This is a genomic window from Roseivivax sp. CAU 1753 (assembly GCF_054482575.1).
On the sequence record NZ_JBTLRF010000002.1, the window covers coordinates 1 to 227521 of the forward strand.

Annotated in this window: 216 protein-coding genes and 4 tRNA genes (1 of these 220 cut by a window edge); 126 read left to right on the top strand and 94 right to left on the bottom strand. The window is 63.9% G+C overall.

Annotation, left to right across the window (positions count from 1 at the left end; all coding sequences use genetic code 11):
* The 7 genes from ACXYMN_RS04880 to ACXYMN_RS04910 all read right to left on the bottom strand — a co-directional run.
* Positions 1 to 252 (bottom strand): electron transfer flavoprotein subunit beta/FixA family protein (locus ACXYMN_RS04880; protein WP_459012364.1); only part of this gene is annotated, 252 nt, incomplete at its 3' end.
* 35 nt (positions 253 to 287) lie between these two features.
* Positions 288 to 1211: a branched-chain amino acid ABC transporter permease gene (locus ACXYMN_RS04885; RefSeq protein ID WP_459012365.1), complete on the bottom strand. Its 924-nt coding sequence runs from the start codon at positions 1209 to 1211 to the stop codon at positions 288 to 290.
* A 12-nt stretch (positions 1212 to 1223) separates the two neighbouring features.
* Entirely contained in the window at positions 1224 to 2111 is an 888-nt protein-coding gene (locus ACXYMN_RS04890; protein ID WP_459012880.1) for a branched-chain amino acid ABC transporter permease, read from the bottom strand.
* An 85-nt stretch (positions 2112 to 2196) separates the two neighbouring features.
* A complete protein-coding gene (locus ACXYMN_RS04895; protein WP_459012366.1) occupies positions 2197 to 3402 on the bottom strand; it encodes an ABC transporter substrate-binding protein in 1206 nt (401 codons plus the stop codon).
* 24 nt (positions 3403 to 3426) lie between these two features.
* Complete coding sequence (locus ACXYMN_RS04900; protein WP_459012367.1) at positions 3427 to 4179, bottom strand: ABC transporter ATP-binding protein; 753 nt, start codon at positions 4177 to 4179, stop codon at positions 3427 to 3429.
* Positions 4176 to 4934: an ABC transporter ATP-binding protein gene (locus ACXYMN_RS04905; protein WP_459012368.1), complete on the bottom strand. Its 759-nt coding sequence runs from the start codon at positions 4932 to 4934 to the stop codon at positions 4176 to 4178. Before ACXYMN_RS04905 ends, ACXYMN_RS04900 begins: the two co-directional genes overlap by 4 nt.
* A 66-nt stretch (positions 4935 to 5000) precedes the next feature.
* Positions 5001 to 6644 (bottom strand): acyl-CoA synthetase, encoded by a 1644-nt coding sequence (locus tag ACXYMN_RS04910; protein WP_459012369.1) that lies wholly within the window; start codon positions 6642 to 6644, stop codon positions 5001 to 5003.
* A gap of 184 nt (positions 6645 to 6828) precedes the next feature.
* Between ACXYMN_RS04910 and ACXYMN_RS04915 the strand changes: the two genes are divergently transcribed.
* From ACXYMN_RS04915 to ACXYMN_RS04930, 4 genes are all read left to right on the top strand, one after another.
* Positions 6829 to 8811: a hybrid sensor histidine kinase/response regulator gene (locus tag ACXYMN_RS04915; RefSeq protein ID WP_459012370.1), complete on the top strand. Its 1983-nt coding sequence runs from the start codon at positions 6829 to 6831 to the stop codon at positions 8809 to 8811.
* A complete protein-coding gene (locus tag ACXYMN_RS04920) occupies positions 8808 to 9515 on the top strand; it encodes a winged helix-turn-helix domain-containing protein (RefSeq protein ID WP_459012371.1) in 708 nt (235 codons plus the stop codon). Before ACXYMN_RS04915 ends, ACXYMN_RS04920 begins: the two co-directional genes overlap by 4 nt.
* A gap of 159 nt (positions 9516 to 9674) precedes the next feature.
* On the top strand, positions 9675 to 10661 hold the full coding sequence (locus ACXYMN_RS04925; RefSeq protein ID WP_459012372.1) for a 2-hydroxyacid dehydrogenase: 987 nt from the start codon (positions 9675 to 9677) through the stop codon (positions 10659 to 10661).
* A gap of 123 nt (positions 10662 to 10784) precedes the next feature.
* Positions 10785 to 12020, top strand: coding sequence for an MFS transporter (locus ACXYMN_RS04930; protein ID WP_459012374.1), 1236 nt, complete (start codon positions 10785 to 10787; stop codon positions 12018 to 12020).
* Here ACXYMN_RS04930 and ACXYMN_RS04935 read toward each other — a convergent pair.
* The 3 genes from ACXYMN_RS04935 to ACXYMN_RS04945 are packed head-to-tail and all read right to left on the bottom strand — an operon-like array spanning position 12003 to position 14310.
* The gene (locus ACXYMN_RS04935) at positions 12003 to 12605 is read right to left on the bottom strand and encodes a Smr/MutS family protein (protein WP_459012375.1); all 603 of its coding nucleotides are present in this window, start codon (positions 12603 to 12605) and stop codon (positions 12003 to 12005) included. The genes ACXYMN_RS04930 and ACXYMN_RS04935 overlap by 18 nt on opposite strands.
* Positions 12602 to 13609 (bottom strand): murein transglycosylase A, encoded by a 1008-nt coding sequence (gene mltA / locus ACXYMN_RS04940; protein WP_459012881.1) that lies wholly within the window; start codon positions 13607 to 13609, stop codon positions 12602 to 12604. Before mltA ends, ACXYMN_RS04935 begins: the two co-directional genes overlap by 4 nt.
* A gap of 41 nt (positions 13610 to 13650) precedes the next feature.
* Positions 13651 to 14310, bottom strand: coding sequence for a Tim44/TimA family putative adaptor protein (locus ACXYMN_RS04945; RefSeq protein ID WP_459012376.1), 660 nt, complete (start codon positions 14308 to 14310; stop codon positions 13651 to 13653).
* Positions 14311 to 14416: 106 nt separating this feature from the next.
* Between ACXYMN_RS04945 and ACXYMN_RS04950 the strand changes: the two genes are divergently transcribed.
* Together ACXYMN_RS04950 and secB are read left to right on the top strand one after the other, a co-directional pair.
* A complete protein-coding gene (locus tag ACXYMN_RS04950; RefSeq protein WP_459012377.1) occupies positions 14417 to 14932 on the top strand; it encodes an FxsA family protein in 516 nt (171 codons plus the stop codon).
* Positions 14933 to 14998: 66 nt separating this feature from the next.
* Positions 14999 to 15517, top strand: coding sequence for a protein-export chaperone SecB (gene secB / locus ACXYMN_RS04955; RefSeq protein WP_459012378.1), 519 nt, complete (start codon positions 14999 to 15001; stop codon positions 15515 to 15517).
* Position 15518: 1 nt separating this feature from the next.
* Here the strand turns inward: secB and dnaQ are convergent, their stop codons facing one another.
* From dnaQ to ACXYMN_RS04975, 4 genes are read right to left on the bottom strand one after another with little or no spacing between them, the layout of a single operon-like run.
* Positions 15519 to 16208: a DNA polymerase III subunit epsilon gene (gene dnaQ, locus ACXYMN_RS04960; RefSeq protein ID WP_459012379.1), complete on the bottom strand. Its 690-nt coding sequence runs from the start codon at positions 16206 to 16208 to the stop codon at positions 15519 to 15521.
* Between the two features lie 2 nt (positions 16209 to 16210).
* Positions 16211 to 16795 (bottom strand): dephospho-CoA kinase, encoded by a 585-nt coding sequence (gene coaE, locus ACXYMN_RS04965; RefSeq protein WP_459012380.1) that lies wholly within the window; start codon positions 16793 to 16795, stop codon positions 16211 to 16213.
* Entirely contained in the window at positions 16792 to 17625 is an 834-nt protein-coding gene (locus ACXYMN_RS04970; protein WP_459012381.1) for a shikimate dehydrogenase, read from the bottom strand. The genes coaE and ACXYMN_RS04970 overlap by 4 nt, the downstream gene beginning before the upstream one ends.
* On the bottom strand, positions 17622 to 18221 hold the full coding sequence (locus ACXYMN_RS04975; protein WP_459012383.1) for a Maf family protein: 600 nt from the start codon (positions 18219 to 18221) through the stop codon (positions 17622 to 17624). The genes ACXYMN_RS04970 and ACXYMN_RS04975 overlap by 4 nt, the downstream gene beginning before the upstream one ends.
* A gap of 553 nt (positions 18222 to 18774) precedes the next feature.
* Between ACXYMN_RS04975 and rho the strand changes: the two genes are divergently transcribed.
* From rho to ACXYMN_RS05005, 6 genes are read left to right on the top strand one after another with little or no spacing between them, the layout of a single operon-like run.
* Entirely contained in the window at positions 18775 to 20046 is a 1272-nt protein-coding gene (rho, locus tag ACXYMN_RS04980; protein WP_459012385.1) for a transcription termination factor Rho, read from the top strand.
* Between the two features lie 22 nt (positions 20047 to 20068).
* Positions 20069 to 21352 (top strand): tRNA uridine-5-carboxymethylaminomethyl(34) synthesis GTPase MnmE, encoded by a 1284-nt coding sequence (mnmE, locus tag ACXYMN_RS04985; protein WP_459012386.1) that lies wholly within the window; start codon positions 20069 to 20071, stop codon positions 21350 to 21352.
* Positions 21353 to 21364: 12 nt separating this feature from the next.
* Entirely contained in the window at positions 21365 to 23233 is a 1869-nt protein-coding gene (gene mnmG / locus ACXYMN_RS04990) for a tRNA uridine-5-carboxymethylaminomethyl(34) synthesis enzyme MnmG (RefSeq protein WP_459012387.1), read from the top strand.
* Positions 23230 to 23844 (top strand): 16S rRNA (guanine(527)-N(7))-methyltransferase RsmG, encoded by a 615-nt coding sequence (rsmG, locus tag ACXYMN_RS04995; protein ID WP_459012388.1) that lies wholly within the window; start codon positions 23230 to 23232, stop codon positions 23842 to 23844. Before mnmG ends, rsmG begins: the two co-directional genes overlap by 4 nt.
* Entirely contained in the window at positions 23837 to 24646 is an 810-nt protein-coding gene (locus ACXYMN_RS05000; RefSeq protein WP_459012389.1) for a ParA family protein, read from the top strand. The genes rsmG and ACXYMN_RS05000 overlap by 8 nt, the downstream gene beginning before the upstream one ends.
* Positions 24647 to 24662: 16 nt before the next feature.
* Positions 24663 to 25568, top strand: a complete 906-nt coding sequence (locus ACXYMN_RS05005) for a ParB/RepB/Spo0J family partition protein (RefSeq protein WP_459012390.1) — start codon at positions 24663 to 24665, stop codon at positions 25566 to 25568.
* Position 25569: 1 nt separating this feature from the next.
* Here the strand turns inward: ACXYMN_RS05005 and hemW are convergent, their stop codons facing one another.
* Genes hemW through rph form a run of 3 tightly spaced genes read right to left on the bottom strand, consistent with a single transcriptional unit; the run spans position 25570 to position 28041 of the window.
* Positions 25570 to 26727 carry a radical SAM family heme chaperone HemW gene (hemW, locus tag ACXYMN_RS05010; RefSeq protein ID WP_459012392.1) on the bottom strand — a complete coding sequence of 386 codons (1158 nt, stop codon included), beginning with the start codon at positions 26725 to 26727 and terminating at the stop codon, positions 25570 to 25572.
* A complete protein-coding gene (gene rdgB, locus ACXYMN_RS05015) occupies positions 26720 to 27331 on the bottom strand; it encodes an RdgB/HAM1 family non-canonical purine NTP pyrophosphatase (protein WP_459012393.1) in 612 nt (203 codons plus the stop codon). Before rdgB ends, hemW begins: the two co-directional genes overlap by 8 nt.
* Positions 27328 to 28041: a ribonuclease PH gene (gene rph, locus ACXYMN_RS05020; protein WP_459012394.1), complete on the bottom strand. Its 714-nt coding sequence runs from the start codon at positions 28039 to 28041 to the stop codon at positions 27328 to 27330. Before rph ends, rdgB begins: the two co-directional genes overlap by 4 nt.
* Before the next feature lie 114 nt (positions 28042 to 28155).
* Here rph and hrcA point away from each other — a divergent pair, with 114 nt between their 5' ends.
* On the top strand, positions 28156 to 29220 hold the full coding sequence (hrcA, locus tag ACXYMN_RS05025; RefSeq protein WP_459012395.1) for a heat-inducible transcriptional repressor HrcA: 1065 nt from the start codon (positions 28156 to 28158) through the stop codon (positions 29218 to 29220).
* Positions 29221 to 29229: 9 nt separating this feature from the next.
* Positions 29230 to 29799: a nucleotide exchange factor GrpE gene (locus ACXYMN_RS05030; protein ID WP_459012396.1), complete on the top strand. Its 570-nt coding sequence runs from the start codon at positions 29230 to 29232 to the stop codon at positions 29797 to 29799.
* A gap of 9 nt (positions 29800 to 29808) precedes the next feature.
* On the opposite strand, the gene mutS is transcribed toward ACXYMN_RS05030, so the two are convergent.
* Positions 29809 to 32448 carry a DNA mismatch repair protein MutS gene (gene mutS / locus ACXYMN_RS05035; protein ID WP_459012397.1) on the bottom strand — a complete coding sequence of 880 codons (2640 nt, stop codon included), beginning with the start codon at positions 32446 to 32448 and terminating at the stop codon, positions 29809 to 29811.
* Between the two features lie 148 nt (positions 32449 to 32596).
* Here mutS and ACXYMN_RS05040 point away from each other — a divergent pair, with 148 nt between their 5' ends.
* A complete protein-coding gene (locus ACXYMN_RS05040) occupies positions 32597 to 34852 on the top strand; it encodes an NADP-dependent malic enzyme (RefSeq protein ID WP_459012398.1) in 2256 nt (751 codons plus the stop codon).
* 34 nt (positions 34853 to 34886) lie between these two features.
* Positions 34887 to 35771, top strand: coding sequence for a PfkB family carbohydrate kinase (locus ACXYMN_RS05045; RefSeq protein WP_459012399.1), 885 nt, complete (start codon positions 34887 to 34889; stop codon positions 35769 to 35771).
* Here the strand turns inward: ACXYMN_RS05045 and msrA are convergent.
* A complete protein-coding gene (gene msrA, locus ACXYMN_RS05050; RefSeq protein WP_459012882.1) occupies positions 35768 to 36394 on the bottom strand; it encodes a peptide-methionine (S)-S-oxide reductase MsrA in 627 nt (208 codons plus the stop codon). The genes ACXYMN_RS05045 and msrA overlap by 4 nt on opposite strands.
* Positions 36395 to 36579: 185 nt before the next feature.
* Between msrA and ACXYMN_RS05055 the strand changes: the two genes are divergently transcribed.
* Both ACXYMN_RS05055 and ACXYMN_RS05060 read left to right on the top strand, forming a co-directional pair.
* On the top strand, positions 36580 to 37584 hold the full coding sequence (locus ACXYMN_RS05055) for an NAD-dependent epimerase/dehydratase family protein (protein WP_459012400.1): 1005 nt from the start codon (positions 36580 to 36582) through the stop codon (positions 37582 to 37584).
* 93 nt (positions 37585 to 37677) lie between these two features.
* Positions 37678 to 37753 (top strand) — tRNA-Thr (locus ACXYMN_RS05060).
* A 186-nt stretch (positions 37754 to 37939) separates the two neighbouring features.
* Here the strand turns inward: ACXYMN_RS05060 and ACXYMN_RS05065 are convergent.
* Genes ACXYMN_RS05065 through ACXYMN_RS05075 form a run of 3 tightly spaced genes read right to left on the bottom strand, consistent with a single transcriptional unit; the run spans position 37940 to position 41993 of the window.
* Positions 37940 to 39487 (bottom strand): heme biosynthesis HemY N-terminal domain-containing protein, encoded by a 1548-nt coding sequence (locus ACXYMN_RS05065; protein WP_459012401.1) that lies wholly within the window; start codon positions 39485 to 39487, stop codon positions 37940 to 37942.
* Between the two features lie 10 nt (positions 39488 to 39497).
* Positions 39498 to 41009 (bottom strand): COG4223 family protein, encoded by a 1512-nt coding sequence (locus ACXYMN_RS05070; protein ID WP_459012403.1) that lies wholly within the window; start codon positions 41007 to 41009, stop codon positions 39498 to 39500.
* A 57-nt stretch (positions 41010 to 41066) separates the two neighbouring features.
* Positions 41067 to 41993, bottom strand: a complete 927-nt coding sequence (locus tag ACXYMN_RS05075) for a uroporphyrinogen-III synthase (protein ID WP_459012404.1) — start codon at positions 41991 to 41993, stop codon at positions 41067 to 41069.
* On the opposite strand from ACXYMN_RS05075, the gene tsaD reads away from it, so the two are divergent.
* Genes tsaD through ACXYMN_RS05090 form a run of 3 tightly spaced genes read left to right on the top strand, consistent with a single transcriptional unit; the run spans position 41877 to position 43673 of the window.
* The gene (gene tsaD, locus ACXYMN_RS05080; RefSeq protein ID WP_459012406.1) at positions 41877 to 42959 is read left to right on the top strand and encodes a tRNA (adenosine(37)-N6)-threonylcarbamoyltransferase complex transferase subunit TsaD; all 1083 of its coding nucleotides are present in this window, start codon (positions 41877 to 41879) and stop codon (positions 42957 to 42959) included. The genes ACXYMN_RS05075 and tsaD overlap by 117 nt on opposite strands.
* Positions 42960 to 42984: 25 nt before the next feature.
* Entirely contained in the window at positions 42985 to 43254 is a 270-nt protein-coding gene (locus ACXYMN_RS05085; RefSeq protein WP_459012407.1) for a YciI family protein, read from the top strand.
* A complete protein-coding gene (locus ACXYMN_RS05090) occupies positions 43254 to 43673 on the top strand; it encodes an EVE domain-containing protein (protein WP_459012408.1) in 420 nt (139 codons plus the stop codon). Before ACXYMN_RS05085 ends, ACXYMN_RS05090 begins: the two co-directional genes overlap by 1 nt.
* Positions 43674 to 43760: 87 nt before the next feature.
* On the opposite strand, the gene ACXYMN_RS05095 is transcribed toward ACXYMN_RS05090, so the two are convergent.
* Both ACXYMN_RS05095 and ahcY read right to left on the bottom strand, forming a co-directional pair.
* Entirely contained in the window at positions 43761 to 44102 is a 342-nt protein-coding gene (locus ACXYMN_RS05095) for a DUF2853 family protein (RefSeq protein WP_459012409.1), read from the bottom strand.
* 229 nt (positions 44103 to 44331) lie between these two features.
* A complete protein-coding gene (ahcY, locus tag ACXYMN_RS05100) occupies positions 44332 to 45720 on the bottom strand; it encodes an adenosylhomocysteinase (protein WP_459012410.1) in 1389 nt (462 codons plus the stop codon).
* Positions 45721 to 45901: 181 nt separating this feature from the next.
* On the opposite strand from ahcY, the gene ACXYMN_RS05105 reads away from it, so the two are divergent.
* The 5 genes from ACXYMN_RS05105 (at position 45902) to ACXYMN_RS05125 (ending at position 50845) form a co-directional block, all read left to right on the top strand.
* Positions 45902 to 46498 (top strand): HD domain-containing protein, encoded by a 597-nt coding sequence (locus ACXYMN_RS05105; protein ID WP_459012411.1) that lies wholly within the window; start codon positions 45902 to 45904, stop codon positions 46496 to 46498.
* Positions 46495 to 46983, top strand: coding sequence for a GNAT family N-acetyltransferase (locus ACXYMN_RS05110; protein WP_459012412.1), 489 nt, complete (start codon positions 46495 to 46497; stop codon positions 46981 to 46983). Before ACXYMN_RS05105 ends, ACXYMN_RS05110 begins: the two co-directional genes overlap by 4 nt.
* 267 nt (positions 46984 to 47250) lie before the next feature.
* Positions 47251 to 47733, top strand: a complete 483-nt coding sequence (locus ACXYMN_RS05115) for an Lrp/AsnC family transcriptional regulator (protein WP_459012413.1) — start codon at positions 47251 to 47253, stop codon at positions 47731 to 47733.
* Positions 47734 to 47928: 195 nt separating this feature from the next.
* Positions 47929 to 49416: an NAD-dependent succinate-semialdehyde dehydrogenase gene (locus ACXYMN_RS05120; protein WP_459012414.1), complete on the top strand. Its 1488-nt coding sequence runs from the start codon at positions 47929 to 47931 to the stop codon at positions 49414 to 49416.
* 58 nt (positions 49417 to 49474) lie between these two features.
* On the top strand, positions 49475 to 50845 hold the full coding sequence (locus ACXYMN_RS05125; RefSeq protein WP_459012415.1) for an aminotransferase: 1371 nt from the start codon (positions 49475 to 49477) through the stop codon (positions 50843 to 50845).
* 216 nt (positions 50846 to 51061) lie between these two features.
* Here ACXYMN_RS05125 and fliP read toward each other — a convergent pair whose 3' ends face one another.
* From fliP to fliF, 4 genes are all read right to left on the bottom strand, one after another.
* Positions 51062 to 51799, bottom strand: coding sequence for a flagellar type III secretion system pore protein FliP (gene fliP, locus ACXYMN_RS05130; RefSeq protein ID WP_459012883.1), 738 nt, complete (start codon positions 51797 to 51799; stop codon positions 51062 to 51064).
* 92 nt (positions 51800 to 51891) lie between these two features.
* Positions 51892 to 52179 carry a FliM/FliN family flagellar motor switch protein gene (locus ACXYMN_RS05135; protein ID WP_459012416.1) on the bottom strand — a complete coding sequence of 96 codons (288 nt, stop codon included), beginning with the start codon at positions 52177 to 52179 and terminating at the stop codon, positions 51892 to 51894.
* The gene (locus ACXYMN_RS05140; RefSeq protein WP_459012417.1) at positions 52172 to 52777 is read right to left on the bottom strand and encodes a FliH/SctL family protein; all 606 of its coding nucleotides are present in this window, start codon (positions 52775 to 52777) and stop codon (positions 52172 to 52174) included. The genes ACXYMN_RS05135 and ACXYMN_RS05140 overlap by 8 nt, the downstream gene beginning before the upstream one ends.
* On the bottom strand, positions 52777 to 54420 hold the full coding sequence (gene fliF, locus ACXYMN_RS05145; protein ID WP_459012418.1) for a flagellar basal-body MS-ring/collar protein FliF: 1644 nt from the start codon (positions 54418 to 54420) through the stop codon (positions 52777 to 52779). Before fliF ends, ACXYMN_RS05140 begins: the two co-directional genes overlap by 1 nt.
* Positions 54421 to 54540: 120 nt before the next feature.
* On the opposite strand from fliF, the gene ACXYMN_RS05150 reads away from it, so the two are divergent.
* The 4 genes from ACXYMN_RS05150 to ACXYMN_RS05165 all read left to right on the top strand — a co-directional run bounded on the left by ACXYMN_RS05150 (position 54541) and on the right by ACXYMN_RS05165 (position 56688).
* On the top strand, positions 54541 to 55071 hold the full coding sequence (locus ACXYMN_RS05150) for a flagellar basal body-associated FliL family protein (protein WP_459012419.1): 531 nt from the start codon (positions 54541 to 54543) through the stop codon (positions 55069 to 55071).
* An 11-nt stretch (positions 55072 to 55082) separates the two neighbouring features.
* Positions 55083 to 55475 (top strand): hypothetical protein, encoded by a 393-nt coding sequence (locus ACXYMN_RS05155; RefSeq protein ID WP_459012420.1) that lies wholly within the window; start codon positions 55083 to 55085, stop codon positions 55473 to 55475.
* The gene (locus ACXYMN_RS05160) at positions 55472 to 56104 is read left to right on the top strand and encodes a MotE family protein (RefSeq protein ID WP_459012421.1); all 633 of its coding nucleotides are present in this window, start codon (positions 55472 to 55474) and stop codon (positions 56102 to 56104) included. Before ACXYMN_RS05155 ends, ACXYMN_RS05160 begins: the two co-directional genes overlap by 4 nt.
* Before the next feature lie 170 nt (positions 56105 to 56274).
* Positions 56275 to 56688, top strand: a complete 414-nt coding sequence (locus tag ACXYMN_RS05165) for a DUF7282 domain-containing protein (protein ID WP_459012422.1) — start codon at positions 56275 to 56277, stop codon at positions 56686 to 56688.
* A gap of 107 nt (positions 56689 to 56795) precedes the next feature.
* Here the strand turns inward: ACXYMN_RS05165 and ACXYMN_RS05170 are convergent, their stop codons facing one another.
* Both ACXYMN_RS05170 and ACXYMN_RS05175 read right to left on the bottom strand, forming a co-directional pair.
* Positions 56796 to 57080, bottom strand: a complete 285-nt coding sequence (locus ACXYMN_RS05170) for an SCP2 sterol-binding domain-containing protein (protein WP_459012423.1) — start codon at positions 57078 to 57080, stop codon at positions 56796 to 56798.
* Positions 57081 to 57158: 78 nt separating this feature from the next.
* On the bottom strand, positions 57159 to 58385 hold the full coding sequence (locus ACXYMN_RS05175; protein ID WP_459012424.1) for an argininosuccinate synthase: 1227 nt from the start codon (positions 58383 to 58385) through the stop codon (positions 57159 to 57161).
* Between the two features lie 133 nt (positions 58386 to 58518).
* Here ACXYMN_RS05175 and ACXYMN_RS05180 point away from each other — a divergent pair, with 133 nt between their 5' ends.
* The 3 genes from ACXYMN_RS05180 to ACXYMN_RS05190 are packed head-to-tail and all read left to right on the top strand — an operon-like array spanning position 58519 to position 61334.
* On the top strand, positions 58519 to 59259 hold the full coding sequence (locus ACXYMN_RS05180; protein ID WP_459012425.1) for a hypothetical protein: 741 nt from the start codon (positions 58519 to 58521) through the stop codon (positions 59257 to 59259).
* A 39-nt stretch (positions 59260 to 59298) separates the two neighbouring features.
* On the top strand, positions 59299 to 60525 hold the full coding sequence (gene ilvA, locus ACXYMN_RS05185) for a threonine ammonia-lyase IlvA (RefSeq protein ID WP_459012426.1): 1227 nt from the start codon (positions 59299 to 59301) through the stop codon (positions 60523 to 60525).
* A complete protein-coding gene (locus tag ACXYMN_RS05190; RefSeq protein ID WP_459012427.1) occupies positions 60525 to 61334 on the top strand; it encodes an SDR family NAD(P)-dependent oxidoreductase in 810 nt (269 codons plus the stop codon). The genes ilvA and ACXYMN_RS05190 overlap by 1 nt, the downstream gene beginning before the upstream one ends.
* On the opposite strand, the gene ACXYMN_RS05195 is transcribed toward ACXYMN_RS05190, so the two are convergent.
* Complete coding sequence (locus tag ACXYMN_RS05195) at positions 61285 to 61680, bottom strand: Hpt domain-containing protein (protein WP_459012428.1); 396 nt, start codon at positions 61678 to 61680, stop codon at positions 61285 to 61287. The two genes, ACXYMN_RS05190 and ACXYMN_RS05195, sit on opposite strands and share 50 nt — an antisense overlap.
* 151 nt (positions 61681 to 61831) lie before the next feature.
* On the opposite strand from ACXYMN_RS05195, the gene ACXYMN_RS05200 reads away from it, so the two are divergent.
* Entirely contained in the window at positions 61832 to 63118 is a 1287-nt protein-coding gene (locus tag ACXYMN_RS05200) for a PP2C family protein-serine/threonine phosphatase (RefSeq protein WP_459012429.1), read from the top strand.
* On the opposite strand, the gene ACXYMN_RS05205 is transcribed toward ACXYMN_RS05200, so the two are convergent.
* Positions 63089 to 63559 carry an NUDIX domain-containing protein gene (locus ACXYMN_RS05205; protein ID WP_459012430.1) on the bottom strand — a complete coding sequence of 157 codons (471 nt, stop codon included), beginning with the start codon at positions 63557 to 63559 and terminating at the stop codon, positions 63089 to 63091. The genes ACXYMN_RS05200 and ACXYMN_RS05205 overlap by 30 nt on opposite strands.
* A gap of 104 nt (positions 63560 to 63663) precedes the next feature.
* Between ACXYMN_RS05205 and hslO the strand changes: the two genes are divergently transcribed.
* The 8 genes from hslO (at position 63664) to ACXYMN_RS05245 (ending at position 72956) form a co-directional block, all read left to right on the top strand.
* Complete coding sequence (gene hslO, locus ACXYMN_RS05210; protein ID WP_459012431.1) at positions 63664 to 64650, top strand: Hsp33 family molecular chaperone HslO; 987 nt, start codon at positions 63664 to 63666, stop codon at positions 64648 to 64650.
* Positions 64637 to 65239 (top strand): CoA pyrophosphatase, encoded by a 603-nt coding sequence (locus tag ACXYMN_RS05215; RefSeq protein ID WP_459012432.1) that lies wholly within the window; start codon positions 64637 to 64639, stop codon positions 65237 to 65239. Before hslO ends, ACXYMN_RS05215 begins: the two co-directional genes overlap by 14 nt.
* Complete coding sequence (locus ACXYMN_RS05220) at positions 65236 to 66399, top strand: CCA tRNA nucleotidyltransferase (RefSeq protein ID WP_459012433.1); 1164 nt, start codon at positions 65236 to 65238, stop codon at positions 66397 to 66399. Before ACXYMN_RS05215 ends, ACXYMN_RS05220 begins: the two co-directional genes overlap by 4 nt.
* Positions 66400 to 66570: 171 nt before the next feature.
* On the top strand, positions 66571 to 68424 hold the full coding sequence (locus ACXYMN_RS05225) for an ABC transporter ATP-binding protein (RefSeq protein WP_459012434.1): 1854 nt from the start codon (positions 66571 to 66573) through the stop codon (positions 68422 to 68424).
* Positions 68421 to 70289 carry an ABC transporter ATP-binding protein gene (locus ACXYMN_RS05230; RefSeq protein ID WP_459012435.1) on the top strand — a complete coding sequence of 623 codons (1869 nt, stop codon included), beginning with the start codon at positions 68421 to 68423 and terminating at the stop codon, positions 70287 to 70289. The genes ACXYMN_RS05225 and ACXYMN_RS05230 overlap by 4 nt, the downstream gene beginning before the upstream one ends.
* 84 nt (positions 70290 to 70373) lie before the next feature.
* Positions 70374 to 71591: a class I SAM-dependent RNA methyltransferase gene (locus tag ACXYMN_RS05235; protein ID WP_459012436.1), complete on the top strand. Its 1218-nt coding sequence runs from the start codon at positions 70374 to 70376 to the stop codon at positions 71589 to 71591.
* A gap of 7 nt (positions 71592 to 71598) precedes the next feature.
* Positions 71599 to 72393: an ion transporter gene (locus tag ACXYMN_RS05240; protein WP_459012437.1), complete on the top strand. Its 795-nt coding sequence runs from the start codon at positions 71599 to 71601 to the stop codon at positions 72391 to 72393.
* 62 nt (positions 72394 to 72455) lie between these two features.
* Positions 72456 to 72956 carry a L,D-transpeptidase family protein gene (locus tag ACXYMN_RS05245; RefSeq protein WP_459012438.1) on the top strand — a complete coding sequence of 167 codons (501 nt, stop codon included), beginning with the start codon at positions 72456 to 72458 and terminating at the stop codon, positions 72954 to 72956.
* 127 nt (positions 72957 to 73083) lie between these two features.
* On the opposite strand, the gene dalA is transcribed toward ACXYMN_RS05245, so the two are convergent.
* Positions 73084 to 73671 (bottom strand): divisome-associated lipoprotein DalA, encoded by a 588-nt coding sequence (dalA, locus tag ACXYMN_RS05250; RefSeq protein WP_459012439.1) that lies wholly within the window; start codon positions 73669 to 73671, stop codon positions 73084 to 73086.
* Between the two features lie 173 nt (positions 73672 to 73844).
* Between dalA and ACXYMN_RS05255 the strand changes: the two genes are divergently transcribed.
* Both ACXYMN_RS05255 and ACXYMN_RS05260 read left to right on the top strand, forming a co-directional pair.
* A complete protein-coding gene (locus ACXYMN_RS05255) occupies positions 73845 to 74450 on the top strand; it encodes a L,D-transpeptidase (RefSeq protein WP_459012440.1) in 606 nt (201 codons plus the stop codon).
* 143 nt (positions 74451 to 74593) lie between these two features.
* Positions 74594 to 74788 carry a ferrochelatase gene (locus ACXYMN_RS05260; RefSeq protein WP_459012441.1) on the top strand — a complete coding sequence of 65 codons (195 nt, stop codon included), beginning with the start codon at positions 74594 to 74596 and terminating at the stop codon, positions 74786 to 74788.
* 60 nt (positions 74789 to 74848) lie between these two features.
* Here ACXYMN_RS05260 and ACXYMN_RS05265 read toward each other — a convergent pair whose 3' ends face one another.
* From ACXYMN_RS05265 to ACXYMN_RS05275, 3 genes are all read right to left on the bottom strand, one after another.
* Positions 74849 to 75610: a YiiX/YebB-like N1pC/P60 family cysteine hydrolase gene (locus ACXYMN_RS05265; protein ID WP_459012442.1), complete on the bottom strand. Its 762-nt coding sequence runs from the start codon at positions 75608 to 75610 to the stop codon at positions 74849 to 74851.
* Positions 75611 to 75740: 130 nt separating this feature from the next.
* Entirely contained in the window at positions 75741 to 76841 is a 1101-nt protein-coding gene (gene hemH, locus ACXYMN_RS05270) for a ferrochelatase (RefSeq protein WP_459012444.1), read from the bottom strand.
* A 66-nt stretch (positions 76842 to 76907) separates the two neighbouring features.
* Complete coding sequence (locus ACXYMN_RS05275; RefSeq protein WP_459012445.1) at positions 76908 to 77729, bottom strand: methyltransferase domain-containing protein; 822 nt, start codon at positions 77727 to 77729, stop codon at positions 76908 to 76910.
* A gap of 29 nt (positions 77730 to 77758) precedes the next feature.
* Between ACXYMN_RS05275 and ACXYMN_RS05280 the strand changes: the two genes are divergently transcribed.
* The 3 genes from ACXYMN_RS05280 to ACXYMN_RS05290 are packed head-to-tail and all read left to right on the top strand — an operon-like array spanning position 77759 to position 79592.
* A complete protein-coding gene (locus ACXYMN_RS05280; protein ID WP_459012447.1) occupies positions 77759 to 78472 on the top strand; it encodes a ComF family protein in 714 nt (237 codons plus the stop codon).
* A gap of 32 nt (positions 78473 to 78504) precedes the next feature.
* Positions 78505 to 78762, top strand: a complete 258-nt coding sequence (gene grxC, locus ACXYMN_RS05285) for a glutaredoxin 3 (protein WP_459012448.1) — start codon at positions 78505 to 78507, stop codon at positions 78760 to 78762.
* Positions 78759 to 79592, top strand: coding sequence for a carbon-nitrogen hydrolase family protein (locus tag ACXYMN_RS05290; RefSeq protein ID WP_459012450.1), 834 nt, complete (start codon positions 78759 to 78761; stop codon positions 79590 to 79592). Before grxC ends, ACXYMN_RS05290 begins: the two co-directional genes overlap by 4 nt.
* On the opposite strand, the gene ubiG is transcribed toward ACXYMN_RS05290, so the two are convergent.
* Entirely contained in the window at positions 79589 to 80341 is a 753-nt protein-coding gene (gene ubiG, locus ACXYMN_RS05295) for a bifunctional 2-polyprenyl-6-hydroxyphenol methylase/3-demethylubiquinol 3-O-methyltransferase UbiG (RefSeq protein ID WP_459012452.1), read from the bottom strand. The genes ACXYMN_RS05290 and ubiG overlap by 4 nt on opposite strands.
* A gap of 49 nt (positions 80342 to 80390) precedes the next feature.
* On the opposite strand from ubiG, the gene pip reads away from it, so the two are divergent.
* Positions 80391 to 81359, top strand: coding sequence for a prolyl aminopeptidase (gene pip, locus ACXYMN_RS05300; protein ID WP_459012453.1), 969 nt, complete (start codon positions 80391 to 80393; stop codon positions 81357 to 81359).
* Between the two features lie 212 nt (positions 81360 to 81571).
* Complete coding sequence (locus ACXYMN_RS05305; protein ID WP_459012455.1) at positions 81572 to 83125, top strand: ABC transporter substrate-binding protein; 1554 nt, start codon at positions 81572 to 81574, stop codon at positions 83123 to 83125.
* Between the two features lie 123 nt (positions 83126 to 83248).
* Here ACXYMN_RS05305 and hslU read toward each other — a convergent pair whose 3' ends face one another.
* On the bottom strand, positions 83249 to 84562 hold the full coding sequence (gene hslU, locus ACXYMN_RS05310; protein WP_459012456.1) for an ATP-dependent protease ATPase subunit HslU: 1314 nt from the start codon (positions 84560 to 84562) through the stop codon (positions 83249 to 83251).
* Positions 84563 to 84628: 66 nt separating this feature from the next.
* Positions 84629 to 85186 carry an ATP-dependent protease subunit HslV gene (gene hslV / locus ACXYMN_RS05315; RefSeq protein ID WP_459012457.1) on the bottom strand — a complete coding sequence of 186 codons (558 nt, stop codon included), beginning with the start codon at positions 85184 to 85186 and terminating at the stop codon, positions 84629 to 84631.
* Between hslV and ACXYMN_RS05320 the strand changes: the two genes are divergently transcribed.
* On the top strand, positions 85185 to 86252 hold the full coding sequence (locus ACXYMN_RS05320; protein WP_459012458.1) for a phosphotransferase family protein: 1068 nt from the start codon (positions 85185 to 85187) through the stop codon (positions 86250 to 86252). The two genes, hslV and ACXYMN_RS05320, sit on opposite strands and share 2 nt — an antisense overlap.
* A 64-nt stretch (positions 86253 to 86316) precedes the next feature.
* On the opposite strand, the gene trxA is transcribed toward ACXYMN_RS05320, so the two are convergent.
* From trxA to regB, 8 genes are all read right to left on the bottom strand, one after another.
* Positions 86317 to 86637, bottom strand: coding sequence for a thioredoxin (trxA, locus tag ACXYMN_RS05325; protein WP_459012459.1), 321 nt, complete (start codon positions 86635 to 86637; stop codon positions 86317 to 86319).
* 48 nt (positions 86638 to 86685) lie between these two features.
* A complete protein-coding gene (gene addA, locus ACXYMN_RS05330; RefSeq protein ID WP_459012460.1) occupies positions 86686 to 90048 on the bottom strand; it encodes a double-strand break repair helicase AddA in 3363 nt (1120 codons plus the stop codon).
* Positions 90045 to 93005, bottom strand: coding sequence for a double-strand break repair protein AddB (addB, locus tag ACXYMN_RS05335; protein ID WP_459012884.1), 2961 nt, complete (start codon positions 93003 to 93005; stop codon positions 90045 to 90047). Before addB ends, addA begins: the two co-directional genes overlap by 4 nt.
* Complete coding sequence (locus ACXYMN_RS05340; RefSeq protein WP_459012461.1) at positions 93005 to 93673, bottom strand: nucleotidyltransferase family protein; 669 nt, start codon at positions 93671 to 93673, stop codon at positions 93005 to 93007. Before ACXYMN_RS05340 ends, addB begins: the two co-directional genes overlap by 1 nt.
* Positions 93658 to 94644 (bottom strand): aminoglycoside phosphotransferase family protein, encoded by a 987-nt coding sequence (locus tag ACXYMN_RS05345; RefSeq protein WP_459012463.1) that lies wholly within the window; start codon positions 94642 to 94644, stop codon positions 93658 to 93660. Before ACXYMN_RS05345 ends, ACXYMN_RS05340 begins: the two co-directional genes overlap by 16 nt.
* Positions 94641 to 95114 (bottom strand): tRNA (adenosine(37)-N6)-threonylcarbamoyltransferase complex ATPase subunit type 1 TsaE, encoded by a 474-nt coding sequence (gene tsaE / locus ACXYMN_RS05350; protein ID WP_459012464.1) that lies wholly within the window; start codon positions 95112 to 95114, stop codon positions 94641 to 94643. The genes ACXYMN_RS05345 and tsaE overlap by 4 nt, the downstream gene beginning before the upstream one ends.
* Positions 95115 to 95223: 109 nt before the next feature.
* On the bottom strand, positions 95224 to 96729 hold the full coding sequence (locus ACXYMN_RS05355; protein ID WP_459012465.1) for a PAS-domain containing protein: 1506 nt from the start codon (positions 96727 to 96729) through the stop codon (positions 95224 to 95226).
* Between the two features lie 92 nt (positions 96730 to 96821).
* Positions 96822 to 98219, bottom strand: a complete 1398-nt coding sequence (regB, locus tag ACXYMN_RS05360) for a sensor histidine kinase RegB (protein WP_459012885.1) — start codon at positions 98217 to 98219, stop codon at positions 96822 to 96824.
* An 83-nt stretch (positions 98220 to 98302) separates the two neighbouring features.
* On the opposite strand from regB, the gene ACXYMN_RS05365 reads away from it, so the two are divergent.
* A complete protein-coding gene (locus ACXYMN_RS05365; protein WP_459012466.1) occupies positions 98303 to 98917 on the top strand; it encodes an SCO family protein in 615 nt (204 codons plus the stop codon).
* A 111-nt stretch (positions 98918 to 99028) separates the two neighbouring features.
* Complete coding sequence (locus tag ACXYMN_RS05370) at positions 99029 to 99568, top strand: ActR/PrrA/RegA family redox response regulator transcription factor (RefSeq protein WP_459012886.1); 540 nt, start codon at positions 99029 to 99031, stop codon at positions 99566 to 99568.
* 126 nt (positions 99569 to 99694) lie between these two features.
* On the opposite strand, the gene trhO is transcribed toward ACXYMN_RS05370, so the two are convergent.
* Complete coding sequence (gene trhO, locus ACXYMN_RS05375; protein WP_459012467.1) at positions 99695 to 100606, bottom strand: oxygen-dependent tRNA uridine(34) hydroxylase TrhO; 912 nt, start codon at positions 100604 to 100606, stop codon at positions 99695 to 99697.
* 103 nt (positions 100607 to 100709) lie between these two features.
* Between trhO and pncA the strand changes: the two genes are divergently transcribed.
* The 5 genes from pncA to ACXYMN_RS05400 all read left to right on the top strand — a co-directional run bounded on the left by pncA (position 100710) and on the right by ACXYMN_RS05400 (position 105774).
* Complete coding sequence (gene pncA / locus ACXYMN_RS05380; protein WP_459012468.1) at positions 100710 to 101306, top strand: bifunctional nicotinamidase/pyrazinamidase; 597 nt, start codon at positions 100710 to 100712, stop codon at positions 101304 to 101306.
* Positions 101307 to 101365: 59 nt separating this feature from the next.
* Complete coding sequence (gene pncB / locus ACXYMN_RS05385; protein ID WP_459012469.1) at positions 101366 to 102658, top strand: nicotinate phosphoribosyltransferase; 1293 nt, start codon at positions 101366 to 101368, stop codon at positions 102656 to 102658.
* Positions 102659 to 102851: 193 nt separating this feature from the next.
* A complete protein-coding gene (gene hisC, locus ACXYMN_RS05390) occupies positions 102852 to 103937 on the top strand; it encodes a histidinol-phosphate transaminase (protein WP_459012470.1) in 1086 nt (361 codons plus the stop codon).
* Complete coding sequence (locus ACXYMN_RS05395) at positions 103934 to 104875, top strand: prephenate/arogenate dehydrogenase family protein (RefSeq protein ID WP_459012471.1); 942 nt, start codon at positions 103934 to 103936, stop codon at positions 104873 to 104875. Before hisC ends, ACXYMN_RS05395 begins: the two co-directional genes overlap by 4 nt.
* On the top strand, positions 104872 to 105774 hold the full coding sequence (locus tag ACXYMN_RS05400; RefSeq protein WP_459012472.1) for an extensin-like domain-containing protein: 903 nt from the start codon (positions 104872 to 104874) through the stop codon (positions 105772 to 105774). The genes ACXYMN_RS05395 and ACXYMN_RS05400 overlap by 4 nt, the downstream gene beginning before the upstream one ends.
* Positions 105775 to 105793: 19 nt before the next feature.
* On the opposite strand, the gene ACXYMN_RS05405 is transcribed toward ACXYMN_RS05400, so the two are convergent.
* The 5 genes from ACXYMN_RS05405 to ACXYMN_RS05425 all read right to left on the bottom strand — a co-directional run bounded on the left by ACXYMN_RS05405 (position 105794) and on the right by ACXYMN_RS05425 (position 109136).
* Complete coding sequence (locus ACXYMN_RS05405) at positions 105794 to 106585, bottom strand: pyrroline-5-carboxylate reductase family protein (protein WP_459012473.1); 792 nt, start codon at positions 106583 to 106585, stop codon at positions 105794 to 105796.
* A 60-nt stretch (positions 106586 to 106645) separates the two neighbouring features.
* The gene (locus ACXYMN_RS05410; RefSeq protein WP_459012474.1) at positions 106646 to 107575 is read right to left on the bottom strand and encodes a sterol desaturase family protein; all 930 of its coding nucleotides are present in this window, start codon (positions 107573 to 107575) and stop codon (positions 106646 to 106648) included.
* A complete protein-coding gene (locus tag ACXYMN_RS05415) occupies positions 107572 to 107961 on the bottom strand; it encodes a hypothetical protein (RefSeq protein WP_459012475.1) in 390 nt (129 codons plus the stop codon). Before ACXYMN_RS05415 ends, ACXYMN_RS05410 begins: the two co-directional genes overlap by 4 nt.
* A 63-nt stretch (positions 107962 to 108024) precedes the next feature.
* The gene (locus tag ACXYMN_RS05420; protein WP_459012476.1) at positions 108025 to 108456 is read right to left on the bottom strand and encodes a hypothetical protein; all 432 of its coding nucleotides are present in this window, start codon (positions 108454 to 108456) and stop codon (positions 108025 to 108027) included.
* A gap of 125 nt (positions 108457 to 108581) precedes the next feature.
* On the bottom strand, positions 108582 to 109136 hold the full coding sequence (locus ACXYMN_RS05425) for a TlpA family protein disulfide reductase (protein WP_459012477.1): 555 nt from the start codon (positions 109134 to 109136) through the stop codon (positions 108582 to 108584).
* Positions 109137 to 109160: 24 nt separating this feature from the next.
* On the opposite strand from ACXYMN_RS05425, the gene argH reads away from it, so the two are divergent.
* The 8 genes from argH (at position 109161) to bktB (ending at position 117706) form a co-directional block, all read left to right on the top strand.
* The gene (gene argH, locus ACXYMN_RS05430) at positions 109161 to 110552 is read left to right on the top strand and encodes an argininosuccinate lyase (protein ID WP_459012478.1); all 1392 of its coding nucleotides are present in this window, start codon (positions 109161 to 109163) and stop codon (positions 110550 to 110552) included.
* Positions 110549 to 110698, top strand: a complete 150-nt coding sequence (locus ACXYMN_RS05435; RefSeq protein ID WP_459012479.1) for an argininosuccinate lyase — start codon at positions 110549 to 110551, stop codon at positions 110696 to 110698. The genes argH and ACXYMN_RS05435 overlap by 4 nt, the downstream gene beginning before the upstream one ends.
* Positions 110695 to 110901, top strand: a complete 207-nt coding sequence (locus tag ACXYMN_RS05440; protein ID WP_459012480.1) for a hypothetical protein — start codon at positions 110695 to 110697, stop codon at positions 110899 to 110901. Before ACXYMN_RS05435 ends, ACXYMN_RS05440 begins: the two co-directional genes overlap by 4 nt.
* Positions 110901 to 111218 carry a DUF2834 domain-containing protein gene (locus ACXYMN_RS05445; protein WP_459012481.1) on the top strand — a complete coding sequence of 106 codons (318 nt, stop codon included), beginning with the start codon at positions 110901 to 110903 and terminating at the stop codon, positions 111216 to 111218. Before ACXYMN_RS05440 ends, ACXYMN_RS05445 begins: the two co-directional genes overlap by 1 nt.
* 182 nt (positions 111219 to 111400) lie before the next feature.
* Entirely contained in the window at positions 111401 to 112666 is a 1266-nt protein-coding gene (gene lysA, locus ACXYMN_RS05450; protein ID WP_459012482.1) for a diaminopimelate decarboxylase, read from the top strand.
* Between the two features lie 39 nt (positions 112667 to 112705).
* The gene (locus ACXYMN_RS05455; protein ID WP_459012483.1) at positions 112706 to 115348 is read left to right on the top strand and encodes a TIGR02302 family protein; all 2643 of its coding nucleotides are present in this window, start codon (positions 112706 to 112708) and stop codon (positions 115346 to 115348) included.
* 191 nt (positions 115349 to 115539) lie between these two features.
* Entirely contained in the window at positions 115540 to 116304 is a 765-nt protein-coding gene (locus ACXYMN_RS05460) for an SDR family NAD(P)-dependent oxidoreductase (protein WP_459012484.1), read from the top strand.
* Between the two features lie 223 nt (positions 116305 to 116527).
* On the top strand, positions 116528 to 117706 hold the full coding sequence (gene bktB / locus ACXYMN_RS05465) for a beta-ketothiolase BktB (RefSeq protein WP_459012485.1): 1179 nt from the start codon (positions 116528 to 116530) through the stop codon (positions 117704 to 117706).
* Between the two features lie 97 nt (positions 117707 to 117803).
* On the opposite strand, the gene pbpC is transcribed toward bktB, so the two are convergent.
* Positions 117804 to 119813 (bottom strand): penicillin-binding protein 1C, encoded by a 2010-nt coding sequence (gene pbpC / locus ACXYMN_RS05470; protein ID WP_459012486.1) that lies wholly within the window; start codon positions 119811 to 119813, stop codon positions 117804 to 117806.
* 4 nt (positions 119814 to 119817) lie between these two features.
* Positions 119818 to 125223: an alpha-2-macroglobulin family protein gene (locus ACXYMN_RS05475; RefSeq protein ID WP_459012487.1), complete on the bottom strand. Its 5406-nt coding sequence runs from the start codon at positions 125221 to 125223 to the stop codon at positions 119818 to 119820.
* Between the two features lie 140 nt (positions 125224 to 125363).
* Between ACXYMN_RS05475 and ACXYMN_RS05480 the strand changes: the two genes are divergently transcribed.
* On the top strand, positions 125364 to 127913 hold the full coding sequence (locus ACXYMN_RS05480; RefSeq protein ID WP_459012488.1) for an ATP-binding protein: 2550 nt from the start codon (positions 125364 to 125366) through the stop codon (positions 127911 to 127913).
* A 9-nt stretch (positions 127914 to 127922) separates the two neighbouring features.
* Here ACXYMN_RS05480 and yaaA read toward each other — a convergent pair whose 3' ends face one another.
* The 3 genes from yaaA to ACXYMN_RS05495 form a co-directional block, all read right to left on the bottom strand.
* Positions 127923 to 128705 carry a peroxide stress protein YaaA gene (gene yaaA, locus ACXYMN_RS05485; protein ID WP_459012489.1) on the bottom strand — a complete coding sequence of 261 codons (783 nt, stop codon included), beginning with the start codon at positions 128703 to 128705 and terminating at the stop codon, positions 127923 to 127925.
* Between the two features lie 71 nt (positions 128706 to 128776).
* A complete protein-coding gene (gene recQ / locus ACXYMN_RS05490) occupies positions 128777 to 130831 on the bottom strand; it encodes a DNA helicase RecQ (RefSeq protein ID WP_459012490.1) in 2055 nt (684 codons plus the stop codon).
* Between the two features lie 187 nt (positions 130832 to 131018).
* Positions 131019 to 131309, bottom strand: coding sequence for a YggT family protein (locus ACXYMN_RS05495; protein ID WP_459012491.1), 291 nt, complete (start codon positions 131307 to 131309; stop codon positions 131019 to 131021).
* Positions 131310 to 131439: 130 nt separating this feature from the next.
* Between ACXYMN_RS05495 and ACXYMN_RS05500 the strand changes: the two genes are divergently transcribed.
* The 6 genes from ACXYMN_RS05500 (at position 131440) to arfB (ending at position 136642) form a co-directional block, all read left to right on the top strand.
* Entirely contained in the window at positions 131440 to 131973 is a 534-nt protein-coding gene (locus ACXYMN_RS05500; protein WP_459012492.1) for an acyl-CoA thioesterase, read from the top strand.
* 111 nt (positions 131974 to 132084) lie between these two features.
* Complete coding sequence (locus tag ACXYMN_RS05505; protein WP_459012493.1) at positions 132085 to 133416, top strand: MFS transporter; 1332 nt, start codon at positions 132085 to 132087, stop codon at positions 133414 to 133416.
* A complete protein-coding gene (gene mepA / locus ACXYMN_RS05510) occupies positions 133413 to 134360 on the top strand; it encodes a penicillin-insensitive murein endopeptidase (RefSeq protein WP_459012495.1) in 948 nt (315 codons plus the stop codon). The genes ACXYMN_RS05505 and mepA overlap by 4 nt, the downstream gene beginning before the upstream one ends.
* A complete protein-coding gene (locus tag ACXYMN_RS05515; RefSeq protein WP_459012496.1) occupies positions 134333 to 135211 on the top strand; it encodes an esterase-like activity of phytase family protein in 879 nt (292 codons plus the stop codon). The genes mepA and ACXYMN_RS05515 overlap by 28 nt, the downstream gene beginning before the upstream one ends.
* Positions 135212 to 135309: 98 nt before the next feature.
* Positions 135310 to 135939, top strand: coding sequence for a queuosine precursor transporter (locus ACXYMN_RS05520; RefSeq protein WP_459012497.1), 630 nt, complete (start codon positions 135310 to 135312; stop codon positions 135937 to 135939).
* Positions 135940 to 136222: 283 nt separating this feature from the next.
* On the top strand, positions 136223 to 136642 hold the full coding sequence (arfB, locus tag ACXYMN_RS05525; protein WP_459012498.1) for an alternative ribosome rescue aminoacyl-tRNA hydrolase ArfB: 420 nt from the start codon (positions 136223 to 136225) through the stop codon (positions 136640 to 136642).
* A gap of 33 nt (positions 136643 to 136675) precedes the next feature.
* Here arfB and ACXYMN_RS05530 read toward each other — a convergent pair whose 3' ends face one another.
* Together ACXYMN_RS05530 and ACXYMN_RS05535 are read right to left on the bottom strand one after the other, a co-directional pair.
* Positions 136676 to 138025, bottom strand: a complete 1350-nt coding sequence (locus tag ACXYMN_RS05530) for a mechanosensitive ion channel family protein (RefSeq protein ID WP_459012499.1) — start codon at positions 138023 to 138025, stop codon at positions 136676 to 136678.
* A gap of 72 nt (positions 138026 to 138097) precedes the next feature.
* Positions 138098 to 138232 carry a hypothetical protein gene (locus ACXYMN_RS05535; protein ID WP_459012500.1) on the bottom strand — a complete coding sequence of 45 codons (135 nt, stop codon included), beginning with the start codon at positions 138230 to 138232 and terminating at the stop codon, positions 138098 to 138100.
* Positions 138233 to 138591: 359 nt separating this feature from the next.
* Here ACXYMN_RS05535 and leuC point away from each other — a divergent pair, with 359 nt between their 5' ends.
* From leuC to ACXYMN_RS05570, 7 genes are all read left to right on the top strand, one after another.
* Entirely contained in the window at positions 138592 to 139995 is a 1404-nt protein-coding gene (gene leuC, locus ACXYMN_RS05540; RefSeq protein WP_459012501.1) for a 3-isopropylmalate dehydratase large subunit, read from the top strand.
* Positions 139996 to 140079: 84 nt separating this feature from the next.
* Positions 140080 to 140685, top strand: a complete 606-nt coding sequence (gene leuD, locus ACXYMN_RS05545) for a 3-isopropylmalate dehydratase small subunit (protein WP_459012502.1) — start codon at positions 140080 to 140082, stop codon at positions 140683 to 140685.
* A gap of 304 nt (positions 140686 to 140989) precedes the next feature.
* Positions 140990 to 141823, top strand: coding sequence for a hypothetical protein (locus tag ACXYMN_RS05550; RefSeq protein ID WP_459012503.1), 834 nt, complete (start codon positions 140990 to 140992; stop codon positions 141821 to 141823).
* Between the two features lie 26 nt (positions 141824 to 141849).
* Entirely contained in the window at positions 141850 to 142815 is a 966-nt protein-coding gene (locus ACXYMN_RS05555; RefSeq protein WP_459012504.1) for an endonuclease/exonuclease/phosphatase family protein, read from the top strand.
* Between the two features lie 62 nt (positions 142816 to 142877).
* Positions 142878 to 143981: a 3-isopropylmalate dehydrogenase gene (leuB, locus tag ACXYMN_RS05560; protein WP_459012505.1), complete on the top strand. Its 1104-nt coding sequence runs from the start codon at positions 142878 to 142880 to the stop codon at positions 143979 to 143981.
* Positions 143982 to 144106: 125 nt separating this feature from the next.
* On the top strand, positions 144107 to 145072 hold the full coding sequence (locus ACXYMN_RS05565) for a DMT family transporter (RefSeq protein WP_459012506.1): 966 nt from the start codon (positions 144107 to 144109) through the stop codon (positions 145070 to 145072).
* A gap of 45 nt (positions 145073 to 145117) precedes the next feature.
* A tRNA-Pro gene (locus tag ACXYMN_RS05570) sits at positions 145118 to 145194 on the top strand.
* 790 nt (positions 145195 to 145984) lie between these two features.
* Here the strand turns inward: ACXYMN_RS05570 and ACXYMN_RS05575 are convergent.
* A complete protein-coding gene (locus ACXYMN_RS05575) occupies positions 145985 to 146440 on the bottom strand; it encodes a very short patch repair endonuclease (RefSeq protein ID WP_459012507.1) in 456 nt (151 codons plus the stop codon).
* Positions 146441 to 146496: 56 nt separating this feature from the next.
* Here ACXYMN_RS05575 and ACXYMN_RS05580 point away from each other — a divergent pair, with 56 nt between their 5' ends.
* From ACXYMN_RS05580 to ACXYMN_RS05615, 8 genes are all read left to right on the top strand, one after another.
* On the top strand, positions 146497 to 148092 hold the full coding sequence (locus ACXYMN_RS05580; protein WP_459012508.1) for a DNA cytosine methyltransferase: 1596 nt from the start codon (positions 146497 to 146499) through the stop codon (positions 148090 to 148092).
* Positions 148089 to 149576 carry an ATP-binding protein gene (locus ACXYMN_RS05585; protein ID WP_459012509.1) on the top strand — a complete coding sequence of 496 codons (1488 nt, stop codon included), beginning with the start codon at positions 148089 to 148091 and terminating at the stop codon, positions 149574 to 149576. The genes ACXYMN_RS05580 and ACXYMN_RS05585 overlap by 4 nt, the downstream gene beginning before the upstream one ends.
* Positions 149573 to 152281, top strand: a complete 2709-nt coding sequence (locus tag ACXYMN_RS05590) for a Z1 domain-containing protein (RefSeq protein WP_459012510.1) — start codon at positions 149573 to 149575, stop codon at positions 152279 to 152281. Before ACXYMN_RS05585 ends, ACXYMN_RS05590 begins: the two co-directional genes overlap by 4 nt.
* Positions 152265 to 153263, top strand: coding sequence for a PD-(D/E)XK motif protein (locus ACXYMN_RS05595; protein ID WP_459012511.1), 999 nt, complete (start codon positions 152265 to 152267; stop codon positions 153261 to 153263). Before ACXYMN_RS05590 ends, ACXYMN_RS05595 begins: the two co-directional genes overlap by 17 nt.
* Before the next feature lie 2 nt (positions 153264 to 153265).
* Complete coding sequence (locus ACXYMN_RS05600; protein WP_459012512.1) at positions 153266 to 155341, top strand: AIPR family protein; 2076 nt, start codon at positions 153266 to 153268, stop codon at positions 155339 to 155341.
* A 1138-nt stretch (positions 155342 to 156479) separates the two neighbouring features.
* Positions 156480 to 157040: a hypothetical protein gene (locus ACXYMN_RS05605; RefSeq protein ID WP_459012513.1), complete on the top strand. Its 561-nt coding sequence runs from the start codon at positions 156480 to 156482 to the stop codon at positions 157038 to 157040.
* Positions 157040 to 158053 (top strand): hypothetical protein, encoded by a 1014-nt coding sequence (locus ACXYMN_RS05610; protein WP_459012514.1) that lies wholly within the window; start codon positions 157040 to 157042, stop codon positions 158051 to 158053. The genes ACXYMN_RS05605 and ACXYMN_RS05610 overlap by 1 nt, the downstream gene beginning before the upstream one ends.
* 374 nt (positions 158054 to 158427) lie before the next feature.
* Complete coding sequence (locus ACXYMN_RS05615; protein ID WP_459012515.1) at positions 158428 to 159867, top strand: P-loop ATPase, Sll1717 family; 1440 nt, start codon at positions 158428 to 158430, stop codon at positions 159865 to 159867.
* Positions 159868 to 160270: 403 nt separating this feature from the next.
* Here the strand turns inward: ACXYMN_RS05615 and ACXYMN_RS05620 are convergent, their stop codons facing one another.
* From ACXYMN_RS05620 to ACXYMN_RS05650, 7 genes are all read right to left on the bottom strand, one after another.
* Positions 160271 to 160441, bottom strand: coding sequence for a hypothetical protein (locus ACXYMN_RS05620; RefSeq protein WP_459012516.1), 171 nt, complete (start codon positions 160439 to 160441; stop codon positions 160271 to 160273).
* 8 nt (positions 160442 to 160449) lie between these two features.
* Positions 160450 to 160869 carry a helix-turn-helix domain-containing protein gene (locus tag ACXYMN_RS05625; protein WP_459012517.1) on the bottom strand — a complete coding sequence of 140 codons (420 nt, stop codon included), beginning with the start codon at positions 160867 to 160869 and terminating at the stop codon, positions 160450 to 160452.
* 285 nt (positions 160870 to 161154) lie between these two features.
* Positions 161155 to 162129, bottom strand: a complete 975-nt coding sequence (locus ACXYMN_RS05630) for a tyrosine-type recombinase/integrase (RefSeq protein ID WP_459012887.1) — start codon at positions 162127 to 162129, stop codon at positions 161155 to 161157.
* Positions 162012 to 162299 carry a helix-turn-helix domain-containing protein gene (locus ACXYMN_RS05635; protein ID WP_459012518.1) on the bottom strand — a complete coding sequence of 96 codons (288 nt, stop codon included), beginning with the start codon at positions 162297 to 162299 and terminating at the stop codon, positions 162012 to 162014. The genes ACXYMN_RS05630 and ACXYMN_RS05635 overlap by 118 nt, the downstream gene beginning before the upstream one ends.
* A 130-nt stretch (positions 162300 to 162429) precedes the next feature.
* The gene (locus tag ACXYMN_RS05640) at positions 162430 to 163200 is read right to left on the bottom strand and encodes a recombinase family protein (RefSeq protein WP_459012519.1); all 771 of its coding nucleotides are present in this window, start codon (positions 163198 to 163200) and stop codon (positions 162430 to 162432) included.
* Positions 163201 to 163409: 209 nt separating this feature from the next.
* Positions 163410 to 165116 (bottom strand): DUF927 domain-containing protein, encoded by a 1707-nt coding sequence (locus ACXYMN_RS05645; protein ID WP_459012520.1) that lies wholly within the window; start codon positions 165114 to 165116, stop codon positions 163410 to 163412.
* Positions 165117 to 165249: 133 nt separating this feature from the next.
* The gene (locus ACXYMN_RS05650; protein WP_459012521.1) at positions 165250 to 165774 is read right to left on the bottom strand and encodes a hypothetical protein; all 525 of its coding nucleotides are present in this window, start codon (positions 165772 to 165774) and stop codon (positions 165250 to 165252) included.
* A 249-nt stretch (positions 165775 to 166023) separates the two neighbouring features.
* Here ACXYMN_RS05650 and ACXYMN_RS05655 point away from each other — a divergent pair, with 249 nt between their 5' ends.
* On the top strand, positions 166024 to 166488 hold the full coding sequence (locus ACXYMN_RS05655; protein ID WP_459012522.1) for an excisionase family DNA-binding protein: 465 nt from the start codon (positions 166024 to 166026) through the stop codon (positions 166486 to 166488).
* On the top strand, positions 166485 to 167063 hold the full coding sequence (locus ACXYMN_RS05660) for a PIN domain-containing protein (RefSeq protein WP_459012523.1): 579 nt from the start codon (positions 166485 to 166487) through the stop codon (positions 167061 to 167063). The genes ACXYMN_RS05655 and ACXYMN_RS05660 overlap by 4 nt, the downstream gene beginning before the upstream one ends.
* A gap of 309 nt (positions 167064 to 167372) precedes the next feature.
* Here ACXYMN_RS05660 and ACXYMN_RS05665 read toward each other — a convergent pair whose 3' ends face one another.
* On the bottom strand, positions 167373 to 167672 hold the full coding sequence (locus ACXYMN_RS05665; protein ID WP_459012524.1) for an SH3 domain-containing protein: 300 nt from the start codon (positions 167670 to 167672) through the stop codon (positions 167373 to 167375).
* A 345-nt stretch (positions 167673 to 168017) separates the two neighbouring features.
* Between ACXYMN_RS05665 and ACXYMN_RS05670 the strand changes: the two genes are divergently transcribed.
* Entirely contained in the window at positions 168018 to 168419 is a 402-nt protein-coding gene (locus ACXYMN_RS05670) for a phasin family protein (protein ID WP_459012525.1), read from the top strand.
* Positions 168420 to 168678: 259 nt separating this feature from the next.
* On the top strand, positions 168679 to 169218 hold the full coding sequence (locus tag ACXYMN_RS05675) for a hypothetical protein (protein WP_459012526.1): 540 nt from the start codon (positions 168679 to 168681) through the stop codon (positions 169216 to 169218).
* A 126-nt stretch (positions 169219 to 169344) separates the two neighbouring features.
* On the opposite strand, the gene ACXYMN_RS05680 is transcribed toward ACXYMN_RS05675, so the two are convergent.
* A tRNA-Leu gene (locus tag ACXYMN_RS05680) sits at positions 169345 to 169430 on the bottom strand.
* Between the two features lie 149 nt (positions 169431 to 169579).
* Here ACXYMN_RS05680 and ACXYMN_RS05685 point away from each other — a divergent pair.
* Positions 169580 to 170569 (top strand): complex I NDUFA9 subunit family protein, encoded by a 990-nt coding sequence (locus ACXYMN_RS05685; protein ID WP_459012527.1) that lies wholly within the window; start codon positions 169580 to 169582, stop codon positions 170567 to 170569.
* 76 nt (positions 170570 to 170645) lie between these two features.
* Here ACXYMN_RS05685 and ACXYMN_RS05690 read toward each other — a convergent pair whose 3' ends face one another.
* Entirely contained in the window at positions 170646 to 170906 is a 261-nt protein-coding gene (locus tag ACXYMN_RS05690; protein ID WP_459012528.1) for a DUF6455 family protein, read from the bottom strand.
* A gap of 72 nt (positions 170907 to 170978) precedes the next feature.
* Positions 170979 to 171701 (bottom strand): M48 family metallopeptidase, encoded by a 723-nt coding sequence (locus ACXYMN_RS05695; RefSeq protein WP_459012529.1) that lies wholly within the window; start codon positions 171699 to 171701, stop codon positions 170979 to 170981.
* 108 nt (positions 171702 to 171809) lie between these two features.
* Between ACXYMN_RS05695 and ACXYMN_RS05700 the strand changes: the two genes are divergently transcribed.
* The gene (locus ACXYMN_RS05700; RefSeq protein WP_459012531.1) at positions 171810 to 172196 is read left to right on the top strand and encodes a thiol-disulfide oxidoreductase DCC family protein; all 387 of its coding nucleotides are present in this window, start codon (positions 171810 to 171812) and stop codon (positions 172194 to 172196) included.
* Between the two features lie 57 nt (positions 172197 to 172253).
* Positions 172254 to 172499: a hypothetical protein gene (locus ACXYMN_RS05705; RefSeq protein WP_459012532.1), complete on the top strand. Its 246-nt coding sequence runs from the start codon at positions 172254 to 172256 to the stop codon at positions 172497 to 172499.
* A 41-nt stretch (positions 172500 to 172540) separates the two neighbouring features.
* On the opposite strand, the gene ACXYMN_RS05710 is transcribed toward ACXYMN_RS05705, so the two are convergent.
* Complete coding sequence (locus ACXYMN_RS05710) at positions 172541 to 172798, bottom strand: DUF167 domain-containing protein (protein ID WP_459012533.1); 258 nt, start codon at positions 172796 to 172798, stop codon at positions 172541 to 172543.
* Between the two features lie 74 nt (positions 172799 to 172872).
* On the opposite strand from ACXYMN_RS05710, the gene ACXYMN_RS05715 reads away from it, so the two are divergent.
* Complete coding sequence (locus ACXYMN_RS05715) at positions 172873 to 173451, top strand: nitroreductase family protein (protein ID WP_459012534.1); 579 nt, start codon at positions 172873 to 172875, stop codon at positions 173449 to 173451.
* Positions 173448 to 174146, top strand: a complete 699-nt coding sequence (locus tag ACXYMN_RS05720; protein WP_459012535.1) for an EI24 domain-containing protein — start codon at positions 173448 to 173450, stop codon at positions 174144 to 174146. The genes ACXYMN_RS05715 and ACXYMN_RS05720 overlap by 4 nt, the downstream gene beginning before the upstream one ends.
* 3 nt (positions 174147 to 174149) lie before the next feature.
* On the opposite strand, the gene ACXYMN_RS05725 is transcribed toward ACXYMN_RS05720, so the two are convergent.
* Both ACXYMN_RS05725 and mce read right to left on the bottom strand, forming a co-directional pair.
* A complete protein-coding gene (locus ACXYMN_RS05725) occupies positions 174150 to 174437 on the bottom strand; it encodes a DUF1467 family protein (RefSeq protein ID WP_459012536.1) in 288 nt (95 codons plus the stop codon).
* Between the two features lie 26 nt (positions 174438 to 174463).
* The gene (gene mce / locus ACXYMN_RS05730) at positions 174464 to 174868 is read right to left on the bottom strand and encodes a methylmalonyl-CoA epimerase (protein ID WP_459012537.1); all 405 of its coding nucleotides are present in this window, start codon (positions 174866 to 174868) and stop codon (positions 174464 to 174466) included.
* A gap of 133 nt (positions 174869 to 175001) precedes the next feature.
* On the opposite strand from mce, the gene ACXYMN_RS05735 reads away from it, so the two are divergent.
* Positions 175002 to 175718, top strand: coding sequence for a response regulator (locus ACXYMN_RS05735; RefSeq protein WP_459012538.1), 717 nt, complete (start codon positions 175002 to 175004; stop codon positions 175716 to 175718).
* Positions 175719 to 176013: 295 nt separating this feature from the next.
* On the opposite strand, the gene aspS is transcribed toward ACXYMN_RS05735, so the two are convergent.
* Positions 176014 to 177915 carry an aspartate--tRNA ligase gene (gene aspS, locus ACXYMN_RS05740; protein WP_459012539.1) on the bottom strand — a complete coding sequence of 634 codons (1902 nt, stop codon included), beginning with the start codon at positions 177913 to 177915 and terminating at the stop codon, positions 176014 to 176016.
* A 298-nt stretch (positions 177916 to 178213) separates the two neighbouring features.
* Here aspS and carB point away from each other — a divergent pair, with 298 nt between their 5' ends.
* Together carB and ACXYMN_RS05750 are read left to right on the top strand one after the other, a co-directional pair.
* The gene (carB, locus tag ACXYMN_RS05745) at positions 178214 to 181621 is read left to right on the top strand and encodes a carbamoyl-phosphate synthase large subunit (protein ID WP_459012540.1); all 3408 of its coding nucleotides are present in this window, start codon (positions 178214 to 178216) and stop codon (positions 181619 to 181621) included.
* Positions 181622 to 181755: 134 nt separating this feature from the next.
* Entirely contained in the window at positions 181756 to 182448 is a 693-nt protein-coding gene (locus tag ACXYMN_RS05750; RefSeq protein ID WP_459012541.1) for an FkbM family methyltransferase, read from the top strand.
* A gap of 6 nt (positions 182449 to 182454) precedes the next feature.
* Here ACXYMN_RS05750 and ACXYMN_RS05755 read toward each other — a convergent pair whose 3' ends face one another.
* A complete protein-coding gene (locus ACXYMN_RS05755; RefSeq protein ID WP_459012542.1) occupies positions 182455 to 183357 on the bottom strand; it encodes a capsular polysaccharide synthesis protein in 903 nt (300 codons plus the stop codon).
* A 167-nt stretch (positions 183358 to 183524) separates the two neighbouring features.
* Between ACXYMN_RS05755 and gpmI the strand changes: the two genes are divergently transcribed.
* From gpmI to ACXYMN_RS05780, 5 genes are read left to right on the top strand one after another with little or no spacing between them, the layout of a single operon-like run.
* Positions 183525 to 185039 (top strand): 2,3-bisphosphoglycerate-independent phosphoglycerate mutase, encoded by a 1515-nt coding sequence (gpmI, locus tag ACXYMN_RS05760; protein ID WP_459012543.1) that lies wholly within the window; start codon positions 183525 to 183527, stop codon positions 185037 to 185039.
* Positions 185036 to 186187, top strand: coding sequence for a murein hydrolase activator EnvC family protein (locus ACXYMN_RS05765; RefSeq protein ID WP_459012544.1), 1152 nt, complete (start codon positions 185036 to 185038; stop codon positions 186185 to 186187). The genes gpmI and ACXYMN_RS05765 overlap by 4 nt, the downstream gene beginning before the upstream one ends.
* A 7-nt stretch (positions 186188 to 186194) precedes the next feature.
* Positions 186195 to 187577: a S41 family peptidase gene (locus ACXYMN_RS05770; protein WP_459012546.1), complete on the top strand. Its 1383-nt coding sequence runs from the start codon at positions 186195 to 186197 to the stop codon at positions 187575 to 187577.
* A gap of 56 nt (positions 187578 to 187633) precedes the next feature.
* Positions 187634 to 188116 carry an RNA pyrophosphohydrolase gene (locus ACXYMN_RS05775; protein ID WP_459012547.1) on the top strand — a complete coding sequence of 161 codons (483 nt, stop codon included), beginning with the start codon at positions 187634 to 187636 and terminating at the stop codon, positions 188114 to 188116.
* Positions 188116 to 188604, top strand: a complete 489-nt coding sequence (locus ACXYMN_RS05780; protein WP_459012548.1) for a hypothetical protein — start codon at positions 188116 to 188118, stop codon at positions 188602 to 188604. The genes ACXYMN_RS05775 and ACXYMN_RS05780 overlap by 1 nt, the downstream gene beginning before the upstream one ends.
* A 64-nt stretch (positions 188605 to 188668) precedes the next feature.
* Here ACXYMN_RS05780 and ACXYMN_RS05785 read toward each other — a convergent pair whose 3' ends face one another.
* The 4 genes from ACXYMN_RS05785 to dapE all read right to left on the bottom strand — a co-directional run bounded on the left by ACXYMN_RS05785 (position 188669) and on the right by dapE (position 194080).
* Positions 188669 to 189961 carry a lytic murein transglycosylase gene (locus ACXYMN_RS05785; protein ID WP_459012549.1) on the bottom strand — a complete coding sequence of 431 codons (1293 nt, stop codon included), beginning with the start codon at positions 189959 to 189961 and terminating at the stop codon, positions 188669 to 188671.
* A 112-nt stretch (positions 189962 to 190073) separates the two neighbouring features.
* Positions 190074 to 192368: a ribonuclease R gene (rnr, locus tag ACXYMN_RS05790; RefSeq protein WP_459012550.1), complete on the bottom strand. Its 2295-nt coding sequence runs from the start codon at positions 192366 to 192368 to the stop codon at positions 190074 to 190076.
* A gap of 111 nt (positions 192369 to 192479) precedes the next feature.
* Positions 192480 to 192899: a GNAT family N-acetyltransferase gene (locus tag ACXYMN_RS05795; RefSeq protein WP_459012552.1), complete on the bottom strand. Its 420-nt coding sequence runs from the start codon at positions 192897 to 192899 to the stop codon at positions 192480 to 192482.
* Positions 192896 to 194080: a succinyl-diaminopimelate desuccinylase gene (gene dapE, locus ACXYMN_RS05800; RefSeq protein ID WP_459012553.1), complete on the bottom strand. Its 1185-nt coding sequence runs from the start codon at positions 194078 to 194080 to the stop codon at positions 192896 to 192898. The genes ACXYMN_RS05795 and dapE overlap by 4 nt, the downstream gene beginning before the upstream one ends.
* A 294-nt stretch (positions 194081 to 194374) precedes the next feature.
* Between dapE and ACXYMN_RS05805 the strand changes: the two genes are divergently transcribed.
* Both ACXYMN_RS05805 and ACXYMN_RS05810 read left to right on the top strand, forming a co-directional pair.
* The gene (locus ACXYMN_RS05805) at positions 194375 to 195946 is read left to right on the top strand and encodes a Hint domain-containing protein (protein WP_459012554.1); all 1572 of its coding nucleotides are present in this window, start codon (positions 194375 to 194377) and stop codon (positions 195944 to 195946) included.
* On the top strand, positions 195943 to 197016 hold the full coding sequence (locus ACXYMN_RS05810; protein ID WP_459012555.1) for a Hint domain-containing protein: 1074 nt from the start codon (positions 195943 to 195945) through the stop codon (positions 197014 to 197016). Before ACXYMN_RS05805 ends, ACXYMN_RS05810 begins: the two co-directional genes overlap by 4 nt.
* 9 nt (positions 197017 to 197025) lie before the next feature.
* Here ACXYMN_RS05810 and ACXYMN_RS05815 read toward each other — a convergent pair whose 3' ends face one another.
* The 3 genes from ACXYMN_RS05815 to dapD all read right to left on the bottom strand — a co-directional run bounded on the left by ACXYMN_RS05815 (position 197026) and on the right by dapD (position 198715).
* Complete coding sequence (locus ACXYMN_RS05815; RefSeq protein ID WP_459012556.1) at positions 197026 to 197364, bottom strand: hypothetical protein; 339 nt, start codon at positions 197362 to 197364, stop codon at positions 197026 to 197028.
* Between the two features lie 73 nt (positions 197365 to 197437).
* Positions 197438 to 197683 carry a GlsB/YeaQ/YmgE family stress response membrane protein gene (locus tag ACXYMN_RS05820; protein ID WP_459012557.1) on the bottom strand — a complete coding sequence of 82 codons (246 nt, stop codon included), beginning with the start codon at positions 197681 to 197683 and terminating at the stop codon, positions 197438 to 197440.
* 204 nt (positions 197684 to 197887) lie between these two features.
* On the bottom strand, positions 197888 to 198715 hold the full coding sequence (dapD, locus tag ACXYMN_RS05825) for a 2,3,4,5-tetrahydropyridine-2,6-dicarboxylate N-succinyltransferase (protein ID WP_459012558.1): 828 nt from the start codon (positions 198713 to 198715) through the stop codon (positions 197888 to 197890).
* Between the two features lie 139 nt (positions 198716 to 198854).
* Here dapD and ACXYMN_RS05830 point away from each other — a divergent pair, with 139 nt between their 5' ends.
* Both ACXYMN_RS05830 and ACXYMN_RS05835 read left to right on the top strand, forming a co-directional pair.
* A complete protein-coding gene (locus ACXYMN_RS05830) occupies positions 198855 to 199697 on the top strand; it encodes an LOG family protein (protein WP_459012559.1) in 843 nt (280 codons plus the stop codon).
* Between the two features lie 119 nt (positions 199698 to 199816).
* Positions 199817 to 200839, top strand: coding sequence for an aspartate-semialdehyde dehydrogenase (locus tag ACXYMN_RS05835; protein ID WP_459012560.1), 1023 nt, complete (start codon positions 199817 to 199819; stop codon positions 200837 to 200839).
* On the opposite strand, the gene ACXYMN_RS05840 is transcribed toward ACXYMN_RS05835, so the two are convergent.
* The gene (locus tag ACXYMN_RS05840; RefSeq protein WP_459012561.1) at positions 200836 to 201339 is read right to left on the bottom strand and encodes a hypothetical protein; all 504 of its coding nucleotides are present in this window, start codon (positions 201337 to 201339) and stop codon (positions 200836 to 200838) included. The genes ACXYMN_RS05835 and ACXYMN_RS05840 overlap by 4 nt on opposite strands.
* Positions 201340 to 201473: 134 nt before the next feature.
* Between ACXYMN_RS05840 and ACXYMN_RS05845 the strand changes: the two genes are divergently transcribed.
* Complete coding sequence (locus ACXYMN_RS05845) at positions 201474 to 201794, top strand: hypothetical protein (protein ID WP_459012562.1); 321 nt, start codon at positions 201474 to 201476, stop codon at positions 201792 to 201794.
* A 6-nt stretch (positions 201795 to 201800) separates the two neighbouring features.
* Here ACXYMN_RS05845 and ACXYMN_RS05850 read toward each other — a convergent pair whose 3' ends face one another.
* On the bottom strand, positions 201801 to 202454 hold the full coding sequence (locus ACXYMN_RS05850; RefSeq protein ID WP_459012563.1) for a carbonic anhydrase: 654 nt from the start codon (positions 202452 to 202454) through the stop codon (positions 201801 to 201803).
* 149 nt (positions 202455 to 202603) lie between these two features.
* Between ACXYMN_RS05850 and ACXYMN_RS05855 the strand changes: the two genes are divergently transcribed.
* From ACXYMN_RS05855 to speB, 4 genes are all read left to right on the top strand, one after another.
* Positions 202604 to 202984, top strand: coding sequence for a hypothetical protein (locus ACXYMN_RS05855; protein ID WP_459012564.1), 381 nt, complete (start codon positions 202604 to 202606; stop codon positions 202982 to 202984).
* A 95-nt stretch (positions 202985 to 203079) separates the two neighbouring features.
* Positions 203080 to 204465, top strand: coding sequence for a leucyl aminopeptidase family protein (locus tag ACXYMN_RS05860; RefSeq protein ID WP_459012565.1), 1386 nt, complete (start codon positions 203080 to 203082; stop codon positions 204463 to 204465).
* Between the two features lie 8 nt (positions 204466 to 204473).
* On the top strand, positions 204474 to 205328 hold the full coding sequence (locus ACXYMN_RS05865) for a C40 family peptidase (protein WP_459012567.1): 855 nt from the start codon (positions 204474 to 204476) through the stop codon (positions 205326 to 205328).
* Positions 205325 to 206305 carry an agmatinase gene (speB, locus tag ACXYMN_RS05870; protein ID WP_459012568.1) on the top strand — a complete coding sequence of 327 codons (981 nt, stop codon included), beginning with the start codon at positions 205325 to 205327 and terminating at the stop codon, positions 206303 to 206305. The genes ACXYMN_RS05865 and speB overlap by 4 nt, the downstream gene beginning before the upstream one ends.
* Positions 206306 to 206346: 41 nt before the next feature.
* On the opposite strand, the gene ACXYMN_RS05875 is transcribed toward speB, so the two are convergent.
* A complete protein-coding gene (locus ACXYMN_RS05875) occupies positions 206347 to 206685 on the bottom strand; it encodes a DUF2794 domain-containing protein (protein ID WP_459012569.1) in 339 nt (112 codons plus the stop codon).
* A gap of 49 nt (positions 206686 to 206734) precedes the next feature.
* On the bottom strand, positions 206735 to 207391 hold the full coding sequence (locus ACXYMN_RS05880) for a histidine phosphatase family protein (protein WP_459012570.1): 657 nt from the start codon (positions 207389 to 207391) through the stop codon (positions 206735 to 206737).
* Between the two features lie 224 nt (positions 207392 to 207615).
* Between ACXYMN_RS05880 and fdhF the strand changes: the two genes are divergently transcribed.
* The 12 genes from fdhF (at position 207616) to ACXYMN_RS05940 (ending at position 223194) form a co-directional block, all read left to right on the top strand.
* Positions 207616 to 210402, top strand: coding sequence for a formate dehydrogenase subunit alpha (fdhF, locus tag ACXYMN_RS05885; RefSeq protein ID WP_459012571.1), 2787 nt, complete (start codon positions 207616 to 207618; stop codon positions 210400 to 210402).
* Positions 210403 to 210409: 7 nt separating this feature from the next.
* Positions 210410 to 211612, top strand: a complete 1203-nt coding sequence (locus tag ACXYMN_RS05890) for a hydantoinase/carbamoylase family amidase (RefSeq protein WP_459012572.1) — start codon at positions 210410 to 210412, stop codon at positions 211610 to 211612.
* 292 nt (positions 211613 to 211904) lie between these two features.
* Positions 211905 to 213848, top strand: a complete 1944-nt coding sequence (locus ACXYMN_RS05895) for an AMP-binding protein (protein WP_459012888.1) — start codon at positions 211905 to 211907, stop codon at positions 213846 to 213848.
* 118 nt (positions 213849 to 213966) lie between these two features.
* Complete coding sequence (locus tag ACXYMN_RS05900) at positions 213967 to 214722, top strand: ABC transporter ATP-binding protein (RefSeq protein WP_459012889.1); 756 nt, start codon at positions 213967 to 213969, stop codon at positions 214720 to 214722.
* 96 nt (positions 214723 to 214818) lie between these two features.
* Positions 214819 to 215772: a branched-chain amino acid ABC transporter permease gene (locus ACXYMN_RS05905; RefSeq protein WP_459012574.1), complete on the top strand. Its 954-nt coding sequence runs from the start codon at positions 214819 to 214821 to the stop codon at positions 215770 to 215772.
* Between the two features lie 129 nt (positions 215773 to 215901).
* A complete protein-coding gene (locus ACXYMN_RS05910) occupies positions 215902 to 216159 on the top strand; it encodes a hypothetical protein (protein WP_459012575.1) in 258 nt (85 codons plus the stop codon).
* A gap of 140 nt (positions 216160 to 216299) precedes the next feature.
* Positions 216300 to 217376, top strand: coding sequence for a branched-chain amino acid ABC transporter permease (locus ACXYMN_RS05915; RefSeq protein WP_459012577.1), 1077 nt, complete (start codon positions 216300 to 216302; stop codon positions 217374 to 217376).
* A 55-nt stretch (positions 217377 to 217431) separates the two neighbouring features.
* On the top strand, positions 217432 to 218733 hold the full coding sequence (locus ACXYMN_RS05920) for an ABC transporter substrate-binding protein (protein WP_459012578.1): 1302 nt from the start codon (positions 217432 to 217434) through the stop codon (positions 218731 to 218733).
* Between the two features lie 78 nt (positions 218734 to 218811).
* Entirely contained in the window at positions 218812 to 219636 is an 825-nt protein-coding gene (locus ACXYMN_RS05925) for an ABC transporter ATP-binding protein (RefSeq protein WP_459012579.1), read from the top strand.
* A 150-nt stretch (positions 219637 to 219786) separates the two neighbouring features.
* Positions 219787 to 220059 carry a hypothetical protein gene (locus ACXYMN_RS05930; protein WP_459012580.1) on the top strand — a complete coding sequence of 91 codons (273 nt, stop codon included), beginning with the start codon at positions 219787 to 219789 and terminating at the stop codon, positions 220057 to 220059.
* Positions 220060 to 220289: 230 nt separating this feature from the next.
* A complete protein-coding gene (locus ACXYMN_RS05935) occupies positions 220290 to 221501 on the top strand; it encodes a phenylacetate--CoA ligase family protein (RefSeq protein WP_459012581.1) in 1212 nt (403 codons plus the stop codon).
* Positions 221502 to 221517: 16 nt separating this feature from the next.
* Positions 221518 to 223194 carry a peptidoglycan-binding domain-containing protein gene (locus ACXYMN_RS05940; RefSeq protein WP_459012582.1) on the top strand — a complete coding sequence of 559 codons (1677 nt, stop codon included), beginning with the start codon at positions 221518 to 221520 and terminating at the stop codon, positions 223192 to 223194.
* Positions 223195 to 223333: 139 nt separating this feature from the next.
* Here ACXYMN_RS05940 and ykgO read toward each other — a convergent pair whose 3' ends face one another.
* Together ykgO and ACXYMN_RS05950 are read right to left on the bottom strand one after the other, a co-directional pair.
* Positions 223334 to 223459 (bottom strand): type B 50S ribosomal protein L36, encoded by a 126-nt coding sequence (gene ykgO / locus ACXYMN_RS05945; RefSeq protein WP_005850168.1) that lies wholly within the window; start codon positions 223457 to 223459, stop codon positions 223334 to 223336.
* 84 nt (positions 223460 to 223543) lie between these two features.
* Positions 223544 to 223618: transfer RNA gene (locus ACXYMN_RS05950), tRNA-Val, on the bottom strand.
* A 162-nt stretch (positions 223619 to 223780) separates the two neighbouring features.
* On the opposite strand from ACXYMN_RS05950, the gene ACXYMN_RS05955 reads away from it, so the two are divergent.
* Positions 223781 to 224644 (top strand): N-formylglutamate amidohydrolase, encoded by an 864-nt coding sequence (locus ACXYMN_RS05955; RefSeq protein ID WP_459012583.1) that lies wholly within the window; start codon positions 223781 to 223783, stop codon positions 224642 to 224644.
* An 18-nt stretch (positions 224645 to 224662) separates the two neighbouring features.
* Here the strand turns inward: ACXYMN_RS05955 and lpxK are convergent, their stop codons facing one another.
* From lpxK to ACXYMN_RS05975, 4 genes are all read right to left on the bottom strand, one after another.
* Positions 224663 to 225652, bottom strand: coding sequence for a tetraacyldisaccharide 4'-kinase (lpxK, locus tag ACXYMN_RS05960; RefSeq protein WP_459012584.1), 990 nt, complete (start codon positions 225650 to 225652; stop codon positions 224663 to 224665).
* Positions 225652 to 226866, bottom strand: a complete 1215-nt coding sequence (locus tag ACXYMN_RS05965) for a 3-deoxy-D-manno-octulosonic acid transferase (protein WP_459012585.1) — start codon at positions 226864 to 226866, stop codon at positions 225652 to 225654. Before ACXYMN_RS05965 ends, lpxK begins: the two co-directional genes overlap by 1 nt.
* 5 nt (positions 226867 to 226871) lie before the next feature.
* A complete protein-coding gene (locus ACXYMN_RS05970) occupies positions 226872 to 227111 on the bottom strand; it encodes a DUF4170 domain-containing protein (RefSeq protein ID WP_459012586.1) in 240 nt (79 codons plus the stop codon).
* Positions 227112 to 227200: 89 nt separating this feature from the next.
* On the bottom strand, positions 227201 to 227521 hold the final stretch of the coding sequence (locus ACXYMN_RS05975; RefSeq protein ID WP_459012587.1) for an inositol monophosphatase family protein. Its footprint extends 474 nt past the window's final position; only the last 321 of its 795 coding nucleotides appear in the window; its start codon lies beyond the right edge, outside the window; the stop codon is at positions 227201 to 227203.

Genomic DNA, 227521 nt, shown 5'->3' on the forward strand with positions numbered 1-227521 from the left:
GATCGCCCGGTCGGCCCCCATGGCAAGACCGGTGCGCAGCGTTTCCTGCGCCTGCTTGACGCCGATCGAGACGACGATGACCTCGTCCGCCTTGCCGGCTTCCTTGAGGCGAATGGCCTCCTCAACCGCGATCTCGTCGAACGGGTTCATGGACATCTTGACATTGGCCAGATCGACACCGCTGCCATCCGCCTTGACGCGGACTTTCACGTTGTAGTCGATCACCCGTTTGACAGGCACGAGTACCTTCATGGCAGCAGTCTCCTATTCTCGATCGGGCAAGGGTCTCAGAACGATTTCTTGATCATGGCGCTAAGCTCTCCGACCACACCGCGGCGGAAGGCGAGGACGCAGACCACGAAGATCACCCCGAGAACCACCGGCACCCACGCGCCAAGCGGCCCGGATGCGAGGTAGTTCTGCAGCGTGATGATGATACTGGCGCCGACCGAGGGGCCGACAATCGTGCCGAGCCCGCCAAGCAGCGTCATCAGGACGACCTCGCCGGACATGTGCCAGTGCGAATCCGTCAGCGAGGCAAGCTGGAAGACCACGGTCTTGGTGCCACCCGCCAGCCCGGCAAAGGTCGCCGACAGCACGAAGGCCAGAAGCTTGTAGCGATCGACGTCATAGCCAAGCGACGTGGCACGGTCTTCATTGTCGCGGATGGCGCTGAGAACCTGACCGAAGGGCGAATTGACGGTCCGCGAGATGATGAAGAACCCCGCCAGGAAGATCGCCAGCACGAAGTAGTACATCGCCAGATCGTTTTGCAGGTCGATGAAGCCCAGCGCATGGCCACGCGGCACACCTTGCAGCCCGTTCTCGCCGCCGGTGAAGTCCGCGCTGACGAAGATGAAATAGACCATCTGCGCCATCGCGAGCGTGATCATCGCGAAGTAGATCCCCTGCCGCCGGATCGCCAGAGTCCCGATCAGGAACCCCAGGATCCCGGCACACAGGGCCCCGAACAGGATGCCCAGTTCGGTCGGAAGACCCCAGACCTTCAAGGCATGCCCGGTAAGGTATCCGGCACCGCCGAAGAACGCGGCGTGACCGAAGCTGAGCAAGCCGCCGAAGCCGAGGATCAGGTTGAACGCGCTGGCAAACAGGGCAAAGCAGAGCAGCTTCATCAGGAACACGGGATAGACTGCGAACGGCAGGACCAGAAGCAGCGCGACCGCGACCATATATCCGATTTTGGAGTTCATGTTTTCAGCTCCTCACGCTGTCTTGCCGAATAGACCGGCGGGTCGAAGGACCAGGACGATCGCCATGACGACAAAGATGACGGTGGCGGATGCTTCGGGCCAGAACACGCGGGTCAAACCCTCGATCACGCCCATGGCGAGACCGGTCACCACAGCGCCCATGATCGAGCCCATGCCGCCGATGACCACAACTGCGAACACCACGATGATCAGGTTCGACCCCATCAGCGGGCTGACCTGGGTAATCGGTGCAACCAGCACACCGGCAAAGGCCGCCAGTGCGACACCGTAGCCATAGGCCAGCGTCGTCAGCAGCGGCACGTTGACGCCGAAGGCCTGCAGCAGCTTCGGGTTCTCGGTGCCAGCCCGCAAATAGGCGCCGATCTTGGTACGCTCGAACAGGAACCAGGTGGCGATGCAGATCGCCAGCGAGGCGACGACGACCCAGGCGCGATACCACGGCAGGAACATGAACCCGAGGTTCACACCGCCGGAAAGTTGTGCGGGCACCGGATAGGGCAGGCCCGAGGCCCCGAACAGCTTCACGAACACGCCCTCGATCACCAGCGCCAGACCAAAGGTCAGCAGCAGGCCGTACAGGTGGTCCACGCCGGTCAGTCGACGCAACAAGGTAAACTCGATCAGGACACCGAGGGCACCAACCACCAAAGGCGCGACGATCAGGGCCCCCCAATAGCCGATACCCAGATACTGCGTCACCGCGACAGTCGTGAAGGCACCCAGCATGTAGAACGCGCCATGCGCGAAATTCACAATATTCAGCAAGCCGAAGATGACCGCGAGGCCGAGCGAAAGAACGGCATAGAACGCCCCGTTGATCAGGCCAAGCATGAGTTGGCCGAAAAGGACTTGGGGCGGGATACCCAGGAGATCTGTCAGCATGTCAACATTGTCCTAAAGTGATTGTGCGGACGGAACCCGCCAGACGCGCGACGCGCGACGCGTACTGGCGGGCCGTCGGGACTTACTTGGTCGGGCAATTGCTTTCGGACAGCGGCCCGTAAGCTTCCTCACCGGGAATGGTGCGCACGATCTTGAGGTAGTCCCAGGGCTTCGTGGACTCGGCCGGCGTCTTCACTTCGGCAAGGTACATGTCGTGCACCATGCGTCCGTCGGTCCGCAAAACGCCGTTCTGGGCGAACATGTCGTTGATCGGGGTTTCGCGCATCTTTGCCAGGACCGTGTCGGTATCGTCCGAACCGGTGGCCTCGATGGCTTTCAGGTAATGCCGAACCGCCGAATAGGTGCCCGCCTGGACGCCCGTCGGCATCTTGCCGGTCTTCTCGTAGAACTTTTCGGACCAGGCGCGGGTCTCGTCGTTGAGATCCCAGTAGAAGCTGACGGTCATCTGCAGACCCTGCGCCGTGTTCAGGCCCAGCGCGTGCACGTCGGTCAGAAAGACCAGCAGACCGGCAACCTTCTGGCCCGCGGCGATCAGGCCAAATTCGTTGGCGGCCTTGATCGCGTTGATCGTGTCGGCACCGGCATTGGCCAGACCGATGATCTTGGCGCCGGAAGCCTGCGCCTGAAGCACGAAGGACGAGAAATCAGACGCCGGGAACGGGTGCTTTGCCGCGCCCAGAACCTTGCCGCCCTCGGCCTCGACGACCTTTGTCACGTCTGCCTGCAGCGCTTCGCCAAAGGCGTAGTCTGCGGTCAGGAAGTACCAGGTGTCGCCTCCCTCCTTGACCACGGCAGAGCCGGTGCCGACAGCAAGGGCACGGGTGTTATAGGTCCAGTGCAGACCGGTCGGGATGCAGGCGTCGCTGGTCAGCGGCGACGATGCCGCACCGGAAACCAGCGCGATCTTGTTCTGCTGCTTGGCCACTTCAAAGACACCAAGGGCGACCGAGGTTGTCACCAGTTCGGCAAATGCGTCGACCTGCTGGGTGTCCCCCCATTCGCGCGCCTTGTTGGCCGCGATGTCCGCCTTGTTCTGGTGGTCGGCAGAGACGACCTCGATCGGCGCGCCGGCGACCGTGCCACCGAATTCGTCGATGGCCATTTGCGTGGCTACCACGGCGCCTTCGCCGGACAGGTCCGAATAAGTGCCGGACATGTCGGTCAGGATGCCGATCTTGACCACACCGTCGCTGATTTCCGCAGCGGCAGCCGAGGCCACCATCGCCAGGGCCGAAGCGCCGATGGCAAGTTTCTTGAGAGTATTCATTGATCCTCCTCCGGGAGTTGTTGGTTAAACGCTCAGGTACTCATCAAAGACGTGCTTCTTGGATTCGAGCTCATCCTTCTGAATGACTGCGGCCACGTGCCCGTGATCCATGATGAAATGGCGGTCTGCCAGGGGTGCCGCGAAACGGAAGTTCTGTTCCACCAGCACAACGGTGTAACCGCGCGTCTTCAGTTCGATCAGAACCTCGGCCAGCTTGTCGACGATCACCGGCGCGAGGCCTTCGGTGATCTCATCGAGCAGCAGGACATTGGCACCGGTGCGCAGGATCCGCGCCATGGCCAGCATCTGCTGCTCGCCGCCCGAAAGCCGCATGCCGGGGCTTTTCCGCCGCTCGGCGAGGTTTGGGAACATCTCGTAGAGTTCCTCGACCGACATGCCGCCCGACGCCACCGTCGGCGGCAACATCAGGTTTTCCTCGACGTTTAGGCTGGCAAAGATGCCCCGCTCTTCGGGGCAATAGCCGACGCCCATATGCGCGATGACATGCGGAGCCGTCTTGATGATCTCTTGACCCTTGAGCACGATCGACCCGGTGCGACGCCCGATCAGACCCACGATCGAGCGCAGCGTCGTGGTCCGGCCAGAGCCGTTGCGACCCAGCAGCGTCACCAGTTCGCCGCGATAGACCGTCATGTCGATGCCGTGCAGGGCATGGCCTTCGCCGTAGAAGGCGTGCAGATCCTGGATACGCAGTTCCTCGGTATGGTCTGCCAGGTGCTGCCCGCCCAGCTCGTGGTTTGCGATGGTCGCGCTCATGCGGCTTTCCCCATGTATGCTTCCTTGACGCGCGGGTCGGACGAGACGGTATCGTAGTCGCCCTCGGTCAGAACCGCGCCGCGCTGCAGGACGGTGACGGTGTCGCACAGGGTCGCGACGACCCCGAGGTTGTGCTCGACCATCAGGATTGTGCGATTGGCCGACACTTTCCGGATCAGTTGCGTGATCAGGTCCACGTCTTCGCGGCCCATGCCCTGGGTCGGTTCGTCCAGCAGCATCATCTCCGGCTCCATCGCCAGCGTGGTCGCGATCTCCAGCGCCCGTTTGCGCCCGTATGGCATGTCACCCACAACCGCGTCGGCGAACCGGCTCAGCCCCACCATGTCGAGCAATTCGTCCGCCCGGTCGTTGAGCTTGTTCAGGCTGCTGAGCGGTCTCCAGAAGTGGAACGACGTGCCCAGCTTGCGCTGCAAGGCCACGCGCACGTTCTCGCGGGCGGTCATCTGCGGGAACACCGCCGAAATCTGGAACGACCGAACCACACCCTTGCGCGAGATTTCCGCCGATTTCGCCTTGGTGATATCGCGCCCGTTGAAGGTGATCTTGCCCCGGGTCGGGATCAGGAATTTGGTCAACAGGTTGAAGACCGTGGTCTTGCCTGCCCCGTTGGGACCGATCAGGGCGTGGATTTCGTGCCGCCGCACCTTGAGGTCGACGTTGTCGACCGCAGTGAACCCCTTGAATTCCTTCGTCAGGCCCTGCGTTTCAAGAATGATGTCTGCAGATTCGCTCATGAATTCTTTCCTAGAGATCGGGGGAAGACGGATGTGGCCGCCTTCCCCCATGGGTTCAGGGATTCTTTATGTCGTTCCGGCCAGATCCCGCGCGCGGTCCCTGAGAACGAATTTCTGCACCTTGCCGGTGGACGTCTTCGGCAACTCGCCGAAGACCACGGTCTTCGGAGCCTTGAAATTCGCCATTCTCTCGCGGCAGTAGGCGATCAGGTCGGCCTGCGAGACATCCCTGCCGGGCTTCAACTCGACAAAGGCGCAGGGCGTCTCGCCCCATTTCTCGTCAGGCTTCGCAACGACGGCGGCTTCCAGCACCGAAGGATGCGTATAGAGCACGTCCTCGACCTCGACAGAGCTGATGTTCTCGCCGCCGGAAATGATGATGTCCTTGGACCGGTCCTTCAGCTCGATATAGCCGTCCGGATGCATCACCCCGAGGTCGCCCGAGGCGAACCAACCGCCCTTGAAGGATTTCTCCGTGGTGGACGGATTCTTGAGATACCCTTTCATGACGTTGTTGCCGCGCATGAAGATCTCGCCGATCGTCGTGCCGTCATGCGGCCTGGGTTCAAGCGTATCGGGATCGGCCACCATCAGGCCGGACAGGGCAACGTTCTTGACCCCCTGACGCGCCTTGAGTTTCGACTTCCGTTCGCTGTCCAGATCGTCCCATTCCGACTTCCATGCACAGACCACCGAGGGCCCGTAGGTCTCGGTCAATCCGTAGACGTGGGTCACGTCGATCCCCATGGATTCCATGTTCGCGATCACCGCGGCGGGCGGTGACGCCCCGGCGGTCATGACCTTCACCTCGTGGCTGAAGTCCTTGAGCTCGTCCGGTGCGTTGGCAAGCATGTTCAGCACGATGGGCGCACCGCAGAAATGGGTGACCTTTTCGTCTCTGATCAACTGATAGATCGGCTCTGCCCGGACCGTGCGCAGGCAAACGCAGACACCGGCATTGGCCGCGATGGTCCAGGGGAAGCACCAGCCGTTGCAATGGAACATCGGCAGCGTCCAGAGGTAGCGCGAATGGTGCGCCATCCCCCAGGTGACGATGTTCGACAGGGCATTCAGCGTTGCACCCCGGTGATGATAGACGACGCCCTTGGGATCGCCCGTCGTGCCGGATGTGTAGTTCAGGCTGATCGCATCCCATTCGTCGTCGGGCAGCTTGTAGTCGAAGTCGGGATCGCCCTCTTCCAGCAACTCCGCATAGGTCATCTGGCCGATCTTCCGACCGCCGTCGAAAGACGCGTCCTCGATGTCGACCACAAGCAGATCCGTGCGACCTGTCATCTTGATGGCCGTGTCGACGATATCGCTGAATTCAGGGTCGACCAGCACCGCCCTGGACTCGGCGTGGGTTAGGATGAAGGCAATCGCTTCCGCATCCAGCCGCGTGTTGATCGCGTTCAGGACAGCGCCCGCGATTGGAATGCCGAAGTGGGCTTCGAACATCTCGGGGATGTTGGCCGCGATGACCGAAACGGTGTGCCCTTTTGCAATCCCGCGTTTGCTGAGAGCACTTCCCAGGCGGACCATGCGTTCATACGTTTCGCCCCAGTTCCGGCGGATATCCCCATGCACAACTGCCAGCAGGTCAGGGTACACCTGCGCCGCCCTTTCCGCGAAGCTCAGCGGCGACAATGCCACGTAATTGGCGGCGTTAGGCTCTAACCCACTATCGTAAATGGATGTTTCGTTTGACATGTGTCCTCCACTTATCAGCACCGATACGCATCGGCCTCCTCGCTGATCCTAGACAGAACACATGCTGATGTTGCGCAAATATGCGGGAAATGTATTCAATTGTGACGCCCCGGTGAAACACCTATGGTGAATCAGCGCATTGACGCATCCTCGGCCGCATCGCCCAAGCACACGGAGCCAGGGAATGTCGGTCGAAGCGGCCAATAGTGAAGCGACACGGCTCATTCTCGAAGGTCTGGGACACCTCGATCAGGGTCTGACGATCTTTGATCGTGAGCTGAAGCTCGTGGCCTGGAACGACCAGTTTCTGGACATTTACGACTATCCGCGGTCGCTTGCCTTTCTTGGTGCCGACTTCGCCTCGTTCATCCGGTACAATGCCATCCGGGGTGAATATGGCGCGGGCGATGTGGAGGACCAGGTGGCCGAGCGGGTCCTGCAGGCCCGCAATGTCACCAAGCATCGGTTCGAAAGGGAACGCCCGAACGGCATGGTCATCGAGGTCGCGGGCAACCCGCTGCCGACCGGTGGCTTCGTGACGACCTATACCGACGTCACCGATTCCAAATGCATGCAGAAACGGCTTCAGGACCTGGTGCACACGCGCACCCGCGAGTTGACCCTGACCGAACAGCGGCTGAAACTGGTCGCGGACGAGGTTCCCGCCGGGATTGTCCACCTCGACAAGGACATGACGATTCTCTACGCGAACAAGCGGTTTGCCAGTGCCTATCTCAGGACACCGGACGAAATACTGGGACTGAACATCCACCAGGTTCTGACCGCCAGGACACTCGATGAAACCGCCCATTTCTTCGAACAGTCCCGACGCGGCGCGCGGGTGGACTTCGACATGCGGATCGAACTGCCCGGCAACCGGACCAAGGACATTCGCACCCTGCTGCGCCCGGATACGCCATCGAAGGGCGATGTGATCGGGTTCTATTTCGTGTCGTTCGACGTGACGCGACACAAGGCGACGATGTCGGCCTTGATGCGATCGCAGAAGATGGACGCGCTTGGTCGAATGGCCAGCGGCATATCGCATGATTTCAACAATCTGCTGACGATCATTCTGGGCAATCTCGTGCCCCTGTCCGAAAGACTGCCGAGCGCCACGCTTATCGACGAATACCTGGCACCCGCGATCTCGGCCGCCCGCCGGGGGTCGTCCCTGACCCAGCGCCTGCTGACGCTGGCGCGGCGCGAGCAATTCGATCCTCAGCCGACAGACATCAATCAGGCGGTGGCGGAAATCTCCACCTTGCTCAAATCGTCCTTGCCCAAGACCCTTTCGATCAACCACATCCACAACGAACCCGTGCCAGAAGCCTCGGTCGATCGGGCGCAGCTGGAGATGGCGCTTTTGAATTTCGCCATGAATTCAAGGGATGCGACCGATGGGACCGGCAATATCACGATCACGGTGTCGAACTACAATCTGCCCATACAGGAAGCCGAATTGCTTCATCTGGCTGCCGGGGAATACGTGAAGATCGCATTCGCCGACGATGGCTGCGGCATGACGACAGAACAGGCGGATCAGATATTCGAACCGTTCTTCACCTCCAAGGCCGCGGGCACAGGGTCCGGGCTCGGCTTGTCGATGGTGTACGGGTTCATCCAGCAATCCAACGGATCCATTCGGGTGGACAGCACCCCCGACACCGGCACGACCTTCTCGGTTCTGCTGCCCAGCGTCCGGTTGATCAGGTCCGAATACGAAACCGACCGCCTGTTCGCGGACACCAGCGCGCAGCCAGCGTCACCCCGGCCCGAACCATACCTGCCAATGATCCTGCTGGTCGAGGACGATCACGATGTGCGGCGGATCATCCGGCGCAAGCTTGCCGGAATTGGATACCCCCTCGTCGAAGCGGAAAGCGCCGAAGAGGCGCTGCGGCTGCTGGGCCGTATCGATGAGATCGGGATCCTGCTTTCGGATATCGGCATGGCCGGAGGCATGGATGGCAATACGCTTGCCGCCTGCGTCAGGGCGGACTTTCCCAAGATCGGAATAGTCCTGATGAGTGGTCAGACCAACCACAGCGGCTCTGACGACCAGAGCATTCCGTTCCTCAGAAAACCGTTCGACGTGTCGGACTTGTCCCATGCGCTGCGGCTTGTAAGTCCGGACGCCCCTGAGATAGACGAGGCAACGACATGATGCATGTGGTTTACCTTCTCGAGGACGATGTCGACATCTCGAAACTGATCGTGCGGGCGCTGTCCCAACACGGTTTCAGCGTGCGATCCTTCACGCGCCGGTCCGACTTCGAACGTGAGATCCACCGTCAATTGCCCGACCTCTGCCTGATCGACCTGAGCCTTCCGGACGGCGACGGGCTGTCGTTGATCAAAAGTTCGATCCTTCCCGAAACCATGCCGAAAGTCATCGTGACGGGGCGTGGCAGCCTGACCGACCGGATCGTGGGTCTGGAAATCGGCGCGGATGACTACATCGTCAAACCCTTCGAACCCAGAGAGCTGGTTGCCCGCGTCCGGGCGGTACTGCGCCGAAGCGGGGCAATTCGGCACGCCGAGGCTGACAACAAGATCGCCCGGTTTGGCGAGTGGACCGCCAACTTCAGTGCCTGTACGCTGGCCAATGCCACCGGAAAGAGTGTCGATCTCAGCTCGTCCGAGGCCAGCCTGCTTTTGGCGTTCGTCAGCTCCGCCGGTCGTGTCCTGACGCGTGGCCAATTGCTCGATTCGACATCGGGGCGGTTGTCCGAACCGTTCGATCGAAGCATGGACGCGCGGATCAGTCGGCTGCGCAAGAAGCTTGGCGACGATTCCAAGTCCCCGGACATCATTCGAACCGTCTATGGCGTCGGCTACGTATTTGCGATGCCGGTCGAGTGGGCATAGCACGGGCGTCGCGGCTATTATATTCAGGAACCCCCAATTTGCGATGACAGGCGGCGTCTTGACCGGACAGGGACAGCGCCGTGATCGGATTTTCCCGAACCCGGTCATCGCCAACCGACGTGAATCGCCACGGGCGAAAGATAACGAGAGAGAGAATTGATGCCAGCCAAACGCCTGCGTGTCGCTGTGACGCGCCGCCTGCCCGAGCCTGTTGAAAGCCGGATGAAAGAGTTCTTTGACGTAACCTTGCGCGACACGGACGCGCCGATGACCCGACAGGAATTGATCGAGGCGGTCAAGAATTTCGACGTTCTGGTGCCCACCCTGACGGACCGCATTGATTCCGGGCTGATCGGGCAAGCCGGGGACGATCTGCGGTTGATCGCCAATTACGGCGCCGGGGTTGATCACATCGACGTACACACCGCCCGCCAGAACGGTATTCTCGTCTCGAACACGCGCGGAGTGCTGGACGAAGACACAGCCGAGATCACCATGGCGCTGATCCTGGCTGTGACGCGACGCATGACCGAAGGTCTGGCGCTGATGAAATCGGGTGACTGGCCGGGCTGGTCGCCGACGGCCCTGCTGGGGGGCCGAATTACCGGGCGGCGGCTGGGGATCATCGGAATGGGCCATATCGGACAGGCGGTTGCGCGCCGCGCCCGGGCCTTTGGCATGCAGATCCATTACCATAACCGGACGCGGCTGCGCCCGGTGACCGAAGACGCCGTGCAGGCGACCTATTGGGAAAACCTCGATGACATGGTTTCGCGCATGGATGTGATCAGCGTGAACTGCCCGTCGACACCCGACACGTTCCACCTGATGAACGCCAAGCGGCTGCAGATGATGAAACCGGACGCGGTGATCGTGAACACCTCGCGCGGTGAGGTGATCGACGAAAATGCGCTGACACGGATGTTGCGCAAGAACCAGATCGCCGGTGCCGGACTCGATGTGTTCGAGCGCGGAACCGAGGTGGGCGACGCGCTCAAATCGCTCAGCAATGTCGTCCTGTTGCCGCACATGGGGTCTGCCACCGTCGAGGGACGCATCGAGATGGGTCAGAAGGTCATCCTCAACATCAAGACCTTCCAGGACGGGCACCGCCCCCCCGATCAGGTCATCCCGGGCATGCTTTGACGGTATGATGCCACTCTGACCGACGCAGGCGGACGTAATTCGTCCGCCCGAACCGGCCCCGGATGTTCGCAGAGAGCCACATGGTGGCTTGTAGGTCGGCCCCGCCTGGCCGTAGGTGGCGCAATGTCCAGTTTCATTTTCCTGCGCCAGAACGCGCCCTGGCTTGCCGCCGGGGCCATGCTGACGTTCCTGTCGAGCTTCGGGCAGACCTTTTTCATCTCGATCTTCGCGGGCGACATCCGTGATGCGTTTTCGCTTGGGCACGGCGAATGGGGCGCGATCTATGCGCTGGGCACGACCGCGTCGGCGATCGCGATGATCTGGGCGGGTGCGCTGACCGACCGTTTCCGCAGCCGCGCGCTGGGCGCCGGGGTTCTGGTCGCGCTGGCCGCAGCCTGCCTGTTGATGGCGGTCAACACCATGGCGGCGCTGTTGCCGATTTCGATCTTCCTTCTGCGCTTTGCGGGCCAGGGCATGACCAGCCATATCGCGCTGGCCTCCATGGCGCGCTGGTTCGTGGCAACCCGGGGCCGCGCGCTGAGCATCGCAAGCCTTGGTGTGACGTTTGGCAATGCGCTCTTGCCCTTGGCATTTGTCTTTCTCATGGGGTTTTCCGGCTGGCGCAGCCTGTGGATCCTGGCGGCGGTCATCGCCTTGGCCGGTATCCCGTTTTTGACCCTGTTACTGCGCAAAGAGCGCTCTCCGCAGGCGATCGTCGCGGAAAGCGCTGCCGCGCCGGGTATGGACGGACGGCACTGGGCGCGCCTCGAAGCGTTGCGGCATCCACTGTTCTGGATGATGGTTCCAACGCTTCTTGGACCGCCTGCATGGGGCACGGTCTTCTTCTTCCAGCAGGTCCATTTTGTCGAGGTGAAGGGCTGGGAGTTGATCGCGCTTGTCGCGTGGCTACCGCTTTTCACACTGGTGGCCGTCGGGTCGATGCTGGTATCCGGCTGGGCCATCGACCGCTTTGGCGTGGCACGTGTCTTTCCGTTGGCGCTGATGCCCGCGGCGGGTGCCTTCGTGGTCTTCGCATTGGCCGCGACGCCCGGACAGGCCGCCATCGGAATGGCGCTTCTGGCGTTGACCCAAGGCGGTCAGTCCACCCTGCCCTCGGCCTTCTGGGCCGAGTTCTACGGCACCCGCTACATCGGCGCGATCAAGGCCATGGGGGCGGCGGTCATGGTGTTCGGAACGGCGCTTGGCCCAGGGATTACCGGCCTTCTGATTGACGCGGGACTGGGCATCGAGACGCAATATCTGGCGATCGCGGTCTATTTCGCCGTTGCGACTGCGCTGATGACCATGGGCCTCGCGCGGTTTCGAGGCACGCTGACAGTGTCAGCGGAAGCGGCGTAGGTAGACGTAATACGCACCCTTGCCGCCATGGCGCACATGCGCTTCGGTAACCTGAAGCACCGACGCGGCCAGAGGTGGCATCTTCAGCCATTGCGGTACCTGCGATTTCAACACGCCGCGCCGACGCGGGGCGGAGTCGTACGGGTCTTCGCGTTGGCCCTTTCCGGTGATCACCAGAACCAGCCGACACCCCCGGGCCTGCGCCGACATTATGAAACCCGTCAGCGCGGGATGGGCGCGATCAAGGGTCATGCCGTGCAGATCGATGCGGGCCTCGGGCACAAGCTTGCCGCGCTTCATGCGGGTGAAGGCCTTGGCATCCATCTGCACCCGGTCGCGCGCCAGTCGCGCCGAGGTCGTCTCGGGTGGGGACCATGTCTCGGATTGGGACCCTGACGCCTGCCCGAGGCTGAAACGCTGCATCGGCTCGGGCGTGCGCGAAGCGGCAGGCTGGGTTTTTGCACCGAGCCCATGATGCGGCGTTTCCGGTTTGACCAGACGCCCCTGCGTCGCAAGCTTGCGGGTCTTGTCAGCCACCCTGCCCCATAGCTCTAGCTCGTCGGGACGCAGCTTGCGGCGGCTCATAAAGTCGGGTCGGGCAGAAGCGCAAAGGCCCGCTGTATCGGCAACAGAACGTACATGCGCCCGGGATCGCGCAGGGTTCCGGCCCATTTGCCGGCCTTGGCACCCGTGCCCGCAAAGATGTCGGCACGTTGGGCACCCTTGATCGCCGATCCGGTATCCTGTGCGATCATCAGGCGGCGCAGCCTGTCCCGCCCGTTTTTCTCAACCCAGACCGGCGCGCCAAGCGGCGTGTATTTCGGATCGACAGCAATCGAGCGCATCGGCGTGATCGACCGGTTCATCGCCCCGAGCGGGCCCTTCTCAGCCGGTACTTCGCTGACTTCGCGGAAAAACACATAAGACGGGTTGTGAAACAGCAGCTCTTCACCCTCGACCGGGTTCTGGCGCACCCATTTCTTGATGACATCCGCCGAAACGCGGTGTGCGGGCAAGGTTCCGCGACGGATGAGTTCGACACCGATCGAGCGGTATTCCTGCCCGTTCGAGCCCCCGTAGCCGACGCGGATGACGCCGCCATCCGGCAACCTGATCCGGCCAGAGCCCTGGATTTGCAGAAAAAACAACTCAACCGGGTCATCGACCCAGGCTATCTCAAGCCCACGGTTCGACATGACATCCGACTGTAGAAGATCGCGGCGCGGCAACCACTGAGACGCGTCTCGCGCCTCAGGCGGCATCTTGTAGACCGGCCAGCGATACCGACCGCCGGGGCGGGTCGCGCCATCCAGCTCCGGTTCGAAATAGCCGGTGAACAGGGCGTCCGGGTCCCCATGGGTGATACGGACCGGACGAAAGAACAGCTCGAAAAAGGCCTTGGGGTCCGGATCGTCCCGCGCGGCCCGGCACAATGCGCGCCAATCGGGATCGTCAAGATCGCCGCAGGTTTCCAGAAACGCCTTCAGGGCCGCGCCATGGTCGTCCTCTTCCCAGCCTTCGAGCACGTCGAAATCGAGGATCTCGTAGACGGGGTCGTCATCCTGAGCGGTGGAGGATTCGGGTGCCATCAACATCACCGCCAGGAATATCGCCAGGAGGCGCGGAAACATTATTCGCTCGTTGCGACAAGCTGCCAGTTCGGATCATCGCTGCCCATGCGGCGTGCATAGGTCCAGACATCGCGCTGGCGCTTGATTTTCGACGCGCTGCCTTCGATAAGCGTGCCTTCCTGATCGTAAACCGCGAAAGTCAGCTCGCCCATGTAGCGGACGGTTAGCTCCGCCAGCTTGGTTTCGGGATGGAACGTCGCCTCTTCGAGCGCGGTTTCGCGAACGCCGATAAACTCCGCCTCGACGGTCAGGCCCTGTTCTTCGCGCTGGGCCACACCGGCGGCGAAGCTTTCGTAGACATCGTCGGACAGGAACGGTTTGAGGCTTTCGATCTCGCCCTTCTCGTACCCCATCAGGATCATCTCGTAGGCGCCGCGCGCACCGCCCAGAAACTCGCCGACCGAAAACCCCGGTTCGATCTTTTTCATCTCGGCCAGCGCCTTGGCACTGTCGGACCCTTCGTCGACGTGATCGACAATATCGGGATCCGGTCCGCCCTCGATCACCGCGAAGTCGCGGCGATCCGGCGCGGCGGATGGCCTTAGTTGTTCGGGCGGCTTTTCAAAACCGTCCCGGCTGCCAAGCACGTTTTTCAGCCGCAGAATCAAAAAAACGGCAATGCCCGCAAGGACAAGAAGCTGAAGAATGGGCGAATTCATGGGACCTCTCGGCTGTGCCTGTAGAACCTTACAAGTTCACTTCTTATGTAGGGATGGGGCGGACCCAAGTCCACCAATGCGGGGTAACCCGGGAAAGGAATGTGTCATGTGGCTACTTTTGGCGTTCATCGGCGTGCCGCTGATCGAGATTGCGTTGTTCATACAGGTGGGGGGCTGGATCGGTCTCTGGCCAACCTTGGCGATCGTCGTGCTGACGGCCATGCTGGGCACTTACCTGGTCAGATCGCAAGGATCGCTGGCCCTGTCAGAGCTGCGTGCCTCGTTCAACGACCTGCGCGATCCGACCGAACCGCTGGCGCATGGCGCCATGATTCTGTTCGCTGGCGCGCTTTTGCTGACGCCCGGGTTTTTTACCGACGCTCTCGGGTTTGCGCTGCTGACACCGCCGATACGGCGCGCGGCACTGGCCTATGCGCGCAAGCATGTGACGGTCGCGCGGTTCGAGATGGGTCGCGATCCGCGGACCCACGGGCGCCCCGGACCGACGCCGCGACCGCCGCAACGGCGATCTGACGCGGATGTGATCGATGGCGAGTATATCGAGGTCGATCCCGACAAGCGACAGACCCATCCCGGCAGTTCCGGCTGGACCAAGCATTGAGGTGGCCCGCCGCAGTTGCTAAGCGAATTGGGAAGAATTTGATCCATCCGTGAAAGGACAGCGCCAATGAGCGATGCTTCGAATAATGCCGGTGCCGGAAACGGTGCCACACAGACCCCGGTCCAGCCGAAAATGAACGTGCTGGCCCAGTTTATCCGCGACATGTCGTTCGAGAACGTGCTGGCCCAGAAAGGTGCCAAGGGCGAAACCCAGCCCGACATCCAGGTGCAGGTCAACCTCGATGCGCGCAAGCGCCAGACCGAGGGGCAGTTCGAGGTGGCGATGAAGCTGCAGATCACCAACAAGTCACAGGAGTCCGGCGATACGCTGTTCCTGCTCGAGTTGGATTATGCAGGCATCTTCCAGGTCGAGAACATCCCCGACGACCAGTTGCACCCGTTTCTGCTGATCGAATGCCCGCGCATGCTGTTCCCGTTCGCGCGCCGGATTGTTGCAGACGTAACCCGCGATGGCGGCTTCCCGCCGCTCAACCTCGAGACGATCGACTTCATCGCGCTTTATCGCGCCGAGTTGCAGCGTCGTCAGCAGGCGCAGGCCGAAGCGACCCCGCAGGGCCAGGCCTGACTCAGAACTTGCGCCAGAGCGCATCTTCTCCAAGCGTTGCGACGAAGGCGGCATGTGCCGCCTTTTCGCTATCCGTGATCCGCGCGGGCAGGGGGTCCGGTCGGCGCGTCGGTCGCCAATCGGTATCGATCGCCGCCGATGTCGCTGCGGACTGACCGGCGCTCAGCGCAAAATCGGGCTGCTTGCCGCCAATCAGTTCAAGATAGACTTCGGCCAAAATTTCGCTGTCGAGCAGCGCCCCGTGCAAGGTTCGAGACGAATTGTCGATGCCGAACCTGCGGCAAAGCGCGTCCAGCGAAGCGGGCGAGCCTGGAAACCTGCGGCGGGCGATGTCCAGGGTGTCGACCGCCTGATCCCATGGCAGCGCCGGACGCTTGACCCAGCCCAGCTCCGCGTTGAGAAACTTCATGTCGAAGGCGGCGTTGTGGATGATCATTTTCGCATCGCCGACGAAGGCCAGGAAATCATCCGCGATCTTTGCAAAAACCGGCTTGTCGCGCAGAAAGTCGTCGCCAAGGCCATGAACCTCGAATGCCTCCTTGGGCATTCCGCGTTCCGGGTTGATGTATTGGTGATAGGTCCGCCCGGTCGCGATGTGGTTCCAGAGCTCGACCGCCCCGATCTCGACAATGCGGTCGCCGCTTTGTGGATCGAAGCCGGTGGTTTCGGTATCAAGAACGATTTCGCGCATGGTTAGAGCCGCTTTCTGATCTCTAAAAGGACAGTTTGCACATCCTCGCGGGCGGTCTCAAGGTCATGCGTGCGAATGGCGAAGTCGGCGCGATCGAGTTTGTCCTGAACAGGCATCTGTTTGGCAAGAATAGTGTCGAATGCTGCCTCGGTCATGGTCCCGCGCTCCAGGACGCGCCGTTTCTGTTCGTCGTGGGAGACATAGACACACGCGGTTGCATCCATTTCGGACTGCGCGCCAGTCTCGAAGAGCAGTGGAATATCGAAAACCGCGATCTCGGCAGTGGTTGTTTTGGAAAAATCGTCTCTGTCACTGCGGACGAGGGGATGAACGATCGCTTCGATCTTCTTCAGTGCGTGAGGGTCCTCAGCGATAATCCGACGCAGATCGGGGCGGGACACCGCACCATGTTCGATGGCATCCGGAAAGAGCGCCGCGATGGGCGCGACCGCTGCACCACCTTTGTCATACAGACGATGCACGGCGGCGTCGGCATCCCAGACCGCGGCCCCGGCGTCAGCGAACATCTGCGCCGTGGTGGACTTTCCCATGCCGATCGAGCCGGTCAGGCCGAGCTTGAAGGTCATCGCAGCACCGCGGCACGGGTGGCGGCATCGACCTCGGGGCGGGTCCCGAACCAACGCTCAAAACCGGGCACGGCCTGGTGAAGCAACATGCCAAGACCGTCCACCACAACGCAGCCTTGTTCGGCTGCTTGGCGCAGGAGCCTTGTTTCAAGTGGCGTATAGACAAGATCGGTCACCAATGTGCCAGCGCGCAGCCCGTCAAGCGGTACCCGGAATTCCGGTTTGCCGACCATGCCAAGCGACGTGGTATTTGCCACGGTGGTCGCGGCCTCGAGCACGTTTCCAGCCTGCACCCAATCGACGACGGACACCCGCGTTCCCAGATCGCGCGCCAGCAGATCTGCCCGATGCCGGGTGCGGTTGGTCAGGATGATCTCTGGCACACCGATTTCCAGCAGGGTTGCCAGGACCGCGCGGGCAGCCCCACCTGCGCCGAAGACAACCGCGGGACCCGCTTCGGGATCCCAGTCCGGAGCACCTTGACGCAGGTTCTCCAGAAATCCGTATCCATCGGTATTGTCGGCATGGATCTTCCCATCCTTGCGGAAAATCAACGTGTTCGCCGCACCGATAAGCGTGGCGCGGTCGGTGACCAGATCGGCGATTTCAAGCACCTTCTCCTTGTAGGGGATGGTGACATTCAGGCCGACAAAGCCCAGATCCGGCAACAGACGCAGGCTTTCCTCGAGCCGATGCTCGGGGACTTCCATGGGAATATAGTGTCCGGCTATGCCGTATTTCTTCAACCAGTAGCCATGCAGGCGCGGCGAACGAGAATGCGCAATGGGCGCGCCGATCACGCCGGCGAGGGGGATACGGGCAGGGGTCATGCAGGCAAATCTCCTCTGATCGTCAGGAAATTCAAGAGATCCAACAGTGGCAGTCCAAGGATCGCGAAGTGATCGCCATGCACCTGGGAAAACAGGCGCACGCCCTCTTCCTCGATCTTGTATGCGCCGACGGACTGGCGGGCGCTGTCCCAATTGCGGTCCAGGTAGTCATCGAGATATGTGTCGGTGAAGGCCCGCATGGTCATCCGCGCCTGTCCCACATGACGCCAAATGGGCGCGGCGTCCTGATAGAGTACCGCGGCAGATAACAGCATGTGAGTCTGCCCGCGAAGACGCTGCAGTTGCAATCGGGCGTCTTCCATGGTGTCAGGTTTGGCAAGAATGTCGCGCCCGAGGGACAGGACCTGATCACAACCCAGCACCAGCGCGTCGGGATGTTTTTCCGCGATCTTGCGGGCCTTCATTTCTGCGAGTGTGTCAGCGACGTCGCGGGGCCGGGCATCTTCGGCGGACAGGCTGTGGCGAATGGCCTCTTCATCGATCCGCGCCGGAACGATTCGGAATTCGAGCCCTGCCTGGGTCAGCATCTGGGCGCGTATGGATGACGCCGAGGCGAGAATGAGGTTTTTTACCATGTGGAAAACCCGACGGAAAACTTCGGTACACCTGTAGTGATGCTTCTGTTGAAAATCGCCGCTGGTTGCAAGGTGGGGATCAATGCCACGGTTCTTCCCCGCCGCGGAACGAGTTGTTGAAGGTGGGGATGGGACAACTGGCGTGACGCGTGACCCTGTCGAAAGAAGCCTTTGTCCAAAAAGATATTCGCGGAACCTCTGACGTCCGAGTTTTCAGTCAAATATATGATCTAAAACAGTAATTTTCTGGATATCTGGATGCTATCATCGCTGATGCACAGATTTGTCCCCAAGTTGAGGTGCTGTGGACAGGTCTTGGACACCGCGATAATCCACAGGATCCGCGATCGCCTAAAGCTTACATCAATCTTATATTTACTTATCATTTAATTAAGAATGACAGGTCAACCGGAGGGCCCGACAGCGTGCCCCTTGAGTGTTTGACTTTGACGCCAAGAGGTCTTAGCCAGATCGCAATCCCGTCCGGGAGCACGACTTTCCCATTGATAGACATGAGAGACATGCCCGCGTTGCGTGGCATTGAGGGCGATCCATGAACCTTGAAAAGCTGAACCTTGCCGACCTGAAGGCGCAATCTCCGAAGGATCTTCTGGCGCTTGCGGAAGAGCTGGAGATCGAGAACGCCTCGACCATGCGGAAAGGCGAGATGATGTTCCAGATCCTGCGCGAGCGCGCGGATGAAGGATGGGACATCTATGGCGATGGGGTGCTGGAAGTGCTTCAGGACGGGTTTGGGTTCCTGCGGTCGCCGGAGGCCAATTATTTGCCGGGTCCGGATGACATCTATGTCTCGCCGGACATGATCCGGAAGTTTTCGTTGCGCACGGGCGATACGATCGATGGGCAGATCAAGGCACCCGAGGACTCGGAGCGGTATTTTGCCTTGATGGACGTCACGGAGATCAATTTCGAAGAGCCCGAGAAGACCCGGCACAAGATTGCGTTCGACAACCTGACACCGCTTTATCCGGATGAACGGCTGAAGATGGAAATCGAGGATCCGACGATCAAGGATCGGTCTGCCCGGATCATCGATCTTGTCGCGCCGATCGGAAAGGGCCAGCGAGGTCTGATCGTGGCACCGCCGCGCACGGGCAAGACGGTTCTTTTGCAGAACATCGCGGCCTCGATCGAGCAGAACCATCCGGAGTGTTATCTGATCGTGTTGCTGATTGATGAGCGACCCGAAGAAGTGACGGACATGCAGCGATCCGTGAAGGGTGAGGTGATCTCCTCGACCTTCGACGAACCTGCGACGCGGCACGTGGCTGTCAGCGAGATGGTGATCGAAAAGGCCAAACGCCTGGTCGAGCACAAACGAGATGTCGTTATTCTGCTCGATTCGATCACCAGACTTGGTAGGGCATTCAACACCGTGGTGCCGTCTTCGGGCAAGGTGCTGACCGGCGGGGTCGATGCGAATGCGCTTCAGCGTCCCAAGCGGTTTTTCGGTGCGGCACGGAACATCGAAGAGGGCGGTTCGCTGACAATCATCTCGACCGCGCTTATCGATACGGGTAGCCGGATGGACGAGGTGATCTTCGAAGAGTTCAAGGGTACGGGCAATTCCGAGATCGTGCTGGATCGCAAGGTTGCGGACAAGCGGGTGTTCCCGGCAATGGATATCCTCAAGTCGGGCACGCGTAAGGAAGAGTTGCTGGTGGACAAGGGAGATCTTCAGAAGACCTTCGTTCTGCGCCGGATCCTGAACCCGATGGGTACCACCGATGCTGTCGAATTCCTGATATCGAAGCTGAAACAGACGAAGTCGAACGCCGAGTTTTTCGATTCGATGAACACCTGAGCGGCGTGTCAGGAGATCGGCAATGGACACGATTTTCGCCCTCGCGACTGCGGAGGGAAAAGCTGGCGTTGCGATAGTTCGAATATCCGGCCCGTCGGCGTTTGTCGCGGGCGAAGTCCTTGCGGGGTCGTTGCCGGAACCCCGGCATTCCGCAGTTCGTCGTTTGACCGGGCGGGATGGCGGGTATCTTGATGAGGGCCTGGTGCTGTGCTTTTCACGCGGGCAGAGCTTTACCGGCGAAGACATTGTCGAACTTCATCTGCACGGCTCGATTGCAATTGTGCGAGCGGTGCTTGATGAACTAGGTCACATGCCGGGTTTGCGACTGGCCCATCCTGGTGAGTTTACACGACGAGCGCTTGAAAATGGACGCTTGGACCTGGCGCAGGTCGAGGCATTGTCGGACCTCATTGATGCGGAAACCGAAGGGCAACGCCAGCAGGCGCTGCGCGTTTTCTCGGGCGCGCTGGGGCAGAAAGTCGCGCGTTGGCGGCAATCGCTGATCCGGGCCGCGTCGCTTCTTGAGGCGGTGATCGACTTCGCGGATGAAGAGGTTCCGGAAGATGTGTCTGCGGAAGTGATCGAGTTGCTACGCGAGGTCCGCGCCGATATCTCGCACGAGTTGCAGGGATTTTCCTTTGCCGAGCGTGTTCGCCTTGGATTCGAGGTTGCGATTGTCGGAGCTCCCAATGTCGGGAAATCAACCCTTCTGAACGCACTGGCCGGGCGAGATGCGGCGATCACGTCGGAAATTGCCGGCACAACACGCGACGTCATCGAGGTTCGCATGGATCTCGCGGGTTTGCCGGTGACCTTGATTGATACTGCCGGGTTGCGAGAAACCGAGGATTCGATTGAGGCGCTGGGTGTCAAGCGGGCAGTTGAGCGTGCGGAAGCGGCTGACCTGCGTGTATTTCTTCGGTACCAGGACGAAAAGCTTGATCTTCAACCGAGCGAAGGCGATCTGATATACTGGACCAAGGGCGATATTTCCATGCGCGACGGGTCGATCTCGGCGAAGAGCGGTGCTGGTCTGAGTCGTGTAATAGCCGAGGTCACCGAGCAGCTGAAAGCACGTGCCGGTAGAGCAGGATTAGCCACCCGTGAGCGGCACCGGATTGCGATGAAGGAAGCGGTTGTTCAGCTTGGAGTTGCGATCGACGTGTGTTTGGCGGGTAGTGAAACCTATGATCTTGCGGCGGAGGAGGTCAGGACAGCCATTCGGCGTCTGGAGTCCCTCGTCGGTCATATCGGTGTTGAGTCGGTGTTGGATGAAGTCTTTTCGAACTTTTGCCTGGGAAAGTGAGGAGTGTTTCACGTGAAACATCTTGACGCAGACGTCGTTGTGATCGGCGGTGGCCACGCGGGCACGGAAGCTGCTCATGCTGCCGCTCGCATGGGTGTGGAAACCGTGCTTGTCACCATGCGAGAGACGGACATCGGAACGCTTTCTTGTAACCCGGCTATCGGAGGACTTGGAAAAGGACACCTGGTACGGGAAATCGATGCCATGGACGGAGTCCAGGGCCGGGTTGCAGATCTGGCCGGTATCCAGTTCCGACTGTTGAACAAAAGCAAGGGCCCGGCTGTCCAGGGTCCGCGTGCTCAGGTCGACCGCCAGATATACCGGCGTGAGATGCTTTCCGTAACAACTAAGCAGTCCAAGCTTCATATTTTGGAAGGCGAGGTTATCGATCTGCTGATGGAAAACGGCCATGTCACTGGTGTGCATTTGGCGGCCGGTCAAAAGCTGCGGGCCAAGTGTGTGATACTCACGTCTGGAACGTTCCTTCGTGGCAAGATCCATATCGGCGACGTCTCTTACGAGGGAGGTCGCATGGGGGATCGTCCGAGTAACGATCTGGCCAAACGTATCGACGCATTGGCTTTGCCTTTGGGTCGGTTGAAGACCGGAACGCCTCCGCGGCTGGATGGAACGACGATCGATTACGCCGGATTGGCGGAGCAACCAGGTGACGACGCGCCGACGATGTTTTCGTTCTTGTCAGACGCACCGGTTGCAACTCAGGTTAGCTGCCATATCACACACACAAGTTCGCAAACGCACGCCATTATCCGAAAAAACCTCGACCGATCGGCAATGTATGGTGGTCACGTCGATGGCATCGGTCCTCGCTACTGCCCATCCATCGAGGACAAGGTCGTACGATTTGCCGACAAGTCATCGCATCAGATTTTCCTGGAGCCAGAGGGCATTGATACCGACGTTATCTATCCAAACGGTATCTCCACGTCGCTTCCAGAGGACGTACAGCTGCAATACGTCCACTCGATACCGGGGTTGGAAAATGCGGAGATCCTGCAGCCGGGCTATGCAATTGAATATGATTATGTCGATCCGCGTTCCTTGGATCTGACGTTGGCGGTGAGAGACGCACCAGGTCTTTACTTGGCGGGGCAGATAAACGGGACGACTGGTTATGAGGAAGCCGCAGCGCAAGGTCTTGTCGCAGGTTTGAATGCGGCACGCTCTGTTCTTGGCCGGGATCCGGTTCGCTTTAGCCGCTCAAATTCTTACATCGGTGTGATGATTGACGATCTCACGACCCGAGGCGTGACCGAACCTTACCGTATGTTTACGTCACGTGCGGAGTTCCGGCTGTCTTTGAGGGCGGACAATGCCGACCAGAGGTTGACGGACATTGGGATAGAGATCGGATGTGTTGCAGAGCGTCGACAAACCATTTTTGAACAGAAGAAGGCTGATCTCAAAGAAGGCGCGCGACAGTTGAGAGCGACTAGATTCACTTCGCAACAGATACAGGCGCTGGGCCAAAAATCCGGTCGGGACGGCCAGAAAAAGTCCGCATATGAATTGTTGGCGATTCCGCATGTGTCGTTCGAGAGCCTCACGACGCTGGAGCCTGAACTGTCAACGATATCGACCGCTATCGCGCGACAATTGGGAAAAGAAGCTCTGTACGCACATTATATTTCGCGCCAACAGCAGGATGTTGAAGCGCTGATCAAGGACGAAGGGGCGGTCATACCGTCAAATTTTGATTATTCCTCTCTACAAGGATTGTCGAATGAACTCAGGGCAAAATTGTCCGAAGCTTGCCCCGATAACCTGGGCCAGGCTTCCCGCGTTGAAGGGATGACCCCAGCGGCCTTGTCTTTGATCCTTGCCAAGCTGCGGCAGGATAAGCGTCGACGTTCGGCATGATCGATCTTGGTGAAGAGTGGGATGTTTCACGTGAAACACTGGTCGACTTAAGTCGCTTTGTGGCACTGGTCGAACTTTGGTCTGCGAAGATTAACCTGATTTCGCGGCAGTCTTTAGCGGACATAGCGAACCGCCACATCGCGGACTCACTTCAACTCAAACAATTTACGCCCGCAGGAAAATCGCAATGGCTGGACCTTGGATCTGGTGGCGGCTTTCCGGGTATCGTGGCGGCAATCTTCGCAAAACGTCATAATCCAGACCTGACGTTTACCCTTGTTGAAAGCGACGGTCGAAAGGCCGTCTTTCTCAGAACCGCCATCCGCGAGTTCGGATTGAATGCCAAAGTTTTGACGCAACGGATTGAAAAGTTGGGCCCTCAGAAAGTTGACATCGTGAGTGCCCGCGCCTTGGCTGACCTTACTCAGCTATTGGCCTATGCGAAACCGCACATGGCACCAACGTCGCGGGCATTGTTCCTGAAGGGCGCGACATGGAAAAAAGAACTCGAAGCCGCACGGAGAGAATGGTCTTTCGAATACGAGGTGGTTAAGAGTACCACAGATCCCAACGCCGTTATTCTCAGCATCGGAAACATTGCGAATGTCTGATCCGAGCCGTCCTGCGGGACCCAAAATCATCGCTGTCGCAAACCAGAAGGGCGGCGTCGGAAAAACGACCACAACGATAAATTTAGGTGCTGCACTTGCTGAACAAGGGCTGAACGTTCTGATCGTCGATCTTGATCCGCAAGGCAATGCATCCACCGGTCTCGGTATTGAGCCAACGGATCGCGAATACACGACCTATGAACTTTTATTGGACGATGTCGCCCTGGAAGAGGTGATAAAACCCACCGCGATTGACAATCTTTCGCTAATCCCAGCGACGGTCGATCTCAGTTCGGCAGATATCGAATTGATTGCCAATGAAAAGCGCAGCTTTCTTCTGCATGACGCACTTCGTCAAACAGCCATCGACGCGTATGCTTACGACTTGATTCTCATCGATTGTCCGCCGTCCCTCAACCTCCTGACCGTCAACGCCATGGTTGCCGCGCACTCTGTCTTGGTGCCGCTCCAAAGCGAATTTTTTGCGCTTGAAGGATTGTCGCAATTGATGATGACGATCCGGGAGGTCCGGCAGACGGCCAACCCGGATTTGCGCATCGAAGGCGTTGTCCTGACCATGTACGATGCCAGAAACAATCTTTCACAGCAGGTCGAAGATGACGCGCGCTCAAACCTGGGCGAACTGGTTTACCGAACGGTGATCCCGAGAAACGTTCGGGTCAGCGAAGCTCCGTCTTACGCCATGCCGGTTTTATCCTACGACACTGCATCCAAGGGGGCCGCGGCTTATCGCGCCCTCGCTCAGGAAATTCTTTCGACAAACACCAGAACAGCGGCTTGATAGGAGGGGCAGACCGATGGCGGAGAAACGTGAAAGACGGGGATTGGGCCGGGGACTGTCAGCTCTTATGGCGGACGTAGAGCCTCAGGTCGCCACGGACCCTTCGACAGGAAATTCGCGCAGCCCCGACCGGATGATCCCGATAGACAGGATCGTGCCAAATCCGGACCAGCCGCGGCGATCCTTCACAGAAGACCAGCTGGCGGAACTTGCCGATTCAATTAGAGCCAAGGGTGTTATTCAACCGATTATCGTTCGGGAAAAGCCTGAAAGCGACGGGCGTTTCGAGATTGTCGCAGGAGAGCGCCGGTGGCGCGCGGCGCAGATGGCCCAGCTTCACGAGATGCCCGTGCTCGTCCGAACCTTCACGGACACGGAAGTTCTGGAAGTTGCGATCATCGAGAATATCCAACGCGCTGATTTGAACGCCATCGAGGAAGCCGCCGGTTACCGCCAGTTGATGTTCAAGTTCGGACATACGCAGGAAAAACTGGCCGAAGCTTTGGGGAAAAGTCGCTCGCATATCGCCAACCTGATGCGCCTGTTGAACCTCCCGGATGACGTCCAGTCGTATGTCACCGAGGGAAAGCTCAGCGCAGGTCACGCGCGTGCTCTGATCACTGCGACAGATCCGTCCGAACTTGCCAAAAGGGTGTTATCACGAAACCTTTCGGTACGAGACACCGAAAAATTGGCGAAATCCGAAGCGACGCGTACTGAAAGGCGTACAGTCCGAAAAGATGGTATGGGGATCGAGAAGGATGCCGATACGCGTGCACTTGAAAGCGACCTCTCTGCGGCGTTGGGCATGAAGGTGACCATCAATCACAAACCCGGCGCGGAAGCAGGTCAGTTGACTGTCTCATACGATACTCTTGAACAGCTGGATGCGCTGTGCGGGATGCTCAGCGCTTCGGGCTGAATTAGTCAGCTAAAAGCTCTGAAATAATCGAATTCAGCAGTAACCGTCCCGCATCTGTGACACCAATCCGCCCATCTCTTTCCCAAAGCAATCTGTTTTCGATAAGGTCCCGTCTGTGTTCGACCGATGCGGCGGCAGGATTCATCCGATGAAGCCGCGCAAGATCGATGCCTTCCGATATACGCAACCCAAGCATCAGATATTCCGTCGCCTGTTCCTGCGCCGGGATCTCAACGGAAAAGCGGGTACCATCACCCTTCTCTGCCGCATCCAGCCATGCGCCGGGGTTCCGCCAAGCTTCTGTGCCGGATTTCTTGTCTGACACTGTCAGCCGCCCATGGGCCCCGGGCCCGATGCCCGCATAGTCGCCATACCGCCAGTATACCAGGTTATGTCGGGACTCAGCACCGCTTTTGGCATGGTTAGAGACTTCATATGCTGGCAGACCGGCGTCCGTGCAGAGATCTTGCGTGAGCAGGAACAAGTCAGCCGCGCGGTCCTCGTCCGGCAATCCTTTCAGGGCGCCGCGGGTCTGACGCTCCCAGAAAGCGGTCCCGCGTTCGATCGTCAACTGATAAAGCGACAGATGATCCGCCGCCATGGTCAGGGCCTGAGATAGCTCTTTGCGCCAGTCGTCGAGCGTCTGGTCTTGTCGGGCATAGATCAGATCAAAGCTGATACGGTCAAATACATCACGCGCGACCTCGAAGGCCGCTTTTGCCTCGGAAACGGAATGCAAGCGTCCAAGCCGCTTGAGGTCCGCATCATTTAGGGCCTGCAGGCCCATGGAAATGCGATTTACGCCACCATCCTTGAACCCGCGAAATCGTTCCGCTTCTACCGACCTTGGATTGGCCTCAAGAGTGATCTCGATGTCATTGGCAGGCGTCCAGACCGATGTCGCAGCCGCCACGATGTCGGCAACCAGGTCAGGAGGCATAAGGCTGGGGGTCCCACCGCCAAAGAAGATCGACGACAGGATGCGAGGGCCGGTTTCTTCGGAAACACGGGCGATCTCACTCAGGAATGCACGTTTCCATCGCATATGGTCGACTTGACGGGTTATATGGGAATTGAAGTCGCAATAGGGGCACTTGGCTTCGCAGAACGGCCAATGCACATAGAGACCAAACCCGCCTGTCTGCCAGTTTTCAGCCAAAACAGCCTTTCAGGAACTTGTTCATCGCGTCGGCACGATGACTGATTTCGTTCTTCTTCCAGCGGTCCATTTCACCAAACGTCACATCATACCCGTCAGGTTGGAAGATCGGATCGTAGCCATGCCCTTGGTCGCCACGCATGGGCCATACGATCTGGCCGGGCATGACGCCTTCAAATACTTCATCGTGCCCGTCAGGCCATGCAAGAACCAGGGTACAGCAAAAGCGAGCGGTCCAGGGTTTCGGTGCGCCTGTCTCCAGCAGCCGGTCATGGGCCCGCGTCATCGCCATACGGAAATCGCGACCGGCGTCGGTCTCTGCCCAGTCTGCGGTGTAGACGCCCGGCGCGCCGGAAAGCGCATCGATCTCTATACCCGAATCGTCCGCGAGGGCAGGGAGCCCCGTTTCTGTAGCAGCGGCATGGGCCTTGATCCGTGCGTTTTCGACGAAACTTGTGCCGCTCTCTTCAGGCTCGGGCAGGCCCAGCTCTGCCGCACCGGTGCAGGCGACGCGATGCGGCTCTAACAACGCGGAAATCTCTTCCAGTTTCCCCTTGTTATGAGTCGCAACCAGCAGCTTGTCCGCCTCCAGACGCCGTGTCACGCGACCGCTCGCAGCTGGGCGTCGACCAGCGACGACACGCCCGCTTCCGCCAGGTCCATCAACTGTCCCATCTGATCGCGCGAAAACACCGAGCCTTCCGCTGACATCTGGATTTCAATCAGCTGTCCGTCACCCCGAAGGATGAAGTTTCCATCGACCCCTGCTTCGCTGTCCTCGGGATAGTCCAGATCAAGCACCGGCTGCCCGGCATAGATACCGCAGCTCACCGCAGCCACAGGCGAGATTAGCGGATCGGAAATGATGTCACCGATCTTCATAAGTTGGTTCACCGCAAGCTTGAGAGCGACCCATCCCCCGGTGATTGACGCACAACGCGTTCCACCATCGGCCTGAATGACGTCGCAATCGACGGTGATCTGCCGCTCGCCCATGGCCACACGGTCAACGCCGGCGCGCAGGGATCGCCCGATCAGGCGCTGAATTTCGACCGTGCGCCCGCCCTGCTTGCCACTGGTTGCTTCGCGACGCATGCGCGACGAGGTCGACCGCGGCAGCATTCCGTACTCGGCAGTTACCCAGCCCAGTCCCGAACCCTTGATGAAGGGCGGCACGCGATCCTCGATGCTGGCGGTGCACAACACATGGGTGTCACCGATCTTGATCAGACACGAACCTTCCGCGTGCTTTGTTACGTCGGTCTCGATTGAAACTGCGCGCATTTCGCTTAAATCACGTCCGGATGGTCGCATTGTGGTACTCCTTGGTTTGGCCATGGCATACAGAGGCCAACCCGGTACGAGCAACCCCGATTGACCCGGGCGCACACGCCTTTTTTAGTGATCCCGATAGGGGTATCTTCGAACATGCAGGACGGCACCAAACTTTTCGATCAGCTGAACGACCGGTCGCGCGAGGTTTTCCGCAGGGTGGTCGAGGGTTATCTTGAAAGCGGCGAGCCGATGGGGTCCCGCACCCTCACCCGAACCTTGTCGGAAAAGGTATCGGCGGCCACGGTCCGCAACGTGATGCAGGATCTCGAATTTCTGGGACTGCTCGATTCCCCCCATGTCAGCGCCGGTCGCGTTCCTACCGAGATCGGATTGCGCCTGTTCGTCGACGGACTTCTCGAGGTGCGCGATCTCGATTCAGAGGACCGAACGAAGATCGACGCCACTCTGGGAAGCAATACTGACGATGTGGGCAATCTTCTCGACCGGATCGGTTCCGCGCTTTCAGGCGTGACCCATGGTGCGTCGCTTGTTCTGACCCCCAAGCACGAGGCACCAATCCGTCATATCGAATTCGTCTCTCTGGCACAGAACCGCGCCCTGGTGGTTCTGGTGTTTGGCGATGGACATGTGGAAAACCGTGTCTTCACGCCGCCGCCGGGTCTCACCCCATCGTCCTTGCGGGAAGCAGCCAACTTTCTCAATGCGCTGGTCGAGGGCCGCACCCTGTCGGAACTGCGCCGCGATATGGGAAAGGATATCGAAGCCCGCCGCCGCGAAATTGATTCGCTCGCCCATGACCTGGTGCAGTCGGGCCTCGCCGTCTGGGCCGAAGAAGGCGACCGTGCCGAACGGCTGATCGTGCGGGGCCGCGCGAACCTGCTTGGCGACGATTCCCGTGCCGAGGACATCGAACGCATTCGGACGCTCTTCGATGACCTTGAACGCAAGCGCGATATCGCTGAATTCCTCGAACTGACCGAAGATGGCGAGGGCGTGCGCATTTTCATCGGTTCGGAAAACAAACTTTTCTCGCTTTCGGGTTCCTCTCTGGTGGTCTCTCCATATATGAACTCGGACCGAAAGATTATCGGCGCCGTGGGTGTCATCGGACCCACGCGTCTCAACTATGGTCGGATTGTTCCGATCGTGGATTACACCGCACAGCTGGTTGGAAAGTTACTGTCCGACCGGAAATAGAGGCAAGACATGGCTGATCCAAAGAACAACGATTTCCTCGACGATCTCGATGCGCTTGAAGCGGAGGCTGACGCGCAGGAAGAGGCGGACGAAGTGGCTGAACCCAGCGATGCCGACCGCATCGCCGAGCTTGAGGCCGAGCGCGACCAATACAAGGACCGCTTCATGCGGGCGCTTGCCGATGCCGAAAACGCCCGCAAGCGCGCCGATCGCGACCGTCGCGAGGCCGAGAATTATGGATCAACGCGGCTCGCACGCGATCTGCTGCCGGTTTACGACAACCTTCAACGGGCGCTGACGGCGGCAAATGACGAACAAAAGCAGATCTCGGTGGCATTGCTCGAAGGTGTTCAACTGACGCTGCGCGAGCTGCAATCGGTGTTCAAGAAACACGGAATCGAGGTCATCAAGCCCGAAGCAGGTGACCGGTTCGACCCCCAGGTCCACGAGGCGATGTTCGAGGCACCGGTACCCAATACCAAGGCGGGCGACATCATTCAGGTATCGACCGAGGGGTTCATGCTGCACGATCGGCTTTTGCGACCCGCCCAGGTGGGCGTCAGCTCGACACCCGGATGACCAGTTGCATCACGACAGCAGCCCGCGCAGTTCATACAGCGCCTCTAGCGCTTCGCGCGGGCTGAGGTCATCAGGCACGATCTCGCGAAGACGTTCCTCAACTTCCGATGACACCGCCTTGACGGGCGGGGCAGGGGCATGGGCTGCGGCAGAGAAAAGCGGCAAATCGTCGATGAACGCTTTTGGCGAGGTTATCTCACGCTCTCCCTTCTCCAATGTCTCGAGAACCGATTTCGCCCGGCGGATGACCGCCGCGGGCAACCCGGCAAGCTGCGCCACCTGAACGCCGTAGGACCGATCCGCAGCACCGGGACGCACCTCGTGCAGGAAGATGACCTCGCCGTTCCATTCCTTCACGGCAACGGTCGCGTTCGACACACCCTCCAGCTTCCCGGCGAGCGTCGTCATTTCGTGATAATGCGTGGCAAACAGGCCGCGTACACGATTGATCTCTGCCAGGTGCTCCAGCGTGGCCCAGGCGATCGACAGGCCGTCATAGGTGGCGGTGCCTCGCCCGATTTCGTCCAGAATCACCAACGCATGCGCATCGGCTTGATTGAGAATGGCAGCGGTTTCCACCATCTCGACCATGAAGGTGGACCGCCCGCGGGCGAGATCGTCCGATGCTCCAACGCGGCTGAAGATCTGGCTGACACAGCCGATATGCGCGGCGCGCGCCGGTACATAGGCCCCCATCTGTGCAAGGATCGCGATCAATGCGTTTTGCCGCAGATAGGTGGACTTGCCCGCCATGTTGGGGCCGGTCAGCAATTCCAGCGCCGGTCCTTCCCCTTCAGGCGACAGGTTGCAGTCATTGGCAATGAAAGGTGCGCCGCCCTGCGCCCGCAATGCCTGCTCGACCACCGGATGCCGTCCCTGTTCCACGTGGAACGTTCTGCTTCCGTCGACGATGGGCCGGCTCCAGTCCTTCGCCCGGGCAAGGTCGGCCATGGCCACAGCAACGTCGAGTTCCGCCAGTCCAAAGGCCAACGCCGAAAGCGCGGGCGCATGCGCCAGAATTTCTGCTTTCAGGCTGTCATAGAGACGCTTTTCAAGCTCAAGCGCCCGCCCGCCGGCATTCAGTATCTTGGTCTCCATCTCCGATAAGTCGACCGTCGTGAACCGTACCTGGTTAGCCGTGGTCTGTCGGTGAATGAAGGTTTCGGACAGGGGCGGGGCCATCATCCTGGCGGCATGCGTTGCGGTCGTCTCGATGAAGTAGCCCAGAACGTTGTTGTGCTTGATCTTCAGCGACCCGATGCCTGTCCGTTCGGAATACTCGGCCTGCAATCTGGCAATGACTCCGCGACCCGCATCGCGCAACCCACGAGCTTCATCAAGCGTGTCGCAGTATCCATCGGCGATAAAACCACCATCCCGCGCCAACAGCGGCGGCTCTGCCACCAATGCTCGGTCGAGATGGTCAAGGAGTTTCGCGTGACCCACAAGGGCCGCGCGCGCCTCGCTCAGAATGGTGGGCAAGCTCATGTCGTCCAGCGATCCGGCAATAGCTTCGGCCTGCGTCAGGGCATTGCGCATCGCCGCAAGATCTCTGGGGCCGCCGCGATCAAGCGAAAGCCGTGATAGGGCGCGATCCATGTCAGGCACGCGACGAAGCGATTCCCGCAAGGTCAGAGCCTGTTTCGGCGTCTCGATGGCCCAGGTCACGGCGTCTTGTCGGGCGTGAATGACATCGAGTTCGCGCGAAGGTGACGACAGCCGCCTCTCGAGCAGGCGGGCACCACCGGCGGTGACCGTGCGGTCGATCACCGACAGCAGCGATCCGGCCCGTGCCCCCCCGGCGCCGCGCGTCAATTCAAGGTTTACACGGGTCGCGGCGTCGATCTGAAGCAGTCGGGACACCTGGTCCTGGCGGGGCGGGCGCAGAAGCGGCAGCTTTCCCTTCTGGGTGATATCGAGGTAGTCGACAAGCGCCCCCATTGCCGACATCTCGACGCGGTTGAAATCTCCGAACGGTTCCAGCGAGGCAACGCCAAAAAGCGCCGACAGCCGGTTTTCCGCAGACCGCGAGTCGAAAGACGCGCGCGAAAGCACGCTCGGCTCGATCCCGAGGTCGCCCAGAACCTCGCGCATGGTCTCTTCGCTGGCCTCGGATAGCAACAGCTCCGCCGGGGCGAGGCGCGCAAGCTCCGATCCGATCCGCGCCGCGCCCAGCTTCATCACGTGGAACGCGCCGGTCGAAATATCCGCCCAGGCCAGTGCATATTCGTCTCTGATATGGCCCAAAGCGGCCAGAAAGTTGTGCCTGCGCGCTTCAAGCAGGCTTTCTTCGGTCAGCGTGCCGGGGGTCACAAGCCGCACCACTTCTCGCCGGACGACGGATTTGGAGCCGCGCTTTTTCGCCTCGGCCGGGCTTTCCATCTGCTCGCAGACCGCAACGCGAAAACCCTTTCGGATCAGCGTCAGAAGATACCCCTCGGCGGCATGCACCGGGACACCGCACATCGGGATGTCTTCGCCGTCATGCTTGCCGCGCTTGGTCAACGCGATATCGAGCGCCTCTGCCGCCGCCGCCGCATCATCGAAAAACAGTTCGTAGAAATCCCCCATCCGATAGAACAGAAGCGCTTCGGGATGCCCGGCCTTGATCTCGAGATATTGCGCCATCATCGGCGTCACGGCGTTCATGCGACCCCCATCGCTGTTGCTTCGCGCGACCCTACAAACGCCCGCAACGGGGTGAAAGCCGGAAATCGCGCCCGGACCGTTAGCGCTATATCAGTTGAGGGTGACGCACCGCTCGGCTAAGCCGGATCGGCATGTCTGGGAGGAACGCATGGTACGGCAGAAATACACCCGCGAAGAAGCATTGGCCTTCCACCTGGAGCCGACGCCCGGAAAGTGGGAAGTACAGGCCACCGTGCCGATGACCACGCAGCGCGACCTGTCGTTGGCCTATTCGCCGGGCGTCGCGGTGCCCTGCGAGGAAATCGCCGCCAATCCCGAACTTGCCTATGACTACACGAACAAGGGCAACCTCGTCGCTGTCATCTCGAACGGCACGGCGGTGCTCGGGCTGGGCAACCTCGGTGCGCTTGGATCGAAGCCGGTGATGGAGGGCAAATCGGTTCTGTTCAAGCGCTTCGCCGATGTGAACTCCATCGATATCGAGCTTGATACCGAAGATCCGGACGCGTTCTGCAAGGCCGTCAAGCTGATGGAACCGACCTTCGGCGGCATCAACCTCGAGGATATCAAGGCGCCCGAGTGTTTCATCATCGAGCAGCGTCTGAAGGAAGAAATGAACATCCCGGTCTTCCACGATGACCAGCACGGTACCGCCGTGATCTGCGCCGCTGGCCTGATCAACGCGCTGCACATTTCGGGCAAGAAGATCGAAGATGTGAAGATCGTGCTCAACGGCGCGGGCGCTGCGGGGATCGCCTGTATCGAGTTGCTGAAATCCATGGGGGCTAGGCACGACAATTGCATCGTATGCGACACCAAGGGCGTGATCTACCAGGGCAGGACCGATGGGCTGAACCAATGGAAATCCGCCCATGCAATCGCAACCGAGGCGCGCACGCTGGAAGAGGCGATGATCGGGGCCGACGTGTTCCTTGGCGTGTCGGCCAAAGGCGCGGTGACCCAGGACATGGTGGCCGCGATGGCCGAAAACCCGGTGATCTTCGCGATGGCCAATCCCGACCCCGAGATTACGCCCGAAGAGGCCCATGACGTGCGCCCGGATGCCATCGTGGCCACGGGGCGCTCGGATTATCCAAACCAGGTGAACAATGTTCTGGGCTTTCCCTACCTCTTTCGCGGTGCGCTCGATATCAATGCGCGGGCAATCAACGACGAGATGAAGATCGCCTGCGCCGAGGCGCTCGCCGAACTGGCCCGCGAAGATGTGCCGGACGAGGTCGCGGTGGCCTATGGAAAAACGCTTGCCTTCGGACGCGAATATATCATTCCGACGCCGTTCGATCCGCGTCTGATCTACCGTATTCCACCGGCTGTCGCGCGGGCAGGGATGAATTCCGGGGCTGCGAGGCGGCCCATCGTCGACATGGACGCCTACGAGGTTTCGCTCAAGACGCGGCTCGATCCGACCGCGTCGATCCTGCAAGGCATCAGCGCCCGGGCGCGTGCGGCGCAGGCCCGCATGATCTTTGCCGAAGGCGACGACCCACGGGTCCTGCGGGCCGCTGTCAGCTACCAGCGCTCGGGTTTTGGCAAGGCGATCGTGGTCGGGCGCGAACCGGACGTGCGCGCCAAGCTCGAGGCCGCGGGCATGGGCGATGCCATCCGCGAGATCGAGGTGGTGAATGCGGCGAACACCCGGCATCTCGAAACCTACAAGGATTTTCTTTACGCACGGAACCAGCGCAAGGGCATGGATCGGCAGGATGTGCATCGGCAGGCCGCGCGCGACCGGCACGTCTTTGCCGCCCTGATGCTGGCGCATGATCACGGTGACGGTCTGGTCACCGGTGCGACGCGGAAGTCCTCGCATGTGATGGAGCGGCTGAACCTCGTCTTCGATGCGGACGCCAAGCAGGGCGCTGCCGGGGTCACCGCGTTGATTCACAAGGGCCGGATCGTGTTGATCGGCGACACGCTTGTGCATGAATGGCCCGACGAACACGACCTTGCCGACATTGCCGAACGCGCTGCCGGTGTCGCGCGGCATCTGGGGCTCGAGCCGCGCGTCGCCTTCGTCTCTTTCTCGACCTTCGGCTATCCGAACTCGGAACGCGCCGAGAAGATGCGGCTTGCCCCCATGGTGCTGGACAAACGGGGCGTCGGTTTCGAATACGAAGGCGAGATGACCGTCGATGTGGCGTTGAACACCAGGGCTCAGAAAGCCTATCCGTTCCAGCGGCTGACCGGGCCTGCGAATATCCTTGTTGTTCCGGCGCGGCACTCAGCGTCGATCTCGACCAAGCTGATGCAGGAAATGGCCGGTGCGACGGTGGTCGGGCCGATCCTGGCAGGTGTCGATCATTCGATCCAGATCTGCTCATCGACGGCGACGGCCAACGATATTACCAACATGGCCGTTCTTGCCGCCTGCGAAGTCGGCTGAAACAGAGACGGTTCATACACCAAGAGGGGCGCAAATGACGATCTGGAACCTCGGCTCGATCAATGCGGACCACGTCTATCGCGTCCCGCACCTGCCCCAAGCCGGAGAGACGCTGGCCTCGACGGCGTATTCGCGCGGTCTTGGCGGCAAGGGCGCGAACATGTCGGTCGCCGCAGCCCGGGCCGGTGCGCGAGTGGCGCATCTGGGGGCTGTTGGCGATGACGGCGGCTGGATGATCGAACGGTTGATGGAATACGGTGTCGATACCCGCGCGGTTGACCGGATGAACGACGCGTCGGGGCACGCGATCATCGCGGTGGACGATGCGGGCGAGAACCAGATCATTCTCTATCCCGGCGCAAATCACGCGATTTCCGAGAAACGCCTGGCGGAACGGCTGGCGGTGGCGGCGGTCACCGACATCTTCGTGTTCCAGAACGAGACCAACGCGCAGCTGAAGGGTGCGACACTGGCGTCGGCGCAGGGCATGCGCGTTGCCTATGCGGCGGCTCCGTTCGAGGTTGCGGCTGTCATGGCGGTTCTGCCGCTTCTCGATCTGTTGGTTTTGAACGCGGTCGAGGCCCGGCAATTGCTGGATGCCACCGGGCTCGGCGCGGATGCATTGCCGGTGCGCGATGTGGTCGTCACCAGAGGCGCGCAAGGTGCTGTGTGGTACGAAACCGACACCGGCACCGCAACCGAAATACCGGCGATCAAATCCGAGGCGGTCGATACGACCGGGGCAGGAGACACGTTCACCGGTTTTCTGATTGCCGGACTCGATCGGGGCTTTTCGATGCGCCAGTCGCTTGACCTCGCCACCAAGGCCGGGGCGATCATGGTGACGCGGGTCGGCACCGCAGACGTGATCCCCGATCTCAGGGATATCGAGGAACGGTTCGGACCCGACGCCGCCTAGCCGCCGGCGAACGGCGCGTTGTCGCCCCAGATCTGCCGCACGCGCTGGTCGCGGCCACAGGCTTGCCGATAGCGCTTGTAGGCGATCGCCCGATCCACATAACCAAAGCGGGTCAGGGTTTTTTCGCTGCTCTTGTAGTAGTTCTGGTGATATCCCTCGGCCTTGTAGAAGCGCGCCGCGTCCAAAATCGGCACGCGCACCTTGCGCCCCAGTTCGGCCTCGGCGCGGGCCTTGGCCGCCTCGGCATCGGCGCGTTCCCTAGGGTTGCCCACGAAAATCGCCGGTCGATAGGAATCGCCACGATCACAGAACTGGCCGCCGTCGTCATACGGGTCGATGGATCGCAGAAACAGGTCGTAAAGCTGCGGGCGACTGATCCGGGAGGCATCGTAGATGATCTCCACCGCCTCGAAATGCCCGGTCCCACCGGCGGTCACCTGGCTGTAGGTCGGGTTCGCGACGCTGCCGCCGGTATAGCCCGACACCACCTCCGAGACGCCTGCGACTTTCTCGAAATCAGCCTCTACGCACCAGAAACAGCCCCCCGCCACGATAATCTCTGCCGCATGGAGCGCCTGAACGGGGAACGCTATCGCCACGGCGACAAGCGCATTTCGGAACATCTGGAACATGGGCTTCCTCCCTGGTGCAGGGCACAACCTTTCGCAGAAAGCGCTTGGTGGCAAAGCCCGATGCGCGTTTTCACGACAAGATGAACGCCACCTGCGTCAGGTCCCTTCGCCGCCTTTTGGGTTTTCAAGCCGGTCGCTGGCTTCTAATGATGCGGACGCATTGCAGGAAGGCTCACATGGCGCGCGTCCTCATCACCGGTTCGGCCGGCTTCATCGGCTTCCACCTGGCCCGGCTTCTACTGGACGAGGGTCACATCGTTCACGGCTATGACGGAATGAACGATTATTACGACGTGCGCCTGAAACAGCGCCGCCACGCGACCCTGCATCAGAAACCCGGATTCACCGCGACCGAGGCACTGCTTGAGGATCAGGAGGCGTTCGATGCCGTGGCCGATTCGTTCCGGCCCGAGATTATCGTGCATCTCGCGGCGCAGGCAGGGGTGCGGTATTCGCTGGAGAACCCCAAGGCCTACCTGACGTCGAATGTCATGGGCACCTTTTCCGTGATGGAGGCGGCGCGGCGGCATGACGTCCAGCACCTTTTGATGGCCTCGACCTCGTCGGTCTATGGCGCCAATGAAGAGATGCCCTTCAAGGAGACCGACAAGGCCGACACACAGCTGACGATGTATGCGGCAACCAAGAAAGCCAATGAAAGCATGGGACATAGCTGGGCGCATATCCACGGCGTGCCGATCACCATGTTCCGGTTCTTCACAGTCTATGGCCCCTGGGGCCGTCCCGATCTGGCGTTCTACAAGTTTGTCGATCTGATCCTCGATGGCAAACCCATCGATATCTACAACCACGGCGACATGTTTCGCGATTTTACCTATATCGACGACCTGGTGCGCGGCATCCGGTTGTTGATGGATGCCGTGCCGGGCGGCGAAGAGACCCGGGTCGCGGGCGACAATCTCAGCCCGGTCGCCCCCTTTCGCGTGGTCAATATCGGCAATTCCGACAAGGTGCGGCTGATGGATTTCATCGAAGGCATCGAAGACGCGCTGGGCATGAAAGCCGAAAAGAACTTCATGGAAATGCAGCCCGGCGATGTCTACGCCACCTGGGCCGACGCGACGCTTCTACACACCCTGACGGGATACCGCCCGCGGACCGATTTTCGCGACGGGATCAGGCAGTTCGTCGCGTGGTATCGGGACTATTCCGGCAAATAGGCGTTTTCAAACGCAGTAAGGGCGGCGGGTCGGTGCGGAGCGCAATTCCATCTTGCACGGGCCGCGCCGAGCGGTTAATCGGTCCATCGCGCGGCCCCAATAGCTCAGCTGGTAGAGCAACTGTTTCGTAAATAGTAGGTCGGCGGTTCGAGTCCGTCTTGGGGCACCACCAACTTTCCGGTCAATGACCGTCACGCGGGCCGGATGGTACGCGCGTCGATGCGAACCGGTTCAGCGCCATCTCCCACCTGCGCCGCACGTTCGCAAACCCCCGCGCCGTTACCGTTCCGAGACGAACGTCCTCACATCCCCCGCGCGCGCCATAAAAAGCACCGCGCGGAGGACTTGCGCGGTGTCAGGACGCCTTTTGCACCTCTGCCTGTGGCTGTTCCACATCCTTGCCATCGGCGGCGACGGTGTCGCCTTCGGCGGTTTCGTCGGCCAGTTCGGCCTCGGGAACGTCCGGGTCCGGTGTCACGACCTCGTCAATCGGGTCGGGCACGGCCTTGTCGTTTTCGGGCATCGCCGAAGGTCCGACCAGAAGCGGCAGCATCTCGGCGCCGACGGGCAGGGACTCGTCGGTTTTTGGCGGTGTCTTCCAGCTCAGCGTGTCGAAGGCATCGCAATTGTGACAGATCGGCGACCACTGGGTCTGGATGTTATTGCAGTTCTCGCACACCCACTGGGGACCGCGCGGGGCTGTCAGCGCCTTGGCAAGCCAACCGCGCACAATGGCGTCGTCGGCGCCTTCGCCACGTTCGATGGCGGCCATGACGGTCAGGACGCGGGCGTCGGGATCCGTTTCCCAAAGCTTGCCGACCGCGCGTCGCGCCCCCGGAAAATCCTCGGCGGCAAGATGCAGTTCGGCAGACAGCAGCCGGGTTTCCCGATGATCGGGGTGGATCGCGGTCAACGTGCGAAAGCGCTTGAGCCGTTCGGCCGGGCTTTCGGCCGGTTCAATCTCTGCAAAGGCCGCGGCCAGATCGGGATGCGGCTGCGCCTGCCAGGCCTTTTTCAGCAGTCGCGTGGCGTTCTTCTTGCGCCCGTCTGTGATGAAACCGCGGGCGGCCATGGCCGCGGCGGGAACAAGGTCGGGCGACGTCTTGTTGGCGCTGATCGCGGCTTCGCGGGCTTCGATGTCCTTGCCCTCGTCCAGGATGTCCCTCGCCTCGGACAAGGCCAGAACCGCATCGCGCCGTTTGTGCAGGTCGCGCGGCATGTTGCCGGATTTCAGCTTGGCCGCCAGCGTCTTGCGGGCCCCGGCCCAATCGGATTTCTTGGCCTGCAACTGCAACAGCGCATTCTGGACCTCTTCGTGCTTCGGCTTGATCGCGAAGGCACGTTCGGCCAGTTGCAGCGCGGTGTCTGTATCGCCCACGGCCATGCGTTGCTTCATGATCCCACGCACCCCGACAAAGCGGGTGGCGTCGTTCTTCAGTAGCCGCTTGTAGATTTCCTCGGCCTTCTTGCCGTCGCCCATCTGCTCGGCGGCCTGCGCCTGCAGCAGGTCGGTCAATTCAGGCTTGTGCAGGTAGCGTTCCGCCTTCTGCGCCTTGGCCAGTGCGACCCGTCCTTCGCCCGACGCCAGCGCCGTCAGCCCATCGCCAAGCGCGGCATAGCCCTTGCGTTCGCGGTTGCGATCGAAGTGGCGGGTAATGGCGGTCTCGTCGCCGTTGATGAACTTCAGCACCGCCACCAGCAACGATACGATCTTGAGCAGAAGCCAGACGGCCACGAACAGTATCACCGCGGCGATGACCGATTGCAGCGGCCCGAAGGTAAACTCCATTCCCGCGACGGTGATCTGCACACCGCCCTGCGCCTCCATGAGGTAACTGGCGCCAAGGGTCAGGATCGCGATGATCGCGACGAAAAGAATGATCTTGATGAGTGACCAGAGCATGAACCGACCCTTATTCCGTATCCAGTTCGGCAGAGAGCGCATCGGTCGCGGCAATCGCCGCGGCCCGCGTCTCGGCGCGAGTGACCCATTCTTGAAGCGCCGTTCGAGACGCTTCTGGCAGGGTGGAGATTTCGTTGATAGCCGTGTCGAGATCGCCGCCTTTCACCGCCGCTTCGGCGCGTGACAGGATCGCGTCGGCACTGGTGCCGTCGCGCGGCGTGACCGAGCGTGCGCCCAGCTGTTCGGCGAAGAAGCTGCCAAGTCGATTGCCGCCGCCTTCGTCTGCCGTGGCGCTGCGGGCAGCACCAAGGGCTGCGCGGGCCGCGTCTGGATAGGTGTCGATCAATTCGGCCTGCGTTGCGACGCCTTCGGTCGCATTCGCGCTCAGCACCTCCGGCACGTCGACCATATCCGAGGCCTCGAGGGGGGCCAGCGCATCGGCGAAGGGCCGACCGGCATCGACTTCGGTCGTCAATTCCGCCAACGCGCCGCGCAACTCTGCCCGCGATGCACGCAGGTTGGCATTGCGTTCGGCGGCAACGGCTTCTTCGGCGATGGCCGAGATTTCCTGCCGCTGGACTTCGACATCGGCCAATGTGGCCTGAACCTCTTCGCGCAAACGCGCGATTTCCTGTTCATAGGCGGCGATCGCTGCGGGCGAAACGGCGTCTTCCACAGGGGCCTTTTCCAGTTCCGTCACGCGATTGCCCAATGCCGCGCCGCCCTCTTCCAACGCGGTCATCCGACCCGTCAGGTCACCAAGCGCAGTGCCCAGTTCTTCGCTGCGCGCGCTCAATCCGGCGATGGCGGTTTCAACCGAGGTCAGGTCGATCACCGGCATGGACTCTTGCAGACCGTCGATGCGGCCATTCAGTGCATCGAGGCTGTCGGTCTGTTCGGTCAGGGCCGCACGGGTTTCGTTGGCGAATGCATCGTTGTCGCCGAAAAGGTCGCCGCCAAGATATTGCGACAACCCAAAGCCGATGGCGGCTGCAAGGACGCCACCCAGCAGCGTCGGCACGAAGCCCGCCTTGTGCTCAATGACCTTTTCCTGAACGACAGTCACAGCCGATGGGGCATCGATGTCAGGGCTGTCCGGCGCATCCCCGGTTCCTTCCGGGTCGGCACCGGACGCAGCCATTCCGGACTCCCCATCCAGCGGTTCATCGGTCTTGCCTGCGTCTTTCGTGCCATCGTCATCCGTCGCGGACCCGGGCTCCGACGCGGTATCAAGCACGGGCTCCGGATCGGCGACGCTCAGGGCCTCGGCTTCGCTGACATCCGGCTTGTCTTCCGTCAGGTCCTTGTCGTCGGCCGCGGTGTTCGGGCCTGCATCGGTCTTGATGTCTGCATCCGACAAAGAGGTTTCGGAATTCGTCGCGTCGGTAACAGGCGTGTCGCTTGCAGCCGAGATGCTGTCCGCGCCTGTGGTATCCTCGGTCTCGGCGGTCTCGGACGTATCCTGGCCCTTGGTCTGGGCGTCCGCTTTTGCCGGGCTTTCGGGCTTCCTCGATTTCGCCAACGGTCCTTCCCTTTCGAATCTGTCTCCAGCGGCTGATGCGCCGGTGTTGTGCCGACCTTACTGGCCTGCTTCCCTGCCCTCAAGCGATTGCGCCCGTGACCACAATTGCAAAATGCACTTTCGCATCGCCGCGCCATTCGGCTGATCTGCCGTGACCATTGCGACGGGGGACAGTGCTTGCAATGGCCGCGCCACCGCGCGGCTTATCGCAGCAAGATATAGCGGCGCACGGAAAGGACCATCCCCAACAAGTGCTTCTGCGGTTCTGGTGGAAAAGACCGGGGCCACGATGGGCCGGTTGCGGGACATGGCCTGTGCCGCAAGGGCATTCAACGGTCGCTGCACCTGATCGTAAAGCACGGCCGAATGCGTCTCTATTCCCGCCGAAGTAAGCCGCGCCGCCACCTCTCCGCAGCTGTGCTTGCCCCGCAGGTGCAGCAACGGGCCGACCGGATCCGCCGCCAGCACCAGCGCCACCAGCGCGTCTGCATTGCCGTCCGCGGATACCGGGTTCAGACCGATCGCACGGGCCGCTTCGGCGGTGGCATGCCCAACGGTAAAGCAGACATCGCGGTGCGGTCCGTGCAAGGCGTCATACGCCTCGACCCCGGCGGCGGAGGTAAAGACAAGCCCTCGATATTGCGACATTTTTGGCAGGCGACCGTCGATGACAATGTCAATCAACGGGCTGATGAGCGCTGACTCGGGCCGAATCCCCTCGGCCATGATGTCCGAGAGCAACCGCTCGGAGGCAGCTCTGGGCCGCGTCAGAAGTAGGATCGGAGCAGGCATATACACCGCCGATATTGTGGCCCGGCCAGCTTTGGTGCTACCCCGAGGGCCGCTCTGGCGCAACGGATATGAATGATGGACGCCCCGCTGACCGTATTGGGACTGGAAAGCAGTTGTGACGACACCGCCGCGGCGGTGGTGCGCGGCCGCGCCGTGCTGTCCAACGTGGTCATGGGGCAAGAGGCGCTGCATGCGTCCTTTGGCGGTGTCGTGCCCGAAATTGCGGCGCGCGCGCATGCGGAAAAGCTCGATCTGGCGGTGGCGGCGGCCCTGTCGCAATCGGGTCTCACTCTGGCGCAGGTCGATGCCATCGCCGTGACCGCCGGCCCCGGGCTGATCGGCGGGGTCCTGTCCGGCGTCATGTGCGCCAAGGGGCTGGCGGCCGGGTCCGGCAAGCCGCTTGTCGGCGTGAACCACCTGGCCGGGCACGCGCTGACGCCGCGTCTGACCGACGATCTGGCCTATCCCTACCTGATGCTGCTGATCTCGGGCGGTCACTGCCAGTTCCTGATCGTGCGCGGGCCGGATGATTTCACGCGTCTGGGGGGCTCCATCGACGACGCCCCGGGCGAGGCCTTCGACAAGACCGCGCGTCTGCTGGGTCTCGCGCAGCCGGGCGGGCCCTCGGTCGAAAAGGCCGCGCAAGCGGGCGATGAGATGCGCTTCCGGTTTCCACGGCCGCTTCTGGACCGCCCGGGTTGCGATCTGAGCTTTTCCGGTCTCAAGACCGCGCTCTTGCGACAACGCGACACGCTGGTCACGGCGCAAGGCGGCCTGTCCGAGACGGATCGGCACGATCTTTGCGCCGGGTTCCAGGCGGCCGTGCGGGATGTTCTGGCCGAAAAGACGCGCCGCGCACTGGCAATTTACCTGAACGAGACGCCCGCAAGCCCGGCATTCGCCATCGCCGGTGGCGTGGCGGCGAATAGCTCTATTCGTGGTGAGTTAGAGCCGCTTTGCAACCAACACGGGGTCACCTTCACCGCCCCACCGCTGAATTTGTGCACCGACAACGCAGCGATGATCGCCTATGCGGGAGCCGAGTTGTTCGCCACCGGTTTTCGATCCGACATGACCCTTGCGGCGCGCCCGCGCTGGCCGCTCGATACCGATGCCGCGCCGCTTGTCGGTGCGGGAAAAAAAGGGGCCAAAGCCTGACCCCACATCCGAAGGAGAGACCCTCATGCTTGTCGCACTGATCGCCCGGGACAAACCCGGCGCGCTGGAGATCCGCAAAGCCAACCGGGATGCGCATCTGGCATATATCGACGCCACCGGTGTCGTCGCGCAGGCCGGACCGCTGTTACAATCCGGAGAGATGGCCGGTTCTCTGGTGATCCTCGATGTCTCGGACATGGCAGCGGCAGAGGCCTGGGCCGAAAACGATCCCTACGCCAGGGCCGGGCTTTTCGTCGAGGTCGATCTGATTGAATGGAAGCGGGTCATCGGCTGATGCGGTACTGGCTTTTCAAATCCGAACCTTCGGCCTGGTCCTGGGACGATCAGGTCGCCAAGGGTGACGCGGGCGAGGAATGGGACGGCGTGCGCAACTATCAGGCGCGCAACGTCATGCGCGAGATGGCCGTCGGCGATCGCGGCTTCTTCTACCATTCCCAGAAAGAGCGGTCCGTGGTGGGTGTGGTCGAGGTTATCGCTGCCGCGCATCCCGACAGCACCACCGATGACGACCGCTGGGAGTGTGTCGACATCAAGGCCGTCGCCCCCTTCCCGACCCCCGTAACGCTCGATCAGATCAAGGCGGACGCGCGGTTGTCGGACATGGCGCTGGTCAAGCAGGCGCGCCTGTCGGTGCAGCCGGTCACAGCCGCGGAGTGGCGCATCATCTGCGCGCTGGGCGGCGTGGACCCTTAGCGCTTGATCCGCCCGGATCGTGACAGATGATATGAAAACGCCCCGCGGACCATCCGACAGGGCGCTGTCATGCAGTCGAAAGGCCGATCAGCGATAGGCGCTCTCTTTGTTGAAGTGCTTGGTCAGCATGTAATAGACCACAGCGCGGTATTTGCTGCGCTCCGAGCGGCCATAGGTCTCGATCACCGCATCGATGCCGGCCATCAGGTCGCCATTGTCCGACAGGCCCAGCTTCTTCATCAGAAAATTCTTCTTGATCGTCTCGAGTTCGGCCTTGTCAGAGCCTGCCACCGTGGATGCGTCGTCGTTGTAGATTGCCGGGCCGCAGCCGATCGTGACCTTCGTCAGCAGGTCCATGTCGGGTTCCATCCCGCATTTGCTGCGCAGGTCGTCTGCATATTTCACGATCAGATCATCGCGTTTTCCCATGTCCATCTTCCCTGTTTTGTTCCGGTCCCCTTCTGTGTCGTGTGGGCACCTTGGCCGAAAACTACGCAAATGGGTGGTGACCGCTCAAGCGAAAAACACCCTGACGCGGTTTCAGGCCGTATCAGAGCCTCATTCGTGCCTTTCAAGCCCCGAAAACCGTCCTTTGCGGGGCATGACGGCGCCCCGGGGCAAGGGGCACCGGGGCGGCAACAGGCAACATGACGTGACGTCAGTAGCGATAGTGCTCGGGCTTGAACGGGCCGTCCGGGGAAACGCCGATATAGGCGGCCTGCTCGGGGGCGAGCGCCGTCAGCTTGACGCCGATCCGGTCCAGATGCAGCCGCGCAACCTTTTCATCGAGGTGTTTGGGCAGGATGTAGACCTGATTTTCATATTCACCGCCGTTCTTCCAAAGCTCGATCTGAGCGAGCACCTGGTTGGTGAAGGACGCCGACATGACGAAGGACGGATGCCCGGTGGCGTTGCCGAGGTTCAGCAGACGCCCCTCGGACAGCAGGATGATGCGATTGCCCGAGGGCAGTTCGATCATGTCGACCTGTTCCTTGATGTTGGTCCACTTGTGGTTCTTCAGATTGGCGACCTGAATTTCATTGTCGAAATGGCCGATATTGCCGACGATCGCCATGTCCTTCATCTCGCGCATATGCTCGATGCGGATCACGTCCTTGTTGCCGGTGGTGGTGATAAAGATGTCGGCGCTGTCGACCACGTCTTCCAGCCGCACCACCTCGAAGCCGTCCATCGCAGCCTGAAGCGCGCAGATCGGATCGACCTCGGTCACCTTCACGCGGGCGCCAGCGCCGCTCAGGCTGGCCGCCGATCCCTTGCCGACGTCGCCATAGCCCAGCACGACCGCGACCTTGCCGGCCATCATCGTGTCCGTGGCGCGGCGGATACCATCGACCAGGCTTTCCTTGCAGCCATACTTGTTGTCGAATTTCGACTTGGTGACGCTGTCGTTGACGTTGATCGCCGGGAAGGGCAGCTGGCCCTTCTTGTGCAGGTCGTAAAGCCGGTGCACGCCCGTCGTCGTCTCTTCCGACACGCCCTTGATCTGATCGCGGACCTTGGTGAACCAGCCGGGACTTGCCGCCATGCGTTTCTTGATCTGCGCCTTGATCACCTCTTCCTCTTCCGAGGACGGCACCGGGATGATGTCTTCGCCCGCCTCGGCGCGCGCGCCCAGCAGCACGTAAAGCGTTGCATCGCCGCCATCGTCGAGGATCATGTTCGGGCCGTCTTCGAACATGAAGGACCGGTCGAGGTAATCCCAATGCTCTTCCAGCGTCTGGCCCTTGATGGCGAAGACCGGAGTGCCGCCTTCGGCGATGGCCGCCGCCGCGTGATCCTGGGTCGAGAAGATGTTGCACGACGCCCAGCGCACATCCGCGCCAAGCGCGGTCAGTGTCTCGATCAGCACGGCGGTCTGGATCGTCATGTGCAGCGATCCGACGATGCGCGCGCCCTTGAGAGGCTTGCTCTCGCCGTATTCCGCGCGGCAGGCCATCAGCCCCGGCATCTCGGTCTCGGCGATATCAAGCTCCTTGCGCCCGTAGGCGGCAAGCGCAATGTCCTTCACGATGTAGTCTTTGGCCATCTGGTCCATCCTGCAAAATCCGTTGCAGCGCAGATAGCATCAAGACCCATTCAGGACAATTGATCCATGCGTTGAGATCTGTCGCGGGCCGCGTGCCATGTTCGGGGCGGCGCGACGGGGCGGATCTTTACAGGGCACACACGCGGGTCTACCCATTTGCCTTGCCGCAAAAGGAGAGACGATGCCCCCCAAACAGACGCGCGCATGGCAGCGGATGCTGTCGGGGCGCAGGCTCGATCTGCTGGACCCGACGCCGGTCGATATCGAGATCGAGGATATCGCGCATGGGCTGGCCTTTGTGGCCCGCTGGAATGGCCAGACGCGGGGCGACTATGCCTATTCGGTGGCCGAACATTCGCTGCTGGTCGAGACGATCTTTGCCCGACTCTGCCCCAAGGCGGGTGCCGCGGACCGGCTGACGGCGTTGCTGCATGACGCGCCGGAATACGTGATCGGCGACATGATCTCGCCGGTAAAGGCGGCGGTGGGCCCGGAATATGGCGCGCTGGATGACCGGCTGTCTGCCGCGATCCACATTCGCTTCGGGTTGCCTGCGCTGACGCCGATATCGCTCAAGCGGCTGATCAAGAGGGCCGACAAGCATTCGGCCTGGATGGAAGCGACCGAGATCGCGGGTTTCGCCGAGGCCGAGGCCGATCGCTTCTTCGGGCGACCGCCGCCCGAGGTGATCGACGGCCTGTCGATCACGCTGCGGCCACCGGTTGCGGTCCGCGAAGCGTTCACGGCGCGTCACGCGGCCCTTCTCGAGCGCGCATGAGGATCACGGTCCGCCGGGCAGGGCGGCTCGATTTCCGGCAGATGGCCGCGCTTCTGAACGAGATCACCCGCGCCGGAGGGACAACCGCCATCACCCGAGAGGTAACGGCGGAAGCGCTTTATGGCTGGATGGACAGGCATGGCGACGCCTGCGCCTGGCACCTGGCCGAGGACGAGACCGGCGCGATCCTTGGCTTTCAGTACATCGCGCCGAACCCGGACCTGCCGCCCGGGGCCTGCACCATCGCCACCTTCACCCGTGCCGGACAGACCGGGCTTGGTATCGGATCGGCGCTGTTCGAGGCGTCGAAAAAGGCGGCGCGCGCTCTGGGATTTGCCTGGATCGACGCGACTATCCGCGCCGAGAATGAAGGTGGCCTGATCTACTATCAGAGCCGTGGGTTCGAGGAGTACGGTCGGATCGAGGGGCAGAGGCTCGCCAATGGCGCGGTCGTGGACAAGCGGCTCCAGCGCTACGATCTCTAGGCGGGCACGGCGCGACCGGACCCTGTGGCGCGCGCACGCAACAGGATCGGAGGCTGTCGAGATCGGCGTGTGTGTCCATGCGGCGATCCTTTTCGCCCGGTTTGGCGGTGATGGTCGGAAGGCGACACCTGCGCTTTCCATTCCCGCCCGCCCGCGCCATGGTCGGGCGATGTACGACGCCGCGACCCTCAGTCAGACTTTGGCCGCTTGCAGTGTGCTGCGCGCCGCGCGGTCTGGCGTCGCGGACTTCTGGATCGGGGTTTAGGCATGGTCAGGCTCGATTCGCGGGATATCGAGATCTTGCGGGTACTCTCTGCCGAGGGACGGATCACCAAGGCCGAATTGGCGGACCGGGTCGGCCTGTCGCCGACGCCCGCCTGGGAACGGCTGAAGAAACTGGAGCAGGCCGGTGTCATCGAAGGCTATGGCGCGCGTATCGCCTACAAAGCCTTCGGCCCGCATGTGACGGTGTTCGTGGCATGTGAGCTCGACAAGCACCGCGCCCGGGATTTCCAGCTGTTCGAGACCGCCCTGCGGACCCATGACGAAATAACCTGGGCCTGGGCGCTGGGCGGGGGTTTCGACTACCTCATCCAGGTCGTTACCAAGGATATCGACACGTATCAGAGACTGATCGACCGGTTGCTGGCCGCCGAGATCGGACTGGCGCGGTACTACACCTACATCGTCACGAAGCCGGTGAAATCGAGCTATGGGCTGCCGTTGGGACTGCTTGGAGAGACGCCCTGAGCAAGCCCCTGTGGCAGTGTCGCATGCGTATTTTCAAAATGGAAAGGCATGACGGCCGGGCAGAGGATTCCTCTGGTTGGCGGGCGGAGAGCGGTGCAATTCCTCTGGCGGCACCGCGATCTTTGGACCCGTCCTCTGGTGCGGGAGCGGTAGGGTGATCGGAAATAGAAGCCCCTGTTTTCGAGGATCCGCCCGATGACCATGCACCGGATGTTTGCCAAATCGCCACTTGCCGCGCTCAGGGATGGGCGGCTGGTGCGATCGTTTTCGTATATCGACGGCAAGTGGACGGGGGCCGCGGACGGTGCCGCGGTCGCCGTGACAAACCCTGCGGATGGGGAATGGCTGGGCGAGGTGGCGTCGCTTTCTGCCGAGGAAGCGCGCGGTGCGGTGGATTCAGCGCACGCGGCCTTCGCGACCTGGGCCGAGACCCTGCCGCAGGAGCGCGCGCGGCTGCTGCGCCGCTGGTACACACTGATGCTGGCGCACCAGGAAGACCTGGCGCTTCTGATGACGCTGGAGCAGGGAAAGCCCTATTCGGAAGCGCTGGGCGAGATCGCCTATGCGGCGGATTTCGTGGAGTTCTACGCCGAGGAAACGCGGCGGCCCAATATCGAGGGCGTGACCTCGCATCTGCCCGACGCCGAGATGGAGCTTTGGCGCGAGCCGGTCGGGGTGGCTGCGTTGATCACGCCCTGGAATTTCCCGGCGGCAATGTTGACGCGGAAGGCCGCAGCGGCGCTTGCGGCAGGATGCACGGTTGTGGCGCATCCGTCGGCGGAAACGCCGTTTTCGGCACTGGCGCTGGCGGAACTGGCCGAGCGCGCAGGCTTTCCGGCGGGGGTATTCAACGTGGTGACCGGGCATGCCCCGACCATCGTCGAGCCCTGGACGCAGGACGATCGCGTGCGCGTGCTTTCGTTTACCGGTTCGACAGAGGTCGGACGGCTGCTTTACCGCCAATGCGCGGGCACGATGAAGTCGCTGATCATGGAATTGGGCGGCCATGCCCCGGTGATCGTCTTCAAGGGTGCAGACATGGATCAGGCTGTGTCAGAGACGATCAAGGCAAAGTTTGCCACTACGGGTCAGGATTGCCTTGGCGCCAACCGCATCTTCGTGGAACGCCCGATCTATGATGATTTTGTTGCGCGGTTTACCACAGCGACGCAGGCGCTGAGTATGGCGAAAGGACTGGACAATGCCGATCTCGGTCCGTTGATGAACGAGGCCGCCGTCGCCAAACAGGAGGCCCACGTCGCCGATGCGCTGGCCAAGGGGGCGGTGCTGAAATGCGGCGGCGCCCGGCGTCTCGACCTCGGCCCGCTTTTCTATGCCGCCACGGTTCTGGCGGACGTGCCAGCGGATGCGGACATTTTGAGGCAGGAAACCTTTGGCCCGGTCGCGGCGATCCTGCCGTTCGACACCGAGGAGGAAGTGATCGCGCGTGCCAATGACACCGAATACGGCCTGGTCGCCTATGTGCACAGTCACGATCCGCGCCGGATCTACCGGGTCAGCCGCAAGCTGCAATTCGGCATGGTGGCGGTCAATCGCACGAAAGTGACGGGCGCGCCGATCCCTTTTGGCGGCATGAAGCAGTCGGGGCTGGGCCGCGAGGGTGCAAGACAGGGCTTGGAAGCCTTCACCGAGATCAAGTACGTCTGTCGCGACTGGGCGTGACATCAAGCAACCGCAAGCGTGGCCCGAGGCCTAAGCGCGACGAGAAAGGAAACACCCGATGCTCAAGAACGACATGCTCGAGAAGTGGGACCGTGAGAACTTCTTCCATCCGTCGACCCATCTGGCGGAGTTTGCCCGCGGGAACGTGCCGCACCGTGTGATGACCGGCGGCAGCGGCTGCCACATCGAGGACCGCGAGGGCAACCGGATGCTTGACGCGTTCGCCGGGCTTTACTGCGTGAATGTCGGCTACGGGCGTCAGGAAATCGCAGATGCCATCGCAACTCAGGCAAAGGAGCTGGCCTATTACCACGCCTATGTCGGGCACGGCACCGAGGCGGCGATCACCCTGTCCAAGATGATCCTGGATCGTGCGCCCGACCATATGTCGAAGGTGTATTTCGGGCTGTCCGGATCGGATGCGAACGAGACCAACGTGAAGCTGGTCTGGTATTACAACAACATTCTCGGGCGGCCGGAGAAGAAGAAGATCATCGCGCGCTGGCGGGGTTATCACGGGTCGGGGCTGGTGACCGGGTCGCTGACCGGGCTTGAGCTTTTCCACAAGAAATTCGATCTGCCGCTGGCGCAGGTCGTCCACACCGAGGCTCCGTATTATTATCGCCGCCCCGACCTATCGATGGACGAGGCACAGTTCACCGCGCATTGCGCCGCCGAACTGGAGGCGCTGATCGAACGGGAAGGCGCGGATACGATCGCGGCTTTCATCGGTGAGCCGATCCTTGGCACCGGCGGTATTGTGCCGCCACCTGAGGGGTATTGGGCCGCAATCCAGGACGTGCTGAAAAAGCACGACATCCTGCTGATCGCCGACGAGGTGGTCACTGGCTTCGGACGCCTGGGCACCATGTTCGGGTCCGAGCATTACGGCCTGACGCCGGACCTGATGACCATCGCCAAGGGTCTGACCTCGGCCTATGCGCCGCTTTCCGGCTCGATCGTGTCGGAGAAGATGTGGAAAGTTCTGGAGCAGGGCACCGACGAATACGGCCCGATCGGGCATGGCTGGACCTATTCGGCGCATCCCATCGGGGCGGCGGCGGGGGTTGCGAACCTCAAGCTGATCGACGCGCTGAACCTCGTCGGCAACGCGGGCCGCGTCGGGGCCTATCTCAACAAGGTCATGTCAGAGGCTGTCGGCAGTCACCCCAATGTCGGGGATGTCCGGGGCGACGGAATGCTTTGTGCGGTCGAACTGGTCGAGGATCGCGAAAGCCGGACCTTCTTTGATCCCTCGGCGAAAACCAGCGCTGCGGTCGCCGCGGCGCTGCTGGACGAAGGGGTGATCGGTCGCGCCATGCCGCAGGGCGATATTCTGGGATTCGCGCCGCCGTTCTGCCTGACCGAAGCCGAGGCGGACGAGGTCGCCGACAAGACCGCGCGCGCGATCAGCCGGGTTCTGGGCTGAGACGTCCGCACAGAGGGCCGGGCACGAAGGCCGGACCTGACCTCGCGCGGGGCGTTCAGGGTTTCTCTGCCGCCCCGCCCCTGGATTGGACACATTGATCCGGCGGGCGACGTGGTGCGCGTGGGCGTATTGCCCCAGGGTTGGTGGCACACAGGCCTTGGCTTTGCGCGGGCTGGAACGATGGCGCATCGCCCTGCGAACCTTTTGTATATGGCTTCAGAAGTAGGACCGCACGAGAGATCCCGCGAGCAGGGACCAGCCATCCGCAATGACGAAAAACGCCAGTTTGAACGGCAGCGAAACGATCGCCGGCGGCACCATCATCATGCCCATCGACATCAGGATGGCGGCCACCACGAGGTCGATGATCAGAAACGGCAGGAAGATCAGGAACCCGATCTGGAAGGCGCGGGCAATTTCCGACAACAGAAAGCTGGGGATCAGGACGGACAGGGGCGCATCGGGCGACAGATCGGTCCCTGCGGCATCCGGCCTGAGGTCGGCCATGGCGCGGTACGTGTCGGGGTCGACACGGCCGGCCATGAAGTCGCGAAACGGCTCCAACGCTGCGGAAAACGCGGGCACGATGTCCAGTTCCTCGGCCAGAAGCGGCTCTATTCCCGCCGAATAGGCGGCCGAGAAGACGGGTTCCATGACGAAGTAGGTCAGAAAGAGCGCCAGGCTGACGATCAGCATGTTGGGCGGCGATTGCTGCAATCCGATAGCCTGTCGCAGGATCGCGAAGACGGTCACCATGAACGGAAAGCACGTGATCATGATCGCAATTCCGGGCGCGAGGCTCAGCAATGTGATCAGGGCGATCAGTTGCAGGCTGGTCGCGGTCAACCCGCCGCCTTCACCCAGATCGATGCTGATTCCCTGCGCTGCGACCGGGGACGCAAGAACGAGCGTCAGGATCAGTGTCGCGAACACGGTCGCCACCGTTTTGGACATGCCGCAATGCGGGCCAAGCCCGGTCGTGGCGCGCACGCTGAGGCACGGCTCGTGCCGATTTGGACACGGCATCGCGGCTGGACAACGTGGGATCACGGGCGGGCGCTGATGTCGGCGACTTCGGTCAGCCGGACGGCCAGCCGGGCGCCTTCACCTTCTTCGACAACCTCGAGAATGCCGATCCCGATCAACCTGTCGCCGACGAACAGTTCGACCGGATCGTCGAGCGATTTGTCGAGGGTCAGGACCGAACCCTTGTCCAGCTTCAACAGGTCGCGCACCAATGGTCGCGCGCGTCCGACCGACACCGTGATTTCGATCGGAACCTGGGTCAGCGATGTCTCGGCCTTCGGCTTCGGCGCGGCGGTGGTATCATCCATGGGCGGTTCTCCGTGTTTCGGTGCTGAAGCCGGTGATCGCTTCGCGTATCTCGGATGCGATTTCGGTCAGATCGATGCGTTCCTCGTGATCGTCGCCGAAGCGGATGTCGGCCTGCCCTGGCATCAGGGTGCCATCGGCGACCACCTTGATCGGAAAGCCGGTATCGGCGTCGACCATCGGCTCGACCAGCGATAGCTCGGCAGGGGACACCGCGATCTCGACCAGGGTTTCGCCGCAGCTTCTGGCATGGTCCAGCAAACGGTCCGTAAGATGCCGCCCAAGGCTGTCATGCAAGGCGGCCGGCAGGATCGTGTCAGCGATTTCGGTCAGAAGCGGCTCCATCGCGGCCAGGATGTGGCCGTAAGCTTCGCGATAGGTGAAGGCGAGATCCTGCAGGTTCTGGGCGAAGTCGCTGTGCAGGCGCTTGCCTTCCTGATCGACCGCGCTGACGGCATCGTCCCAGCCTGCGCGATAGCCCTGATCGAAGGTCGCGAGGTCGTGCTTTTCCTGTTCCTTGGCATCCAGGTTGTCACCTGCTGCGGTCCCGAAGCTTATGCCCGACGTGGTGAAGTCGGCGAGTAGGTCTGCCAGTCGCATCAGCTTGTCTCCTCGGGGCGGTCTTCGAGCCAGCTGCGCAGGATTTCGACCGTTTCTTCCTTGCGCTCACCGATCAGGCCGCGAAGGCGGTCCACCGGGTCTTCCGTCGACAGATCCTCAAGCGAGGCGAACCGGTCCTGGCCGCCCGTGCCTGCGGCACCCATCGGATGAAATCCGTCGCCCAGATCGATTTCGCCGGTCAGCGGTGTGTCGATGGCTGTGTCGGTACCGGTCTGGGCGGCGGTTTTTTGCGCGGGCCCCGCGACGGCCATCGCGGCGGGTGGCGGCAGTGCCGCAGAACCGGATGCCCCGCGCGACAGGATCGGTCGCACCACGAAGAGCCCCAGGATCAGGGCCACCAAAGCCAGCACAGCAATCTGTATCAGCCGCATGGGGTTGAGCGAGGCCGCGGCGAAAAGTCCGGGGTTGATCGCTTCGGTGCCAAGGCCTTCGGGCGCATTGAACGGCATCGACCGGATGGTGATCTCGTCGCCGCGATCGGCGTCGAAGCCGACCGCCGAGGCCACGAGGTCACGCAGGGCGGACTGCTCATCCTCGGGAAGCGGGACGAAGGTCGGGCCGTCGGGGCCCTGTTCCTGCTGGCCATTGACCAGAACGGCCACGGTCAACCTGCGGATCGCACCGGGCGCGCGAAGGATTTCACGGGTCGTCTCGGACACTTCGTAGTTGACCCTTTCGCGCGTCTCGCTTTGCTGCGCGCTCGAACTGTCGGCGCCACCCGCATCGCCATCGGGCAGGTTCGATGCCACGGTCACGTCACCGCCGTCCTGGTTGTTGGACTGCTCGGTCCGCTCTTCGGTGTCGGACGAAATCGCGACGCGGCCATCGGGATCTAGGGTGCGTTCGCGGATCTGTTCGCTTTCGGTTACCGTATCGACGCTGACGGCCACAACCGCGTTGCCCGACCCGACCCGCGCTTCCACGATTCGCTGGACGCGGTTGCGCAGGGATTCCGCCCGGTCTTCGGCAGAGGCCATGCCCTGGTCGTTTTCCGCGCCAAGAAGCCCGCCGCGACTGTCGATGACGGACACGTCATCCGGCACCAGACCGGGAACCGCCGACGCCACCAGATACCGGATCGCGCGGGCCTGATCGGCGTCGGTCACACCGTTTGCCCCGGTCACCGAAACCGAAGCCGACGGCGTCACATCGCGTTGGAACGGATTGGCAGCCGACATGGCGATATGAACGCGCGCCGAGGAAATCAGCGGTGTGGCGACAATGGTTCGCGCCAATTCGCCCTCCTTGGCACGCCAATAGGCGGCGTCGAACATCTGCGATGTCGTGCCAAATCCGGTCAGCGAATCAAGTATCTCGTAGCCCTGCGCGGAATTGGCGGGCAGGCCATCGCCAGCCAGCGTCAACCGCAGCGCATCGCGGTCCGCACGTGGTACCAGAATCGCCCCGCCTTGCACCTCGTAGGGCACATTGCGAGCCTCGACCGCCGCAATGACATCGGCGGCGGCACGCGGCTCCAACCCCGCGTAAAGCAGCGTCATGTCGGGCTTCGACGCCATTCGGGCCAACCCCAGAACAGCTGCGAACATCAATGCGGTCGACAGGGCCACCACGACTTTCCGCCCGAGGGACAATCCATTCCAGAGCGCCAATAGCTGGGCCAAATCCGACCTCCTGATTCCCGGCCAATTTCTTTGGCCTGACACCAGATTTCGCCGATCCCCGTTAACAGGCGGTTAGCTCATTCACGTTTATCTGGTCCTGCGACTCGAAAAGGAGTGTCGATGACAGATGCAAGTGTAGACGCGGACGGTGCCGATGCGGCGGTCCCCAAGAAATCCGGAAAGAAGCCGCTTATCGCGGGTCTGGTTCTGGCGCTTCTGGGCGGCGGTGGCGGCTATTACGCTGTATCGACCGGACTTTTGCTTGGGCAAAAGGACGATGCGGAACATGCGGTCGGCGGGTCCGACAAGGCACCGATACTGCCGGCAATGTATGACGGCGAAAACGTTGCCGATGTCCGATTCGTGGAGTTGTCACCCTTGGTCGTATCGCTCGGGCCGGAATCGCGCGCGCAACACCTGCTGTTTACCGCCGCGATCGAAACCGTTCCCGGGGCAGAGGCCGATGTCGCCAAACTGGAGCCGCGCATTCTTGATGTGATGAACGGTTATCTTCGCGCGCTGGAGCCCGCGGATATCGAGGCACCGGGCGGGCTGTTCGTCATCCGTGCGCAGCTGACGCGCCGCCTTCAACTGGTTCTCGGGGAAGACCGGATGCGCGACCTTCTGGTCATGGAATTTGTGCTGAACTAACGGGAGTCATCATGCAACTCATCGCCGATATCCTGCTGGCTGCAGGTGCGCTGGGCGCCGCTTTCTACTGCTTCGTACTGTCCAGGCGCCTCAAGGCCTTCAAGAACCTTGAAGGGGGCATGGGTAGCGCCGTCGCGGTTTTGTCGGCCCAGGTCGACGACATGCGCAAGGCCTTGTCTGTGGCCCAGACCAGCGCAGGTGCGTCCAGTGCGTCGCTCACCGAGGTTACCGCGCGCGCGGAAGAAGCCGCCAGAAGGCTCGAGTTGCTGGTCGCGTCGCTGCACGATCTTCAGGACGCCGCTCCGCCCGCGCCCCAACCCGATCCCATACCCACCGCTGCACCGCCACCAACACAACCCACGCCGGTATTCGCGCGCCACCCCAGACGCGAGGCCACCGGATGAGCGACGCAAAGCCGAAAGACCCTGTTCGCCGCTTGCCGCGTATCGGCACACTGTCAGTGCTCGCGGGGCTGATGATCGGGTCCGCCGGGCTGCGGGTCTTGTCTGGCGCGGACGCCTTCATGGCCCGTGCCGCGGGCGAGCCCGCCGCGTCGGCGACGACGGACCCGACCGGATCGACCGAGCAGCAGGAATTCAGCGACGCCGCGCCTGACACGCTTTTGGCGGCGCTGCGCGAGCAGAAAGCCCGCCTGGAAAAACGCGAGCGCGCGGTGCAGCTGCGGGAAAAGGCGCTCAAGGTCGCCGATCTGGAAATCACCGAGAAGATGGATGCCCTGGTCGACGCTGAAGCGCGATTGCGCCAGACCATTTCACTGGCACGGGGTGCCGCAGAGGCGGATGTCGCCGGGTTGACCGAGGTCTATTCCCGGATGAAGCCCAAGAACGCGGCGACCCTGTTTCAGGAGATGGCGCCGGAATTCGCGGCAGGGTTCATGGGGCGCATGAAACCGGAGGTCGCAGCCGCGATCATGGCCGGGCTGACACCGGAGCGTGCCTATGCGATTTCCGCAATCTTGGCGGCGCGACACGCGGATGTGCCCAAGGAGGGTACGACGCCGGAGTCCCGATAGCCACTCGGCCCGCAGCCCTTGCGTGCAAACGCGGGTCAAACCCGGAATTGGCGATCGCTCCGCGAAAACAAATTGCCGTCGATGAAACTGCGCGGTCGTCCGTTGCGTGTCTGTCCATGATCGGGCCGACCACTGAGGTCCGGCACCGACCCATAAACGGAGTTCTGAACATGAAAACCCTTTTGCTCTCCACCGCGCTTACGCTCTCCGCCGGCATGGCATTTGCTGCCGCACACGCGATGACGCCCATGGTCGAAGCCAGCGACCAGGCGGTTACCGATGGCATGGTGATCGCGTCCAAGGTCGTGGCCACGGAAAGCGGCTGGTTGGTCGTGCACCGCACCGACGCAGAGATGAAGCCCGGCCCGGTTGTCGGACATGCCGCCCTGACCGAAGGCGAGAACATCGACGTATCCGCGGAATTGACCGAGGACGTGGCCGCGGGCGACATGCTCATGCTGATGGTGCATTCCGAAGCGGGCGGAACAGAGGCCGGTACCTTCGAATATACCCTTGGGGCCAAGGAAGACGGGCCGATCCGCGTCGATGGCGACCTTGTCATGCAGACCATCGCCGTCAAGTAAGCGCGACGGTTTGGAAACTGCACTGGCACCGCGCACCTGACAAGGCGCGCGGTGCCGATGCGCCTTCCTGATCTGCCTGGGCTTTGCCCGCCGGACCAGACAGCGGCCTATTTCAGCAGCTGGCTCAACTTCATGGCCACGCCAACATCCCCGGAGACCTTGATCTTGCCGGTTGCAAAGGCCGTCATCGGATGGAGCTTGCCGGTCAAGAGCCGTTCGAGATTGGCCTCGCTGATCCGGATGGTGCAGTCGGTGGGCTCGTTCGACAGCCGCGCCTCGGCCCCGTCCAGCGTGTTCGAACCGGCTTCACCGCAATCGAATTTCAAGGTCTCCGACAGCGGTCTGCGCGCCAGTCCGGGGCGCAGCATGTCCGCGATCTCGCTCAGGGTCATGAAATCCGATCTTCCAGATCTGCCGGTGCGCGCGCCTTCAGCGACGCGCCGCGCCGGTCTACCGCGCGCCCAGCGCAGTCAGGTTTTCAGGCGCTTGTCGCGCGCGGCCAACAGCTTGAGCCGCAGCGCATTCAGTTGGATGAAGCCTGCCGCATCCTTCTGATCATACGCACCGGCATCGTCCTCGAAGGTCACATGCGCCTCGGAATAAAGCGAATGGTCCGACCAGCGACCGACCGTGCGTGCGAGACCCTTGTAAAGCTTCAGCCTGACGGTGCCCGTCACATGGGCCTGGCTGTGATCGATGGCGGCCTGCAGCATCTCGCGCTCGGGCGAGAACCAGAAGCCGTTGTAGATCAGTTCCGCATAGCGCGGCATCAGCTCATCCTTGAGGTGCGCGGCGCCGCGATCCAGCGTGATCTGTTCAATGCCGCGATGTGCCTCGAGCAGGATCGTGCCACCGGGGGTTTCATAAATACCCCGGGATTTCATGCCGACAAAGCGCCCTTCGACCAGGTCGAGCCGCCCGATGCCATGCACGCGCCCATATTCATTCAGCGCGGTCAGGACCGTCGCGGGCGACATTGCCTCGCCGTTGATCGCCACCGCATCGCCCTTTTCGAAGGTCACTTCGATGAATTCCGGCGTATCGGGCGCATTCTCGGGACTGACCGTGCGCTGATAGACATATTCGGGGGCGTCCTCGGCGGGGTCCTCCAGCACCTTGCCCTCGGACGAGGTGTGCAAGAGATTCGCGTCGACCGAAAACGGCGCTTCGCCCCGCTTGTCCTTGGCGATCGGGATCTGGTTTTTTTCCGCGAAGTCCAGCAGCTTGGTGCGCGACGTCAGATCCCAAAGTCGCCAGGGGGCGATCACCTTGATATCCGGGTTGAGAGCGTAGGCCGCCAGTTCGAACCGGACCTGGTCGTTGCCCTTGCCGGTCGCACCATGCGCCACCGCATCCGCGCCCGTTTTGGCAGCGATTTCCACCAACCGTTTCGATATCAGCGGGCGCGCGATGGACGTGCCCAGCAGATAAAGCCCTTCGTAAAGCGCATTTGCCCGGAACATCGGGAAAACGAAGTCGCGCACGAACTCTTCGCGGACGTCTTCGATGTAGATGTTTTCAGGGTCGATCCCCAGCATCTCGGCCTTCTGACGGGCGGGATCGAGTTCTTCGCCCTGACCCAGATCGGCGGTGAAGGTCACGACCTCGCAGCCATATTCTGTCTGCAACCACTTGAGGATGATCGACGTGTCGAGGCCCCCGGAATAGGCCAGAACGACTTTCTTCGGCGCAGACATGGACAAACCCCCGATAAATATGTGCTGGCGCGGCGCTTACCGGGTTTCGCGGGGACGGGCAAGGTTTGCGCCTAGTCGAGACGAAGGCGTCATGCTAGCCCTGCGCAATATTCGACGACGGGGACTTGAGCCGATGAAAGCCTGGGCAATCTTTTCGCATTCCGTCCTGCTGGTCTGGCGCAACCGTTGGGACGCCTTGCGCATTTCCGGCGCGCTTTACGCGATCTACGCGGTGGTGCAGGTGACCCTGCTTGGCGGTCAGGATGCCATGATGGACATGGACAGCGACATGATCGAAATGGACCCCGGCGAAATGGGCAGCATCTTCTTCGCGGCGCTCTTGCAGATCGTCATCACGCTCTGGATCGCGGTGGCGTGGCACAGGTTCGTGCTGCTCGAGGAATATCCCACGGGCTGGCTGCCTGCCTTCCACGGGGCTTCGATGCTGGGGTATTTCTGGCGCTCGATCGTCCTTGGTTTCGGTGTCGCATTCGCCGTCGGACTGCCTGCGGCCATCGTTGCCGTCGCGGTGCCGGTCCTTGCGGGCGTCGGGGTCTTGTTCGGCCTGTTTTTTGGCATTGTGCTCGGATTTCGACTGGCGCCAGCGCTGCCTGCCGCTGCTGTCGGCGACACTTTCGGTTTCCGGCAGGCCTGGGAGGCAACATCCCAGGCCAACGGGACGGCCATTGCACTCGCGCTACTCGGGGTGTTTGCGGCGCTGCTGGTTCAGGTGCCCGTGCTGTTGGTCTCCAGCCTGTCGACCGGGCTTGGCACCATCATGTTCATCGTCATCAACTGGTTCGTCACCCTGGTGTCCGCCTCGGTTCTGACGACCATCTATGGCCATTACGTGCAGGGCCGCCCGATCGCGTGATGCCTTGCCTTGCGCGGGTCCTTCGGCCACCAACGCTGCATGAATGATTTTGCCCAAACCGTCCGCGCCGCCGCGGAAGCCATGCGTGCGGTGTTTCCCGCCACGCAGCTTTTGCGCAATTCCCACCTGTCCGACCAATATGGCGCCGATATCTGGCTGAAGCGGGAAGATCTCAGCCCGGTCCGTTCCTACAAGTTGCGCGGGGCTTTCAATGCCATGCGCAAGCGGCCCGAACAGGACCTGTTCGTCGCGGCCTCTGCGGGCAACCACGCGCAGGGTGTGGCCTATATGTGTCGGCACTTCGGCAAGAAAGGCGTGATCTTCATGCCGGTCACCACGCCGCAGCAAAAGATCCAGAAGACCCGGATTTTCGGGGGCGATGCGGTCGAGCTGCGCATGGTGGGGGATTACTTCGATGACTGCCTGCGCGCGGCCCAGACCTTTTGCGCCGAGGCCGGCGGGCATTTCCTGTCGCCCTTCGACGATGAGGATGTGATCGAGGGCCAGGCGACCGTCGCGTTCGAAATCGAGCAGGAGATGGGGCGTATCCCCGAACACGTCATCGTGCCGGTGGGTGGCGGCGGACTTTCCGCGGGCATGCTCGGTTATTTCGGCAACGGCCCGAACTGGACTTTTGTCGAGCCGTCCGGCGGGGCCTGCCTGCATGCGGCGCTGCGCGCAGGCGAGCCGGTGTCCCTGGACAAGGTCAACACCTTCGCCGATGGCGCCGCCGTGGCCCGGATCGGCGAACGGACATTCGCACGGCTGAAGGGTGTGGGGCTGGCCAATATGCTCACGATCCCGGAAGACAGGCTGTGCACGACGATCCTCGAGATGCTGAACGTCGAGGGAATCGTGCTGGAACCCGCGGGCGCGCTGTCGGTCGATGCGCTCAAGGATCTGGGCCAGTCGATCCGCGGCAAGACCGTCGTGTGCGTCACCACCGGAGGGAATTTCGACTTCGAACGATTGCCCGAGGTCAAGGAACGGGCACAGCGTTTCTCGGGTGTGAAGAAGTATTTCATCCTGCGCCTGCCGCAACGTCCCGGCGCATTAAGGGACTTTCTCGGCACGCTGGGTCCCGACGACGATATCGCGCGGTTCGAATACCTGAAAAAATCGGCCCGCAACTTCGGCTCCGTCCTGATCGGGATTGAAACCAGCGCGGCGCGCAATTTCGACCGGCTGTTTTCCGATCTCGACGCCAAGGGTTTTACATATCGGGACATCACCGAAGACGAGATACTCGCGGAATTCCTGATCTGATGGATGTCGCGGGACGAATCGCGCTTGTCACCGGCGCGGGGCAGGGCATCGGTCGCGCGCTTGCCACCGCGCTGGCCGATGCGGGCGCGCGTATCGTGGCAGTCGATATCGACGCCTCCAGCGCGGCGGAAGTTGCCCGGACATGCGGCGGCCTGGGCATTGGCTGCGACATGACCAACCCCGACGCGGTGTCGGAGATGATCGCCCGGGCGCAAGCGTGGCAGGGACGGATCGACATTCTGGTGTCGAACGCGGGTATGGCCAAAGGCGAGCCCGATGGGCCGACCTCGGCAGATGACGCCCATTGGCAGCGCAGCTTCGACCTGCATGTCATGGCACATCTGCGCGCGGCGCGTTTGCTGTTGCCTGGCATGGTCGCGCGCGGCGACGGTGCGCTGATCAACGTGGCATCGGCGGCGGGCCTGCTGACCCAGATCGGAGATGCCGCCTATTCGGCGACCAAACACGCCGCGGTCAGCCTGGCGCAATCGCTTGCAATCGAACACGGACATCAGGGCATCCATGTTTCGGTCGTGTGCCCGCTCTATGTGGCCACCCCGCTTCTCGGCTATGCGGAAGGCGACATGCCTGCGAATGCGCGGGTCCTGTCGTCTGAAGAGGTGGCGCAAAGCACCCTGCAAGGCATTTCCGAGGGCCGCTTCCTGATCCTGCCGCACCAGGAAGCCAGCGACTTTTTCATACGACGGGCCAACGATCCGGAGCGCTGGCTTGACGGCATGCAACGCTTGCGTGCGAAGATCATGGCGGATGGGCCGTCTGATATCTCGGATCTTCACCGCCGCTTCTGACGGCGTCCGAATCGGGCAACGAACCGGCGGAGCACTGTGTCGCGAACGCCTGTTTCGACGCGTCATAAACCGCCGATACCGTCGCGACATCGACCGCAAATGCGTCGCCCGCCTGCGCTCGCGCCTCGCCATCCGAACAAATTTCGGCAAACGCCTCGAACCCCAGATTCAGTGCACTGCCCTTCATCGCGTGCAACCGGTCGCGCAACGCGGTTGCATCCCCCAGCGCTGCTGGCAGGGCGGCAAGGTCCGCGTCCATCTCGGCAATGAACAACAGTGCGACCTCGTCGAAATCCTCCTTGCCGATTTCGGTTTCCAACTCCTTGACGCGTGTCCAGTCGATCATTTCGGGCCTCTCTCTCGGGCCACCATCGCGCGGCGACAATAACAAATGATGAATCGTTTTCTTGGGGAGATTTCAGGGATTGTTAAGACTGCGACCGGTATCCCTTGGACAGTTGCGGCGACCGGTATGTGTTCATGATGCGAGCCAGAATATGACCCTTTCGGCAGCGATGCTGCCCCAGACGGCTGTGCGGGCCGATGCGTCCCCGGGCGGTGCGCAGGGCGTCAAACGCGTTCTGATCGTCGATGACAGTGCCGCGCAACTGATGGTTCTGGCGCGGTTGGTCGGGCGTTGGGGCTACGAGGTGATGCAGGCACGGTCCGGTGCAGAGGCTTTGCGCATCGCCGCAGAGCACGCTCCGGACCTGGTTCTGTCGGACTGGATCATGCCGGGCATGGACGGCATCGCGTTCTGTCGACAGTTCCGCGGTCTTTGCGGCGATCATTTCGCCTATTTCATCCTTCTCAGTTCGCGCAGCGAAAAGTCCGAGATCGCGCAAGGCCTGGATGCGGGGGCCGACGACTACCTGTCAAAACCGGTCAACCCGCAGGAGTTGCGGGCGCGCATTCATGCCGCCGACAGGCTCGTCCGGATGCAACGCGAACTGCGCGCCAAGAATACCGTGATCTCGGAAACGCTCGAGAAATTGCAGGCCGCCTACGCCGCGATCGACCGCGACCTGCATCATGCGCGGCGAATCCAGGCCTCTCTCGTGCCGGAACGGGTGCGGGATTTCGGCCAGGCGCGGGTCAGTCTCCTGTTGCAGCCCTGCGGCCATGTGGGCGGGGATCTGGTCGGGGCATTTCAGGCCGGACCGTCCCGCATCGGCATCTTTGGCATCGACGTATCAGGCCACGGAATCGCCTCGTCGATGGTGGCTGCCCGTGTCGCAGGCTATCTCAGCGACCGGCACCCGGAGCAGAACGTGGCACTTATCGGTTCTGACCGGTTCCTGGATGCACAACCCCCTGAAAGTGTTGCGCAAAGACTGAATGATCGCCTGACCTCCGACCCCGGCGTGGAAGAATATTTTACCATGCTCTATGGAACCTTCGACCTGGTGAACGGGCACATGACGATGGTGCAGGCGGGCCATCCGAACCCCCTGATCATTCGCGCCGACGGCACACTGACCTTTGTCGGCAGCGGCGGACTTCCGATCGGGTTGATCGATCGCGTGACGCATGAGCGGACCGAAGTCGCGCTCGAACCCGGCGACCGACTGCTGATATATTCGGATGGTTTCATCGAGGCCGATACCAAATCCGGCGCGGCTCTGGGCGAGGACGGTCTGACCGGGCTCGTGCGCGCGATCCCCTCCAACCGGGTCAGCGCGGAGTTCCTGGACGATCTCTATACGGGTCTGATCCATGCCATGCCGGACGGGGCGAACCTTTCGGACGACATATCAGCTGCCTTGCTGGAGTATCGCGGCTGAGTTCAGGCTCAGATGCCTGCTCAGGAAATGCCTGTCGCCCGGATTGTCCAGTGCATCGACCGCCGCCGATCCGGGCAACCAGACAGCACTATGGCCCGCCTCGGTCGGCGCACCCAGGCGCAGGACGGCGCGGGCGGCATAAACCGTGCACAGCTTCTCTGCCCAGATGTCGTATTCCGGCATGAAGGTGAAGCGACGGAACGCGCCCAGCCGGCGCGGCTTGCCGATGCGCCATCCGGTCTCCTCGAACACCTCCCGGTGCAACGCGTGCAATGGCGATTCCCCGGGGTCGATTCCGCCCCCCGGTAGCTGAAACTCGCGATGCGGCGCGTCCTGATGCGTCAGCAGGATGTCCGGCCCGCGATGCAGGACTGCATAGGCTCCGCGCCGCAGCCGGTAACGACGGCCCGGCCGCGGCGGCTTGTCGACACGCATGATCATATGCATAGCACCCTTGAACGCAGCGCAGGTCGCACACCCTTGGACGCGCGAACCGGCCTCTTATATAGAGCGATCAAGTCAAACAACGTCCAGAAGGGAATTCGATGACATTCGGACCCAAGATCGCATGGGATGATACCGTGCTTCCGTTCCAGCTCGACCGCTCGGATATCCGCGGTCGTGTGGCGCGACTGGATGGTGTGCTCGAGGGCATCCTGCGGCAACATGACTACCCGCCCGCCGTCGAGGCGCTGGTGGCAGAGATGGCGTTGCTGACCGCCTTGATCGGCCAGACCATCAAGCTGCGCTGGAAACTGTCGCTGCAGGTGCAGACGAACGGTCCCGTGCGCATGATCGCGACGGATTTCTATGCCCCCGAAAAGGAAGGAGACGCAGGTCGCATCCGCGCCTATGCCAGCTTCGATCCCGACCGCATCACCGATGGTGCGCCGATGGATCAGCTGGGCGAAGGCTACTTTGCCGTCCTGATCGACCAGGGCGCGGGCATGCAACCCTACAAAGGCATCACCCCGCTGACGCGCACGTCACTGTCGGATGCCGCCGAGGCCTATTTTGCCCAGTCCGAGCAGCTTCCGACGCGGTTTCAGCTGCTCTTCGGGCGCTCGACCGAAAAGGGCGGCACCGAGCACTGGCGCGCCGGTGGCATGATGCTGCAGCACATGCCCAAAGCCTCGCCCCTGATGGGTGAGGGCGGCTCGGGCGAGGGGGGGTTGCTGCATGCGGACGACATCCTGTCGGAGGACGAGGGAGAGCATTGGCGCCGTGCCAATTTCCATCTCGATACGGTGGAAGCGATCGAACTGATCGGCCCCAGCCTGCCGCCGACGGACCTTCTGGTACGGCTGTTCCACGAAGAACAGCCGCGCGTGTTCGACGCCCAGGCGGTGCGCTTCGGATGCACCTGTTCGGAAGATCGGGTGCGGCGGTCGCTGTCGATCTATTCGGCCCGCGACATCGAGAAGATGACGACGGAGGAAGGGATCGTGACCGCCGATTGTCAGTTCTGCAGCGCACATTACGAGCTGGATCCCGCGACCGTCGGATTCGAGGCGAAGGATGCAGGCCAATGACCAGCTGGCCGCGTTGCACCGCGCGCTTGCGGTCACGACGCGGCCTTCGTCGGATTACGATCTGAACCCGGACGTGGTTTTGCCGGAGGGCCGCAAACTGCGCTCGGCGGGGGTGTTGGTGCCGGTGATCGAAAGCGGCGGTGCGCTGCATCTCATTCTGACGAAACGGTCGTCGCGGCTGAAGCACCACCCCGGCCAGATCGCTTTTCCGGGCGGCAAGGTCGATCCCGGCGATGCCGATGCGAAGGCCGCGGCCCTGCGCGAAGCGCATGAGGAAATCGGCCTGCCACCGGCAGCCGTGTCGATCCTGGGCGCCCTGCCACCGCACGAAACGGTGACCGGCTTCATCATGGAGCCGGTCGTCGGCCTGGTGACGGCGGCTTTCGCACCGCTGCCCGAACCCGGCGAGGTGGCCGAGATCTTTACCGTGCCGCTGGCGCACGTGGTCGATCCGGCGCGGTTCACGGTTCAGTACCGGCGCTGGCGCGGCGCACGTCGCCACTACTACGCGGCCCCGTTCGGTCCCTATTACATCTGGGGTGCGACGGCCCGGGTGCTGTATGGCCTGGCCGACAGGATGTCCGCATGACCGAAGTGACCGGCGACTGGCTGCGCGCGGCGCATGCGCAAGCGGTGTTCGACGCGCTTGAGAAACGCGGCCACCGGGCCCTGGCGGTGGGCGGATGCGTGCGAAATGCGCTGCTTGGGCAACCGGTGGCCGATCTCGATATTGCCACCGATGCCACGCCGGATGAAACCATCCGCGCGGCGCAGGAGGCCGGGCTGAGGGCCGTTCCGACCGGTCGGGATCACGGAACCATCACCGTGGTCTCCGGGCATGAAGGTTTCGAAGTGACCACCTTTCGCGCCGATATCGACACCGACGGGCGTCATGCGGTCGTGCAGTTTTCCCGCGACGTCGCCGAAGATGCGCGGCGGCGCGATTTCACCATGAACGCGCTATATGCGGATCGGCACGGTCACGTGCTGGACCCGCTGGGGGCGCTTCCGGATCTTCGGGTCCGGCGCGTGCGGTTCATCGAAGACGCCGGGCAGCGCCTCCGCGAAGATTACCTGCGCGCATTGCGCTTCTTCCGGTTCGCCGCCTGGTACGGGGATCCGGCGCTGGGGTTCGACGCCGACGCCCTGGCCGCGATTGCGGACAATCTTGACGGTTTGGCGACCCTGTCACGCGAACGCGTCGGAGCCGAGATGCTCAAGCTGCTCGCAGCGCCCGATCCCGCGCCCGCCATGTCGTCAATGGCGGCGACGGGCGCGCTCGGGATGTTGCTGCCGGGGGCCGACCCGCGCCCGCTGACCCGGTTGGTGGACCTCGAGGATGAGACCTCAATCGCACCCGACCCGCTGCGCAGGCTGGCGTCACTGGGCGATATCGACGGCAAGGGCCTGCGCCTGTCGAAGGCGCAGGCCCGCAGGCTGGAGATGCTGCGCGCCATCGTCGAAAGTACCGAAGGTCCCGCGGCGCTGGGATACATCTATGGCGCAGAGGCGGCGCGCGACGGGCTGCTGCTTCGCGCCACCCTGCTGGAACAACCGCTCGATGTCACTGCGCTGGAACGGGCCGCTTTCGGCGCAGACCAGACCTTCCCGGTCGGCGCGAAGGATCTTATGCCGGGGCTGTCGGGCGCGGCGCTGGGCGCGCGCCTGGCATCGCTCGAGGCCAGATGGATCGCGTCGGACTTCACCCTGACCCGCGCGGCGCTGCTGGACCCCGGCCCCCGGGCGTGACTTCCGCCGCCTGTCGCGGTACACACACGGACGGTCGCAGCATTACCGAGCGACCGTAAGCGACCCGACGCGACGACGTCTGACAGGCATCCATCTTGCACCCGCGGACACCGGCTTGCCGACGCCCCGCCCGCGTTTCCCCTCGATTTGCGACCAAAGGCATGTCCGGCCATGTTCCGTTTCTTCGAAAACCTGATCGACCCCTTCGCGCCCTACCCCGCGAACGACCGCCCGCCGCAGAGGCTCTGGCCGTTCATGTGGGAATACACCCGGCCCTTCCACCGGATCTTCGCGTTTGCGACGGTCCTGTCGATTGTCGTCGCCGCCGTCGAAATAGGGCTGATCTGGGCGATGGGCTGGGTTGTCGACATCCTGGCCGAAGGCCCGGCGCAGGTCTGGGATCGGCACGGCTATGCGCTGATCGCGCTCGCGGCCTTCATTCTGATCCTGCGCCCGCTGTTTCAGGCCATCGACGTGCTAATCCTGAACAACGCGATGATGCCGCAGCTCGGCACCGTGGTGCGCTGGCGCGCGCACAGGCATGTCCTGCGCCAGTCCGTCGGCTGGTTCGAGAACGACTTCGCGGGGCGCATAGCCAATCGCATCATGCAGACGCCCTCGGCGGTGAACGAGGCGACATTCCAGATCTTCGATGCGCTGACCTATTCCACCGCCTATGTGCTGGGCTCGCTGGTGCTTTTGGGCATCGCCGATCCCTGGCTCATGGCCCCGCTTCTGATCTGGCTGGGGTTCTACATCGCGCTGATGATCTGGACGGTCAGGCGCATCAGGGTCGCCTCGCGCAATGCGTCGAACGCGCGGTCCGAACTGACCGGGCGGGTTGTCGACAGCTACACCAATATCCACGCGATCAAGATGTTCGCCCATCACGAGCGGGAACTGGAATACGCCCGCGAGGCGATCAGGCACACGCAGGAAACATTCCAGGCCGAGATGCGCCTCTACACCATCATGGACGTGGCGCTGGCGATCCTCAACGGGGTGCTGATCGTTGGCGTCACCGGTATGGCGCTGTGGTTCTGGGGGCTTGGCGTGGCCACCGTCGGAACGGTGGCGGCGGCGACGGCGCTGACCCTGCGGATCAACGCGATGACCGGCTGGATCATGTGGGCGCTGACGAATTTCTTCCAGCAGCTCGGCATCGTGCAGGAAGGGATGGAAACCATCGCCCAGCCGATCACCCTGCTGGATCGACCCGATGCCGGGCAGTTGTCGCTGAACAGGGGCCAGATCACCCTCGACCGGCTGACCCACCATTACGGTCGCGGGCAGGGTGGCCTCGATGCGATCGACCTGACCATCGCGCCGGGCGAAAAGGTCGGTCTCGTGGGCCGTTCTGGCGCGGGCAAGTCCACCCTCGTCAAGCTGCTGTTGCGGTTCTACGACGCCGAGGGCGGCCGGGTCCTGATCGACGGTCAGGACATCGCCGCGGTCACCCAGGCCAGCCTGCGCGCCAAGATCGGCATGGTGCAGCAGGATTCGGCGCTGTTGCACCGCTCGATCCGCGACAACATCCTTTACGGACGCCCAGATGCGGGCGAGGACGCGATGATCCGCGCGGCAGAGCAGGCGCAGGCGCACGCGTTCATCCTCGACCTCGTGGATTCCGAGGGCCGTCGCGGCTTTGATGCCCATGTCGGCGAACGCGGCGTGAAGCTGTCGGGCGGCCAACGGCAACGCATCGCACTGGCGCGGGTCATCCTGAAGGACGCGCCGATCCTTGTGCTCGACGAGGCGACATCGGCGCTCGATTCCGAAGTCGAAGCCGCGATCCAGGACACGCTCTACGGCATGATGGAGGGCAAGACCGTGATCGCCATCGCGCACCGGCTGTCGACCATCGCCCATCTGGATCGCATTCTCGTGATGGATGACGGGCGAATCGTCGAACAAGGCAGCCACGCCGCGCTTTTGCAGCAAGGCGGGCTATATGCCGGGTTCTGGAGTCGCCAATCGGGCGGATTCCTCAGTTTCGACACCGATGAAGGCGAGGCGGCAGAATGAGCGACACGCACAGCGCAAGGCGCGCCTTTCCCTGGACCACGCCAAGCCGGTGGATCGACCCGTTTCGCCCGGCCCCGGGCCCGCCCCCCCGATCGATCCTGGCCTTCTTCGGCTGGGCCCTCGACGGCGCATGGCCGGTGCTGGCGGTCGCCGCGATCCTGTCCATCGTCGCGGGCGTGATCGAGGTCATGGCGGCGCTGATCCTGGGTCACGTGGTCGATGCCGCGCTGGCCTCCGGCGCGGGCAGTATCTTTACCGCGCAGACCGGCATCCTTGTCGGGGCGCTGTTGTTCTTCGTGCTGTTGCGCCCGGTGATCCTCGGGATCAACACCTTCTTCCAGTCCATCGTGGTGCAGCCGAACGTCCTCACCCTCGTCCTGTCGCGGCTGCACCGCTACACCCTTGGCCAGGCGGTCACCTTCTTCGACAACGATTTTGCGGGACGCATCTCGCAAAAGGAAATGCAGACCTCGCGCGCGCTGACCGAAGTGGTGATCGAAGCCATTCACACGATTCTCTTCGCACTGGCCTCGGTGATCGGCGCGGTGCTGCTGCTGGGCACGGTCGATGCGCGGATCGCCATGGGGCTGGTGGCCTGGATCGTGGTCTACGCGGTCTTCATCCGCGCCTTCATGCCGCGCATCCGCAAGCATTCCAAGGCGCGCGCGGCGGCCCGGGCCACAGTGACGGGGCAGGTTGTCGACACGATCACCAACATCAAGACGGTCAAGCTCTTCGCCCATTCCGACCACGAAGACCGCGCCGCCCTCAACGCCATGCGCGCCTACCGCGTGCGCGCGCTCGAATTCGGGCAGGTGTCGGTCGTGTTCCGGTTCTGGCTGATGGCGCTTGCGGGGGTTCTGCCGGTCCTGCTGGTGGGCGGTGCGCTTTGGTACTGGAACCTCGGGCTGGTGACCGCGGGCGACATCGCCGCCACCGGTGCGGTGTCGCTGCGTCTGGCGCAGATGACCGGCTGGGTCAGCTTCACCCTGATGTCGCTCTATGCCAACCTGGGCGAGGTCGAGGACGGCATGCGCACGCTGTCCCCGGCCCATACCTTGCAGGACCGACCCGGCGCCACCGCCCTTAAGGTCACCGAAGGCCGCGTCACCCTCGACAATCTGAGCTTCCGCTATGGCCGTGCCGTGGGCGGCATCGATCACATCTGCCTTGACGTGGCCCCGGGCGAGAAACTCGGCATCGTCGGCGCATCCGGCGCGGGCAAGTCGACGCTCGTCGCGCTTCTCCTGCGTCTCTACGATGCCGAAGACGGCGAGATTCGCATCGATGGCCAGAACATCGCGGGCGTCACCCAGGAAAGCCTGCGCCGCAGCATCGGCATGGTCACCCAGGAAACCGCGATGTTCAATCGCTCGGCGTTCGACAACATCCGCTACGGTCGCCCCGATGCCAGCCTCGACGCGGTGATCGCCGCCGCCCGCAAGGCCGAGGCGCATGACTTCATCGAAGAAATGCAGGACCACAAGGGCCGCAAGGGCTACGATGCGCATCTCGGCGAACGCGGCGTGAAACTGTCGGGCGGCCAGCGTCAACGCATCGCCCTGGCCCGCGCCATCCTCAAGGACGCCCCGATCTTCATCCTCGACGAGGCGACCTCGGCGCTCGATTCCGAGGTCGAGGCCTCGATCCAGGATGCGCTGATCCGCGTCATGGCCGGCAAGACCGTGATCGCCATCGCCCACCGCCTCTCGACGATCTCGGACATGGACCGGATCGTGGTGCTCGACGCGGGCCGCATCGCCGAGCAAGGCACCCACGAGGATCTTCTCGCCCGGGGCGGGCTCTACGCGCGCTTCTGGGAAAGACAGTCAGGCGGCTTCGAGGCCCGCGCGGCGGCGGAATGACCGGCGCGGCGCTGCTGCCTTTCCATTTTTCAAATACGCCAACCCGCACTCGACGCCCGCGCCGTTTCCGGGCATGAGCGACGCATGCAACGAATGATCATCGAACGGCTGGGCCATCTCGGCGACGGCATCGCGCCGGGCCCGGTCTATGTACCGGGGGGGCTGCCCGGCGAAGAGGTCGAGGGCGACATCGACAACGCCATCATGGCAGCGCCGCGAATCGTCACCCCGTCGACCGATCGCGTACGCCCGCCATGCGCGCATGGCAGACGGTGTGGCGGGTGCCAGTTGCAACACGCCACCGAGGCTTTCACCGAACGCTGGAAACGCGCCGTGGTGGAAACCGCGCTGGCGGCGCAGGGTCTCGAGGCGCCGTTCCGCCCGACCGTGACCTCGCCGCCGCAGACCCGTCGCCGGGCGACCTTCTCGGCCAAGCGCACCAAAAAGGGCGCGCTCGCGGGCTTCCATGTGAAACGCTCGGACGAGATCGTGCCCGTGCCGCACTGCCGGCTGGTCCACCCCGATATCGCCGCCGCCCTGCCGATGGCCGAGGAACTCGCGATCCTGGGCAGCACCCGCAAGGGCGCGCTGTCGGTGCTGGTGACGCGGACCGATACCGGGCTCGATGTCGTCGTCTCCGGTGGCAAGCCTGTCGACAGCGTGCTGCGCGGTCGGATCGCCGACATCGCCCGTGAACACGATCTCGCCCGCATCACCTGGGATCCCGAAGAGACGCTGCAACGCCGCGCGCCAATTGTCCGGTTCGGCACCGCCGCGGTCACGCCACCACCGGGCGGGTTTCTGCAGGCCACCCCCGACGGCGAAGCCGCGCTATGCGCCGCGGTGCTCGAAATCACCCAAGGCGCGAAGCGCGTTGTCGATCTCTTTTCCGGCTGCGGCACCTTCGCGCTACCCGTCGCGGCGCGGGCGTCGGTTCATGCCGTCGAAGGCTCCCGGGCGATGACCGACGCGCTCGATCAGGGCTGGCGTATGGCCACGGGCCTGCGCAAGATCACCACCGAAGCGCGCGATCTCTTCCGCAACCCGATCCTCGCGGAAGACCTGCGCAGGATCGACGCGGCGGTGATCGACCCGCCCCGCGCCGGGGCCGAGGCGCAAATCGCGGAACTGGCGACGGCGCGTATCCCACGCATCGCGCATGTGTCGTGCAACCCGGTGACCTTCGCGCGCGATGCCGCCACGCTTGTGGCTGCGGGCTACCGGCTCGATTGGCTGCAGGTGGTGGACCAGTTCCGCTGGTCGACCCATATCGAGCTTGTTGCTTCCTTCTCGATCAAATGAGGACCCGATGACCTTTCGTTCCCGTCTGACCGCCTTTCTGGAACGGCCCTCGACCGTCAACGCCATCACCGTGGTCATCCTGTTCAATGCCGCGATTCTCGGGCTTGAAACCTCGGACAGCGCGATGGACCTTGCGGGCCCGTTCATCATTGCGCTGGACCGCATGTGCCTCGCGATCTTCGTGATCGAGATCGCGGCCAAGCTTGTCGCCCATGGCGGACGCTTCTTTCGCAACGGCTGGAACGTCTTCGACTTCACCATCGTCGCGGTGTCGCTGATCCCCGGCTCGCAATCGCTGTCGGTGCTGCGGGCGCTGCGGATCCTGCGGGTGTTGCGGGTGGTGTCGGTCATGCCGCGCCTGCGCCGGGTGGTCGAAGGCTTCCTGACCGCACTGCCGGGCATGGCGTCGGTCTTCCTGCTGATGGCGCTGATCTTCTACATCGGCGCGGTCATGGCGACCAAGCTGTTCGGCGATGCCTTTCCCGACTGGTTCGGCACGCTCGGGCGGTCGGCCTATTCGCTGTTCCAGATCATGACGCTGGAAAGCTGGTCGATGGGTATCGTGCGCCCGGTGATGGAGGTCTATCCCTACGCCTGGGTGTTCTTCGTCCCGTTCATCCTGGTCACGACCTTCGCGGTGGTGAACCTGGTCGTCGGACTGATCGTCAACTCGATGCAGGACGCCCACGCGGAAGAGGCCAACGCCGCCACCGACAGCTATCGCGATCAGGTCCTGGTCCGGCTCGAGGCGATCGAGCGTCGTCTGAGCGCGCAGGGCTCACCGCCGCGTGATCGCGGATAAAGAGGGCCTTCGCGAAAGTCGGAAAATACGCTACGTTCCGGCAAAAAAGAGCGAGCGGAACAGTGACAATCATCAGACTACTTTGCGCCTGCCTGCTGGCCTTCGGGCTGACGGCCTGCAGCAGCAAGTTCAAGACGTATAACGGGCCGGAAGTGACGCAGGTCATCGTCGACAAGGGCCAACGGCGGATGTTCCTGCTGCACCATGACGAGGTGCTCAAGCAGTATCCCATCGGCCTTGGCTTCGCACCGACCGGTGACAAGAAGATCGAAGGCGACGGCAAGACGCCCGAGGGCCTCTACACCATCGACAAACGCAACCCGAACTCGAACTTCCACCTGTCGATCGGCATTTCGTACCCGAACGAACAGGATATCGAAGAGGCCCGTGCCCTGGGGTTTTCACCGGGCGGCGACATTTTCATCCACGGCGGCCCGCCCAAGGGTAACAAGGCGCATCCGCGCTCTGACTGGACCTGGGGCTGCATCGCGGTGAAGAATCGCGAGATCGAGAATGTCTACGCGATGGTGCGCGACGGGACACCGATTCTGATACAGCCCTAGATCCGACGCAGTCTTTGATCGGGCGGGTCTTTGATCGGGCGGTCCGGCTCGGGCGACCTGACAGGGGCAGCACCGGTGTCACCGGCGGTCGTGTCCCGGGCCTGACCCGGGACTTCGCGGCGCGGTCTCAGAGTTGCGTCAGGGGCAGCGTACCTGACGACGACAGCACCGGACCGGCGGTTCCCGCCGAGGCGGGTCCGCCGGTGACCAGGGTCCACCAGATCTTGCCATTGGTTTCCTGGAACCAGGCGAATCCCATGTCGCGCGCCTCGGGCGACAGGATCACGTTGCGCGTCGCGGGCTCTTCCATCCAGGCCGCCAGCGTCTGCAGCTCGGTCTCGTAAGTCTCGGAAATCGCTTCACCCTTGACCTCGCCGCCATAGCCGACGCGTCGGGCGCGATCGACCGGAGAAGAGCCGTCGGAGCCGAAATGCCAAGGCCTGTTCTGCGCCGACATGTCGCGCGAATGGGTGGCCGCAGAGGCGTTCAGGGCCGCGCTGTATTGCAACTGCGGCTGGCCCGCTTCCGTCCGCAGGGCATTCACCGCGTCCAGCATCCGGATCTCGATGCGGTTCTGGCTCTGGGCGCTGATGCGGTACAATGTCGGCAGCGGCAGGCCATCGGGACCCAGCTGCTGCTCTGCCGGCGGCGACCCCGTGCAGGCCCCGAGGGCGGCAAGCGCGACAGAGGCGATCAAAAGCGAGGCGCGGGACATGGCAGACTACCTATTCTATCAATGCGACCCGAAATGCCTTAGAATATGCGTCGTTGCTTATCAAACCCACATCGGCGTGAGCTTGCCTGCGCACGGGAGTTTGAATTGCGACTGCGGCTTCCGCGCCATATGTGAAACGATGATACACGTATTTCCATGAAGGAGATGTACCAATGACATCCAAGGCACCGCTGCGCCAGACGCGTCGCGCATTCCTTGTCGGCAGCACCGCCACCGTGCTGGCCGCCCCCGCCCTCGCCCAAAGCGTGACCGGCGCCGCCACCACCGAGGTGGAGCGCGACCTGTCGGGTGTCGTGCGTCGCAACATCTCGAGCTTCCGGACGCTCGACTGGCAGCCCTATTTCTCGAACACCGACAACGGCGCGATCCTTGTCGATATCCAGAGCCGGGCGCTGCATTACTGGTCGCAGGACAAGTCGATCTACAAGCTCTATCCCACGTCCGTACCGCTGACCGAAGACCTGACGCGCCGCGGACGGACCAAGGTGATCCTGAAGGATCCGGCGCCTGACTGGCGGCCGACGCCGTCGATGAAAGAGCGCAACCCCGAATGGCCGGACTACGTGGCACCGGGCCCCGACAACCCGCTTGGCACGCGCGCGCTGCACCTCAGCTGGACCTATTACCGCATCCACGGCACGCATGACACGCGCAAGATCGGGCGTCGGTCTTCGAATGGCTGCATCGGCCTTTACAACCAGCACATCGAAGAGCTGTACGGGCTGGCCAACGTGGGCACACAAGTGTTGCTAATTTGACGACAACAAGGCGGCCCGCGGTTTCCGCTTTTCATGTTGCGTTTGCAATCGCACGGGGAAGCTGGTTAGAACAAATCACGAGGTTTAGTCTTGGGTGCTTGCAGGGTAAATGCGCCCCGCAAGCAGTTATCTGGAGGATAGTTATGAAGAAACTCGCACTCGCCGCCGCAATCGCAGCAGCTGGCTCGTCGGCAATGGCCGGTTCCTACGCAAAAAATGACGTGGTTATGGAGCCCGTCGTGATTGTCGAAGAGACCCGTCAGCAGTCGTCCTCGGCCGCCATCATCGTTCCGCTGATCCTGCTCGCGCTCGTCGCCGCAGCTCTCGCGTCCGACTGATCCGGTTCTCACGAACCAACGGGAAAAGGCGGTGCTTCGGCGCCGCCTTTTTTTGTTGCGCTAGGCGGTTTCGGCGTCCCGCGCGGCCCATTCCACGCCATGCGGGTTGAAGCCCCGCGCGATGCTGGGCTTGATGATGTCGAAATAGGGCGAAATGTCGAAATCCCGCGGCGCGAACAGGCTGTGGTGCCGGATATGCAGGATTTCGCGCGCGGCATTGCTCTGACCCGACACCTCGATTCGCGGCAGAATCGGATACTTCACCGACTGGAACGCCTGCGCGATCAACGATGAGCAGATCGCCCGCGTCGGATCCCCCGACCCCAGCGACAGCATGCGCCGCCGCCACGGCGTCGGCACGGGTGGCGTCGGGATGAAATAGCGCAGCAGATCGATGATGTTGCGCATGTCGTAGGACAGACCGATCCGGTCGATCATGAAATCCACGACCTGCTGCCGCTCGACGCTGTTCAGCCCCACGGGGCGACAGATCCGGGTGTGGTGATGGGCATATTTCGCCAGCGGCACCGAAATGCAGCCAGCCTCGACCACCGCCTCGACAAGTTCGTGCGGGGTGCCATCGGGTGCTTCGTGGCCGGGAATCGACCCGGTATACAGCGCCGCGTGCGACCAGGTGGACTGCGTCAGGTACTTGATCGCCGTCGAGATATGCGCCTGGCCCTCGACAAGCAGCACGTCGCCGGGACGCAACGTCTGGTGCAGGGTCTCGAAGTTCGGCGGGGTGGCATAGTCGGTGCCGGGCTGCCGCTCGGCCAGCCAGCCTGCCATCGCACGGCCCGTCCGGGAAAGGATGCTGTCCATTACCAAGGTCTCCAATGCCCTGGAAACGTAAGGGGCAGCGCCGCGTCTCGCCAGAGACCATACCAAGTCTTGATGGCGCCGAAACATTCCGGCGCCAACGTCACCCGCAGATCACCGCCCGCCAGCCCGGTCAGCCGATGCTGATCTTGGCTTCCTGGCTGGCCGGATCTGTCAACCATCCCGACAGGCTTTCATCGATGACCGTGCACAGCGCTTCGATATGGGCGTCATCGTCGTTGAGGCAGGGAATATAGGTGAAATGCTCGCCGCCCGCCTCTTCGAAGCTTTCCTTGATCTCTTCGTTGATCTCTTCCAGCGTTTCGATGCAATCGGCCGAAAAGGCGGGCGCGCAGACGGCGATGTTCGTCTTGCCGTCTTCGCGGGCCAGCCGCGCCACCTCTTCGACGGTGTAGGGCTGCAGCCATTCCTCGGGGCCGAATCGCGACTGGAAGGTGGTGGTGATCTCGGTATCGGCCCAGCCCAGCCGTTCTTTCAGCAGGCGCGTCGTCTTCTGGCACTGGCAGTGATAGGGATCGCCCTCCATCAGGTAGCGTACCGGCACGCCGTGATAGGAACAGACAAGGATGTCGGGCCGCGTCTCCATCTTGGCGTAGGCGGTCTCGATCGACCGGGCCAGCGCCTCGATGTATTTCGGATGGTCGAAATAGGGATCGACCGTGCGCGCGGTCGGTTGCCACTTTTCGTCCATCAGGGCGCGGAAAAACGCGTCGTTGGCGGTGGCCGAGGTGGCACCGGCGTATTGCGGATAAAGCGGGAAGAACAGGATCTGTCGGCATCCGGCAGCGACCATTTCGCGGACTTTCGACTTGGTCGACGGGTTGCCATAGCGCATGCAGAAATCGACCATCACGCGGTCGCCATAGGCGTCCTGCATCCGGGCCGCGATCTTGGCGGTCTGGGCCTTGGTGATCGTCATCAGCGGACTCTCGTTCTGCGCCTCGTTCCAGATCGACTTGTAGGCCGCGCCCGAGGTGAAGGGGCGCTTGGTCAGGATGATGAGTTGCAGCAGCGGTTGCCAGAGCCAGGGCGAATAGTCGATCACCCGCCGGTCCGACAGGAATTCGTTCAGGTAGCGCCGCATCGACCAGTAGTCGTGATTGTCCGGCGTGCCGAGATTTGCCACGAGGATACCGATCTTGCCCGCCGACACCTTGGGATGATCGGCTGGCGCATGCGGCGGGCGCACCGCGGCGTTTGTTGCATCGAGCATTTCATTGCCCCTATCTGTTGGCATGCTTGCGGGTTCGGACCGTAAGTAACCTCTCTTGTCCGGGGGTCAATCGCTGAGCTTGGTTTCCCGCGTGCCCAGCGCATCGGCAAGGCTGGCGGTGGCGGACCCGGGGCGCAGCGGCCTGGGCTGGCTTTCGTCGGGGGCCCAGCCGGTCAGTGTCACCAGTTCGTAGGTCGCAGTCACCCGGCCATCGTCGGTGCGATTGGCCGCGTCATAGAGCTCTGCGGCCCGGCGAATGACGGCCCCGGGAGTGAAATGACGCAGCCGCGCGTCCAGCGCATTGGTCTCGCCCATGGCGCGCAGATCCTGCATCAGGTGCAACGCCGACCGGTAGCTGGTGCGCAGCGGGATCGCGTCGGCCACGGGCAGGGCAAGGCCCGCACGCTGCAGCAAGGCCCCCAGATCGCGGATATCGGCCATCGGGGCCACCCGTGGGCTGAGGCCTCCCGCGATCTCGATCTCGGCCTGACCGAGGGCGGCGCGCAGTTCCGTCAGGGTCTGGCCGCCGAAGGCCACCCCGAGGAAAAGCCCGTCCGGCTTCAGCGCGCGGCGGCACTGGATCACCTGCCCGACCGGATCGTTCGCCCAGTGCAGGCTCAACGCGTGGATCACCAGGTCATGCGCGCCCTCGCGCAGGTCCAGCACCTCGGTGTCGGCGACGCATGTGGCATCGGGCATTCGCTCGGCCCAGATCCCGGGGAAGGGGGTCACGACGGCGGGCGCTGTAAACACCCTGTTAACCATCAGCAGGCGATCCTGGATGTCGTCCGCCGCAGCTTCCTGCAGGAACAGGGCGGGATTGGCGCGCATGCGGGCGCGATGCGCATCCAGCGCGCGGCGGTCGGTCAGGATCGGGGTCTTTGCCATGCGGAGGAGATAGGGTGCAGGGCACGCTCATGCAAACATTGATGGATGCGGTGTTTCCGCCGTCCTGCCTGTGTTGCGGCGGTCTGACCGAGGCGAGCGGCGCGCTCTGCGGGACATGCTGGCGCGAAACGCCGTTCATTGTCGGGGCGGCCTGCGACCGGTGCGGCACACCGCTGCCCGGGGACGTTGAGGCTGTGGGGTCGTGCGACGACTGTCTGACCATCGCGCGCCCGTGGCGGCAGGGGCGCGCGGCGCTGGTCTATTCCGGGCGCGCGCGGGATCTGGTGCTGAAGCTGAAACACGCGGATCGCCACGACATCGCCGGTCCGGCGGGCCAGTGGCTCGCGCGGGCGGCCCGCGATCTGGTTTGCCCGGATACAGTGATCGTGCCGGTGCCGCTGCATCCTTTTCGCCTGCTCAGGCGGCGCTACAATCAGTCCGCGCTTCTGGCCACGGCGCTGGGCAGGGAAACCGGCAGCCCCGTCTGCAATGATGCCTTGCGGCGCAGACGGCGCACGCCGAACCTTGACGGTTTGACCCGCGATGCCCGGTTTCGCGCGCTTCAGGACGCCATCGCGCCCCATCCCGGGCGTGGCGCGTTCCTGACGGGCAAGGCGGTGCTGATCGTCGACGATGTAATGACATCGGGGGCGACGATGGCGGCGGCGACCCAGGCTGCCTATGTGGCGGGCGCACACTCGGTCTGCGTTGTCGCGCTGGCACGCGTTGCAAAGGATACCTAGATCCCTGACAAACGCGCATCAGGAGAGATCACATGCCGCAAATCGACATCTACACATCCCCGCTCTGTGGCTTTTGCCACGCCGCCAAGCGTCTTCTGAACCAGAAGAACGCCAGTTTCACCGAGATCGACGTCATGGCGCAGCCCAAGCGCAAGCCCGAGATGATCCAGCGCGCCCATGGCGGCCGCACGGTGCCGCAAATATTTATCGGCGACACCCATGTGGGCGGATGCGATGAGCTTTATGCGCTCGAGAGGGCGGGCAAGCTCGACGCGCTTCTGGCCCAGTGAGGGCCGCGCTTCTGCAGATCACCGCGTCGGACGATCCGGCGGAGAACCTGGTGCTGCTGCGCGGTCTGGTGGCCGACGCGGCGGCGCGGGGGGCCGACATGGTCTTCACGCCCGAGGTGTCGAATTGCGTCTCGGCCAGCCGGACCCGGCAGACCGAGGTGTTGCGCCACGAAGCCGAAGACCCGGTTCTGGCCGGTTTGCGCGCGGCGGCGGCGGACCACCGCATCTGGCTGTCGGCGGGATCGCTGGCGCTGAAATCCGCGCCGCCCGAGACGCGGTTCGTCAACCGGTCCTTCCTGATCACGCCCGATGGCGGGATCGCGGCGCGCTACGACAAGATGCACATGTTCGATGTCGCGGTGTCGGAGTCCGAGACCTACCGTGAAAGCGCGGGCTATGCGCCGGGCGACCGGGCGGTGCTGGCGGAAACGCCGTTCGGCAGGATCGGCCTCAGCATCTGCTATGATTTGCGCTTCGCCTATCTCTACCGGGCACTGGCGCAGGCGGGGGCCGAGATCCTGACCGTGCCTTCCGCCTTCTCTACCGCGACCGGACCGATGCACTGGTCGCCGCTGCTGCGCGCACGCGCCATCGAAACCGGGTCTTTCGTGATCGCGGCGGCGCAGGTGGGCACGCACCGGGCCAGCCGCGGCAAGGAGCGTCGGACCTACGGGCATTCGATGGTGGTCTCGCCCTGGGGTGAGGTGCTGCTCGACGCGGGCGAGGAGACCGGTGTGTTCGTCGTCGATCTTGACCTGAAGGCGGTGCAGGATGCGCGGCGCAAGGTGCCATCGCTGACCCATGACCGCGCGTTCTTGGGGCCGAATTAGCCGGCCTTGACCGCCGCCATGGCGTAATTCACCGACAGGTCGCGATCCGAGATGTGCCAGTCCCAGCGCAGGGGATCGAACACCAGCCCCTTGCGGTCCACCACTTCGAGGTCGGTGGTGTCGATCATCGCCGCCAATTCGTCGGGGGTGATGAATTTCGACCAGTCATGGGTGCCCTTGGGCAGCCAGCGCATGATCCATTCGGCCCCGAGGATCGCCGCCGCAAAGGACTTCGCCGTCCGGTTCAGGGTCGAGACAAGGCAGAGCCCGCCCGGCCGCGCGAGGTCCGAACAGACGCGCAGGAAGGCCCTGGGGTCGGCCACGTGTTCGACCACCTCGAGCGACATCACCACATCGAAATGCGCCCCTTCGGCCAGAAGCGCCTCGGCGCTGGTGTGCCGGTAGTCGATCTCCAGCCCCTCTTGCGCGGCATGCGCGCGCGCGACGGGAATGTTGCCACCGGCGGCGTCGATGCCCGTCACCTCGGCCCCGAGCCGCGCCATGGGTTCGGCCAGCAGCCCGCCGCCGCACCCGATATCGAGGATACGCAGCCCGGAAAACGGCGCCCTGGCGTTCAGATCGCGGTCGAATTCCCCGGCGATCTGGCGGGTCAGGTAATCCAGCCTGCAGGGGTTCATCTCGTGCAGGGGCTGGAACTTGCCCTTGGGATCCCACCACTCCGCGGCCATGGCTTCGAATTTCGCGACCTCGGCGGGGTCGACGCTGGCGGGCTGTGTGCTGGCATTCATTGGCAAAATCTCATGGTCATCCGGACATTTTCTCTCATATAGGAGAGATATGGACAAAGAACTGGGTCAAAAGCGCGCCGTGCAATATCTCTACCCGCCGATCGATGCCTTCGACCAGCGGATGCTTCAGGTATCGGGCGGACACACCGTCTATGTGGAACAATGCGGCAACCCCCGCGGCGTGCCGGTGATCGTGCTGCATGGCGGCCCCGGTGGCGGCTGCAGCCCGGCGATGCGGCGCTATTTCGACCCCGAGGTCTATCGCGTGATCCTGTTCGACCAGCGCGGGTGCGGACGGTCGCGCCCGCATGCCAGCGTGACGGACAACACCACCTGGGATCTGATTGCGGATATCGAACTGATTCGCACCGAACTGGGGATTGACCGGTTCATCGTCTTCGGCGGCTCCTGGGGGGCGACGCTGGCGCTGATCTACGCGATCTCGCACCCGGAGGCGGTGCGCCAGCTGGTGCTGCGTGGGGTTTTTCTGATGACCCAGACCGAACTGGACTGGTTCTATGGCGGCGGTGCCGGGCAGTTCTGGCCCGAAACCTGGGCGCGGTTCCGCGATCTCATTCCGCAGGACGAACGCGACGACATGATCGCGGCCTATCACCGGCGGCTGTTTTCCGGCGATCTGCGCATCGAGACGCAATATGCCCGCGCCTGGTCGTCCTGGGAAAACGCGTTGGCCTCGATCCATTCGAACGGATCGGGCGGCGAGGCACCGGGCGACTATGCGCGCGCCTTTGCCCGGCTTGAGAACCACTATTTCACCCATCGCGGCTTTCTGTCCGAAGATGGCTGGATCCTGAACAATATCGACCGCATCAAGGACATTCCCGGTGTCATCGTGCAGGGCCGCTATGACATGATCTGCCCGCCCGCACGCGCCTGGGAGCTGGCGCGGCGCTGGGGCGGGGCCGACCTGCGCATGATCCGGAACGCGGGCCACGCCCTGTCCGAACCCGGCATCAGCGCCGAGTTGGTCCGCGCGATGGACACCCTGTCACTCTAGCGAAATCGGGGTCTTCCACCCCTTGCCTCCGATCAACTTGTCGCGGACGTCGGCCCGCGCCCTTGGCAAACCGCCGGGATGGCCTCAAGTTATGGTGTGGGATCCGCGATCGGTCGACTGGCCGTCGGGCCGCGCGTCGGGACGTGCGGGACAGGCGCATGCGACCGGATGGAAGACCACAAACGACCGTCGAGACGGCAGGGAAGCTGGCGATGACACGTATCTCACGACGCAGACTTCTGCGCAGCGGTGCCGCAGCCGGTGTCCTGGCCGCCACCGGTCTGCCCCTGCGCGCGCAAGGGGCAACGCGCGGCGGTGGCCTGATCGTGGCGCTGTCGGGGGCCAACACGTCTGACAACTGGGACGCGCGGACCCACACGGATATCTTCATGCAGGCGGCGGCGCAGGGCGCGGTGTTCGACTGCCTGACCGAAGTGTCGGCCAACGGCAGTCTTGTGGGCGAACTGGCCACCGACTGGGAGGCCAGCGCCGACGCCAGGACCTGGACCTTCAACCTGCGGCGCGGCGTGCGCTTCCACAATGGCAAGGCTTTCGGGGCGGATGACGTCATCGCGTCGCTTCGGATGCACGTCGCCCCTGGGTCGGGGTCGGCGGCCCGGCCCATCGTCTCGGCGATCACCGAGATGAAAAAGCTGGGCACTCATCAGGTGCAGTTCACGCTGCAGTCCGGCAATGCCGATTTCCCCTACCTGATGTCGGACTACCATCTGCTGATCTATCCCGCAGGTCAGATCGAAGAGGCCATCGCGGACGGTATCGGCACCGGTCTTTACGCGGTCTCCAGTTTCGAGCCCGGGGTGCGCTTTGTCGGTCGCCGTGTCGATGGCCACTACAAGGACGGCCAGTCGGGCTGGTTTGACAGGATCGAGCTGTTGGCCATGAACGACCCGTCCGCGCGGATGCGGGCGCTGATGGCCGGTCAGGTCGACGCCATCAACCGGGTCGACGCGCAGTCCTTGTCGCGGCTGAAGGCCAACCCGCAGGTCAGGCTTCAGGAGGCCACAGGCAACCAGCACGTTGCCTTCCCGATGCGGACCGACACCGCGCCCTTCGACAACGCTTGCCTGCGCCGCGCGCTCAAGCACGGCATCGACCGGCAGGACATGGTCGACAAGCTGCTGCGCGGGCATGGCCAGGTCGCTTTTGACAGCCCGATCGGTCCGGCCAACCAGTACATGGCCGATCTCGAACCGGCCCCCTTCGACCCCGACAAGGCGCGATTCTACCTTCGGCAGGCGGGTCTGGACACGCTGAGCATCGACCTGTCGGTGTCCTCCGCCGCCTTCGAGGGCGCGGAGGGGGCGGCGCAACTCTTCCGGTCGTCCGCCTCGGCAAGCGGCATCCAGATCAACGTGATGCCCGAATCCGCCGATGGCTACTGGTCGGACGCCTGGACCCGCAAGCCGTGGCGCGCCAGCTACTGGGCGGGCCGCGCAACCGAGGACTGGATGTTCTCGACCGGCTATGGCCTGGGCGTGCCGTGGAACGAGACCGTCTGGAGCGACAAGGACAGCGCCCGGTTTCACGCGTTGCTGATCGCTGCCCGGGCCGAGCTCGACAGCGCCCGACGCGCCGACCAGTACGCCGAGATGCAGCGTATCCTGCGCGACGATGGCGGTGCGATCATTCCGGTGTTCGCCAACTGGCTGCAGGCGGTGACGCGCAGGGTCGGCACCCCCGAGACCATCGGCAACCTCTGGCAGATGGACAATGCCCGCTTTGCCGAACGCTGGTGGGCGGCCTGACCGACGGACCCGCAGGTGTTGGCCAGACGATAAACGCCCCGAATGCTCTCGGGGCGTTTTCTGTTGGCGAACGGTGCCGCGCGACCCGAATGCGGTGAACGCTTCAGGCCCAACACCGGGCCGCTACAACACGTAGCGGCTCAGATCCGTCGACCGGGACAGATCGCCAAGGTGCTTTTCGACGAAGGCATCGTCGACGGTGACGGATTCCCCGGCCTTGTCGGGGGCGTTGAACGACAGCTCTTCGAAGACCCGTTCCATCACCGTGTAAAGCCGCCGCGCGCCGATATTCTCGATGGCCTCGTTAACCTCGGCGGCGATCCGCGCCAACGCGGCGATCCCGTCTTCGGTGAAGGTCACCGTCACCTCTTCGGTTGCCATCAGGCCGGTATACTGCCGCGTCAGCGCGTTGTCGGTCTCGGTCAGGATGCGGACGAAATCCGCCTCGGTCAGCGGGCGCAGGTTGACCCGGATCGGCAGGCGGCCCTGCAATTCCGGCAACAGATCCGACGGCTTGGCGATGTGGAACGCGCCCGATGCGATGAACAGGATATGGTCGGTCTTCACCGCGCCATGTTTGGTCGACACGGTGGTGCCCTCGATCAGCGGCAAGAGGTCGCGCTGCACGCCTTCGCGGCTCACGTCGCCGCCCTTGGCATCGGCCCGCGCGCAGACCTTGTCGATCTCGTCGAGAAAGACGATGCCGTTCTGCTCGACCGAATGGATCGCCTCGCGCTTGACCTGTTCGTCATCGAGCAGCTTGTCGGCCTCTTCGCCAATCAGCAGCTCGTAGCTTTCCGACACCTTGAGTTTCTTGCGCGTGGTGCGGCCACCGAAGGCCTTGCCGAAGATATCGCCAAGGTTCATGCCGCCGCCCATGGCCCCCATCCCGGGCTGGCCGGGGATTTCCATCATCGGGAAAGGCGATGCGGTGTCGGCGACGTCCAGTTCGATCACGGTGTCGTCCATTTCGCCCGACCGCAGCTTTTCGCGGAACCGTTCACGGGTGCCTTCGCGGGCGTCCTCGCCTGCAATCGCGGCGATCACCCTGTCCTCGGCGGCGGTGTGTGCTGCGGCTTTCACATCCTCGCGCATGAATTCGCGGGTCTGGGCGATGGCGGCATCGACCAGATCGCGGACGATCTGTTCCACGTCGCGCCCGACATAGCCCACTTCGGTGAACTTGGTCGCCTCGACCTTGATGAAGGGCGCGCGGGCCAGTTTTGCCAGGCGGCGCGAAATCTCGGTCTTGCCGACGCCGGTGGGGCCGATCATCAGGATGTTCTTGGGGTACACTTCATCGCGCAGGTCATCGCTCAGCTGCTTGCGCCGCCAGCGGTTGCGCAGGGCCACGGCAACGGCGCGCTTGGCGTCGTTCTGGCCGATGATGAAGCGATCCAGCTCCGATACGATTTCGCGGGGGGTGAGGTCAGTCATGGATTATCCTTTCGCGCCCGTGGGGCGGTGCCGCACAAACTTATCCAAGTTTGTGCGCCCGGCGCATCAGCCGCCAATGGTCTCAACGGTCAGGTTGCCATTTGTATAGACGCAGATTTCGCTGGCGATCTGCATCGCGCGGCGCGCCACGTCCTCGGCGGTGCGATCGGTGTCGATCAGCCCGCGCGCGGCGGCCAACGCGTAATTGCCACCCGATCCGATGGCCGCGATGTCATGCTCGGGCTCGAGCACGTCGCCCGCGCCGGTGATGACGTAGAGATCCTTGCCGTCGGTCACGATCAGCATCGCCTCGAGCTTCTGCAGGTACTTGTCGGTGCGCCAGTCCTTGGCCAGCTCGACGCTGGCACGCTGCAACTGCCCTGGCGTGGCCTCGAGCTTGGTCTCGAGCCGTTCAAGCAGCGTAAAGGCATCGGCGGTCGATCCGGCAAAGCCCGCGACCACGTCGTAGCCGCCCGGCGACAGGCGGCGCACCTTGCGGGCCGTGCCCTTGATCACGGTCTGGCCCAGGCTGACCTGTCCGTCGCCCGCGACCACCACCTGCCCGCCCTTGCGGACGCCGATGATCGTGGTGCCGTGCCAGCCGGGAAACGTGTTGTCGGCCATGTCGCTCTCCTTTGTCTCTCGCCGCCATATGGGGGCTGGACAGCGGCGGCGCAAGCGGATGGCATGGGGGCTGGGCGATCACTGGCGGGGAAACACGGTGGCGATTTCGGCACGAGAGGCCTTTGGCGACACCTGGGCGCGGCTCGCGGACGAGGCGGGTCTTGCCCCGGACGGCTGGCACGCGACGCCGGTCTCGCGGCGCGACGATCCCGCCCGCGCCCGCGCGGTGTGGCGCGTGACGCGCGGCGCAGAGGTGCTTGCGCTCAAGCAGGTGCGCAGGCCCCGCGACGAGGCGGCGTTTCTGTCGGATATCGCGGCGCAACTCGACGCATCGAGGCGCTTTGCCGGGTTCCCGGAAATTTTGGCGGTCGACAGCGCCGCGCAATCGGTGCTGATGACCTTTGCCGACGGGGCCACGCTATACGATGCGCTGGCCGCCCCGGATGCCGACCACGGGGCCATTCTGGCAGCGGCGGGGCGCTGGGTCGCGGCGTTGCATCGGGCGGGGTTTGACGAGCGGCGGAATTTCCAGCCGAAATATTCCGTGCGGCATCTGGGCCGCCTGTTCGACGAGGTGCGCAGCGCTGCGCGTGCCGCGCCGCCACGGTCGGTTGTCTGGTGCGATGCGGTCGCGGCCCTTTGCGCCATGGCACCGGACTTCGAGCGCCGCGAGACGGTGTCGGCGCTGGGGCATGGCGACCTCAACCTGCGCAACCTTCTGGTGGCCGACACCGGCGTCACCGGGCTTGACCCGCGCAGCGTCACGGCGGTGCCTGTGGGCCATGACATCGCCCGCCTTGCGGTGCATTACGGCGCGCTGATCGCCCCGCCCGACGCTGCACCCGACCCTGCGACCGGCGCCTTGCCGGGGGTCGACCTGTCGGGGTTCTTTCGCGGATACGACCTTGTCGGGCCAGACGATCCGTCGGTCGGTTTCCTGTGCCGCATGCGCGTTCTCATCGACTGGCAGACGCTGCCCGCCGAGGCGCTGCAGACCGGTGCCGAACAGCGCCGCTTCCGGGGGCTGGTGCGGTTGGCCGAAGCGGCGTTCGGCACCGGGCCCTGATCCGCGCCAGACACGAAAAAGCCCCGCACGCGGGCGGGGCCATTCCGTCATCGCCAGAGTGCGATCAGATCGCGTCGTCGATCCAGCCCTTCAGCGCGGCCTTGGGGGCGGCACCGGCGCGGTTCGAGATCACTTCGCCATTCTTGAAGATGAACAGCGCAGGGATGCCGCGCACGCCCATGGCAGCGGCGGTATTGGGGTTCTGGTCGACGTCGATCTTGGCGACCTTGATCTTGCCGTCATACTCGGCCGACAGCTCTTCGAGCGCGGGACCGATCTGCTTGCAGGGGCCACACCATTCGGCCCAGAAGTCCACCACGACGGGAACATCGGATTTCTTCACTTCCTGATCGAAAGTGGCATCGGTAACGGCAACGGTTGCCATGATCTTTCTCCAACAATTTGCGGAATATCTGCGGTCTTCGGGTGGAACCTATGGAGCCGCTGGCAGAGAATCAAGGCGCGTCGCGCGCGCCAGTGCCGCATCGGTGATTTCTGGCGGCAACGGCATCAGGCTGGCGGTGGCGGTCCAGAGGATGGCGACCCGCACCTCCCGATCCGGATAGAGCGACCGCAGCAAGGCGCGGTAGGCACCCATCTGACGCAGGACGCCTTCGGGCACCTGGGCCGGGTCGCGTGGCACTTGCCGGTTGGTCTTGAAGTCGACGGCGGTGACCTTCGGTCCGTCAAGGATCAACCGGTCGATCACGCCCGCCAGTCGGCCGATGCCCGCGATCTCGCCGGTCAGGCCCACCTCGGCCAGCGCGCCGGGCGCAAAGACATGTGCCAGCGCCGGGTCCGACAGGGTGGCGATCGCCTCGGTCACCATGGCGGGCAGCGCCCCGGCATCGGCCCCATGCGCCGCAAGCAGGCGTGTCGCCGTGCCAGGCCAGTCGGCGCGGTCGATGTCCGGCAGCAACTCCAGCAGCAGATGCAGCTGGGTGCCGCGCGCCATGGCGGCTTCGGTGTCGTCGCCCGCCCCGGGCAGGGCCTTCGCTCCGCCAAGGTCCGACGGGCTGCGCACCGGGTCCGTCTGCGGGGCTATGGCCTCCGATGCGTAGAACCCGGGCAGTGGCTCGGCGATCGGGCTGTCTGCTTCGGCGCGACTGGCGGCGCCGTGGGGCAGGGCACCAAGGCGCAGACCGGGTCCGTCCGGCCCGTCGATTTCCTGCGCGCCCGCGCGCTGCAAGCCGCGTTCGACCTGGCCGTACCAGGCGTCGTCGGGCGTCTTTCCGACATCGCCCGCCGCGGCCACCACCAGCCAGGCTTCGGCACGGGTCATCGCGACGTAAAGCAGCCGGTCCGCCTCGGCGCGGGCGCGGGCCTTGGCGTCTTGCAGGGCGCGGCTTTGCAGCGGCGGCTGTTCGGCGCTTCGGGCCTTCCAGACCGCCGCGGTCTCGTCCACCGGCAAGAGCGCGTCCTTCACCGTGTCGGGCAGCTTGCCGCAATCGGGCAAGATGACCACGGGCGCTTCCAGCCCCTTCGCGCCATGCACCGTCATCACCCGGATGGCGTCGCCCGCGGCCTCCGGGCTGCGCTTGATCTCGAGGTCGTCGGTCTGCATCCAGCTGAGAAACCCGGTCAGGCTCGGCACGTTGCCTTCCTCATAGGCCAGCGCCTGCGCCAGCAGCGCATCGATGCCGTCTTCCGCCTCGACCCCGAGCCGCCCGATCAGACGCGCGCGGCCCTTGTGGCGCGTCAGGATGCGTTCGATCAGGTCGTAGGGGCGCAGGAAGTCGGCGCGGTCGCGCAGATCGTTGAGCATCGCAAGCGTCTGCGGATAGGCATCCGCATGTTTGCGCAGCGCTTCCCAGAGACTGGAACCGGTCCGGCCATGGGCAAGGGTAAAGAGGTCCTGCTCGGTCAGCCCGAACAGCGGCGAGCGCAGCACGGTGGCCAGCGACAGGTTGTCTTCCTGGGTGGCCAGAAACGACAGCAGCGCACCGATATCCCTGACCGCCATTTCGGCCATGACCTTGAGCCGATCGGCCCCCGCAACGGGCAATCCCGCCGCCTTGCAGGCGCGGATCACCTCGCGGAACAGCTTGCCCCGCCGCCGCACGAGGATCAGCACGTCGCCCGCCCGCATCGCACGTGCCGGCTTGCGGCCAAGTTGCAGCGCCTGTCCGCGATCCACCGCATCGCGGATGCAGGCGGCGATCCGGTTGGCCAGCACGACCTCGGCATGGGTGGTGCCGACGCGGTCCACCGGGTCAGTCCAGTGGTCATCCTCCTGCTTGTCGGGCTTGGGCACCGAGGGCCACAGGTCGACCTGTCCGGCCATGGCGGAATGAAACGCGATGTGCCGCCCACCGGCCACGAACCCCGAGGACCCGGCGTCCTGAAACGTGGCATCGACCGCGCCCAGGATCGCGCTGGCCGAGCGGAACGAATAGTCGAGGCTGCGCACCTGAAGAGGCGTTTCAGCGGCCCGCAGCCGGTCGTCGAACCGCGCGCGCATGCGGTCGAAGGCATCCGGGTCGGCCCCCTGGAACGAGTAGATCGACTGCTTCTTGTCGCCGACCACGAAGATCGTCCGCGCAACCTCGGCCCGCGCGCCTTGGCCTGCGGTAAATTCCCGCGCCAGAAGCTCGACCACCTGCCATTGCAGCGGGTTGGTGTCCTGCGCCTCGTCGACAAGGATATGGTCGATGCCGCCATCGAGCCGGTAGAGCACCCATTCGGCGACCCGTTCATCCGACAGAAGCCCGTGCGCCTTTTCGATCAGATCGTCGAAGTCGAGCCAGCCGCGGGCCAGCTTCTCGGCCTCGTAGGCGGGCAGGAAAACCTGCGCGAACCGGTGCAGCGCGACGTCCCGTTCGGCGGCGGCCAGCGCGCGCGCGCGGTCATTGGCGACGGCCAGCCGCGCGGTCAAAGCGTCAAGCCCGGCGATCAGTGCGGCATTGGCCGGGTCCTCGCGCAGCGCCTTCTTGGGGAAATTCTTGCGCGGCGTTCCGGTCTGCGTCAGGAAAGCGGCCATCAGGATCTGCCGCCCGGTCTCGTCCGGATGCACAAAATCGGTCAGCCCGGCGGTATACTTGGCATCGTTGCCGCCGCTCTGGCGCAGCATCGGGGCCAGTTTCGCGACCAGGTCACCTTCACCGCCTAGAAACACATCCGCCAGTAGGTCGTCCTGCCCATAGCCGTCAGGCAGATCGTAGAGCGCGCGTATCGTTGCCGCGTCGCGGGGCGGCAGAAAGTCCTTCTTGCGTGACAGGAGCGCCTGCAACAGCTTGTCGATACGGTCGTCGGTGTCGGTGAAATGCCGCGCCAGACCGGCGACCAGATGGCCGTCCTGCCCTTCGGACATGCGGTCGAGGATATCGGCGCGCAACAGTTCCGCCGCGCGGTCCTCGATCTCGCGGAAATCGGGGCTGACCTGCGCCTCAAGCGGAAAGCGCCGCAACAGCGACGCACAGAACGAATGGATCGTCTGGATACGCAGACCGCCCGGCGTCTCGATGGCGCGGGCAAACAACGTTCGCGCCTTTTGCAGGTAGGGCGACGCGAAGGGTCCTTCGACGCCAAGCTCGGCCAGTTCGCCCCGCAGCGCGTCGTTTTCCAGCATCGCCCAGGCCCCGAGCCGCCGGAACAGCCGGTTCTGCATCTCGCTGGCCGCGGCCTTGGTATAGGTCAGGCACAGAATGTTTTCCGGCGCGACGCCACCCAGAAGAAGCCGCGCCACGCGGTCGGTCAGCACGCGGGTCTTGCCCGACCCCGCATTGGCCGACAACCAGGTCGACGCGTCGGGCCGGGCGGCGGCGACCTGCGCCTCGGTGGCGTCGTCGCGCATCATGTCAGCACCTCGGCCAGGGGCATATCCGCAAGGTCCCATTCGCCCAGCCGCGACAGGTGATCGTAATCGCCCGTGTCCTGATCGCTGAACATCGCGCGGCGCGCGGTAAAGCCCTGGCCCGCATCGAGATAGCGGGCGATCAGCGCTTCAAGTTCGGCCCAGACCTGCGCAGGCGGGGCCTCGTCCAGCGGGGCCGCCACCTCGCCCGGCTTTGCCCCCAGCCCGATGAACTGTGCATCGGCGATATGGCGCGGTGCGAAATCCGCAAAAGCGCCCTGTTCCACCATGGCGGCGGTCAACAGCAACTGCTTGTCGAAGTGCAGCTGCTGGTCCTTCGACGGCGGCGTGCCGGTCTTGTAGTCGTAGAGATGCGCGCCGCCGCGTACATCGAGGTCGATGCGGTCGGCGCGGGTCGTCAGCGTGAAGCCAAGCGCAGGGATCGTCGCCTCGCCCGGGATCTCGAACCGGGCCAGCCGCGCGCGGGTCTGTCTGGCCGCTTCGTCGCGGGCGAAGCCGTCGGCGATGCGGGCGAACCGCGCGGTCCAGAGCTGCCGGGCCAGCGGGAAAGGCACATGCGCGTCCAGTTCCCGCGCGATGGTGTCGAGAAAGGCGCGGGCATCCGGGGCCTGACCATGGTCGCGCATCGCCTCGCCGAAGGACTTGAGCGCGTCATGCACGACGATTCCCCGCAACAGCGCGTCCGGTGCCTGCATCAGCGGGTTCATCCCATCGAGCCGCAGCACCTTGCGTGCATAGATCGCGTAGGGATCCCGGATCAGCGTCTTGACCTGGGTCAGGCGAAGATCGCGCGGTCGTGCACCGGCGGGCGGTTTCGGCGACGGGCGGCGCGCGGGCGGTGCCTGGATCGGTGCCTCGAGCGTCGCCACCCGCCGCGCCCACAGCGCCCCCCGCGCCCGCATTGCCTGCAGCGCGGCCTCACCGCCCTGCCGGGGCAGGCCGTTCATCAGGTTGACGATCCGGTTGAGCCAGCGCGACGGGACCGTATCGGCGTCGCTCGATTTGACCGACCGGGTCAGCCAGACCTCGCGCGCGCCGATGGCCTGCTGGAAGTCATGCGCCGACAGGCCGATGCGCCGCTCGGGCAGGGTCAGACCCGCATCGGCCCGCATCCGGCGGTTGAGCCACGGGTCGGCCTTTGGCATCTCGGGCCAGCTGCCTTCGTTGAGGCCGCCGAGGATCAGAAGGTCGGCCCCCATCACCCGCGCCTCGATGGTGCCCCAGATCTTGATGTGGGGATGCGCCGCGTCGCGGTCCCGCACCTCTCCGCGGGCAAGAATCGCACCGAAAAGATCCGCGTAGTCGCGCGCCGAAAGGTCGGCGCCGTACCCCGCCTCGGCCTGCAATTCGTCGACGATCCGGCGGACCTCGCGTCCGGCCGCCTTGTCCCAGAGCGCGCCGTGGTCGGTGCCTTCGCTGCCCGCGACGATGTCCTGCACGCGGGCGAGATGCAGCGCCACCCAGTCGGCAAGCGGTCTGTGCCCGGCCTCGGGCGCGGTGCAGAAGACCCGTGCGATCCAGTCGGTCCAGGGGCCATGGTCGGCGGCCTGTTTCCAGTCGGCGATCTGCCCGGCGGTCGGATAGGGCATGCCGGTCTTGCGGATATGCGCCTCGAGAGCGGGCAGCGCGCGGGTATGGGCGCTGCGCGCTTCGTGCGGATCATTGCCGGCGTGGCAAAGCGGATGCTTGAGCAGCGCCAGCAGCGTTTCGGCAGTCAACGGCCTGTGCAACAGCTGCGCCACCTGCCGCAAAAGCCGCCCCGGGGGCGAAAGCTGTGCGGGCAGACCGGCGGAATCGTCGGGCAGGATGCCCCAGCGATCCAGCGCCGCGGACACCCGCCGGGTCAGGCCGCGATCGGGCGTGATCAGGGCGGCGCTCTGGCCGTCTTCCGCGGCGGCGCGCAGGCGCATGGCAATGGCCACGGCCTCGGCGCGGGGATCGGCGGCCTCTAGCAGCGTGACGTTCCGCATGGCGGCGTCCAGATCGGCCAGACCGGGCCCTTCGGTCAGCCATTGGTCGGTGACCGGCGCCGGACGCAGCGCCAGCGACACCAGCGCATTGCGGGACGGCGCGGGCGCGCGACCGTGGCCCCAATCCGTCACATCCGTCCGGCTGGCCCCGAGGTCGCGCAGCAGTCGGGCAAAGCGGAATTGCGGATGATCCTCGCCCGGTTGGGTGTGATCGGCGCGCGGCAGGTCGTCGGTCAGCTGGTCCCAGACGTGGCGCGGCATGTCGAAATCGAAGCCGGGCAGCACGACCGCCCCCTGCGGCAGCCGCGCGACCGCCTGCATCAGCGCATGGGTGGTGCCGCGCGACCCGGTCGAGCCTGCCACGATCACCGGGTGCGCGGGTGGCGCGGCCTGCCACAGCGCCAGCCGCGCCTCGAGCGCGCGCCGTTGCAGGGCGGCGGCATCCGGGGCCGGGTCGGTGGCGTCGAAATAGTGTTGCACGATGCGCAGAAAGCCCAGCGCCCGGTCCCAGTGCCCAGACTGATCCGACACGTCGAGCCGCGCGATGGCCGCGGGGTCGACACCTTCGATCTGCATCTCGTCCATCAGCGCGGCAAGGCTGTCGGCCAGATCGAACAGGGCCGCGCGCGGCGCAAGATCCGGCGTCCGGTCCAGAAGCCGCGCCACAAGGCCCGTGAGTTCCAGCCTGCGCCGCAGGTTCGGCACCGCGATGGGCAGGCTGGCCCGCAGGCGCGCATCGCCCGGTTCGGTCAGCAGCTGGATGCGCGGCAGGAACCCGGGCCCCGCGTCGGCGAACAGCCCCTGCAGGCGGCGGGCCATGCGTTCGGTGTTCACGAAAAGCTCGGTGCGGGCGATGGCCTCGGGCGGGTGCTCGGCGAAGCGCGCGCGCAGTCCCGCGACCAGTGCTGCGGGAAAATCGGCCCCCGGGGGCAGCGCGAAAAGGCGCGGGGTTGGCGTGCCGTCGAAAATCATGCGCGCAGCATGTCCTCGGCCAGCGCGATGCCGCCGGGATGGCCCACATCCGCCCAGCGCCCCGGGTAGGGCAGGCCCATGAGCCGCCCGGCCTCGGCCATCCGGTTCCACAGGACATTGAGCGAAAAGGCCCGGTCGGGGATATCGGCCAGGCCGTCGGTGCGGATGATCTGCACGCCGGTATAGACCCAGTCGCCACCGCGCGTGATCCGGCCATCCGGGGCAAGCGTGAAGTCGCCGGGACCGTTGCGCCCGACCGTGCGGTCCATCGGCACACAAAGCAGAAGCGCATCCATGCGCGCGGGGTCCCACGCCTTTGCCAGCAGGCCAAGCGGGTCCGGCCCGGCAAAGACCGCATCGGCGTTCATCGTGTAGACCGGGCCCGCGCCCAGATGCGGCAGCGCGTTCTTCAGACCGCCGCCAGTGTCCAGGATGTCAGGGCTTTCATGCAGCACCTGCACCCCGTGCCCGGCCAGATGCGCCGCGATCTGATGGCCAAGGTAGTGGGTGTTGACGATGCGCACCGGCACCTCTGCCGAAAGATCGAGCGCCCGATCCAGCAGGGTGCGGCCCGCCACCTCGATCAGGGGCTTGGGGCGCTGGGCGGTCAACGCGCCCATGCGGGTGCCGAAACCCGCGGCAAAGATCATCACGGCGTCTGGCATGGCACCTTCAGTCGTTCGAGGAGGGCGGGCGTCGGGGCGGGCAGGCATGTGATGACGCGCGGTGCCACGGCGGACAAGGCCGGATTTGCCAGATCGCGCATCAGGTGGTCCCAGACGCGGGGTATGAGGTCGACGTAATGCGGTTTGCCCCGGGTCGCCGCGAGGCGCGCAAAGATCCCGAGGATACGCAGGTTGCGCGCGGCCCCCTGGACCGCGAGGGCGGCCTCGAACCGGGCCGCATCGCCGCCGGTCCGGTCCAGATAGTGCCAGATCGCCGCTGCGCGGGTCTGCGCACCGACATCGCGGCGGGCATCTTCCAGCAGCGAAACGACATCATAGGCTGGATGACCGGCCATCGCGTCCTGGAAATCCAGCAACCCTGTGCGGCGCGGCCCGTCGCGATCGGGCAGCCAGAGCAGGTTTTCCGCATGGTAGTCGCGCAGGATGGTGACGTGTGTCTCTGATGCGTGGCGGTCGAGCGCCTCGGCGAGGGCCGTGATGATCCCGGCGGTCTGGGTCCGGTCCATCTGGCCGGTGGCGCGTTGCTGATACTGGGTGAAGGCCAGATCGGTCATCTGCGCCAGTCGTGAAGGGTCGGCGGCAACCAGATCCGGCGGGGGCGCGGCTGCGTGCAGAACCACCAGCGCATCCATCGCCGCGCGATAGAGGGTGGGCTCTTGCGCCGGGTCATCCTGCGCCAGCCGTGCAAACAGCCCGTCGCCCAGATCCTCGATCAGCAACAGTCCCGGCGCTTCGGCAAAGATGCGCGGCGCGCTGAGGCCGAGACCGGTCAGGTAGCGCGCCAGCCGGGCAAAGACCGACACGTCGCCCTCCGGGTCCGCCATCAGGATCCGGGTTTCGCCATCGCACCGAACAAGGCGGGTATATGCCCGTGCCGAGGCATCGCCCGCGATCGGGTAAGGGGCGGCGTCCTGCCAGCCGGCATCGCGCAGGAAAGCCTCGGGCGTCATGCGGTCACCGCCGCCAGTACGGCGTCCCAGCGCGGGTCGGACCACGCGGCATCGACGCGGCGGGCATCAACGGTGGCGCCGTCCGAAAAGGACAGGGACAACGCCCCCGGCGGCGCCAGATCGCCCAGACGGTCGGGCCATTCGAGCAGGCATATGGCTGTGTCGAAAGCCTCGGTCAGGCCAAGTTCGATGACGCTGTCGGGCCCGTCCAGACGGTAGAGATCCGCATGCCAGATCTCGCCCCGGTCGGTGTCATAGACCTGCACGAGGGTGAAGGTCGGCGACGGCACATCCTCGGGTCGATCGAGCCGGGACTGGATCAGCGCCCGGGCGAAATGGGTCTTGCCCGCACCGATGCCGCCCGCCAGCAGGATCACGTCGCCCGGCCCCAGCGCGGGCGCGATCTTGCGGGCCAGGGCCACGGTGGCATCGGGGCCTTGCAGGGTCAGGTGGGCGGTGCGTTCAGGCATGGCGCGAGAGTATCCGCCCGGTCGCCACCTGCAAGGGGGGCCGATACCGCAGCCGGGCAGAAATTGCCGTCGTTCGCGGTGCCACCCGGAAGGTCCGGGTCCGGCGCGGTCAGCCTGCCAGTGCTGCCGTTTCCGCGACCGGTCCAAGCGCACCCGTCGCGCCTTCGGAAAAGCGCACCAGCGTCGCGCCGCCGGGCAGCGGATCGCAGCGCAGTTTCAGGCGCCGCCCGTCGACAAGGCGCACGTCGTTGTCCCAGCCTTCGCGCTGCCCGTAAGAGGCGACGAAGGCCCGGATATCGCTCCAGACGTCGCTGGGTTGCGCATGTTGCTGCCAGAGGCGGGTGGCATCCACGATGGTCACGTCGGCAAAGGTGCTGTCCGGATCGGACTGCCAGAGCTTGCGATAGCCCGCGTTGCAAAAGGTCAGCACGCCGGTCGGATTGAACGCCGCGACGGCCTCTCCCATGGTGTCGATCACCGACTGGCACAGTTCCAGTTCGGCGCGGAAGCGGCGGGTCAGCGCGATCTCGGAGCTGATGTCCTCAAGCAGAAAGGCGACGGCCCCGTCGGGATGCGGACGTCCGGCGATCCGGTAGGTCAGCCCGTTGGGCAGGCTCCAGGTTTCGCTGTAACGGTCATCGGTGGCGGCGGCGACAAGTTCGGCAAGCTGCTGACGCCAGCCGTCATAGGATTTCGGCTCCGGCATGATCCGGTTTTCGCGAAGCTGGTCGAAGAAGGTCATCAGGTTGGGTCGCCCGGACAGAAACTCGACCGACAGTTGCGTCAGGTCCAGAAGCGCCGGATTGAACAGCACAAGCTGCCGGTTGCGGTCGAATATGGCCAGCCCGATGGGCAGATGCGCAAAGGTCTTGGCCAGCGTCTGCACGAAATTGCGCTGCGCGGTTTCGGCCTCGACCACGGCGTCCACGTCGACAGCATAGTGAAACCAGCTGTCGCCCGCGCGGATGGTGGTGACCTCGAACCATTCCGGCAGGTCGGGATGGGTGGACGCGATATGCAGCCGTTCGCGGGTGACCGGACCGGTCCGGGGCTGGGTCGCCGTGAACAGCTGTGCGCTGTCGGCCAGTGCCGCGAGCTTGCCGAAGCGTTCGTTCGACCAGACCACCTCGCCGTTCGCGGCGCTTTGCCACATCGGATAGGGGGCCAGGCCGGTGGCGCGACGCAACCGGGCCAGATGGGTGGCGGAGCCAAGCACCGAAAGCCCCGAGCTGAGCGACGGGGACGGCCCGGACAGCCCCACACGCAAGCGATCCCGTTCCGGCACCAGATCGAGATGCAGATCCGGCGCCGTGTCAGAGGCCAGCCGAAGGCGGGTTGTGGGTGGCGACCGGGGGATGTCGGAGAAGACCGGGCTCAGCGCGTCGCGCACATGCGCCCAGTCACCGAAGAGTGCATCGCCGATCAGCGTGCTTCCGGCGGGTGTGGCATCCACCACCTTGCCGTCACGCAGCAGGAACAATGGCTCGTCCAGCTCTGACGTTGTCGTTTCCTGCCGTTTCGTCCGGGTCGCTGAAAAGATCAGCAAAAATGCGTAAACCAGTACAAGTCCGACCCCGGTGCCGATGAGGATGGCAAGCCATGTCTCAAGCGCCATGGTGTTCCTTCCGAACCGATGTTCAAAATATGACCTGACTGTCGCACCGGCAACGTTAACAAATCATTAACACCGACGCTGACCGGACGCGTTCAGCCGTCGATCAGCGCGTTTTCTCCCAGCGGTGCATGCGCCTCGGCTTCGGGGACGGCGATGGCTGAAAGCGGCCAGACGACCTCGACGATGGCGCCGCGATGCAGGCCGGCGTCGGGATTGGGCCGCGACGGCGGCGATCCGTTGGCAAAGCTCAACTCCGCGCCGCTGCCTTCAAGCAGCGTCTTGGCGATGAACAGGCCAAGGCCCATGCCTTCATAGCCTGGACGTTCCTTGCGCGGCTTGTCATTGCGGCGCTGACGCATGAACGGATCGCCGATCCGCCCGATCAGGTGCGGCGGAAAACCGCGCCCGTCGTCGACGATCCGCACCGAGACCACGGCATCGCTCCAGTTGACCTCGATCCAGACCGTCGACCGGGCGAAGTCGACGGCGTTCTGCACCAGGTTGCGCAGGCCGTGGATGATCTCGGGGCGGCGCATGACCAGGGGCGGAAGCGACCCGTCGCCGCGGCGGTTTTCAACCTCGATCAGGATCGCCTTGCCGCGGTTCTCGTGCGGCTCCGACGCTTCGCGGATGACCTCGGTCAGCGGCGCGTGGCGCATGTGCAGGTCATCCTTGCCCGCGCGTCCCATCGACCGCAGGATATCGCGGCAGCGGTCGGCCTGCTCCGCGATCAGGACGGCGTCGTCGCGCTGGGCGGGGCGGTCGTCCAACTCGTCGATCAGTTCGGCTGCGGTCAGCTTGATCGTGGCCAGCGGAGTGCCAAGTTCATGCGCCGTGGCCGCCACCACCCCGCCCAGATCGTTCAGTTTCTGCGCCCGCGCCAGCGCCATCTGCGTCGCCGCCAGCGCATCGCCCATATTGTGCATCTCGCGGGTGATGCGGCGCGAATAGACCGAGATGAAGAGGATCGCGATGGTGATCGCCGCCCATTGCCCGAAGATGAACAGATCGGGAATGCGCAGCACCTGCCCGTCGCCGGTCCGCAAGGGCAGATGGAAGAACACCAGCCCGGTCACCAGCAACACCGCCAGGGCGTTCAGGAACACCGTGCGTCCCAGAGGCAGCACCGCCGCCGAGACCGTGACCGGCCCCAGCAGCAACAGCGAGAAGGGATTGTGCAGCCCGCCCGTCAAAAACAGCAGGAAGGCCAGTTGCAGCAAGTCGAACACGAACATCAGCAGGTTTTCGGTCTCGGACAGGCGCTTGTTCTCGGGAAAGATGAACATCGCGACCAGATTGCCGATCACCGACACCCCCACCGCCATGAAGCAAAGCCCGGTCTGCATGTCGAGGTTGTAGATGCTGACCGCCACCAGGATTGCGGTCAACTGACCGGTGATCGCGAACCACCGCAACAGGATCATGGTGCGCAGCCTGATCCAGTTGGAGCGGCGTCGTTCGTCGAAAATGCCGATATCCGCGTCCGTCATCTGCGCCAACCTGTCTCTTGCGGGTCCGGGGGCAAGTGATAGGACCCGGTGCACACACTGGCAATCGCGAGAAGGAGCGGAACATGCGCTGGGCAATGGTAATCGTGGCAGGTCTGGTTCTGGCAGCCCTGATCGGCGTGACGGCCTTCTGGTCGATGCTGCGGGGCGATGCGGATGTCTTTGCCGAATGTCGGTCCGGAGCCGTCGCGGGCACCATCGGCGGGCCGTTCACGCTGATCAACAGCGCAGGCCAGACGGTGACCGATGAAGATATCGTGACCGAACCGGTGCTGCTCTATTTCGGCTATTCGTTCTGCCCGGACGTCTGCCCGTTCGACGTGGCCCGCAACGCCGAGGCGGTCGACATGCTGGCGGAGCGCGGCACCGCGGCCACACCGGTCTTTGTTTCGGTCGACCCGGCCCGCGACACGCCCGAGCAGGTCGGCGCCTATGCAGAGGCCATGCATCCCGACATGATCGGCCTGACCGGCACGCCCGAGCAGATCAAGGCCGCCGCCGATCAGTTCCGCGTTTTCTACCGCGTACCCGAGGACCCCGAGGACGAATTCTACCTCGTCGATCACACCACCTTCACCTATCTGCTGATGCCGGGGCACGGTTTTGTCGAGTATTTCCGGCGCGAGACGTCCTCCGAGGAGATGGCCGACCGGGTTGCCTGTTTTGCCGACGCCGCCTGACACCGGTTCTTGACGAGCGCTGTTGCCGGGTGCGCGTCAATTGACGGCAGCGCGGTGCGGGCTAAGCTTCCTGATCATCGGGCGGGATGCCACTTGGACGAGGAAAACGGGATGCAGGATCTGGGCGAAGACACGTCGCTGTTGCTTGTGGACGACGACGAGCCGTTTCTGAAGCGGCTGGCCAAGGCGATGGAAAAGCGCGGATTCGACGTGGAGACTGCCGAGAGCGTCGCCGCCGGGTCCGCCATCGCAACGGCACGCCCCCCGGCCTATGCGGTGGTCGACCTGCGGCTGGAGGATGGTAACGGGCTGGACGTGGTCGAGACCCTGCGCGCCAAGCGCCCGGACGCTCGGATCGTCGTATTGACGGGCTATGGTGCGATTGCCACCGCCGTGGCGGCGGTCAAGATCGGTGCCACCGACTACCTGTCGAAGCCCGCGGATGCCAACGACATCGTCAACGCGCTCTTGGCAACCAAGGAACAGTTGCCGCCGCCGCCCGAGAACCCGATGTCTGCCGATCGCGTGCGCTGGGAGCATATCCAGCGGGTCTACGAGCTGTGCGACCGCAACGTATCCGAGACCGCGCGCCGTCTGAGCATGCACCGCCGGACCCTGCAGCGCATTCTCGCCAAGCGCTCGCCGCGGTAACGTCGCACGCGCCCTGCCACTGGCCTTCGAGGCCAGAGGCAGGACGTTGGAGGCCCTGCCTCCAAACCTCCGGCGTATTTTGAAAATGGAAAGGGGGGGCGCGGCCTGAAAGGGCAGGGGCGCGGCCTAGTCGTCGTCGCCCGCGAGGTGACGTTCGCCGCGCGCTTTGGCCAGGCCGATCTGTTTCTGGCGTTCGCGGAAGCGCGCCTTGTCATCCACCGATGTCTCTTGCGCGCAGAGATGGCAGGACACGCCTTCCTCGTATTCGGCGCGGGCGCGGTCCGCGGGCAGGATCGGGCGGCGGCAGGCGTGGCACAGCTCGTGCGGGCCTTCGCGCAACCCGTGCCCGACCGAGACGCGGCCATCGAAGACGAAGCAGTCGCCGGTCCAGGTGCTGTCGGCCTCGGGCACCTCTTCGAGGTATTTCAGGATGCCGCCCCTGAGGTGAAACACCTCGGGCACGCCCTGTTCCAGCAGCCAGTTGGTCGATTTTTCACAGCGGATGCCGCCGGTGCAGAACATCGCGATGCGCTTGTTGTGAAACCGGTCCCGGTTGGCCGCCCACCACGCCGGAAAGTCGCGAAAGCTTTGGGTTTCGGGGTTCACCGCGCCGTCGAACGTGCCGATGGCCACTTCGTAAGCGTTGCGGGTGTCGATCACCGCCACGTCCGGACTTTGGATCAGGGCGTTCCAGTCGGCGGGATCGACATAGTGCCCGGTCCGGGCGCGGGGATCGACGCCGGGCTGGCCCATGGTGACGATCTCTTTCTTCAGGCGCACCTTGAGGCGGGGGAAGGGGCGCCTGGCGGCGCTGGAAGTCTTGACCTCGAGTGTTTCGCATCCCGGCAATGCGCGGACATGCGCGACCAGCGCGTCGACCCCGTCGGCGGGCCCCGCCACGGTGCCGTTGATGCCCTCGGGGGCCAGCAGCAGAGTGCCGGTGACGCGCCCGGCCTCGGCCAGCGCGATCAGGCCCGGGCGCAGGGCGGCGGGATCCGGGAAGGGCGTGAAGTAGTAGAGGGCCGCGACCTTGTACATGGGCGGCAGATACTGCAGCGGGCCCGGTCTAGGCAAGAGGCGGGGCTTGTCTCTGGCGCGTCGGCAGGTCAGGCTCGGGCGGCAATCCGGAAAGGAGGGGCCGATGCACGCACTTCTGGTGATCGACGTTCAGAACGATTTCTGCCCCGGTGGCGCGTTGGCGGTGGCGGGTGGCGACAGGATCGTGGATCCGATCAACGCCGCGATGGCGGGGTTCGAGGCGGTGATCCTGACCCAGGACTGGCACCCGGAGGGACATTCGTCCTTCGCGTCGCAGCATCCCGGCAAGGCCCCGCTCGAGACGGTGGAGATGCCATATGGCCCGCAGGTGCTTTGGACGGATCATTGCGTGATCGGGTCCAACGGCGCGGCGTTTCACCCGGCGCTGCACAGCGACCGCGCCGATCTGATCATCCGCAAGGGGTTTCGCCGCGCCATCGACAGCTATTCCGCCTTCTTCGAGAACGACCACGCCACCCCCACCGGGCTTGAGGGATACCTGCGCACACGCGGCATCAGCGCGCTGACCCTGGTCGGGCTGGCCACGGATTTCTGCGTGAAATACTCCGCCCTCGATGCGCGAAAGCTGGGTTTTGACGTGACGCTGCGGGCCGACCTGTGCCGGGGCATCGATCTTGACGGGTCGCTGGCGGCGGCGATGGACGAGATGAAGGCTGCCGGAATCACCCTGCGCCAGTAACCTTGCACAGCGCGCCCTGCGACCGCTAAAGCGGTGCCCATATCCTGAGGAGAGCCGTCTTGGTCGACATCGCAACCCGCGTCTGGAACCACAAATGGAAGATCGACCCGATTGTCCGGTCGCTCATCGATACGGATTTCTACAAGCTTCTGATGTGTCAGTCGGTGTTCCGCAATCATCGCGATACACAGGTGACCTTCAGCCTGATCAACCGGTCGGACCATGTGCCGCTGGCCAAGCTGATCGACGAGGGCGAGTTGCGCGAACAGCTGGATCACATCCGGTCGCTGTCGCTGCGGCGCGGTGAGTCGACCTGGATGCGGGGCAACACCTTCTACGGCAAGCGGCAGATGTTTCGCCCCGATTTCATGGACTGGTTCGAGAACCTGCGCCTGCCGCCCTACCATCTTGAACGGGTGGGCGATCAGTATGAACTGGCGTTCGAGGGGTCCTGGCCCGAGGTGATGTTGTGGGAAATTCCGGCGCTCGCGGTGCTGATGGAGCTGCGCGGTCGCGCGGTCCTGGACGGGATGGGTCGGTTCGAGCTTCAGGTGCTCTACGCCCGCGCCATGACCAAGATCTGGGAGAAGATCGAGAGGCTGCGCAAGATCGAGGATCTGCGCATCGCCGATTTCGGCACCCGGCGGCGGCATTCCTACCTGTGGCAGGACTGGTGCGTGCAGGCGATGTACGAGGGTCTCGGCAATCGTTTCACCGGCACGTCGAACTGTGCCATTGCGAAAAGCCGCGACCTCGAGGCGATCGGGACCAATGCCCACGAGTTGCCGATGGTCTACGCCGCGCTGGCCGGGGACGACGCGGAACTGGCGCGCGCGCCCTATGACGTGTTGCACGACTGGCAGGAAGAGCACGAGGGCAACCTGCGCATCATCCTGCCCGACACCTACGGCACGCAGGGCTTTCTGGATCGCGCGCCGGACTGGCTGGCAGGCTGGACCGGCATCCGGATCGATTCGGGCGATCCCGCCACCGGCGCTGAAACCGCGATCCGCTGGTGGCTGGATCGGGGCGAGGATCCGCGCAGCAAGCTGATCATCTTTTCCGACGGGCTCGATGTCGACCAGATCGAGAAGCTGTATCGCCAGTTTACCGGGCGGGTCCGGGTCTCGTTCGGTTGGGGCACCTTGTTGACCAACGATTTTCGCGGGCTGACACCGGATGACCGACTGGCCCCGTTCAGCCTTGTCTGCAAGGCGGTGCGGGCCGAAGGGCGACCGACGGTGAAGTTGTCGGACAATCCCAACAAGGCGATGGGCCCGGCCGACGAGATCGCGCGCTACAAGCGGGTTTTCGGGGTCGGCGCGCAGACCCGTAGGGATGTCGTCGTCTGAGCGGGCGGGCGAAATGACGGCCCCGATGATCCGACCGCCGACAACTGGCGCGCGATGCCCGGTCCCACCGCGCGGATGCGCCGGGCTGAGGTATCGCGGGCATGACGCGGGGGCTGCGTCGACCCGGCGCGGCCTTGATGCTTTTCACCGGGCCGAGGGGCCGCTATAGGCGGGGCCAAGGGGAGCCATTGTCATGACAAAGATCGCGCCGAAACCCGGCATCATGGACATTGCATTATACGAAGGCGGCAAGTCCGCCGTCGAAGGTGTGACCAATGTGGTCAAGCTCAGCTCCAACGAGAACCCGTCGGGTCCGCCCGAGGTCGTCCGCGAAGCGATCCGGCGCGCCACCCATGAACTGCACCGCTATCCGTCCTCGGATCACCTTGGCCTGCGCGTGGCCATCGCCGAGGCCCACGGGCTCGATGCGGACCGGATCATCTGTGGTGTCGGCTCGGACGAGATCATCCATTTCCTCTGTCAGGCCTATACCCAGAAGGGTGACGAGGTCATCCATACCGAACACGGCTTTGCGATGTACCGCATCAGCGCCAAGGTGGCCGGGGCCAAGCCCGTCGAGGTGCCCGAGAAAGAGCGCGTGACAGATGTCGACGCGATCCTCGCGGCCTGCACCAAGAAGACCAAGCTGGTCTTTCTGGCCAATCCCAACAACCCCACCGGCACCATGGTCGGTCTGGCCGAGATCGAGCGTCTGGCCGAAGGGCTGCCGCCGCAAACGATTCTGGTGCTGGACGGGGCCTATGCCGAATACGTCGAGGGCTATGACGGCGGTGCGAAACTGGTCGACAGCCGTGACAACGTGGTGATGACGCGCACCTTTTCGAAGATCCACGGCCTTGGCGGTCTGCGGGTCGGCTGGGGCTATGGGCCAAAACCGATCATCGACGTGCTGAACCGGGTGCGCGGTCCGTTCAACCTGTCGAACGTGGCGCTTGCCGCCGCCGAGGCCGCGATCCGCGATGGCGACTATGTGCTGAAATCCCGCGCCGAGAACACGCGCCTGCGCACCTGGCTTGCCGAGGCGCTGATGGAGCATGGGGTGCCCTCCGATACCTCGACCGCGAATTTTGTTCTGGCGCGGCTGTCATCGCCCGAAGAGGCCGAGGCCTGCGATCTCTACCTGCAGAAGCAGGGCCTGATCGTGCGCCGGGTCACGGGCTACGGCTTGCCCTCTGCCCTGCGCATCACCGTTGGCGACGAGGCCGCGTGCCGTCGCGTTGCGCATTGCATCGGACGTTTCAAAGCGGGCGAAAGATGAGTGCCGCGCCGCCGGTTGCCGCGCCCATCTACCCGCGCGTCGCGCTGATCGGGCTGGGCCTGATCGCCTCGTCGATGTTCTGGGCGATGAAGCGGCGCGGGCTCGCGGGTCATGTGACCGGCTATGCGCGCTCCTCCGAGACGCGGCAGACCGCGCGGCAGATCGGTCTGTGCGACACGGTCTGCGACAGCGTCGAAGAAGCGGTGACCGATGCCGATCTGGTGGTGCTGGCGGTGCCGGTCGGGGTGATGGGCCAGATCGCCGAGGCCATCGCGCCGCATCTCAAGCCCGGCGCCACGGTCACCGATGTCGGCTCGGTCAAGAAATACGTGATCGAGTCGGTCGCGCCGCACATTCCCGAGGGCGTGCACCTGGTGCCCGGCCACCCGGTTGCCGGGACCGAGCATTCCGGCCCGGAATCGGGCTTTGCCACGCTTTTCGACAATCGCTGGTGCCTTCTTGTCCCGCCCGAGGGGACCGATCCCGCTGCGGTGGCGCGGCTGCGCGACTTCTGGCAGGGGCTGGGCGCGCTGGTCGACGAGATGGACGCAGATCATCACGACCTCGTCCTTGCCGTGACCAGTCACACGCCGCACCTGATCGCCTACACGATGGTGGGCGTCGCCGACGATCTGCGCCGCGTGACCGACAGCGAGGTGATCAAGTACTCGGCGGCGGGGTTCCGGGATTTCACCCGCATCGCGGCCTCCGATCCGACCATGTGGCGCGACGTGTTCCTGACCAACAAGGAGGCGACCCTCGAGATCCTGGGGCGCTTTACCGAAGAGCTGTTCGCGCTGCAAAGGGCGATCCGCAAGGGCGATGGCGCACATCTTCACGACTATTTCACCCATACGCGCGCCATCCGCCGCGGTATCATCGAGGCGGGACAGGATACGGAGGCGCCGGATTTCGGGCGTGTGAAGGTGGAACGATGAGATATTTCCTGGCGATGCTGCTGACGGCAGTTCTGGCGACGCAGGCGATTGCCGGGCCCGATGGCTCGGTCCGGCCCGTGGCCCGAACGGTCAAGGCCCCTGCGTCGATCACCGACCGCCTGACACCGACGATCCGCCCGGCGCTGCGGCCCGACCTGACCGAGGCGGCGCTGGCGGCCCAACTGGTCAAGCGCTTTGCCCGCTACGAGCCGGTGCCCCGCAACCAGCCGCTGGCCGAGTTTCCGGGCTACGAGGGGACCAACATTCGCGCCTTTGCCACCGCCAGCCCGCTTGCGGTCATCCGGACGTCACGTCCGGCCCGGCGCACCAAAAGCCTCGTGCGGAAGGCGATGGCCCGGCAACGCGAAAAGGACCGCGGCGCGCTTTGTGGCGATCCCGAGATACAGGGCGAGTTCGTGGGTTATGTGCCCGGGCGCATCGGCGGCTGCGGCATCGAGGACGCGGTCGAGGTGCGTTCGGTCGCGGGCGTGGCCCTGTCGCAGCGGTCGGTGCTGCATTGCTCGGCCGCACGCGCGCTCAAGACCTGGGTCAAGCGCGGCGCGAAGCCCGCGGTCGGCAACGCGGGCGGCGGCATCGCCGAGCTGCGGGTCGCGGCGCATTACGCCTGCCGCACGCGGAACAATCAGCGCGGCGCCAAGATCTCGGAACATGGCAAGGGACGGGCCATCGACATCTCGGCGATTCGCCTGCGCGACGGGACCGAGCTGACGGTGCTTGGCGGCTACCGGTCGTCCGGGCAGGGGCCGATGCTGCGGCGCATGTACAGCGCGGCCTGCGGCATCTTCGGCACCACCCTCGGTCCCGATGCCGACCGGTTCCATCAGGACCACTTCCACTTCGACACCGCGAAATATCGCAGCGGCGCCTACTGCCGCTGAGGCGTCGGTGCGGCAGGGGTCATGACGCGATGCTGCGCGCCCGCGCCGTTGCCGCATCAAGCGCGGCTGCGACATGCTCGGGCACCGGCGATGCGCGCAGAACGTTCAGACCCGCCGCGGTGGTGCCCGCATAGTCGATCATCGCCTGAACCTGCGCTTCGGGCGTTTCGGCATCCTCGGCAAGGATCACGCCGGACGCCCTGAACAATTGCCGCACCGCCCTGAGCGCCACGTCGTCCGCAACGCCGCGCGCGGTGGCCCAGCCCGTCAGACATTCCGCCCAATAGGCCACGAAGCCCGGCACCGGACCCGTGAGCGCGGTGAAAAGGTCGATCTGGGTCTCGTCCGCGATCTCGTCGGTTTCGCCGCAGTTGTCAAAGAAGGCCTGCGCCGTGCCGCGATCCGCAGCGGTGGCGTCGGGACCGGCGACATAGGGCGAGTAGGCCAATCCCCGCGCGGCGGCGGGGCTCGACATCGCGCGGATGGCAGCGCGGCAGCCGGTGGCTTCGCGGATGGCGTTCAGCGTCAAGCCGGCCACCACCGACAGGACCAGCGCTTGGCGTGCCTGAAGGCGCAGATCGGCCATCGCGGCGGGGGGCACGCAGAGCAGGATGGTCGGGCAGTCGCGCGCCGCGACGACCGGGTCGGATGTCACCCGGCATCCACGCGCCGCCAGGGCATCCGCCCGACCGCTTCGGGTCACCAGCGTCAGATCCCGCGGCGGCAGCCCGCCCCGGGTCAGCAGCGCCTCAGCGATGGCGGCACCCAGCGCGCCCGCGCCGATGATTCCGATCGGGCCCTTGAGTGTCATGCGCACCTCCCTGTTCGGGGACGATGCTAGCGGGTGGCGTGCGGTGCTGTCACGGGCCGATCAGGAAAAGCCTGGCGTGCCGCGATCTTTGGGGTGCCGGGCGAGGTGCTTTTGCTTGATCGCCGCCGAGGTATCGCGGCTGCCGTCATGGCTCCAGCCCGGGGCGGCGAAGGCATAGGCCAGACGCTGGCGCAGGGTCAGCCCCGGCTGCCGCACATCATGCCAGATGCCGATCCATTCGTGGAACGCCACGCGCAGCGGGTTGAACGTGCCGAGGTTGTGCACGAGGCCGTAATCGACGCGCTCGTCCTCCTGTTCGGGAACGTAGGTGCCGAAGATCCGGTCCCAGACGATGAAGACACCGGCGTAGTTGGCATCGAGATAGCGCGGGTTGCGCCCGTGATGCACGCGGTGATGCGACGGCGTGTTCATCACCGCCTCGATCCAGCGCGGCATGCGGCCGATGGCCTCGGTGTGGATCCAGAACTGGTAGATCAGGTTGAGCCCGCCGCAGAACAGCACCATCGCCGGGTGAAAGCCCAAGAGGATCAGCGGCGCGCGCACGATCATCATGAATGTGAAGGTGCCGGTCCAGGTCTGCCTGAGCGCTGTGGTCAGGTTGTAGTGCTGCGACGAATGGTGGTTGACGTGGCTGGCCCAGACCCAGCGGATGCGATGCCCGAAGCGATGCACCCAGTAATACCGCAGATCGTCCAGCACGAAGCACAGCGCCACCACCCAGACCGAGGTGCCCAGATCAAGCGGCGTGATCTGCCACAGCGCCATGAAGAACCCCCAGGCGACAAAGCCCAGTGCGATGCCCGAGGCGACGTTGCCCGCCCCCATGACCAGCGATGTGACGGCGTCGCGGGTCTCGTATCGGCCACCGCGCTTGGTCAGCACGATCCACAGAAGCTCGATCAGGATCAGCGCGATGAAGGCGGGGACGGCCAGTTGCACGACGTCGGGATAGCTGGGCGCGTCGATCATGCGGCGGCTCCTGTCAGGTGTTGCCAATGCGCGCGTTCGGACGGGTCGAGGGTCAGGCGGATGCGTGGCGCGGTGATGTCCGGCAGGTGCAACAAAAGGCCGTGCGGCGTCTCTTCGGTACGCACGTCGGACAGCATGCGGGCGCAGCTGTCGGCGCCCATGGCCCAGACCAGCGCCGGACCCGCATCGGTCGCCAACAGCGCGGCGTGACGGTTTTCGGCCAGGGTGACTTGCCGGATCGGAATTTCCGGGTATTCGCGCAGGAAAGCGGTGCGTGCGGTGGCGTCGTCAAAGCGGCGCGGCGTGGAAAGGCCAAGCAGATGCGTCAGGGCCGCGATGCCGAGGATACCGGCGACGACCAGTGCGATCAGGATTTCCAGTGGCATCGGTCGCTCCTCCCACCGGAAAACTGGCGGGAGGAGACGGGTCTTGTCAAAGGGCGCGTTGCGTCACTTGTAGCGGTAGCGGTGCACGTGCTTGGCGTTGCCGGAGCGCGGGTTGAGCCGCACCCAGTCACCCGCGACCTCCCAGACCTGACAGCCGCTGCGCTCGTCGTTCGCGCTTTCGCGGCACAGCATGTTGCCTTCCCAGGTCCAGGTCCCGGTTGCTTCCTTGCCGCCGATGATGGCGACATATTCACCGTTGTTGCGGATGCGCAGCTTGTTGCCGCGCCGGTCCTCAAGGTCCTTGCCGGCAATCGCGACAAGGAATTTTTCTTCGCTGTCGATGGCAATCCATTGGCCATCTGCCGAGGCGGCCATTGTCGCGCCCACGACCAATGCGGCGGCGAGAGCCGCTTTTGTAAAGAGATTGGACATATCTGTCTCCGGAACTGCTCTAGGGTTTTGTTTATTGTTTTTGTTGTCCGGAAACGATGCCACCACCCTGACCCGGCGTCAAGAATTCCGCACAGGATCCGTAGGGCGCGCGGATTGTCGCCCGCCGCGCGACGACACCTCAACCGCCGACCGTCGAAAATTGCCGCGAAGGCGGGGTCTGCCGCCGGTCACTCGGCGATGACTGCCCGAATGAGTGCCTTGGCATCGTCCGACGCCCAGTCCGCATCGCCCGTCAGCCGCGCGACTTCCTGTCCCGCGGGGTTCAGAAGGACGGTGATGGGCAGGCCCAGAACCGCCATCTGACGCGCCAGCGTGGACCCGGGATCGCGGTGCAGCGGCAGGTTGTCGACACCGATCTCGTCGAAGAAGGCCTCCATCGCGGGGGGCGGATTGCGCCCTGTGGCGATGGTGACGACCTCGAAATCCTCGCCGCCAAGTTCGGTCTGCAATTCGGCGAGCTGCGGCATTTCCTTGCGGCAGGGCGCGCACCAGGTGGCCCAGAAATTCACCAGCACCCATTTTCCGGAATAGTCCGACAGGTTCAGGGGCGCGCCCTCGAAACTCTGGAAATCGGCGCTGCCGGCGGGCTTGGCCTCGGCATGAATGTTGAGTTTCTTCATGTGACCGTCGCGCATGTCCGCCAGGGCGGTGATGTCGGCGCCGGCCGGAATTGCAAGCACGAGAGCGGCGGTATAGACGAGCGCGCCAAGAGCTTTGATCATGTATCCTCCAGGGAAGGCCAGGAAATGTCCGATAAAGCCTCGAACCAGATGTGGGGTGGCCGCTTCGCCGCTGGTCCCGACGCGATCATGGAGGCAATCAATGCCTCGATCGGGTTCGACAAGCGGCTGGCGGCGCAGGATATCGCCGGGTCGAGGGCCCATGCCGCCATGCTGGCGGCTACTGGCATCGTCGAACCTAGAGACGCGGAGGCGATGAGGGAAGGCCTGCTCACCGTCTTGTCAGAGATCGAGGGCGGATCCTTCGCCTTTTCGACGGCTTTGGAAGACATCCACATGAACGTGGAGGCGCGCCTGAAGGAGATCATCGGCGAACCTGCGGGGCGGCTGCATACGGGTCGGTCGCGCAACGACCAGGTGGCGACGGATTTCAAGCTGTGGGTGCGGGACCAGCTCGATGCGGCGGAAGCGCAGCTCCTCGCGCTCTTGCGCGCGCTCCTCGCCCAGGCCGAGGCGGGCGCGGATTGGGTGATGCCGGGCTTCACCCATCTGCAGACCGCCCAGCCGGTGACCTGGGGTCATCACATGATGGCCTATGTCGAAATGTTCGGGCGCGACCTGGGCCGGGTGCGGGACGCCCGCGCGCGGATGAACGAATGCCCGCTTGGCGCGGCGGCGCTGGCAGGCACCAGCTTTCCCATCGACCGCCACATGACCGCGGAGGCGCTGGGGTTTGACCGGCCCGCGGCCAATTCGCTGGACGCGGTGTCGGACCGCGACTTCGCGCTGGAATTCCTGTCGGTGGCGTCGATTTCTGCGGTGCATCTGTCGCGCATGGCCGAAGAGCTGGTCATCTGGTCGTCGGCGCAGTTTCGTTTCGTCACCCTGTCGGACCGGTTTTCCACCGGGTCGTCGATCATGCCGCAGAAGAAGAACCCCGATGCGGCCGAGCTGATCCGCGCCAAGATCGGACGCATCTTCGGCGCCAACGTGGCGCTGACGCTGGTGATGAAGGGGCTGCCGCTGGCCTATTCCAAGGACATGCAGGAGGACAAGGAACAGGTCTTCGACGCCGCCGACCACTGGCTTCTGGCGCTGGCCGCGATGGAGGGCATGGTGCGCGACATGTCGTCCAACCGCGCCGCGCTCGAGGCGGCGGCGTCGAGCGGCTTTTCGACCGCGACGGATCTGGCCGACTGGCTGGTGCGCGAGTTGAACCTGCCGTTCCGAGATGCGCATCACGTCACCGGGGCGCTGGTCGCGCTGGCCGAGAAGGCGGGGTGTGATCTGCCGGAGCTGACCCTGGCGGACATGACATCGGTTCACGATGGCATCACAGAGGCTGTCTTTGACGTGCTGGGCGTGCATAATTCGGTGGCGAGCCGCACCAGCTATGGCGGCACCGCCCCCGATCAGGTGCGCGCGCAGGTGGCGCGCTGGAAGGAGATCCTGACATGAAAGTGATCGCTGTCGCCGTCCTGTCCTGTCTGGCGCTGGTGGCCTGCGGTGCCGACGGCGCGCCCGAACGCCCCGGCCCGAAAGAAGACCCGCCGCTTGGGTTCAGTGTGACCGGCAGCGCGTCGGTCGGTGTCGTGTCGCGATGAGACGCTGGGCACTGGTTCTGCCGGTGCTGGCCGCCGCCTGCGGGCCGGAGCCGGAGAATGCCTTCGAGCGCGAGCTCGGACCGCCGCCGGGACCGACGCAGACGACCACATCGGTCAGCATATCGGCGGGCAGCGGTGGCGTCGATGTGGGCGGATCGATCAGCCGGACACGCGGCAATCTTACCTACGGGATCGGCTTCTGATGGGCGGGCTGCGCATTCTCTGGCTGGTGCTGGCGCTGTGGGGGGCGGTGCATCCGATGTACTGGTTCGTCACCTACATGAGCCAGAATGGCTGGTCGCTGGGAAAGCTGGTCGACGCCTGGTACGTCAACGCCTCGACCACCGGGCTGACCTGGGATCTGACCATCGCGGCGATCACGCTGACGCTGTGGGTGCTGGCGGAGGTGGCGGTGCGGCGCAACTGGGCGGGGCTGCTGGCCATACCGGCGACGTTCTGCATCGGGGTCAGCTGTGGCCTGCCGCTGTATCTGTACCTGCGGTCGCGACCCGTAAGCTGAGTTGAGCGCGCCCGGGGGGCGCGCGCATGTCTGGCCCGATTGATCCCCCGGATCATCGGGCAGGTCGGGGCGCTGCCCCGGACCCCGGGCGATTTTTCGGAAAGATGAAGACGATTAGGGGGGTTCTGTCATCCTGCCGTCTCGGGTAGAGGGCGGGCGTGATTGTGCCCCGGAGGTCTTGCATGGATCATTTCCTGTATCGCGACGGTCAGCTGTGCGCCGAGGAGGTGCCGCTGTCGGAGATCGCGGCCGAGGTCGGCACCCCGGCCTATGTCTACTCGACCGCCACGCTCGAGCGGCATTTCCGGCTGTTCGACGAGGCGCTTGAGGGCATGCCCCATCTTGTGTGCTACGCCATGAAGGCGGCGTCGAACCAGGCGATCCTGAGAACGCTGGCGGCCCTCGGGGCGGGCATGGATGTCGTCTCGGGCGGGGAGTACGCGCGCGCGATCGCCGCGGGGGTGGACCCGGACAAGATCGTCTTTGCCGGTGTCGGCAAGACCGAGGCCGAGATCCGCCAGGCGCTGCAGGGCGGCCTGCGGCAGTTCAACGTCGAGAGCGAGCCCGAACTGCGGGCCATTTCGCAGGTGGCGACCGGGATGGGCGTGTCGGCGCCGATAACCATCCGCGTCAATCCGGATGTGGATGCCAGGACCCATGCCAAGATCGCCACCGGCAAGTCCGAGAACAAGTTCGGCATTCCCATCGCCAGGGCCCGCGCGGTCTATGCCGAAGCGGCGGCGCTGCCGGGCATCACGGTCGTGGGCATCGACGTGCATATCGGATCGCAACTGACCGAGCTTGCGCCGTTCGAGGCGGCCTATCGCAAGGTCGCCGAGCTGACCGAGGTGCTGCGGGCGGACGGGCACGACATCCGGCGGCTCGATCTTGGTGGCGGTCTGGGCATTCCCTACGCGCGGTCGAACGCCGCGCCGCCCCTGCCGACGGAATACGGGGCGCTGATCAAGCAGACGGTGGGCCATCTTGGCTGCGAGATCGAGATCGAACCGGGGCGGTTGATCGCGGGCAATGCGGGCATCCTGCTGACCCGGGTGATCTATGTGAAGGAAGGCGAGGGGCGGCGCTTCATGATCCTCGATGCGGCGATGAACGACCTGATCCGTCCGGCCATGTATGACGCGTGGCACGACATCGTGCCGGTGGTCGAGCCCGCGCCGGGGCTTGAGCCCACCACCTACGACATCGTCGGCCCGGTCTGCGAATCGGGTGATACCTTTGCCAGGGCACGGGTCATGCCCGAGTTGCAGGCGGGCGATCTGGTCGCGTTCCGGTCGGCGGGGGCCTACGGTGCGGTGATGGCGAGCGAATACAATACCAGGCCGCTCATCCCCGAAGTGCTGGTGAAGGGCGATCAACATGCTGTCATCCGGGCGCGGCCGAACTTTGACGAAATCATTTCGCGCGATAGCATTCCCGAATGGCTTTGAGGCGATCCGTCTTCTGGCCCCCCTGATGGCGGAGCCGCAATGGCCGATCTGAACTCCAACCCCTACGACGTCCTGGCGCGAATCAGGCGCCCGGCCTTCCTGACCCGCATGGGCCTTGTGGCTGAACGCGCGGTGCGGGCGTTCTGGCCGCTCTGGTCGGTGTCGATCGCGGTGCTGGCGGTGCTGATGCTGGGGCTGCAGGATCTGGTGTCGGTCGAAGTGGTCTGGGCGGTCGGTGCGGTGGCGGCGGTGGCGGCGCTCTGGGCGATCTGGCGGGGGCTGTCGCGATTTCGCTGGCCGACGCGCGAGGCCGCGTTGATGCGGCTCGATGCGACGATGCCGGGGCGGCCGATTGCTGCCGCGCTCGATCATCAGGCCATCGGCGCGGGCGACGGTGCCAGCGAGGCGGTCTGGCTGGCGCACCAGGCGCGGATGCGGGCACGCCTGGCCGAGGCGCGGGCGGTCGAGCCTGATCTGCGCGTCTCGGAGCAGGATCCTTTTGCCTTGCGCTACGCGGCGTTGCTGGCGCTGTCCGTGGCGCTGCTCTTCGGGTCGGTCATGAAGGTGTCGTCGGTCACCGGCATGGGGCCGGGCGGCGGCGCCGAACTGGCGACGGGGCCAAGCTGGGAAGGCTGGGTCGAACCGCCCGCCTATACGCGGCTGCCGGCGATTTATCTGAACGATATTACCGCGCCATCGCTGTCCGTGCCCGTCGGTGCGACGGTGACGGTGCGGCTTTACGGCGTGCCGGGCGCGCTGTCGGTCGCCGAGACCGTTTCCGGCAATCCGCTCGACCCGGACAGCGCCGCGGCGCAGGATGCCGCCCGCGAGACGGCGCAGGATTTCGTCGTCACCAAGGCGGGGCGGGTGGCCATCGACGGGCCGAACGGGCGCGCCTGGGATTTTGCCGTCAAGCCGGATGCCGCGCCCCGCGTGGCGCGCGCCGGACCCTTCGACGTCAAGTATGACGGGGCCGCGGCGCTGCCCTTCACCGCAGTCGACGACTATGCCGTCACCGGTGGCACCGCGACGATCACGCTGGCGCTGGACGCGGTCGACCGCCGTTTTGGACGACGGCTCGACCCGGAGCCGCGCCCGGCGATCGAAATGCAGCTGCCCTTGCCGGTGGCGGGCGACCGGTCGGATTTCGAAGAGGCGCTGATTGGCAATTTCTCGACTCATGCCTGGGCCAACCTGCCGGTCGAGATCACGCTCGCGGTGACCGATGCGGCGGCACAGCGCGGCACCAGCGCGCCCGAGGTGCTGACCCTTCCCGGACGGCGCTTTTTCGAACCGATGGCCGCGGCGCTGATCGAAGAGCGTCAGGCCTTGCTCTGGAACCGGGAGAACGCCCGCGACGTCGCGTTGATCCTGCGCGCGATCAGCCATCAGCCCGATGGGCTGTTCCGGCAATCGTCGCATTACCTGCGGTTTCGCACGATCCTGCGGCGGCTGGAGGCGCAGCTTGACACCGGACTGGACGCCGAGGCCCGGGACGCGCTTGCCCAAGCGATGTGGGACCTGGCGCTGGTGCTGGAAGAGGGCGATCTGGACGACGCGCGCGAACGGCTGCGCCGGGCGCAGGAACGACTGACCGAGGCCATGCGCAACGGTGCCTCCGAGGACGAAATCGCCGAGTTGATGCAGGAATTGCGCCGCGCGACGGATGATTTCATGCGGCAGCTGGCACAGGAACAGCGTCGCCAGAACGAACAGAACGGCCAGCAGAACGCCGAAAACGGCCCGCAGGACGGCATGCAGATGACGCAGAACGACCTGCAGGAGATGATGGATCGAATCCAGGAGCTGATGGAGGAAGGGCGCATGGCCGAGGCCATGCAGGCGCTCGAGGAACTGCAGCGCCTGATGGAAAACATGCGCATCACCGAAGGCCAGGGACAGGGTCCGCCAAGCCCCGGCCAACAGGCGATGGAAGGTCTGGGCGAGACCCTGCGCGAACAGCAGGAACTGTCCGACCAGGCATTCCGGGACCTGCAGGACCAGTTCAACCCCGGCCAGAACCGCCAGGGCCAGCAGGGTCAGCAAGGTCAACAACAGGGCCAGCAGGGTCAGGGCCAGCAGCAGGACGGGCGCGGTGACGGTCAGCCGGGGCAGGGTCAGGGCGACGGGCAGGAGCAGGGGCAGGGTCAGCAGGGCCAGGGCGGCGACCAGCCATCGCTCGAGGACAGTCTGGCTGAACGGCAACGCGCGCTGCGCGACGAATTGAACCGTCAGCGCGGCAATCTGCCGGGCCAGGGAACCGAAGGCGGCCGCGCGGCGGAAGACGCGCTCGACCGGGCGGAAGGGGCGATGCAGGGCGCGGAAGATGCGCTGCGCGAAAACGACCTTGCCGGGGCCATCGACCGCCAGTCCGAGGCGATGGAAGCCCTGCGCGAAGGCATGCGCAATCTGGGCGAGGCTTTGGCCGAACAACAGGGCCAACCGGGACAGCAGGGCGAACAGGGCCAGGCCGAGGGCACGGATCCCGGGCAACAACGCGATCCGCTCGGGCGTTCTGCCGGCAGCCAGGGGCAGATCGGATCGGACGAGCAGATGCTGAACGGCGAAGACGTCTATCGCCGCGCGCGCGAATTGCTCGACGAGATCCGGCGGCGCTCGGGCGAAGGAACCCGCCCCGAGGAGGAACGCGATTACCTCGAACGGCTGCTTGAGCGGTTCTGAAACCCCGGGGGTCGGCCGCACCAGTCTGACAGGCCTGCGGCGATCTGACATCGGGCCAGTGCGGCTGGCCTTTGGGGCAAACGCGCGATTTCCCAGGTTTGGTCTTGCAACGCGGCCATGGGGACGGTCTCATTCCGGCAGGTCCGGGGGATGGTTCCGGCGATCACGATGTTCCTGTCAGGAGGTGGGTTATGCAGATTTCCGGCGAAGCGGCGATCGTTTCCGGGGGCGGCAGCGGGCTTGGTGCCGCGACCGCGCGGGCGCTTTCGGCGAAAGGAGCGACGGTCGCGATCTTCGACCTGAACGCGGAGGCCGCGCAGACCGTCGCGGACGAGATCGGCGGGCACGGGTTCGCGGTCGACGTGTCCGACAGCGCGGCGGTCGGCAAGGCGGTGGCACAGGCAGCAGATGCTTTGGGTCGAGCCCCGCGGATCGTGGTCAATTGCGCGGGCATCGCCCCTGCGGCGAAGGTCGTCGGGCGCGACGGCAGGCTGTCGACCGAGCTTTTCGAGACAGTAATCCGGGTCAACCTCATCGGCAGTTTCAACGTGATGAGCCACGCGGCGCAAGGCATGGCCGAACTGGATCCCCTCCCCACCGGCGAGCGCGGTGTGGTCATCAACACCGCCTCCATTGCCTATCAGGACGGCCAGATGGGTCAGACCGCCTATGCCGCGTCCAAGGGCGGCGTCGCGGCCCTGTGCCTGCCAGCCGCGCGCGATCTGGCCAAGCTGGGTATCCGGGTGATGGCAATCGCTCCGGGGCTCTTCCGCACGCCGATGATGGAAGGGCTCCCCGACGAGGTGTCGGAGGCGATCGCCCGGAACATTCCCTTTCCGGCGCGTCTGGGGGATCCGGCGGAATATGCGCTTCTGGCCACGCAGATCGTCGAGAATGCCTACCTCAACGGCGAAACGATCCGGCTTGATGCGGCCGTGCGGCTTCCGCAACGGTAAACCGCGCGCGGGTGTCGGCGTGGGGAGTGCGTATTTCGGAAATGGAAAGGCAGGGGCGGTCGCGCCTCGCAATCTTTGTCTTTCCATTTTCCAAATACGCATGGCAGGACCGATCCGCATGTGCCCTGTCAGGTATGGGGCACCGCCCTGATCGATACGGGAATGACACCGCCCGCAGAAATGCCGGCAACAGGTATCACGGACAACAGCAAGCGAGAGCATCATGGACAGGGACATCGTCATTCTGTCGGGCGCGCGAACGGCAATCGGAACGTTTGGTGGCAGCCTTGCGGGCACACCGCCGACAGATCTGGGCACCGCGGTGGCGAAAGCCGCTCTGGCGCGCGCGGGTCTCGACGGCCGCGATGTCGGCCATGTGGTGTTCGGCCAGGTCATCAACACGGAACCCCGCGACATGTATCTCAGCCGTGTGGCCGCGCTGCAGGCGGGGATTCCCGAAACCGTGCCCGCAATGAACGTCAACCGGCTTTGCGGCTCGGGTATTCAGGCCATCGTGTCCGGCATGCAGGCGCTGGCGATGGGCGATTGCGATGTGGCGCTGGCAGGAGGGGCGGAGTGCATGTCGCGCGCGCCCCACATCCTCCCGAAGCTGCGATGGGGCGCGAAGATGGGTGATGTGCGCGCCCTCGACATGATGCTGGGGACGTTGCATTGCCCGTTCGGCAGCGGGCATATGGGTATCACCGCCGAGAACATCGCGGTCGAGCATGACATCGGTCGGGGTGCGCAGGACGCTTTCGCGATGGCAAGCCAGGACCGCGCTGCCCGCGCCATTGCCGACGGCAGGTTCACCGCGCAGATCACGCCGGTCGAGGTCCGGGTGAAGCGTGCGATCATGGCCTTCGAGGTCGATGAACACCCAAGGCCGACGACGCTTGAGAAACTGGCCGGGCTGGAGCCGGTGTTCAAGACGGGTGGCAGTGTCACTGCGGGCAATGCGTCGGGCATCAATGACGGGGCGGCGGCCCTGGTCCTGGTCACCGCGGGGACCGCGCAGGCCAAGGGGGTCAGGCCCTGGGCGCGGATCCTGGGCTATGCCCATGCGGGCGTGCGACCCGAAGTGATGGGGATCGGGCCAGTGCCGGCGGTCGAAGCACTGTTTGCCCGCACCGGTCTGGCGGCGGGTGATTTCGACGTGATCGAATCGAACGAGGCCTTCGCTGCGCAGGCTCTGGCGGTCAGCCAGGCGTTGGACCTCGACCCGGCGAAGGTGAACCCCAATGGCGGTGCGATCGCTCTGGGGCATCCGGTGGGTGCGACTGGCGCGATTCTGACCGTCAAGGCGCTTTACGAATTGGAACGGATCAAGGGCAAGCGGGCGCTGATCACCATGTGTATCGGCGGCGGTCAGGGCATCGCGCTGGCGATCGAGCGGCTTTGAACCAAGGGTTGCTCTCTGACAGCGGCGCGCAAACCCGTCCGGTTCCTTTCAGGTGCCGCGCGAAGGCCTGGGCCGGCTGTCTGTAAAGCTGGCGGGGTCACTCCTGCAAGGTGATTGCAGCCCGCGCGCTTTTTCCGGCGGCGTCGATCACCGACAGTGTGGCAAAGCCGCGCCCGGTGCCGTTCAGCAAAACCAGGGGCCCGCGCTGCCCGGTTGCCACGGGGGCACCGTTCATCAGGATCGTATAGGGCGGGACCGCGCCGCTCAGCTTGACGGGCAAGGCGTCAGTGGCCGCGAGCACCGCACCATCCGGCGGAAAGGTGATGCGCAGCGCAGACGGCTGTCGCCCGCGATCCGCGAAGCGGCGCAGCGGTACCGGCAGTTCGGCGTTGGAGACCAGGAGCGTATCGGCGGGCGGCGGTGGCAGCGGCACCGGCGCGGCACGTACATGGGCCAGCGCCTCGAACAGCAGGGGTGCGGCGGTCTCTCCTCCGAAGGCGCCGGGCACCGGGGTGCCGTCGGCGCGCCCGATCCAGACGCCCGCGACGAAAGCGCCGTCATAGCCCAGCGCCCAGGCGTCCCGGTGTCCGTAGGAGGTGCCAGTCTTGTAGGCGACAGCACCGGTGCGCCCCGATGCGGTTGGCGGCGGAATGCCGGACAGAATGTGTCCGACCTGCCATGCGGCGCGCGGCGACAGGACCTTTGCACCGGACGACACGGCGCCGGGCGTGATCGAAAGCGGGCGGGCCTGGCCGCCCTGGGCCAGCGTCGCGTATAGCTGGGTCAGGTCCTGCAGCGTCAGCCCGAGCCCGCCCAGTGCCGTGGCAAGGCCCGGCGCCGCGTCAACGGCAGGGGAGGCGCCCGCGCCGCGGAGCGCCGCCATCAGGTGCGCCGGGCCCAGCGCGTCGGTCAGGTGCAACACCGGTATGTTCAGCGACAGTTGCAGCGCCTCGCGCGCGGTGACATCGCCGCGGAAGAGCCCGTCGAAATTCTGCGGCGCATAGGTGCCGAAGCGCACCGGGCGGTCGGACAGGATCGTTTCGGGATGCGCGAGGCCCGCATCGAAGGCCAGCCCGTAGATCAGCGGTTTCAGCGTCGAGCCGGGCGAGCGCAAGGCCTGCGTCATGTCGACGAAATGCCGCCCCGGCCCGGCGCGATAGCCCGGCGCGCCGACATAGCCCAGGATCTCGCCGCTGCGGTGGTCGGCGACCAGAAGTGCCGCCGAGAGGCGCGGATCGCGCGGGGCCATGTAGCGGGCCACCAGCGCCTCGAGGCGGCGTTGCAAGGCGGCGTCAAGCGTCAGGGTCTGGCGCACCGGGCCATCGGCCAGACCGGCGGTCAGATGCGGGGCCAGCGCGGGCATGGCGTGGCGTATTGCCGGGGCGGGATCGCGCAGGGCGGCCCGGGCGGCCTCTGCGGTCAGGATGCCAGCCCCCTGCATGCGCTGGATCACGCGGTCGCGGGCGCGGCGGGCCGCGTCCGGGGCGCGGTCCGGGCGGCGCGTTTCGGGCGATTGCGGCAGGGCCACCAGAAAGGCCGCCTCGGCCGGGGTCAACCGCTGCGGCGTATGTCCGAGCCAGGCCAGCGACGCCGCGCGGATGCCTTCGATATTGCCGCCATAGGGGGCGAGATGCAGGTAGAGTGTCAGGATGGCGTCTTTCGACAGCCGCCGCTCAAGCGCCAAGGCGACGCGCATCTGGCGCAGCTTGCCCGACCAGGCCCCGGTGCCACCCTCTTCGAGCAGGCGCGCCACCTGCATCGTCAGCGTCGAGCCGCCAGAGACGATGCGCCCGTGCCGCAGGGCCTGCGCCCCTGCCCGCAAGAGCGCCAGGGCATCGACGCCGGAATGCGCAAGAAAGCGGCGATCCTCGTAGGCGATCAGCATCTCGGCAAAGCGCGGATCGACCGATGCAGCCGTGGTGCCCAGTCGCCAGCGCCCGTCGGCCACGGTAAAGACGCGCAGCAAGGCGCCGGTACGGTCGCGGATCTCGACCCCGGTTTCGATCACCGTCGTCGGCAGCGCGGTCGCCGCGATCCAGTCGTCGAACCGGTCGCGCGCGAAGGCCAGAGACCACAACGTCGCGACCAGAAGGACGATGCCGCGCATGGCTCTACTCTGTCACGGCCATGCGGCCCGTTGCGGTCGCCGCGCGATATTCCGGGCGGTACATGTCCTCGACCAGGGCGGCGGGGTGGTGGTACGTGCCGGGTGACACCGCGCGCACGATATAGGCAAGGCGGAAGGTTTCTGTGCCCTCCCAGTCGACGGCGGCGATGAAGCGGTCGGTGCGGAACTCGGCGGTTTCGGTCTCGGCGGTCTCGAGCCAGTCGAGCGCCGAAATATCGCCCGCACGCAACAGTGACGGGTTGTCGATCTCGAACCCGGCGGGCAACGGATCGTCAAGGATGAGCCGCGCGGCGGTCGCCTCGGCGGGCCGCACCGTCAGCACAGTCACCAGCCTGTCGCCCTGTGCGACGGTGCCGGAATGCGGCGTGCCGTCGAGCCTGAAATAGGCGCGGTCCAGCGCATAGCCGTAGCCACCTGCCGCAGGGGGCGTTTCGGGCACGCCCAGGGTGGTCAGCGTCAGCAGGGTCTCGCGCTCGGTCTCGATCCGCTGGGGCGGCAGGCCGGGCGACAGTCGACGGACATAGGGCCCGGTGACCGGCGCGCCATCGACACGCAGACCCGACGCGGCGGGATCGGCGACCAGCGCCATTGCCGCCGCCAGTGTCCAGGCGCTTTCCTGCGTCGACAGCGCGCGACCGGGGGTGCCGAGCCGTGATGCCAGCGGGGCCATGTCCAGCGCCGTGCTGCCCGAGGCCTGCGCCAGCGTCACCAGGGCTGCGGCATCGCGCAGGGTCGAGCCGTAGTCCGACCGGTATCCGCGCGACATGTCGGCAGCGGCCAGCCTGTCCGCCGCCAGCCCGAACATCCGGTCGGCCCGCCGCTGATCGCCATAAGCCGCCAGCGCCGCGCCCAGCTGTGCCTGCGCCGTCGCGGTCGAGAAGGCGGTGCCCTTTTCGTCGGCGTAATAGCGCAGATCGCCCATGGCCGCGCGGCCTTCCTGCGCCAGCACGTAAAGCGCATAGGCGATGTCGCCGCCACCGGTGTCGAAGTCGGGCGCATAGGAAACCCGGTTCGCAAGGTTGTCGAGCGCCGATGCGAAGGCCCGGTCGGGGACCGCATGCCCATCGCGGCGCGCCCGGGACAGCACGTCGGTGGCATAGGCATCGAGCCAGCCATCGCCCGAGCCCGCGCGCCACAGGCCGAAGGCCCCGTTCGGCGCTTGCCGGGCAAGGATCGTGGCAATGCCCGCGTCGATCTTGGCAGGCAACCCGGCGGGCGGGACAAGCCCCAGGCTTTCGGCCACCGGCCCCAGCGACAAAAGCGGCATGACCTGCGAGGCCACCTGCTCGGTGCAGCCGTAAGGATACCGATCGAGACTGCGCAGAAGCCCCGGCACGTCGAACCGCGCGAAGGGCCCGGCAGAGACCAGAACCTCGGGCGCGCCCGTGTAGCCCGCGAACAGCGCATCATCGAGGGTGAAGGTATCGCCCGCGCCCAGCGTGATGCGCCGGGTTTCGGAAGTGACGGGATCGTTCCGGCGCACGCCCAGGGCCAGCGTTTTGGTCAGGCGCGTGCCATCCGGGGTGGTCAGCGTGATGGAAAGGTCGTGATCGCCGACATCCCTTGCAGTCAGCGGCAGGCGCACCCGAGCGGTTTCGTTCTGTCCCAGCGTGATCGCAGCGGGCAGGGACTCCAGCCCAACCGTCACGCCCCGCGACGAAATCTCGAGCGTCACGTCGCCGACAGGTCCGGTCGCGTGGGTCAGCTCCAGCGACAGCCGCGAGGTATCGCCGGGTGCCAGAAAGCGCGGCATCGCCGCCTGCATCACCACGGGATCGCGGATCAGCACGGTATCTTCGGCGGAACCAACGGCGGTCGCGGTCCAGACCAGCGCCATCAGCCGCACTTCGCCGTTGAAGGCGGGCAGATCGAGGGTGACCTCTGCGCGGCCCGTCTCGTCCAGCGTCAGCGGCCCCTCGAAAAAGGCCAGCAGCGCCTCTGTCGGTGGCGGGCTTTGCATGTCCATCCGGCCCATCGCATCCCCGCCCGAGCGGACCCGCCCCATGGCACCGTTCTGGCCATCGATGAGCCGACCGTAAAGATCGCGCATCTCGACACCCAGGCGGCGCTGTCCGAAGTAATGCGCCGCGGGGTCCGGGGTGGCAAAGGCGGTCAGGTTCAGAATGCCCTGATCGACCGCGGCCAGGGTGACATAGGCCGGGCCAGCGCCGACATCGGGCACTGTGATGGCAACGTCGAGCGGGCCGCGCGGCATGGCCTCGGGCGCGGCCTCGATGGTCACGTCCAGCACCCGTGTTCCGGGGTCGATAGCGGCATGGGCCAGGCCCAGCGACCGCGTCGGGTTGCGACCTTCGGCGGTGTCGAGCGGGGTCAGCAGTTCGGCGGTGACATAGGCCCCGGTGCCCCAGTCGTCGGTGACGGGCAGGTCGATGACCGACGCAGCCGCGCCGACCTCATGGGCCGACATCGCGATCACCCGGTCGGTCAGGACCGACACCAGAACCCGGCCCCCGGCGCGTGGCACAAGACGCAGTTGCGCGGTGTCGCCGGGCGCATAGCTGTCCCGGTCGAGCGACAGTTCCAGCATGTCGGGCGTCTCGACTGCCCCGGCGGGCGCGTACCAGCCCGCGTTCATCGTGACCGACGAGGTCACGTAGCTGCCGTCGGTGCGTTCGACCACCAGTTCGTAGCGGCCCCAGTCCAGCGGGGCGGTGATCCGCGCGAGGTCCTCCCCGAGGGTCAGCGCGCCCCCGGCGATGCGGCTGCGGGTGGTGATCGGCTCCCAGTTCCAGTTGCCGTAGAGCGCATACCACTGGTAGCGGGTTTCGACCCGGTTGAGGGTCCATTCGACCTGCATCGCGGTAGGTGCCAGATCGGGCGCAAAGCCCTGCACGAGGAATTCCGCCTCTGTGCCCTCGGGCACGGTGCCCTCGAACAGCGGGCGGATGCCGATGACGTCATTCGCGGGTGTCACCGCACGGGTGATGCGCCGTTCGACGGGGCGCGCGGCCCCGTCGAGGACGCGCAGAATCGCCTCTGCCCGGTGCGGGCGGTCCGATAATTCCGGCGCGGGCAGTGGCAGGACGATTTGCGCACGGCCTTGGGCATCGGTGCGCAGGCCTTCGGGCAGGATTTCGGTGGTTGTCGCGGTATCGGCGTCGTGACGACCGAAACGGTAGCCCGGCGCGCTGTCGATGGTGGTCTGCGCGCTGAGCCGCACCTCGCCTTCCAGCGCCAGATCGGCCCCGGGTGCGCCGAACAGGTAATCGACCTGAACCGACAGCTGTGGCGGTGCCGCCGGGTCGATCGGCCCTTCCGGCAGCGTAAGCGCCATATCGACCCGCTCGGGCACGAAATCCTCGACCAGCACCGGGGTCGTGGCCAGTGCGGGCGCGTCAGGGTCCGCATGGACCGCCACCTGCCAGGTCCCGCGCGGCACTGCGGGGGCCAGCGGAAAGGCCAGCACATGACCGCCCGCCTGCCCATCGGTCGAGATCTGGCGCGCGTGTTCGACCCCGTCGGGCCGGGTCAGGGTCGCGGTCAGGGGAACGCCGTCAATGGCGGCGGCGCGGGCGTCGCGCAGAAGGGCGGTCACGTGAATGACCTCTCCGGCGCGGTAGGCGCCGCGCTCCGTGGTCAGAAAGACGTCCATCGGCCCCGGGGCTTCGCGCCCGGCAACGCCCCGGTCCGACAGATCGAAGGCCGGACCGTCAAGCGACAGGAACGCCATGTCGTCGCCGGTCTGGGCCACCAGAAGCGCCGGGGCGCTGGCTCCGGCGCCCCGGGTCAGACCGGCAGGGAACGTCGCGATGCCGCGCGCGTCGGTCGTCATCTGGTCCAGTTCGCGGTTCGACGTGGCCACCAGCGACAGGTCGAGCCCGTCCAGCGGCGTCGCATCCGACAGGCGGCGCGCCACCACGGTCAGCCCGTCCGACCCCCATAGCGTCGTCAGGCCGATATCGGAGAGTACGAACCACTGCATCGCGGTGGGGTCGTCATATGGGTCCGACCCGGGTACGCGGGCGGCCAGCGCATAGATTCCCGGGGCGCGGTCGCCCAGCGCCTCTGCCAGCGGAATCCGCGTCAGCACATCGGTATTCAGCGTCGATGCGATCTCGACCTGGCCTTGCCAGATGGTCTCGGCCAGGGTGGCGGTCAGGTCTTCCTCTTCCCAGGCTGAGAGGGGCCGGGCAAAGAGGTTCTGTTGCAGGCTGCGCAGGATCGAGCGGTCGCTGACCTGGCGCAGGGTCAGGTCGACTATGTCGGTATTGACCGTCTCGACCGGCAGACCCGCACCCTCGGTGCGCGGCAGCACATAGGCCCGCCCCGGAAACCGGACGCTTGGCGCGCGGTCGCGCACGTACAGCGTCACCGCCGTATCGCGCACCAGTGCCTCGCCCGACGCGGCGGGCAGGCCTTCACGGAAGACCACGCGATACCGTTCGCCGTGCGTGACGCCCGAAATGCACAGGCTGCGCTCGGACGCCTCGACCGCGAGGCGCGCATCAGGCAACTGCACGAAAGGGGTGTAATCCTGCCCCGCCTGCACCAGCGGTTCGGTGAACTCGGCGCAGATTCGCGGGGCGGTGCTGTCGCTTTCGACGCGGGAATCGGCAACCCGGAAGCCGTATTTCCCGATCATCTCGTCCAGAAGCGCGACGATGTCGTCGCGCGGCGACAGCGTTTCGGCAAGGCGCAGGGCAGGGATGGCAAGGCGTCCGTCGCCGGTTTCCTCGAGGCTGCGCGCGAGGCTCAGCAGGCTTGCGGCACGCAACGGATCGGGCCCGGCGCGCAGATAGGCGTTGATCGCCGCGTTTCGCGCCTCGTTGTGAAACCGCCGCGCAGCGCCGGTATTGCTGCGTCGTGCGGCAGCGTCGGCAAGCTCGGCCAGATCCAGCCAGAGCGCGGCATCGTCATCCTGCGCCACGGCGGCAGCGGTCCAGTTGATCGCGGCTTCAAGGTTGCCCCGGGCCTCCGCGTCTTCGGCGGCCTGCAACAGCGCAGCGACGCTCCATTGCCCGCCCCGATACCGCAGGCCCAGAGCGCGCGCCTGATCGGCGGCGGCCCCGAGGTCGCCGGATCGCAGAAACGCAAGATCGGCGGCGCGGGTCGCTGCACGGTCCAACACGCTTGTCGGTGTGTTGACCACCAGGCCAGAGATCGCGCCCTCGTAGGCGACGCGCGCGGTCTCTCCGGTTTTGGGAAAACAGGCGCGGGACCGGGCGTTGAAGGTGAAGGCATTGCAGGCCGGATCGTTCAGGCAGACCCGTTCGCAGGCCTCCAGCGTGGTGTCGAACAGGCTTTGCAGATCGCCGCCGGGGAAATCGACGTCATTGATGACGATGCTGCGCCGCTGGGGCACCTCCGAGACAGCGAGCGTGGGCATGAAAAGCAGGGCCGCAAGTCCCGCAGCAAGAATGGCACGCATGGCATCGCTCCTCTATCCGGAATGGCCCGATTGTGACATGCCGCAGCCGAATCCGCCACGGATTCGATCACAACCTGCCAATGTTAAGCACTTTTTCAGAGCTTGCCGCCCAGATAGCGGCACGAGGGGAAGGAGCTGACATGACGCTGAGCCATGCGCTCACTGCAGAACGGCGGGCGCGCCTGGCGGCTGAAAAGTTGCTCGCGCAGAAGCACAAGGAGCTGATGGCGGCCAATCGAAAGCTTGGCCTGCACACGCGCGAACTGGCGCAGGAAGTGTACGAGGCGCGCGCGCAGGTGGCCTCGATGCGCAGCGAACATGCGCGCGTCGCGACCGAACTGGACCACGCGGTGCAGAAGATCGAAGTGGTCGAATCGCACCTCTGGCAGGCGCTCGAGGCGATCCGCGACGGCTTTGCGCTGTTCAATCCCGAAGGCGCGCTCGAGATCGCCAACTCGGCCTATCTGTCGGTCTATGACGGGCTGAACGATGTCGGCCCGGGCACGCATTACCGCGACCTGATCACCGTCGCCGCCGAAGAGGGGCTTGTCGATATCGGCGACGAACCCATTGCCGACTGGACGCGGCGGATGGAGGCGAGTTTCACCGCGCAGACCTCGAAGCCGCAGATGCTGCGGCTATGGGATGGCCGGTTCATCCAGGTCCAGAACCGGCGCACCAGCGACGACGGCATCGTCAGCCTCGTGGTGGACATGACGGAATTGATGCGCATGTGGTCGGCGGTGCAGGAATTGCCCGACGGGTTCGTGCTGTACGATCCCGAAGACCGGATGGTGATGTGCAATGACAAGTATCGCAGCATCTACGCCAAGTCCGCGGCGGCAATGGTGCCCGGTGCCACGTTCGAGGAAATCCTGCGTTACGGGCTGCGCAACCGGCAGTACCTGGATGCGGTCGGCCGCGAAGAGGAATGGCTGGCAGAGCGGATGGCCAACCACCGCAAGGCCGAGATCGTGCTCGAGCAACCGCTCGACGATGGCCGCTGGTTGCGCATCTTCGAGCGGCGTATCTCTGACGGGTCGCGGGTGGGTCTGCGGGTCGACATCACCGATCTGAAGAACACGCAGGCCAACCTTGAAACCGCGATCCAGCGCGCCGAGGCCGCGAACCGCGCGAAATCCGCATTCCTTGCCAACATGAGCCACGAGATCCGCACGCCGATGAACGGTGTGGTCAGCATGAGCGAACTGCTGATGACGACCGGGCTGGACGACGAACAGCGACTCTACGCCGAAACCATCCAGAATTCCGGCGAGGCGCTTCTGGTGGTCATCAACGATCTGCTGGACTTCTCGAAGATCGAGGCGGATCGCGTCGTGATCGCGGACGAACCATTCGATCTGGAATGCCTGGTGCACGATCTGGTGACGCTGGTGCAGGGATCGGCCCGCGAAAAGGGGCTGTCGCTGCTGGTGGACTACGACATTTTCCTGCCCAGTCGGTTTTCCGGCGACGCCAACCGCCTGCGGCAGGTGTTCACCAACCTGATCGGCAACGCGATCAAGTTCACCGACAATGGCCAGATCCTGATCCGCATCATCGGGCTGGGCGAGGACGACGGGCGCATCACCCTCAACATCACGGTGGAGGATACCGGCATCGGCATTCCGCCCGCCAAGACAGAGCATATCTTCGGCGTCTTCAACCAGGTCGAGGAAGAGCGCGACCGCGCCTTCGAGGGGACCGGTCTGGGCCTGGCGATCACCAAGCGCCTGGTCGAATTGATGGGGGGTGAAATCTGGGTCGATTCCACCCCCGGCGAGGGGTCGTGCTTCGGCTTCCGGGTGGTGCTGGGCAAGGCGCCCGAACCGGATGGCGACGAACGTCTGTCTTTCAAGGCGATCTCGCGGGTCCTGGTGGCCGATCCGCATGCGGGATCGCGCGCGATCCTTGCCCGTCAGCTGGGCCAGTCCGGGATCGCGGCGATCATGGCGGCCTCCGCCGAAGAGGCTTCGGCGGCGCGGTCGCAGGATTGGCAGGTCGCGATCCTGGCCGATGACATGGGCGGGGTGTCCGGGTCGTCTTTGGCGGCGCAATGGCGCGCCAAGGGCGAAAAGCGCGGTATCATCCTGTCTGTCACCCTGCCCGATCAGGAACGCGCGACGCTTGAATCGGGTGTGGTGCAGGCAGTGCTGAAACGCCCCGCCCCCCGCGCCACGCTTTACGCTGCGCTGGCCCGGATCAGCCCGATCGTGGCACCGGATGCGCCGACAGTGGCGAAGGCCGCGAAACCGAAGGCCATTGCAGCGCCCGCAGAGACCCCGGACCTGCCGTTAATCGACATGCTGCTGGCCGAGGACAACAAGACCAATCAACTGGTCTTTTCGAAGATGGTGGGGGACCTGCCCGTGCGCCTGCGCATCGCCGAAAACGGGCGGGAAGCGCTGGACGAGATTGCCGCCCGCCGTCCCGACCTTGTCTTCATGGACATCTCGATGCCCGGAATGGACGGCAAAGAGGCAACGCGTCGCCTGCGCGCGGAAGAGGCCAGGACCGGTGCCGCCCGATTGCCGGTCATCGCGGTCACGGCCCATGCCATGACCGGGGACCGCGAAGCGATCCTTGCCGAAGGGCTGGACGATTTCGTCACCAAACCGGTGCGAAAGGCGGCCATCCGCGCGGCGATCGAGGCGGCTTTGCCCGGCCGGTTGCCGGTCCCCGCGGGCTGAAATTCCGCCTCAGGCCGCCGCGGCGGCATCCGCCCGACGGACAAAGGCAGGGGTGTCGGGGCCGGACAGGTCGGGTCTGTATGCGTAGCCGCCCAGGTCGAAATCGCTCAGCGCGTCGGGGTCGGTCAACCGGTTCTGCACCACGAACCGCGCCATCGCACCGCGCGCCTTCTTGGCATAAAAGCTCACGATCCTCGGGGTGCCGTTCTTGTCTTCCATGAATTGCGGCGTGACGATCCGCAGGCCCAGCGCCTTTTCCGGAACCGCGCCGAAATATTCCTGGCTGGCGCAGTTGATTAAAACGTTGGTTCCCAGGGCCTGCGCCTGGCTGTGCAGGTTTTTGGCGATCTGAGTGCCCCAATAGGCATAGAGCGAGGCCCCGCGCCGGGTCTTCAGCCGCGACCCCATTTCGAGCCGGTAGGCCTGGATCGCATCGAGGGGCCGCAGCACGCCGTACAATCCCGACAGGATGCGCAGGTGATCCTGCGCCCATGCCATCTCGTCGGCATCGAGCGTTGCGGCCTCGAGCCCCTGGTAGGTGTCGCCCGCAAAGGCCAGCGCGGCGGGGCGCAGGGCATCGGGCGCGGGCGTATCGGAAAAGTCCCGAAAGCGGTCGCGGTTCAGCCTGGCCAGATCGTCGGACAGGTCCATCAGCCCCTTGAGATCGCGCAATGTCAGGTTTCGCATGGTCCGTGCCAGCCGCCGAGCGTCGTCATCGAAAACCGGCGTCGTGGCGGTCACGTCCCGCGCGCTCCAGTCAAGCCGTTTGGCCGGCGATATGACGATCAACATGGGTCGGGTCCTTCTGGCTTCGGTGGTTGCCCTTATCTAGGTCGCGGTGCCGCCCGGGAAAAGCCGCGACATCACGCGGGGTTTCGCAATACGTCCAGAAAGGCCGCGCCAAAGCGGTCCTGCCGCCGCGCGTCGAGGTAGCGGGCCAGGGCCGCGTCGCTGGCGGGCCTGGCCTCGGCGATCCGGGCCAGTTGCGACGCCGAGCAGGTCAGCGGCTTTTCGGTGCCGTCCGGCCCCCGCGCCAACGCGACCTGCGCGGCAAGAAGGCGATCATAAAGCGTGCCGGACGACTTGCCCGCCAGCTTGCGCCGCGCCGGATGCAGCGCCTCTGCCTCACCCGCGATCACCGAAAGGAAATCGTGGCCGTAGCGGTCCAGTTTCTTGGCCCCGACGCCCGAAATTCCTGCCATGTCGTCCAGTGTCCGGGGCCGCGTCTCGGCCATCTCGATCAGCGTGCGGTCGTTGAAGATGACATAGGCCGGGACCGACGCCGCCTCGGCCAGTGCCCGGCGCTTGGCCTTGAGCGCGGACAGAAGCGGGGCGTCCTCGTCATTGACCAGTGCCTTGGGCTGCGCGCGGGCCGCCTTTCGGTCGACCACGTCGCGGCGCAGGCGGATGCTTTCCGCACCTTTCAGGATCGGCAGCGCGCGGTCGGTCATCACCAGCGCGCCGTGACGTTCCGGGTCCGGGCGCATCAGGTCGAAGCCCATGATCTGCCGGAACACGCCCTGCCACTGGCTTTGACCCAGATCCTTGCCGACGCCGTAGGTGGGCAGTTGGTCATGGCCGCGGGTCCGGACCTTTTCGGTATCGTTGCCACGCAGGATGTCGATCAGGTGCCCGGCGCCGAAATTCTCGCCGGTGCGCAGCGCGGCGGACAGCGCCTTGCGAACCGCCTCGGTGCCGTCGAACGTTTCGGGGGGGCTGTCGCACAGGTCGCAATGCTTGCAGGGCTCGGCCACGGTCTCGCCGAAATATCCCAGCAGCGTCTCGCGGCGACAGGTCTGGGCCTCGGCCAGCCCCAACAGCGCATTGAGCCGCCCATGATCGGCCACACGCCGTTCGGGCGGGGCGAGGCCTTCGTCGATCTGCGACCGGCGCAGGCGAATATCGTCGGCCCCATAAAGCGTCAGCGTCTCGGCAGGGCTCCCATCGCGCCCGGCGCGTCCGATTTCCTGGTAATAGGCCTCGATGCTTTTGGGCAGGTCCGCATGCGCGACCCAGCGAATGTCGGGTTTGTCGACCCCCATGCCGAAGGCGACCGTCGCGACCACGATCAGCCCGTCCTCGGTGGCGAATGCCTCTTCGACCACGCGGCGGTCTTCAGGGGCCATGCCGCCGTGATAGCAGCGCGCCGAATGGCCGTCGGCGCGCAGGGCCTGCGCCAGCGTTTCGGTCTTGGCGCGGGTGCCGCAATAAACGATGCCGGATTGCCCCTTGCGGGCGGCGGCGAAGGTCAGGATCTGCTTGCGCGGGCTGTCTTTCGGCGCAAAGGCCAGATGGATGTTGGGGCGATCGAAGCCGCGCAGGAACACCTGCGGCGCGCTGTCGTGGAACAGCCGATCGATGATCTCGGCGCGGGTTTCCTCGTCCGCGGTGGCGGTGAAGGCGGCGACCGGGACGTCCAGTTCTGCGCGCAACGCGCCGATGCGCAGGTAATCGGGGCGGAAATCGTGGCCCCACTGGCTGACGCAATGCGCTTCGTCCACGGCGATGAGGGTCACATGCGCATCGTTCAGCAGACGCGCGGTGCCGCCCGAGGCGAGCCGCTCCGGCGCAAGATACAGCAGTTTGAGATTACCCGCCCGAAGTGCGTCATAGACAGCATCGTTTTCCTCGGGGGTATTGCCAGAGGTCAGCGCCCCGGCTGCCACGCCAGCCTCGCGCAGGCCGCGGACTTGATCGCGCATCAACGCGATGAGCGGCGAAATGACGACGGTCAGGCCGGGGCGGATCAATGCGGGCAACTGGAAGCACAGCGATTTGCCGCCGCCCGTGGGCATGATCGCCAACACATCCGCACCGTTGGCAACGGCATCGACGATCTCGCCCTGACCGGGGCGAAAGGCATCGTACCCAAAGACATCGCGCAGCAGCGTGTCCGCGTCGGTAAGATCGCGAGGCATGGGGGTTGACCCTGTTTTGTCTAGATCTGCTCTGAGCGGAAGAGTCTCATACTAAGAATAGACGGACAAGGGTTAACCTGAGTGATGCATGTCAATGGCGGGCGGGTGCAATCCGTGGCCCCGCATCAGGTGCGGGGCAGGGCGCGCCGCGTCCGGCGGGGTGCGTTTGCCAGACGCGAGCCGCAGCCTAGCCGTAGAACAGCCCGGCGTTGTTCGCCAGCACGATCCGCAGCGCATAGATCGCGACAAGGGCCACCAGCGGCGCCAGATCGAGCCCACCCATCTGCGGCAGGATCTGCCGGATGCGCGAATAGGCCGGTTCCAGAAGCCGGTTCAGCCCGTCCCAGATCTGCGCGACCAGCGGCTGGCGGAGGTTCAGCACCTGGAAATTGATCAGCCAGCTCATGATCACATGGGCGATGATGAAGAACCAAACGATGTCGAGCAGCAGCATCAGGATCTGGAAAAGCGATTGCATGGGCAGCGGGTCCTTCGTGGTCAATGCGGTGTCAGACCTAAGCACCGAACCACCCAAGGGCAAGTGCCGCCGCGTTCGCGCTTGACCTTCTTCGGGGCGCGCTTCATCCCGCCCGCAAAGGAGCCTTGCCATGTATCCCTTCGCGCGCCTGTTCAAGGAAATCTGGGTCCACCGCAAGGCGGCACCACTTGCGGTCGGCGAGGATCACGTCTCGCACCACATGTGCTGGCCCTGGGATCTCGATATGTGGTGGGAGTTGAACAACGGGCGCACCCTGACGCTGTATGACCTGGGTCGCATTCCGCTGGCCGCGCGCGGCGGGCTGATCCCGGCCATGCGCACGCACAAGTGGGGGCTGACGGTGGCGGGCTCCTCGGTGCGATATCGTCGCCGCATCCGGATGTTCGATCGGATCGAGATGCGGTCGCGGATCGTTACCTGGGACGCCAGGTTCATGTATATCGAACAGTCCATGTGGAAGTCGAACGGCGACTGCGCCAGCCATGCGCTTTACCGGACCGCCGTCACCGACCGCAACGGCATCGTGCCGCCGTCGCGGGTTGCCGAGGCGCTGGGCATCGCGGCCGCGCCGCCGGAGATGCCCGCCTGGATCGCGGCCTGGTCCAGTGCCGAGGATCAGCGCCCCTGGCCGCCGATGTCCTGAGGTCGCCCGGACGGCAACAGACCACGCAAAACCCCCGCTGCCGCAAACCGCCCCTTGCCTTGCGGTGTCTTGCAGCGTTTCATCCCGCACTGGGATGGGGACGGGGCCGACATGAGCGAGACGCGCAAACGCATTTGGGGCTGGTTCTTCTTCGACTGGGCCAGCCAGCCCTACAATACCCTTCTCATCACCTTCATCTTCGCGCCCTACGTCAAGGACCTGATGGCCGATGGCGCTGCGGCGCAAACCGCCTGGGCGTTCGGCATCGGCTTTGCCGGGCTGACCATCGCGCTGCTTGCGCCGGTGCTCGGGGCCATCGCCGATACGGGCGGCAATCGCATCCGGTGGATCTGGCTGTTTTCGGCGCTTTATGTCGTCGGATCGGGGATGCTGTGGTTCGCGGCCCCGGGCAACTTCAACCTTTACGCGACGCTGTTCTTCTTCGCGCTGGGGCTTGTGGGGATGGAGTTCGCGACCATCTTCACCAACGCGATGCTGCCCGATCTCGGTCCGCGCGAAGAGATCGGGCGGCTGTCCGGCAATGGCTGGGCCTTCGGCTATGTGGGCGGATTCATCACGCTGGTGATCATGCTGCTGTTCTTTGCCGAGAGCGCGGCAACCGGCAAGACCTTCATTGGCCTCTCTCCGGCGCTGGGCCTCGATCCGGTCGCGCGCGAGGGCACGCGCTTTGTCGGGCCGCTGACGGCGATCTGGTATGCGGTCTTCATGATCCCCTTCTTCCTCTGGGTCCGCGATCCGCGTGCCAGGCCCGCGCCGAAGGGCGCCTTGCGTCTGGCGCTTGGCGATCTGCGCCGCACGATCCGGACACTGCCGCAGCATCCGTCGCTGTTTGCCTACCTGGGTGCGTCGATGTTCTACCGCGATGCGCTGAACGGAATGTATGCCTTCGGCGGCATCTATGCGGCGGGCGTGCTGGGGTGGAGCGTCGTCGATGTCGGCATCTTCGGCATCCTCGCCATCGTCTCGGGCGCGCTTTTTGCCTGGCTGGGCGGCAAGGCCGACATGCGCCACGGTCCGAAACCCGTCATCACGGTGTGCATCGTGTTGCTGGCGGCGGTGGCGGTCAGCATCGTGCTGGTCAGCCGGTCGTCTGTGTTCTTCATTCCGGTGCCTGAAGGGTCGATCGCGCCCGACATCGCGTTCTACGTCTTCGGCGTGGTGATCGGGGCGGCGGGCGGCGTGCTGCAGGCGGCGTCGCGCACGATGATGGTGCGCCAGGCCCATCCGGAGCGGATGACCGAAGGCTTCGGTCTCTATGCGCTGTCCGGCAAGGCGACCTCGTTCCTGGCACCGATGCTGATCGGCTTCGCGACCTTCGCCAGCGGGTCACAGCAAGTTGGGGTCAGCCCGCTCATTGTTCTTTTCGTCATCGGTATTCTTTTGCTACACTGGGTCAAACCCGACGGAGATCGAGCAGTATGATCCGACCATTTCTAAGCCTTGCGCTGGCCGCAGCCCTTCTGACCGGATGCGGCGGCGGCGACGATGCCCCCGCGCCGAGAAACGCCAACCCGGGCGCGCCCGAAGCCCAGGCCGCGACGGTCTCTGGCGTGCTGTCCACGCGCAGCGCCAAGCAGTTGTTCGGCACCGAGGAGCGCGCATCGAGCCAGGCGTCCAAGCCCTACGGGTCCTATGCCAAGGGATGCGCCGCCGGGAACGTGCAATTGCCCGAGACGGGGCCCACATGGCAGGCGATGCGACTGTCGCGGAACCGCAACTGGGGCCAGCCCGCCACCATCGATTTCATCCGCGACCTGTCGCGGTTCGCCGCCACCCAGCCCGGATGGAACGGGCTTTACATCGGTGACATCAGCCAGCCGCGCGGCGGGCCGATGCTGACCGGGCATGCCAGCCACCAGATCGGCCTGGATATCGACATCTGGATGCGGCCCACCGACCGGCTCAACCTGTCGACAGCCGAGCGCGAAAGCATCTCGTCGATTTCGCTGCGCCGCGCCAAGGGGGCCTATACCAACGACAACTGGACCCCGGCGCATCAGGAAATCATGAAGCGCGCGGCGTCGGACCCGCGTGTCGCACGGATCTTCGTGTTTCCGGGGGCCAAGGTGAAGATGTGCAACGAGGCCAAGGGCGATCGCTCCTGGCTCAACAAGATCCGGCCCTGGTACGGGCATCATTATCATTTCCACGTGCGTCTGAACTGCCCGAAGGGCGCAACCGGCTGCGTCGATCAGGCGGCCCCGCCCGCCGGTGATGGCTGCGCCGATGCGCAGGCCTGGGTGAACAACATCCTCAACCCGCCGCCGCCCGATCCGAACGCGCCCAAGCCCAAGCCCAAACCCAAGCGTGAGCTTACCCTGGGGGACCTTCCGGCCCAATGCGCCTCCGTACTCTCGGCGCGCTGAGCGCCCTGTGCCTTCTGGTGCTGCCCGCCTGCGCGGCGGAACCGGAAAGCGACGGATACCTGTCGCGCTATACCTGGCGCGTCGATGATCCGGCGTTCGGCGGCTTTTCGGCCATCGAACTGTCCGCCGATGGCGGGTCCTTTGTGGCGATCAGCGATCGCGGCGCGATCGTCGCGGGCCGCATCCTGCGCGACGGCAACCGCATCACCGGCATCGAATCCGGTCGGATCACGCCCTTGCATCGACCCGACGGACGCCCGCTGACCCGGAACGACCGCGACGCCGAGGGGCTGGCGATCAGCCCGACCGGCACGCGGATCGTGAGTTTCGAACAGGAGTCACGGCTCTGGGCCTATGGCGACCGGGGCGCGACGGCCCTGCCGGTGCCGCCGGCCTTCGGGGCGTTGCAGCCAAACTCCGGACTGGAGGCGCTGGCCATCGACACCGATGGCGCGCTCTACACCTTGCCCGAACGCTCTGGCGCGCTGACCCAGCCGTTTCCGGTCTGGAAGTTCTACAAGGGCCGCTGGTCCCAGCCGTTCGACATTGCCCGCCACGGCGGCTTTCTGCCGGTGGGGGCGGATTTCGGGCCGGATGGCGCGCTCTACCTGCTCGAGCGTGAGTTCAACGGTCTGGGCTTTCGCAGCCGAGTGCGGCAGATCCTGCTGGTCGACGATCTGGTCGTGTCCGAACGGATCCTGTTTGCCAGCGGGGTCGGGGTGTTCGACAATCTCGAAGGCATTGCCGCCTGGCAGGACAGCGATGGGCGGACGCGGCTGACGATGATCTCGGACGACAATTTCAAGTTCTTCCAGCGCACCGAGTTCGTCGAGTACCGCGTCACGGAATGACTTGCGCGGGACCGCCGTGTCGTCTATGCCGCGCGCCTGTTCCGGTCTTGTCCGGAGCCAAGTCCCCGCAACCTTGTCAAAACGGGAAAGAGACCGCCATGACCCGCGTACATATCCCCGGCATTCTTGCCATGGCGACCGTTGTCGTCGCCTCGAACATCCTGGTGCAGTTCCTGTTCGGCCAATGGCTGACCTGGGGCGCCTTTACCTATCCCATCGCCTTTCTCGTGACCGACCTGATGAACCGCATCTACGGCAAGCAGGCCGCGCGCCAGGTTGTGCTGGCAGGCTTCGTCGCGGGGGTTGCCTGTTCCCTGATCGGCACGCAGATCCAGGGCGAATTCGGCCCGCTGGTGACGCTTCGAGTGGCGCTGGGCTCTGGCGTTGCCTTCCTGACGGCGCAGCTGCTGGACGTGGCGATCTTCGACCGGCTGCGAAGCGGGCGCTGGTGGCGCGCGCCGCTGGCCTCGACGCTGGTGGGCGCATCGGTCGACACCGCGCTTTTTTTCACCATCGCATTTTCCGGGGCGCTGTCATTCCTCGAGCCGGGCAACGATGTCAGCTGGGCAGGCGAGGTGCTGCCGCTTTTGGGTGCGGGGCCGCTGGTGCCGCTCTGGGTTTCGCTGGCGGTAGCGGACTGGATGGTGAAACTTTCGCTCGCGGTGCTGGCGCTGGTTCCGTTCCGAATGATCGTTTTAAAGGCTCTATCGACACCGCGCACCGCCTGACCACAAGATTTTGTTTTGCGTCCGAGGAAAACCGTGGCAGGCTGACCTCATTGAGCAATCAGAGAAAGGAGGTGGTCCAGTGTCTAGAGAACCATTGGAGAGAGGTGTCGGAACAGTTCGGAGGGCCCGGATCTAGGGCAAACCCTACAGACGGATGATCGTCCGGATTGGTGCAAGCCTAACCGCTGCCACCTCCACATTCTCGAAGGGTCGCCCTCAGGGGCGGCCCTTTTATGTTGCAGGGATATACTACAGGGGGCATCCCGGCCCCGGAGACGGTTTCATGCTGAAGATCAACAACCAGGTCGCGCTCGAGGATTGGGAATTGACCGAGCAGTTCATCCGCGCCTCGGGCCCGGGCGGGCAGAACGTCAACAAGGTGTCGTCCGCGGTCGAATTGCGCTTTGAGGCAGAGCGGTCGCCGAACCTGCCGGACCCGGTAAAGGCGCGTCTGCGGCGGCTGGCGGGGCGGCGCTGGACCAAGGAAGGTGCAATTGTGCTGCAGGTCGACGAGACCCGCAGCCAGGCGCGCAACCGCGAGATCGCCCGCGCGCGCCTCGCGGCACTGGTTGCGCAGGCCTTCGAGAAACCCAAGCGGCGCATCCCGACGCGGCCGACGCTGGGGGCCAAGAAGCGGCGCCTGAAGGCCAAGAAGGTCACCGGCGAGAAAAAGGCGCTGCGCGGCAGGGTCGATCCGGAATAGGCCCGCAAACGGCAGACCCGCGAGGCCCCGGATCTAGTCCGGGGCGGGCGTCGGCCTGTCGGTATCGGGGCGCCCCACGACCGAGCCTTCGAGCAGCGTCACCTCGCGCTGGGGGAATGGGATCGAGATGTCGTGTTTCTTGAAGGCGTCCCAAAGCGCCAGGTACACATTGCCGCGAATATTGGTCAGGCCGGCGGTGGGATCCTTGATCCAGAAGCGCAGGATATAGTCGACCGAGCTGTCACCGAAGCCCACGATATGACAGACCGCTGCGCGGTCCTTCAGCACGCGGTCCGTGCGTGTCGCCGCCTCGACCGCGATCTTGCGCACCAGGTGCGGGTCGTCCCCGTAGCCGGTGCCGAAATAGATATCGAGCCGCACGAAATCGTTGGAATGCGACCAGTTCACCACCTGCCCGGTGATCAGGTCCTCGTTCGGGATCAGGTATTCCTTGCCGTCCCGGGTGGTGATCGACACGTAGCGGGCACCCAGCGAGTTGATCCAGCCGAAGGTTTCGCCCAGCGAGATCACATCGCCGGGCTTGATCGACCGGTCCAGCAGCAGAATCACGCCCGACACAAGGTTCGACACCACCTTTTGCAGGCCAAAGCCGAGGCCGACGCCGATGGCCCCGGACAGCACCGCCAGACCGGTCAGATCGACCCCCACCAGGCGCAGGGCGGTGAAGAACGCCGCCCCGTAAAGCAGCAGTTGCAGGAACTTGATGGCAAGCACCTGCATCGACGGCGAGATATCGTCGTTTGCCCGGATGCGTGCCGCCGAGACGGTCGAGACGAACCTCGCGCCGACAAACAGCATGACCAGCAACACGAGCGCCTGGAAGATCAGCCACAGTGTCAGGCGGCTTTCGCCCAGCGTGATCCCGACGGAATCGAGTGCCGCGCGCGCGGTATCGGTGAGGTTCAGAATCGACAGGGTGACCCATGCCCAGGCGCCGTAACGCACCAGAAAGCGCATGACCGGGTTGCTGATCAGCCGACTGGCCACCACGATGAAGATCCACGCGGTCGCCAGGTCCGAGATGATCGCCAGGATATAGGATCGCGACGGCCACGTGACCTCGCGCATGATGAAAACCGTGAGCCAGATCATCACCACGAACAGGATCATCCGGATCCGCCGGTGCAGCACGAGCAGAAGGCGCATGCGCCACTTCGGCCAGCCCTCTCGGGTGCGCATCCATTCGTATATCCGTGGCGCGAACACCCGGTTCAGCAGGTGCGCCACGACAAACAGGCCCACGGCGATGATCAGCTGGTAGACGTTCCAGGGGCGCAGCAGCCCTTCGACGAACAGTTGCGCTTCGGTCAGCAGCCGGGTGAGCAGGGCCAGGACCTCTGCGAATGCGTCATCGGAAGTCATGCTTTGGGAACCCGGAATGCGACCATCCGCACCAAGATGCACCTCTGGCGGCATGCGGCAAGCCGCATTGCGTCAGCGACCGGCGAAATCGGGCCCGATATCCAGCGTTTTGGGTCCGGCGTCGAGCCCGCTCGTCCAGACGAAGGCAAGCGCTGCCAGGATCAGCAGGATCAATGCGCCATTGACGAGGTTGAGGGGGCTGAACATCGCGGGACCTTTCGGGTGTGCCCGGTCCCGCATAACGGTTCTGACGCGTCTTTCCAATGCGACGTGGCGGTGTGCGACCAGATTTCGCAGGCCCGACCGGGGGGCAGGGGCGCGGGTCCACCGCGTCTTGTGCCTTGCGACAGGGCGGGCGACGCGCTATTGGCGATGCCATGGAACGCGTGATTGACCTAGATGATCGGGTACGCCTGAAAGAGCGGTTCTTTGGTGCGATCCGCCATACCGTGCTGGCGCGCCCATAAGGCCGTGCGACCCGAGAGACCGGATTGGGACGCGTCCGATCCGGTACCCGGGGCCTGCGAGACACCGTTTCACATCATTCACATATCTGGGGATCCCCCATGGCCGGAAAAACGCTTTACGACAAAATCTGGGACGCCCATGTCGTCCATGCCGCCGAAGACGGCACCACGCATCTTTATATCGACCGTCATCTGGTGCACGAAGTGACCTCGCCGCAGGCTTTCGAAGGTCTGCGCATGACGGGCCGGACAGTGCGCGCGCCGGACAAGACCATCGCGGTGCCCGATCACAACGTGCCGACGACGGCAGGGCGCGACGCCAAGATCGAGAACGAGGAAAGCCGCATTCAGGTCGAGGCGCTTGACCGCAACGCGCGCGAATTCGGGGTGCATTATTACCCGGTGTCCGACGTGCGCCAGGGCATCGTGCATATCATCGGCCCCGAGCAGGGCTGGACTCAGCCCGGCATGACCATCGTCTGCGGCGACAGCCACACCGCGACGCATGGGGCGTTCGGCGCGCTGGCCCACGGCATCGGCACCTCCGAGGTCGAACATGTGCTGGCCACCCAGACGCTGATCCAGACCAAGTCGAAGAACATGAAGGTCGAGGTGACAGGTCAGCTGCCGCCGGGTGTGACCGCCAAGGACATCGTGCTGTCGATCATCGGCAAGACCGGCACCGCGGGCGGCACCGGCTATGTCATCGAGTATTGCGGCGAGGCCATCGAGGCGCTGTCGATGGAAGGCCGCATGACGATCTGCAACATGGCCATCGAGGGCGGCGCGCGCGCCGGTCTTATCGCGCCTGACGCCAAGACCTTCGAATACGTCAAGGGCCGCCCGCACGCCCCGAAGGGCGAACAGTGGGACGCGGCGCTCAGCTGGTGGAAAACGCTCTATTCCGACGATGACGCGCATTGGGACAAGGTCCTGACGCTGAAGGCCGAAGACATCGCGCCGACGGTGACCTGGGGCACGTCGCCCGAGGATACGCTGCCCATCGACGCCGAGGTGCCCGCGCCGGATCAATTCGCGGGCGGCAAGATCGAGGCGGTCAAGCGGTCGTTGGACTACATGGGCCTCACGCCCGGTCAGAAGCTCAGCGAGATCGAGATCGACACGGTGTTCATCGGGTCCTGCACCAATGGCCGGATCGAGGACCTGCGCGAAGTGGCGAAGATCATGGAAGGCCGCCGGGTCAAGGACGGGCTGCGCGCGATGATCGTGCCCGGATCGGGGCTCGTGCGGGCGCAGGCCGAGAAAGAGGGTATCGCCCAGCAACTGATCGATGCGGGCTTCGAGTGGCGGCTCGCGGGGTGTTCGATGTGTCTGGGCATGAACCCCGACCAGCTGGCCCCCGGAGAGCGCTGCGCCTCGACCTCGAACCGCAACTTCGAAGGTCGGCAGGGGCGCGGCGGTCGTACGCACCTGATGTCGCCTGCGATGGCGGCGGCGGCGGCAGTGACGGGCCGTCTGACAGATGTGCGCGACCTGATGTGACCGGTCGCGGCTCTTCCGCCCTTGCGGGCGTCCTCGCGATGAGAGGCCGCAAGGGCTCGAAAAGCTGCGCCAAGGAGAATTGAAATGGACAAGTTCGAAAAGATCACCGGGATCGCGGCACCGCTGCCGCTGGTGAATGTCGACACCGACATGATCATCCCGAAGCAATTCCTGAAAACCATCAAGCGCACCGGTCTCGGCGTGAACCTCTTTGACGAGATGCGCTTTGACGACAACGGCGACGAGATCCCCGGTTTCGTTCTGAACCAGCCGCAATATCGCGATGCCCAGGTGCTCGTCTCGGGCGAGAATTTCGGCTGCGGGTCGTCCCGTGAACATGCGCCCTGGGCGATCAAGGATTTCGGCATTTCCTGCGTCATCGCGCCCAGCTTCGCCGACATCTTCTACAACAACTGCTTCAAGAACGGCATCCTGCCCATCGCGCTGCCGCAGGAGCAGGTGGATGTGTTGATGAAGGACGCCGAAAAGGGGGCCAATGCGCGCATGACCGTCGATCTGGAAGCGCAGACGGTGACCACCTCGGATGGCGAGAGTTTTTCCTTCGAGGTCGACCAGTTCAAGAAGCATTGCCTGCTTGAAGGGCTCGACGATATCGCGCTGTCGCTCGAGAAGGCCCCGGCGATCGACGCGTTCGAGACCAAAATGGCGCAGGAGCGCCCCTGGATCTGATCCAGCCCGCACGGTGCCCGGAACGGTCGCAGCTTCGCGCTTGCGACCGTTTTTCTTGCCGCCACAACATCTTGGGGCCGTGCCCATCAGCGCCGCAGCAATGCCCAGGTGTCGATGCAAATTCGCACCAGCCGCTCCGGAAATCAGCCCCATTTGTCCGGGATACCAACCGTAGTTCTTGAGGGCTTGTCGGAAAGGCGGCAGGATTTGGGCAAAACTGAGGCAATTGCCGGAAACGGTGACAATACGCCGGGACAAGAATGCGGCTTCGTATCGTGTTCGCCTGGCATATGAGGGCAGGTCTGTGATCACACGCGTCTTCAACGCGGGGCTTCGTGCCCTGTTGATGGCCCTTCTGGTGACCATGCCAGCGCTGATTCTGCCTGCGCACAATCAGGACGTGTCGCAGATGATGATGTTCGGCGCGATCCTTGCCGGGCTTCTGACCTTCACCGAATACGTCAGCACCGCACCCAGTTTCATCGAATTCCGTTCGGCCCCGCCGTTCAACCGCATGCGCTTTGCCGCCTTGTTCGTGACGTTGCTGCTGGTGTCGCTTTGCGTGCGCGACACCGTCATGCCGGGGGCGGTGACCGGGCGGGTCGCAGCGCTTGGCGCGGATATCGGGCGGACGATGGATTTTCCGTTCTCGCCGGTCCGGTTGGTGGTGTTGCTGGCGCAGGACGGCGGCTCGGAAGCGCAACGTTCCCTTTACGGCGCATTGGCCGGGCTGGCGTTTGCCGCGGGTCTGGTCGCGGTGCTGATCTTTGCGCCGCTGATGCGGTTCATGCGCTGGCCTATTCGCAAGGGCGCGTTCAACGTTTGGATCAACCTGCCGCTGTTCGACCCCACCGCGGGCGGCGATGTGATCTATCGGCTGAAACGGGATGCGAATGTTAACGTGGCCTTAGGGTTTTTGCTGCCATTCCTGATGCCGGCACTGCTTAAATTCGCAAGCTCTGCGGGCGCGACGCTGCCACTTGGCGATCCGCAGACCCTGATCTGGACCGTGACCGCATGGGCGTTCCTTCCGACTTCCCTTGTCATGCGTGGCATGGCCCTCTGGCGCGTGTGCGACCTGATCGAGGAAAAGCGTCGCCGGGCCTATGCGCAATCGGACATGCTGCAAGCCGCCTGATCATTGTATTGGCGCTCGGTTGCGCCTTGGCCCTGCCCGCCGTGGCAGAGCCGCTGCGCATCGCGACCTGGCACGCGGCGTTCACCCGCAAGGGGCCGGGGCTTCTGCTGCGCGACCTGCTGCGCGGCGAAGATGCCGACCTTGCCGCAGCGGTTGCCGGTATCGACGCGCTGAGGGCGGACATCCTGCTTCTGACCGATTTCGACTACGACCACGGCCACGCCGCGCTTGCCGCGCTGAACGACAGTCTGGCTGTGCCCTATCCCCACATCTTCGCGCTCGAACCGAACACCGGTCAGCAGACGGCGCGGGATCTCGACGGCAATGGCGCGCTGGGCGAGCCCCGGGATGCGCAGGGCTATGGCTGGTTCGCGGGCGAAGGCGGCATGGCCCTGCTGTCGCGCCACCCGCTTTCCGCGCTGGCCGATCTGAGCGGCCTGTTGTGGCGGGATCTGCCCGAGACGCAGATCGCGGCGGACGATCCGGGGTACGCGGTGCAGCGGCTTTCGACCTCGGGTCATTGGGTCGTGCGGGCCGACATGCCGGACGGGCAACATCTGACACTGATGGCGTTTCACGCCACGCCGCCGGTCTTCGACGGGCCAGAAGACCGCAACGGTCGCCGCAACCATGACGAGATCGCGCTTTGGCGGCATCTGCTGGACGGGCGGCTGGATGCGCCGCCGCCCGACGGCCCGTTCGTCATTCTTGGCAATGCCAATCTCGATCCGATGCGCGGGCAGGGCAAGCGCGCGGCGATCATGGCGCTGCTGTCGGACCCCCGCATCGTGGACCCGGCACCGGGCAAGGCCACGGCGTTCTGGCCGGACGGACCGGAACCGCTGCGCATCAGCTACGTGCTGCCCGCGCGCGGGTTGCGGATCATCACCGCGGGGTCCGGCCCGGCCGTGCCTGGCGGCGGCCATCACCATCCGGTCTGGGTCGATCTGGACGGCACCACCGGCCATGGCCGCGACCCGCCGGATTCTTGACGACCATGCCAGCTTTGCTTACGCGGACCATCAGGCATTGATGCGCAAAGGACCAAAGCACCATGAGCAACCCCTCGCTTCTTATTCTGCCCGGTGACGGGATCGGCCCGGAAGTCATGGCCGAGGTTCGCAAAGTCATCGACTGGTTCGCCGCCAAGCGCGATCTTGCCTTCGATGTGAGCGAGGATCTTGTCGGCGGCATCGCCTACGATACCCACGGAACACCGCTGCACGATGACACCATGACGCGCGCGCAAGCGGTGGATGCGGTGCTTCTGGGTGCTGTGGGCGGTCCGAAATACGACGCGCTCGACTTTTCGGTCAAACCCGAGCGGGGGCTTCTGCGCCTGCGCAAGGAGATGGACCTGTTTGCCAACCTGCGTCCGGCCCAGTGCTTCGACGCGCTGGCGGATTTCTCGTCGCTCAAGCGCGACGTGGTCGCCGGGCTCGACATCATGATCGTGCGCGAGCTGACCTCGGGGGTGTATTTCGGCGAACCGCGCGGCATCTTCGAAGAGGGCAACGAACGCGTCGGCATCAATACCCAACGCTACACCGAAAGCGAGATCGACCGCGTCGCCCGCGCCGCCTTTGACCTCGCTATGAAGCGCGACAAGAAGCTCTGCTCGATGGAAAAGGCCAACGTGATGGAATCGGGCATCCTCTGGCGCGAGGTGGTGACCCGCGTCGGTGCCGATTATCCCGAGGTCGAATTGAGCCACATGTATGCCGATGCCGGCGCCATGCAGCTGACGCGCTGGCCCAAGCAGTTCGACGTGATCGTGACCGACAACCTGTTCGGCGATCTGCTGTCGGATCTTGCCGCGATGCTGACCGGATCGCTCGGGATGCTGCCGTCGGCATCGCTCGGCGCGCCGATGGCCAATGGCCGCCCCAAGGCGCTATACGAACCGGTGCATGGTTCCGCGCCCGATATCGCGGGTCAGGGCAAGGCGAACCCCATCGCCTGCGTGCTCAGCTTTGCGATGGCGCTGCGCTATTCCTTCGACAAGGGCGACGAGGCGGCGCGTCTCGAAGGTGCGATCGAAGCGGTTCTTGCCGACGGGTTGCGCACCGCCGATCTTCTGGGCGAAGAGGGGGCGACACCGGTCTCGACCTCGGAAATGGGCGATGCGATCGTCGCACGGCTTGACGCCACGCTCTGACCCTGGGCCCGGGGGCCGCGGCCCGGGCGCACAATCAGGACCGACGTGTCACCGACCCCGGCGGCACGTCCGCAGACCGTAACCGCACGGCAGCAGACCGCACCGGCACACCAAAGGAGAGCGTCTTGGGACCCAACGCAAAAGGCGCTCTGCTTGCATTGGCGGGCTTCGGGATCTTCGCCACCCATGACCTCGTGGTGAAGGTGCTGGGCGGCACCTACAGCCCGGTACAGATCCTGTTTTTCAGCGTCGTCTTCGGCTTTCCGATGGTCACCCTGATGCTGATCCGCGACGCGGCCCCGGGTCATCTGCGTCCGATCCATCCCTGGTGGGTCGCGCTGCGCACCGCCGCGGCGATCGTCACCGGATCGGCGGCGTTCTACGCCTTCTCGGTGCTGCCACTGGCGCAGACCTATGCGATCCTTTTTGCCTCGCCGCTGTTTATTACCCTGCTGGCCATACCGCTCTTGGGCGAACGGGTGCGCCTGCGCCGATGGATGGCGGTCATCGTCGGCCTTGGCGGTGTGATCGTCGCGCTGCAGCCCGGCACCACCGCGCTGTCGCTGGCGCATCTGGCGGCGCTGGCGGCGGCATTCGGCAGCGCCCTGTCGTCCATCATCTCGCGCAAGATCGGACAGGAAGAGCGCAGCGCCGTGCTGATCCTCTATCCGATGCTCGGCAATTTTGTGGTGATGAGCATCCTGTTGCCTTTTGTCTATATCCCCATGCCGGTCGGCGATCTGGCGCTGAACGGCGGGCTGGCGGTGCTGGGGTTCTTTGCCGCCGCGTTGATGATCGAGGCGTATCGCCGTGGCGAAGCCGTGATCGTGGCACCGATGCAATATTCGCAGATCGTGTGGGCCGCCTTCTTCGGCACGCTGTTTTTCGGCGAAGCGGTGGACTCCGCGACGATGATCGGTGCGGCCATCATCATTGCCTCGGGGCTGTATATCGTGATCCGGGAAGGCCGGGCGGATGCGTCCGAGAACCGCCCCGTCAGCCGCAGCCGCACCCGTTTCGAGACGAGCACCTTGCCGCGCATCGACAACCTTCTGCGTCTGACCCGCATCCGCACCAAGAGCGACCGGTGACCCCTTGCCAAACCGCGCGGGTTTGGATATCCGGCGCGACACGGTCGGAGTGTAGCTCAGCTTGGTAGAGCACTGTCTTCGGGAGGCAGGGGTCGTAGGTTCGAATCCTGCCACTCCGACCAAGTAAACAAGGCGCCTTCGGGCGCCTTTTTGTTTGTCGAGAATGTGCTCCTCGGTTCGGTGAACCTAAAGGCGTGGATTTGGCTAGTTTTTTCAGGAAGAACGTGAGTGTCTCTAGCTCTTGAGAGCGCGAGCGTCGGCCACTCTGAGTTCCGCCAGTGCAAAAAGTTCTCGTGGTGCAGCTGGTTGGTCCGCCCGATCAACGAGCATTAAGACTTCTTAGATTGAATCCCAAAAGGGCCTTTTGCTGCTGCCAGCCGGGATCCGCAGCTTTGATCAGTTTCCGAAATTCAGTGCTATGATCATGTTGCCGGAAAAGGGTGAGTTCATGCAGCAAGGCATATCCGAGCTTGAGGGGGTCACTATTGGAGGCGAATTGACATCGATGCGTTCACGACGGTGCTTCAGCATGAAGTCGATGTCTGCCTATATGTTGCGTGGGAGGCAACAAGTATCATATTCGCGGAGGTTTCGAGCATATTGAGCGCGATGCCCGCGCGACTACTCTCGCGCCAGCTTTGTCGGCGCTTACCAAGTTCTGGAATGCCATTGGAACAGCGCTGGACGTCGCGCGGACCTCATTGATCACGCAGGACATGATATTTGGAAAATACTGCGCCATCCTACATTCGGGGGCGTGGCAAAAATAAGGGCTTTTGAGCTCGACCTGTCGGCCGGTTGACTGGCTGTGGGCACGTCGGCGACACATCTTTTCTGATCTCGATCCGCCACACCAAGTTTGATGCATCGTCTTGCCGACTCGAGTGTTTTCGGTCTCCACTTAACTGATCATCAGCGCGGTGCGCGGGCAGGGATATTCATGCGATCTGCGTTCCCGCGGACCCATGCCACTAAGGTTGAGAGGTTTCCGTCTCGGTGTTCCCCTCTAAGACCGCACTCCCATACCACCGCAACTCGCCAGCCCATGTTCAGGAGAGCGGCTATTGCAGTCTCGTCACGTTCGATATTCCTCGCAAACTTTGTTGTCCAGAAGGCTTGGTTCGACTGCGGCGTCGTGGCGAAGCGGCATCCTTCGTGTCGGTGCCAGTAGCAGCCATGCACGAAAATTGCGGCACGATGGCGCGCGAGCACGAGATCCGGGCTACCGGGGAGCTTGCGGACGTCGAGACGAAATCTCAGACCCTGTGCGTGCAGATAGCTGCGAACTAGTAGCTCCGGACGGGTGTCCTTCCGCCTGTTCGCCGCCATCATTTTGGACCTCACCTCAGGTGAGACGGTATCAGCCATGAAATTTTCTCAGAGCCACCTTTTCTCCTTTAAACAGATTGTGCAGTGTTCGCACAATGAAAGAAACATTCGGAATCGTTGATCTATTCTCAGGCCCCGGCGGCCTTGGCGAGGGGTTCTGCGCCTTTCCAGCCCGCCAGGGCGGGTTCGAGATTGACGTTTCCGTTGAGAAGGACCCCGTGGCGCATGGAACGCTCAGGTTGCGGGCTTTCTTGCGTCGATTTGGAGCTCAATTTCCGCCCGAATACATCGACTTTATGAATCGCGGCGGCACCGAGCCGAATTGGTCGAAGCTTTACCCGCGCGAATGGGCGCACGCTGAGCGCGAAGCTCTTAATTTGACTTTGGGCGATCCGGGAACAGCGAGGATTTTAGATGAACGCATCGCCGAAATTCGGCGACGGCGCGGCGATCGGGTGGTTCTCATAGGCGGCCCGCCCTGCCAAGCCTACTCGCTTGCAGGAAGGGGCCGGAAGCCAAGTGACCTCGGATACGTTGCACACGACGAGAATCGCCACCTACTCTATCAAGAATACATCAATGTCCTGAGACAGCTGCGTCCGGCCGCTTTCGTCATGGAAAACGTCAAGGGAATGCTTTCCTCGAGCATCGAGAAGCGCAAGGTCTTCGACTTAGTCACCGAGGATCTTAGATCCGGGGGCGGCTCTGCGGAGTATGAACTGTTTCCGTTGACCGGCAACACAGACCTTTATGAGCATGCACAGCCGAAGGACTTCGTCGTAGCAGCGGAGGACCATGGCGTCCCTCAAGCACGCCACCGAGTAATTATTGTTGGTCTTAGGCGCGATTTGTTAACGACGGTGGGTCATTTCAAGCCACCTCGCCTCAATGTAGTGTCCCGTCAAACTACGGTCCGAGACGTCCTATCCGCAATGCCTGTGCTTCGAAGTGGGATGAGCTCGCGCGGGGGCGATTGCGACAACGTTGAAGATTGGAAGCGGATTGTCGCGTTTGGGGCGGCCAAGATAGCGGTCATGCCGAATGACCTCGATGAGAGAGCCGCGCAAGAGTTTTCTGAGATACTGCGCTCCGTCGATAGGTCTCGAAAGATCACTGTCGAGAAACGCAAGGATGCGGTCGGTGGCACGAGGTTGCCGGGCAGCTGCCCAGATGACCTTCGGGATTGGCTGGAGGACAGTCAGTTGACCCGGCTATCGCTTCACGAAACGCGCGGACATATGTCCGGTGATCTGGAGCGATATCTCTTCGCCTCCTGCTGGGCGGCTACGACCGGCCGCTCCCCCAAAGCGACGGACTTTCCGGATCAACTCGCACCGAAGCACGAAAACTGGAAATCTGGAAAGTTTAACGATCGCTTCCGGGTCCAGCCTTGGGATCTCCCGTCGTCTACCGTGACTTGCCACCTATCGAAGGATGGACACTACTTCATCCATCCCGACCCTTCCCAGTGCCGCAGCATGACGGTGCGCGAGGCAGCGAGATTGCAAACCTTCCCGGATAATTATTTTTTCAAGGGCAATAGAACGCAGCAATATATCCAAGTCGGGAATGCAGTTCCACCATTCCTCGCATCGAAAATTGCCGCTGCATTGCATCCAGTATTGGCCCAGATATTCGACAACGCGACCGCGAGTATCGCCAAAGGCGAGAACGCTGCGGTAACGGCATGACTGATCGGCCCTGCGACGGAAAAAGCTCGTATCACGAGGTTCGGCCGAACGCCGGGGCACTGATCGAAAGCCTCCGAGACATCGGCTACACGATGTCGAGCGCATTGGCTGACATCGTCGACAACTCGCTCACGGCTGACGCAACGGAGATCTCGATCCGGGTGCGATCAGACCCCGATGATGCTGCCATCGGCATCATCGACAATGGCCTCGGTATGTCACGGTCGGAACTGCTCGAGGCGATGCGACCCGGGTCACGTTCGCCATTGGAGGCGCGAAGCGCCGACGATCTGGGCAGGTTCGGCCTCGGGCTGAAAACGGCCTCCTTCTCGCAATGTCGACGGTTGACGGTGGTGACCCGACGTGACGATGCCGTTTCCGTGGCAGTCTGGGATTTGGATCTTGTAGTCGCCCGAAACGCGTGGGTCGTCGAAACACGCCAGTCAGCGGAAGGCATCCGCTTCGCCGACCTGCTGAAGCATGACGGCACGCTCATTCTATGGGAAAAACTCGACAGGGTCGGCTTGGAGCTGGGCAGCCAGAATTTCCTGAGGATCATGGACGAAGCGTCGAGGCATCTCGAGCTGGTGTTTCACCGCTTCATGAAATCGGAGAAGGGGAGGAAAGCGGTCTCCTTCGAGGTCAATGGACGGAAACTGGAGCCGGTCGATCCGTTCGCGGAATGGCATGACGCGACGATCAGGCAGGCGGAAGACCGTCGCGTGGCGGGTGGTGGCACAATAAAGATTCAGCCATTCATCCTGCCGCACCGCAACAAGGTGGCGTCCGAGGCGGAATGGAAGAAGATGGGCCTTCGGGAAGGCCACATGAAGTCGCAGGGCTTCTATCTTTATCGGAACCGGCGTCTCATCCGGCATGCAACTTGGTTCCGGATGGCGCCCCAGCACAGATTGACCCAGCTCGCCCGCGTGCGGATCGACATCGGCAATGAGAGCGATGCGGCTTGGAAGATCGACGTGCTCAAGGCCACCGCATCACCACCGCCCGCGCTTCGAGATTACCTCAGGAGGCTGATCGAAGGCCTCGGCGGAAAATCGAAGCGCGTCTATCGCAAGCGCGGTGCGAAGCTGACGGATGAGAACCCCCTTCCGCTCTGGCAACGGACGAAGACCGACAACCATATCAGCTACGCGTTGAACGAAGATCACCCCTCAGTGGCGGCATTTGCAGCCACCTTGACGGACGAGCAGGAGAACGCATTCGGCGAAGTCTTGCGTCTGATCGCGGCGGGCTTGCCGGTCGAGGCGCTTTACCACGACATGGCTGAGAATTTCACGGACATCAGGCAGGAATGCCTCGATGAGATCGAGCTTCGAGCAAATGGTCTTAAATTGATCGATCAACTCCGAGAGATGGGACACGATGACAAGGACATCGCGGCGATGATGAAGGTTGTTCCACCCTACGCGGGGAACGAGCAGGTAATCAGCGAACTCTTGGTTCAGGAAAAGGCGGCGCAATGAAAATCCTCACGTTGGACAACATCAGCGGCCTAATCCGTGACTTCATGATCGAGACACACAGGACCGAGGAAGAGCTGAAGACCGAAATCGAGAAATACGCACCGCTCGCGCGCGCGGAGGTGACACGCGAACAACTTGACGAACTCTACGACGAAATGCGCATCCGCCACGGCGTGTTGGTCGAGACTGGAGCCGAACTTGTGGCACCCGGTTTCACGCCTTGGTTCGATGCCAGACGGCGGCAGGAAACCGACTGGTTCTACTGGTCCCGCTATCGAACACAGCTTGCCAATGCGGGATTCCCAGGGCCCGTGCTGGAGGCGATGCACGAGAAGACCAACCGGGTCATCGAGCTCTGCGGCGATCCGCAAGCGGGCGCCCCGTTCGATCGGCGCGGCATGGTGATGGGGGATGTCCAAGCGGGCAAAACGGGTAACTACACCGCGCTCGTGAGCAAAGCCGCCGACGTCGGTTACAAGGTCATTATTATCATCGCCGGCATCCATGAGAACCTGCGGAGCCAGACCCAGACACGTATCGACGAAGGGTTGATCGGACGGAACAGTGACATCTCACGCTTGGAAAACGTGCGGGACGACGGCCGGGTGGGCGTTGGACTAATCGATCCATCACGTGAACCGAGCGCTATGACCACCCGTCGGGCCGATTTCCGAAAGGGGCAGGCAGATCAGCGAATTCCGCTTGTGAACATGGAGAAGGAGCCGATCGTCTTCGTCATTAAGAAGAACGCGAGCGTCCTGAAGAATTTTCTCACATGGCTGAAGGCCTTCAACCTCACCCGTGGCGGCGGGACCATCGATCAGCCGATGATCCTGATCGACGACGAGGCCGACAATGCCTCGATCAACGTGGCAAAGGGACCGGAGGCGGTCTCTCGAATCAACGGTCAAATTCGTTCACTGCTGAACCTCTTCAGCAAGAGTTCCTACATCGCCTTTACTGCCACGCCCTTCGCCAACATCTTCATCGACCCGGACCTCCAGCACGAGGAGGCAGGGCGTGACCTCTTCCCGGAACATTTTCTTATCGCGCTGGATCGACCCGGAAACTACTACGGCGCGGAGAAGGTCTTCTTGGGCGAACCCGATGAGGAAGCCGAGCGCCCCACCCGCGACATCAAGGATAACGAGCCCTACTTGCCGTTGAAGATGCCGAAGGGCCAGCAGGTCCGGGATCTTCCCGAGTCCCTGATGACGGCAATTCGAACATTCATCGTCTCCGGAGCGATCCGTCATCTCCGCGGGCAACGAAACAAGCATCATTCCATGCTGGTGAACGTCTCCCACCTCACGTCCGTCCAGACCGATGTGGCGAACCTCATCCGGCATCGCATCAACGAGATCATTTGCCCAGCACTGAACCTGCACTGCGCACTTCCCCCTGACGAGGCCGAAGCCAACGCGGAAGTAGCCGCGATGAGACAGGTCTTCGACCACGAGTATGTCGATACAGGAGTAGACTGGGAGGAGGTGTTGCCGCTACTCGATCAGGTGGCGGGACGAGCCGCTGTCTACGAGGTGAACAGCAAGTCGGGCGAGAAGCTTGAGTATCCGGAAATCAACGACCCCGAAAATGACCAGGTCACGGCGATCGCGGTCGGAGGATATTCCCTGTCTCGAGGACTGACACTTGAGGGGCTGACAATCAGCTACTTCCTGAGAAATTCTAAGGCTTACGATACGCTTCTTCAAATGGCCCGGTGGTTCGGTTATCGCCCAGGATATGAGGACCTCTGCCGGGTATGGATCAAGGACGAGGCCCGTCGCTGGTATGCCCATATTGCCGAAGCATCCGAGGAACTGAGGCAGGATTTGCGTTACATGGCCGCATCCGGAGCGAGCCCGCGCGACTTTGGCCTGCGTGTCCAGCGCCATCCGTCGGCCTTGGAGGTGACTGCACGAAACAAGGCCGGAAGCGGTCAAGAAGTGATTGTCGAGGTCAGCCTGTCACGCAGCCGTATTGAGACAACGGTCATTCACGACAACCGTCCAGGCAATGAAGCCGAGGAAAACCGGCAGGCGGCGATCCGACTTCACCGCCGGCTCGCAGATCGAAACTTCGACATGGATGGCGAAAGCAAAGTCTTCGAAAGCGTCCCTTCTGATATCGTCAAGGACTATCTTCAGGACTTCCGAAATCATCGGGATGCGGAGCGGACGCAGACTGAACCGGTGATACGATACATTGAGGAGCGCGAGGACGAGAACCTCGATGAATGGGACATCGTTTTTGTCGGTAGCGGAGAGGGGGATGCTGTAACTTGGGACGGCTTGGGTTTCCCACTGCGCATCCAGACCCGGACGCCAGCCGCACGCGAGGATGGCAAGGTAATCGCGACCAGCCGCCGGTTCTCATCGCGCGGGGTTGTCCGGTTCGGCATGACCGATGATGCCCTGGCTGAGGTTCGAGCGGAAGCCGCAGCCCAAGGCACAAAGAACATCGCGGACAGTGCATACTTGGCGAAGCGGTGCCGTCCGATATTGGCGGTGCATGTCATTGCGCTTCTTAATCGGGAGACGGGAGAATTGACTGAAGAGCCTCCAGTCACCGCGTGGACCATCGGGTTCCCGACATCAGAGAAAAAGGGAAAGACGGTGAGTTATCAGGTGAACACGATCTGGTGGCAGCAGAACCGTGGCGAGATCGACGAGGAAGTGGGAGAGGCTCTTGATCGGGAAGAGTGACGATCCATGGTCCGATATTCCGGCTTCGCCGCCTGGTCCGCGCTTGAACGGGCGTCTGGTCGCGGAAAGTCGGCCTTGGGAAATTTTTCGCGCGTTTGACCATCTCGGTCGACGCATCCTGTTTCTCGTCCATGGACGTGCCGCTACCTCTGGACTCGCCCTCCCCAAGATCGCAGGCCTTAATGTCGAAGCGCGGGTGCGAAGCGAAGACGACAAGGGCATCCTGTCGGTCACGCTGGAAAATGCCGATGATGCGGACATCTTCACGCGTTTCACTGATGACATCATCGAGACGGTTGCGGCAGCACGCGATGAAGTGACGGCTGTCCAGTCCTTTGTTGGACGAACGTGGAAATGGCACGCTCTCCTCAAGGGAGGCAGGAAACCGACTCTTAGTCGAGAAATGCAGCTGGGCCTGATTGGTGAGCTGTGGACGCTCTTGAACATCGTCGCGCCCTCGAGGGGACTCGATACAGCGGTAGTGGGTTGGCGGGGCTCCCAGCGTGCGCCGAAGGATTTCGAACTTTCCGACCTGTGCATTGAGTGCAAGGCGCGTGGCGCGGCCTCACGGAACAAGGTCCGGATCACATCAGAACATCAACTCGACGATGTGCCCGGCCATCAATTGATCCTGCTCGTTCACACCTTTGCATCCGCGGGTGAGGAGGATGTGGGGGCGCTTGATCTCCACGAGATTGTGGGGCAGGTCCGTTCCGCCATTGCTTCAGACGCACCGCACGCATCGAAGGCGTTCGAAGCGGCGCTCGAAGATGCCGGCCACGACGACACCCACGAATACGAGATGATCTTGCTGCACAGGGCTTTCGATGCCTACCGAGTCCAAAGCGGCTTCCCGCGGATAGTTCCTGGTGCCTTCCCCGATGGCCCGATCGAGGTGGCATATGACCTCCCTCTCGCTGAACTTAGTGCATTTCACATGAGCGAACGCGATCTCAATGACCTGCTTGCAGGTGAGGGATGACGATGGGCGAAGATGATCAGTATGCAGACATGCTCCGGGAAGACGTCAGGCTGCTTTCCGAAGCGAATGGCACCTCGATGGAGGAAGCATTCTTTGCCAGAGTTTCAGACACGATCACCGGTTCCGGGGAGATCGACGACTTGGAGTATTTTCACCATCGGGGCACACAGCAGTCCGGCATCAGAGTGGACGGCTGGGGCGGTGATCCGCGGAAATCCAAGCAACTGACGCTTCTTGTCATTGACCACGCTGACGATCCGGATGCGCCGACACTGACCGGCACCGAGTTGAACAGCCAGTTCAAACGCCCCTTGCGGTTCCTGAAGGCGGCGCTCGACGAGGATTGGCGTAACAGGCTCGAGGAGACGGCACCGGGCTTCGAATTGGCCGACATGATCGCCGCGCGATGGTCATCGGTGAAGAAGATCCGCCTGCTTCTGCTTACCGATCGCAAGCTCAGCAGCCGTGTCGATGGGCGCGATATGACCGAGTTCATGGAGCGTCCGGTCAGCTACAGCGTGTGGGATGTCACCCGTCTCGAGCGGATCGAGAGTTCCGCGATGGGGCGAGAGGAGATCATCGTCGATCTTGATCAGCATGGAGGGGCGATACCCGTTCTTGCCGCCCACATGCCGGATTCACCTTACCAAGCATACCTCGCCGCTCTCCCGGGACCAGTCCTCGCGTCGATCTACGACCGATGGGAGGCACGCCTCTTGGAGCAGAACGTGCGTGTCTTCCTCCAGGCACGAGGTAATGTGAACAAGGGAATCCGGAAGACCATTGAAGAAGACCCGTCGATGTTCTTCGCTTACAACAACGGGATCACCGCTACGGCCGAGGCGATCGAAATTGAGGAGCGGGACGGCATCCAGATGATGACTCGTCTGACGAACCTCCAAATCGTGAACGGAGGGCAGACAAGCGCTTCCATTCACGCGGCCCTGCGGAGCGGGAAGGACCTGTCGAAAACTTTCGTGCAAATGAAGCTTTCCATCGTCGATGCAGAGAAGGCCGAAAAAATCGTCCCGGATATTTCTCGGAATGCGAACAGTCAAAACAGGATCGCAGCCGCTGACTTCTTCTCGAACCATCCCTTCCACGTTTGGATGGAGGAAATTTCGCGCAGGCTCTATGCCCCGGCGAAGGAGGGAAATTTCACTCAGAGCCGGTGGTTCTATGAGCGCGCTCGCGGCCAGTTCGCGGATCGCCGCGCCAGCCTAACGCCGGCACAGCGGCGAAAATTCGACCTTGAGCATCCACGAGCGCAACTTTTCACCAAGACCGACCTCGCCAAGGCGGAGATGACATGGCGCGGGCGGCCTGAGTTAGTAAGTCTCGGAGCACAGAAAAACTTCGCCCATTTTGCCCATACCATTGGTAAGGAGTGGGACAAGCGAGATGAGACATTTTCGGATGAGTGGTTTCGAAATGCGATCTCGAAGCTGATAGTCTTCCGGAAGACGGAACGCATTGTCTCGGACGCTGCCGGTGCGTGGTATACAGGCGGCTTGCGCGCGAACACGGTCTGCTATGCGATCGCCAAGCTGGTCCATGATGTCGCCGAGCAAGGGCAAGCTCTTGACCTCCAATTGATCTGGAACAGTCAGAGCTTGCCTGAACCACTAATAGATGTCCTCGACCAATACGGCGAAGCCATGCACGCACACCTTCTTTCGCCGCCAGTCGGCGGAAGCAACCCGACGGAATGGGCAAAGAAGAAGGCATGTGTCGACGCCGCGATGAAGACAGAACTGGAGTTCCGCAGTGATCTTTCGGACATGCTCATCGGCACTGCCGAACGGCGCCAACGAACGGCGGAGGGTCGTCGCGATCAACGCATGGTGAGCGGCATCCAAGCCCAGGCAGCCGTGGCCGAGATCGGATCGGCCGAGTGGCTCTGTCTCATGAACTGGGTCCAAAGCTCAGGGATGCGGCTGACGCACTCTGAAGCCGGTATACTCGAGGCGGCCACTCGTCTCCGGCTACGGCCGTTGACGGAAGCTCAGTCCGTTAAGGCGATGGCCGTGATGGAGCGGGCGCGGAACCAAGGATATCGGTCGCCCGATGCTGAGTAATAGAAAATTGAGGGTGCCTTCGAAATCTATGCTGCAAACTTGACTATTTTTTGGGTGCAAACCTTCGCCTCAGTTGATTTATAAGCAGGCGGCCATCTCGGATAATGGATGAAACGGTCAATAATGGACTCAGCCAGATTAGAGGCGGAATTGAAGGTGGGGTCTTGGTGGACACAGGCTGCATCCCCACTGTGCACACGTGCCCATTCTAGGACTTAGCTCGGTGAGAGGCAGCATCGTTAGGAAGGATCCGCCCGCCGGCACCGTTGTTCCCGTGGCTGTGTAGCCATTCCTGGCTTCGGGGGCTGGCGCTTTGCATTATGGCTTCGGCTCGGAGGCGTAAGGGATGGTGTGAAGCGGAAGCCTGTTCCAGCAATTTACTGCCGCGGTAAGAGGTGTCCATCACGACTCAGCGGAAGGTTTGTTTCGTGTTCTCTGAGTGAACAGGGCCTACGGGCCGAAAAATCCTTCCTACTTCCAGCGTCACAATGGTCGCGGTGTTCAGCTCCGGTTCAGCAGAGTTCTGTCTTCGCTGTTGGCGGTTTGTGCTGGGAGCTACGGTTTCCTGTATGTGAGCGTGATGTGCGCTCCTCACATGGCATCCGCCCATTCGTGATATACAGACCTCACGCGCCGCCACGAAAATCTTGTCTCGGCCAATCGCGGCGGCGCGTAAAGGATTTCCCTTATTTCCTCGACGTTCGATGGTCTCTCCACATTGCTTGAAGACTTCGATGGGTCGTTTCTCCTTTACGTGGTAAAGGCAATGTTGCTCGAACCTTGACGTATGGAAAGGCCGGGCAAGGCAGACGTAAAGGCCAAGGCAAGGCACGGCACTGACATATGAGCCGGACGCAGCAGCGTCGCTCCCCTCCCTCCCCGGTGCCAAGACACACGAGATCGCAAAAAAACTTCCCCAAAACAACTTGATAAGAGGTAGCCGTCACGGTCAGTATGGCGGCGACTTGAGGACCACCCGAAATGGTCTGCCCAAAGAGCTTGGCCGACTGAAACCGTGATATGCTTCCCAGCCCCTTCGCAATCGCTCGACCCGCTTGTCGAACTCGAACTGATCCAATGGAGGCAGGCGCGCTTTGAGCGTATCACTGGACACGTAGAGGACGCTCTCCCTGATCTTATGGCGGAAATCGACAGCGTCGTCAGCTCGATGTCCACGATCGCTGCGGCCAGGACACAGATTTCACCTGACACGCTTTGGAAAAAACTCTTTGAGCCTTGGGCACAGAAAATAGCTAGCCGCGTCGAGGCGGAGTTTGAGACGGAAATCGGTGTTCTCGCCACGTCGCTATCAGAAAAAGGCACCAGTCAGGACACTTTACGCGCTGCGCTTCCGGCTCTCGCCGGAGTTGGCGTGCTCGCCGCTTCTCTGGCCGCCATTCCATCTGTCCTCACGATGGCGACGGTGACAACGACCTCCTTCTTCTTCATCACCACCTCCACGATTTCCTGGCCGGTAATCGCAGTTGGAGGCGCAGGGCTAGCGGTGGCCACGTTCACAGGCAGCGCCGCTGTCGATAAGCTCAGTGATCGAAACCGCGCACATCTTGTGTCCCGTCTTCAAAGCCGCGCCCGCATCGCGGCCTTGGGATACGGCTTGGCCTCAGGCGAGCGTAGTCTCGTGACAGATCTTCAAGCAGCGACACTGCGCAACCTTGAAGCTAAGCTGGAAGCCGTGTGATGCCTCTTCTCTACGCCATCCCCGCCGGCCTTGATGCGCTTGTTTCTTCCGGTCAGGCTCAGTTGATTGGCGCGATCATCAAAGATGTTTCCTCCGGCCAAATATTGGGACACGTCCAGCAAACACAAGGTTTCGCACAAGCATTGGCGCAAGCTGGCGGAGCTGCGGCACAAACAGGGTTTTCCCCTCTTGGGATCGCCGGGATCGTTCAAAATGAACAGATCAAGTCATCCCTCGAACAACTGGGGCAAGGCATGGGCCTCCTGCAGAACTTGCAGTTCGCCAACATGGCGCTAACCGGAATCGGGATCGGCGTGTCCGTCGCCGGATTCGCGATCATGAACATGCGCCTGAATGCCATCGAGAACCACCTTGGAACTCTGCGAGAAGAAGTCCGCGAGATTGGCAGGCTGATACAGGAGTCCGAGCTCCGTCGTCTCTTCAGCGAAATCCGCGCAGCGCTCAAAGATCTCGACGGCGTTGTCACGCGGACGGATTACCTCTCACTTGCAAGCAACTTGCAAAGACAGTTTTCCAGCTATGTGAGCGCGCTCTCCGACTTGCTTGGGGAGGCTATGGCTCCCGGAAAGGCAACGGTCCTCCCAATGGAGCAATTGGACCTTATCTGGACCCTGAGTTCCGCGAAGTGGCTCTGCGAGGAGGCGGAACTACGAACGCTCTTCATTTCAGAAGATCTGGCTCATGCGGACGATTACGCAGCAAGCTATCGCAGCGACAATCTTAGATGTCTGGACCAACTGAGTCCGGACTCGCTGGCTCGCTTGATTGCCGCTGGAGAAGAGGACCTGCACGCCTCGATCTCCAAGCGCAGGGACGCCGCTGAACGCCTCGGCCGGATTGCCGACGGATTTGCCAGCGCCATGGATAGCCTTGGCCAGCAGCAATCGCTGGCTAGGGCTTGCATCGACGGTGAGGTTAGTGGGCGCGAGTTCATCCAAGCCGCATCGCAGGAAACGGACAGCCCGTTTCTCATTGTCACACCCCGGAGGTAGCCCACCATTTGCTCGCAAATGGGCAGAACAATCAGTGGCTCTGGTGCCTTTATCTCCATGCGCAACAGGGCGGACAGCAGACGTTCATTACCGCGCTCCGCCACGGGCACCTTGAGCGGGTCGTCGACATTTAATGCGGGATACTGGATCCGCAGTGCCTTCTGAGTTGTATATGTTGCAAATATGCGACTCATTGGAGCAACCGTTTTCGACAGTAAGGTGTCTGCACAACCAAAGGTAGGAGGTCAATTAGATCGAGAACAAGATAAGGATAAATTTTCGCCAGATTTGACCTTTGACGGATGCCCAGGGTTGCACGCCAAATCCGTTTCGACTTTAATTCTTATGGCAAGAATGTCTCAGGGAATTTATACATGACGGACCTGCTAAACCAAATTTCGCGATGGAAGCTTGAAGCCGCGGATGAGGATTCGCACAGATATTTTTATCATGCACAAGAGGTTGATGACCTAGAGAATGGTATGAATTCGATGGTAATCGGCCGGAAGGGTGCAGGGAAAACCGCAATTTGCCGATACTTTGAGACTGATATTAAGTTTGATCAATTTAGCACCAAACTTTCCTTTAAGGAGTTTCCTTTCAATATTTTATACGCATTAGAAGACAAAGCTTTCACGACTCCCAGCCAGTATATATCGCTTTGGAAGTATTTGGTATATAACTCTGTGTTGATGTTAATGATGAAGAACCAGAATGTAGGAGCTGAATTTCATTCTCGCATGTCTGAACTCTACTCAGATGATGAATTCAAAAGCTTTAATTCTCGATTGCAATCTTGGACAGAGAAATCATTTGGGGCTGGAATTCTTTCCTTGAGTGGTAAGTATGATGTAAAGCACGAAATAGCAAGGATTGAGGATATTTGGCAGGATCTAATTCCGGCGATGGAAACGCTGATTATTCGCAATATCGATGATTCAAAGTATTTCATTGTATTTGATGAGCTTGATGAAGATTTTCGTAACTATTGGGAGAACGAGAATCGAGTGCGATATCTTTCACTTATTACGAGCTTGCTGAAGGCAACGTCCAATGTTCGAAGGATATTTTCGGATAATGGATGCAAGGTTTTCCCCATCGTATTTCTGCGAGATGACATCTATGAACTTTTGGTCGACCCCGACAAAGCAAAATGGGAGGATAATCTTATACACTTGTCTTGGAAGAAATCTGAGCTTAAGAACTTGCTTGCATTCAGATTGGCACGTTCTCGGGACCCGCAAGCTGAAACGTTTAATTTTGATAAAGAATGGGGGAACCTCTTTCAGAAGAAAGACCGTCTCAGAAAGGGTGAGAAAGATTTTTCAGAGTTCGACAGCATTCTCAGCTTAACACATTCTCGACCGCGTGACTTTGTTAGAATTCTTAAAGATGCTGCTAAGTTGAGTATAAGGCAAGGGCACAAGAAAATTACATCTGACACCATAAGGGGTATCGATGGTGATTACTCAACAAAATTTAGAGAAGAGCTAGTGAATGAAATTAATGGCGTAATTCCGGATATCTCTAATCTATTGGCTCATTTTGGTGGAACTCACAAGCAAAGACATCCATACACGCAGTTTATAGAACATATTGAGGATTATCAGGAAACCGAAGAGTGTGACGAGATGACGAAGAAACTCCCTGCTACAGCTATCTCCAAGATCCTCTTTCACTTTAGTATAATTGGAAATGCTAACAGGAGAAACAATCAGCCGATTTTTAAGTATCAGAGAACCCATTTAACCATCAACCCCTCGGAGCCGATTGTGTTTCACAGAGGGCTATTAAAAACGATGGGTTTACACTGAATATTGAGCTATTAATGTTTTGGCCTCAGGTCTTTCGGTTTTGCCCTTCAGATGGCTTTCTATGGCTCCTCGTTTGGGTTCGGGAAAATTGCGTTTCTGATCAAAGCCGTCAGCGAGCCATCCACCCTTGATAACGAAACGAATCCGCGCAGCGCTTTTTGAATGTCGGAATGGGCTGGTAGCGCCTTGGCAGCTCTGTCGCTCGAAGGTCCGGCATGGCCCGATTTCTTCGTTGAAGAAAATACCGGACGATGTCCTGCACCTCATGGACAACAGCCTCTCAGCGCAGCTGCAGCGCGTCATCTAATAGCTGCTCTACCTGACCGAGAGGCTACCGCTCGGTCTCAATGTGCCCTCACAGAGCCGCGCAGTGACTCCGTCGGCCGGGTTGAGATGCCGCGCGCTACCCTTCCTTCTTAGCGTCGTTGAGCACCTGCCGGAGGGCCTGGACGGCCTTCAACGTTGGACGCGGCACTTGACCTACTGCGATGGACCTTAAGAACGTCACCCAGGCGAGTTCTGCATCGGTCAACTCGGGGTTTGTGTCGGGCAGGGCAAAGCCGTCAATAATCATCTTGTGCCTCATTTACCGAAGATTGCACGAAGCGCGGCAAGTGCGCGAGCCGTTGGCCGCGGGTCCGTGCCGCCTGAAGCCTCACGCAGGGCCTCAAGCCAAACGACTTCATTGCGCGTGACGACGGTTCCGAAAATCTGCTTGACGGTCTCGTATGTGCTTTCATTTGAGCGTTGGCAAAGCGCGAGCAGGAACAAGCGCGCCGGATCGGTCTCGAGCGCCTTGGCGAGGTCAAGCACGCGGTCTAAGGGAAGCTTGTTCTGACCGTTCTTTAACATCGACAGAAAATTTGGGTTGGTGAAACCGGCTTCGACCGCGATCTCGCGCTGAGTTTTTTTCGCCGAGAGTTCGAGAATGCGTTGGCGCAGAAACCTCGCGAGCGGTGTCTCACTGTGGGGGAATGGGGGTGTTGCCATCATCGTCTCCATGTCACGCAGCACTGCGCTGCTGATATTTGTATAGCGACGGCTCGATCGGCTCTGCTGTGGGAGTTAGCGAACCTGAGAGCGAAAATGTCTGCTATTCGGGCTCTAACTTGGCAACGTGCGAAACTCGTGAGTCAAGTTCTAAATATATGATTTAATGAGATAAAAAATAGCTATCTAGCTAAATATCTATCTAGCTAAATAGCTAGATAGCTATCCAAGTGTCCCAGGTTCAAAGCCGCTGTTTCGATCATTGGTTTGATCTGCCTTCTGGCGGTGTCCTTCTGATCAGTCCTCGCCGAACTCCAATGCCTTTGCTGCGCGCATCAGATGGCTCGGTGAGAACCGGGCATAGACCGCCGCAGTGATCCTGGTCTCCGAATGGCCGAGATACTGCGAAATCTCGTCCATGGGCACGCCTGCCTCTGCCATGTGGACGGCCGCCGTGTGGCGGAGGACATGCGGCGAGACATCCTTCAGGCCCGCGCTTTTGACCGTGCGCGCGAAGCCCTTCTTGATCGACCGGACGGGCTTCGCAGCCCATTCGATCACATGGTCTGACAGAGCCGCTGCGCGGGCCTCCTCCAGCGCTGCACGGATTGTCTCGTTCATCGGAACGATCGCACGGCCTTTCCGTGATCCAGCGCCAGTCCGCAGGTTGATCTGCCGACGCGTGAAGTCGACGCGATCCCAGGTCAGCTCAAGAACGGCCGTGACCCTTGCTGCCGTTGTAAGCATCAGGAGGATTGCAAGCCGGATGTGTGGCTCGGCCTCGGCAGCGAGGAGCTTCCGCACCTCTTGGCGCGTGAGGTAACGCTCCTTGGGGGCCGGAGCGCTCGGCAACTCTATGAAGGGTGCCGTTTCGATCATGCCTGCCTTGACCGCCCAGTTAAGGGCGGTCCGCATGTGGTTGAGCTGGGTCCGGATCGTTCCTTGTGCGCGCCCGGCCGACCGCCGCTCAGTCACATAGGCACGGCAATCGGCAACCGTGATTTGATCGGGCCGCAATGCGCCGAAGTATGGGAGGATCGATCTGCCGGTATAGTCCATACTCTCCGCGATCGAGCGACCTGTGCGGTCAATCCGAAACGCATTCCATATCTCGGAAACAGTGGGACCGTGGCCCCGGCGGGACCGGGCGTTGATCACATCCCGCGCGGCTGCCTCGGCTTCCTTTCGGGTGCATGCCTCAAGACGATAGCGCCGCCGGACGCCATCTTCTTCGTGGAAGACAACGGCGAACCCGCCGCGGAAACGCTGGATGGCATAGTCTGGCATGTTTCGAACTCCTCTACGGAAGCTGCGGGGATACGGAATTGGCGGCCGATCCTGAAACCTTTCAGACGGCCGGACTTGAGGAATGTGCGGACAGTCTCCGCGCTGCAGTTCCAGCGCTCTGCGAGCTGTGCCGGGGAATATGGGCGGACAGTCATATTTCAGGGTCTCCTGATCCTGAAGGGTGAAGGGGGGGGGGCTGTGCGCCGGCACAGGGCCGACGCATTTCAGTTCATGTATAGACAGGCTCTGGTTGGGACTGCGTTGAGTGCTGACGCCGTGCCTACGTCAGGCAGCTGCCGGAGACGGAGTTCCGTCTTCGCTAGACTCAGACGCGAGGCGCTCCATGGCGGCCTTCAGCGGCTTCCGCAGAGAGCCGATCGTCCAGGCGATAGGCAGCGTCCTTGTGGACTTGATGTTGAGGATTCCACGCGCATTGAGAAACGCCACCTTTTCTTTGAGCGTCATGTCCGTCAGCCTAGGAAAGTCGCGCAATGCCAAATAGAGGATGCGAACCTTGTCGTCCGCACGCTGTTTGTTGACGAACGCGCCGCGGCCCCGATGCGGCATCAAGTTCTCGATGTTGCCGGAGGATATCCCAGTCTGGCGTTTCAGCTTGTGAGCCGCCTTCGACTTCCTCGAGATTGCATCGCTGTAGCGCTGTGCCTTTTCGAGAAGAGGAACAAGACGGTCATCCGTGCTGACCCAGCCTTCTGAGATGCTCAGAACCTCGAGGTCATTGATCTGGACGAGCTCTGCAACATCAAGGCTACGCCCGAGGCGATCCACCGAAGCCACGATTAGCGTCGCTCCAGTCGAAACGCAGCGCTTCACGGCATCATGCAATCCACGCCGGACGTATGCAGAGTTACGACCTGTGAAGATGTCTTTGTAGATAGCTGGTGAGGCCGCGCCGACTGACTTGCAGTGGGACCGGATACAGGCCTTCTGGGCATCGAAGCTGATGTGGTCGCCGTCTTGGTTGGCACTCGATACACGCATATATCCGATGAAACGGGGCGCTTTGCGCACGACTTTAGGGAACTGATAAACAGTCATTGTGATCTCCATACGTGAGAGGGATTGAGGGTGTGATGTTGTTCAAGACTCGTGCACAGCTTTGAGCCTTGAGCAGGCGGTGTTGAGGAATGGCGCAGCCGTTCTCCCAAGGGAGGTTTCTGGTCATGCGTTCAGATTCGTGGGGCCAGTGGGGCCGGGCGTGGACTATGGTCCCACTGGCCCCACGGTTTCGTGGCTAGGCCAGGAAATCAGTTCGGGTCGTCGAGAACCTGCGTAAATTCAGCGAGCTTCGCCCGTGAAAGCTTGTAGTGACGCTCACGACCCGGAACGCGCCGTGACATCTTGCTGGCAAGGTGCTTCCCATCTTTCACGAAAATTCCTCTGTCAGCGAGCATGCGAGCGACGTCCATCAACTCGTCGCTTCCCACCAGCTGCGACATCGCTGGCTTTGAGAGGTAGACGAAGCGATGATCTTGATACCCGACAGGATTCGGAACAGTCGCGCCTTGCAGGCTTTGCAGTTCAGAAGAGTGACGATTTATGAAGCCATTAATCGATTTACACATCCTGCGCGTGGGAGCGTCTCTGCTTGCCAGCCATTCATGGAAAACAACCTTGACCGCATTTGTCGCATTGCCAGAGGGCCAACCTGTGATGGCCCGCTTTGAGGCGACCTCCCCAGCGAGGGCGACTAGTGCCATATGCTTGGCAACCCGTTGTGGAATCGGGTCGGACGTTGATCCTGCCTCAGCGACCAAACGGTTTTGAAGGTCGATCACGAATTTCGAGAGCTTGTCGACTGTGCTGGGTTCCAACGTTGTCAAATACCAGACCAGTGCGTGTCCGGCAGTGCCATAGAACTTTCCGCTATTGGCTTTCACGCTGTTTGCGAAGTTCGCCCCACTTAGTGCAGTATGAAGATCATCGAATGATCCATGCTGGCGTCCATCAGCCTCGATGTCTAGAAACCGAACTTCTTGTCCCGCCATCATTTTCTGACCGGCTTCAGCCATTTTTTCCGCCAGTGAGATCTCGCCGGTCGAGAGAGCGCATAGCTTCCAATTCGTCACCTTCTCTCCAGAGCCATTCGATCTTGCACGCAGCTTACCCACGCCATTTCCTATGAGATATGCGACCTCACACGCATCTTGCGGCGAGATCTGACCCAGTTCATCCAACGCCAGCACCATGTCGTTTGCTGACGCAGCCGCCGGTTCCAATGCGTTCGATGTGGCGCGCCATGACCGAATATTCATGGGTGATGACCACACAGAATTTGCAGCCCACAAGGCTGTCGTTTTGCCGGATGACGAAGCGCCGCGAAGATGCACAACGAAGCTGTCAGATCCCAAAAATCGCATGAAGGGGCCCGCCAGCGCGACGGATACCGCCATAGTGAGAATGGGATTTCCGATGCACTTTGATCCCACATGGTCGCGCCATTCCTTGAGCGTGCCAGAACTGGTTGCTCCGGAATAGACAGCTCCCGACGTGCCGTTGAAGAACGCGGATTTGGCTCCGATGATCTCAGTTGGACTCAGCGCAAAAGTGTCAAAGTTCTCGTCCAACCAGCCAAGCTGCTGGATGAAGCGGATGTTGGTTGGGGCATCCCAAGATTTGATCAGGTGCAACAGTTTCTGGCTGGCTTTGGGGACGTTGCCATTCAATCGCAGGCCGCGATCTCCAAGCAGCTTAGCAGCTTGGGAGACGCTGACCGACATCGGTAGGTAGACTTGATGGCTTGTGTTCTGCGGGTCGCGAAGCTCAACCAAAATCCCCCAACCTTTGCCGGTTGCATCGGAGCCGAAGCCAATCACGCGGATCGGCGAGCAGAACCACTGCCCAGGCTCTTCTCCCTCGGGGTCTGTGCTATCTATAAAGATGCCATGGTCTGATGCGTGATATCCGGCTGGAATGCCTTCGAAGTAGTTGAGGTCGTAGGAGAGGTCTTTCATGACCGTAAATCCTGAGGGGGAGCACGGTGCTCCGTTGTGAAGGTGAAAAAGCGTGTTGCAGGCAAGAGTCTCTCGATCACCGCAGAAGGTTGACCGCGGTGTCTGGTCGTTTCGTATTTTGCGTAAGGCGCGGTTAGAGGCCCTTCACTTTCCAAATTGGCAGAGTGCGTCGGACGTTCTTGGCTAGTTCATCTTGGATCTTGATGATCTGAGCGACCTTTTCGAAGGCGCTCTTCCGATCGTCCGGGTCGGTCAGATCCGAGTTTTCGAGCTCTCTTTTCCGTGCGTCGAGTTCGTCCACCTTGTATCGATTGATAATCTCCGCAAGCTGCTGCGCAGCATTGAGAAGACAGTCGACCATTACCTCTGCGCGTCCAATCGATCCCTTCGAACCTGGAAATGTGTCGGCGGGATCGTCATCTGGAGAAAGCGCATCGCTGTTTACATACGCTTCCGGCCCACGGTCGTCCTCGAACCCCGGAGGTTCGAACCCTGCCAGTTCCAGAACGAGGGTCACATCGCTCCAGTTTGGATCACTTTCCAGCCGTTCATAGAAGGGGGTCGCAAGGTAAGGATAAGTGGAGTCGTCCAAAAGGCGAAGTTCTTCGCGCTCGCGCTTAAGCTGCTTCTGTTTTCGTTCTTTAGCTGAGAGTGCCATTTTGATTTCTCACATGAGAGTGCGCTGACTTCCGTGACTGTGAATGTAGGTTTCACATTCACGGAAGTCAATTGTAAACTTGTGAGTGCCAGGCCGTTTCTACGTTGTTGAGTGCCTGAGAACCTTTCTGTCTTGGGGCCTGAACTGCAAAGCGCGGCGGGATTACGCTTATTTCATTTATTTTACTTATTTCACTTGATCAGGTGTTTCTGCTGTCGCATATCAAGGAATAGAAAAGGGGAGACGAACATGGCGGGAACGCAGGAACCTACAGTTGAGAAGGGCTTGGAAAAGCGCCTGCCAACTCCTGAGGAGATCAATTCAGCGGCACATGCGGCGACGGCAATTGCGGTCGCCATGGATGCCGACGGTAACCTAAAGGTCTCCGGCCAGGACGGAGATCAAGTGCACATTGCGCCTGCGGTAGGTCATTTAATCATCGATCTTCTTGGCCACGTAGCCTCTGGTAACATGGTTACGCTTGTGCCGGTTGGGACCATGTTGACTACGCAAGAAGCTGCCGACTTGTTGAACGTGTCTAGGCCGCACCTCACGAAGCTATTGAAGTCGGGAGCCATCGAATTTGAAGAGGTTGGCAAGCACAGGCGCGTCCCGCTCGAAGCGTTAATGAGTTATCGCGATAGGAAGCGTCAGGAGCGTGAGGCTGCTCTCGACGAACTGGCCCGCCTTGGGCAGGAGTTCGATGCCGCTTGAGTATAGTAGCCAACCCATTTGTTGTGATCTTGGATGCAAACGTTCTGTTCCCATTTCGCATCCGGGACGTCCTCCTGACCTTCGCGCACGAAGGCCTGTTTCGCGCGCGCTTTACAGAAGAAATTATGGCCGAGTGGACCGAAAACCTGCTCGAGTTGAAGCCGCATCTAGAAGTAAGCATCCTTTCTCAAGTGGAAATGATCCGGGAGAAGTTTGACGAGTGCTTTGTCACTGGTCACATGCCGCTGGTTGATGCCTTGGACATGCCGGACAAGGACGATCGTCACGTGCTGGCTGCCGCGATCCGATGCTCGGCGCAGGTCATAGTCACAGAAAACAAAAGAGATTTTCCCCAAGCGCTTTTGGAAGAGTATGATATCGAAGTGCTCGGTGCCGACGAAATGCTCGTGAACACCTATGAGCTGTTCCCGGTGGAAGCGGCTCGTGCGCTGGGAAAAGTGCGAAAACGCTACACAAATCCGCAGATGAACGTGAGCGAGTTTTTGCTGGATCTCACCAGAGCCGGGCTCCCTAAGCTTGCAGCTATCGCCAGGCGAGACGTCGAAACTTTGTAAGAAAAAAGAGACAGTGCTCTTAGGTTCGTTGAGCCTTGATCAGATTGAGTTTCAAGAATTCGCTTGGCTAGATCGCTGAGGAAGTAGTGCTCTCCTGCGCCAAAATCAGTAGTTTGGCGCCCGCATACGATCTTCGGGAGGCAGGGGCCGGAGGTTCGAATCCTCTCACTCCGACCAATGATCAGGGCCCCATGCGGGGCCCTTTGTCGTTCTATGAACCGGCGCGAAGGGCGTCCGCCAATTCCGGTGCCGCGCAAGAATGACCGCGCGCAGCGGCGGCGTCGGTCGCATCGCGAGATCGCGGCGCGGTCACAGCTTGCGCAGGTAGGCCCAGGACACATGCCCCTTCAACCCGCGCGCCCGGTCAAGCGAGACACTGCACCAGCGCGTGCCGCCGGTCTGCTGGCAACTCTGGACCCGCAGGACCGTGCCGTTCGGAAGGCCGACGATCACATCGTATCCGGTGCCGGGACCGGCCCGCATTTTCAGCATGTCGTCGCCTTTGACGCCGTAAACCTCGTACCGGCCCAATGACGCGGCGCTCGCATGGTCAGCGCCCGCGCCACTCAGTATTACCGCCGCAAGCGTGCCCAGGATGGCTTTGCGCATCGCATTCTCCCCTTACGTTTCCTGCTTCTGCCTCGGGGCGGATCGTAGCCTCTCGGGCCGCGAAAAGGAACCGCCGCAAGACCGTGGAACATGCGGTCGGGCGTGGCGGTTGACGGGCCGGGCCTGTGCCTGTCGCTACGGGAACGACGCCGGTCAGTTGCGGCGAAACATGCGCCGCGACCGCCAGACCGTCGTTCCGGTGGGGGCAGGCAGGAATTTCTTCGGCGATGCGACGTTTCCGGTTGAATTGCTGCGCTGCAGCATTATGTAGGGTGCAGAGACACACGAGACATTCATCACTCCCGAAGGGAACCCGACATGACCAAGCAGACCGCAAAATCCGCCATGACCGACATGCAGAAAATGTTCGACACCCGTGCCTTTGAAGAAGCCTTCAAGACCGTGGCCGAATACAACGAACGTTTCGCCGGCATCGCCGTCGAAGCCGCATCGAAGTCGACAGACATCGCCCGCAACACCACGCAGGAAGCCATCGCGAACCTTCGTGAAGTCACCACCGTCCGCAAGGATCCGGCCGACTACACCAAGGCCGTCACCGACTTCATGCAGAAGCAGATGGACCTGATGACCCGCGCCGCTCAATCGTTCGGCGACGTGACACAGACCGCGGGCACCGAGACCACCGAACTGGCGTCCAAGGCCGGTGAAGAGATGTCCGAGAAGGTTTCGGCCAATGCCAACGAAGCCGTCGAAAAGGCGACTGCCGCGGCCAACAAAGCCGCCTGAGCTTTCTGCATCTTTTGATTTCGATCCTGAACGGCGGGCCTCTGGTCCGCCGTTTTCGGTTTGGGCCATCTTGACAGGCGACTTTCGGGATGCGTCGCAGGGAAAGGGCAAATGCCTGATTTCACGGTCCGTGTCCCGCCCGCCGAACCCTTGACAGGCAAACCGCCGGTGTGATCGCATCGGGTCAGCAGAGCGAACCAAGGCCGTCGCGACCGTCACTCTGACGGGAACAGGCCGCCGCATCAAAGGAACCCCGTATATGCGCACCATTGTCCTTTCAGTCCTGTTTACCCTGTTCTCGGTTGCCGCCATGGCTGCGACAGACGACCGGTCCGCTTCGCCCTGCGCATGGGCCTGCGTGGCGCAGGGCCAGCAAGGTGCCGCCGCGCCGGACGTGATCAAGGTGCAGGCGACGCGGTCCTGGCGGAATGCGGATTTCGGTGCCGACGGACATGCGGCGTTCGGGATGTCGCCCAACGGTGCGCTGAGGCTGGCGTTCGTCTGCTTCAGGAGTCGCGGCAGCGTCCTGTTCTTTTCCGGTTCGAGCCTCGATCAGCGCAGCGCCACGGACGACCAGATCCTGCTGTCGATCGACGGAACCGTCACCCGGCTGAAGGTCGTCAAGCGCGACAGGGGCTTCGCCGCGCCATTGCGCAAGGACAGCAAGGTGCTCGATGCGCTTCGGGCGGGAGACTACGCCACCGTCATGGACAGCCGCGACATCACCTATGGCCGTGTTTCACTGGTCGGATCGTCCGCCGCGATCAGGACCGCCATGTCGCGCTGCGGCCTCGTCTGAAACCGTCGCCGCGCGCGATACCCAAGCTGGCGGCAGGTGCGCCCTGACGGCGCTTTCACCAGCGCCGACGCCCCGACGCCACCGTCCCCCGGTGGGGTGATATCTTGTCGTTCATCGGGGGAAAAGTGGTGCCCAGGAGAGGACTCGAACCTCCACACCGTTGCCAGTACTAGCACCTGAAGCTAGCGCGTCTACCATTCCGCCACCTGGGCAGGTTGCGTGAGCGGCGATGTAGACGCCCCGGCATGGCGTGTCAACGCCCCGCGACGATGATTTCCGCGACGGTGTCGGATGTCTTGCCCGGAGCGACCGGGACCGCTAGGAAGTTGACTGAACACAGTACCCCGCAGGGAGGGACCCGATGCCCACATCCAAGCTCGTGACCATCTTCGGCGGCTCAGGTTTCCTCGGTCGATACATCGCCCGGCGCATGGCCAAGGACGGATGGCGCGTGCGGGTGGCCTGCCGCCATCCCAACGATGCGATCTTCGTGCGCACCTACGGTGTGGTCGGACAGGTCGAGCCGGTCTTTTGCAACATCCGCGACGACGATTCGGTGCGTGGTGTGCTGCAGGGGGCGGATGCGGCGGTCAACTGCGTCGGTGTGCTGGCCGAATCGGGACGCAATACCTTCGAGGCCGTGCAGACCGAGGGTGCGGCGCGGATCGCCCGGCTTGCCACCGAAGGCGCGGTCGGTCGGCTGGTGCAGATCTCGGCGATCGGGGCGGATGCAGATTCCGAAAGCGAATACGCCCAGAGCAAGGCCGAGGGCGAGGCCGCGGTGCAGGAGGCTTATCCCCAGGCGGTGATCCTGCGGCCCTCGATCATCTTTGGCCACGAAGACGAGTTCTTCAACCGCTTCGCCAAGATGACGCGCTTCGGCCCGGTGCTGCCGGTGGTGGGGGCGAATACACGGTTCCAGCCGGTCTATGTGGACGATGTGGCCGAGGCTGCCTGCATGGGGGTGCGCGGTCAGGCCGCGCCCGGCATCTACGAACTTGGCGGCCCCGACATCGAAACGTTCCGCGACCTGATGAACCGGATGCTTGGCGTCATCAAGCGGCGTCGTCTGGTTGCCAACATTCCCTTTCCCATCGCCAAGATCATGGGGTCGACCTTTGATCTGGTGAACCGCATGTCGTTCGGTCTGATCCCGGCGCAGATCACACGCGATCAGGTTGAAAACCTGCGCAATGACAACGTGGTCGGAGAGGGCGTGAAGACCTTTGCCGATCTCGGGATCGAGCCGACGCCGATGCAGACGGTGCTGCCGGACTACCTCTGGCCCTACCGGCCCTCGGGGCAGTATTTCGCGATCAAGGAATCGGCCCAGTCGCTGAAACCGCGCTAGGCGGCGCGACCCGGTCTGCGCGGGGCCAGACCGCGCGGTCGCAGCGGCAGGTCGCGCGGACAGTCCGGTGCCGCGGCTATTTTGCGGCCTTCAGCGCTGCGAAGCGGGACCGATTGCGGCAGTATTCGGGGGCGTCCGCGACCGGTGTGTCCTGCTGCGTCAGCCATGTCGCGCAGGCTTCGGTGCTGTCGCAATGGGTGCAGGCCAGCACGGCGTCTTCCATTTCGCCCGGCGCAAACGCGCCTTTCTGGCGTTCGACCTCGAGATCGAGATCCAGTGCCTCGGACATCCGCGTGACGATGCGATGGTGCTTTTCCAGTTTGGCCTTGCCGAGCATGCACGTCTCCTTGGGTTGAAGGATTGTGCCCCCGAAGGTCTCAGGGATCGGCGCGCGCCGCCTTGATCTCGGTCAAACTCCAAGCCGCTCGACGGTGCGCCGGACCGTATCGACCCGGGCCACATTGGGGGGATGGGTGCCCAGAAAGCGGTTGCCGGGATCCGGAATGCGCAGGAAAAACTCTGCGCCGACAAGCGGGTTGTAGCCGGATCGCGCGGTGATGATGGTGCCAAGCTGGTCCGCTTCCAGCTCGAAATCCTTCGAATAGCGCCGCGCGCCCACCTGCGCGCCGATCTGCTCGGCCTCGCGCACATACTCCTCGCTGGCCCCGGACATTGCCGCCAGACCCGAAAAGATCACCGCACCGACGGCGGCGTTCTGCTGCGTCCGCTCGAGATGGCCAAGAATGTGATGCGACGCCTCGTGGCCCATCACGAAGGCCAGCTCGTCCGCATTGCGGACCGATGCGATCAGCGCGAGGTTGAAGGCAAGCACCGGACGCCCGGCGCGGTCGAGGGTCTGGAACGCGTTCGGTTCCTGGCCGGGGCGATCGTCGATTACGATGATGAAATTGCAATTCGCCCCCGGGGCCACGCGGCGGCATTCGCGTTCCGCCACCGGTTCGACCGTGTCGACGACCTCGACGAAGGTCGCGGCGGCACGGGATGCACGGGTCGAGACGTCGGGCGTCGCGGCGAATTCAGCCGAGTCCGGGGACGGGCGGGCAGGACCGGGATCCGGCAGCGGCGCACATGCGGCCATCCACAGGAACAGAAGTGGAAGAAAGCGCAGCATAAAATCTCTCACAACGATTGCCCTGTCAGGCATAACCTTGCCGATTTCCCGGGGAAAGGCACAAACCCGCGACTTGGCGGGGCATCGCCGACCGCTACCTGATCAGGCATGAGCGAAAAACTGACCGTCATATACAACGATACCTGTCCGATCTGCGCCCGCGAAGTGCGCAGCTACAAGGCGATCACCCGCCGACACGACCTGCCGATCCGCTATCAGGGCCTGAGCGAAGGCGACATGGCGGCCTGGGGTCTGACCCGGCGGGACGCCGCGCGCAGGTTCCACGTGGTCCGGCAGGGCGTCATTCACGACGGCGTCGATGCCTTTGCGCTGATATGGGATGAAATGCCGCAGTTCCGCTGGCTGGCACGGCTGGTGCGGCTGCCCGGCATCCATCGCGTCGCGGTGCTGCTTTACGATCACATCGCGGCACCTGCACTGTTCGCGATGCATCGTCGCCGGGTCAGGCAGGGGCGGGCGGTGCGCCGTGGCTAGACCTCTGTTTGCGAAAAGTGGTTTTCAGGCGACGACCGCCGCTCTAGGCTGGTCCGTATGTTCAGCATAGAGCACGAATTCGACGCCACCATTGTCACCCTCGTCGATGAGGGCGACAGCCCCTTGCAGGAGGACGTGGTGGTCCATTCCTTCGAGGAATGCGTCACCATCGAGCAATTCGATCCGCGCACCGAGGGGATGATGAAGATTACCCTGTCGATCACCCAGATGCGCGATCTGGCCGCCGCCATCGAACTGCCCGAGGGCGTCTACCGCCGGGACCGCGACGCGGGTGTCGAATAGCCCGCATCGGCCTTACCGCCCTGCGCAGTCCTCTTGCCCCGTCACGCCACGCGAAAGACCTTGTCGCGGGACATGGTGCCAAGGACCAGCGTCAAACGGGATTTCGCCACCCCGAGCGCCTTTGCCAGAAGTCGCGTCGCCGCCGCGTTGGCCTTGCCATCCTCGGCGGGCGCAGTGACATAGACGCGAATATCCGCGTCTTCGGTCACCACGATCCGGGACATCGCGGCTTTCGGGGTGACGCGCACGGCGATGCGACTGCCCGGCACAGCCAGCGCGGAAAGATCGGGAACCTTCATGGCGGGATGATACCCGGTTGAAACCCCGCGCGCGACAACAGAGATAGGACGGAACGCTTACACAAGAGGTGCCCATGCCCGAGGCAAACCCTGCAGCGCTGGACTTTCTGCTCACGCGCCGGTCGCGGCCGGCAAAGACGCTGTGTGCCCCGGCGCCGGATCGCGCCACGCTGACGACCCTTCTGACCGCCGCGTCCCGCACGCCGGACCATGGCAAGCTGGAGCCTTGGCGGTTTGTCGTTCTGCAGGGCGATGCGCTTGTCCGTTTGGCAGAGGTCGCGGGCGTGCGCGGTGCGACGCTGGGCCTCGATCCCGAACAGATCGAAAAGGGGCGCCGGCAGTTCGCCGACAGCCCGCTTTGCGTTGCCGTGATCGAATCGCCCAAGGCATCGCCGAAAATCCCCGCGATCGAGCAGACCTACGCGGTGGGCGGCGTCTGCCTCGCGCTGCTGAACGCGGCGCTTGCGGCAGGCTGGGGGGCCAACTGGCTGACCGGCTGGGTCGCCCATGACGACGGGTTCCTCGCGGATGCGCTGGGCGTCGCGGCACCCGAACGGCTCGCGGGCTTCATCCATATGGGCACCGAGACCTCGGCCCCGCCGGAACGGCCGCGTCCGGACCTGGGCCGCATCGTCACCTGGCAGACCCGATGATCTTCACGTCCCTGTCCCGGGCACTGGCCCAGATCGGCGATCCGCGTTTTCGCAAGGTGCTGTTTCTGGGCCTGGGGCTGGCGATCGGCCTGCTGGCGCTGTTCTACGCCATCTTCGTGACCTTCGTCGGTTGGATAACGCCCGACGTGGTGACGATCCCGTGGGTCGGAGAGGTGCGCTGGATCGACGATCTGCTGAGTTGGGGGTCGGTTGTCCTGATGATGGGGCTGTCGGTGTTCCTGATGGTGCCGGTGGCCTCGGCGATGACCGGGTTCTTTCTGGAGGACGTGGCAAGCGCGGTCGAGGATCGGTACTACCCGGACCTGCCGCCGCCGGGGCGCATCCCCTTCAACGAAACCCTGCGCGACACGGCTGCATTCCTTGGCCTGCTGATCGTCGCCAATATCTGCGCGCTGGTACTTTACCTGCTGTTCGCGCCGCTCGCGCCGTTCATCTTCTGGGGGCTGAACGGGTTTCTGCTGGGGCGGGAGTATTTCACCATCGCGGCGATGCGCAGGGTCGGTCGCCGGGGCGCGCAGGAGTTGCGGCGGCGGCACCTTCCGACGCTCTGGATCGCGGGCACATTGATGGCCGTGCCGCTGACGATCCCGCTGGTCAACCTGCTGGTGCCGATCATCGGGGCTGCCACCTTCACGCATCTCTATCATGCGTTGCAGACGACCCGAGCAGGGTGACGATCAGTTCGTCTGCACCGCCTCTGGGCCCATCCGGTTAAACATGTCGAGGTCGCGGACCGTGATCCAGCCCGAGGTAATGATCACGTAGAGCACCACCCAGAGCGCCGCCGCGATGGCGGTGGTGATCCACGCCTTCTTCCTGAGGTGATGGTGCTCGGGGCTCGAGGCATGCGTGCCGTGCACCACCTCGCCGACATCGCCCTGCGTCTGAAGGCGGATGGGAATCGCGATGAGGAAGGTCATGAACCAGAGGACCGCGTAAAGCACGAAGGCCGAGGTGATGGTCATATTGCTCTCCGTCGCCCGGGGCGGGCTCAGACTTGTTCCAGTTCGATCAGGCAGCCATTGAAGTCCTTGGGGTGCAGAAACAGCACCGGCTTGCCATGCGCGCCGATCTTGGGTTCGCCCGATCCGAGGACCCGCGCGCCCGTCCCCTTCAGATGGTCACGCGCGGCCAGAATGTCATCAACCTCGTAGCAGATGTGATGTATGCCGCCCGCCGGGTTTTTCGCCAGAAAGCCGTTGATCGGACTGTCGTCGCCAAGGGGATAAAGCAGTTCGATCTTGGTATTGGGCAGTTCGATGAAGATAACGGTGACGCCGTGATCGGGTTCGTCCTGCGGTGCGCCGACCTTGGCACCCAGCGCGTTGCGATACTGATCCGCAGCGGCCTCGAGGTCGGGCACGGCGATGGCCACATGGTTGAGACGTCCGATCATGGCAAAAAACTCCCGTGTGATGCTTGCGCCTGCATATGCCGCCGCTCTGTGCCGCCTTGCAAGGTCGCAGAAGCATTAACCGCGCATTAGGTGTTCTGGCGCACGGTGATCCCAGAAAAAAATGGAGGACGTTGTGAACGATTCGCGAATATTTGATGGCCGCTTGCAGCCAACCGCCGCACGGCCGCTTCTGGGCCTCACGATCCTGATGGTCGAAGACAGCCGCTATGCCTGCGACGCGGCACGGCTGTTGTGCCTGCACAGCGGGGCGCGCCTCCGGCGGGCGGATTGTCTGGCCTCGGCGCATCGCCACCTCGAGGTGTACCGCCCCTCCGTCATCATCGTCGACATGGGCCTGCCGGATGGATCGGGTGCGGACCTGCTTTCCGAACTGTGCCATGCGGCCCCCCGCATCTCGGCGATCCTCGCGACCAGCGGCGATCCGTTTTCAGAGCATTGCGCGATAGCCGCGGGCGCGGACGGGTTCCTGCCGAAGCCGCTGGCCAGCATCGCGGTGTTCCAGAACACCATCCTGTCGCACCTGCCGCGCGAACGGGTGCCGATGGGGCCAAGGGTGATGTCCGACGAAATGGTGGTCGCCGATCCGGTCGCCTACCGGGACGACATGACCCACGCGGCGGATGTGCTTGCCAATGAAGAGGATCTTCAGGGCCTCGACTATGCGGCCCGCTTCCTGTCCGGGGTGGCGCTCAGCGCGGGCGACCGGGTGCTTGCCGACGCGGCCAACGACCTGTTCGAGGCACGCATGTCCGCCATGCCGATCAAGCCCTGCCTGTCACGGCTGGCGGGTCTGGTGGAGGATCGCATAGAGAACCGTATCGCGGTCTGAGGTGTTCTGATCACCCTGTGCCGGACGGGCACCAGAGCCTGTCCGGCACAGGGTGATCGCCCCTCGCGCGCATTGCCTTCGGTGCAATGGGGCAAACCGCCCGGACACGCGCCCGGCCTTGTGCATCGCCATGATGGTCGACATCGCCCGTCAGGCGGCAGCACCGATCCGGCCAGAACCCAACCGGCCGGGACCGATCCGGCCGGGACCGATCAGGCCGGGACCGATCAGGCAGGGACCGATCAGGCCGGGGGCGATGTGCAGGCGTTTATCGTGCGCGATGGGCCGAGCGGCCTTATTCCTCGGGGATGACCCGCAGCCGCAGATCCATCAACTGGTCGCTGGTCGGCTCTGACGGCGCGTCCATCATCAGGTCTTCGGCGCGCTGGTTCATCGGGAACATGATGACTTCGCGGATATTCTGCTCGTCCGCCAGCAGCATCACGATCCGGTCGATGCCCGCGGCGCAGCCCCCGTGCGGCGGCGCGCCGAAGCGGAAGGCGTTGACCATGCCGCCAAAGCGTTTGCGCACCTCGTCCTCGCCGTAGCCCGCCAGTTCGAAGGCCTTGAACATGATCTCGGGCTTGTGGTTCCGGATCGCGCCGGACACCAGCTCATAGCCGTTGCAGGCCAGGTCGTACTGATAGCCCAGCACGTCCAGCGGATCGCCGTCCAGCGCCGCCATCCCACCCTGCGGCATCGAGAAGGGGTTGTGCGAAAAGTCGATCTTGCCGGTTTCCTCGTCGGCCTCGTACATCGGGAAATCGACGATCCAGGCAAAGGCGAAACGGTCGGTATCGGTCAGGCCCAACTCATCGCCAATGACGGTGCGCGCCTTGCCCGCCACGCGTTCAAACGCCGAAGGCTTGCCACCGAGGAAGAAGGCGGCATCGCCGACCTCCAGCCCCAGTTGCTGGCGGATCGCCTCGGTGCGCTCGGGGCCGATGTTTTTCTGAAGTGGTCCAGCGGCTTCGAAGAAAACATCTTTACCAGCGTCGTAATGTACGCCAAACCTCGCGGCTGTTTCGAGTTCAGCAGGGTCATTTTTTATCGCGGACCCAAAGCCGTAGCCGCCACCCTCGCCATCTCCTCCACCATCGGGGTCAACTTTGCGCCAGAAGATATAGCCCATGCCGGGCAGGCCCTGTTCCTGCGCGAACTTGTTCATCCGGTCGCAGAATTTTCGGCTTCCCCCCTTGGGTGCTGGGATCGCGCGGATCTCGGTGCCGTCCTGCTCCAGCAGCTTGGCGAAGATGGCAAAGCCCGAACCCGCGAAATGCTCGGACACGACCTGCATCTTGATCGGGTTGCGCAGATCGGGCTTGTCGGTGCCATACCAGAGCGCCGCGTCGGCATAGGAAATCTGCGCCCACTCATCGGGCGCGTCGACGCGGCGACCGCCGCCGAACTCCTCGAACACACCGGCGATGACGGGGGCCACGGTGTCAAAGACATCCTGCTGCTCGACAAAGCTCATTTCCATGTCGAGCTGATAGAAATCGGTGGGCGACCGGTCGGCGCGCGGGTCTTCGTCGCGAAAGCACGGCGCGATCTGGAAATACTTGTCGAAGCCCGACACCATGATGAGCTGCTTGAACTGCTGCGGGGCCTGCGGCAGCGCATAGAACTTGCCCGGATGCAGGCGCGACGGCACCAGGAAGTCGCGCGCGCCCTCGGGCGAGGATGCGGTGATGATCGGCGTCTGGTATTCGCGGAAATCCTGCGCCCACATGCGCTTGCGGACCGAGGCCACGACGTCCGACCGCAGCGTCATGTTCTTCTGCATGGCCTCGCGGCGCAGGTCGAGGTAGCGATAGCGCAGGCGGGTTTCCTCGGGGTATTCCTGATCGCCGAACACGATCAGCGGCAGCTCGTCCGCCGCGCCCAGCACCTCGACATCGCGGATATAGACCTCGATCTCGCCGGTGGGCAGCTTGGGGTTGATCAGGCTTTCGTCGCGCGCCTTGACGATGCCATCGATGCGCACGCACCATTCGGATCGCAGTTTCTCGACCTCGGCGAAGACCGGGCTGTCGGGATCGCAGAGCACCTGCGTCATGCCGTAATGATCGCGCAGATCGACGAACAGCACGCCGCCATGGTCGCGGATCCGGTGGACCCAGCCCGCAAGGCGCACCTCCTGGCCTACATGCTCTTTGCGAAGATCGGCGCAGGTCTGGCTGCGATAGGCGTGCATTGGGTCTGCCCCCGTGAAAATTGCCGGAAAGTTAGGCGCCGATACACCGTTCCCGGCCCGGGAAGTCAAGCGAAAGGCCTCGGGACCGACGTCTGGCGCGGCCAGGCGCGGCGAATGTCACGGATTGCGTCCCGGCTGTGACGGACGTCGCCGGTACCGCGCACGCGACCGCGCCCTTGCGGTCGGAACCGCCGTAGTTCAGGGCTTGTACCGACGCCTTGCATGTCTATAACCCACGCCAATTTGCGCCGCCGCCTGTTGCGGGTGGCCAGGATCAACTTCGTCTGACGAGGACCCCATGCCCAAACGCACCGATATCTCATCCATCATGATCATCGGCGCCGGGCCCATCATCATCGGACAGGCCTGCGAGTTCGACTATTCCGGGGCCCAGGCCTGCAAGGCGCTGCGCGAGGAAGGTTACCGCGTCATCCTGGTCAATTCGAACCCGGCGACGATCATGACCGACCCGGGACTGGCGGACGCCACCTATATCGAACCGATCACCCCAGAGATCGTCGCCAAGATCATCGCCAAGGAAAAGCCCGACGCGCTGCTGCCGACGATGGGCGGGCAGACCGGACTGAACACCGCGCTCAAGCTGGAAGAGATGGGCGTGCTGGCCGAGCACGGGGTCGAGATGATCGGCGCCAATCGCGACGCCATCGAGATGGCCGAGGACCGCGCGCTGTTCCGCGAGGCGATGGACCGCATCGGGCTGGAAAACCCGAAAGCCACCATCGTGACCGCGCCGAAAAAGCCCGACGGCAGCGCCGACCTCAAGGAAGGCGTGCGCATCGCATTGGAAGCGCTTGAGAGCATCGGTCTGCCCGCGATCATCCGGCCCGCCTATACGCTGGGCGGCACCGGTGGCGGTGTGGCCTACAACCGCGAGGATTACGAACATTTCTGCCGGTCGGGCATGGATGCGTCACCGGTCAACCAGATCCTGATCGACGAGTCGCTGCTGGGCTGGAAAGAGTTCGAGATGGAGGTCGTGCGCGACCGCGCCGACAACGCCATCATCGTCTGCGCCATCGAGAACATCGATCCGATGGGCGTCCACACCGGCGATTCGATCACCGTGGCCCCGGCGCTGACGCTGACCGACAAGGAATACCAGATGATGCGCACGGCCTCGATTGCCGTGCTGCGCGAGATCGGGGTCGAGACCGGCGGCTCGAACGTGCAATGGGCGGTGAACCCCGAAGACGGCCGCATGGTCGTGATCGAGATGAACCCCCGGGTGTCGCGGTCCTCGGCGCTGGCCTCGAAGGCGACAGGTTTTCCGATCGCCAAGATCGCGGCGAAACTGGCGGTGGGTTACACGCTGGACGAGCTGGACAATGACATCACCAAGGTCACGCCCGCGTCGTTCGAGCCGTCCATCGACTATGTCGTCACCAAGATACCGCGCTTTGCATTCGAGAAGTTCCCCGGCGCAGAGCCGTACCTGACCACCGCGATGAAATCGGTGGGCGAGGCGATGGCCATCGGGCGCACCATCCACGAATCGCTGCAAAAGGCGCTGGCGTCGATGGAGACCGGCCTGTCGGGGTTTGACGAGGTCGCCATCCCGGGCATCGAGACCGGAGGCCCCGGCGCGGTGGCCGGGGCAGGGGCACCGCATGTCCCGGGCCAGACCCGGGACCTCTCGGCTTCGGATCATGCCGCTGTCATCAAGGCGCTGTCCAAGGCCACGCCCGACCGGATGCGCACCATCGCCCAGGCCATGCGACTTGGTCTGACGGACGACGACATTCACGGTGTGACCATGTTCGATCCGTGGTTCCTGGCCCGCATCCGCGAAATCGTCGAGGCCGAGAACGCTGTGCGTGCCAACGGTCTGCCGTCTGACGCGGAAGGGGTGCGCGGGCTCAAGATGATGGGCTTCACCGACATGCGGCTTGCCATGCTGACCGGCATGGACGAAACCGCCGTACGGGCCCATCGCATCGGACTTGGCGTCACCGCCGTGTTCAAGCGGATCGACACCTGCGCCGCCGAGTTCGAGGCCCAGACGCCCTACATGTACTCGACCTACGAGGCCCCGCTGATGGGCGAGGTCGAATGCGAAGCACGCCCGTCCGAGGCCAGGAAGGTCGTGATCCTGGGCGGCGGCCCGAACCGGATCGGGCAGGGCATCGAGTTCGATTACTGCTGCTGTCATGCCTGCTACGCGCTGACCGATGCGGGCTATGAGACGATCATGATCAACTGCAACCCCGAGACGGTGTCGACCGATTACGACACCTCGGACCGGCTCTATTTCGAGCCGCTGACCTTCGAGCACGTGATGGAGATCCTGCGGGTCGAGCAGGAAAACGGCACATTGCACGGCGTCATCGTGCAGTTCGGCGGGCAGACGCCGCTGAAGCTGGCCAACGATCTCGAGGCGGCGGGAATCCCGATCCTCGGCACCACGCCCGACGCAATCGACCTTGCCGAGGACCGCGAGCGGTTCCAGGCGCTGGTGACCGAACTTGGCCTCAGGCAGCCCCATAACGGCATCGCGTCGTCCGACGCGCAGGCGCTGGCCATCGCCGAAGAGATCGGCTTTCCGCTGGTGATCCGCCCGTCCTACGTTCTTGGCGGTCGCGCCATGGAGATCGTCCGCGACATGGCCCAGCTCGAGCGCTACATCAAGGAAGCGGTCGTGGTTTCGGGCAAGTCGCCGGTGCTGCTGGACGGCTACCTTTCGGGCGCGGTCGAGCTGGATGTCGACGCGCTGTCCGATGGCACCGACGTGCACGTGGCGGGCATCATGCAGCACATCGAGGAGGCAGGCGTGCATTCGGGCGATTCGGCCTGTTCGCTGCCGCCCTACTCGCTGGCCCCCGGCATCATCGACGAGGTGAAGCGCCAGACCGTTGCGCTGGCCCGGGGCCTCAACGTCGTCGGACTGATGAATGTGCAATTCGCCGTCAAGGACGGTGACATCTACCTGATCGAGGTCAACCCCCGCGCCTCGCGCACGGTGCCCTTCGTCGCCAAGGCAACCGACAGCGCCATTGCGTCCATCGCGGCGCGCATCATGGCCGGCGAGAAGCTTGCCGATTTCCCGATGCGGCCGCCCCATGGTGCGCAGATCGACTATGACACGGACGTGCCGATGGCCGACCCGATGACCCTGGCCGACCCGATGATGCCGTGGTTTTCGGTCAAGGAGGCCGTACTGCCCTTTGCGCGGTTCCCCGGCGTCGACACCATCCTCGGCCCCGAGATGCGCTCGACCGGGGAGGTCATGGGCTGGGACCGGTCCTTCCCGCGCGCCTTTCTCAAGGCGCAGATGGGGGCCGGAAACTTCCTGCCCGAGGGTGGATCGGTGTTCCTGTCGATCAAGGAATCCGACAAGGGCCCAGAGCTGATCGAGACCGCGCGCACCTTGCACGGCCTGGGCTTCAAGATCATCGCCACCTCGGGCACCGCGGCGTTCCTCGAGACCGCGGGCGTGCCTTCCGAGGTCGTCAAGAAGGTCTACGAGGGCCGTCCCAACGTGGTCGACCTGCTCAAGGACGGTGGCATCCAGCTGGTGATGAACACCACCGAGGGCGCCGCCGCGCTCGAGGACAGCCGCGAGATCCGGTCGGTCGCGCTTTATGACAAGATCCCGTATTTCACGACGCTGGCGGGTGCCCACGCGGCGGCCCTGGCGATCAAGGAACGCGGCGAGGGCGAGCTGGTGGTGAAATCGCTGCAGGGGTGACGGCGACAGCCGCGGATCCTCGGGACGTGCCGCTTGTGGATATGCGGTTCCGGTACGGGAGACGCGGCTTACCCCCTCCACATCCGGCAGCCTCTCTGCTACTTCTGCGGCATATTCCATAGCAGGGCCGCGCCATGCCGACCGCAAACCTTTCCGGCCTTCGATTGATGAAATACCGCCTGTTCCGGCATCTGCCCGGCAAGGCCGGTCTGCGCTATGACCGCAAGATCGGCAAGGCGTTCCGCATGGTGGAGTTTGCCGACGCGCTGTCGCAATCGGGCGACCTCATCGGCATCGATCTTGGCGCGAACCTGGGCAAGTACACCCGGCAGATGGCCGCCGGATGCCACACGGTCTACGCGTTCGAACCGGACCCCTGGACCGCCGCCAGGCTGCGCGACAACATCGCCGATCTCGACAATGTCATCATCGAGGAAGCCGCCGTCGGTACCGCACCCGGAACAGTCACGCTGTACCGGCGCACCGATTTTGGCGGCGCGGACGACCGTGCCTCCGAAGGCAGTTCGATCTTCGCCGAGAAATCCAACGTGACCACCGATAACGCCGTCGAGGTGCGTCAGATCGACTTCCTCGCCTTCCTGCGCGGGCTCGACCGCGACGTCGGCGTCCTGAAGATCGACATCGAAGGGGCCGAGGTCGACCTGCTCGAGGCGCTGCTGGATGCGCCGGACGCGCTGGGCCGTATCCGGGCGATCTTTGCCGAGACGCACGAGAATCGCATCGTCTCGCAGAAGCCGCGGATCACGGCGTTGAAGAAGCGCGTGATGCGCATGCGCACGCCGCGGATCAACCTTTACTGGGACTGACGCCGCTCAGGGCGCGGGGGGCCCGGGCATTGCCGTTTCGGCCACCGCTTCCAGCACCGCCATGTGCCGCTCGGGCAGCTTGGTCGGCAGCGACAGCTTCTGCATCACGGTGCCCTCGGCCATCATCCGCACGGCGGTATCGCCGAGCTTGGCGTAGTCCTTTTTCCAGTGGCGCAGGAACAGCGTGTCATAGGAGGTGGTCTTGGGGATCTTCTCCCACTCGGCCCAGAGCGTGGCGCTTTCGGCCATCATCAGGTCGAACAGCATGGCACAGGCGAAGTAGGGCGTGACAATGCCGCCGCCGCCGCGTTTGACATCGACCGCCCAGTTGGGATCCTTCGGCTGATAGATGCGTTTCGGGCCCCGGATCGACAGCGGGCCCTGCAGCTTGTCCATTGTGCGGCCCAGAAGGCGCAGGATGTCGCCCTTGGTGCCCCGGTCCAGTTCGCGCTTGAAGCGCATCGGGCGGCGCGGGATGCGCCAGTATTCGACCATCTTGTCGCGCCAGCCCACCACCAGCGGATGATCGGGGACCGAACCCAGGAACCAGGTTTCGGCCATGCGCTTGCGGTAGGGGTCGTGATAGGCGAAAAATCCCGACGGCATGAGGCGCGGCAGAAACGTGTCCAGCGGTTGCAGCGGCACGGTATAGGCATCGACCCAGACGCCGCCCTCTTTGGCGAGGCTCGAGAGACGGACGATGTTGGAAATGCCAGTATAGGACATCTTGTCGCCGTCGATGCCGAACGTCTCGAAATCGGGTGCGATATGTGTCCAGTCGAGGATGCGCAGGTCCCAGCCCGGGTTCATCCGCGCCCAGAGGTCCCAGCACCGCTTGATGTCATCCGGTGCGGCGTCGCGTCCCTGATGCCAGTAGCCAAAGATGTTGCGGTTGAAGGTGTCGTCCATGCGTCCTCCTTGCGGAAAGGCGTGCTGAAGTTGCGGGTCGGTTTGATTTTGCACAGAGACCGCGCCGGGGAAACTGCCGATTTGCACGCCGGGGCGCATCATGCCTTCCCCAGACCCCACCGGCTCTGATACCTCTCGGCGCGATCCATTCATCAAGGGGCCGCACCATGACCAAACCTGTCGTTCTCACAATCCTCGATGGCTGGGGTCTGTCCGAGGACCGCACCGCCAATGCCCCGGCGCTTGCCGACACGCCGAACATGGACCGGCTGATGCGCGATTGCCCCAATGCGACGCTGATCACCCACGGGCCGGATGTCGGGCTGCCGACCGGGCAGATGGGCAATTCCGAGGTCGGGCACACCAACATCGGCGCGGGCCGGGTGGTGGCGATGGATCTGGGTCAGATCGACCTTGCGATCGAGGATGGCAGCTATTTCAAGAATGCCCCGATGCTGGATTTCGCGGACAAGGTGAAGGCGGCGGGCGGGCGCGCGCATCTGTTCGGGGTGGTGTCGGACGGCGGCGTGCATGGCCATATCGACCACATCCTGGCCACTGCCCGGATGATGGCCGATCACGGCCTCGAGGTGGTGATCCACGCCATCACCGATGGTCGCGACGTGCCGCCGAAAAGCGCCGATGGTTTCATCGACCGCCTTGTTGCCGAGTTGCCCGACGGGGCCAGCGTGGGGACGGTGATCGGTCGTTACTTTGCCATGGACCGCGACAATCGCTGGGACCGGGTCGAAACCGCCTACCGTGCCATCGCGCTCGGCAAGGGCGACACCGCGAGCACGCCCGCAAGGGCGGTCGAGCAGGCCTGGGCCGCGGACAAGACCGACGAATTCATTCCCGCGACGGTGATCGACGGATATACCGGGCTGGCCTCGGGCGACGGGCTCTTCTGTCTCAACTTCCGCGCCGACCGCGCGCGCGAGATTCTGGCGGCCATCGGTGCCCCGGACTTCGACGGGTTCGACCGCGAAAAACCGGATCTGTCGGCCTTTCTCGGCATGGTGTCCTATTCCGACGCCCACAACGCCTACATGACGGTCGCCTATCCCAAGCAGAAACTCGTCAACACCCTGGGGGCCTGGGTCGCCCGGCACGGGCTGCGGCAGTTCCGCCTCGCCGAGACCGAGAAATATCCCCATGTCACGTTTTTCCTCAACGGCGGCAAGGAAGACCCCGAGCCGGGCGAGGATCGCTTCATGCCAAAGTCGCCCGATGTGGCGACCTATGATCTTCAGCCGGAAATGAGCGCGCCCGAGGTGACGGAGAAACTCGTCGAGGCGATCCGGGATGGCTACGACCTGATTGTCGTGAACTACGCCAATCCGGACATGGTGGGGCATACCGGCGACCTCGAGGCGGCCAAGATCGCCTGCGCCACCGTCGATGCCGGGCTGGGGCAGGCGCTGGCGGCCCTCGACGCGGTCGGTGGCGCCATGATCGTCACCGCCGATCACGGCAATTGCGATGCCATGATCGATCCGGAAACCGGTGGGCCGCATACCGCGCATACGCTCAACCCGGTGCCGGTGATCCTCTATGGCGGACCCGAGGGGGCAACCCTGGCAACAGGCGGACGTCTGGCCGATCTTGCGCCGACGCTGCTTGAACTGATGGGGCTGGACCAGCCCGAAGAAATGACCGGACAGAGCCTGATCCGCACATGATCCGCGCGCACTGCCTGCAACTCCTGCTGACCCTCGGTCTGGCCTTCGCGACGCTTGCGCCGGTCGCGACCCGCGCCGTGGCGCAGGATGCCGGTGCCGCGGCGCGGGACGCAGCGGCAGCGCTTGATCGCGCGGGTCTGCAACTGGCAGCGGCCAGCAGCGCGTCCGATCGTGTCGCGGCGCTCACCGCGACGGTGCGCGCCTATGAGGACGGTCTGACCGCCCTGCGCGACGGCCTGCGCGATGCCGCCATCCGCGAGACCGCGTTGCGCCGCGATCTCGAGGCACGCGAAGCCGAGGTCGCGGACCTTCTGGGGGCGTTGCAAACCCTGGGCCGGTCCGACATCGCCGAGCAGTTGCTGCATCCCGAAGGCCCGGTCGGCGCGGCCCGGTCGGGCATGCTGGTGGCGGCGGTGACGCCGGGTCTGGCGTCGCATGCCCAGGCGCTGGCCCGCGATCTGCAGGAAGTCACCACCTTGCGGCAATTGCAGGAAAGCGCGGCGGACACGCTGCGCGACGGGCTCGACGGGGCACAGCGCGCCCGCGCCGGGCTCAGCCAGGCGGTGGCCGACCGCACCGATCTGCCGCGCCGCTTCACCGAAGACGCGGTCAAGACCGCCATCCTGATCTCGGCGACGGAAACGCTTGAAGGTTTTGCCAGCGGCCTGTCGCAGATCACCGAAGGCGATGTCGCGCCCGATGCGCCAAGCACCCGACTGACCCGGGGGGCCATTCCGTTCCCGGTGTCGGGCCGCATCCTGCGCCGCGCGGGCGAGGCCGATGCCGCGGGCGTCGCGCGGCCCGGTATCGTGCTGGCGACCCGCCCCGAGGCGCTGGTTACGACCCCCGTGGCGGCGACGATCCGTTATGTCGGACCGCTGCTCGATTACGGACTCGTCGCCATTCTCGAACCCCGCGCCGATCTGCTGTTCGTGCTGGCGGGCCTCGAGACGCTTTATGGCGAGGCAGGTCAGGTCCTGCCCGCAGGCGCACCCGTCGGCCTGATGGGGGGAGGCGGTGAAAACACCTCTCTGTTACAGTCGGGCGATGGGGGTGGAAACACCCGGCCAGAGACGCTCTATATAGAAGTCAGAGAAGGGGATGCGCCGGTCGATCCGCTGGCGTGGTTCACAACCGACAAGGGATAACATCACTATGAAGAAATTCGTCATGGCCGCGCTCGGCGGGACGCTCGCCGGCATCGTCGCGACGACCCAGTTCGTGGGCCCGCTTCTGGCGCAGGAAAACGGCCGTTCGACCAGCGTCTACGAGCAACTCGACCTGTTCGGCGACATCTTCGAACGGATTCGCGCGCAATATGTCGAGGATGTCGACGAAGAGGACCTGATCGAGGCCGCCATCGACGGCATGCTGACCTCGCTCGATCCGCATTCCAGCTACCTGTCGCCGGACGATGCGGCTGACATGCGGGTGCAGACCCGGGGCGAATTCGGCGGTCTGGGCATCGAGGTGACGCAGGAAGACGGTTTCGTGAAGGTCGTCTCGCCGATCGACGGCACCCCCGCCGACATCGCCGGGATCGAGGCGGGCGATTTCATCACCCATGTGGACGGGGAATCGGTGCTGGGCCTGACGCTGGACGAAGCGGTCGACATGATGCGCGGTCCGGTCGGCTCCGAGATCATCATCACCGTGGTGCGCGAGGGCGAGGGCGACCCCTTCGACGTCGAGATCGTCCGCGATACCATCACCCTGACCGCGGTACGCACCCGGACTGAGGGGCAGACCGTGGTGCTGCGGGTGACCACCTTCAACGACCAGACCTATCCCAATCTCGAGGAAGGCCTGCGCGAGCAAGTCGAAAGCCTGGGCGGCATGGACAACGTCAACGGCTTCATCGTCGATCTGCGCAACAACCCGGGCGGGCTTCTGACCCAGGCGATCAAGGTATCGGACGCGTTTCTCGACGCGGGCGAGATCGTGTCGACCCGGGGCCGCGACCCGCAGGATGGCGACCGCTACAACGCCACCGAAGGCGATCTTGCCGACGGCAAGCCGCTGGTGGTGCTGATCAACGGCGGCTCCGCCTCTGCTTCCGAGATCGTGGCAGGCGCGCTGCAAGACCATCGCCGCGCCATCGTCGTGGGCACCAAGAGCTTCGGCAAGGGTTCGGTCCAGACCGTCATGCCGCTGCGGGGCGAGGGGGCGATGCGCCTGACCACGGCGCGCTACTACACGCCTTCGGGTCGCTCGATCCAGGCGCTGGGCGTGTCGCCGGATATCATCGTGGCCCAACCCCGGCGCAACCCCGCGAGCGAGGAAGAGGAAGACCCCACGGGCCTGCCCACCCGGTCCGAGGCCGACCTGCGCGGATCGCTCGACAATGACAGCCTGACCGAGGACGAGCTGCGCCAGATCGAGGAAGACCGCGCGAAGGCGGAACAGGCGGCGGCATTGCGCGAAGAGGATTACCAGCTGGCCTATGCCATCGACATCCTCAAGGGCCTGTCGGCGCTGGGTCCGAACGTCCAGGCCCTGAGCCAGGGCGCGGCACCGGCACCGAGCGACAGCCAGTAAGACCGAACCAAAGGCGCCCCCGACCGGGGGCGTCTGTCCGGCAGGAGAGGGCCAGCATGACCCCTGAGCAGATCGAGAAGCTGCCGTACCGGCCCTGCGTCGGCGTGGTGCTGGCCAATCCAAGGGGCGAGATCTTCGTCGGCCAGCGGTTCGAAACCACGACGCCCGCGTGGCAAATGCCGCAGGGCGGGATCGATCCGGGCGAAACCCCGCGGGACGCCGCAATCCGCGAGTTGTGGGAAGAGACCGGTGTGACCCGGGATCTGGTGCGCACCGAGGCCGAGACGAAGGACTGGGTGGCCTATGATCTGCCGCACGACATCGTGCCCCGGATCTGGAAAGGGCGGTATCGGGGCCAGACCCAGAAATGGGTGTTGTTCCGGTTTCTGGGCAAGGACGCCCAGATCGACATCGCCACCGCGCATCCCGAATTTTCCCAATGGCGCTGGCTTGCACCCGATGCGGTGGTGGAACAGATCGTGCCGTTCAAGCGTCCTGTCTATGAGGCCGTGCTTGGCGAATTGAAGGAGCATCTGTAATGCGCATCGTTCTGGCCACCTGTCTGGCGCTGCTTTCCGGTCCGGCCCTTGCGCTGTCCTGCATGCCCGCGGATATCGCGGCGGATTACCAGCGCGCCGAGGCAGACGAAGCGGCCTGGATCGTCGTCGCCGGAAAGATCACCTTCGATGAGAGCAAGCTGCCCGAGGGTGAGGCGGACCAGCAGACAGGAACGCTTCCCGAGGTCGACATTCCCGCGCGGATCGCGGGCGGCTCGCTGGGTCCGGAGGGATTCACCCGGGCCTTTTCGCGCGACATCACTTTGCGGGTGATGTGCCTTGGTCCGTGGTGTGGCGGGGTCAAAAGCGGGCTCGACTACATCGCCTTCCTGAAGAAGGAGGGCGATGATTACGTCGCGATGGCGTCGCCCTGTCCCGGCATGTTGTACCCCGACCCGACGCCCGAACAACTCGCGACAGTCACCGCCTGCTTCAACGGCGGTCCCTGCACGCCGAAGTTCCGGCGCTAGGCGGGCGCGGGTTTCCGCAACAGGCGTGTGCAGGATTTTTGACGAAAAAATCCTGGGTCCTGGCTCAGCCGTCGCGCAACCGTGTCAGCACGGCAAGCGAGACATAGCCGTCGGGGCGCACGCCCAGCGACTTCTGGTAATTGCGCACCGATGAGATGGTGAGCGGGCCGATCCGTCCGTCGATCTTCTCGGGGTCGAAACCCGCCGCGCGCAGCCGTTCCTGCAACTCGATCCGTTCGTCATAGGTCAGTGCCCGATCCTGCCGCGGCCATGACCCGGTCAGCGGGCCCGCGCCGCCGATCCGGTCGGCAAGGTGGCCCACCGCGATCACATAGGCATCGGCGGTGTTGTACCGCTCGAGAACCTCGAAATTGTCGGAAATCAGGAAGGCCGCGCCATCCGCCCCGGCGGGCAGGAGCAGCGACAGTTCCGTGTCCTGCGGCATCCCGGTCGGGCCGACCGGGGTGACGCCCAGCGCGCGCCATGCGTCCAGCGTCATCCGGTTGTCGCGCCGGGCCTGCATGTAGTCGAAGGGCACCGGCACCAATACCTCGATCCCCCAGGGCACGCCGGTCTGCCAGCCGTGATGTTTGAGATAGGCGGCGGTCGAGGCCAGCGCGTCGCGCGGATCGTCCGACCAGATGTCGCGCCGCCCGTCACCGGTATGGTCCACCGCCAGTTGCAGATAGGAAGACGGCATGAATTGCGTGTGCCCCATGGCCCCCGCCCAGGAACCGCGCAACCGCGAAGGCGTCGTCTCGCCCGCGTCGAGGATTTCGAGAGCGGCCAGTACCTCGGCCTCGAAGAAGTCGGCGCGGCGAGCCTCATAGGCCAGCGTGGCCAGTGCGGCGAGCGTCGGCGTGTCGCCGCGATAGCCACCGTAGGCCGATTCCAGCCCCCAGATCGCCGCGACGATTTCGCGCCGCACGCCGTACTCTGTCTCGATCCCCGCGAGCGTGTCGGCCTGATCGGCAAGCGCCTTGCGCCCGTTGGCGACGCGGGTGTCGGACACGGCGGTGTCGAGGTAGGACCAGATCGTCTTGGTGAACTCGTTCTGGCGGCGATCGCGGTCGACGATCTTGGGGTCGAAGCGCGCGTCTGCGAAGGCCGCGTCATAGGTTGCGCCCGAGATGCCTTGCGCCAAGGCGGTGTCGCGGAACGCGGCGATCCAGGCCTCGAATCCCGCTTGGCTCAGCGTGTCGATGTCGGCAAGAGGCGTGCGGGTGGCTTCTGCCCGGACGTCCACCGCGCTGGGCGCTTCGGGCCGCGCCTCGGGGCGGGGCGAGGCGCCAGGCGTCACGGCAAGCGCCGTGGTGGCAAGAACGGAGAGCGTAGCGGCAATGGCAAAACGGAACATGGCGACCTGCATAGGGAAGTTTGTGGCAGACTAGCCTGAAGCCCGGCACGCCGAAAGCGCCAGCTTCGCGGCGCGCGGCCCCTTGCCGACGCGCCCCTTTGCGGGCACCGGATCAGCGCTGCCGATTGCGGCGGGCCTGGACCTTGGCGGTCTTGCTGTCCTTTTTCTTCGCGCGCGCCAGCTTGCGCTTCGGCGAGGTGCCGGGCTTGCCCTTGCGCGGCCCGTAACGCCGCTGCGGACGTTTGCCGGAGCCTTCGGGCATCTCGCGGTCCTCGAGGGTCAGAAGCTCGAATGCGATGCCGCCGGTGACGGGGGCCGCTTCGACCAGCTTGACCGTCACGCGCTGACCAAGGCCGATCATGGTGCCGGTCTCGGCCCCCATCAGGGTGCCTTCGTCGCGGTTGAAGTGGAAGTATTCCGACCCGAGGTTCCGCATCGGGATCAGCCCGTCCGCGCCGGTTTCGTCCAGCTTGACGAAAACCCCGAACTTGGCGATCCCCGAGATGCGCCCGGAAAACTCCGCCCCCACCCGATCCGACAGGAACGCCGCGAGGTACCGGTCGGTGGTGTCGCGTTCCGCCACCATCGAGCGGCGCTCGGTCTCGGAGATATGCGTGCCGGTCTGCTCCAGCGTGTCGAGGTCCTGCGCCGACAGCCCGTCATCGCCCCAGCCATGCGCCGTGATCAGCGCGCGATGCACGATCAGGTCCGAATAGCGCCGGATCGGCGAGGTGAAATGCGCATATTCCGTCAGTGCGAGGCCGAAATGCCCGAAGTTCTTGGGGCTGTAATAGGCCTGCGTCATGGCCCGCAGCGTCGACAGGTTGATCAGTTCGGCCTCGTCCCGCCCGGCTGCCTGCGCCAGCAGCTGGTTGAGGTGCGATGTCTTCAGCACCTGACCCTTGGCCAGCGTCAGCCCCGCCGCCTCGGCGGTGTCGCGCAGGGTTTCCAGCTTGTCCTCGGGCGGCTCTTCGTGGACGCGGAACAGCAGCGGCGTCTTCTTCGCGGTCAGCGTCTCGGCGGCGGCGACATTGGCCAGCACCATGAATTCCTCGATCAGCCGGTGCGCATCGAGCCTGTCGACGAAGTTCACGCTTTCGACGGCGCCTTCCTCGGACAGCTGTATGCGCCGTTCGGGCAGGTCCAGTTCAAGCGGCTGGCGACGTTGGCGGGCGTCCCGCAGCGCGAAATAGGCATCGTAGAGCGGTTTGATGACGTCTTCGAGCAGGGGCGCGACATGGTCGTTCGGTGCCCCGTCATAGCCCTGCTGGACCTCCTGGTAGCTGAACGCCGCCGAGGAATGCATCAGGCCGCGCATGAAGCGGTGGCTTTTCTTGTTGCCGTCGGCGTCAATAACCATCCTGACCGCAAGACAGGCGCGCGGCACGGCTTCGTGCAACGAGCAGAGATCGCCCGACAGGCGGTCCGGCAGCATCGGCACGACCCGGTCGGGAAAGTAGCTGGAATTGCCGCGCTTGCGGGCTTCGCGGTCAAGCGCCGAGCCGGGGCGCACGTAATAGGCCACGTCGGCAATCGCGACCCATAGGACAAAGCCGCCCTTGTTTTTCGGGTCGTCGTCGGGTTCGGCATAGACGGCGTCGTCCCGGTCGCGTGCATCCGCGGGGTCGATGGTAACCAGATCGAGGTCGCGCAGGTCGGTGCGGTCGTCCAGACCCGCCGGGGCCATGCGGTCAGCCTCGGCGATGACATCGTCGGGGAACGCGTCGGGGATGCCGTGCTGGTGGATCGCGATCAGCGACACCGCCCGGGGTTCCGACGGATCGCCCAGCCGGGCGGTGATGCGGGCGCGCGGCGTGCCCATGCGCGACTTTGGGCCGATCTGCTCGGCCTCGACCAATTCGCCGTCCCTGGCGCCGCCGGTGGCCCCGCTGGCGACAAGCCAGTCGCGGTCGGCGCCCTTGTCGATGGGCTGGATCGATCCGCCTTCGGAACTGGCGCGGAAGATCCCAACGACCTTGAGCGGGTTGGCCCCGATGCGGCGAATAAGCCGCGCCTCGTAGTGGTGATCCTCGGCCTTGACCTCTTGCAGGCGGGCAAGGATGCGGTCGCCGTCGCCCAGCGCCGGATCGCTGTCGCGCGCGACGATCAGGATCGTGGGTTCAAGACCACTGCCCGCCCATTCCAGCGGCGTCGCGAAAAGGTCACCATCGGCGTTCGGCGCCTGCACCTCGAGCAGGCTGACCGGCGGCAGGCGGTCGGGATCGCGATAGGTCTTCTTGCGTTTCTCGAGGTGGCCCTCGTCTTCCAGCGACTTGAGAATCTTTTTCAGATCGATGCGCTGTGCGCCCTTGATCCCGAAGGCCCTGGCGATGTCGCGCTTGGCCGTCTGGGTCGGGTTTTGGGCGATCCAGTCGAGGATCTCTGCCTTGGTGGGGAGTTGTGCCATGATCTGCCATCTAGCATGTGCCGATTGCCTCGTCACGGGGCGATCACGCGGCATGCCTGGGCACGGGCGGGGCAATCACAGGGAGATCACAAGTCCGATCACCGGTTTGCCTCAGGGGGCGCGGCGCATCATCCGGTGGGGCACGCCTTCGTCGTCGTAGTCGTCGCCGTATGCGACGAAACCCAGCCCGGCATAAAACCGCATCGCCCGGACCTGCGCGCCAAGCGCCACCACCGCGACCCCCTGCGCGCGAAAATGGTCAACCGCCGCGGTGACAAGCGCCGCGCCGATGCCCCGCCCGCGGGCGTCGCGGTGAACGCAGATGCGTCCGATCCGGCCTTCACCGTCCGACAGGAACAGCCGCGCGCAGCCGACGGGTCTGCCATCGTCGCGCGCCAGCAGATGCGTCGCGGTGTCATCGAGCGCGTCGAACTCGGACGCTTCGGAAAAGCCCTGTTCGCCCACGAACACCGCCATGCGCAGCGCCCGGACAGGGGCGAAATCGTCGGCGACGGATATGGTGACGCTCATGCGAAATAGTCGCGCAGGATCCGACTATAGATCGCCTTGAGCTGGTGGACCTGCGCAACCGGCACGCGCTCATCGACCTGATGCATGGTGTCGCCCACAAGACCGAACTCGACCACCGGGCAATGGTCCTTGACAAAGCGCGCGTCCGACGTGCCGCCCGAGGTCGACAGCACCGGGGCGATGCCGGTCTCGGCCTCGACGGCGCGGGCCACAAGCTCGGACAGCGGGCCGGGCGGCGTCAGGAAGCTTTCGCCAGAAAGTTTGACCTCGACCCCGGTCGTGGTGCCGAAGGTGTCGTCGACCTCGGCCGCCATCTCGCGCAGCCAGCATGCCAGCGACGCACCGCTGTGCAGATCGTTGAACCGCACGTTCACAAGCCCCCTTGCCGTGGCCGGGATCACGTTGGTCGCGGTGTTGCCGACATCCATGCTGACCACCTGCAGCGACGAGGCATCGAAGTGATCGGTGCCGTCGTCAAGCGTGTGACTGGCCAGTCGGTCGAGCAGACGCGCCATGGCGTGGCAGGGGTTGGTCGCGCGGTGCGGATAGGCCGCGTGGCCCTGCACGCCACGCGTGGTGATCCAGGCCGACAGTGACCCGCGCCGTCCGATTTTCATCATCTCGCCCATCTGCGCGGGGCAGGTCGGTTCACCCACGAGGCAGACCGACATCTGCTCGCCCGCGTCCGCCATCCAGTCGAGCAACGCCGTCGTGCCGTCGGTCGCGGGGCCTTCCTCATCGCCGGTGATCGCAAGGATCACGGCCCCGTCGGGCGGTGTCCGAGTGACCAGATCGATGGCCGCGGCGACAAAGGCCGCGACGCCGGATTTCATGTCCGTGGCACCGCGCCCCCAGAGACGCCCGTCCTTTTCGATGCCACCGAAGGGATCGACCGACCATGCGTCTGCATCCCCCACCGGGACCACATCGGTATGGCCGTTGAAGCCGAAGCTGCGCGCATGGCCCCTGTCGCCCCAGCGCGCGAACAGGTTCGCGACGCCGCCGCGGTCGACGCGGGTGCAGGCAAATCCCGCCGCCTCCAGCCGGTCCCGCAGCAGCGCCAGCGCGCCGCCTTCCTCGGGGGTGACCGACGGGCAGCGGATCAGATCGGCCGTCAGGCGCACAGGATCGACAGGGGCGGCGGGATCGGCGGGGGGGCGGGAACCGGTGGCGTTGGACATGGGTCAAATTATCCTGAAACGGGTCGGGCCCCGGCGTTACCGCAGGCACCGGCGCTGCGCAAATGTGGCGTGAATGCCGCAATTGTCCGGCAGAGATATGGCACATCCCAAGATTTTCCGCCCATTTCGCCGGGGCCTCCGATAGCCTTGCTGAAAAATATAATATGTCCGAGGCAGGGCAGCTTTCGCAACCATCGACCGAAGGGATCATCCGCGTGCGCGCGGCGATGCCGATTCTTTCGCGTGTGTTTGTCGGACGGGTGCGTCCTGCCATCGGCCTGCGACGAGGCAGACATGGTACAGGCAAGCGAGCTTCCCATCGATGAGGGCGCGACTGCGATCGAGATGGCAGAGACCATCTTTGCCGACGACATCACCGTTCTCAGTGCAAGCTATACCGGCGATTCCAACAGCTCGGGCGTCTATTCCAATGCCGATGCCGTGATGCCTGGCGTGGCACCGGGGGATACCGGTGTCATCTTCTCGACCGGCGATGTGGACGATGTCACCAATTCGTTCTCATCGTCCAACCAGCGCACCAACACCTCGACCAACACGTCGGGCCAGAACAACAATGCCGATTTCAACGCCGCCGTGGGCACCTCGACCTATGACGCCGCCTATCTGGATGTGGATTTCATCCCCGAAGGCGACACGCTGACCTTCGATTTCGTCTTTCTGTCCGAGGAATTTCCCGAATACGAAAGCGCCATCTACCAGGATTTCGTCGGTGTCTGGATCAACGGCGAACTGGTGCCGCTGTCGATCGGGGACGGCGATATCGACCCCAACAACCTGAACTCGGACAGCAACGCGAACCTGTACGTCGACAACACCACCGACGCCTACAACACCGAGATGGACGGCTTCACAGTTACCATGTCGGTGACGGTTCCGGTGACGGCGGGCGAAGTGAACTCGATCCGGATCGGGATCGCGGATGTCAGCGATTCGAACTACGATTCGACCATTATGATCGGCGCGCAATCGGGCACCACCAAGCTGATCGCGATAGATGACAGCGCCCAGCTCGCGCCCGGGGAAAGCACGACCTTCGACGTGCTGGCCAATGACATCGACGCATCGACCGGCACGCTGACAGTGACGCATATCAACGGCATCGCGGTCTCGGTGGGCAACAGCGTCACGCTGACCACGGGGCAGGTGATCACCCTGAACGCCGACGGCACGCTGACGGCGACGGGCGATAATGACGACGAAGTGGTCAATTTCACCTACACCATGGAGAACGCGGCGGGGGCCTCGGATACCGGCTTCATCACCCTGTCGCAGGTGCCCTGCTTCGTGGCGGGCACCGTCATCGACACGCAGGCGGGTCCGCGCCTGGTGGAAAAGCTGCAACCGGGCGACATGGTCCGTACCGCGGATGACGGCTATCAGCCGTTGCGCTGGGTCGGGCAGCGCAGCGTCCGCGGACAGGGTGAACATGCCCCGATCGAGATTGCGGCCAATACCTTCGGGTCGCATCTGCGCCTGCAGGTATCGCCGCTGCACCGCATCCTGGTCGAGGACGCGAAGGTCGATCTGATGTTCGCCGAAAGCGCGGTGCTGATATCGGCCAAGTACCTGGTGAACGATGGCACCGTCCGACGCGTCGAGAGCAGCCAGGTGACTTACGTTCACCTGATGTTCGACGCGCATCAGATCATCTATTCCAACGGCCTCGCGTCCGAGAGTTTCCTGCCCGGTCCGTTGGTCGGCTCGATCTTCGAAGCCGAGGTGCTGGCCGAGATCTGCGATATCTTCCCGGAACTGGACCCTGCGACCGGCGATGGCTATGGCCCCGCCGTCCGCCGTGTGCTGAAGGGCTTCGAGGCCCGCGCGCTGCTCGGGGTGGCCGCATGAGCTGGATCGCGCTGTCAGGCGGCGACATCAACTGGACCTGCCCCGACACGTTCGGTCCGGATGCCGAAAGCCGTCACAATCTGCTGACGCGCGGCTCCTTGGTGATCGAGACGCGGCTGTCCCCCGAGGGGCGTCCGCAGACGCTTCTGGGATATGAGCGACGACATCCCTGGGCCGCGCATATCTCGCTTCAGGCGGTGCCGGGGGGCGGCGTCGTGGTGGTACTGCGGCAGGGCGATTCGCTGTTTCACTCGGTGATCCCGCCGGAAATCGGTGAACGGACCCAGACACTTCGGCTGACGTTTTCCTGGGATGCGCCCGGTCGCTGGGGTCGCCTGTCGGTCGAACGACCCGAAACCTCGAGCGTGCGCTCGATCAGGACACCGCCGCCGCCGCCGCTGATGCTGGAAGACATCTTCACCATGATCCACCGCCCGCAGCTCTGCGAGCGCGATGCGGACGTGGTGTTCTACGCGGTGTCTGACCGGATCGAGCCGGTCGGGCCGCAGCCCACACTTGCAAAAAATGCATTGATCGAGACGGAGCGAGGGACCAAGCGCGCCTGCGATATCCGCGCGGGCGATCTGGTGCGCACGCTTGAAGGGGCGTTGCAGCCGGTGCTCAAGGTGATCGAGCGGACCGTTCCGGCGCTGGGATCGTTTCAGCCGGTGCGCCTGCGCGCGCCCTATCTCGGCCTTGTCCGGGACGTGATGGTGGCCCCGCATCAGCGGCTGGTGATCGGCGGTTCCGAGGTCGAGTATACCTTTGGCCGCGAGACCGTGCTGATCCCGGCGGACGCACTGGCCAACGGCTTCACCGGCTTGCGCGATACGCAGCGCAGTTTCGTGCGGTATTACCAGTTCGTACTGCCGCGCCACGATGCGCTGATGATCGCGGGGGCGGCCTTCGAAAGCCTGTATCTCGGTCGGTTGCGGCGGGATCGCGCGCTGACCTCGGCCACGCTGCTTGCGGACATGGAGCCGCGCATCTTCCCCGAACACGTGCGCGCGGGCTATCAGACCCTGCGCCCCTTCGAGGCGGTCACCCTTGCCGAGGCGCGCGCCGCGTGATCCGCCGGACTAATGCGTGGCCTTGTCGAAATAGGGCGTGATCTGCGCCACCACGACAGAGTTTTCCGCCAGCGCGCGGGCCATCAGCCCGGCCTCGTCGGCGGCTATGTCATGGCCCGCCTCGCGACGGTCTTCTTCGGTGCCATAGCCGGTCACGTCGAGCGGGGCCATATCCGCCTGCTTGAGGATGGCCACGGTTTCGCGCACGGCCTCGGCCTCGTCGACGCCCGAGGCATAGCACATCAGCGCGGCCCCGGTCGCCCCCTTGGGAAGGCCGTCGCCGGTCTTGCGGCCAAGCTCGACCACAAGCGTGTATACCTTCTGCTTCTTGCCGTCCGGTTTTGTCATGCCGCGTTCCTTTGGGGTTTGGCGGGGCGTTGTCAATCGCGCGCGTCGGTTGCCCCGCCGATCATCGCGCCGCCTATCGCCTGATGACGCGCCAGCCCGCGATCAGCAGGCAGGCCCCGATCAGGCCGACCACCAGCTGCGACAACCACCAGCCGGACGCCATGATGCCCAGAACACCCAGCAGCCAGTTGGCAACGACCGCGCCGACGATCCCGAGGATGATGTTGAGGAAAAGCCCGGTCTCGGCCTTCATGATCATGCTCGCGATCCACCCGGCAAGGCCGCCGACGATGATCGATCCCAGAAATCCAAGTCCCATGATGTTACTCCTTGTCTTGTTCGCCATGTTGCACCGCTGTCCGGCGCCTGACCGACCACCTATCCGGTCCGCGCGGTTCCGGACGCGGTCGTCACCCGTCACATGTTACAGCGCGCCGCTGCACGTCTCGATAGCATGAAAAAGGCCCGGTCCTGTCATGCAGACAACGACCGAGCCTTGATTTGGTTTCCTTGAAACGAAACTTCAGTCCCGCAAAAGCTCGTTGATGCCCACCTTCGAGCGGGTGCGTTCATCCACGCGCTTGACGATCACGGCACAATAGAGGTTCACACCGTTCTTCGATGGCATGGAGCCTGACACCACCACCGAATAGGGCGGCACCTCGCCATAGGTGAATTCGCCGGTCTCGCGGTCGACGATCTTGGTGGACTGACCGATATAGACACCCATGCCCAGAACAGCGCCTTCGCGGACGATGCAGCCCTCGACCACTTCCGAACGGGCCCCGATGAAGCAGTTGTCCTCGATGATGGTGGGCCCGGCCTGCATCGGCTCGAGCACGCCGCCGATACCGACGCCGCCGGACAGATGCACGTTCTTGCCGATCTGCGCGCAGGAACCGACCGTGGCCCAGGTATCGACCATGGTGCCTTCGCCCACATGCGCGCCAAGGTTGACGAACGACGGCATCAGCACGACGCCGGGGGCGATATAGGCGGATTTGCGGACGATGCAGTTGGGCACGGCGCGGAAGCCCGCCGCTTTCCAGTCCTTCTTTTTCCAGCCCGCGAACTTGCTGTCGACCTTGTCCCACCAGGCGCCGCCCTGCGGGCCGCCCGACTGCTTTTCCATATCCTTGATGCGAAAGCCCAGAAGCACCGCTTTCTTGGCCCATTGGTTGACGTGCCAGTCGCCGCTGTCCTGCCGTTCGGCGACCCGCAACTTGCCGGAATCGAGCGCGTTCAACGTCTTTTCGATGGCGTCGCGGGTGTTGCCCCTGGTGTCGGGCGTAATCTCGGCGCGCGCCTCCCAGGCGCTCTCGATGGCAGCTTCAAGCTGGGCGATGTCCATGGGCCTCTGGTCCTTGTCCGGGTTTTCAGATCGCGCCCTCTTACCTCGGGTTGCCCGGCGAGGGAAGGCGGTCCGGATCGCTGGCGGCGGGCGATGATCCGGGCTAGGTCTGGACCGCAAGAGTAGCCGCGGAGGTCCGATGACGAAGAAGAGCAAAACCCAGTTCCGCGACGCGGGCCGCGATCGCAAGACCGCGAGCGAAGTTCCCGCGACGCCGCAGACCCAGTCGCCGGCCTATCGTCTGGCGTTTTCGGATAACGATTTCCTGTGTCGGCCAGAGCTGCGCCCGGTCCGGCTGCAGCTTGAACTCCTCAAGACCGAGATGCTGCTTGACGAGGCGGGCGTCGAGACGACCGTCGTCCTGTTCGGCGGCGCGCGCATCCCGGCCCCCGAAAAGCGCGACGGCGCGCGAACCGAAACGCTGGCGGAGCTGTCGAAGTATTACGAAGAGGCCCGGATCTTCGCGCGCGCGCTGACCGAGCATTCGCTCAAGGCCTATGGTGGCACCGACGTCATCGTCACCGGCGGCGGGCCGGGGGTGATGGAGGCGGGCAACCGCGGTGCAGAGGAGGCAGGGGGCCGGTCCATCGGATTGAACATCGTTCTGCCGCACGAACAGGCCCCGAACCGCTACGTGACGCCGGAGCTGGCCTTCAACTTCCACTATTTCGCCATCCGCAAGATGCACTTCCTGATGCGCGCGCGGGCGATCTGCGTGTTTCCCGGCGGCTTTGGAACCCTGGACGAATTGTTCGAGTCGCTGACGCTGATCCAGACCGGGCGGATGAACCGGGTGCCGGTCCTGCTGTTCGGGGAAACGTTCTGGCGGGCCATCGTGAACTGGGAAGCGCTGGCCGATGCAGGCACCATCGGGGCCGAGGACCTGGAGCTGTTCCGATTCGTCGAGACCGCCGAGGAGGCGCTGATCGAGATCGCCAAATGGCCGGTGGAACCCGCGCGCGACCGTCTGCCCGTGCGGTAGGGTCGCCTGGCCGCGGAATCGGGGGGCCTTTTCCCTGCCCGCGTGCTGCGCTAGGTAGCGCCGCAACCTCGATCCCGGGCCGCATCACGTTGCCCGATCGCAATGAAGGAGCCGAAGATATGGGCTATAGAGTCGTCGTCGTGGGCGCCACGGGCAATGTTGGCCGCGAGATGTTGAACATCCTCGCCGAGCGGGAATTTCCGGTGGACGAATTGGCGGTGCTGGCCTCGCGCCGGTCGCTGGGCACACAGGTCTCCTTCGGCGACAAGACCCTCAAGACGCAGGATCTGGACACCTTCGACTTTACCGGCTGGGACATGGCGCTGTTTGCCATCGGCTCGGATGCCACCAAGACCTATGCCCCCAAGGCGGCGAAGTCGGGTTGCATCGTGATCGACAACTCGTCGCTCTACCGCTACGACCCGGACGTGCCGCTGGTGGTGCCAGAGGTAAACCCCGAGGCCGTCGACGGCTACGCCAAGAAGAACATCATCGCCAATCCGAACTGCTCGACCGCGCAGATGGTCGTGGCGCTGAAGCCACTGCACGATCGCGCCCGGATCAAGCGTGTCGTGGTGTCGACCTACCAGTCGGTATCCGGCTCGGGCAAGGAGGCGATGGACGAGCTTTGGGACCAGACCAAGGCGGTCTACAACCCGACCTCCGAGGTCAAGCCGCGCGTCTATCCCAAGCAGATCGCGTTCAACGTGATCCCGCATATCGACGTCTTCCTCGAGGATGGCTCGACCAAGGAAGAGTGGAAGATGGTCGCGGAGACCAAGAAGATCGTCGATCCGGCGATCAAGGTGACGGCGACCTGCGTGCGCGTGCCGGTTTTTGTCGGTCACTCCGAGGCGATCAACATCGAGTTCGAGGACTTCCTCGACGAGGACGAGGCGCGCGACATCCTGCGCGAGGCACCCGGTATCATGGTGATCGACAAGCGCGAGGACGGCGGCTACGTCACGCCGGTGGAATGCGTCGGCGACTATGCCACCTTCATCAGCCGCATTCGGCAGGACAGCACGATCGACAACGGGCTGAACCTGTGGTGCGTTTCGGACAACCTGCGCAAGGGTGCTGCGCTGAACGCCGTGCAGATTGCCGAGACGCTGGGCCGCAGGGTGCTGAAGAAGGGCTAATCGTCCTCGATCACTTCGAAATCGTCGTCGTCATTTTCATCGCCGTCGTCCCGGATGCGGGACGGCGGCGGTTGCGTGCCGAGAAGACGCTGGACAAGGTGTTGATGGGCGTGGCCGGGGAAGGGCATGCCGTAGCGGCGCATGAGCGTGCCGTAGCTGTGGCCCAGTTCCGAGGCCTTGCACAGCCGCAGCCCCTCGGGGTGGGAATGCAGCGCCAGGCCACCGCCCGCTTCGCGCAACGCGTATCCCTTGCCCCGCAGGCGCGCGCAGAGGTCCGGCCAGCTTTGCGCGGCGGCGAAATCGCGGGCGAGGAGGACCCGCAAGGGGCCGAGAAGCTGCTCATCCGCCCGGTTGGGCGTCTTCGCCGGTGTCGCCCGGCAACACAGATCGGCATCGAGCGCGCGGCGGATCAAAGCACCCAACGTGATATCCGCGGACCGCGCCGCCTGCTCGGCCGCGAGTCGCATCTCGGGGGGCATGTAAAGCTCGATACGTTCCATGCTCTAACGATGCGGTCCGATCGGTTAATCATTGGTAACCGTGAAGCCACATTCTGGAAAAAGGTCCGCTGCGGCCCTAATTGCGCCCCGAATCACGCGCAGGGTGAAACAATAACCGGAACATGAGGCAGACTATGCAGAACCTGACTCCAAATGACGCGCAGTTCCCGTCGCTTCCCGATCGGCTCGACTGCGAAACCGCAGCGCTGATGCGCGGCTTTCTCAGACCGATCTTCGAGCAGGCGCAGGGCTGGGCCGATCTGGTCACGCGACTGGCTGCGCGCGGTTACGATCTGGCGTTCCGAGAGGGCCGTCTGGTGATCCTGTCGCATGACGACCAGCGCCCGATCTGCACCGGTCGCGACCTTGGCGAACCGCTGATCACGCTGGCGGCCCGCTTCGGGCGGCCGCAACTCAAAAGCGGGCGGGACGGGCGTAGCGGCTGGTTGGTCTGACCGGCCTCAGACGCCCGCGAACACGCCCTTTTCGGGATCGAATTGCTCAAGGCTGCCTTCGCCGATATCGGTCCACAGACCGTGCAGCGACAGGTCCCCGGCCTCGACCGCGGATTTGACGAACGGGAATGTCATCAGGTTCTCGAGCGAGACCATAACCGCCTCTTTTTCCAACGCTCTTGCCGACTCTTCCTCGGATACGCCGCGCGCCTGAACGCGCTCGTATCCCGGGCGCAGGATGTCCATCCAGCGGCCCACGAAACTCGATGCCTCTTCCAGCTCCGGCGCCTTGCCGCAGCACATGTCGAGACACCCCTGCACGCCGCCGCAGTTGGAATGCCCCAGCACGATCAGATGCGAGACATGCAACGCCGTAACCGCGTATTCCACCGCCGCGGAGGTGCCGTGCTGATTGCCGTCTGGCTCGTAGAACGGCACCAGGTTGGCGATGTTGCGGTGAATGAAGAACTCGCCCTGGTCGGCACCGAAGATCGACGTCACATGCACCCGGCTGTCGCAGCACGAGATCACCATCGCGCGCGGACGCTGACCTTCCGCCGCCAGCCTGCGATACCAGGCGCTGTTCTCGCTATACGATGTGGCCTTCCAGCCATGGTAGCGCGTCACGAGGTAATGCGGCAGGGGCTTGATGTGTTTCATGCGGTTCTCCGACGGTGTTCGCCTTATCGAATAAGGCTGATTTGCACGAAATTCGAGAGAAAAGGCGTTTCGCCGGAAACCTTTTCGGAACCCTGACGTGTCACCTTGGTCTCGGGTGAACGGGGATTTTGGAAGAAGGACGCCTTGGTATGGCACCGATTACTACGCTTGCGCCGCAAGAGCCGGCGCGGCTTGATATTGAGACCCTTTCGGACCTGTACGGGGATATGGGTCCGTCGGCCGCGGAGGAAGCTGTCTGCCGCGCCATGGAGGAACTGGCGCTGCGCCTGGCGGAATCCGAACGTGCGTTCCGGGCCGATGACTGGACAGGGGTCAACACGGCGCTGCGCCGTGTCATCGCCATTTCACGACAGATCGGCATGGTCGGTCTCGTGCGGGTCGCGCGTGACAGTCGCGCCTGCCTCGAGATGGGCGACAGCGTCGCACTTGCCGCGACGATCGCGCGCCTGCTGCGCAACGGCGAACGGTCATTGCTGGCGCTCTGGGACCGGCAGGATCTGACACTGTGACGCAGAACGGATCGCGGTTCTCCGACGCGGCCCCTTGTGGCGGCGACGCCACCGGTTAGGCTCGTGCAATCGACAACCGCACAGCTGGGGGCCACATGACGCTTCGTTTCGTCGACAACGCGCAGGGCGCGATTGATCTGCATGTCATCGAACAGGGGGGGGCGGCTGACTGGGCCGACGGGCAGGATGCCCGTGTCGGGCGCTGGGTCGCGGCCAGCGGTTTCGACGGCGGTCTCGGCGAGGCGCTTCTGATCCCTGGCGAAGACGGCGTGCCGGTCGCCGCGCTGGCGGGATACGGCGACCGTGCCAGCCGCGCCCGGGTGCGCTTTGCCCTGGCTGCCGCCGCACCGCGTCTTGCGGGGCAAGATCTGCGCCTGGCATCCGGCCTGCCGCAGGCCGATGTCGAGCGGGAAGCACTTGGCTGGTTGTTGGCGGGATACGGCTTTTCGCGGTATCGCGACCAGACCCCCAAGGTCGGTCGATTGCTGGCCCCGGACGGTGTGGACAGGGACCGGATCGAGGTGCTGGCCGCCGCCGAGGCGCTGACCCGCGACCTGATCAATACGCCTGCCTCCGACATGGGGCCGAACGCGCTTGAGCAGGCGGCGCGGGATCTGGCGCAGACACACGGCGCGCGCATCGACGTGACCGCCGGAGAGGCGCTAATCACGCAGAACCTGCCGATGATCCATGCGGTTGGACGCGCGGCGGGGGACGCGCCGCGCCTAATCGACATGCGTTGGGGCGATGATGGTCCGCGACTGACGCTGGTGGGCAAGGGCGTGTGCTTTGACACCGGCGGGCTCAACATCAAGCCCGCAGCATCGATGGGGCTCATGAAGAAGGACATGGGTGGCGCCGCCAACGTGCTTGGCCTTGCCCACGCGATCATGGCGCTGGGCCTGCGTCTGCGGCTGCGGGTGCTGATCCCGGCGGTCGAGAATGCGATCGCGGGCGACAGTTTCCGCCCGCAGGATATCCTGACATCGCGCAAGGGCCTGACGGTCGAGATCAACAACACAGATGCGGAAGGTCGGCTGGTGCTGGCGGATGCATTGGCGCTTGCCGATGAAGAGTCGCCCGACCTCATCCTGTCGGTGGCGACCCTGACCGGCGCGGCCCGGGTCGGTGTCGGTCCGGATCTTTCCCCGTTCTTTGCCACCGACGACGCCCTCGCAGCGGCGTTTTCGGCGGCGGCACCGGGGGCGGCAGACCCGGTCTGGCGGTTGCCCTACCACGACCCCTACGAGCCCTTGATAGAGCCCGGCATCGCCGATCTGGACAATGCGCCGAAGGGTGGGTCCGCCGGTGCGATCACCGCCGCGCTGTTCCTGCGGCGCTTCGTGACCGAGACCCGGCGATACGCGCATTTCGATATCTATGGCTGGCAACCGGTGGCGGCCCCGGGGCGCTCGAAAGGTGGTCTTGGCCAGTCAACGCGGACGATCCTTGCCGGTCTTCCCGACATTCTTGACCTGTGAGCGTGACCGTGACCGATGCGCCCCCCGTTGACCGACGGCTGTTGCCCGCCAACGGTCGGGTGGCCGCGACATCGCTGAAAGGCCACGTCACCGCGCTGGCGTACGTGTCCGGGCAAGCCTGCCGCATCGCGCTGCCGGTGGTCGATCTGTTGACCGAACCGGGTGGTCCGCGCGACCGTCAACTGCTGTTCGGGGCAGAGGTGAACGTGTTCGAAGACCGGGACGGCTGGGCCTTTCTGCGCGCCGAGGCGGATGGCTATGTCGGCTATGTTGCCTCTGCCGCCCTGGCCCCCCCCGTCGCCGCCACCCACCGCGTCCGGACGCGGGCCACGCATCTCTATTCCCGGGCGGATCTCAAATCGACCGAGCGCCAGAGCCTGAGCCTTGGGGCGTTGGTGGCCGTTACAGGCACCAACGGTGCCTTTGCCGAGACCGAAGAGGGGTTCGTCCCCGCTGGCCATCTGGCGCCGATCAGCGACCGCGTGCCCGACCCCGTTGCCGTGGCGGAACGTCTGGTCGGCACGCCGTACCTCTGGGGCGGCAACTCGGCCTCGGGCATCGATTGCTCTGGTCTCGTCCAGATCGGGTGCCGGTTTGCGGGCATCGCCTGCCCGGGCGACAGCGACCTGCAGGAACAGGCCTTTGCGCATTGGCGCGTCTCAGGGGCACCCAGGCGCGGCGATCTGCTGTTCTGGAAAGGCCATGTTGCGTGGGTTTGCGATCCCGCGACCATCCTGCACGCAAACGCGCATGACATGGCCGTCAGCTACGAGTCTCTGGACGCCGCAATCGCCCGCATCGCGGCGCAAGGCGGTGGTCCTGTGACGTCCCATGTCAGACCCTGCCGGAACAAGCAGCCATGAGCAGCGACCCGTTCTTTCATCCCGTCTCGGGGTTCGAGCTTCCGCGCTTTGCCGGGGTACCGACCTTCATGCGATTGCCGCATGTCTCGCCGGACCATCCGCGCTTTCACGAGATCGAAATCGGCATCGTGGGCGTGCCCTGGGACAGCGGCACCACCAATCGCCCGGGGCCGCGCCACGGGCCCCGGCAGATGCGCGATGCCTCGACCATGATCCGGGCCCAGCATCCCGTCACCGGTCTGCGCCCGTTCGAGCGGGCGAACTGCGCCGATCTGGGCGATGTGGGGCCGAACCCGGCGGACATTCCCGACTCGATGGCCCGCATCACGGCGTTTTACGACGCCATGCGCGAAGGGGGCATCCGGCCCTTGACGGCGGGTGGCGACCATCTGACCTCGCTTCCGGTCCTGCGGGCGCTGGCGCGCGACAGACCCCTCGGCATGATCCATTTCGACAGCCATACGGACCTCTATCATTCCTATTTCGGCGGCACGATGTATACGCATGGCACACCGTTCCGGCGCGCGGTCGAGGAAGGCCTGCTTGACCCCGAACGCGTGGTGATGATCGGGATCCGTGGCACCGCGTATGACACCGAGGACCGGGATTTCGCCCGGGCGATGGGCATTCGGGTCATCCCGATCGAGGATTTTCACACGCGCGGTGTCGCGGACGTGATGGCGGAAGCGCGCGCGATTGCAGGGGCCGGGCCGACCTATGTCAGCTACGATATCGATTTCGTGGACCCGGCTTTTGCGCCGGGCACCGGAACGCCGGAGGTGGGCGGTCCAAATTCCTATCAGGCGCTGCAGGTTTGCCGGGAACTGGCTGGCGTCGATATTGTCGGCGCCGATGTGGTGGAGGTTTCGCCGCCCTTCGATGTGTCTGGCGGGACCGCATTCCTGGGGGTCTCGATCATGTTCGAGCTGCTCTGCGCGATGCTGTCGCAGGAAATTAGCGCAAATTTAAACAAGTAGAATAACGATCTTAGTTAAGATCGTTGACTAAGGAGTCTGCATCAGACCGCGCGGATCAGCTTGCGCTCCAAAACCCGCAGCACGGATTTCAGGTCGTGGCCGCGCTTCAGGATCCGACCGTCCATCGCAACCACGCAATACATTCCCTGCTTGCTTTGCAGCTTCGGGCGCTTTTCGATGCGGTAAAGCGGCTGCTCTGCAGAGCGCCGGAAGATCGAGAATACGGCAACCTCGCGCAACGCAGAAATGCCGTAGTCGCGCCATTCGCCCGCGGCCACCATCCGTCCGTATAGCGACAGGATCTGGTTCAACTCGATCCGGTGAAACATGACCGTTTCGGACGGATCGGTTCTGTTCACGAATGGCGTCAGCGAATTCATCTTTCAAAGGTGCGGCGTGGGATATGCGAAATCAAGGGGTTTGCGCGGATTACAGGTGGGTTCTGGAATGTCTGCGGCTTTGCGGTTCGAGATGCGGGCAGGCATTGAATTGCGCCAGTGCCAACCCCGAGCGCATCACGTGCAGGCGGTTCACCGAGGTATTCTCGATCGACAGGCACATCAGCGCGAATGCGGTGATGTCCAGTCGGAGGGTGATGCGCATCGCCATCCCGATCACGCCGCCCGAGGTCACCGCCACGGTCGGTCCCTTTGTCGTCGTCAGATCGCGCAATGCGTCCGCCACCCGCGTCTCGAACGCCTCGAAGGTTTCCGGCGCGGATGCGATCTCTCCGCGCGACCAGGCACCAAACATCTGCGGCAGATGTTCGAGGAATTCCGGTCTGTCCTTTGGCATGGCCATGCCGTGTTCGGCCTCGAAGGCCTGGGCGAGAGTGAAATAGGCCACCTCGTTGAGGCGCGCATCCTGCACCGGGGCGCTTTCGGCCACCGCCATCTCGGCCAGTGTCTCGGTCTGGCGGATCAACGTGCCGGAGGTTGCCCGGACAAACCTTTCGCCGCTCTCGCGCAGATGCGCGCCAAGCCAGCGGGCCTGCGCACGACCCAGATCGCTGAGCTTGTCATAGCTTTCCTCGTCGCGGGCGTCGGAATTGGCCTGACCGTGCCGAACAAGTAGGATCTGGGACATGGGTGCTCCGCGATGGGGTCTTTCGCCAAGCGGGGTAATCGAAGCCACGACCGAGGGGAAGCGCTGTGTCTTTCCGGATTGCGTCGCGCGGCAAGACAGGGGATGCCGGCGCGGTCGCATGGACCGAAGACGCGCGCGGCGCAAAGACCGGAAGAAACGTCGGAATCGGGGGGCGGTTGTGGCAATATTCCCGCATAAAGGCATCGACCAGAGGGAGATCGTTCATGGCCGACACCATCCGCTTCACGCTTGACGGCGAATTGGTCGACGTGCCGCGCGGCACGACCATCTGGGACGCTGCCCATGGCCGTGGCCTCGTGATTCCGCATCTCTGCCATCGTCCGGAACCGGGTTACGCGCCCGACGGCAATTGCCGCACCTGCATGGTCGAGGTCGAGGGCGAGCGAAATCTCGTCGCCTCCTGCATCCGCGAGGCCGCCGACGGCATGGAGGTCCGTACCGACACGTCGCGCGCCGTGACCGCGCGCCGGATGGTGATGGAAATGCTGGTCGCCGATCAGCCCGACCGCGCCGCGGCGCATGACCGTTCGTCGCATTTCTGGGACATGGCCGACAAGGTGGGCGTGACCGAAAGCCGCTTTCCGACGATGGAGCCCGAGCGCATCCCGCTGCTCGACGACAGCCACATCGCCATGCGCGTCAACCTCGATGCCTGTATCCAGTGCAACCTGTGTGTGCGGGCCTGCCGAGACGTGCAGGTCAACGACGTCCTTGGAATGGGCGACCGGGGGCATGACGCCTTTCCGGTCTTCGACCAAGACGACCCGATGGGGGCGTCGACCTGTGTGGCCTGCGGCGAATGCGTGCAGGCTTGTCCGACCGGCGCGCTGATGCCCGCGACCATGCTCGACGCCGCGCAGGAGGGCGACAGCCGCGACTTCGACACGGAGGTCAAATCGGTCTGCCCGTTCTGCGGCGTCGGTTGCCAGATCTCGATCAAGGTCAAGAATGGGGCGGTCCGCGCCGTCGACGGCATCAACGGTCCCGCAAACGAGGGCCGGCTTTGCGTCAAGGGGCGCTTCGGGTTCGACTACATGCAGCACCCGCACCGGCTGACCAAGCCGCTGATCCGTCGCGACGATGCACCCGAGAAGGGGCTGAATGTCGATCCGTCGAACCCCTGGACGCATTTCCGCGAAGCAACCTGGGACGAGGCGCTGGAGGTGGCCGCGCGTGGTCTGGTCGACATCCGGTCCTATTTCGGCGGCAAGGCGGTGGCGGGCTTCGGTTCGGCCAAATGCACCAACGAAGAGGCGTATCTCTTCCAGAAGTTCATCCGGCAGGGCTTCAAGCACAACAACGTCGATCACTGCACGCGGCTGTGCCATGCCTCGTCGGTCGCCGCGCTGATGGAAAACGTCGGCTCTGGCGCGGTCACCGCCAGTTTCAACCAGATCGAGAATGCCGACGTGGCGATCGTCATCGGGTCCAACCCGACCGAAAACCACCCCGTCGCCGCCACCTATTTCAAGCAGTTCGCCAAGCGCGGCGGCGAGTTGATCGTGATCGACCCGCGCCTTCAGAACGGTCTCAAGCGGCACGCGGCGCATAACCTGCAATTCCGTCCCGGCACCGATGTCGCGCTGATCAACGCCATGTGCAACGTGATCGTCGAGGAAAAGCTGTACGACCGGCAGTATATTCAGGGCTTCACCGAAGGTTTTTTCGAGTTCCGCGATCACATCCGCGCCTTCCCGCCCGAAAAGATGGCCGCGCTGTGCGGCATCGATGCCGACACCATCCGCGCCGTCGCGCGCAGCTTTGCCGGGGCGCGGGCGGGCATGATCTTCTGGGGCATGGGCGTGTCGCAGCACATCCACGGCACCGACAATGCGCGTTGCCTGATCTCGCTGGCGCTGCTGTGCGGTCACGTGGGCCGCCCCGGCACCGGGCTGCATCCGCTGCGCGGGCAGAACAACGTGCAGGGCGCGTCGGATGCCGGGCTCATCCCGCATGTGATGCCGGATTATCAGACCGTGACCGACACCCATGTGCGCGACCTTTTCCGCCATATCTGGCAGGGCACCGAGATCGACGCCGAGCCGGGTCTGACCGTGGTCGAGATCATGGACGCGGTCTATCGCGGCTCGATCCGGGGGATGTATGTGCTGGGCGAAAACCCGGCCATGTCCGACCCGGATGTCGAACACGCGCGCAAGGCGCTGGCCAAGCTCGATTGCCTGGTGGTGCAGGACATCTTCCTGACCGAGACGGCCAACTATGCCGATGTGATCTTCCCGGCCTCGGCATTGTTCGAGAAATCGGGCACGGTGACCAACACCAACCGCACGGTGCAGGTGGTGCGCGCGGCCACGGCACCGCCGGGCGAGGCGCGACAGGATTGGGAGATCCTGGTCGATTTCGCGCGCCGCATCGGGCTTGATTGGGATTACGACGATCCGCGCGAGGTGTTCGACGAGATGAAGATGTCGATGCGGTCGCTGCATCACATCACCTGGAAACGGCTCGAGGCCGAAGGCGCGGTGACCTATCCCTGTACCGGCCCGGACGATCCCGGCCAGGAGGTGGTGTTCGGCGACGGCTTCCCGCGCCGTGCGGGCCGGGCGCGGTTCACGCCCGCGCGCGTGACACCCCCCGCCGAAAGCCCCGACAAGGATTTCCCGATGATCCTGATCACCGGTCGGCAGCTTGAACACTGGCACACCGGGTCGATGACGCGACGGTCCCTGACCCTTGATACGGTCGAGCCCGAGGCCACCTGCTCGCTGCATCCATCGACCCTGCGCAGGCTTGGGGTTCCGGAGGGCGGTCGCGTCCGTCTGACGACCCGGCGCGGCGCGATCGCGCTGCTGGCGCGCGCGGATCGCAACATCGCGCCCGACACGGCCTTCGTGCCCTTCGCCTTTGTCGAAGCGGCCGCCAACGTGCTGACCAACCCGCAGCTCGATCCCTGGGGCAAGATCCCGGAATTCAAGTATTCCGCCGTCCGTATCGAGGCGGAGGACCCCGAACAGGTGGCGGCGGAGTAGCAAGGCCATGATCCCGGTGCAGCCCGACCGCTTCCTTGCCGACCTGCACGAATTGCGGGCAATCGGTGCCTCGGGGGTCGGCAAGGGCGTGGTGCGGCCTGCGTTCAGCGACAGCGATATCGCCGCGCGCGACTGGCTTGCGGGCAGGATGACTGCGGCGGGGCTCGAGGTGGTGGTCGATCCGGTGGGGTCGGTCTTCGGTCTTTCACAAGGGCGGTCGCTGCTGCTCGGCTCGCACACGGACACCCAGCCCGAGGGCGGCTGGCTCGATGGGGCGCTGGGCGTGATCGCCGCGCTTGAGGTCGCGCGGGCGTCGCACGAGGCCGGTGGGCCGCCGGTATCGGTGGTGTCGTTCCAGGACGAGGAGGGGCGCTTTGGCGTGACCACCGGCAGCAAGGTCTGGTCCGGCGGGCTGTCGCTTGCCGATGCGGATGCCCTGACCGATGCGGCGGGCGTATCCTTCGCCGAGGCGCGCAGCCGGATGCCGGGGCGCGCTGCGAAGTTTGTCGAACCGGACCGCTTCAGCGGCTTTGTCGAGATGCATATCGAACAGGGGCCGGTGCTTCATCAACGCGGCGAGACGCTGGGCGTGGTCGAGGCCATCGTCGGCATCCGCGACATGCGCGTGACCTTCACGGGCCAGCAGAACCACGCGGGCACCACGCCGATGGCCCTGCGCCGCGATGCGTTCCAGGCGCTTGCCGGCTTTTCCGAGGCGCTGGGCGACCGGCTGCGCAACGTGGTCACGCCCGCGACGGTCTGGACCATCGGGCATGTCAGCCTGTGGCCAAACGCCGCCTCCATCGTGCCGGGTCGGGTGACCTTCTCGATGCAGTGGCGCGACGGCTGCGCGGCGCGTCTGGCGCGGATGGAAGCCGTCATCCGCGACACCGCGGCAGAGATCGCGGGAACGCGCGGCTGCGATGTGTCCTTCGGGCCTCTGCTGGGCATCGACCCGGTGACGATGGATGCACGGCTGGTCGCGGCGCTGGCGCAGGCCGCCGAGGACGAGGCCCCGGGCCGTTGGCGGAAGATGCCGTCGGGGGCCTTGCACGACGCCTCGAACGTGGCCGCGCTGATGCCGGTCGCGATGCTGTTCGTGCCGTCGATCGGCGGGATCAGCCACGACTTCGCCGAAGACACAGACGCGGAAGACCTGGTCTGCGGGCTGCGCGCTCTGGCCGGTATGGTGCATGGAATCGCACGATGATTCGCGCCCGCAAGGCGGCTTCTGCCCCGGCTTTCGACGCTTCCCAAGTAACCCGAGCGCCTTTGAATCCCAACCGAACCGTGTGGGATTCCTTGGATTAATTTAATGGGCGTTCAATTTTTTTGCACCGTGACCTTGTGAGGGCTTGACCCAAAGGGCCGAGCCGGACCTAATGCGGATCAGACCTTGGAGGAGGTCTTGTTTCGCAGCTGCGGGGCAAGAACAGGGGGCCCGGCAAGCCGGGCCATCGGGAGGAGATACCTTGACACAGACGTCAGAGGGTGCGGGCGATATGCACTCGGTTCCTGCCTTGTTGCACCGGAACGCCACGCGCTTCGGGGCACGTCCGGCGTATCGCGAAAAGGAATACGGGATCTGGCAGACCTGGACCTGGGCCGAGACCGAAAAAGAGATCGAAGCCTTCGCGCTGGGGCTGTTGCGACTGGGCGTGGCCCCGGGTGATTTCGTCGCCATCATCGGGCGCAACCGTCCGCATCTTTACTGGTCGATGGTCGCGGTGCAGTCCGTGGGCGCCGTGCCGGTGCCGCTGTATCAGGACGCCGTCGCCGAAGAGATGGTCTACGTGCTTGACCATTGCGGTGCAAAGCTGGTGATCGCGGGCGATCAGGAACAGGTCGACAAGGTGCTCGAGATCGAGGATCGGCTGCCCGACTTCCACCAGATGATCTATCTCGACCAGCGCGGCATGCGGAAATACGACCATACCACCCTGACTTCTTTCGAAGAGGTCACGACGGACGGTCGCGCGGCCACCGCCGAAGAGAAGGCCGAGCTTGAGCGGCGGCGCAGCGGTCTTGGCTACGACGACACCTGCGTGATGCTCTATACCTCGGGCACCACGGGCAAGCCCAAGGGCGTCGTGCTGTCGAACCGGAACATCATCGAGACCGCCAAGAACTCCTGCGCGTTCGACCACCTTGCAGAGGGCGAGGAGGTGCTGGCCTATCTGCCGATGGCCTGGGTGGGCGATTTCATCTTTTCGATCGGGCAGGCCTATTGGTCGGGCTTCTGCGTGAATTGCCCCGAAAGCCCCGACACGATGATGACCGACCTGCGAGAGATCGCGCCGACCTATTATTTCGCGCCGCCCCGGGTCTTCGAGACGCAGCTGACGCAGATCATGATCCGGATGGAGGATGCCGGACCGTTCAAGCGCAAGCTGTTCAAGTATTTCATGGATCACGCCCGCAAGGTCGGGCCGCGCATCCTGGACGGCGAAGAGGTCAGCCTTGCGGACCGGCTGAAATACCGGCTCGGGGAATGGTCGGTCTATGGCCCGCTGAAAAACGCGCTGGGCTTTTCCAAGGTCCGCGTCGGCTATACCGCGGGCGAGGCGATCGGACCCGAGATCTTCGATTTCTACCGTGCGCTCGGGATCAACCTGAAGCAGCTTTACGGCCAGACCGAAGCGTCGGTCTTCATCACCCAGCAGCCCGACGGGCAGGTCCGGTCGGACACCGTGGGGGTGCCGTCGCCGGGCGTCGAGATCCGGATCGCCGACAATGGCGAGGTGTTCTACCGCTCGCCGGGCGTTTTTGTGCGGTATTACAAGAATGACACGTCCACCGCCGACACCAAGGATGCCGAAGGCTGGGTGGCCACCGGCGATGCGGGCTTCATCGAGGAAGGCACCGGGCATCTTCGGATCATCGACCGGGCCAAGGATGTGGGCAAGATGGCGGATGGGGCGCTGTTCGCGCCGAAATACGTCGAGAACAAGCTGAAGTTCTATCCCAACATCCTCGAGGCCGTGGTGTTCGGGGCGGGGCGGGACCGCTGCGTCGCCTTCATCAACATCGATCTTGCCGCCGTGGGCAACTGGGCCGAGCGCAACAACATCGCCTATGCCAGCTATCAGGAACTGGCGCAGAACACCCAGGTGCTCGACGCGATCCAGTCGCACGTGGAAGAGGTCAATGCCAGCGTGGCCGAGGACGACATGCTGTCGGGCTGCCAGATCCACCGCTTTTTCGTGCTGCACAAGGAACTGGACGCGGATGACGGCGAGCTGACCCGCACCCGCAAGGTGCGCCGCAAGATCATCGAGGAGAAGTTCGCAGACCTCGTCGACGGGCTCTATGCCGACAAGGACAGCGTCTACACCGAAACCGAAGTGACCTATGAGGATGGCCGCAAGGGCAAGATCAAGGCGACGCTGTTCGCACGGGCACCGAAGGTGATGCCGGTCCACACCAAGAAGATCGCGGCGGAATGAGCCGCGCGCACCTCGTCGAGCCCTTGCGGGCTTTCCTCGGCGCATCCAAAGGAGAGACCGCGTGAAGGATACCGAAGGCTATATCACCGCTGATGGCCGAGAGATCGGCGGCGTGTTGATGGAGATGAAGAACATCACCCTGCGCTTTGGCGGCGTGGTGGCGATCAACGACATATCCTTCGATGTTCGCGAGGGCGAGATCCGCGCCATCATCGGGCCGAACGGCGCTGGCAAGTCCTCGATGCTCAACATCATCTCGGGCTTCTACACGCCGTCGGAGGGCGAGCTGTACTACAAGGGCAAGAAGCGCCCTCCCATGAAGCCGTTCGAGGTGGCCCGCATGGGTATCGCGCGGACCTTCCAGAACATCGCGTTGTTCGAGGGCATGACCGTTCTAGACAACGTCATGACCGGCAGGCTCACGCACATGAATGCCGGGCTGTTGTCGCAGGCGGTCTGGTTCGGAAAGGCCCGCGACGAAGAGATCGAGAACCGCGAAGTGGTCGAGAAGGTCATCGACTTCCTCGAGATCCAGAACATCCGCAAGACGCCGGTCGGCCGGTTGCCCTACGGTCTCAAGAAGCGGGTGGAACTGGCCCGCGCATTGGCCGCAGAGCCGTCGATCCTGCTGCTCGACGAGCCGATGGCCGGCATGAACGTCGAGGAGAAGGAGGACATGTCCCGCTTCATCCTCGATGTGAACGACGAATTCGGCACCACCATCGCGCTGATCGAACACGACATGGGCGTTGTCATGGACATATCGGACCGGGTCGTCGTGATGGATTACGGCAAGAAGATCGGGGACGGCACACCCGAAGAGGTTCGCAACAACCAGGACGTGATCGACGCCTATCTGGGGGTCGCGCATTGACCGCCTTCGCCGCCGTCGCCGCAGCTGTCCCGGACATGATCCGGGACCTCACCCATTGTCAGGAGGCCCCGGCACGCGTCCGGGGCGGGAGATAACATGCTCTATGACTATTTGATCGCGCCCTTCGTGGACATGGCCTCGGCGCCCGACTTTTTCATGCAGGTGATCTGGGAAGGTCTGGTGTCGGGCATCCTCTATGCGCTGATCGCACTGGGCTTCGTGCTGATCTTCCGGTCGAGCCGCATCTTCAACTTCGCGCAGGGCATCATGGTGGTGTTCGCGGCGCTGACCCTGGTCGGATTGCACGCGATAGGCATACCGGCCTGGATCGCCGTGGCGCTCACGCTGGTGGTGATGTTCGTTCTGGCGGTCTCGATCGAGCGGATCGTCCTGCGTCCGCTGGTGGGGCAGCCGGATATCATCCTGTTCATGGCGACCATCGGCATCACGCTGTTCCTGATCGGTCTGGGCGAGATCATCTTTGGCGGCGAGAACAAGGTGATGATCTCGGAAGAGCTGGGCATCCCGACGGGCGATTTCGTGCTCGAGCCGTTCGGCGGCCTGCTGATCCTGCAGCATCTCGACATCACCGTGGTGGTGGTTGCGACGCTGCTGGTGCTCGCGCTGCTGGCGTTCCTCAACTACACCCAGATGGGCCGGGCGATCCGGGCCTTGGGCGACGACCACCAGGCGGCGCTGTCGGTTGGCATCTCGTTGCAGACGATCTGGGTGCTGGTCTGGTTCATCGCGGGCATCATCGCGCTGGTCACGGGCATCGCCTGGGGCGCGCGGGCGGGCGTGAGCTTTGCGCTTGAGGTGATCGCCTACAAGGCGCTGCCGGTGCTGATGCTGGGCGGGCTTGAATCGATCACCGGGGCCATTGTCGGCGGCCTGATGATCGGCATTCTCGAGAAGCTGTTCGAGATCTACTGGGGCCAGCCCTTCCTTGGCGGCAACACCGAAACCTGGTTCGCCTTTGTCCTTGCCCTGATCGTGCTGCTGTTTCGGCCACAGGGCCTCTTTGGAGAGCGGATCATTGAGCGAGTTTAGCGCAGCACCGGTCAGGAACTGTGATACGGTCGCCCAAAAGGCGGCATGCGACCGGCAGTCGGTGCATGCGCGCGAAAAAACTCAACGGTGCGGTATCGCTTCATGGAACGACAGAACCCTCGACTTCGAATGGCCGTGTCACCCCTTGGCGCAAATGCCGGGTTTGTCGTGCTGTGCATCCTCGGCGGGCTCTGGGCGATGGGGTTCCTGGTCTACGGCACGCTCGTTCTCATCGAGTGGTCAGATGACAACTGGAACCTGCAGCGCGAGTTTGACCGCGTCATCGCCATCGCCGTGGCGTTCGTGCTTTTCGCCGGGGGCACCGCCGTGTCGCTCTGGGCCTTCGCGCAGACCCGACCGGCTCCGAAAGCCGCAAAAGAACGCTGACCGCGCGATGCCCGGCCTTGCAGCGGGGCGCGACCATGCGGGCAACGTGACCCCCGGGACGCCCCATGCATGCGGCGTCGCACGATCCCGCGCGTCCGCCCGCGCCCACCCCGTTCCCTCCTGAAGCAGAGAGCACCGCAATGCTGTATCGCACCGCCGGACAATTCAAGACCAGCTACAAAGCGGATCAGGCCCTGTTCCCGATCCGGCAGGATGCCGTGCTTCTGGGCATCATTCTGGTCTTCGCCTATGTGATCTTCCCGCTGTTCGCGACCGAGTTCGTCTACCAGACCCTGCTGATCCCGGTGCTGATCTATGCGCTGGCGGCGATGGGTCTGAACATCCTGACCGGCTTCGCAGGGCAGCTGTCGCTGGGCACCGGTGCGTTCATGGGGGTCGGGGCCTACGCCTGCTACAAGCTGATCACGCTTTTCCCCTGGATGAACCCGATCGTGGCGATCCTGATGTCGGGCGTGTTCTCGGCCGGGGTCGGCGTGGCCTTCGGCATTCCGTCACTGCGGATCAAGGGGTTTTACCTCGCCATCGCGACGCTGGCGGCGCAGTTCTTTCTGGTGTGGCTCTTCGAAAAATGGGCGTGGCTTTACAACTACAACGCCTCGGGCGCGATCCAGGTGCCGAACCTCAAGATGTTCGGTGTCTATATCTCGGGGCCGCAAGCGGCGAGCGTCACCCAGTATTTCCTCGTGCTGCTGATCGTCAGTTTCATGACCCTGCTGTGCATCAACCTGACGCGGGGCAATCTGGGACGCACATGGAAGGCCACGCGGGACATGGACATCGCGGCGGAACTCATCGGCATCAACCTGATGAAATCGAAGCTTACCGCCTTCATGGTGTCGTCCTACATCGTCGGCGTCGCCGGTGCGCTTTACGTCTTCATGTGGAAAGGCGCGGCGGAACCCAACGTCTTCGACATTCCGCTGAGTTTCCAGGTCCTGTTCATCGCCATCATCGGCGGTCTGGGGTCGGTCATGGGCAACTTCCTGGGCGCGATCCTGATCGTCGGTCTGCCGGTGGTGCTGAACCTGCTGCCCGCGGCGCTGGGCCTGTCGATCTCGTCGGCGCTGGTCGAGCATCTCAACGTGATGATCGTGGGCTCGCTGATCATCTTCTTCCTGATCGTGGAACCGCACGGTCTGGCACAGCTATGGCGGCTTATCCGTGAAAAGCTGATCATCTGGCCGTTCCCGCACTGACACCGGGGCGGCCCAACAACAAAAACGACGCAAAATGTTCAACGGGAGTACAAAGATGAAACATCTGACCAAACTGGCCTCGGTCGCGGTGCTGGGCGCAACGCTCGGTTCCGGTGCCCTGGCGCAAGAGCTATACGCACCCAACCTCGCCTACCGGACCGGACCCTTTGCCGCGACCGGCATTCCGCTGATGAACGGCCAGGCGGATTATTTCACCATGGTCAACGCCCGCGATGGCGGCGTCGGCGGAATCAAGATCGACGCCGAGGAATGCGAGACCGGCTATTCCACCGAAAAGGGCGTGGAGTGCTATGAGAAGACCAAGGGCCGCGCCATCGTCACGCAGCCGTGGTCGACCGGTATCACGCTGCAGGTTCTGCCGAAGACAAACGTCGATGAAATCCCGATCCTGGCGCCGGGCTACGGCTTTTCGCCCATGGCCGACGGCAAGGTCTTCCAGTGGGCGTTCAACACGCCGGCGGGCTACTGGGACGCGGCCGCGATGATCCTGCAATACCTGCAGGACGAGAATGGCAGCCTCGATGGCAAGAAGATCGCCTTTCTGCACCTCGACCACCCCTACGGCAAGGAGCCGCTGCCGCTGCTCGAAAAGAAGGCCGGGGAGCTGGGCTTCGAACTGCTGCCGATCCCGGTCGGTCTGAAAGAGATGCAGAACCAGTCCGCCCAGTGGCTGCAAATCCGCCGCGAGCGTCCCGATTACGTCGTGATGTGGGGCTGGGGCGCGATGAATGCCGGTGCGATCACCGAGGCGGTGAAGACCAAGTTCCCGATGGAGAACTTCATTGGCGTCTGGTGGGCCGGACATGACGCGGATCTCGACCTCGTCGGGGCCGAGGGCAAGGGCTACAAGTCGGTTTCGTGGTCATTCCCGAACATGGATGCGCCGGTGATGGCAGACATCAAGACCCACGTGATCGATGCGGGCCTGTCGCAAACCAACCCCGAAGAGATGTCGGGCGTGTTCTACGGACGCGGCATCGTGATCTCGGCGATCCTGGCGGAAGGGATCACGGCGGCGCAAAAGGAGTTCGGCGTCACCGAGATCGACGCCAAGCAGCTGCGCTGGGGTCTTGAGAACGTCAACATGACGCAGGAACGCATCGACGAGCTGGGGCTGACCGGCATGGTGCCGCCGTTCGCCACCTCCTGCGCCAACCACACTGGCCACTCCGGCGGCTGGATGCTGGAATGGGACGGCGAGAACTTCCAGAAAGTGTCGGACCTGATGGTGCCGGATACCGCCGACTACGCGCAGCTGATCGCGGACAAGGCGACCGAATACGCCACCGACAATGCGCCGTGGCCGACCAACGACGCCTGCGACGCAAGCAACTGATACGCTTGCCCGGCGGCGGTTTTGTGGACCGCCGCCGGATCTGCGTATTTGGAAAATGGAAAGACAGGGGCTTTCGCCATGCTCGACACGGCCAAGACCGATCATGCGCTTCTCGAGGTCAACAACGTCGAGGTGATCTACAACCACGTGATCCTGGTGCTGAAGGGGGTCTCGCTGACCGTCAGGAAAGGCGGGATTACGGCGCTTCTGGGTGGCAACGGTGCCGGCAAGACGACCACGCTCAAGGCGATCTCGAACCTGCTTCATTCAGAGCGCGGCGAGGTCACCAAGGGGTCGATCCTCTACAAGGGCGAGCGTGTGCAGGGGCTGGACCCCGCGGCGCTGGTCAAGCGCGGCGTCATCCAGGTGATGGAAGGCCGCCACTGTTTCGAACACCTGACCATCGAGGAAAACCTGCTGACCGGGGCCTATACCCGCAAGGACGGCAAGGCGGCTGTCGAGGCCGATCTCGAGATGGTCTACAATTATTTCCCGCGCCTCAGGGAACGCCGCCGCAGCCAGGCGGGCTATACCTCGGGCGGCGAGCAGCAGATGTGCGCCATCGGGCGCGCGCTGATGTCCCGGCCTGAAACGATCCTGCTGGACGAGCCGTCGATGGGGTTGGCCCCGCAACTGGTCGAGCAGATCTTCGAGATCGTGAAGGCGGTCAATGAAGGGGAGGGCGTGTCCTTCCTGCTGGCAGAGCAGAACACCAACGTGGCGCTGCGCTATGCCCATGCGGGTTACATCCTCGAGTCGGGCCGCGTCGTGATGGAGGGCAGCGCGGAAAGCCTGCGCGAGAATCCGGACGTGAAGGAATTCTATCTCGGCATGTCCGACGAAGGTCGCCGAAGCTTTCGCGAGGTGCGGTCCTATCGGCGGCGCAAGCGGTGGTTGTCCTAGGCTCTGCGCAGTGGTCTTGGCAAATCTTTCGTCAAGGCCCGGCAGGAAATATATAAAATTGCTGAAACGGTCTTTCTGGCGGAACCATCCAATCGCGCCGCGGTTGTCCTTGCAGCGTTACCGACGTGACGTCCCACCAAGGAGATAGCTATGAAAACGACTGCCACCCTTCTCGCCGCTCTCGGCCTCGCCGTGTCCGGTTCCGCCGCTTTTTCCGCAGCGCATGCCATGGACCCCGCAGTGGTCACCTGCGCCGAGTTCATCAGCATGGATGACGAGGGGAAGATGGGTCTCGCCGAAGCGATCAAGGCGCAGCTCGAGACACCCGAGAACGCCGATGCGATCATGATCATGGTCGACGAAGCCTGCGCAGGCATGGACGCCGAGAGCACAACCGTGCTGCAGGCCGCAACCGCCGGCTGATATCGCGTTTCGGTGATAGAGACGAATTTGCAATGATGTCGAACCCGGTCGCGCCTACAGCGTGGCCGGGTTTTTCGCGCCGGAAAGCCGGTCGCTGGCGCGGTCGCCGCGCCGGGTCGATCGACGCGCCGCCACACGCATCGCTGTTGCCGGTCGTGTTATCTGATAGCCTCGCTTTCGTTATGGCATGACCTGCGCCATGTTGCGCATATCGCATCAGGAGACCCGCAATGACCGACCCCGACACGCTTGAGACACGCAGCGCGACAGAGCGCGCAGAGGCCTTGGCCGAAGCCTTGCCACACCAGGTCGCCCGCGCGCAGGCGCTCGAGGGGTTCGGGGCGCTGCGCGACATCGCGGCGGAAGAAGTGGTGGATCGCGCGGCACTGGCCGCGCTGCCTGTGCTGCGCAAGTCGGACCTCGTTGCGGCGCAGTCCCGGACGCCGCCGTTCGGGGCGCTTGCGGGCCCGCTGGGGTCGTTCACGCATGTATTTCAAAGCCCGGGGCCCATCTACGAGCCCGGGCGGATCGACGACGACTGGTTCCGTCTTGGCCGTTTCCTGCGCGCCGCCGAGATCCATGACGGCGATGTGGTGCAGAACTGCTTTGGATATCATCTGACGCCCGCGGGGATGATGTTCGAATCGGGGGCCCGCGCGGTCGGGGCAACGGTACTTCCGGCGGGCACCGGGCAGACCGAACTGCAGGCCCGCGCGGCGGCAGACATCGGCACCACGGCCTATGCGGGCACGCCCGATTATCTCAAGGTGATCCTCGAAAAGGCCGACGAGTTGGGCCTTGTCCTGTCGATCACCAAGGCGGCCGTGTCCGGCGGCGCGCTGTTCCCGTCCTTGCGCGACTTCTACGCCCAGCGCGGCATCGCATGCCTGCAATGCTATGCTACCGCCGATCTGGGGCTGATCGCCTATGAAAGCCCCGCCATGGAGGGGATGATCGTGGACGAGGGCGTGATCGTCGAGATCGTGACCCCAGGCACCGGCGACCCTGTGCCGGACGGCGAGGTCGGCGAAGTGGTGGTGACCACGCTCAACCCCGATTACCCGCTGATCCGCTTTGCCACCGGCGATCTGTCGGCGGTGCTGCCGGGCGAAAGCCCCTGTGGGCGGACCAACATGCGCATCAAGGGATGGATGGGGCGTGCCGACCAGACCACCAAGATCAAGGGCATGTTCGTGCGTCCGGAACAGGTGGCCGAACTGGTTGCGCGCCACGCCGAGGTCGCGCGCGCCCGCGTGCTGGTCGATCGCGACGGCGAGATGGACGTGATGACCGTGCGCGTCGAAAGCACCGCGCAGGACGCGGGACCGATCGCCGCCAGCGTCGCCGATATTCTGAAACTCAAGGCAAAGGTCGAGATCGTGGATCCGGGCGCGCTGCCGCGTGACGGGCTCGTGATCGAGGATTGCCGCACCTACGATTGATCCGGAAAGGACGTCCATGCCCCGTTTTGCCCTTACCCTCGCGGCCTGTCTCATCGGCAGCACGGCGCTTGCCGACACCGCCGCCCTGATCGTCGAGAACGCGTCGCCGTCGATGCTGGACCGGCTGCGCGGAACCGAGGGCATCATGGCGGCGGTGTCCCCGCTGCGCGACGAGGGCGTCGATGTGCTGGCCTTGCGCGGGGCGGACGGTGCGGCGATGCGCGACGGGCTGGTGCGGTTTCTCGACACGCTCGATGCCGACACGGACGGCGTCGCGGTGCTGCTGTCGGGGCGGTTCGTACACAGCGCCACCGAAACCTACCTGTTGCCGCTGGCCGCCGAGACCGGGACCGCTGGCGACGTTTTCCTTCAGGCGCTGCCTGTTGCGCCGCTGCTGGCGGTTCTCGGGGCCTACCCGGGTCGGGCGTTGCTCATCCTCGCCGAGGCCGGGCCGCAGCCGGTGGTGGCCGACTTTCTGAGGGACGGCGCGGGCGATATCGACCTGCCGCAGGGGGTCACCCTGATCCGCGGGGCGCCGGATACGATCGGGCGGCTGGTGCGCGACGATCTGGGGGTGCCGGCCCGGACACTGGTGGCCGTGGCACGGGACGCGGGGCTGGGCGTTGAGGGATACGCGCCGGACGATCTGGTATTTCTTCCTGCGGCCTCTGCCCCCGGTGCCCCGGTCCGCGACACGCCGCCGCGCCCGGTGCCCGGTGCCGCAGTCGTCGATACCGCCGCTGAGGCACGGCTCTGGCGCGAGGCATCGGCAGAGGATACGCGCGAGGCCTATGCGATGTATCTGTCGGCCTTCCCCGAAGGGCCCAATGCCGCAGAGGCTCGCGACCGCATCGCCGATATCGACGCCGACCCCGACCGCGATGCCCGGCGCGCGGAAGAGGCGCTGGCGCTCAACCGGGAGGCCCGCGCCGAGATCCAGCGCGATCTGTCGATCCTCGACTATAACACGCGCGGCATCGACGGTATCTTCGGACCGGGTACGCGCGGCGCCATCTCCGCGTGGCAGCGCGACAACGGCATCGAGGAGAGCGGGTTCCTCAGCGGCAACCAGATCGCGCGGCTTGACGATCAGGCCGCGCAGAGGGCCGAGGAACTGGAACGCGAGGCTGCCCGCCGCGAGGAACAGCGCGCCCGTGAAGACCGGCTGTATTGGCGCGACACCGGTGCCTCCGGCGATGCCGAGGGGCTGCGCGCATACCTCGCCCGCTACCCGGATGGCGACTATGCCGATCTTGCCACGGAGCAGCTGGCCGAGATCGACGCGCAGGCGCGGGCCGAGGCGGAAGCACAGGATCGCCGGGCATGGGAGCAGGCCGAGGCGGCGGGCACCGAGGCGGCCTACCGCGAATATCTCGCGGCCTTCCCCAATGGCGCTTTCGCCGGGGAAGCGCAGCGTCGACTGGTCGAGGTCGACAGACCCAGCACCGAGCGACAGGCCGAGGCACAGGCGCAGGCGCAGGAAGCCGCGCTTAACCTGACGCCGATCGCCAAGCGACTGGCCGAGGCGCGACTGAGCACCTTCGGCTTTGAGCCCGGTCCGGTGGACGGGCGTTTCGACGCCGACACAAGGCGCGCGATCCGGCGCTATCAGCAATCGCGCGGCCTGACGGTCACCGGGTATTTCGATCAGGTCACGGTGGTGCGGCTGCTGGCGGATTCGATCCGGCGCTGAGCCCAGGTGAAGCGCGCGGTCTGCGGTGCCACCCGACCGCGCGCGCAGGACCCGCGAAACGAAGCCGAAGAAACGAAACCGCAAAGCGAAAAAAGCCGCCCCGGGGGGCGGCCTTTTTGCATCGGTCGAACCGGTCGGCTCAGCCCTGACGGGCCTTGAAACGACGCTGGGTCTTGTTGATGACGTAAACTCGGCCCTTGCGGCGCACAACGCGACAATCGCGATGGCGGTTCTTGAGCGAGCGGAGCGAATTCCGGACTTTCATCGGCCTTCTCCTCATATCGCGGCGCCAGGCGCGCCTTCGGGTGACGTGACACCCCGGACCGTGGCACCGGGGCGGTGAATTCGATGGTGGGCGGTACTGGGTTCGAACCAGTGACCCCTACGATGTCAACGTAGTGCTCTACCGCTGAGCTAACCGCCCATCCCGACATGCGACCGTTCCGTGATGCACCCCATAACGAAATGGGGCGCGGAGGACCCCGCGCCGGTGGACGGGTCTATAAAAGGCTCGGAACAGGAGATCAAGGGCTTTTGGACATAGAAAAAATCGGGCTATCTTGGAACCAAGCGGCGAGGAGCGGACATGCCCAAATCGGCCTATCACCTATACCGACCGGATGCGCTGTCATCCTGTGTCGTGTTTGCATCGCCGCATTCGGGCCGCGATTATCCCTGGTCGTTTCTGCGCCATACGGTGCTGGACGAACACGCCATCCGGTCCTCCGAGGATGCCTATGTGGACCGGCTGTTCGACTGCGCCCCGGATTACGGCGCACCGTTTTTGAAGGCCGGTGCGCCGCGCGCCTTTGTCGACCTCAACCGCGCCGCAGAGGAACTCGATCCCGCCCTGATCGAGGGGGTGCGCCGCGTCGGGCACAACCCGCGCGTGGCCTCGGGTCTGGGGGTGGTGCCCCGGGTGGTCGCCAACGGGCGCGCGATCTATCGCGGCAAGCTGCCCGCCGCCGAAGCCACGCGGCGCATCGACGGTTATTGGCGCCCCTATCACGCCTGTTTGCAGACGCTGCTGCAAGAGGCCGAGATGGGCTTCGGTCAAGCGGTACTGGTCGATTGTCATTCCATGCCGCACGAGGCCGCCGAAGGCACCGCGCGGGCGGGCGGTATGCGCCCCGAGATTGTCATCGGCGACCGTTTCGGGGCCTCTGCCGATCCGGGAATCGTCGACCTGATCGAGGCGGCGTTCTTGCGGGCCGGGCTGGTGGTGACGCGCAACACGCCGTTTGCCGGGGCCTATATCACCCAGCACTACGGCAAGCCATCGCGCCGTCAGCATGCGATCCAGATCGAGATCGACCGCGCCATCTACATGGACGAGCGCACGATCAAGCCCAACGCGCATTTCCACGCCTTCCGGAAACTGCTGCGCGGCGTGATCGCCGAGATCGCGGCGATGCGCATCGAGGACGCCCCCCGTCTCGCGGCGGAATAGGCGCGGCAGCCCGCACCCTCAGGGAAAAAGCCGGTCCAACGCCTGCACAAGAGGGTCCGCATCCGCGATCGCCAGCCGCACCGGCAGCGTCAGGACCTTTATCCGGAAGGCGTCAGGCAGCCGTACCGCGTCCTTCTCGGTGGTGACCAACTGCGCGCCCAGTGCCGTGGCATCGGCCTCGAGCCGGGCCATCAGCGCCGGGGTCAGCGGTTGGTGATCCTCCAGCGCCTCGGCCCGCACCAGGATCGCCCCGAGGTCGCGCAGGGTGGCAAAGAACTTCTCGGGGTAGCCGATGCCCGCAAAGGCCAGCGCGTGCAGCCCGTCCCAGTCCATGCCGGTCTGCAGCGGCGCAAGCTGGCCGGTGATGCGCGGCATGTCCGCGCCCTGTGGCCAGGTGGCGTCAAACCGGACCTGCGCCTCGGGCGGGCCAATGGTCAGCAGCATGTCCGCCCGCGCGAGACCGGTCGCAACGGGTTCGCGCAACGGGCCTGCGGGCAGGCACAGCCCATTGCCGAAGCCGCGCGCCGCATCGACCACCACAAGGCTCAGATCCTGATGAAGCGCCGGATTCTGGAAGCCGTCGTCGAGCAGGATCGCCTCGGCCCCGGCGGCCACGGCGGCATCGGCACCGGCGGCCCGGTCGCGGGCAACCCAGACCGGACCGAAGGCCGACAGCAACAGCGGCTCGTCGCCGGTCTCTTGGGCCTTGTGGCGGCGCGGATCGACCCGGACCGGCCCCTTCAGCGTGCCGCCATACCCGCGCGAGACCACATGCGCGTCGATGCCCCGCGCGGACAGGCGCTCAAGCAGGGCGATGACCGTGGGCGTCTTGCCGGTGCCCCCGGCATTGAGGTTGCCGATACAGATCACCGGCACCGGCAGGCGGTTGCCGGGCCGCGCGATCCGTCGGGCCGTGGCGCGTGCGGTCAGCGCGCCAAGCGGGCGCAGCACATGGGCCAGCAGGCCGGGCGCGTCCGGCGGATTGTTCCAGAACGGCGGTGGTCGCATCAGCCGTGCCCCTTCCGGACGAGCCGCGCATCAAGAAGGTCCGAGATCCGGGCGATGACCTGGTCTTCGGTCTCGGCACCCGCCGTCACCACATCCCAGCCCGCATGCGCCATGGCGGCGGCGCGGTCCGGCGCAATGATCTGCAGCACCGCCGCCGAAAGCGAATCGGCGTCGCGGATGATTCGCGCGGCCCCGGCATCGACAAGCCGGGAATAGGTCGCCAGATGCGAGCCCACGTTGGGACCGTAGAGGATCGCCGATCCCAGCGCTGCCGCCTCGAGCGGATCGGTGCTGACCTGTCCCGTCGCCAGCGAGCCGCCGAGAAAGGCCAGCGGTGCCACTCGGTACCACAGGCCCAGCTCGTCCGGACCTTCGCACAGCACCAGCTGCGTCATGTCGTCGGGCATGTCGCCCGCATCCCAGAAGCAGGTCCGCAGCCCGGTTTCGTCGGCGGCGGCCCAGGCCGCGTCGGCGTCGGCGCTGGTTTCCGGCACGACGATCAGCAGCAATCGCGGCGCCAGGCGACCGGCGGCGACGTGGGCCTCGAAGACCGTGCGCATCTCGGAGGCGTGCAGCCGGGCGGCAAGCCAGGTCGGGCGGCCCCCCAGCGCGGTGGCGACCTCTTCGTGCAGCTCCGGCGGGCAATCCAGCGGCGGTGCCGCGCCGGTCAGCGTGCCCGCATGGACGAGGCGCGCGGCCTCCAGCCCGAGCCTGCGCAACCGCCGCTCGGCGTCGCGCGAGGTGCAGAAGATCGCGTCGAACCGCATCAGCGCCGCGGGGGCGGCATCGGGCAACCAGCGCGGCGCGGGCGTCGAGAACGCGGCTGCGCGGGCATTGACCATCAGACAGGGAAGCCCGCTTTCATGGGCCGCCTCCATCAGCGCCGGGCGCAGGGCATGGCCGCTCCAGATGCACAGGTCGGGCTGCCAATGCGCCAGAAACGCCCGGCAGGCAGGCAGCGTGTCCTCCGGCAGATCGGTGTGGCCCGGCGGGGTCCCGGGCCAATGCCCGGACTTCAGGAAGGCGACGTCGGGGTTCTGCTGCAGCAACCGCTGCGCCAGCGCGGCCAGGGCCTGTGCGTCCGGCTCGGTCCCGGCGTGCAGCCAGACGATCCGCCCGGACGGTCGGTCCGGATCGGGTCGGGATGCGGTGCGGCCCACCTGGGGCCGGGTCAGCGCCAGATAGGCCGAAAGGGGGAAGGGGCGGCGCGACACGCGGTTCAGCCAAGCTCCTCGGTCGGAGAGGCGGCGGCCTCTTCATCGCGAAGCCGATGCAGATGGGCGATGAAGTATCGCATATGCGCATTGTCCACGGTGCGCTGCGCCTCGTTCTTCCAGGCGTCATAGGCGGTGGCGTAATCGGGGAAGATCCCGACGATATGTAGGTCGTCGACATTGCGGAACTCGGATTTCTGCGGGTCGACAAGCTCGCCTCCGAAGACGAGATGCAGGCGTTGCATGGGCTGCCTCCTGTTGCGCGCGGGCCGGTGCCGCGCAGGTCTGGCCGATTAGGACATGATTTCCACCAAGCGCAACCCGGTGCGACGGATCAGCCGCTTCGGGCAGTGCCGCGGCCCAGCGCGTCGAGCGTGCTTTGCCAGACGGCGGTGCCCCCCGCGACGATTCCGTCGGTCATGGCGCGGGGCGAATTGAACCGCAGCGCCGCGCCAGAGCGGTCGCTGACACGGGCCCCGGCTTCGCCGAGAATCAGCGCCCCCGCCGCGACGTCCCATTCCCAGGCGTCGCGAAAGGTCAGCATCGCATCATACGACCCATCGGCCACCAGACACATCCGGTAGGCCAGCGACGGGCGGTGCGCGCGGCGAAACTTTGGCACCCCGGCGGGCCAGTGACGCGGGTCGATATTGGG

Coding starts and splice junctions, on each gene's coding strand:
- ACXYMN_RS04885 (WP_459012365.1), bottom strand. CDS start 1,211: ATGAACTCCAAAATCGGATATATGGTCGCGGTCGCGCTGCTTCTGGTC.
- ACXYMN_RS04895 (WP_459012366.1), bottom strand. CDS start 3,402: ATGAATACTCTCAAGAAACTTGCCATCGGCGCTTCGGCCCTGGCGATG.
- ACXYMN_RS04900 (WP_459012367.1), bottom strand. CDS start 4,179: ATGAGCGCGACCATCGCAAACCACGAGCTGGGCGGGCAGCACCTGGCA.
- ACXYMN_RS04905 (WP_459012368.1), bottom strand. CDS start 4,934: ATGAGCGAATCTGCAGACATCATTCTTGAAACGCAGGGCCTGACGAAG.
- ACXYMN_RS04910 (WP_459012369.1), bottom strand. CDS start 6,644: ATGTCAAACGAAACATCCATTTACGATAGTGGGTTAGAGCCTAACGCC.
- ACXYMN_RS04915 (WP_459012370.1), top strand. CDS start 6,829: ATGTCGGTCGAAGCGGCCAATAGTGAAGCGACACGGCTCATTCTCGAA.
- ACXYMN_RS04920 (WP_459012371.1), top strand. CDS start 8,808: ATGATGCATGTGGTTTACCTTCTCGAGGACGATGTCGACATCTCGAAA.
- ACXYMN_RS04925 (WP_459012372.1), top strand. CDS start 9,675: ATGCCAGCCAAACGCCTGCGTGTCGCTGTGACGCGCCGCCTGCCCGAG.
- ACXYMN_RS04930 (WP_459012374.1), top strand. CDS start 10,785: ATGTCCAGTTTCATTTTCCTGCGCCAGAACGCGCCCTGGCTTGCCGCC.
- ACXYMN_RS04935 (WP_459012375.1), bottom strand. CDS start 12,605: ATGAGCCGCCGCAAGCTGCGTCCCGACGAGCTAGAGCTATGGGGCAGG.
- mltA (WP_459012881.1), bottom strand. CDS start 13,609: ATGGCACCCGAATCCTCCACCGCTCAGGATGACGACCCCGTCTACGAG.
- ACXYMN_RS04945 (WP_459012376.1), bottom strand. CDS start 14,310: ATGAATTCGCCCATTCTTCAGCTTCTTGTCCTTGCGGGCATTGCCGTT.
- ACXYMN_RS04950 (WP_459012377.1), top strand. CDS start 14,417: ATGTGGCTACTTTTGGCGTTCATCGGCGTGCCGCTGATCGAGATTGCG.
- secB (WP_459012378.1), top strand. CDS start 14,999: ATGAGCGATGCTTCGAATAATGCCGGTGCCGGAAACGGTGCCACACAG.
- dnaQ (WP_459012379.1), bottom strand. CDS start 16,208: ATGCGCGAAATCGTTCTTGATACCGAAACCACCGGCTTCGATCCACAA.
- coaE (WP_459012380.1), bottom strand. CDS start 16,795: ATGACCTTCAAGCTCGGCCTGACCGGCTCGATCGGCATGGGAAAGTCC.
- ACXYMN_RS04970 (WP_459012381.1), bottom strand. CDS start 17,625: ATGACCCCTGCCCGTATCCCCCTCGCCGGCGTGATCGGCGCGCCCATT.
- ACXYMN_RS04975 (WP_459012383.1), bottom strand. CDS start 18,221: ATGGTAAAAAACCTCATTCTCGCCTCGGCGTCATCCATACGCGCCCAG.
- rho (WP_459012385.1), top strand. CDS start 18,775: ATGAACCTTGAAAAGCTGAACCTTGCCGACCTGAAGGCGCAATCTCCG.
- mnmE (WP_459012386.1), top strand. CDS start 20,069: ATGGACACGATTTTCGCCCTCGCGACTGCGGAGGGAAAAGCTGGCGTT.
- rsmG (WP_459012388.1), top strand. CDS start 23,230: ATGATCGATCTTGGTGAAGAGTGGGATGTTTCACGTGAAACACTGGTC.
- ACXYMN_RS05000 (WP_459012389.1), top strand. CDS start 23,837: ATGTCTGATCCGAGCCGTCCTGCGGGACCCAAAATCATCGCTGTCGCA.
- ACXYMN_RS05005 (WP_459012390.1), top strand. CDS start 24,663: ATGGCGGAGAAACGTGAAAGACGGGGATTGGGCCGGGGACTGTCAGCT.
- rph (WP_459012394.1), bottom strand. CDS start 28,041: ATGCGACCATCCGGACGTGATTTAAGCGAAATGCGCGCAGTTTCAATC.
- hrcA (WP_459012395.1), top strand. CDS start 28,156: ATGCAGGACGGCACCAAACTTTTCGATCAGCTGAACGACCGGTCGCGC.
- ACXYMN_RS05030 (WP_459012396.1), top strand. CDS start 29,230: ATGGCTGATCCAAAGAACAACGATTTCCTCGACGATCTCGATGCGCTT.
- mutS (WP_459012397.1), bottom strand. CDS start 32,448: ATGAACGCCGTGACGCCGATGATGGCGCAATATCTCGAGATCAAGGCC.
- ACXYMN_RS05040 (WP_459012398.1), top strand. CDS start 32,597: ATGGTACGGCAGAAATACACCCGCGAAGAAGCATTGGCCTTCCACCTG.
- ACXYMN_RS05045 (WP_459012399.1), top strand. CDS start 34,887: ATGACGATCTGGAACCTCGGCTCGATCAATGCGGACCACGTCTATCGC.
- msrA (WP_459012882.1), bottom strand. CDS start 36,394: ATGTTCCGAAATGCGCTTGTCGCCGTGGCGATAGCGTTCCCCGTTCAG.
- ACXYMN_RS05055 (WP_459012400.1), top strand. CDS start 36,580: ATGGCGCGCGTCCTCATCACCGGTTCGGCCGGCTTCATCGGCTTCCAC.
- ACXYMN_RS05065 (WP_459012401.1), bottom strand. CDS start 39,487: ATGCTCTGGTCACTCATCAAGATCATTCTTTTCGTCGCGATCATCGCG.
- tsaD (WP_459012406.1), top strand. CDS start 41,877: ATGGACGCCCCGCTGACCGTATTGGGACTGGAAAGCAGTTGTGACGAC.
- ACXYMN_RS05075 (WP_459012404.1), bottom strand. CDS start 41,993: ATGCAGCGCCTCTTGCCCCATGACCACGTTGGACAGCACGGCGCGGCC.
- ACXYMN_RS05085 (WP_459012407.1), top strand. CDS start 42,985: ATGCTTGTCGCACTGATCGCCCGGGACAAACCCGGCGCGCTGGAGATC.
- ACXYMN_RS05090 (WP_459012408.1), top strand. CDS start 43,254: ATGCGGTACTGGCTTTTCAAATCCGAACCTTCGGCCTGGTCCTGGGAC.
- ACXYMN_RS05095 (WP_459012409.1), bottom strand. CDS start 44,102: ATGGGAAAACGCGATGATCTGATCGTGAAATATGCAGACGACCTGCGC.
- ahcY (WP_459012410.1), bottom strand. CDS start 45,720: ATGGCCAAAGACTACATCGTGAAGGACATTGCGCTTGCCGCCTACGGG.
- ACXYMN_RS05105 (WP_459012411.1), top strand. CDS start 45,902: ATGCCCCCCAAACAGACGCGCGCATGGCAGCGGATGCTGTCGGGGCGC.
- ACXYMN_RS05110 (WP_459012412.1), top strand. CDS start 46,495: ATGAGGATCACGGTCCGCCGGGCAGGGCGGCTCGATTTCCGGCAGATG.
- ACXYMN_RS05115 (WP_459012413.1), top strand. CDS start 47,251: ATGGTCAGGCTCGATTCGCGGGATATCGAGATCTTGCGGGTACTCTCT.
- ACXYMN_RS05120 (WP_459012414.1), top strand. CDS start 47,929: ATGACCATGCACCGGATGTTTGCCAAATCGCCACTTGCCGCGCTCAGG.
- ACXYMN_RS05125 (WP_459012415.1), top strand. CDS start 49,475: ATGCTCAAGAACGACATGCTCGAGAAGTGGGACCGTGAGAACTTCTTC.
- fliP (WP_459012883.1), bottom strand. CDS start 51,799: ATGTCCAAAACGGTGGCGACCGTGTTCGCGACACTGATCCTGACGCTC.
- ACXYMN_RS05135 (WP_459012416.1), bottom strand. CDS start 52,179: ATGGATGATACCACCGCCGCGCCGAAGCCGAAGGCCGAGACATCGCTG.
- ACXYMN_RS05140 (WP_459012417.1), bottom strand. CDS start 52,777: ATGCGACTGGCAGACCTACTCGCCGACTTCACCACGTCGGGCATAAGC.
- ACXYMN_RS05150 (WP_459012419.1), top strand. CDS start 54,541: ATGACAGATGCAAGTGTAGACGCGGACGGTGCCGATGCGGCGGTCCCC.
- ACXYMN_RS05155 (WP_459012420.1), top strand. CDS start 55,083: ATGCAACTCATCGCCGATATCCTGCTGGCTGCAGGTGCGCTGGGCGCC.
- ACXYMN_RS05160 (WP_459012421.1), top strand. CDS start 55,472: ATGAGCGACGCAAAGCCGAAAGACCCTGTTCGCCGCTTGCCGCGTATC.
- ACXYMN_RS05165 (WP_459012422.1), top strand. CDS start 56,275: ATGAAAACCCTTTTGCTCTCCACCGCGCTTACGCTCTCCGCCGGCATG.
- ACXYMN_RS05170 (WP_459012423.1), bottom strand. CDS start 57,080: ATGACCCTGAGCGAGATCGCGGACATGCTGCGCCCCGGACTGGCGCGC.
- ACXYMN_RS05175 (WP_459012424.1), bottom strand. CDS start 58,385: ATGTCTGCGCCGAAGAAAGTCGTTCTGGCCTATTCCGGGGGCCTCGAC.
- ACXYMN_RS05180 (WP_459012425.1), top strand. CDS start 58,519: ATGAAAGCCTGGGCAATCTTTTCGCATTCCGTCCTGCTGGTCTGGCGC.
- ilvA (WP_459012426.1), top strand. CDS start 59,299: ATGAATGATTTTGCCCAAACCGTCCGCGCCGCCGCGGAAGCCATGCGT.
- ACXYMN_RS05190 (WP_459012427.1), top strand. CDS start 60,525: ATGGATGTCGCGGGACGAATCGCGCTTGTCACCGGCGCGGGGCAGGGC.
- ACXYMN_RS05195 (WP_459012428.1), bottom strand. CDS start 61,680: ATGATCGACTGGACACGCGTCAAGGAGTTGGAAACCGAAATCGGCAAG.
- ACXYMN_RS05200 (WP_459012429.1), top strand. CDS start 61,832: ATGACCCTTTCGGCAGCGATGCTGCCCCAGACGGCTGTGCGGGCCGAT.
- ACXYMN_RS05205 (WP_459012430.1), bottom strand. CDS start 63,559: ATGATCATGCGTGTCGACAAGCCGCCGCGGCCGGGCCGTCGTTACCGG.
- hslO (WP_459012431.1), top strand. CDS start 63,664: ATGACATTCGGACCCAAGATCGCATGGGATGATACCGTGCTTCCGTTC.
- ACXYMN_RS05215 (WP_459012432.1), top strand. CDS start 64,637: ATGCAGGCCAATGACCAGCTGGCCGCGTTGCACCGCGCGCTTGCGGTC.
- ACXYMN_RS05220 (WP_459012433.1), top strand. CDS start 65,236: ATGACCGAAGTGACCGGCGACTGGCTGCGCGCGGCGCATGCGCAAGCG.
- ACXYMN_RS05225 (WP_459012434.1), top strand. CDS start 66,571: ATGTTCCGTTTCTTCGAAAACCTGATCGACCCCTTCGCGCCCTACCCC.
- ACXYMN_RS05230 (WP_459012435.1), top strand. CDS start 68,421: ATGAGCGACACGCACAGCGCAAGGCGCGCCTTTCCCTGGACCACGCCA.
- ACXYMN_RS05235 (WP_459012436.1), top strand. CDS start 70,374: ATGCAACGAATGATCATCGAACGGCTGGGCCATCTCGGCGACGGCATC.
- ACXYMN_RS05240 (WP_459012437.1), top strand. CDS start 71,599: ATGACCTTTCGTTCCCGTCTGACCGCCTTTCTGGAACGGCCCTCGACC.
- dalA (WP_459012439.1), bottom strand. CDS start 73,671: ATGTCCCGCGCCTCGCTTTTGATCGCCTCTGTCGCGCTTGCCGCCCTC.
- ACXYMN_RS05255 (WP_459012440.1), top strand. CDS start 73,845: ATGACATCCAAGGCACCGCTGCGCCAGACGCGTCGCGCATTCCTTGTC.
- ACXYMN_RS05260 (WP_459012441.1), top strand. CDS start 74,594: ATGAAGAAACTCGCACTCGCCGCCGCAATCGCAGCAGCTGGCTCGTCG.
- ACXYMN_RS05265 (WP_459012442.1), bottom strand. CDS start 75,610: ATGGACAGCATCCTTTCCCGGACGGGCCGTGCGATGGCAGGCTGGCTG.
- hemH (WP_459012444.1), bottom strand. CDS start 76,841: ATGCTCGATGCAACAAACGCCGCGGTGCGCCCGCCGCATGCGCCAGCC.
- ACXYMN_RS05275 (WP_459012445.1), bottom strand. CDS start 77,729: ATGGCAAAGACCCCGATCCTGACCGACCGCCGCGCGCTGGATGCGCAT.
- ACXYMN_RS05280 (WP_459012447.1), top strand. CDS start 77,759: ATGCAAACATTGATGGATGCGGTGTTTCCGCCGTCCTGCCTGTGTTGC.
- grxC (WP_459012448.1), top strand. CDS start 78,505: ATGCCGCAAATCGACATCTACACATCCCCGCTCTGTGGCTTTTGCCAC.
- ubiG (WP_459012452.1), bottom strand. CDS start 80,341: ATGAATGCCAGCACACAGCCCGCCAGCGTCGACCCCGCCGAGGTCGCG.
- pip (WP_459012453.1), top strand. CDS start 80,391: ATGGACAAAGAACTGGGTCAAAAGCGCGCCGTGCAATATCTCTACCCG.
- ACXYMN_RS05305 (WP_459012455.1), top strand. CDS start 81,572: ATGACACGTATCTCACGACGCAGACTTCTGCGCAGCGGTGCCGCAGCC.
- hslU (WP_459012456.1), bottom strand. CDS start 84,562: ATGACTGACCTCACCCCCCGCGAAATCGTATCGGAGCTGGATCGCTTC.
- ACXYMN_RS05320 (WP_459012458.1), top strand. CDS start 85,185: ATGTCGCTCTCCTTTGTCTCTCGCCGCCATATGGGGGCTGGACAGCGG.
- hslV (WP_459012457.1), bottom strand. CDS start 85,186: ATGGCCGACAACACGTTTCCCGGCTGGCACGGCACCACGATCATCGGC.
- trxA (WP_459012459.1), bottom strand. CDS start 86,637: ATGGCAACCGTTGCCGTTACCGATGCCACTTTCGATCAGGAAGTGAAG.
- addA (WP_459012460.1), bottom strand. CDS start 90,048: ATGATGCGCGACGACGCCACCGAGGCGCAGGTCGCCGCCGCCCGGCCC.
- ACXYMN_RS05340 (WP_459012461.1), bottom strand. CDS start 93,673: ATGCCAGACGCCGTGATGATCTTTGCCGCGGGTTTCGGCACCCGCATG.
- ACXYMN_RS05345 (WP_459012463.1), bottom strand. CDS start 94,644: ATGACGCCCGAGGCTTTCCTGCGCGATGCCGGCTGGCAGGACGCCGCC.
- tsaE (WP_459012464.1), bottom strand. CDS start 95,114: ATGCCTGAACGCACCGCCCACCTGACCCTGCAAGGCCCCGATGCCACC.
- ACXYMN_RS05355 (WP_459012465.1), bottom strand. CDS start 96,729: ATGGCGCTTGAGACATGGCTTGCCATCCTCATCGGCACCGGGGTCGGA.
- regB (WP_459012885.1), bottom strand. CDS start 98,219: ATGACGGACGCGGATATCGGCATTTTCGACGAACGACGCCGCTCCAAC.
- ACXYMN_RS05365 (WP_459012466.1), top strand. CDS start 98,303: ATGCGCTGGGCAATGGTAATCGTGGCAGGTCTGGTTCTGGCAGCCCTG.
- ACXYMN_RS05370 (WP_459012886.1), top strand. CDS start 99,029: ATGCAGGATCTGGGCGAAGACACGTCGCTGTTGCTTGTGGACGACGAC.
- trhO (WP_459012467.1), bottom strand. CDS start 100,606: ATGTACAAGGTCGCGGCCCTCTACTACTTCACGCCCTTCCCGGATCCC.
- pncA (WP_459012468.1), top strand. CDS start 100,710: ATGCACGCACTTCTGGTGATCGACGTTCAGAACGATTTCTGCCCCGGT.
- hisC (WP_459012470.1), top strand. CDS start 102,852: ATGACAAAGATCGCGCCGAAACCCGGCATCATGGACATTGCATTATAC.
- ACXYMN_RS05395 (WP_459012471.1), top strand. CDS start 103,934: ATGAGTGCCGCGCCGCCGGTTGCCGCGCCCATCTACCCGCGCGTCGCG.
- ACXYMN_RS05400 (WP_459012472.1), top strand. CDS start 104,872: ATGAGATATTTCCTGGCGATGCTGCTGACGGCAGTTCTGGCGACGCAG.
- ACXYMN_RS05405 (WP_459012473.1), bottom strand. CDS start 106,585: ATGACACTCAAGGGCCCGATCGGAATCATCGGCGCGGGCGCGCTGGGT.
- ACXYMN_RS05410 (WP_459012474.1), bottom strand. CDS start 107,575: ATGATCGACGCGCCCAGCTATCCCGACGTCGTGCAACTGGCCGTCCCC.
- ACXYMN_RS05415 (WP_459012475.1), bottom strand. CDS start 107,961: ATGCCACTGGAAATCCTGATCGCACTGGTCGTCGCCGGTATCCTCGGC.
- ACXYMN_RS05425 (WP_459012477.1), bottom strand. CDS start 109,136: ATGATCAAAGCTCTTGGCGCGCTCGTCTATACCGCCGCTCTCGTGCTT.
- argH (WP_459012478.1), top strand. CDS start 109,161: ATGTCCGATAAAGCCTCGAACCAGATGTGGGGTGGCCGCTTCGCCGCT.
- ACXYMN_RS05435 (WP_459012479.1), top strand. CDS start 110,549: ATGAAAGTGATCGCTGTCGCCGTCCTGTCCTGTCTGGCGCTGGTGGCC.
- ACXYMN_RS05440 (WP_459012480.1), top strand. CDS start 110,695: ATGAGACGCTGGGCACTGGTTCTGCCGGTGCTGGCCGCCGCCTGCGGG.
- ACXYMN_RS05445 (WP_459012481.1), top strand. CDS start 110,901: ATGGGCGGGCTGCGCATTCTCTGGCTGGTGCTGGCGCTGTGGGGGGCG.
- lysA (WP_459012482.1), top strand. CDS start 111,401: ATGGATCATTTCCTGTATCGCGACGGTCAGCTGTGCGCCGAGGAGGTG.
- ACXYMN_RS05455 (WP_459012483.1), top strand. CDS start 112,706: ATGGCCGATCTGAACTCCAACCCCTACGACGTCCTGGCGCGAATCAGG.
- ACXYMN_RS05460 (WP_459012484.1), top strand. CDS start 115,540: ATGCAGATTTCCGGCGAAGCGGCGATCGTTTCCGGGGGCGGCAGCGGG.
- bktB (WP_459012485.1), top strand. CDS start 116,528: ATGGACAGGGACATCGTCATTCTGTCGGGCGCGCGAACGGCAATCGGA.
- pbpC (WP_459012486.1), bottom strand. CDS start 119,813: ATGCGCGGCATCGTCCTTCTGGTCGCGACGTTGTGGTCTCTGGCCTTC.
- ACXYMN_RS05475 (WP_459012487.1), bottom strand. CDS start 125,223: ATGCGTGCCATTCTTGCTGCGGGACTTGCGGCCCTGCTTTTCATGCCC.
- ACXYMN_RS05480 (WP_459012488.1), top strand. CDS start 125,364: ATGACGCTGAGCCATGCGCTCACTGCAGAACGGCGGGCGCGCCTGGCG.
- yaaA (WP_459012489.1), bottom strand. CDS start 128,705: ATGTTGATCGTCATATCGCCGGCCAAACGGCTTGACTGGAGCGCGCGG.
- recQ (WP_459012490.1), bottom strand. CDS start 130,831: ATGCCTCGCGATCTTACCGACGCGGACACGCTGCTGCGCGATGTCTTT.
- ACXYMN_RS05495 (WP_459012491.1), bottom strand. CDS start 131,309: ATGCAATCGCTTTTCCAGATCCTGATGCTGCTGCTCGACATCGTTTGG.
- ACXYMN_RS05500 (WP_459012492.1), top strand. CDS start 131,440: ATGTATCCCTTCGCGCGCCTGTTCAAGGAAATCTGGGTCCACCGCAAG.
- ACXYMN_RS05505 (WP_459012493.1), top strand. CDS start 132,085: ATGAGCGAGACGCGCAAACGCATTTGGGGCTGGTTCTTCTTCGACTGG.
- mepA (WP_459012495.1), top strand. CDS start 133,413: ATGATCCGACCATTTCTAAGCCTTGCGCTGGCCGCAGCCCTTCTGACC.
- ACXYMN_RS05515 (WP_459012496.1), top strand. CDS start 134,333: ATGCGCCTCCGTACTCTCGGCGCGCTGAGCGCCCTGTGCCTTCTGGTG.
- ACXYMN_RS05520 (WP_459012497.1), top strand. CDS start 135,310: ATGACCCGCGTACATATCCCCGGCATTCTTGCCATGGCGACCGTTGTC.
- arfB (WP_459012498.1), top strand. CDS start 136,223: ATGCTGAAGATCAACAACCAGGTCGCGCTCGAGGATTGGGAATTGACC.
- ACXYMN_RS05530 (WP_459012499.1), bottom strand. CDS start 138,025: ATGACTTCCGATGACGCATTCGCAGAGGTCCTGGCCCTGCTCACCCGG.
- ACXYMN_RS05535 (WP_459012500.1), bottom strand. CDS start 138,232: ATGTTCAGCCCCCTCAACCTCGTCAATGGCGCATTGATCCTGCTGATC.
- leuC (WP_459012501.1), top strand. CDS start 138,592: ATGGCCGGAAAAACGCTTTACGACAAAATCTGGGACGCCCATGTCGTC.
- leuD (WP_459012502.1), top strand. CDS start 140,080: ATGGACAAGTTCGAAAAGATCACCGGGATCGCGGCACCGCTGCCGCTG.
- leuB (WP_459012505.1), top strand. CDS start 142,878: ATGAGCAACCCCTCGCTTCTTATTCTGCCCGGTGACGGGATCGGCCCG.
- ACXYMN_RS05575 (WP_459012507.1), bottom strand. CDS start 146,440: ATGGCTGATACCGTCTCACCTGAGGTGAGGTCCAAAATGATGGCGGCG.
- ACXYMN_RS05580 (WP_459012508.1), top strand. CDS start 146,497: ATGAAAGAAACATTCGGAATCGTTGATCTATTCTCAGGCCCCGGCGGC.
- ACXYMN_RS05585 (WP_459012509.1), top strand. CDS start 148,089: ATGACTGATCGGCCCTGCGACGGAAAAAGCTCGTATCACGAGGTTCGG.
- ACXYMN_RS05590 (WP_459012510.1), top strand. CDS start 149,573: ATGAAAATCCTCACGTTGGACAACATCAGCGGCCTAATCCGTGACTTC.
- ACXYMN_RS05600 (WP_459012512.1), top strand. CDS start 153,266: ATGGGCGAAGATGATCAGTATGCAGACATGCTCCGGGAAGACGTCAGG.
- ACXYMN_RS05605 (WP_459012513.1), top strand. CDS start 156,480: ATGGCGGAAATCGACAGCGTCGTCAGCTCGATGTCCACGATCGCTGCG.
- ACXYMN_RS05610 (WP_459012514.1), top strand. CDS start 157,040: ATGCCTCTTCTCTACGCCATCCCCGCCGGCCTTGATGCGCTTGTTTCT.
- ACXYMN_RS05615 (WP_459012515.1), top strand. CDS start 158,428: ATGACGGACCTGCTAAACCAAATTTCGCGATGGAAGCTTGAAGCCGCG.
- ACXYMN_RS05620 (WP_459012516.1), bottom strand. CDS start 160,441: ATGATTATTGACGGCTTTGCCCTGCCCGACACAAACCCCGAGTTGACC.
- ACXYMN_RS05625 (WP_459012517.1), bottom strand. CDS start 160,869: ATGGAGACGATGATGGCAACACCCCCATTCCCCCACAGTGAGACACCG.
- ACXYMN_RS05635 (WP_459012518.1), bottom strand. CDS start 162,299: ATGACTGTCCGCCCATATTCCCCGGCACAGCTCGCAGAGCGCTGGAAC.
- ACXYMN_RS05640 (WP_459012519.1), bottom strand. CDS start 163,200: ATGACTGTTTATCAGTTCCCTAAAGTCGTGCGCAAAGCGCCCCGTTTC.
- ACXYMN_RS05645 (WP_459012520.1), bottom strand. CDS start 165,116: ATGAAAGACCTCTCCTACGACCTCAACTACTTCGAAGGCATTCCAGCC.
- ACXYMN_RS05650 (WP_459012521.1), bottom strand. CDS start 165,774: ATGGCACTCTCAGCTAAAGAACGAAAACAGAAGCAGCTTAAGCGCGAG.
- ACXYMN_RS05655 (WP_459012522.1), top strand. CDS start 166,024: ATGGCGGGAACGCAGGAACCTACAGTTGAGAAGGGCTTGGAAAAGCGC.
- ACXYMN_RS05665 (WP_459012524.1), bottom strand. CDS start 167,672: ATGCGCAAAGCCATCCTGGGCACGCTTGCGGCGGTAATACTGAGTGGC.
- ACXYMN_RS05670 (WP_459012525.1), top strand. CDS start 168,018: ATGACCGACATGCAGAAAATGTTCGACACCCGTGCCTTTGAAGAAGCC.
- ACXYMN_RS05675 (WP_459012526.1), top strand. CDS start 168,679: ATGCGCACCATTGTCCTTTCAGTCCTGTTTACCCTGTTCTCGGTTGCC.
- ACXYMN_RS05685 (WP_459012527.1), top strand. CDS start 169,580: ATGCCCACATCCAAGCTCGTGACCATCTTCGGCGGCTCAGGTTTCCTC.
- ACXYMN_RS05690 (WP_459012528.1), bottom strand. CDS start 170,906: ATGCTCGGCAAGGCCAAACTGGAAAAGCACCATCGCATCGTCACGCGG.
- ACXYMN_RS05695 (WP_459012529.1), bottom strand. CDS start 171,701: ATGCTGCGCTTTCTTCCACTTCTGTTCCTGTGGATGGCCGCATGTGCG.
- ACXYMN_RS05700 (WP_459012531.1), top strand. CDS start 171,810: ATGAGCGAAAAACTGACCGTCATATACAACGATACCTGTCCGATCTGC.
- ACXYMN_RS05705 (WP_459012532.1), top strand. CDS start 172,254: ATGTTCAGCATAGAGCACGAATTCGACGCCACCATTGTCACCCTCGTC.
- ACXYMN_RS05710 (WP_459012533.1), bottom strand. CDS start 172,798: ATGAAGGTTCCCGATCTTTCCGCGCTGGCTGTGCCGGGCAGTCGCATC.
- ACXYMN_RS05715 (WP_459012534.1), top strand. CDS start 172,873: ATGCCCGAGGCAAACCCTGCAGCGCTGGACTTTCTGCTCACGCGCCGG.
- ACXYMN_RS05720 (WP_459012535.1), top strand. CDS start 173,448: ATGATCTTCACGTCCCTGTCCCGGGCACTGGCCCAGATCGGCGATCCG.
- ACXYMN_RS05725 (WP_459012536.1), bottom strand. CDS start 174,437: ATGACCATCACCTCGGCCTTCGTGCTTTACGCGGTCCTCTGGTTCATG.
- mce (WP_459012537.1), bottom strand. CDS start 174,868: ATGATCGGACGTCTCAACCATGTGGCCATCGCCGTGCCCGACCTCGAG.
- aspS (WP_459012539.1), bottom strand. CDS start 177,915: ATGCACGCCTATCGCAGCCAGACCTGCGCCGATCTTCGCAAAGAGCAT.
- carB (WP_459012540.1), top strand. CDS start 178,214: ATGCCCAAACGCACCGATATCTCATCCATCATGATCATCGGCGCCGGG.
- ACXYMN_RS05750 (WP_459012541.1), top strand. CDS start 181,756: ATGCCGACCGCAAACCTTTCCGGCCTTCGATTGATGAAATACCGCCTG.
- ACXYMN_RS05755 (WP_459012542.1), bottom strand. CDS start 183,357: ATGGACGACACCTTCAACCGCAACATCTTTGGCTACTGGCATCAGGGA.
- gpmI (WP_459012543.1), top strand. CDS start 183,525: ATGACCAAACCTGTCGTTCTCACAATCCTCGATGGCTGGGGTCTGTCC.
- ACXYMN_RS05765 (WP_459012544.1), top strand. CDS start 185,036: ATGATCCGCGCGCACTGCCTGCAACTCCTGCTGACCCTCGGTCTGGCC.
- ACXYMN_RS05770 (WP_459012546.1), top strand. CDS start 186,195: ATGAAGAAATTCGTCATGGCCGCGCTCGGCGGGACGCTCGCCGGCATC.
- ACXYMN_RS05775 (WP_459012547.1), top strand. CDS start 187,634: ATGACCCCTGAGCAGATCGAGAAGCTGCCGTACCGGCCCTGCGTCGGC.
- ACXYMN_RS05780 (WP_459012548.1), top strand. CDS start 188,116: ATGCGCATCGTTCTGGCCACCTGTCTGGCGCTGCTTTCCGGTCCGGCC.
- ACXYMN_RS05785 (WP_459012549.1), bottom strand. CDS start 189,961: ATGTTCCGTTTTGCCATTGCCGCTACGCTCTCCGTTCTTGCCACCACG.
- rnr (WP_459012550.1), bottom strand. CDS start 192,368: ATGGCACAACTCCCCACCAAGGCAGAGATCCTCGACTGGATCGCCCAA.
- ACXYMN_RS05795 (WP_459012552.1), bottom strand. CDS start 192,899: ATGAGCGTCACCATATCCGTCGCCGACGATTTCGCCCCTGTCCGGGCG.
- dapE (WP_459012553.1), bottom strand. CDS start 194,080: ATGTCCAACGCCACCGGTTCCCGCCCCCCCGCCGATCCCGCCGCCCCT.
- ACXYMN_RS05805 (WP_459012554.1), top strand. CDS start 194,375: ATGGTACAGGCAAGCGAGCTTCCCATCGATGAGGGCGCGACTGCGATC.
- ACXYMN_RS05810 (WP_459012555.1), top strand. CDS start 195,943: ATGAGCTGGATCGCGCTGTCAGGCGGCGACATCAACTGGACCTGCCCC.
- ACXYMN_RS05815 (WP_459012556.1), bottom strand. CDS start 197,364: ATGACAAAACCGGACGGCAAGAAGCAGAAGGTATACACGCTTGTGGTC.
- ACXYMN_RS05820 (WP_459012557.1), bottom strand. CDS start 197,683: ATGGGACTTGGATTTCTGGGATCGATCATCGTCGGCGGCCTTGCCGGG.
- dapD (WP_459012558.1), bottom strand. CDS start 198,715: ATGGACATCGCCCAGCTTGAAGCTGCCATCGAGAGCGCCTGGGAGGCG.
- ACXYMN_RS05830 (WP_459012559.1), top strand. CDS start 198,855: ATGACGAAGAAGAGCAAAACCCAGTTCCGCGACGCGGGCCGCGATCGC.
- ACXYMN_RS05835 (WP_459012560.1), top strand. CDS start 199,817: ATGGGCTATAGAGTCGTCGTCGTGGGCGCCACGGGCAATGTTGGCCGC.
- ACXYMN_RS05840 (WP_459012561.1), bottom strand. CDS start 201,339: ATGGAACGTATCGAGCTTTACATGCCCCCCGAGATGCGACTCGCGGCC.
- ACXYMN_RS05845 (WP_459012562.1), top strand. CDS start 201,474: ATGCAGAACCTGACTCCAAATGACGCGCAGTTCCCGTCGCTTCCCGAT.
- ACXYMN_RS05850 (WP_459012563.1), bottom strand. CDS start 202,454: ATGAAACACATCAAGCCCCTGCCGCATTACCTCGTGACGCGCTACCAT.
- ACXYMN_RS05855 (WP_459012564.1), top strand. CDS start 202,604: ATGGCACCGATTACTACGCTTGCGCCGCAAGAGCCGGCGCGGCTTGAT.
- ACXYMN_RS05860 (WP_459012565.1), top strand. CDS start 203,080: ATGACGCTTCGTTTCGTCGACAACGCGCAGGGCGCGATTGATCTGCAT.
- speB (WP_459012568.1), top strand. CDS start 205,325: ATGAGCAGCGACCCGTTCTTTCATCCCGTCTCGGGGTTCGAGCTTCCG.
- ACXYMN_RS05875 (WP_459012569.1), bottom strand. CDS start 206,685: ATGAATTCGCTGACGCCATTCGTGAACAGAACCGATCCGTCCGAAACG.
- ACXYMN_RS05880 (WP_459012570.1), bottom strand. CDS start 207,391: ATGTCCCAGATCCTACTTGTTCGGCACGGTCAGGCCAATTCCGACGCC.
- fdhF (WP_459012571.1), top strand. CDS start 207,616: ATGGCCGACACCATCCGCTTCACGCTTGACGGCGAATTGGTCGACGTG.
- ACXYMN_RS05890 (WP_459012572.1), top strand. CDS start 210,410: ATGATCCCGGTGCAGCCCGACCGCTTCCTTGCCGACCTGCACGAATTG.
- ACXYMN_RS05895 (WP_459012888.1), top strand. CDS start 211,905: ATGCACTCGGTTCCTGCCTTGTTGCACCGGAACGCCACGCGCTTCGGG.
- ACXYMN_RS05900 (WP_459012889.1), top strand. CDS start 213,967: ATGGAGATGAAGAACATCACCCTGCGCTTTGGCGGCGTGGTGGCGATC.
- ACXYMN_RS05905 (WP_459012574.1), top strand. CDS start 214,819: ATGCTCTATGACTATTTGATCGCGCCCTTCGTGGACATGGCCTCGGCG.
- ACXYMN_RS05910 (WP_459012575.1), top strand. CDS start 215,902: ATGGCCGTGTCACCCCTTGGCGCAAATGCCGGGTTTGTCGTGCTGTGC.
- ACXYMN_RS05915 (WP_459012577.1), top strand. CDS start 216,300: ATGCTGTATCGCACCGCCGGACAATTCAAGACCAGCTACAAAGCGGAT.
- ACXYMN_RS05920 (WP_459012578.1), top strand. CDS start 217,432: ATGAAACATCTGACCAAACTGGCCTCGGTCGCGGTGCTGGGCGCAACG.
- ACXYMN_RS05925 (WP_459012579.1), top strand. CDS start 218,812: ATGCTCGACACGGCCAAGACCGATCATGCGCTTCTCGAGGTCAACAAC.
- ACXYMN_RS05930 (WP_459012580.1), top strand. CDS start 219,787: ATGAAAACGACTGCCACCCTTCTCGCCGCTCTCGGCCTCGCCGTGTCC.
- ACXYMN_RS05935 (WP_459012581.1), top strand. CDS start 220,290: ATGACCGACCCCGACACGCTTGAGACACGCAGCGCGACAGAGCGCGCA.
- ACXYMN_RS05940 (WP_459012582.1), top strand. CDS start 221,518: ATGCCCCGTTTTGCCCTTACCCTCGCGGCCTGTCTCATCGGCAGCACG.
- ykgO (WP_005850168.1), bottom strand. CDS start 223,459: ATGAAAGTCCGGAATTCGCTCCGCTCGCTCAAGAACCGCCATCGCGAT.
- ACXYMN_RS05955 (WP_459012583.1), top strand. CDS start 223,781: ATGCCCAAATCGGCCTATCACCTATACCGACCGGATGCGCTGTCATCC.
- lpxK (WP_459012584.1), bottom strand. CDS start 225,652: ATGCGACCACCGCCGTTCTGGAACAATCCGCCGGACGCGCCCGGCCTG.
- ACXYMN_RS05970 (WP_459012586.1), bottom strand. CDS start 227,111: ATGCAACGCCTGCATCTCGTCTTCGGAGGCGAGCTTGTCGACCCGCAG.